At 57.4% G+C, this 225,653-nt stretch carries 221 protein-coding genes, 4 tRNA genes and 1 riboswitch (2 of these 226 only partly in view); of the genes, 131 read left to right on the top strand and 94 right to left on the bottom strand.

Annotated elements, in window-relative coordinates:
- The 4 genes in view from FOM92_RS01175 to rph are tightly spaced (at most 14 nt apart) and all read right to left on the bottom strand, a layout consistent with a single transcriptional unit that may run on beyond the window.
- Nucleotides 1-645 carry the 5' portion of a tyrosine recombinase XerC gene (locus FOM92_RS01175; RefSeq protein WP_143774956.1) on the bottom strand. 249 nt of this gene lie to the left of the window's left edge, so only the first 645 of its 894 coding nucleotides appear in the window; it begins with the start codon at nt 643-645; its stop codon lies off the left edge, out of view.
- Nucleotides 646-659: 14 nt separating this feature from the next.
- Nucleotides 660-1,820: a radical SAM family heme chaperone HemW gene (hemW, locus tag FOM92_RS01180; protein ID WP_143774957.1), complete on the bottom strand. Its 1,161-nt coding sequence runs from the start codon at nt 1,818-1,820 to the stop codon at nt 660-662.
- Nucleotides 1,817-2,443, bottom strand: a complete 627-nt coding sequence (gene rdgB / locus FOM92_RS01185; protein ID WP_143774958.1) for an RdgB/HAM1 family non-canonical purine NTP pyrophosphatase — start codon at nt 2,441-2,443, stop codon at nt 1,817-1,819. The genes hemW and rdgB overlap by 4 nt, the downstream gene beginning before the upstream one ends.
- Nucleotides 2,444-2,447: 4 nt before the next feature.
- Nucleotides 2,448-3,161 (bottom strand): ribonuclease PH, encoded by a 714-nt coding sequence (rph, locus tag FOM92_RS01190; protein ID WP_143774959.1) that lies wholly within the window; start codon nt 3,159-3,161, stop codon nt 2,448-2,450.
- 81 nt (nt 3,162-3,242) lie between these two features.
- Here rph and hrcA point away from each other — a divergent pair, with 81 nt between their 5' ends.
- A complete protein-coding gene (gene hrcA, locus FOM92_RS01195) occupies nt 3,243-4,286 on the top strand; it encodes a heat-inducible transcriptional repressor HrcA (RefSeq protein WP_425473371.1) in 1,044 nt (347 codons plus the stop codon).
- A 112-nt stretch (nt 4,287-4,398) separates the two neighbouring features.
- Nucleotides 4,399-4,977 (top strand): nucleotide exchange factor GrpE, encoded by a 579-nt coding sequence (gene grpE / locus FOM92_RS01200; protein WP_143774961.1) that lies wholly within the window; start codon nt 4,399-4,401, stop codon nt 4,975-4,977.
- A 38-nt stretch (nt 4,978-5,015) separates the two neighbouring features.
- Here grpE and FOM92_RS01205 read toward each other — a convergent pair whose 3' ends face one another.
- Nucleotides 5,016-5,468, bottom strand: coding sequence for a hypothetical protein (locus FOM92_RS01205; RefSeq protein ID WP_143774962.1), 453 nt, complete (start codon nt 5,466-5,468; stop codon nt 5,016-5,018).
- 121 nt (nt 5,469-5,589) lie between these two features.
- On the opposite strand from FOM92_RS01205, the gene FOM92_RS01210 reads away from it, so the two are divergent.
- Nucleotides 5,590-6,987: an MATE family efflux transporter gene (locus FOM92_RS01210; RefSeq protein WP_143774963.1), complete on the top strand. Its 1,398-nt coding sequence runs from the start codon at nt 5,590-5,592 to the stop codon at nt 6,985-6,987.
- Here FOM92_RS01210 and FOM92_RS01215 read toward each other — a convergent pair.
- Both FOM92_RS01215 and FOM92_RS01220 read right to left on the bottom strand, forming a co-directional pair.
- Nucleotides 6,976-7,440, bottom strand: coding sequence for a vgr related protein (locus FOM92_RS01215; RefSeq protein WP_143774964.1), 465 nt, complete (start codon nt 7,438-7,440; stop codon nt 6,976-6,978). The two genes, FOM92_RS01210 and FOM92_RS01215, sit on opposite strands and share 12 nt — an antisense overlap.
- A 4-nt stretch (nt 7,441-7,444) precedes the next feature.
- The gene (locus tag FOM92_RS01220) at nt 7,445-7,915 is read right to left on the bottom strand and encodes a copper chaperone PCu(A)C (RefSeq protein WP_170226758.1); all 471 of its coding nucleotides are present in this window, start codon (nt 7,913-7,915) and stop codon (nt 7,445-7,447) included.
- Between the two features lie 211 nt (nt 7,916-8,126).
- On the opposite strand from FOM92_RS01220, the gene dnaK reads away from it, so the two are divergent.
- The 3 genes from dnaK (at nt 8,127) to FOM92_RS01235 (ending at nt 12,211) form a co-directional block, all read left to right on the top strand.
- A complete protein-coding gene (gene dnaK / locus FOM92_RS01225) occupies nt 8,127-10,037 on the top strand; it encodes a molecular chaperone DnaK (RefSeq protein ID WP_143774966.1) in 1,911 nt (636 codons plus the stop codon).
- A gap of 69 nt (nt 10,038-10,106) precedes the next feature.
- A complete protein-coding gene (dnaJ, locus tag FOM92_RS01230; protein ID WP_143774967.1) occupies nt 10,107-11,228 on the top strand; it encodes a molecular chaperone DnaJ in 1,122 nt (373 codons plus the stop codon).
- Between the two features lie 92 nt (nt 11,229-11,320).
- The gene (locus FOM92_RS01235) at nt 11,321-12,211 is read left to right on the top strand and encodes an MBL fold metallo-hydrolase (protein WP_246087113.1); all 891 of its coding nucleotides are present in this window, start codon (nt 11,321-11,323) and stop codon (nt 12,209-12,211) included.
- 12 nt (nt 12,212-12,223) lie between these two features.
- On the opposite strand, the gene FOM92_RS01240 is transcribed toward FOM92_RS01235, so the two are convergent.
- On the bottom strand, nt 12,224-14,581 hold the full coding sequence (locus tag FOM92_RS01240) for a patatin-like protein (protein WP_143774969.1): 2,358 nt from the start codon (nt 14,579-14,581) through the stop codon (nt 12,224-12,226).
- 93 nt (nt 14,582-14,674) lie between these two features.
- Between FOM92_RS01240 and radA the strand changes: the two genes are divergently transcribed.
- The 4 genes from radA to FOM92_RS01260 all read left to right on the top strand — a co-directional run bounded on the left by radA (nt 14,675) and on the right by FOM92_RS01260 (nt 18,851).
- Nucleotides 14,675-16,039: a DNA repair protein RadA gene (radA, locus tag FOM92_RS01245; protein ID WP_143774970.1), complete on the top strand. Its 1,365-nt coding sequence runs from the start codon at nt 14,675-14,677 to the stop codon at nt 16,037-16,039.
- An 81-nt stretch (nt 16,040-16,120) separates the two neighbouring features.
- Nucleotides 16,121-16,639: a CvpA family protein gene (locus tag FOM92_RS01250; protein ID WP_143774971.1), complete on the top strand. Its 519-nt coding sequence runs from the start codon at nt 16,121-16,123 to the stop codon at nt 16,637-16,639.
- On the top strand, nt 16,636-17,070 hold the full coding sequence (locus FOM92_RS01255; RefSeq protein WP_143774972.1) for an iron-sulfur cluster assembly scaffold protein: 435 nt from the start codon (nt 16,636-16,638) through the stop codon (nt 17,068-17,070). The genes FOM92_RS01250 and FOM92_RS01255 overlap by 4 nt, the downstream gene beginning before the upstream one ends.
- Nucleotides 17,070-18,851: a monovalent cation:proton antiporter-2 (CPA2) family protein gene (locus tag FOM92_RS01260; RefSeq protein ID WP_143774973.1), complete on the top strand. Its 1,782-nt coding sequence runs from the start codon at nt 17,070-17,072 to the stop codon at nt 18,849-18,851. Before FOM92_RS01255 ends, FOM92_RS01260 begins: the two co-directional genes overlap by 1 nt.
- 9 nt (nt 18,852-18,860) lie before the next feature.
- On the opposite strand, the gene aroB is transcribed toward FOM92_RS01260, so the two are convergent.
- Complete coding sequence (gene aroB / locus FOM92_RS01265) at nt 18,861-19,961, bottom strand: 3-dehydroquinate synthase (protein ID WP_143774974.1); 1,101 nt, start codon at nt 19,959-19,961, stop codon at nt 18,861-18,863.
- Nucleotides 19,958-20,521 (bottom strand): shikimate kinase, encoded by a 564-nt coding sequence (locus FOM92_RS01270; RefSeq protein WP_143774975.1) that lies wholly within the window; start codon nt 20,519-20,521, stop codon nt 19,958-19,960. Before FOM92_RS01270 ends, aroB begins: the two co-directional genes overlap by 4 nt.
- A gap of 115 nt (nt 20,522-20,636) precedes the next feature.
- Here FOM92_RS01270 and FOM92_RS15875 point away from each other — a divergent pair, with 115 nt between their 5' ends.
- The 5 genes from FOM92_RS15875 to FOM92_RS01290 all read left to right on the top strand — a co-directional run bounded on the left by FOM92_RS15875 (nt 20,637) and on the right by FOM92_RS01290 (nt 26,054).
- On the top strand, nt 20,637-20,777 hold the full coding sequence (locus FOM92_RS15875; RefSeq protein ID WP_170226759.1) for a hypothetical protein: 141 nt from the start codon (nt 20,637-20,639) through the stop codon (nt 20,775-20,777).
- On the top strand, nt 20,774-22,594 hold the full coding sequence (locus FOM92_RS01275; protein WP_143774976.1) for a hypothetical protein: 1,821 nt from the start codon (nt 20,774-20,776) through the stop codon (nt 22,592-22,594). The genes FOM92_RS15875 and FOM92_RS01275 overlap by 4 nt, the downstream gene beginning before the upstream one ends.
- Nucleotides 22,595-23,521: a tyrosine recombinase gene (locus FOM92_RS01280; protein WP_143774977.1), complete on the top strand. Its 927-nt coding sequence runs from the start codon at nt 22,595-22,597 to the stop codon at nt 23,519-23,521.
- Nucleotides 23,518-24,462, top strand: a complete 945-nt coding sequence (locus FOM92_RS01285; RefSeq protein WP_143774978.1) for an acetyl-CoA carboxylase carboxyltransferase subunit alpha — start codon at nt 23,518-23,520, stop codon at nt 24,460-24,462. Before FOM92_RS01280 ends, FOM92_RS01285 begins: the two co-directional genes overlap by 4 nt.
- Nucleotides 24,463-24,557: 95 nt before the next feature.
- Nucleotides 24,558-26,054: a M48 family metalloprotease gene (locus tag FOM92_RS01290; protein WP_246087114.1), complete on the top strand. Its 1,497-nt coding sequence runs from the start codon at nt 24,558-24,560 to the stop codon at nt 26,052-26,054.
- 93 nt (nt 26,055-26,147) lie between these two features.
- Here FOM92_RS01290 and FOM92_RS01295 read toward each other — a convergent pair whose 3' ends face one another.
- Together FOM92_RS01295 and FOM92_RS16170 are read right to left on the bottom strand one after the other, a co-directional pair.
- Entirely contained in the window at nt 26,148-26,306 is a 159-nt protein-coding gene (locus FOM92_RS01295) for a Flp family type IVb pilin (protein WP_143774979.1), read from the bottom strand.
- 113 nt (nt 26,307-26,419) lie between these two features.
- Entirely contained in the window at nt 26,420-26,593 is a 174-nt protein-coding gene (locus FOM92_RS16170) for a Flp family type IVb pilin (RefSeq protein WP_143774980.1), read from the bottom strand.
- Between the two features lie 84 nt (nt 26,594-26,677).
- Between FOM92_RS16170 and FOM92_RS01305 the strand changes: the two genes are divergently transcribed.
- Nucleotides 26,678-27,088 (top strand): (deoxy)nucleoside triphosphate pyrophosphohydrolase, encoded by a 411-nt coding sequence (locus tag FOM92_RS01305; protein ID WP_143774981.1) that lies wholly within the window; start codon nt 26,678-26,680, stop codon nt 27,086-27,088.
- Here the strand turns inward: FOM92_RS01305 and FOM92_RS01310 are convergent.
- Nucleotides 27,085-27,942: a methyltransferase domain-containing protein gene (locus tag FOM92_RS01310; RefSeq protein WP_143774982.1), complete on the bottom strand. Its 858-nt coding sequence runs from the start codon at nt 27,940-27,942 to the stop codon at nt 27,085-27,087. The genes FOM92_RS01305 and FOM92_RS01310 overlap by 4 nt on opposite strands.
- Nucleotides 27,943-27,957: 15 nt before the next feature.
- Between FOM92_RS01310 and FOM92_RS01315 the strand changes: the two genes are divergently transcribed.
- From FOM92_RS01315 to FOM92_RS01330, 4 genes are all read left to right on the top strand, one after another.
- A complete protein-coding gene (locus tag FOM92_RS01315) occupies nt 27,958-28,752 on the top strand; it encodes a ComF family protein (RefSeq protein WP_143774983.1) in 795 nt (264 codons plus the stop codon).
- A 31-nt stretch (nt 28,753-28,783) separates the two neighbouring features.
- On the top strand, nt 28,784-29,053 hold the full coding sequence (gene grxC / locus FOM92_RS01320; RefSeq protein ID WP_143776262.1) for a glutaredoxin 3: 270 nt from the start codon (nt 28,784-28,786) through the stop codon (nt 29,051-29,053).
- 6 nt (nt 29,054-29,059) lie between these two features.
- Nucleotides 29,060-29,548: a DUF1178 family protein gene (locus FOM92_RS01325; protein WP_143774984.1), complete on the top strand. Its 489-nt coding sequence runs from the start codon at nt 29,060-29,062 to the stop codon at nt 29,546-29,548.
- 35 nt (nt 29,549-29,583) lie between these two features.
- A tRNA-Arg gene (locus FOM92_RS01330) sits at nt 29,584-29,660 on the top strand.
- Between the two features lie 27 nt (nt 29,661-29,687).
- Here the strand turns inward: FOM92_RS01330 and virB11 are convergent.
- From virB11 to FOM92_RS16175, 8 genes are read right to left on the bottom strand one after another with little or no spacing between them, the layout of a single operon-like run.
- Nucleotides 29,688-30,680 carry a P-type DNA transfer ATPase VirB11 gene (virB11, locus tag FOM92_RS01335; protein WP_143774985.1) on the bottom strand — a complete coding sequence of 331 codons (993 nt, stop codon included), beginning with the start codon at nt 30,678-30,680 and terminating at the stop codon, nt 29,688-29,690.
- Nucleotides 30,680-31,786 carry a type IV secretion system protein VirB10 gene (gene virB10, locus FOM92_RS01340; protein ID WP_170226760.1) on the bottom strand — a complete coding sequence of 369 codons (1,107 nt, stop codon included), beginning with the start codon at nt 31,784-31,786 and terminating at the stop codon, nt 30,680-30,682. Before virB10 ends, virB11 begins: the two co-directional genes overlap by 1 nt.
- Complete coding sequence (locus FOM92_RS01345; RefSeq protein ID WP_143774987.1) at nt 31,783-32,595, bottom strand: TrbG/VirB9 family P-type conjugative transfer protein; 813 nt, start codon at nt 32,593-32,595, stop codon at nt 31,783-31,785. Before FOM92_RS01345 ends, virB10 begins: the two co-directional genes overlap by 4 nt.
- Complete coding sequence (locus tag FOM92_RS01350; RefSeq protein WP_143774988.1) at nt 32,592-33,839, bottom strand: TrbL/VirB6 family protein; 1,248 nt, start codon at nt 33,837-33,839, stop codon at nt 32,592-32,594. The genes FOM92_RS01345 and FOM92_RS01350 overlap by 4 nt, the downstream gene beginning before the upstream one ends.
- Nucleotides 33,839-36,265: a VirB4 family type IV secretion/conjugal transfer ATPase gene (locus FOM92_RS01355; protein WP_143774989.1), complete on the bottom strand. Its 2,427-nt coding sequence runs from the start codon at nt 36,263-36,265 to the stop codon at nt 33,839-33,841. The genes FOM92_RS01350 and FOM92_RS01355 overlap by 1 nt, the downstream gene beginning before the upstream one ends.
- A gap of 3 nt (nt 36,266-36,268) precedes the next feature.
- On the bottom strand, nt 36,269-36,553 hold the full coding sequence (locus FOM92_RS01360; RefSeq protein WP_143774990.1) for a VirB3 family type IV secretion system protein: 285 nt from the start codon (nt 36,551-36,553) through the stop codon (nt 36,269-36,271).
- A gap of 3 nt (nt 36,554-36,556) precedes the next feature.
- The gene (locus FOM92_RS01365; RefSeq protein ID WP_143776263.1) at nt 36,557-36,874 is read right to left on the bottom strand and encodes a TrbC/VirB2 family protein; all 318 of its coding nucleotides are present in this window, start codon (nt 36,872-36,874) and stop codon (nt 36,557-36,559) included.
- A 13-nt stretch (nt 36,875-36,887) separates the two neighbouring features.
- On the bottom strand, nt 36,888-37,451 hold the full coding sequence (locus tag FOM92_RS16175; protein WP_281285540.1) for a lytic transglycosylase domain-containing protein: 564 nt from the start codon (nt 37,449-37,451) through the stop codon (nt 36,888-36,890).
- Between the two features lie 244 nt (nt 37,452-37,695).
- Between FOM92_RS16175 and FOM92_RS01375 the strand changes: the two genes are divergently transcribed.
- Both FOM92_RS01375 and FOM92_RS01380 read left to right on the top strand, forming a co-directional pair.
- Nucleotides 37,696-39,522: a DUF1800 domain-containing protein gene (locus FOM92_RS01375; protein WP_143774992.1), complete on the top strand. Its 1,827-nt coding sequence runs from the start codon at nt 37,696-37,698 to the stop codon at nt 39,520-39,522.
- A gap of 11 nt (nt 39,523-39,533) precedes the next feature.
- Nucleotides 39,534-40,967 (top strand): DUF1501 domain-containing protein, encoded by a 1,434-nt coding sequence (locus FOM92_RS01380; protein ID WP_143774993.1) that lies wholly within the window; start codon nt 39,534-39,536, stop codon nt 40,965-40,967.
- Nucleotides 40,968-41,042: 75 nt separating this feature from the next.
- Here FOM92_RS01380 and FOM92_RS01385 read toward each other — a convergent pair whose 3' ends face one another.
- From FOM92_RS01385 to FOM92_RS01400, 4 genes are all read right to left on the bottom strand, one after another.
- A complete protein-coding gene (locus tag FOM92_RS01385) occupies nt 41,043-41,339 on the bottom strand; it encodes a hypothetical protein (RefSeq protein WP_143774994.1) in 297 nt (98 codons plus the stop codon).
- A 72-nt stretch (nt 41,340-41,411) separates the two neighbouring features.
- Entirely contained in the window at nt 41,412-41,825 is a 414-nt protein-coding gene (locus FOM92_RS01390; RefSeq protein ID WP_143774995.1) for a holin family protein, read from the bottom strand.
- Between the two features lie 22 nt (nt 41,826-41,847).
- Nucleotides 41,848-42,387: a glycoside hydrolase family 108 protein gene (locus FOM92_RS01395; protein ID WP_143776264.1), complete on the bottom strand. Its 540-nt coding sequence runs from the start codon at nt 42,385-42,387 to the stop codon at nt 41,848-41,850.
- 123 nt (nt 42,388-42,510) lie between these two features.
- A tRNA-Pro gene (locus tag FOM92_RS01400) sits at nt 42,511-42,587 on the bottom strand.
- 180 nt (nt 42,588-42,767) lie between these two features.
- Between FOM92_RS01400 and yajC the strand changes: the two genes are divergently transcribed.
- The 3 genes from yajC to secF all read left to right on the top strand — a co-directional run bounded on the left by yajC (nt 42,768) and on the right by secF (nt 45,759).
- Nucleotides 42,768-43,094 carry a preprotein translocase subunit YajC gene (gene yajC, locus FOM92_RS01405; protein ID WP_143774996.1) on the top strand — a complete coding sequence of 109 codons (327 nt, stop codon included), beginning with the start codon at nt 42,768-42,770 and terminating at the stop codon, nt 43,092-43,094.
- Nucleotides 43,095-43,162: 68 nt separating this feature from the next.
- Nucleotides 43,163-44,761, top strand: a complete 1,599-nt coding sequence (gene secD / locus FOM92_RS01410; RefSeq protein WP_143774997.1) for a protein translocase subunit SecD — start codon at nt 43,163-43,165, stop codon at nt 44,759-44,761.
- Between the two features lie 11 nt (nt 44,762-44,772).
- Nucleotides 44,773-45,759 carry a protein translocase subunit SecF gene (secF, locus tag FOM92_RS01415; RefSeq protein WP_143774998.1) on the top strand — a complete coding sequence of 329 codons (987 nt, stop codon included), beginning with the start codon at nt 44,773-44,775 and terminating at the stop codon, nt 45,757-45,759.
- 58 nt (nt 45,760-45,817) lie between these two features.
- Here the strand turns inward: secF and FOM92_RS01420 are convergent, their stop codons facing one another.
- Nucleotides 45,818-47,029: a glycosyltransferase gene (locus tag FOM92_RS01420; protein ID WP_143774999.1), complete on the bottom strand. Its 1,212-nt coding sequence runs from the start codon at nt 47,027-47,029 to the stop codon at nt 45,818-45,820.
- Entirely contained in the window at nt 46,990-47,553 is a 564-nt protein-coding gene (locus FOM92_RS01425; RefSeq protein WP_143775000.1) for a helix-turn-helix domain-containing protein, read from the bottom strand. The genes FOM92_RS01420 and FOM92_RS01425 overlap by 40 nt, the downstream gene beginning before the upstream one ends.
- Nucleotides 47,554-47,643: 90 nt before the next feature.
- Here FOM92_RS01425 and FOM92_RS01430 point away from each other — a divergent pair, with 90 nt between their 5' ends.
- Entirely contained in the window at nt 47,644-48,159 is a 516-nt protein-coding gene (locus FOM92_RS01430) for a DUF6456 domain-containing protein (RefSeq protein WP_143775001.1), read from the top strand.
- Between the two features lie 7 nt (nt 48,160-48,166).
- Here FOM92_RS01430 and FOM92_RS01435 read toward each other — a convergent pair whose 3' ends face one another.
- Nucleotides 48,167-49,975: an ABC-F family ATP-binding cassette domain-containing protein gene (locus tag FOM92_RS01435; RefSeq protein WP_143775002.1), complete on the bottom strand. Its 1,809-nt coding sequence runs from the start codon at nt 49,973-49,975 to the stop codon at nt 48,167-48,169.
- 111 nt (nt 49,976-50,086) lie between these two features.
- Here FOM92_RS01435 and FOM92_RS01440 point away from each other — a divergent pair, with 111 nt between their 5' ends.
- The 5 genes from FOM92_RS01440 to FOM92_RS01460 all read left to right on the top strand — a co-directional run bounded on the left by FOM92_RS01440 (nt 50,087) and on the right by FOM92_RS01460 (nt 54,435).
- On the top strand, nt 50,087-50,935 hold the full coding sequence (locus FOM92_RS01440) for a D-amino-acid transaminase (protein ID WP_143775003.1): 849 nt from the start codon (nt 50,087-50,089) through the stop codon (nt 50,933-50,935).
- Between the two features lie 28 nt (nt 50,936-50,963).
- Nucleotides 50,964-51,680, top strand: coding sequence for an SIMPL domain-containing protein (locus FOM92_RS01445; RefSeq protein ID WP_170226761.1), 717 nt, complete (start codon nt 50,964-50,966; stop codon nt 51,678-51,680).
- Between the two features lie 327 nt (nt 51,681-52,007).
- Nucleotides 52,008-52,304: a hypothetical protein gene (locus tag FOM92_RS01450; RefSeq protein WP_143775005.1), complete on the top strand. Its 297-nt coding sequence runs from the start codon at nt 52,008-52,010 to the stop codon at nt 52,302-52,304.
- 71 nt (nt 52,305-52,375) lie between these two features.
- The gene (locus FOM92_RS01455; RefSeq protein ID WP_143775006.1) at nt 52,376-53,041 is read left to right on the top strand and encodes a response regulator; all 666 of its coding nucleotides are present in this window, start codon (nt 52,376-52,378) and stop codon (nt 53,039-53,041) included.
- Between the two features lie 83 nt (nt 53,042-53,124).
- Nucleotides 53,125-54,435: a sensor histidine kinase gene (locus tag FOM92_RS01460; RefSeq protein ID WP_143775007.1), complete on the top strand. Its 1,311-nt coding sequence runs from the start codon at nt 53,125-53,127 to the stop codon at nt 54,433-54,435.
- 191 nt (nt 54,436-54,626) lie between these two features.
- On the opposite strand, the gene FOM92_RS01465 is transcribed toward FOM92_RS01460, so the two are convergent.
- Nucleotides 54,627-54,914, bottom strand: coding sequence for a chorismate mutase (locus tag FOM92_RS01465; RefSeq protein WP_143776265.1), 288 nt, complete (start codon nt 54,912-54,914; stop codon nt 54,627-54,629).
- Between the two features lie 95 nt (nt 54,915-55,009).
- Here FOM92_RS01465 and FOM92_RS01470 point away from each other — a divergent pair, with 95 nt between their 5' ends.
- From FOM92_RS01470 to FOM92_RS01485, 4 genes are read left to right on the top strand one after another with little or no spacing between them, the layout of a single operon-like run.
- The gene (locus FOM92_RS01470) at nt 55,010-56,023 is read left to right on the top strand and encodes a polyprenyl synthetase family protein (RefSeq protein WP_143775008.1); all 1,014 of its coding nucleotides are present in this window, start codon (nt 55,010-55,012) and stop codon (nt 56,021-56,023) included.
- Nucleotides 56,024-56,025: 2 nt separating this feature from the next.
- Nucleotides 56,026-56,214 carry a hypothetical protein gene (locus tag FOM92_RS01475; RefSeq protein WP_143775009.1) on the top strand — a complete coding sequence of 63 codons (189 nt, stop codon included), beginning with the start codon at nt 56,026-56,028 and terminating at the stop codon, nt 56,212-56,214.
- Complete coding sequence (gene hrpB, locus FOM92_RS01480; protein ID WP_143775010.1) at nt 56,199-58,652, top strand: ATP-dependent helicase HrpB; 2,454 nt, start codon at nt 56,199-56,201, stop codon at nt 58,650-58,652. Before FOM92_RS01475 ends, hrpB begins: the two co-directional genes overlap by 16 nt.
- A gap of 55 nt (nt 58,653-58,707) precedes the next feature.
- The gene (locus FOM92_RS01485) at nt 58,708-58,986 is read left to right on the top strand and encodes an NADH dehydrogenase ubiquinone Fe-S protein 4 (protein ID WP_143775011.1); all 279 of its coding nucleotides are present in this window, start codon (nt 58,708-58,710) and stop codon (nt 58,984-58,986) included.
- Between the two features lie 186 nt (nt 58,987-59,172).
- Here the strand turns inward: FOM92_RS01485 and FOM92_RS01490 are convergent, their stop codons facing one another.
- The 6 genes from FOM92_RS01490 to FOM92_RS01515 form a co-directional block, all read right to left on the bottom strand.
- Nucleotides 59,173-59,730 (bottom strand): DUF305 domain-containing protein, encoded by a 558-nt coding sequence (locus tag FOM92_RS01490; protein ID WP_143775012.1) that lies wholly within the window; start codon nt 59,728-59,730, stop codon nt 59,173-59,175.
- Between the two features lie 145 nt (nt 59,731-59,875).
- Nucleotides 59,876-60,121, bottom strand: a complete 246-nt coding sequence (locus FOM92_RS01495) for a hypothetical protein (protein WP_143775013.1) — start codon at nt 60,119-60,121, stop codon at nt 59,876-59,878.
- 257 nt (nt 60,122-60,378) lie between these two features.
- Complete coding sequence (locus FOM92_RS01500) at nt 60,379-60,897, bottom strand: NUDIX hydrolase (RefSeq protein WP_143775014.1); 519 nt, start codon at nt 60,895-60,897, stop codon at nt 60,379-60,381.
- Nucleotides 60,894-61,583, bottom strand: coding sequence for a TPM domain-containing protein (locus FOM92_RS01505; protein ID WP_143775015.1), 690 nt, complete (start codon nt 61,581-61,583; stop codon nt 60,894-60,896). The genes FOM92_RS01500 and FOM92_RS01505 overlap by 4 nt, the downstream gene beginning before the upstream one ends.
- Before the next feature lie 12 nt (nt 61,584-61,595).
- A complete protein-coding gene (locus tag FOM92_RS01510) occupies nt 61,596-62,444 on the bottom strand; it encodes a TPM domain-containing protein (protein ID WP_143775016.1) in 849 nt (282 codons plus the stop codon).
- A 24-nt stretch (nt 62,445-62,468) separates the two neighbouring features.
- Entirely contained in the window at nt 62,469-63,077 is a 609-nt protein-coding gene (locus FOM92_RS01515) for a LemA family protein (protein ID WP_143775017.1), read from the bottom strand.
- Nucleotides 63,078-63,233: 156 nt separating this feature from the next.
- Between FOM92_RS01515 and mscL the strand changes: the two genes are divergently transcribed.
- The 7 genes from mscL (at nt 63,234) to FOM92_RS01550 (ending at nt 70,353) form a co-directional block, all read left to right on the top strand.
- The gene (gene mscL, locus FOM92_RS01520; protein WP_143775018.1) at nt 63,234-63,650 is read left to right on the top strand and encodes a large conductance mechanosensitive channel protein MscL; all 417 of its coding nucleotides are present in this window, start codon (nt 63,234-63,236) and stop codon (nt 63,648-63,650) included.
- A 55-nt stretch (nt 63,651-63,705) separates the two neighbouring features.
- A complete protein-coding gene (locus tag FOM92_RS01525; RefSeq protein WP_143775019.1) occupies nt 63,706-64,959 on the top strand; it encodes an SAM-dependent methyltransferase in 1,254 nt (417 codons plus the stop codon).
- Nucleotides 64,960-65,001: 42 nt separating this feature from the next.
- Nucleotides 65,002-66,204, top strand: a complete 1,203-nt coding sequence (locus FOM92_RS01530; protein WP_143775020.1) for a serine hydrolase domain-containing protein — start codon at nt 65,002-65,004, stop codon at nt 66,202-66,204.
- Between the two features lie 149 nt (nt 66,205-66,353).
- A complete protein-coding gene (locus tag FOM92_RS01535; protein ID WP_143775021.1) occupies nt 66,354-67,463 on the top strand; it encodes an ABC transporter substrate-binding protein in 1,110 nt (369 codons plus the stop codon).
- A 3-nt stretch (nt 67,464-67,466) separates the two neighbouring features.
- Nucleotides 67,467-68,381, top strand: a complete 915-nt coding sequence (locus tag FOM92_RS01540; RefSeq protein ID WP_211347335.1) for an ABC transporter permease — start codon at nt 67,467-67,469, stop codon at nt 68,379-68,381.
- Complete coding sequence (locus FOM92_RS01545) at nt 68,381-69,223, top strand: ABC transporter permease (protein WP_143775022.1); 843 nt, start codon at nt 68,381-68,383, stop codon at nt 69,221-69,223. The genes FOM92_RS01540 and FOM92_RS01545 overlap by 1 nt, the downstream gene beginning before the upstream one ends.
- Nucleotides 69,223-70,353, top strand: coding sequence for an ABC transporter ATP-binding protein (locus tag FOM92_RS01550; protein ID WP_143775023.1), 1,131 nt, complete (start codon nt 69,223-69,225; stop codon nt 70,351-70,353). The genes FOM92_RS01545 and FOM92_RS01550 overlap by 1 nt, the downstream gene beginning before the upstream one ends.
- Nucleotides 70,354-70,390: 37 nt before the next feature.
- Here the strand turns inward: FOM92_RS01550 and FOM92_RS01555 are convergent, their stop codons facing one another.
- The 5 genes from FOM92_RS01555 to FOM92_RS01575 all read right to left on the bottom strand — a co-directional run bounded on the left by FOM92_RS01555 (nt 70,391) and on the right by FOM92_RS01575 (nt 75,024).
- A complete protein-coding gene (locus FOM92_RS01555; RefSeq protein WP_170226762.1) occupies nt 70,391-71,182 on the bottom strand; it encodes an FKBP-type peptidyl-prolyl cis-trans isomerase in 792 nt (263 codons plus the stop codon).
- 72 nt (nt 71,183-71,254) lie between these two features.
- Nucleotides 71,255-72,643, bottom strand: coding sequence for an aspartate aminotransferase family protein (locus tag FOM92_RS01560; protein ID WP_143775025.1), 1,389 nt, complete (start codon nt 72,641-72,643; stop codon nt 71,255-71,257).
- A 169-nt stretch (nt 72,644-72,812) separates the two neighbouring features.
- Nucleotides 72,813-73,550: a gamma-glutamyl-gamma-aminobutyrate hydrolase family protein gene (locus FOM92_RS01565; RefSeq protein WP_143775026.1), complete on the bottom strand. Its 738-nt coding sequence runs from the start codon at nt 73,548-73,550 to the stop codon at nt 72,813-72,815.
- The gene (locus FOM92_RS01570) at nt 73,547-73,861 is read right to left on the bottom strand and encodes a hypothetical protein (protein ID WP_143775027.1); all 315 of its coding nucleotides are present in this window, start codon (nt 73,859-73,861) and stop codon (nt 73,547-73,549) included. Before FOM92_RS01570 ends, FOM92_RS01565 begins: the two co-directional genes overlap by 4 nt.
- Entirely contained in the window at nt 73,858-75,024 is a 1,167-nt protein-coding gene (locus FOM92_RS01575; RefSeq protein WP_143775028.1) for an isovaleryl-CoA dehydrogenase, read from the bottom strand. The genes FOM92_RS01570 and FOM92_RS01575 overlap by 4 nt, the downstream gene beginning before the upstream one ends.
- A 106-nt stretch (nt 75,025-75,130) precedes the next feature.
- Between FOM92_RS01575 and FOM92_RS01580 the strand changes: the two genes are divergently transcribed.
- The 4 genes from FOM92_RS01580 (at nt 75,131) to fdxA (ending at nt 79,864) form a co-directional block, all read left to right on the top strand.
- Nucleotides 75,131-76,369: an NAD(P)/FAD-dependent oxidoreductase gene (locus tag FOM92_RS01580; RefSeq protein WP_143775029.1), complete on the top strand. Its 1,239-nt coding sequence runs from the start codon at nt 75,131-75,133 to the stop codon at nt 76,367-76,369.
- Nucleotides 76,370-76,372: 3 nt separating this feature from the next.
- Entirely contained in the window at nt 76,373-79,150 is a 2,778-nt protein-coding gene (locus FOM92_RS01585) for a helicase-related protein (RefSeq protein ID WP_246087116.1), read from the top strand.
- Between the two features lie 5 nt (nt 79,151-79,155).
- Nucleotides 79,156-79,419, top strand: coding sequence for an RNA-binding S4 domain-containing protein (locus tag FOM92_RS01590; RefSeq protein WP_143775030.1), 264 nt, complete (start codon nt 79,156-79,158; stop codon nt 79,417-79,419).
- Between the two features lie 106 nt (nt 79,420-79,525).
- Nucleotides 79,526-79,864, top strand: coding sequence for a ferredoxin FdxA (gene fdxA / locus FOM92_RS01595; RefSeq protein ID WP_143775031.1), 339 nt, complete (start codon nt 79,526-79,528; stop codon nt 79,862-79,864).
- A gap of 46 nt (nt 79,865-79,910) precedes the next feature.
- Here the strand turns inward: fdxA and FOM92_RS01600 are convergent, their stop codons facing one another.
- Genes FOM92_RS01600 through FOM92_RS01625 form a run of 6 tightly spaced genes read right to left on the bottom strand, consistent with a single transcriptional unit; the run spans nt 79,911 to nt 84,079 of the window.
- Entirely contained in the window at nt 79,911-81,209 is a 1,299-nt protein-coding gene (locus tag FOM92_RS01600; protein WP_143775032.1) for an NADH:flavin oxidoreductase/NADH oxidase family protein, read from the bottom strand.
- Entirely contained in the window at nt 81,206-81,493 is a 288-nt protein-coding gene (locus FOM92_RS01605; protein ID WP_143775033.1) for a hypothetical protein, read from the bottom strand. The genes FOM92_RS01600 and FOM92_RS01605 overlap by 4 nt, the downstream gene beginning before the upstream one ends.
- 14 nt (nt 81,494-81,507) lie before the next feature.
- On the bottom strand, nt 81,508-82,173 hold the full coding sequence (gene lipB / locus FOM92_RS01610) for a lipoyl(octanoyl) transferase LipB (RefSeq protein WP_143775034.1): 666 nt from the start codon (nt 82,171-82,173) through the stop codon (nt 81,508-81,510).
- A complete protein-coding gene (locus FOM92_RS01615) occupies nt 82,170-82,757 on the bottom strand; it encodes a GNAT family N-acetyltransferase (RefSeq protein ID WP_143775035.1) in 588 nt (195 codons plus the stop codon). The genes lipB and FOM92_RS01615 overlap by 4 nt, the downstream gene beginning before the upstream one ends.
- A gap of 6 nt (nt 82,758-82,763) precedes the next feature.
- Nucleotides 82,764-83,621, bottom strand: a complete 858-nt coding sequence (hemF, locus tag FOM92_RS01620; RefSeq protein ID WP_143775036.1) for an oxygen-dependent coproporphyrinogen oxidase — start codon at nt 83,619-83,621, stop codon at nt 82,764-82,766.
- A complete protein-coding gene (locus FOM92_RS01625) occupies nt 83,618-84,079 on the bottom strand; it encodes a tRNA (cytidine(34)-2'-O)-methyltransferase (protein WP_143775037.1) in 462 nt (153 codons plus the stop codon). Before FOM92_RS01625 ends, hemF begins: the two co-directional genes overlap by 4 nt.
- Nucleotides 84,080-84,164: 85 nt before the next feature.
- Between FOM92_RS01625 and FOM92_RS01630 the strand changes: the two genes are divergently transcribed.
- Together FOM92_RS01630 and FOM92_RS01635 are read left to right on the top strand one after the other, a co-directional pair.
- A complete protein-coding gene (locus FOM92_RS01630; RefSeq protein ID WP_170226763.1) occupies nt 84,165-85,139 on the top strand; it encodes a glycosyltransferase in 975 nt (324 codons plus the stop codon).
- 37 nt (nt 85,140-85,176) lie between these two features.
- On the top strand, nt 85,177-86,454 hold the full coding sequence (locus FOM92_RS01635) for a cell wall hydrolase (protein WP_246087117.1): 1,278 nt from the start codon (nt 85,177-85,179) through the stop codon (nt 86,452-86,454).
- Nucleotides 86,455-86,685: 231 nt separating this feature from the next.
- Here FOM92_RS01635 and FOM92_RS01640 read toward each other — a convergent pair whose 3' ends face one another.
- From FOM92_RS01640 to petA, 7 genes are all read right to left on the bottom strand, one after another.
- A complete protein-coding gene (locus FOM92_RS01640; protein WP_143775039.1) occupies nt 86,686-88,107 on the bottom strand; it encodes a sensor histidine kinase in 1,422 nt (473 codons plus the stop codon).
- 1 nt (nt 88,108) lies between these two features.
- Entirely contained in the window at nt 88,109-88,828 is a 720-nt protein-coding gene (locus tag FOM92_RS01645) for a response regulator (RefSeq protein WP_143775040.1), read from the bottom strand.
- 134 nt (nt 88,829-88,962) lie between these two features.
- On the bottom strand, nt 88,963-89,550 hold the full coding sequence (locus FOM92_RS01650; protein WP_170226764.1) for an EF-hand domain-containing protein: 588 nt from the start codon (nt 89,548-89,550) through the stop codon (nt 88,963-88,965).
- A gap of 168 nt (nt 89,551-89,718) precedes the next feature.
- Nucleotides 89,719-89,792: transfer RNA gene (locus tag FOM92_RS01655), tRNA-Gly, on the bottom strand.
- A gap of 122 nt (nt 89,793-89,914) precedes the next feature.
- Nucleotides 89,915-90,760 (bottom strand): cytochrome c1, encoded by an 846-nt coding sequence (locus FOM92_RS01660; RefSeq protein WP_143775042.1) that lies wholly within the window; start codon nt 90,758-90,760, stop codon nt 89,915-89,917.
- 19 nt (nt 90,761-90,779) lie between these two features.
- Nucleotides 90,780-92,075 carry a cytochrome b gene (locus tag FOM92_RS01665; protein WP_143775043.1) on the bottom strand — a complete coding sequence of 432 codons (1,296 nt, stop codon included), beginning with the start codon at nt 92,073-92,075 and terminating at the stop codon, nt 90,780-90,782.
- Between the two features lie 14 nt (nt 92,076-92,089).
- Nucleotides 92,090-92,623, bottom strand: a complete 534-nt coding sequence (gene petA / locus FOM92_RS01670; RefSeq protein WP_246087202.1) for a ubiquinol-cytochrome c reductase iron-sulfur subunit — start codon at nt 92,621-92,623, stop codon at nt 92,090-92,092.
- Nucleotides 92,624-93,011: 388 nt separating this feature from the next.
- Between petA and FOM92_RS01675 the strand changes: the two genes are divergently transcribed.
- Genes FOM92_RS01675 through FOM92_RS01680 form a run of 3 tightly spaced genes read left to right on the top strand, consistent with a single transcriptional unit; the run spans nt 93,012 to nt 95,134 of the window.
- Nucleotides 93,012-94,385: a class II 3-deoxy-7-phosphoheptulonate synthase gene (locus tag FOM92_RS01675; protein ID WP_143776269.1), complete on the top strand. Its 1,374-nt coding sequence runs from the start codon at nt 93,012-93,014 to the stop codon at nt 94,383-94,385.
- Entirely contained in the window at nt 94,382-94,549 is a 168-nt protein-coding gene (locus FOM92_RS15880; RefSeq protein WP_170226748.1) for a hypothetical protein, read from the top strand. The genes FOM92_RS01675 and FOM92_RS15880 overlap by 4 nt, the downstream gene beginning before the upstream one ends.
- 60 nt (nt 94,550-94,609) lie before the next feature.
- On the top strand, nt 94,610-95,134 hold the full coding sequence (locus FOM92_RS01680) for a hypothetical protein (protein ID WP_143775045.1): 525 nt from the start codon (nt 94,610-94,612) through the stop codon (nt 95,132-95,134).
- 16 nt (nt 95,135-95,150) lie between these two features.
- Here the strand turns inward: FOM92_RS01680 and FOM92_RS01685 are convergent, their stop codons facing one another.
- From FOM92_RS01685 to FOM92_RS01705, 5 genes are all read right to left on the bottom strand, one after another.
- Nucleotides 95,151-97,373, bottom strand: a complete 2,223-nt coding sequence (locus FOM92_RS01685) for a CHASE2 domain-containing protein (protein ID WP_143775046.1) — start codon at nt 97,371-97,373, stop codon at nt 95,151-95,153.
- A 43-nt stretch (nt 97,374-97,416) separates the two neighbouring features.
- Entirely contained in the window at nt 97,417-98,703 is a 1,287-nt protein-coding gene (locus tag FOM92_RS01690) for a FecR family protein (RefSeq protein ID WP_170226765.1), read from the bottom strand.
- Nucleotides 98,704-98,726: 23 nt separating this feature from the next.
- Nucleotides 98,727-99,422, bottom strand: a complete 696-nt coding sequence (locus FOM92_RS01695; RefSeq protein ID WP_143775048.1) for a response regulator transcription factor — start codon at nt 99,420-99,422, stop codon at nt 98,727-98,729.
- A 156-nt stretch (nt 99,423-99,578) separates the two neighbouring features.
- Nucleotides 99,579-99,653 (bottom strand) — tRNA-Gln (locus FOM92_RS01700).
- Between the two features lie 106 nt (nt 99,654-99,759).
- Entirely contained in the window at nt 99,760-100,848 is a 1,089-nt protein-coding gene (locus FOM92_RS01705; protein ID WP_143775049.1) for a branched-chain amino acid aminotransferase, read from the bottom strand.
- A gap of 77 nt (nt 100,849-100,925) precedes the next feature.
- On the opposite strand from FOM92_RS01705, the gene FOM92_RS01710 reads away from it, so the two are divergent.
- From FOM92_RS01710 to FOM92_RS01725, 4 genes are all read left to right on the top strand, one after another.
- The gene (locus tag FOM92_RS01710) at nt 100,926-101,435 is read left to right on the top strand and encodes a MarR family winged helix-turn-helix transcriptional regulator (RefSeq protein ID WP_143775050.1); all 510 of its coding nucleotides are present in this window, start codon (nt 100,926-100,928) and stop codon (nt 101,433-101,435) included.
- Nucleotides 101,435-101,752, top strand: a complete 318-nt coding sequence (locus tag FOM92_RS01715; protein WP_143776270.1) for a phosphoribosyl-ATP diphosphatase — start codon at nt 101,435-101,437, stop codon at nt 101,750-101,752. Before FOM92_RS01710 ends, FOM92_RS01715 begins: the two co-directional genes overlap by 1 nt.
- A gap of 3 nt (nt 101,753-101,755) precedes the next feature.
- On the top strand, nt 101,756-102,133 hold the full coding sequence (locus FOM92_RS01720; RefSeq protein ID WP_143775051.1) for a histidine triad nucleotide-binding protein: 378 nt from the start codon (nt 101,756-101,758) through the stop codon (nt 102,131-102,133).
- A gap of 67 nt (nt 102,134-102,200) precedes the next feature.
- Nucleotides 102,201-103,760 carry an amino acid permease gene (locus FOM92_RS01725; protein ID WP_143775052.1) on the top strand — a complete coding sequence of 520 codons (1,560 nt, stop codon included), beginning with the start codon at nt 102,201-102,203 and terminating at the stop codon, nt 103,758-103,760.
- 47 nt (nt 103,761-103,807) lie between these two features.
- On the opposite strand, the gene FOM92_RS01730 is transcribed toward FOM92_RS01725, so the two are convergent.
- Both FOM92_RS01730 and radC read right to left on the bottom strand, forming a co-directional pair.
- Complete coding sequence (locus FOM92_RS01730; RefSeq protein ID WP_143775053.1) at nt 103,808-105,064, bottom strand: multidrug effflux MFS transporter; 1,257 nt, start codon at nt 105,062-105,064, stop codon at nt 103,808-103,810.
- Between the two features lie 39 nt (nt 105,065-105,103).
- Nucleotides 105,104-105,799 carry a RadC family protein gene (gene radC / locus FOM92_RS01735; RefSeq protein ID WP_143775054.1) on the bottom strand — a complete coding sequence of 232 codons (696 nt, stop codon included), beginning with the start codon at nt 105,797-105,799 and terminating at the stop codon, nt 105,104-105,106.
- A 111-nt stretch (nt 105,800-105,910) separates the two neighbouring features.
- Between radC and FOM92_RS01740 the strand changes: the two genes are divergently transcribed.
- The 10 genes from FOM92_RS01740 (at nt 105,911) to FOM92_RS01785 (ending at nt 115,633) form a co-directional block, all read left to right on the top strand.
- Nucleotides 105,911-109,099, top strand: coding sequence for an intermembrane phospholipid transport YdbH family protein (locus FOM92_RS01740; RefSeq protein ID WP_143775055.1), 3,189 nt, complete (start codon nt 105,911-105,913; stop codon nt 109,097-109,099).
- A gap of 25 nt (nt 109,100-109,124) precedes the next feature.
- Nucleotides 109,125-109,364, top strand: a complete 240-nt coding sequence (locus FOM92_RS01745; protein WP_246087118.1) for a YnbE family lipoprotein — start codon at nt 109,125-109,127, stop codon at nt 109,362-109,364.
- On the top strand, nt 109,364-109,753 hold the full coding sequence (locus FOM92_RS01750) for a YdbL family probable chaperone protein (protein WP_143775056.1): 390 nt from the start codon (nt 109,364-109,366) through the stop codon (nt 109,751-109,753). The genes FOM92_RS01745 and FOM92_RS01750 overlap by 1 nt, the downstream gene beginning before the upstream one ends.
- 209 nt (nt 109,754-109,962) lie before the next feature.
- A complete protein-coding gene (locus FOM92_RS01755; RefSeq protein WP_143775057.1) occupies nt 109,963-110,280 on the top strand; it encodes an AtpZ/AtpI family protein in 318 nt (105 codons plus the stop codon).
- Nucleotides 110,281-110,347: 67 nt separating this feature from the next.
- Entirely contained in the window at nt 110,348-111,103 is a 756-nt protein-coding gene (locus tag FOM92_RS01760) for a F0F1 ATP synthase subunit A (protein ID WP_211347367.1), read from the top strand.
- A 42-nt stretch (nt 111,104-111,145) separates the two neighbouring features.
- On the top strand, nt 111,146-111,373 hold the full coding sequence (locus tag FOM92_RS01765) for a F0F1 ATP synthase subunit C (protein WP_123153826.1): 228 nt from the start codon (nt 111,146-111,148) through the stop codon (nt 111,371-111,373).
- A gap of 60 nt (nt 111,374-111,433) precedes the next feature.
- Nucleotides 111,434-111,928 (top strand): F0F1 ATP synthase subunit B family protein, encoded by a 495-nt coding sequence (locus FOM92_RS01770; RefSeq protein ID WP_143775059.1) that lies wholly within the window; start codon nt 111,434-111,436, stop codon nt 111,926-111,928.
- A 106-nt stretch (nt 111,929-112,034) separates the two neighbouring features.
- A complete protein-coding gene (locus FOM92_RS01775; protein ID WP_425473372.1) occupies nt 112,035-112,589 on the top strand; it encodes a F0F1 ATP synthase subunit B family protein in 555 nt (184 codons plus the stop codon).
- Nucleotides 112,590-112,747: 158 nt separating this feature from the next.
- Nucleotides 112,748-114,685, top strand: coding sequence for an excinuclease ABC subunit UvrC (gene uvrC / locus FOM92_RS01780; protein WP_143776273.1), 1,938 nt, complete (start codon nt 112,748-112,750; stop codon nt 114,683-114,685).
- A gap of 57 nt (nt 114,686-114,742) precedes the next feature.
- A complete protein-coding gene (locus tag FOM92_RS01785) occupies nt 114,743-115,633 on the top strand; it encodes an alpha/beta fold hydrolase (RefSeq protein WP_143775060.1) in 891 nt (296 codons plus the stop codon).
- Here FOM92_RS01785 and FOM92_RS01790 read toward each other — a convergent pair.
- The gene (locus FOM92_RS01790; protein WP_143775061.1) at nt 115,630-115,887 is read right to left on the bottom strand and encodes a YjhX family toxin; all 258 of its coding nucleotides are present in this window, start codon (nt 115,885-115,887) and stop codon (nt 115,630-115,632) included. The two genes, FOM92_RS01785 and FOM92_RS01790, sit on opposite strands and share 4 nt — an antisense overlap.
- Before the next feature lie 243 nt (nt 115,888-116,130).
- On the opposite strand from FOM92_RS01790, the gene FOM92_RS01795 reads away from it, so the two are divergent.
- From FOM92_RS01795 to FOM92_RS01830, 8 genes are all read left to right on the top strand, one after another.
- Nucleotides 116,131-116,436: a hypothetical protein gene (locus FOM92_RS01795; protein ID WP_143775062.1), complete on the top strand. Its 306-nt coding sequence runs from the start codon at nt 116,131-116,133 to the stop codon at nt 116,434-116,436.
- A 37-nt stretch (nt 116,437-116,473) separates the two neighbouring features.
- Nucleotides 116,474-117,064 (top strand): DNA repair protein RecO, encoded by a 591-nt coding sequence (gene recO / locus FOM92_RS01800; protein ID WP_143775063.1) that lies wholly within the window; start codon nt 116,474-116,476, stop codon nt 117,062-117,064.
- A gap of 64 nt (nt 117,065-117,128) precedes the next feature.
- Nucleotides 117,129-118,172, top strand: coding sequence for a 3-isopropylmalate dehydrogenase (gene leuB, locus FOM92_RS01805; protein WP_143775064.1), 1,044 nt, complete (start codon nt 117,129-117,131; stop codon nt 118,170-118,172).
- The gene (locus FOM92_RS01810) at nt 118,169-118,708 is read left to right on the top strand and encodes a GNAT family N-acetyltransferase (protein WP_170226767.1); all 540 of its coding nucleotides are present in this window, start codon (nt 118,169-118,171) and stop codon (nt 118,706-118,708) included. The genes leuB and FOM92_RS01810 overlap by 4 nt, the downstream gene beginning before the upstream one ends.
- 31 nt (nt 118,709-118,739) lie before the next feature.
- Nucleotides 118,740-119,948, top strand: coding sequence for a trans-sulfuration enzyme family protein (locus tag FOM92_RS01815; RefSeq protein ID WP_143775066.1), 1,209 nt, complete (start codon nt 118,740-118,742; stop codon nt 119,946-119,948).
- Nucleotides 119,945-120,355, top strand: coding sequence for a Co2+/Mg2+ efflux protein ApaG (gene apaG, locus FOM92_RS01820; protein ID WP_143775067.1), 411 nt, complete (start codon nt 119,945-119,947; stop codon nt 120,353-120,355). Before FOM92_RS01815 ends, apaG begins: the two co-directional genes overlap by 4 nt.
- Entirely contained in the window at nt 120,352-121,143 is a 792-nt protein-coding gene (locus FOM92_RS01825) for a LysR family transcriptional regulator (protein WP_143775068.1), read from the top strand. The genes apaG and FOM92_RS01825 overlap by 4 nt, the downstream gene beginning before the upstream one ends.
- On the top strand, nt 121,140-121,676 hold the full coding sequence (locus FOM92_RS01830) for a GNAT family N-acetyltransferase (protein WP_143775069.1): 537 nt from the start codon (nt 121,140-121,142) through the stop codon (nt 121,674-121,676). The genes FOM92_RS01825 and FOM92_RS01830 overlap by 4 nt, the downstream gene beginning before the upstream one ends.
- On the opposite strand, the gene FOM92_RS01835 is transcribed toward FOM92_RS01830, so the two are convergent.
- On the bottom strand, nt 121,673-122,971 hold the full coding sequence (locus tag FOM92_RS01835; protein WP_170226768.1) for a serine hydrolase: 1,299 nt from the start codon (nt 122,969-122,971) through the stop codon (nt 121,673-121,675). The genes FOM92_RS01830 and FOM92_RS01835 overlap by 4 nt on opposite strands.
- A 40-nt stretch (nt 122,972-123,011) precedes the next feature.
- Nucleotides 123,012-125,000: a DNA topoisomerase IV subunit B gene (gene parE, locus FOM92_RS01840; RefSeq protein WP_143775071.1), complete on the bottom strand. Its 1,989-nt coding sequence runs from the start codon at nt 124,998-125,000 to the stop codon at nt 123,012-123,014.
- A 160-nt stretch (nt 125,001-125,160) separates the two neighbouring features.
- On the opposite strand from parE, the gene FOM92_RS01845 reads away from it, so the two are divergent.
- A complete protein-coding gene (locus FOM92_RS01845) occupies nt 125,161-126,036 on the top strand; it encodes an ABC transporter ATP-binding protein (RefSeq protein ID WP_143775072.1) in 876 nt (291 codons plus the stop codon).
- Between the two features lie 12 nt (nt 126,037-126,048).
- Nucleotides 126,049-129,639, top strand: coding sequence for an ABC transporter permease/M1 family aminopeptidase (locus FOM92_RS01850; protein WP_143775073.1), 3,591 nt, complete (start codon nt 126,049-126,051; stop codon nt 129,637-129,639).
- A gap of 69 nt (nt 129,640-129,708) precedes the next feature.
- Here the strand turns inward: FOM92_RS01850 and FOM92_RS01855 are convergent, their stop codons facing one another.
- Nucleotides 129,709-130,371: a GcrA family cell cycle regulator gene (locus tag FOM92_RS01855; protein WP_143775074.1), complete on the bottom strand. Its 663-nt coding sequence runs from the start codon at nt 130,369-130,371 to the stop codon at nt 129,709-129,711.
- A gap of 169 nt (nt 130,372-130,540) precedes the next feature.
- Between FOM92_RS01855 and FOM92_RS01860 the strand changes: the two genes are divergently transcribed.
- Together FOM92_RS01860 and FOM92_RS01865 are read left to right on the top strand one after the other, a co-directional pair.
- Complete coding sequence (locus FOM92_RS01860) at nt 130,541-131,320, top strand: ABC transporter permease (RefSeq protein ID WP_246087203.1); 780 nt, start codon at nt 130,541-130,543, stop codon at nt 131,318-131,320.
- A gap of 45 nt (nt 131,321-131,365) precedes the next feature.
- Nucleotides 131,366-131,629 carry a hypothetical protein gene (locus FOM92_RS01865; protein ID WP_143775076.1) on the top strand — a complete coding sequence of 88 codons (264 nt, stop codon included), beginning with the start codon at nt 131,366-131,368 and terminating at the stop codon, nt 131,627-131,629.
- Here FOM92_RS01865 and FOM92_RS01870 read toward each other — a convergent pair.
- Nucleotides 131,574-131,996 carry a DUF2147 domain-containing protein gene (locus FOM92_RS01870; RefSeq protein ID WP_143775077.1) on the bottom strand — a complete coding sequence of 141 codons (423 nt, stop codon included), beginning with the start codon at nt 131,994-131,996 and terminating at the stop codon, nt 131,574-131,576. The genes FOM92_RS01865 and FOM92_RS01870 overlap by 56 nt on opposite strands.
- Nucleotides 131,997-132,089: 93 nt before the next feature.
- Between FOM92_RS01870 and maiA the strand changes: the two genes are divergently transcribed.
- The 5 genes from maiA (at nt 132,090) to FOM92_RS01895 (ending at nt 137,025) form a co-directional block, all read left to right on the top strand.
- Complete coding sequence (maiA, locus tag FOM92_RS01875) at nt 132,090-132,725, top strand: maleylacetoacetate isomerase (RefSeq protein ID WP_143775078.1); 636 nt, start codon at nt 132,090-132,092, stop codon at nt 132,723-132,725.
- Nucleotides 132,722-134,857, top strand: a complete 2,136-nt coding sequence (locus tag FOM92_RS01880; protein WP_246087119.1) for a TonB-dependent receptor — start codon at nt 132,722-132,724, stop codon at nt 134,855-134,857. Before maiA ends, FOM92_RS01880 begins: the two co-directional genes overlap by 4 nt.
- On the top strand, nt 134,857-135,309 hold the full coding sequence (locus FOM92_RS01885) for a MarR family winged helix-turn-helix transcriptional regulator (protein ID WP_143775079.1): 453 nt from the start codon (nt 134,857-134,859) through the stop codon (nt 135,307-135,309). The genes FOM92_RS01880 and FOM92_RS01885 overlap by 1 nt, the downstream gene beginning before the upstream one ends.
- A 76-nt stretch (nt 135,310-135,385) precedes the next feature.
- Nucleotides 135,386-136,480, top strand: coding sequence for a 4-hydroxyphenylpyruvate dioxygenase (hppD, locus tag FOM92_RS01890; protein WP_143775080.1), 1,095 nt, complete (start codon nt 135,386-135,388; stop codon nt 136,478-136,480).
- Nucleotides 136,477-137,025, top strand: coding sequence for a VOC family protein (locus FOM92_RS01895; RefSeq protein WP_143775081.1), 549 nt, complete (start codon nt 136,477-136,479; stop codon nt 137,023-137,025). The genes hppD and FOM92_RS01895 overlap by 4 nt, the downstream gene beginning before the upstream one ends.
- Nucleotide 137,026: 1 nt before the next feature.
- On the opposite strand, the gene FOM92_RS01900 is transcribed toward FOM92_RS01895, so the two are convergent.
- Entirely contained in the window at nt 137,027-137,956 is a 930-nt protein-coding gene (locus FOM92_RS01900) for a C13 family peptidase (protein WP_143775082.1), read from the bottom strand.
- Between the two features lie 113 nt (nt 137,957-138,069).
- Between FOM92_RS01900 and FOM92_RS01905 the strand changes: the two genes are divergently transcribed.
- On the top strand, nt 138,070-139,077 hold the full coding sequence (locus tag FOM92_RS01905; protein WP_143775083.1) for a fumarylacetoacetate hydrolase family protein: 1,008 nt from the start codon (nt 138,070-138,072) through the stop codon (nt 139,075-139,077).
- A 58-nt stretch (nt 139,078-139,135) separates the two neighbouring features.
- On the opposite strand, the gene FOM92_RS01910 is transcribed toward FOM92_RS01905, so the two are convergent.
- The 7 genes from FOM92_RS01910 to FOM92_RS01940 form a co-directional block, all read right to left on the bottom strand.
- Entirely contained in the window at nt 139,136-140,131 is a 996-nt protein-coding gene (locus tag FOM92_RS01910; protein WP_143775084.1) for a type II secretion system F family protein, read from the bottom strand.
- Between the two features lie 21 nt (nt 140,132-140,152).
- Complete coding sequence (locus tag FOM92_RS01915; RefSeq protein WP_143775085.1) at nt 140,153-141,118, bottom strand: type II secretion system F family protein; 966 nt, start codon at nt 141,116-141,118, stop codon at nt 140,153-140,155.
- A gap of 66 nt (nt 141,119-141,184) precedes the next feature.
- Nucleotides 141,185-142,441, bottom strand: coding sequence for a CpaE/TadZ family protein (locus tag FOM92_RS01920; protein WP_143775086.1), 1,257 nt, complete (start codon nt 142,439-142,441; stop codon nt 141,185-141,187).
- Nucleotides 142,441-143,046 (bottom strand): CpaD family pilus assembly protein, encoded by a 606-nt coding sequence (locus FOM92_RS01925; protein ID WP_143775087.1) that lies wholly within the window; start codon nt 143,044-143,046, stop codon nt 142,441-142,443. Before FOM92_RS01925 ends, FOM92_RS01920 begins: the two co-directional genes overlap by 1 nt.
- A gap of 21 nt (nt 143,047-143,067) precedes the next feature.
- Complete coding sequence (locus FOM92_RS01930; protein WP_143775088.1) at nt 143,068-144,570, bottom strand: type II and III secretion system protein family protein; 1,503 nt, start codon at nt 144,568-144,570, stop codon at nt 143,068-143,070.
- Between the two features lies 1 nt (nt 144,571).
- Nucleotides 144,572-145,621 (bottom strand): Flp pilus assembly protein CpaB, encoded by a 1,050-nt coding sequence (gene cpaB / locus FOM92_RS01935; protein WP_143775089.1) that lies wholly within the window; start codon nt 145,619-145,621, stop codon nt 144,572-144,574.
- Between the two features lie 44 nt (nt 145,622-145,665).
- Nucleotides 145,666-146,157, bottom strand: coding sequence for an A24 family peptidase (locus FOM92_RS01940; RefSeq protein ID WP_143775090.1), 492 nt, complete (start codon nt 146,155-146,157; stop codon nt 145,666-145,668).
- A 22-nt stretch (nt 146,158-146,179) separates the two neighbouring features.
- On the opposite strand from FOM92_RS01940, the gene FOM92_RS01945 reads away from it, so the two are divergent.
- The 3 genes from FOM92_RS01945 (at nt 146,180) to FOM92_RS01955 (ending at nt 148,551) form a co-directional block, all read left to right on the top strand.
- Nucleotides 146,180-147,136, top strand: a complete 957-nt coding sequence (locus FOM92_RS01945; protein WP_143775091.1) for an alpha/beta fold hydrolase — start codon at nt 146,180-146,182, stop codon at nt 147,134-147,136.
- Nucleotides 147,133-148,242, top strand: coding sequence for an NAD(P)/FAD-dependent oxidoreductase (locus FOM92_RS01950; RefSeq protein ID WP_143775092.1), 1,110 nt, complete (start codon nt 147,133-147,135; stop codon nt 148,240-148,242). Before FOM92_RS01945 ends, FOM92_RS01950 begins: the two co-directional genes overlap by 4 nt.
- A 132-nt stretch (nt 148,243-148,374) precedes the next feature.
- Complete coding sequence (locus FOM92_RS01955; protein WP_143775093.1) at nt 148,375-148,551, top strand: YegP family protein; 177 nt, start codon at nt 148,375-148,377, stop codon at nt 148,549-148,551.
- A gap of 3 nt (nt 148,552-148,554) precedes the next feature.
- On the opposite strand, the gene rnhA is transcribed toward FOM92_RS01955, so the two are convergent.
- From rnhA to ispH, 3 genes are read right to left on the bottom strand one after another with little or no spacing between them, the layout of a single operon-like run.
- A complete protein-coding gene (rnhA, locus tag FOM92_RS01960) occupies nt 148,555-148,995 on the bottom strand; it encodes a ribonuclease HI (protein ID WP_143775094.1) in 441 nt (146 codons plus the stop codon).
- Entirely contained in the window at nt 148,982-149,974 is a 993-nt protein-coding gene (gene thrB, locus FOM92_RS01965) for a homoserine kinase (protein WP_143775095.1), read from the bottom strand. The genes rnhA and thrB overlap by 14 nt, the downstream gene beginning before the upstream one ends.
- A gap of 1 nt (nt 149,975) precedes the next feature.
- Nucleotides 149,976-150,941, bottom strand: coding sequence for a 4-hydroxy-3-methylbut-2-enyl diphosphate reductase (gene ispH, locus FOM92_RS01970; protein ID WP_143775096.1), 966 nt, complete (start codon nt 150,939-150,941; stop codon nt 149,976-149,978).
- 135 nt (nt 150,942-151,076) lie between these two features.
- On the opposite strand from ispH, the gene FOM92_RS01975 reads away from it, so the two are divergent.
- The 9 genes from FOM92_RS01975 (at nt 151,077) to tatC (ending at nt 158,217) form a co-directional block, all read left to right on the top strand.
- Entirely contained in the window at nt 151,077-151,727 is a 651-nt protein-coding gene (locus tag FOM92_RS01975; RefSeq protein WP_143775097.1) for a hypothetical protein, read from the top strand.
- A gap of 26 nt (nt 151,728-151,753) precedes the next feature.
- Nucleotides 151,754-153,475, top strand: coding sequence for an arginine--tRNA ligase (gene argS, locus FOM92_RS01980; RefSeq protein WP_143775098.1), 1,722 nt, complete (start codon nt 151,754-151,756; stop codon nt 153,473-153,475).
- Between the two features lie 25 nt (nt 153,476-153,500).
- Complete coding sequence (locus tag FOM92_RS01985; protein WP_143775099.1) at nt 153,501-154,190, top strand: SPOR domain-containing protein; 690 nt, start codon at nt 153,501-153,503, stop codon at nt 154,188-154,190.
- Between the two features lie 155 nt (nt 154,191-154,345).
- Entirely contained in the window at nt 154,346-155,395 is a 1,050-nt protein-coding gene (gene nagZ / locus FOM92_RS01990) for a beta-N-acetylhexosaminidase (protein WP_143775100.1), read from the top strand.
- Entirely contained in the window at nt 155,392-156,171 is a 780-nt protein-coding gene (locus tag FOM92_RS01995) for a segregation and condensation protein A (protein WP_143775101.1), read from the top strand. The genes nagZ and FOM92_RS01995 overlap by 4 nt, the downstream gene beginning before the upstream one ends.
- Nucleotides 156,168-156,773 (top strand): SMC-Scp complex subunit ScpB, encoded by a 606-nt coding sequence (scpB, locus tag FOM92_RS02000; protein ID WP_143775102.1) that lies wholly within the window; start codon nt 156,168-156,170, stop codon nt 156,771-156,773. Before FOM92_RS01995 ends, scpB begins: the two co-directional genes overlap by 4 nt.
- Nucleotides 156,774-156,841: 68 nt before the next feature.
- Nucleotides 156,842-157,063, top strand: a complete 222-nt coding sequence (locus FOM92_RS16180) for a twin-arginine translocase TatA/TatE family subunit (RefSeq protein WP_143775103.1) — start codon at nt 156,842-156,844, stop codon at nt 157,061-157,063.
- Nucleotides 157,064-157,111: 48 nt separating this feature from the next.
- Nucleotides 157,112-157,447 (top strand): Sec-independent protein translocase protein TatB, encoded by a 336-nt coding sequence (tatB, locus tag FOM92_RS02010; protein ID WP_143775104.1) that lies wholly within the window; start codon nt 157,112-157,114, stop codon nt 157,445-157,447.
- Nucleotides 157,444-158,217, top strand: coding sequence for a twin-arginine translocase subunit TatC (tatC, locus tag FOM92_RS02015; protein WP_143775105.1), 774 nt, complete (start codon nt 157,444-157,446; stop codon nt 158,215-158,217). The genes tatB and tatC overlap by 4 nt, the downstream gene beginning before the upstream one ends.
- An 11-nt stretch (nt 158,218-158,228) precedes the next feature.
- Here tatC and FOM92_RS02020 read toward each other — a convergent pair whose 3' ends face one another.
- The 3 genes from FOM92_RS02020 to FOM92_RS02030 form a co-directional block, all read right to left on the bottom strand.
- Nucleotides 158,229-158,354 (bottom strand): entericidin A/B family lipoprotein, encoded by a 126-nt coding sequence (locus FOM92_RS02020; protein WP_143775106.1) that lies wholly within the window; start codon nt 158,352-158,354, stop codon nt 158,229-158,231.
- Between the two features lie 92 nt (nt 158,355-158,446).
- Nucleotides 158,447-158,569, bottom strand: a complete 123-nt coding sequence (locus tag FOM92_RS02025; protein WP_143775107.1) for an entericidin A/B family lipoprotein — start codon at nt 158,567-158,569, stop codon at nt 158,447-158,449.
- 77 nt (nt 158,570-158,646) lie between these two features.
- Nucleotides 158,647-160,740, bottom strand: a complete 2,094-nt coding sequence (locus tag FOM92_RS02030; RefSeq protein WP_143775108.1) for a TonB-dependent receptor — start codon at nt 160,738-160,740, stop codon at nt 158,647-158,649.
- A gap of 203 nt (nt 160,741-160,943) precedes the next feature.
- Between FOM92_RS02030 and FOM92_RS02035 the strand changes: the two genes are divergently transcribed.
- The 27 genes from FOM92_RS02035 (at nt 160,944) to FOM92_RS02165 (ending at nt 190,973) form a co-directional block, all read left to right on the top strand.
- Complete coding sequence (locus FOM92_RS02035) at nt 160,944-161,936, top strand: cysteine synthase A (RefSeq protein ID WP_143775109.1); 993 nt, start codon at nt 160,944-160,946, stop codon at nt 161,934-161,936.
- Between the two features lie 56 nt (nt 161,937-161,992).
- Nucleotides 161,993-162,283: a hypothetical protein gene (locus FOM92_RS02040; protein ID WP_246087120.1), complete on the top strand. Its 291-nt coding sequence runs from the start codon at nt 161,993-161,995 to the stop codon at nt 162,281-162,283.
- 8 nt (nt 162,284-162,291) lie between these two features.
- Nucleotides 162,292-163,128 carry a Gldg family protein gene (locus tag FOM92_RS02045; RefSeq protein WP_170226769.1) on the top strand — a complete coding sequence of 279 codons (837 nt, stop codon included), beginning with the start codon at nt 162,292-162,294 and terminating at the stop codon, nt 163,126-163,128.
- Nucleotides 163,129-163,442: 314 nt separating this feature from the next.
- The gene (locus FOM92_RS02050) at nt 163,443-163,934 is read left to right on the top strand and encodes a division/cell wall cluster transcriptional repressor MraZ (RefSeq protein WP_143775111.1); all 492 of its coding nucleotides are present in this window, start codon (nt 163,443-163,445) and stop codon (nt 163,932-163,934) included.
- The gene (rsmH, locus tag FOM92_RS02055) at nt 163,931-164,887 is read left to right on the top strand and encodes a 16S rRNA (cytosine(1402)-N(4))-methyltransferase RsmH (RefSeq protein ID WP_143775112.1); all 957 of its coding nucleotides are present in this window, start codon (nt 163,931-163,933) and stop codon (nt 164,885-164,887) included. The genes FOM92_RS02050 and rsmH overlap by 4 nt, the downstream gene beginning before the upstream one ends.
- Nucleotides 164,888-164,895: 8 nt before the next feature.
- A complete protein-coding gene (locus tag FOM92_RS02060) occupies nt 164,896-165,444 on the top strand; it encodes a hypothetical protein (RefSeq protein ID WP_143775113.1) in 549 nt (182 codons plus the stop codon).
- Complete coding sequence (locus FOM92_RS02065; RefSeq protein ID WP_143775114.1) at nt 165,441-167,174, top strand: peptidoglycan D,D-transpeptidase FtsI family protein; 1,734 nt, start codon at nt 165,441-165,443, stop codon at nt 167,172-167,174. Before FOM92_RS02060 ends, FOM92_RS02065 begins: the two co-directional genes overlap by 4 nt.
- Nucleotides 167,175-167,176: 2 nt before the next feature.
- Nucleotides 167,177-168,604 carry a UDP-N-acetylmuramoyl-L-alanyl-D-glutamate--2,6-diaminopimelate ligase gene (locus tag FOM92_RS02070; protein ID WP_143775115.1) on the top strand — a complete coding sequence of 476 codons (1,428 nt, stop codon included), beginning with the start codon at nt 167,177-167,179 and terminating at the stop codon, nt 168,602-168,604.
- Nucleotides 168,601-169,986, top strand: coding sequence for a UDP-N-acetylmuramoyl-tripeptide--D-alanyl-D-alanine ligase (locus FOM92_RS02075; RefSeq protein ID WP_143775116.1), 1,386 nt, complete (start codon nt 168,601-168,603; stop codon nt 169,984-169,986). Before FOM92_RS02070 ends, FOM92_RS02075 begins: the two co-directional genes overlap by 4 nt.
- On the top strand, nt 169,986-171,056 hold the full coding sequence (mraY, locus tag FOM92_RS02080) for a phospho-N-acetylmuramoyl-pentapeptide-transferase (RefSeq protein ID WP_143775117.1): 1,071 nt from the start codon (nt 169,986-169,988) through the stop codon (nt 171,054-171,056). The genes FOM92_RS02075 and mraY overlap by 1 nt, the downstream gene beginning before the upstream one ends.
- Nucleotides 171,053-172,342 (top strand): UDP-N-acetylmuramoyl-L-alanine--D-glutamate ligase, encoded by a 1,290-nt coding sequence (gene murD / locus FOM92_RS02085; RefSeq protein ID WP_143775118.1) that lies wholly within the window; start codon nt 171,053-171,055, stop codon nt 172,340-172,342. Before mraY ends, murD begins: the two co-directional genes overlap by 4 nt.
- Complete coding sequence (locus tag FOM92_RS02090) at nt 172,339-173,562, top strand: FtsW/RodA/SpoVE family cell cycle protein (protein ID WP_143775119.1); 1,224 nt, start codon at nt 172,339-172,341, stop codon at nt 173,560-173,562. Before murD ends, FOM92_RS02090 begins: the two co-directional genes overlap by 4 nt.
- Nucleotides 173,559-174,740 carry an undecaprenyldiphospho-muramoylpentapeptide beta-N-acetylglucosaminyltransferase gene (murG, locus tag FOM92_RS02095; RefSeq protein ID WP_143775120.1) on the top strand — a complete coding sequence of 394 codons (1,182 nt, stop codon included), beginning with the start codon at nt 173,559-173,561 and terminating at the stop codon, nt 174,738-174,740. The genes FOM92_RS02090 and murG overlap by 4 nt, the downstream gene beginning before the upstream one ends.
- Nucleotides 174,737-176,143 (top strand): UDP-N-acetylmuramate--L-alanine ligase, encoded by a 1,407-nt coding sequence (gene murC / locus FOM92_RS02100; protein WP_143775121.1) that lies wholly within the window; start codon nt 174,737-174,739, stop codon nt 176,141-176,143. The genes murG and murC overlap by 4 nt, the downstream gene beginning before the upstream one ends.
- Nucleotides 176,140-177,036 carry a UDP-N-acetylmuramate dehydrogenase gene (gene murB / locus FOM92_RS02105; protein ID WP_143775122.1) on the top strand — a complete coding sequence of 299 codons (897 nt, stop codon included), beginning with the start codon at nt 176,140-176,142 and terminating at the stop codon, nt 177,034-177,036. The genes murC and murB overlap by 4 nt, the downstream gene beginning before the upstream one ends.
- Nucleotides 177,033-177,956, top strand: coding sequence for a D-alanine--D-alanine ligase (locus FOM92_RS02110; protein WP_143775123.1), 924 nt, complete (start codon nt 177,033-177,035; stop codon nt 177,954-177,956). The genes murB and FOM92_RS02110 overlap by 4 nt, the downstream gene beginning before the upstream one ends.
- Nucleotides 177,956-178,870, top strand: a complete 915-nt coding sequence (locus tag FOM92_RS02115; protein ID WP_143775124.1) for a cell division protein FtsQ/DivIB — start codon at nt 177,956-177,958, stop codon at nt 178,868-178,870. Before FOM92_RS02110 ends, FOM92_RS02115 begins: the two co-directional genes overlap by 1 nt.
- Complete coding sequence (gene ftsA / locus FOM92_RS02120) at nt 178,867-180,132, top strand: cell division protein FtsA (RefSeq protein ID WP_143775125.1); 1,266 nt, start codon at nt 178,867-178,869, stop codon at nt 180,130-180,132. Before FOM92_RS02115 ends, ftsA begins: the two co-directional genes overlap by 4 nt.
- A gap of 105 nt (nt 180,133-180,237) precedes the next feature.
- Entirely contained in the window at nt 180,238-181,731 is a 1,494-nt protein-coding gene (gene ftsZ, locus FOM92_RS02125) for a cell division protein FtsZ (protein WP_143775126.1), read from the top strand.
- Nucleotides 181,732-181,845: 114 nt separating this feature from the next.
- Entirely contained in the window at nt 181,846-183,774 is a 1,929-nt protein-coding gene (locus FOM92_RS02130) for a tetratricopeptide repeat protein (protein ID WP_143775127.1), read from the top strand.
- Between the two features lie 39 nt (nt 183,775-183,813).
- A complete protein-coding gene (locus tag FOM92_RS02135; protein WP_143775128.1) occupies nt 183,814-184,959 on the top strand; it encodes a deoxyguanosinetriphosphate triphosphohydrolase in 1,146 nt (381 codons plus the stop codon).
- Nucleotides 184,960-184,963: 4 nt separating this feature from the next.
- Nucleotides 184,964-185,614: an NAD-dependent epimerase/dehydratase family protein gene (locus FOM92_RS02140; RefSeq protein WP_143775129.1), complete on the top strand. Its 651-nt coding sequence runs from the start codon at nt 184,964-184,966 to the stop codon at nt 185,612-185,614.
- 34 nt (nt 185,615-185,648) lie between these two features.
- Nucleotides 185,649-185,738: riboswitch (glycine riboswitch) on the top strand.
- Nucleotides 185,739-185,870: 132 nt separating this feature from the next.
- Nucleotides 185,871-187,010 (top strand): glycine cleavage system aminomethyltransferase GcvT, encoded by a 1,140-nt coding sequence (gcvT, locus tag FOM92_RS02145; protein WP_143775130.1) that lies wholly within the window; start codon nt 185,871-185,873, stop codon nt 187,008-187,010.
- Nucleotides 187,007-187,378 (top strand): glycine cleavage system protein GcvH, encoded by a 372-nt coding sequence (gcvH, locus tag FOM92_RS02150; protein WP_143775131.1) that lies wholly within the window; start codon nt 187,007-187,009, stop codon nt 187,376-187,378. Before gcvT ends, gcvH begins: the two co-directional genes overlap by 4 nt.
- Nucleotides 187,379-187,420: 42 nt before the next feature.
- Complete coding sequence (gene gcvPA / locus FOM92_RS02155) at nt 187,421-188,779, top strand: aminomethyl-transferring glycine dehydrogenase subunit GcvPA (protein WP_143775132.1); 1,359 nt, start codon at nt 187,421-187,423, stop codon at nt 188,777-188,779.
- On the top strand, nt 188,776-190,347 hold the full coding sequence (gene gcvPB, locus FOM92_RS02160; RefSeq protein WP_143775133.1) for an aminomethyl-transferring glycine dehydrogenase subunit GcvPB: 1,572 nt from the start codon (nt 188,776-188,778) through the stop codon (nt 190,345-190,347). The genes gcvPA and gcvPB overlap by 4 nt, the downstream gene beginning before the upstream one ends.
- Entirely contained in the window at nt 190,344-190,973 is a 630-nt protein-coding gene (locus tag FOM92_RS02165) for a DUF938 domain-containing protein (protein WP_143775134.1), read from the top strand. The genes gcvPB and FOM92_RS02165 overlap by 4 nt, the downstream gene beginning before the upstream one ends.
- 27 nt (nt 190,974-191,000) lie before the next feature.
- Here the strand turns inward: FOM92_RS02165 and FOM92_RS02170 are convergent, their stop codons facing one another.
- A complete protein-coding gene (locus tag FOM92_RS02170; protein WP_143775135.1) occupies nt 191,001-192,176 on the bottom strand; it encodes a hypothetical protein in 1,176 nt (391 codons plus the stop codon).
- 134 nt (nt 192,177-192,310) lie between these two features.
- Between FOM92_RS02170 and FOM92_RS02175 the strand changes: the two genes are divergently transcribed.
- The gene (locus tag FOM92_RS02175; protein ID WP_143775136.1) at nt 192,311-193,870 is read left to right on the top strand and encodes a fatty acid--CoA ligase; all 1,560 of its coding nucleotides are present in this window, start codon (nt 192,311-192,313) and stop codon (nt 193,868-193,870) included.
- Here the strand turns inward: FOM92_RS02175 and FOM92_RS02180 are convergent.
- The 10 genes from FOM92_RS02180 to FOM92_RS02225 all read right to left on the bottom strand — a co-directional run bounded on the left by FOM92_RS02180 (nt 193,863) and on the right by FOM92_RS02225 (nt 209,878).
- Nucleotides 193,863-194,765, bottom strand: a complete 903-nt coding sequence (locus FOM92_RS02180; protein ID WP_211347336.1) for a phosphatase PAP2 family protein — start codon at nt 194,763-194,765, stop codon at nt 193,863-193,865. The two genes, FOM92_RS02175 and FOM92_RS02180, sit on opposite strands and share 8 nt — an antisense overlap.
- A 357-nt stretch (nt 194,766-195,122) precedes the next feature.
- Nucleotides 195,123-196,418 carry a UDP-N-acetyl-D-mannosamine dehydrogenase gene (gene wecC / locus FOM92_RS02185; protein ID WP_143775138.1) on the bottom strand — a complete coding sequence of 432 codons (1,296 nt, stop codon included), beginning with the start codon at nt 196,416-196,418 and terminating at the stop codon, nt 195,123-195,125.
- Nucleotides 196,396-197,526 (bottom strand): non-hydrolyzing UDP-N-acetylglucosamine 2-epimerase, encoded by a 1,131-nt coding sequence (wecB, locus tag FOM92_RS02190; protein WP_211347337.1) that lies wholly within the window; start codon nt 197,524-197,526, stop codon nt 196,396-196,398. The genes wecC and wecB overlap by 23 nt, the downstream gene beginning before the upstream one ends.
- A 72-nt stretch (nt 197,527-197,598) precedes the next feature.
- A complete protein-coding gene (locus FOM92_RS02195) occupies nt 197,599-199,107 on the bottom strand; it encodes a tryptophan halogenase family protein (RefSeq protein ID WP_143775139.1) in 1,509 nt (502 codons plus the stop codon).
- Complete coding sequence (locus tag FOM92_RS02200) at nt 199,107-200,033, bottom strand: alpha/beta hydrolase (protein WP_143775140.1); 927 nt, start codon at nt 200,031-200,033, stop codon at nt 199,107-199,109. Before FOM92_RS02200 ends, FOM92_RS02195 begins: the two co-directional genes overlap by 1 nt.
- Entirely contained in the window at nt 200,033-202,093 is a 2,061-nt protein-coding gene (locus FOM92_RS02205) for a glycoside hydrolase family 97 protein (protein WP_143775141.1), read from the bottom strand. The genes FOM92_RS02200 and FOM92_RS02205 overlap by 1 nt, the downstream gene beginning before the upstream one ends.
- 20 nt (nt 202,094-202,113) lie before the next feature.
- Complete coding sequence (locus FOM92_RS02210; RefSeq protein WP_143775142.1) at nt 202,114-203,715, bottom strand: alpha-amylase family glycosyl hydrolase; 1,602 nt, start codon at nt 203,713-203,715, stop codon at nt 202,114-202,116.
- Nucleotides 203,716-203,738: 23 nt separating this feature from the next.
- On the bottom strand, nt 203,739-205,541 hold the full coding sequence (locus tag FOM92_RS02215) for an alpha-amylase family glycosyl hydrolase (RefSeq protein WP_143775143.1): 1,803 nt from the start codon (nt 205,539-205,541) through the stop codon (nt 203,739-203,741).
- Complete coding sequence (locus FOM92_RS02220; protein ID WP_143775144.1) at nt 205,538-207,061, bottom strand: tryptophan halogenase family protein; 1,524 nt, start codon at nt 207,059-207,061, stop codon at nt 205,538-205,540. Before FOM92_RS02220 ends, FOM92_RS02215 begins: the two co-directional genes overlap by 4 nt.
- A gap of 75 nt (nt 207,062-207,136) precedes the next feature.
- Nucleotides 207,137-209,878 carry a TonB-dependent receptor gene (locus tag FOM92_RS02225; RefSeq protein ID WP_143775145.1) on the bottom strand — a complete coding sequence of 914 codons (2,742 nt, stop codon included), beginning with the start codon at nt 209,876-209,878 and terminating at the stop codon, nt 207,137-207,139.
- A 273-nt stretch (nt 209,879-210,151) separates the two neighbouring features.
- Between FOM92_RS02225 and FOM92_RS02230 the strand changes: the two genes are divergently transcribed.
- Together FOM92_RS02230 and FOM92_RS02235 are read left to right on the top strand one after the other, a co-directional pair.
- Nucleotides 210,152-211,177: a LacI family DNA-binding transcriptional regulator gene (locus FOM92_RS02230; RefSeq protein WP_143775146.1), complete on the top strand. Its 1,026-nt coding sequence runs from the start codon at nt 210,152-210,154 to the stop codon at nt 211,175-211,177.
- 112 nt (nt 211,178-211,289) lie between these two features.
- A complete protein-coding gene (locus tag FOM92_RS02235) occupies nt 211,290-212,777 on the top strand; it encodes an MFS transporter (protein ID WP_425473360.1) in 1,488 nt (495 codons plus the stop codon).
- On the opposite strand, the gene FOM92_RS02240 is transcribed toward FOM92_RS02235, so the two are convergent.
- Nucleotides 212,769-215,873: an efflux RND transporter permease subunit gene (locus tag FOM92_RS02240; RefSeq protein ID WP_143775148.1), complete on the bottom strand. Its 3,105-nt coding sequence runs from the start codon at nt 215,871-215,873 to the stop codon at nt 212,769-212,771. The genes FOM92_RS02235 and FOM92_RS02240 overlap by 9 nt on opposite strands.
- Nucleotides 215,874-215,879: 6 nt before the next feature.
- On the bottom strand, nt 215,880-216,929 hold the full coding sequence (locus FOM92_RS02245) for an efflux RND transporter periplasmic adaptor subunit (protein WP_143775149.1): 1,050 nt from the start codon (nt 216,927-216,929) through the stop codon (nt 215,880-215,882).
- 166 nt (nt 216,930-217,095) lie between these two features.
- Here FOM92_RS02245 and FOM92_RS02250 point away from each other — a divergent pair, with 166 nt between their 5' ends.
- From FOM92_RS02250 to FOM92_RS02275, 6 genes are read left to right on the top strand one after another with little or no spacing between them, the layout of a single operon-like run.
- Complete coding sequence (locus FOM92_RS02250; protein ID WP_143776277.1) at nt 217,096-218,250, top strand: acyl-CoA dehydrogenase family protein; 1,155 nt, start codon at nt 217,096-217,098, stop codon at nt 218,248-218,250.
- 3 nt (nt 218,251-218,253) lie between these two features.
- Entirely contained in the window at nt 218,254-219,456 is a 1,203-nt protein-coding gene (locus FOM92_RS02255) for a CoA transferase (RefSeq protein ID WP_143775150.1), read from the top strand.
- Nucleotides 219,453-220,664 carry an acetyl-CoA C-acetyltransferase gene (locus tag FOM92_RS02260; RefSeq protein WP_143775151.1) on the top strand — a complete coding sequence of 404 codons (1,212 nt, stop codon included), beginning with the start codon at nt 219,453-219,455 and terminating at the stop codon, nt 220,662-220,664. The genes FOM92_RS02255 and FOM92_RS02260 overlap by 4 nt, the downstream gene beginning before the upstream one ends.
- Before the next feature lie 49 nt (nt 220,665-220,713).
- The gene (locus FOM92_RS02265) at nt 220,714-221,571 is read left to right on the top strand and encodes an HTD2 family dehydratase (protein ID WP_143775152.1); all 858 of its coding nucleotides are present in this window, start codon (nt 220,714-220,716) and stop codon (nt 221,569-221,571) included.
- Between the two features lies 1 nt (nt 221,572).
- Nucleotides 221,573-222,730 carry an acyl-CoA dehydrogenase family protein gene (locus tag FOM92_RS02270; protein ID WP_143775153.1) on the top strand — a complete coding sequence of 386 codons (1,158 nt, stop codon included), beginning with the start codon at nt 221,573-221,575 and terminating at the stop codon, nt 222,728-222,730.
- Between the two features lie 18 nt (nt 222,731-222,748).
- A complete protein-coding gene (locus tag FOM92_RS02275) occupies nt 222,749-223,915 on the top strand; it encodes an acyl-CoA dehydrogenase family protein (RefSeq protein WP_143775154.1) in 1,167 nt (388 codons plus the stop codon).
- Between the two features lie 28 nt (nt 223,916-223,943).
- Here the strand turns inward: FOM92_RS02275 and FOM92_RS02280 are convergent, their stop codons facing one another.
- Both FOM92_RS02280 and FOM92_RS02285 read right to left on the bottom strand, forming a co-directional pair.
- Entirely contained in the window at nt 223,944-225,215 is a 1,272-nt protein-coding gene (locus tag FOM92_RS02280) for a lipopolysaccharide biosynthesis protein (protein WP_143775155.1), read from the bottom strand.
- Nucleotides 225,216-225,225: 10 nt separating this feature from the next.
- Nucleotides 225,226-225,653 carry the end of a hypothetical protein gene (locus FOM92_RS02285; RefSeq protein ID WP_143775156.1) on the bottom strand. 1,003 nt of this gene lie beyond the right edge of the window, so the window shows 428 of its 1,431 coding nt (coding positions 1,004-1,431); the start codon falls outside the window, past its right edge; its stop codon occupies nt 225,226-225,228.

Raw genomic sequence — 225,653 nt, forward strand, 5'->3', positions numbered from 1 at the left:
AGCACCACCGCGTGAGCCGAGAAACAGTGGCGTATCGCGTGTCATGGGATAGGGGCAAAGTTCGACATAATCTTCAATAGCTGCTTTAACCGCTTCCAAAACCGGTATAATCCTGGTCTTGTTGCGCTTACCGGTGACCCGCAAAGTGGACCCTAAGGGCAATATGTCGCCCATCAATCCCGTGGCTTCGCTGACACGCAGTCCGCTTCCATAAAGCAGCAAGAGGATCGCCCAATCACGGGCGCCGATCCAGCTTTCCCGTGCGGAACCGGCGGCATCTTCGGCAAGTGCGACGACATCGTCCGGGTTGACCGGTCTGGGCAGGCTGCGTTGGACGCGCGGTCCCTTCAAGGCTGGTAATTGCGCATCGTCACCCAGTGCAAAGCGCAGAAAATGACGGACGGCAGAAAGTTCGCGCGCTGTTGATCGGTTGGTCAGGCCATCTCCACGCCGGTCCGCAAGAAACGCGCGCATATCCGCAGCGTTGATCTTTAGCAGCCCCGGCCTGTCGACAGTTGCGCCCCAATGCCGTTCAAGGAAATCGCTTAATCGTTCGGCCGTCGCGAGATAGGCACGCACGCTGTGCGGCGACATACGGCGATTGTCCGTCAGGAAAGCTTGATATTCGGCGATCAGGGAAGCCATCAAAGGCGACACTATCAGGCGGACGGCTCAGCCTCAACCGCTACAATCTCGGGCAGGATCGCATCCAGGAGAGGCATGCCTTTTGCTGTCACCACAATTTGGCTGCCATCACGATGAAGCAGGCCCAGACTGGCAATGCGTTCAACCGCATCCGCGTCAAGCAGTGCGCCCGGCGCAATACCCGTTTTTCGGGACAGCCGATTAAGGCATATTCCCTCGGCAAGTCGCAGGCCCATCAACAATGCTTCGGTAGCGCGGGAGGGTGGATCAAGCGGATCCTCCCCCGCAATAGCATGGCCATTCCGCGTAATTGCAGAGAGGAAATTCTCCGGTTTTTTATGGCGTTGCGTGGCATTGTTCAGGCGCCTTCCATGCGCCCCCGGGCCGATGCCGATATAATCGTCATACCGCCAATAGCTAAGATTATGACGGCTTTCCGAACCGGGCCGGGCGTGATTGCTAATCTCGTAAGCGGGTAAACCCGCCGAGTTGGTCAGTGACTGTGTCATGTCGTACAGCGTGGCCGCGTCGTCATTATCGGCGGGAACGAACTGGCCGGTGCGGACCATGGTTTCAAATCGGGTCCCAGGTTCGATTGTCAATTGGTACAGCGACATATGGTCGGTGCCAAAGGAAAGGGCCCGGCGCAATTCGTCATCCCATTGCTCGGCCGTCTGGTCGGGGCGGGCATAGATCAGGTCGATATTGACGCGCGCAAAATGCCGCTGCGCAATCGCCAGCGCATCAAGACTTTCCGCAACACTATGCGCGCGGCCCAGAAAGCTGAGTGCGGCATCGTCGAGTGATTGGAGCCCCAGCGACACCCGGTTCACCCCGGCCTGCGCAAGGTCCGCAAACCGGGCTGCTTCAACCGAGGAGGGATTGGCCTCCAACGTGATCTCGATATCGTCGGCAAAGCCCCAGTGCGTATGCGCAGCATTAATGAGCGCAGCAACCATAGCAGGCGGCATCAGCGATGGCGTGCCGCCGCCGAAGAATATGGAAGTGAGAGGACGTCCTTTGGTCAACCCGGCTTCATGCGCCATGTCCTGCAATAAGGCGGCTCGCCATGCATCTTGGTCGACGCTTTCGCGAACATGGCTGTTAAAGTCGCAATAGGGGCATTTGGAAATGCAAAAAGGCCAGTGGATATAGAGGGCGAGGGGTTCGCTCAAAAGACCGCCTCGACCAGTTTGCGGAAGGCATCGGCACGGTGGCTCATCGCATGCTTGGCTGCAGGATCCAGCTCGGCAAAAGTTTCGGTGTGGCCTGTCGGCACAAAAACCGGGTCATAGCCAAAGCCCATCGTTCCACGTGGCGGCCATGTCAGGCTGCCTTGCACGCGTCCTTCGAAAATCTCTTCATGGCCGTCTGGCCATGCCAGAGCGAGGGTGCAGGTGAAATAGGCGCTCCGGTCTGTTTCCGGACCCTGTTCGGCCAATTTCCCCTCAACCTTGCCCATCGCCATATACCAGTCGCGACCGGGGCCGCCTTCAAAGCTCTGCTTTTCGGCCCAGTCGGCTGTATATACCCCCGGCGCACCGGACAGGGCCGTGACGCACAAACCGCTGTCATCCGCCAGGGCAGGCAAGCCTGAACCCTGTGCGGAGGCATGTGCTTTCAAAAGCGCATTCTCCGCAAAGGTCGTTCCCGTTTCCTCCGGTTCGGGCAGGCCAAGCTCCCCTGCTGATACCGGATCGATGCCGAACGGGGCAAGCAATGCGCGGATCTCGCGCACCTTACCCGCATTGTGGCTGGCAATGACGAGCTTTCCGGGCAGCAGTTTGCGGTGGGTCATTGGATTACTTTACCGCGTCCGCCTGCACCGCAAAAATCCGGTCGGTGCCCATACGCGCAAGGCGTAGCAGGCGCAGCAGGCTCTCTTCGTCATAAGTCGCACCTTCGGCGGTTGCCTGCACTTCGGCAATCTGCCCGCCTTCGATCAACACGAAGTTCGCATCGGCATCGGCGCTCGAATCCTCGATATAGTCGAGGTCGAGAACAGGCGTGCCGTTGTAGATGCCGCAACTGATTGCCGCGACACGGCCGCTGATCGGATCTTCCTTGATCGCACCGGACGCAAGCAGTCCATCAACCGCCAGCCGCAGAGCGACCCATGCGCCTGAAATAGCCGCCGTGCGCGTGCCGCCATCGGCTTGCAATACGTCGCAGTCGAGCGTGATCTGATGCTCACCCAGCTTTTTCAAATCGACAACCGCACGCAGGGAACGGCCAATCAGGCGCTGAATTTCCTGTGTCCGGCCGGACTGCTTTCCCTTTGCCGCTTCACGCTGGCCACGCGTATGGGTTGCGCGGGGCAGCATGGAATATTCCGCCGTTACCCAGCCCTCACCCTTCCCGCGCAACCAGGGTGGCAGGCGGTCTTCCACACTCGCGGTCACCAGAACGCGCGTATCGCCAAATCCGATCAGGCAGCTGCCCTCGGCATGTTTGGTAAAATGGGTTTCAATTGAAATGGGGCGCATTTCGTCGGGCGCACGGCCGGATGGACGCATGATATTCTCCTGATAACGGGTATAGCGACGCCATAACCTCCCCCGCTTGCTTTGCAAGCGTGCTGCGCTACATCTATGTCTGTGAACCAGACAGCGATCAATGAACTGAACGACCGTACGCGTACCATTTTCCGCATGGTGGTCGAAAGCTATTTGGATAGCGGTACACCTGTGGGATCGCGCACCATCTCGAAATTTGCAGGGCTGAACCTTTCGCCGGCGTCGATCCGGAATGTGATGCAGGATCTTGAAGAGGCCGGACTATTGGCCGCCCCCCATACCAGCGCCGGACGGATGCCGACCGAAAGTGGCCTGCGCCTTTTTGTAGACGGCATGATGCAAGCGGCGGAACCTTCTGCTGAAGAAAGAAGGGCAATCGAATCGCAGATCAAGTCCGATGGCCCTATCGAAGAAGCGCTCGCTGCGGCGACGTCGGTTCTTTCGGGTCTGTCCGCGTGTGCGGGTATCGTCTTGGTGCCCAAACGCGATGCCGTGTTGAAGGCCTTCAGCTTTGCACGATTGTCTGCGACACAGGTGCTGGCAATCATGGTCGGCACCGACAATAGCGTCGAGAATCGCGTCGTTTTGGTCGATCCCTCACTCAGCGACAGCGCTTTGGTCGAGGCTTCAAACTATATATCTGCCCGCCTTTCGGGATTGACCCTGTCCGAAGCCCTGGCGCGGCTTGATAGCGAGATTCGGGCGGAAAAGGCGGAACTGGACCAGGCGAGTGAAAAGCTGGTCCGCGATGGGCTGGTGGTCTGGTCGCTCGACGCCAATGACCGCCCGGTCCTGATTGTGCGCGGACAATCGAACCTGATTGACGAAGCCGCCGCGGCGGATCTCGACCGGGTACGGCAGCTGCTCGACGAACTGGAAAGCAAGGAAGAGATTGCCCGTCTCGTCGACAGCGCCCGCGAAGCGCAATCGACGCGGATTTTCATCGGATCGGAAAATAATCTATTTTCGCTGTCCGGATCATCAGTCATTGCGGCGCCCTATCGCGAAGCCGGCGGCAAGGTGGTCGGCGTGGTCGGGGTTATCGGACCCACCCGCCTAAACTATGCCCGCATTGTACCGATGGTCGATTTTACGGCGCAGACCTTAAGCCGCCTGATGAAGTGAATTTCTCGCTGAAGTTAGCCACAGTACGGGTTGATGATTCCGGCTAACCACCTATATGCGCATCGCAAGACGCGGCAGAACGCGCCGCAAAACGAATGGGTTAATGCAGGTTATGACGGATAAGAAAAACGAAGCAGCCGACAGCGCAGCCGAAAAGGAAATGGAAGGCGTGCCGGAACATTTGCGGGAAGGCGGAGAAGAACCTGCCGCAAATGCCGATGCAGAACGCATCGCGATGCTCGAAGAACAACTGGCCGCTGCCAAGCAGGATGTACTTTACGCCCAGGCCGATACCCAGAATGTGCGCCGTCGGATGGAAAAAGAAGCCGCCGATGCACGTGCCTATGCCGCAACCAATTTTGCGCGCGATATCCTGTCGGTTTCGGACAATCTGGCGCGCGCCCTGGATGCCATTCCCGCTGAATTGCGCGAAGATGAAAAGATGAAGCCGCTGGTCACCGGACTGGAAGCAACCGGCCGCGAACTGGAAAGCGTATTTGCCAAGAACGGCATTACCCGCATTGCCGCCATGGGCATGCCGCTTGATCCCAATGTCCATCAGGCAATGGTCGAGATACCCAACGCGGAAAGCGAGCCGGGTACAATCGTGACCGAGATGCAGGCGGGTTATATGATCAAAGACCGGCTGTTGCGGCCTGCTTTGGTTGGGGTGGCGAAGAAGCCGGATTGAGGTTGGTGGGGTTGAATTGACGGCCCAGAGTCGTCGCCTCAGGCCGGATTTGGTCCGGTCTGAGGTCGCGATGATGTCGCTAGTTGCCCCGCAATCCAAGATAATCGCTGATAGGCCTTTACTCTTTGCTCTTCTGTGATCGCCATCAGCTTTCTGAAATGCGGATGCGTTAGGCAGGCATTGTCAAAAAGGGCGCTGTTTTCATTACCTGCATCGAGGCCAACGAAATGCGAATGAGCTAGTTCTGCTCGCAATTCAATCAGCGGGATGAGTTCATTCAAAAGGTTGGTTAGAGGCGACTTCTTCTTATTTTTGTCGTCGTTCAGAATTTTTTCCGCCATCGTTTTGAAATGACTTTTGTCGTTGTTTGGTAAGTCAAGAATACGCCGCAACTCGCGTTCGCACTTCGATGCTTTATCAAAAAACTTGCTGCGCCAAATATGAATACGCTCGTCTTCGTCGACTGCGTTAGCGGCTGTAATCTTTGTCATCTCCATTTCATTAACTTACGCACCAATATTGAAACATTAGTTAAACGGGTGGTGATCATACTTGGTTTGCCCAAAACAACGGCTAGCCGTAACGCGCCCATTCCGCTATCGCGCGCATCCCATGACCAACCAAGCTACCTCTCCAAATCTCCCGTCCCCGTGGCGCGACGAGTTTCGGGCGACTTTGGCGTTGGCTTGGCCGTTGGTGCTGACCAATGTGACCATGGTCCTAATCAACTCGACCGATGTTTTCCTGCTCGCGCGGCTCAGTCCGGATGCTTTGGCGGCGTCGGCCTTGGGGTCGGGGATTGTGATTGCGGTTTTGCTGTTTGGCATTGGCGTGATCACGGCGGCATCACCCCTGATGGCAGCGGAAATCGGGCGCAAGGCCCATTCGGTTCGTGATGTCCGGCGCACCGTGCGTCAGGCGTTCTGGGCTTCGGTTGCCGTCTGCATTCCGCTCTGGCTCATTCTCTGGTTTACAGGTCCCTTCCTGATCTGGGCGGGGCAGCCGGTGCGCCTTGCCGAAGACACGGGGCTTTTTGTGCGGGCGCTGCAATGGATGATCCTGCCGACGCTCGGGGTGGTTGTGCTGCGGTCTTTTATGGCTGCACTTGAACGGCCCAACTGGGCGATGGCGGCCGGCATAGCGGCGGTTTTTGTAAACGCCGCCATCAACTATGGACTGATTTTCGGCCATTTCGGCCTGCCGCGGCTGGAACTTGTCGGCGCCGGGATTGGCAGCTCGCTAACGGCACTGTTCCAGTTCCTGTTCCTTTCCGTGGTAGTGATACGCCATCCCAAATTCCGCCGCTACCATCTGTTCGGCCGCTGGTGGCGTGCCGACTGGGCACGCTTTTTCACCATCTGGCGGCTCGGTTTTCCAATCGGGCTGCATATGGGATTTGAGGCCATGGTATTTGCCGCTGCGGTATTCCTGATGGGCTATATCGGCACCAGTTCGGTCGCAGCGCATGCGGTTGCGATCCAGATTGCCTCCATGACGTTCATGGTCCCCATGGGGCTGGGTCAGGCAGTCACGGTGCGGGTCGGGCTGGGCTTTGGCTGTATGGACAAGGATGCGATACGCCGCGCCGGATGGACAGCCTATATTTTGGGCGTTGGTTTCATGTCCGCCATGGCGCTGATCATCTGGCTGTTCCCCGCGACACTCGCCGGATTTTTCCTTGACCCTGAACTCAAGGGAAATGTGGAGGTGCTGAACCTAGCGGTGTCCTTCCTGCTCGTCGCGGCTGTTTTCCAGATTGTCGACGGCGCGCAAGTGGTCGGTACCGGTATGCTGCGCGGGTTGCAGGATACCACATGGCCCATGCTGTTTGCCGCCTTGGGTTACTGGGTCATCGGGATCGGCTTTGGATGCTGGCTTGCCTTTTACCGCGGTTGGGATGGCGCAGGCATCTGGACCGGGCTTGCGGTCGGCCTCGGCATTGTGGCCGGACTTGTGCTGACCCGCTGGCTGATGCGCGAACGGTTGGAACTGCTGCCCCTAAAAGGGTAAAATTCCCTCATATTGGGAAAGCGGCGGCGCGCCTGCGACTTTGACCCCGTTACGCAGCAGGAATATGTGCCGGACGATCTCGGCCTGTTGCTCGATCCCGTAGCGGGCCAATGTCCAGCCGGGTTTCAGGCTATAATCATAGCGGCAGAAGGGATGGCGACGGAGCGGCAGGAAAATACCCTGTTGATGCTGCCAGACATGCACAAGTTCATGGATGAACAGGCCCTGCAATCCCAAGTCCCGGTCGCAAAAATCGTCGCAAAACATCTGGTTTTTCGGATGGAACCATAAATGTCCGTCAGGTGCCATTGTGACGCGTGAGGGCTGGAACCACCACCATTTGCGGTTGTGGATGCGGATTTTGTCATAGTCGAGCGCATCGCCAAATACCGATTTCGCCAATGCGCGTTCGCGCACCGTCAAAGGGCGGCCGGATTTGTGCGGACCGAACATCCCCTTAGTTGAGGGCCTTTTTCTCGTCCGGGTCCGTGCCGTCCACTTCCTGAACGCGTGCCTTCACCAGGATCCGTTCGTTATTCGAAAAGAGAAATTCGGTCTCAATCTCGCCCAGACGGCGCGGGACGAGATTGACGCCCCACATCATGACATGCTTGCCGCCCTTTTTGAATTCGACCTTTTTGCCTGACGGGATGAACACCCGGGTCATCGGTTTCATGGTGACGGCACCGGTTTTGGGGTCAACGCCCACATCATGCATCTCGGTGCGGATCGCGGAGGGTGAGCTGACGCGCAGCAGATAAACGTCTGTTGGCCCGCCATAGACGTTGAAATGATAAGAGGACGGATTGCTGTCGACAGGCGACAGAGTCAGCACGGCCTCTTTCACTTTCAACTGCGGTGTCGGACCGCAAGATGTGAGGAAAAGCGCTGTGGCAGCGCTGAAAAGGGCTAAAACTGGCTTGTTCATGGGCGACCTCATCTGTGTCCTTCAAAAATTGTCCAAAACTGGGGCGTTACATCGCTTTTTGCTTATCTAGGTGCCCCCAAGCCTTGTGCCAAGCAAATTGGCACCTATATCGCCGCAGCAAGGATGATTTTCGAACAATAGGGGTGCCTGATGGGGCCCTTACGGAAAAGTCCGGTTTACAGTTCAATATAGAATTTCGGGGTAAGTTTTTATGGCTAAAGTTATCGGTATCGACTTGGGCACGACAAACAGCTGCGTTGCGGTTATGGACGGTGGCAAGCCCAAGGTCATTGAGAATGCAGAAGGTGCACGCACCACACCGTCAATCGTTGCCTTCGCCAAGGATGGCGAGCGTCTGATCGGGCAGCCGGCCAAGCGCCAGGCCGTCACCAATCCGGAAAGCACGATTTTCGCGGTAAAGCGTTTGATCGGCCGTCGTTTTGACGATCCTGTGACCAAGAAAGATACCGAACTGGTGCCTTACAGCATCGTGAAGGGCAAGAATGGCGATGCCTGGGTCAAGGCCGGCGGCGACGATTATTCGCCTTCGCAGATTTCGGCTTTCATCCTGCAAAAGATGAAGGAAACGGCCGAAGCCTATCTGGGTGAGACTGTTACCCAGGCTGTCATCACGGTTCCGGCATATTTCAACGATGCCCAGCGTCAGGCAACCAAGGATGCAGGCCAGATTGCCGGCCTTGAAGTGCTGCGTATCATCAACGAACCGACGGCTGCTGCGCTGGCCTATGGCCTCGACAAGGACGAAAACAAGACCATCGCGGTTTATGACCTCGGCGGCGGCACGTTCGACATCTCGATCCTCGAAGTCGGTGACGGCGTATTCGAAGTGAAGTCGACAAATGGCGACACCTTCTTGGGCGGTGAAGATTTCGACAGCAAACTGGTCGAATTTCTCGCTTCCGATTTCCAGAAGGCCGAAGGCATTGACCTGACCAAGGACAAGCTTGCGCTGCAGCGCCTGAAGGAAGCTGCGGAAAAGGCGAAGATCGAACTGTCCTCGACGCAGACGACCGAAGTCAACCTGCCATTCATCACGGCTGACCAAAATGGTCCGAAGCACCTGGTGAAAACCATCACCCGTGCGGATCTTGAAAAGCTGGTCGACGACCTCATCAAGCGGACACTCGAGCCATGCAAAAAGGCAATTGCCGACGCCGGTATCAAGGCAGACGCGATTGATGAAGTCGTGATGGTCGGCGGTATGACCCGCATGCCGAAGGTCCGCGACGTCGTGAAGAGCTTCTTTGGCAAGGAACCGCACACGGGTGTGAACCCGGACGAAGTGGTCGCCATGGGTGCTGCAATTCAGGCAGGCGTTCTGCAGGGCGACGTCAAGGACGTCCTGTTGCTCGACGTGACGCCGCTGTCGCTTGGTATCGAAACGCTGGGTGGCGTGTTCACCCGCATGATCGATCGCAACACGACCATCCCGACGAAGAAGAGCCAGGTCTATTCGACCGCGGAAGACAACCAGAATGCGGTGACCATCCGCGTCTTCCAGGGCGAGCGTGAAATGGCCGCCGACAACAAGTTGCTCGGCAATTTCGACTTGGTGGGTATCCCCCCTGCGCCGCGCGGCGTGCCACAGATCGAAGTAACCTTCGACATCGACGCCAATGGTCTTGTCAGCGTAACCGCAAAGGACAAGGGCACCGGCAAAGAGCAGCAGATCAAGATCCAGGCCTCGGGCGGTTTGTCCGACGCCGATATCGATCAGATGGTTCGCGATGCCGAAGCATTTGCCGAAGAGGACAAGAAGCGTCGCGAAGCGGCGGAAGCCAAGAACAACGCGGAAAGCCTTGTCCACACAACCGAGAAGCAGCTTGAAGAACATGGCAGCAAAATCGATGCCGGCCTGAAGGGCGAGATCGAAGCCGCTGTGGCCGAAACCAAGACTGCAATTGAAAGTGGCGATGCCGAAGCGATGAAGGAAAAGGCAACCGCCTTGGCCCAGGTCGCGATGAAGCTCGGTGAAGCGATCTACAAGGAAGAGCAGCAAGCTTCAGCCACGTCAACAAACGACGCTGCGGAAGATGCACCGGCCGATGAAAATGTGGTCGATGCCGAGTTCTCCGAAGTCGAAGACGACAAAAAAGACTGATTTTAAGGAGCTTCCGGCCGTCACCTTTCGAAACGCGGGTGGCGGTCGGGACCGGGGGTTTAATCAGCTATGAGTCTCGATGTTGATTATTACGAGTTGTTGCAGGTTGACAGGACAGCGGATGAAAAGACGCTGAAATCCTCTTATCGCCGGCTGGCAATGGAATGCCATCCGGACCGCAATCCGGGCTGCGACAAGTCGGAAGCCAAGTTCAAAGCCATCAGCGAAGCCTATGACGTCCTGAAGGACCCGCAAAAGCGCGCCGCCTATGACCGCTTTGGGAAGGCCGCCTTCGAAAATGGCGGCATGGGCGCCGGTCAGGCTGGTGGAGGATTTGGCGATTTTTCCGACATTTTCGAAAGCTTTTTCGGCGATGCCTTTGGGGGTCGCCAGCGTGGGCCAGCACGTGGTGCGGACCTGCGCTATGATCTGGAAATATCGCTCGACGAAGCTTTCCACGGTAAAGAAGCCGAAATCACAATCGATGTCGCTTCGGCCTGTGGAACCTGTGAAGGGTCCGGTGCGACGCCGGGTTCGGGCAAGCGGCGGTGCAATCTTTGCGGCGGGCACGGCAAAGTTCGTGCGCAGCAAGGCTTTTTCGTGGTCGAGCGCACATGCCCCACCTGCCATGGTCGTGGTGAGGTAATCGAGGATCCGTGCAAGGTCTGCCGCGGTGAAGGCCGTGTGGACGAACGAAAGACTATTTCCGTTACAATTCCTCCGGGTGTGGATGAAGGCACGCGTATCCGTGTGGCGGGACGTGGCGAAGCCGGGCCGAATGGCGCGGCGGCAGGCGATCTGTATATTTTCATCCACATGTCACGGCACAAAGTTTTTGAGCGCGAGGGCACTACGTTATTCTGTCGCGCCCCGATCAGCTTTACGACTGCGTCCCTGGGCGGCGAAATCCGTATTCCGGGACTGGACGGGGCCGAGCATATTATTGTTGTTCCTGAAGGCATCCAATCCGGCAAACAATTGCGTCAGCGCGGGGCAGGGATGCCGGTGCTGCAAGGACGCGGTCGTGGTGACATGGTGGTCCAGATCGATGTTGAGACGCCGACCCGCCTGACTGCCCGGCAAAAGGAATTGCTGCGGGAGTTCCGGGAAACCGAAACTGGCGCAGAAAGCCCGCAGGCCGCAGGGTTTTTCAACAAACTAAAAGGCCTATGGGACGAATTGACGGAATGAGATTGCGTTCCGGGATGTTCACGGCATCTCGGCGCTGGCTTTCGCACAGCTTGAACGCTAACCTCCTCCCGACTTCTAAGGGAGAATGTATCGTGAAAAAGCTTTCTGCCATCTTGTTCGCTTCTGCGGCGCTGACGCCTGTGTCTGTTCATGCGCAGCAGGATATGTCAAAAGTCGAGATCAAGGTTGAACAACTGGCACCCGGTGTCGCGGTCTTGTTTGGTGCAGGTGGCAATATTGGTGTTTCCTATGGTGAAGATGGCACCATATTGATTGACGACCAATTCGCACCCCTGACTCCTAAAATCCAGAAGGCTATCACTGATCTGGGGGCGCAGCCGGTCAAGTTTCTGATCAACACGCACTGGCATTTCGACCACAGTGGCGGAAATGAAAATCTGGGTAAGGCTGGCGCAGTCATCATGGCGCACGACAATGTCCGCGTTCGAATGGCGGCAGGGGCGACAGTCGCCGGAAACACCGTGCCACCTGCGCCCAAGGCGGCGCTGCCCGTTATCACCTATTCCGATGGCCTGAAGCTGCATCTGAATGGAGAAGAAGTGCGCGTGGTGCACGTGCCTGCGGCCCATACCGATGGCGATTCCTTCATCCACTGGACAAAGTCGAACGTCATCCACATGGGCGATCTTTTCATGTTCAAGATCAGCTTTCCTTTTGTCGATGTGGGAAGCGGTGGTGATGTCCGGGGATTTGTGACGGCGGCAGACAAAGCATTGGCGATCGCAAATGACCAGACAAAGATAATTCCGGGCCATGGCGCGGTGGCGACCAAAGCGGATTTGCAAAACCACCGGAATATGGTGGCAACGGTCATTGCAAAAGTGGAAGCCGGAATAAAAGCCGGCAAGACATTAGAACAGATCAAGGCGAGCAAGCCGACTGAAGGTTTTGGTATTAACACCGACGGCTTCATCACGCCGGACCGCTTTGTCGAGACCGTTTATAACAATCTGAAAAAATAGGACGAACGGAACCTAAGGCGCCGTCCCGCCCAGTGCCTCTATCTCGGAACGCAGTGACCGGATCAACGGCTTGATCCGGTGCAGGCGTGGCGATTCCTCGTCCAATATTGCGCTGAACATGGCCCGTTTAAATTCGCGCACTTCTGCGTCGGGTAGCGTCGCAGTCGGCGGCAGGGATGAAAGCGTTATGTCTATCAAACGCTCCGCACCATGCAGGCGGCCCCAAAGATAGTCGTTCTCGCGATAGGCTCGGCTAAAAAATGCACCGAAATTGTTGAGCTCTATACCCTTCAATACATTGGCAGCGCCGCCGGTCCGGATGGCATTGCAATCTTCAGGAGAGATGCGATCCACTTTGACAGGATCAAATTCGTCCAGGCCTTCGCCTTGTAACAACGGCAAAGTTGCGATGTCGTATAAAGGGTAGCCGATATAGCCGAGTAACATGATCCGGCGGTTTTCGTCGGGCATCTGCAACAGAGCATCGCACAGCATGCGGTCGGCGAGACGGTCAGTTTCGATCAGCTTGCGCCGTTCAGCCAGCGCGTCGATTAACGCACCGGGCTTTTCGATACCGGCCTGCACCAGCTGGATGAAATCGTCGCCCAGATATTCGGATGTTTCCCGTTCCAGAAAGAGGGAAAGGCAGGCATATATATTGTCATGCATCGCTTTTGTGCCGATGCCTTCGGTTCCATAATCCGCCTCGATTTCATGTGCGAGGCGACGCGCCAGAAAGCGCAAACGGCGGATGCGGAACCGGATATCGTGATCGCGGAAAAACTCGATAGATTGTTTGGTCGCACCAACACCTTGTTCTCCCGACATGGCCTCCAGTCCGCGACGGCGTATTTCCTCCCATATTGCTGCTCTCAACTTGCGGTAATGCATGGAGGGCCCGTCGGGATAGGCGCGTCGCGCTATGGCGATAATGTCATCCACCACGCCGGCCATTTTAAGATGGCCATATGCAGGGTAGCTATATCCTGCAGCCAGAGCGCCTTTCTGGTTCGCGGTCACACGCCATTTTTCTAGCCGTTGTGGGGTGGGCTGGGACAGGAACCAGGTCTTTCCCAGCATTTTTTCGATCGTGTTTTCCACTTCAAGCCGCAGGCTGTCGGTGATCTGGCGCATCCGCTCCACCCGTTCGGTGCGACCTTCCAATTTTTCCAGACTGTCGCGGATGGGCTGTTCCCGCGGAATGTTCGATGTGGCCCCGAAAATGGTGGAGAAAAAGCCCGGTGGCTTTAATCGCATCCCGTCCTTGGCGTTCGAACCGCCCCGCTTGCCGAAGCGGAAACTGGGCCGGCCCGGTTTGGGATCAATATAAACGAAGCGGCGATCGACTTCGCGCCGGGCAGGCCGGTTGCGCAAAGCTTCGATTGCCTGATTGAAAGGTGCATTGGCGAGTACCGAGCCATCGATCAGCATCGTGTCGGCTGCAACACCTGCCGCGAATTGTTGCGGCAATATCCGCTGCAAAAAGCTGTCGCGACCTTCCCAGACCAGATTGCGTGCGTGGATCTGGGCGTCCAGTTCATGTGCGGAAAAGGGCGGGAACGCTCCGGGAAAGCTGGCCGTAGCCCGGGCGGCGAATACGAGTTCCGGAACGGCGCCGATATCCTTGCCAGTTCTTCCACGGGTCGAAAAACTGATTGTGATGCGATGCTCGGATTCAACGACCATCGACGGGCTGTTGAGCATCAGTATCTGGTCGTGCCCGGCAAAGTCAGTGACCGTTACAAACAGGTCCAGCGGCTGGTGTTGCGGCAACAGCGTTTTGCCGGTCATGCCCTTTGCCATGGCGTCGAACGCATCCAGCAACAGGCCGGAAAATACGCGCCCTCCAAAGGGTGGCGCAAACCAGCGGGCCCGGACGAATCGTGACAATTTGGTAGCCACCTCATCCTTCGCTTCATCGGCAACCAGTCGATCAATTGCACCGCCTTTGCGCCGCAAAATCATCCAGGCAATTGGGATAGCCCAGAATTTTGAGAAGCGGGATAGTGGCCGGGCATCGGGATCGAGCAGGACTTCCACATCGGCCTTTTCCAGCCAAAGGTCGGTAAGCGGTGCGAGGGACTGTCCGGTTACGATGGCTTGGGACAAAAAGACGCCGTTGATTCCGCCCGCGCTGGACCCTGCAATGATGTCGGTGAAGATGCGCAATTTTGTACCGGCAATATCTTCGATCCGTGCCAGCAGATCGCGATAGACTTTCTCGCTGCCGCCCAGGTCGTTATCGCTGTCATGATAAGCGCGGCTGGCACGGATAAGGTGCCAAATTTCGCGCGTTACCCCATGCATGTATATTGCAAGACTGACCCCGCCATAACAGATCAGCGCCAGTCTCAATTCTTTTTCCCGCATGACAGGGGTGTGGCACCGGTGAACCCAGTGCGCAAGCGAAGAAGCGACCGCATTGGGGCTTGAGTTCCTGTTATGTTCTGTTATTCCGCTTTTATGGCAAAGGCAAAACGCAGATATGTATGTCAGGCATGCGGCTCGGAAGCGACGCGCTGGCAGGGGCAGTGCGATGATTGCGGGGAGTGGAATACGCTCGTCGAAGAAGCAGGTGCGACCGTTTTTGAAATGAAGCATCATTTGCGTTCAGGCGGCCGGTCGGTGGAACTGTCCGGTCTCGACAGCGATATCAAGCTTCCCGAAAGGGCATCAACCGGCATTGCGGAATTTGATCGCGCGCTGGGCGGTGGGCTGGTCCCAGGCTCGGCCACATTGCTGGGCGGCGACCCAGGGATCGGCAAATCCACCCTGTTGCTGCAGGCTGCTGCCAATCTTGCGCGGCGCGGATTGTCGGTCGCCTATATTTCCGGGGAAGAGGCCGTGGATCAGGTACGTTTGCGCGCCCGACGGCTCGGTCTGGGGGATGCCCCGGTGCAGTTGGCATCCGCGACATCGGTTCGGGACATACTGACCACGATCGGCCAGGGCGCGCCGCCGGCCTTGCTGGTTATCGATTCCATCCAGACGATGCACAGCGACCTCATTGAAGGTGCCCCCGGAACGGTGAGCCAGGTGCGCGCCTCGGCACAGGAGCTTATCCGTTTTGCAAAGGAGCGTGGCTCGGCCCTTATGCTCGTTGGCCATGTTACCAAAGACGGCACAATCGCAGGGCCGCGCGTTCTGGAACATATGGTTGATACCGTGCTGGCCTTCGAAGGCGAGCGCAGCCACCAATACCGAATCTTGCGGGCATCCAAAAACCGCTTTGGCGGCACGGACGAGATCGGCGTTTTTTCCATGCAGGAAGAGGGGCTGGCCGAAGTCGGGAACCCCAGTGCCTTGTTTCTCACGGACCGGGCCGAACAGGTTACCGGCGCGACCGTATTTCCGGCACTCGAGGGCACACGTCCGGTTTTGGTGGAAATCCAGGCGCTCGTCGTGCGCCTCTCCAGCGGCGCGACCCCCCGCCGGGCGGTTGTCGGATGGGATAGCGGGCGTTTGGCGATGATCCTCGCCGTTCTTGAGGCGCGCTGCGGCCTCAGTTTTTCGACGGCGGAAGTTTATCTGAACATTGCAGGCGGCTATCGCATCTCCGACCCGGCGGCCGATCTTGCGGTTGCTGCCGCGCTGGTTTCTGCCTTGTCCGAACGGCCATTGCCGTCGGATGCCGTCCTGTTTGGCGAAGTCGCGCTGTCGGGTGAAATCCGCCCTGTGGCGCATGCGGCCTTACGGCTGAAGGAATCCGCCAAATTGGGCTTCAGCCGCGCTTTGGTGCCGCCTTCGGTAACGGCGCAATCGGGCGTTTCGACGCAGGAGTTCCGCACATTGGCCCAGCTTGTGGATCATATGCTCGGGCGAAACTGAGGACGGGGTGGCAGGTTCCGGCGGGTGTAAATTGCAATCTCGCTCTTGTCTTTGCATCCACGCACCCTTAGCAACAGCAGCATGACGGCTCTCGATATCATCGTGCTTTTCTTGCTCGGAAGCGGGGCGATATTCGGCTTCATTCGCGGATTTGTGCAGGAAGCACTTTCGCTTATCGCCTGGATATTGATCATTGCGGCGGTACGCGTTTTCCACGCACCGGCATCGGCGGCGTTAAGCGAGCCAATCGGTACCGATTCCGGGGCTGCCGTCCTCGCATTTCTGGCCATCGTCATCGTAACCTACGCCCTTGGCAAATGGATCGCCAAATCGATCGGGAAAAAGTCCCGGAAATCGGTGCTGGGACCTATTGATCGTGTTCTGGGTTTCGGGTTCGGCATGCTGAAGGGGCTGATCTTTTCGACGCTCATATTCCTGTTGCTCGTGATGGGATATGAAACGCTGTTTGGCGACAAAGAGCCGCGGCCCGACTGGATGGTGAAATCGCGCACCTATCCCTTATTGAACGCCAGCGGGAATGCCATGTCCGAATTTGTTCGCCAGCAACGCGATACGACCGAAACCAACACGGCTGAATGATGGACAGCGCACTTTACAACCGGGACATTTTGCGTCTGGCCACCTCTCTGGTGGCGGGTGAGCGTCTGGATAATCCCGACGGCGTTGCCGAAAGCCGGTCCCCTATATGCGGCAGCCGAATCCACGCGGAAATCGTAATGGGCGCCAACGGGACGATCACGGCGATCGCCCTGCGTGCCAATGCATGCGCTTTGGGTCAGGCCTCCGCCGCTATCGTCCGCGCGCATGCCACAGGCTGCGATGTAGAGCATATTGCCGAAATCCGCGATGGGTTAGAGCAGGCCCTCAAGCAAAATGGGGAAATGCCCGCGCACTGGCCCGAATTGGCTTTGCTTGCGCCCGCCCGGGATTATCCTTCACGCCACGCGGCCATTCTGTTGCCTTATGACGCCATATTGGCCGCTGCGGCGCAGATGAAACTGGCGAGCTGATGGAAGAATCGACTCACCATCTGGCCGCTGACGTTATGTTTGGCGGCGTTGTGTTGCTGGGCGCGGCATTGGTCGCCGTGCTGATCTTCCGCCGATTGGGTCTGGGTGCGGTCCTCGGCTATCTGGTTGCAGGGATTGCCATCGGTCCCGATGGCCTGGGCCTGATTGGTGAAGCCCAGACGATCCTTGCCTATTCCGAAATCGGTATCATTCTTCTGCTCTTCCTCGTCGGGCTGGAGCTTTCGCCAAGCCGGCTGTGGCTGATGCGGCGGGACATATTGCTGTTCGGCCCGTTACAGGTCGCCTTGTGCGGGCTTGCGATGTTTGCCGTGATCCAGCTGGCTATGCCGAGTTTTAGTTGGGAAGCTGCTTTGGTTCTGGGACTGCCGCTCGCCCTGTCATCAACTGCGCAGGTGCTGCCCCTTTTGCAATCAAGAGGGCGACTGAAAACCGATTATGGCGAGAAAAGCTTCTCGATTTTGCTCTTCCAGGATCTTTCGATCGTCCCCTTGCTGACAATCGTTGCTGCTCTTTCCCGTGCCCCGGCGGAGGAAGGCGCGGTCAGCGGATGGCTGCTGGTAGTCTATGCGATACTGGCCATTATCGGCCTGGTGCTGGCAGGCCGCTATTTGCTGGCACCTCTGCTCAGGCTTGTTGGCAAAATCTCGGAGCGGGAATTGTTCATCGTCACCGGGCTCTTCACCGTCTGTGCAAGCGCAGCCGTCATGCAAATGATCGGTGTGTCCGCCGCACTCGGTGCTTTTGTGGCGGGTGTCATGCTGGCCGAATCGCCTTACCGGCATGAGCTGGAGGCAGATATTGACCCGTTCCGTTCGATCCTGCTCGGTCTGTTCTTCCTTGCCGTTGGAATGTTGCTCGATCTGGATGTTATCGCCGCGCAACCCGGGGTTGTCCTCGGCCTCGCTGTGGCCCTGATCCTCGTCAAAACCAGCGTGATCTTTCTGCTCGCCCGTTTTTTCGGGCTGAGCGGTTCGGCATCCATCATCACGGCCCTGCTGCTCAGCCAGGGCGGGGAATTCGGGTTTGTGTTATTTGCCGCAGCGCAAGGTGCGTTGCTGATCGAACCAGAGGCTGCCAGCCTGTTTGGTGCGGTGGTCACTTTGTCGATGGCCTCCACCCCGTTCCTGATGATCCTCGCAGGCAAGCTGGCAACCCGCAAACAGGCGAGTGAAGTGCAGTTGGATGACCCGGAACTGGCGGCGCAGGCAAATATCATTGTCGTAGGACATGGCCGCTTTGGCCAGCAGGTTGCGCAAATCATGTACGCCGCGGGCCGGAGCGTGACGCTGATCGACATCAACCCGGAAACAATCGACCTCAGCGGCGAATTCGGGCGCAAGGTTTTCTACGGTGATGGAACCCGTATCGATCTGCTGCAGCGCGCGGGTGCGGAAAAGGCCTGCGCGATATTCTTTTGCATTAATGACCGTGACCTTGATGCAGAAACGCTGACACCCGTGCGTCAGGCCTTTCCCAAGACACGGATTTTTGTCCGCGCCTATGACCGGCGGCAGGCGATCGAACTGATGCACGACACCGAAATCACCATAGTGCGCGAAGTGTTTGAATCGTCGATCCGGCTGGCGGTCGAGGGGCTAAAGTCCATGGGAGTGGCAAAACCGCAGATCGAAAAGATCGTCAGCGAATTCCGCGTACGCGACAAAAACCGGATGACCGCGCAGTTCGAAAGCGGCGACATGCATGCAGGCCAGCGGCACAGCTTCGGCGGGGATGACTCCGACGATTTTCTCTACGAGTAAGCGGGATCGTTACGCCTGGTTGTCCAGAAAAGCAGCAACATCTGCAAGGTCGACATCTTTTGAAAGAAACGTCCGGCCAATGCCTCGGGCAAGAAGGAATGGCAGTTTGCCGCCAGACATTTTCTTGTCGTGAAGCATATAGTCCACAAGCGTTGTTCCATTTGCCGTGACACCCGCATCTGCCAGAGTGACGGGCAATCCGGCCCTGTGCAGTACGTCCGCCGCGCGGTCGGCATCATCCTGACGGCATAAGCCGAGCCGGACGGAATAGCGGAAGGCGAGTGCCATCCCCGTCGCGACCGCTTCACCGTGGAAAAGCCGGTCGGAAAAGCCGGTATCCGCCTCCAGCGCATGCCCGAACGTGTGGCCGAGATTGAGAAGTGCCCGCGTGCCGGTCAGTTCCTTTTCATCTGCCGCAACAATGCGGGCCTTGGATGTTACAGAATGCTGGATGGCATAGCGGCGTGCCTCGGCATCACCGGCGAAGAACGCGTCCAGATTGCTGTCACACCAGTCAAAGAAATCCGGATCATCGATCAGGCCATATTTCACCACTTCGGCAAAACCGGCCGCTAGTTGGCGCCGTGGAAGGGATTCCAGCACATCCGGGTCAATGAGAACAAGGGACGGTTGATGAAACGCACCAACCAGATTTTTGCCCGCCTTGCTGTTGATGGCGGTCTTGCCGCCGACGCTGCTGTCCACTTGCGCCAGCAATGTTGTGGGAATCTGTATGAATGAACAGCCGCGCTTGATGATATGTGCGGCAAATCCGGTGATGTCGCCCACAACTCCGCCACCGAGCGCGAGGATGTGGTCGCTGCGTTCAATATGGTTTTCCAGCAGCCAGTCGGTCAGTTTCTCCAACTGCTCCCAACTTTTGCCATCTTCCCCGGCCGGCAATGTGAACAGTTCTGCGGCCAAATTGGCGCGCGTTAACGACGCGTGCACGTCGGGCCAAACCTCGCGGGCGACATTGGTGTCGGTGACGACCAGAAACCGTCCGGACCGGGCATAGGACGAAACTTGTTGCGCAATGTCCTGAAGAAGTCCGGCCTTTATCCGGATGTCATAGGGCCGGTCGGCAAGATCGACGGTGACTGTGCTCATGCAGAAATGGCTTTCAGGATGTTTTCAACGGTGCGGGCGTGCGGCGACGCGTCGCTTCTTATGTGGATGTTGGCCTCGGCATAGAGCGGGTTTCGGACCCTGCCAAGTTCGGTAAGCACCTCGACCGGATCGCGGCCCTTTAGCAGCGGCCGGTTGTTTCGCCGCGATACACGGTCGGCCAAAATATGGACATCGGCGTCGAGCCATATCGAAAGCGCGCGCTCCCGGATCAATGCACGGGTCGCATCGTTCACAAAGGCACCGCCGCCCGTCGCAATTATCTTGGGCTCGCCCTCGATCAGGCGGGCAACAACACGACGTTCCCCGTCCCGGAAATAAGGTTCACCAAATTTTTCGAAAATCTCCGCAATGGTCATTCCCGCTGCGGTTTCAATCTCTTCATCGGCATCGACAAATTCACACCCCAGACGCGCGGCAAGTCTTTTGCCGATGCTGGTTTTTCCAACGCCCATCATACCGACAAGGACCACCGAACGCTCCAATGGCGCTGTTTTCGCCGGTCCCGCGGAAGGGGAATTCAGATCATCATGTGAACCCATTGCGATGGGGGCTATATATCGGCTAGGTGCAACCGGAAAGCAATTTGCCGCAAAACCCAACACGCCTTTAAAACAATGACCAGTGGAAAGGGCACAGGCGGGCAAGAGGAGGCGCATGGCTGTTGGCATTTTTCCCGCTGCCGCTCCGGACATGGCGGAGTTGCGCAATTTGGGATGGTCCGATTGCCAGTGGCCATTGCAGTACATGGAAATTCCGGTACAAGCACCGGCAGAAGAAGCGGGCCCGCAAAGTTGACCAAAAAAGCTACAAAAACAGTGTTGTTTGCCGCCAGCGCGCTGGCGCTGGTATTTGCATTGCCTGCCCTGGGCCAGCAAGGTCCGGAGTCGCTGTTGCCTGAAGGATTTGGCGATCCCACTCCGCCGCCAGCGAACACACGGCCTACGCCCAATAGTACGGGCCAGACAACGCCTTCTACTTCGGTGCGGCCGACAACGCCCGGCGATCCACTGGCGACAGCAGCCACGGACAATCCCGATGCTGCCGATGCAGAAGAGGAGGACGAAGAAGAGGAAGAGGAAGAAGAGCTCGTCATCAAATATGACGTCCCTCCTGCCGCACGGCGGTCGCTTTCGGCTGTCGGTGTGATTTCGGACGCGTCGGGCGGCTTTCCCTCGGAATCCTTTGGTGCCCTTGATGGCACTTTCCTGAAACAGGTGGTTAACCGCACAACAGGGCCGATCGCGTCGCGTTGGGGCACGATAATGGGCCGCCGCCTGCTCATCAGCCGGACCAGCACCCCGAAAGGTGTGAATGGCGCGGACTGGACGGCGGAAAGAGCCTGGCTCTTGCTGCGTATGGGCGATTCGGTATCGGCCCGTCATCTGATCCAGGAAGTGGACGCAGGCAATTATACCAAGCGTATGCACGAGGTTGCGCTGCAAGTGTATCTTGCCAATGCGGATCTTTCGGGCATGTGCCCTCTGGTTGAAAATGCGGTTCGGCTGGTCAATGACGGACGCTGGAAAATGGCGCGCGCAATCTGCGCCTCCCTGGCCGGAGAGCAGGGCAGTGCCACCGCATTCATAAATCAGGGCCGCTACCAGGGGTGGGTTCGGGGCGTCGATTACCGCCTGACCGAGAAAGCCGTTGGTGCCGGTATCAACGGCCGCCGGTCGGTAAAGATCGAATGGGAAGGCGTCGAAGGGATGAACCCATGGCGCTTTGGTCTCGCTTCGGCGACCGGACTGGAACCACCGGACAGGCTATTCGCTAAGAGCGGCCGACAAATGGCAGGCTGGCGTGTGCAACTGCCGATGTTCCAGGCTGCGATCCGTGCGAAATATGCCCCCCAGGCGGCTGCATTGGGAATATATTCCAACCGGGAAATGGTTGACCTCTATGGTCAGGTTATCGATGATACAGAGGCCCCTGATCCTGTAAAAAGCCGCGCGGAAGGTTTGCGTTCAGCCTACACAGCCTCGGGCGATGCCGCCAAAGTTGCTGCGATGGCATCGCTATGGACCGGTGCCACCGCTGGTGCGGATTACCACGGCGCGTTGGTCATGACAGCACGGGCGGCGGCCCTGATCAGGCCGGACGAAGCCCATGCCGGGGCTGCCGACCAACTGATTGCCTCCATGCTGACTGCCGGACTGGATCGCAATGCTGCGGCATGGTCAAACATAGTTGATGAAGGCACTTTGGGTTGGGCGCTGCTTGCGCTGGGGTCTCCCACCAATGTGGTGTCGGTCGATTCAGGTGCGCTCGGTGACTTTTACAGCGGCGACGATAGCGAAAAGGCACATAAATCGGCTCTGCTGCTCGCAGGCCTTGCAGGACTGGGACGTGTTGACTCCGGGGCTCAGTCGGATTTCGGACGCGATCTTGAAATAAATGTGACGCGCCAGACGCCGTGGAGCCGTGCAATCACTTCGGCCGCCGAACGCGGGGAGCAAGGAACCGTTGCCTTGATGGCTCTTGCCGGAATGCAAGCACCAAACTGGGCTTTGGTGCCTGCAAACCATCTCTATTATATTGTACGCTCGCTCAAGCAGGTCGGGTTGGAGGCAGAGGCGCGAATGATTGCGGCCGAGGCTGTAGCCTTCGGTTGAATGTCCTCGAACGACACGAACCTGATTGATCGTTTCCTTGAAATGATGGCGGCCGAGCGCGGGGTCGCCCGCAACACTCTTCTGGCCTATCAAAGCGACCTGAGTGCAGCATCCAACTTGACAGGAGGAAGGCTTGCCACCGCCAATGCCGCTGTTTTGGCCGATCTTGCCCGCCAATGGGGCGGTCTGGCCAACAGCTCTGTAGCGCGTAAGGTTTCCGCACTTCGTCGATTCTATGCCTTTTTGCAGGAAGAGGGACTGCGGGAGGATAACCCGTCTTCGGCATTGCCCAAACCGTCGCTGGGACGCGCACTGCCCAAAATTCTGGACACCCATGAAGTCGACCTGCTTTTCCAGACGGTGGAACAGGCTTTGTCGAAACCCGATCCCGGCGAAAAGGACTATCGCCTCGCGGCGCTGGTCGAGCTTCTTTACGGATCAGGGTTGCGCGCAACGGAATTAGTATCTCTGCCGCGCAGTTCCGTTGTTTCGGACCGGCCTTTCATTATTCTGACCGGGAAAGGCAACAAGGAACGGCTGGTTCCCATTTCGGACAGGGCGCGACAGGCGGTTGGTGCTTGGCTGGCCTTTGTGCCCAAGGATTCCCGCTATCTCTTTCCGTCGCGCGGAAAGCATATCAGCCGTATCCGGCTATACCAGATTATCAAATCGCTTGCGGCCAAGGCCGGGCTTGATCCCGACAAGATAAGCCCGCATGTATTGCGCCATGCCTTTGCAACGCATTTATTGGCCGGCGGCGCCAATTTACGGGCTTTGCAGGCGATGCTGGGCCATGCCGACATCGCCACGACGCAAATTTATACCCATGTCGACAGCAGCCGGCTCGTCGAACTTGTGAACAAGCGCCATCCTTTGGCAAACCGCACGTTGACCCGGGGCGCTTCAGGTTCTAACCCGCTGGCATGACCGTCTATCTGGATTTCGAAAAGCCCATCGCGGCGTTGGAAGCGCGTATCATTGAGCTACAGGAAGCTGCCGATGAAAGTGAAGTCGACGTTGGCGCGGAAATTAGCAAATTGCGTGACAAGGCCGACAAGCAGCTGAAAGACACGTACAGCAAGCTGACGGCCTGGCAGAAAACGCAAGTCGCCCGGCATCCCGAGCGTCCACATTTCAAGCATTTTATCGCGTCGATTTTTGACGATTTCCTTCCCCTCGCCGGAGACCGGGCCTTTGCCGATGACCAGGCCATTTTGGGCGGCCTTGCGCGGCTCAGTGGTCGCAGGGTGATGGTGATCGGTCATGAAAAGGGCGACGACACACAAAGCCGCCTGCGCCATAATTTCGGCATGGGAAAACCGGAAGGTTACCGCAAGGCCATTCGTCTGATGGAACTGGCCGACAGATTTTCGATACCTGTGGTCAGCCTTGTGGACACTTCCGGAGCCTTTCCCGGCATACAGGCAGAAGAACGCGGCCAGGCCGAAGCGATTGCCCGTTCGACGGAGAAATGCCTGCAACTGGGGGTCCCCATGATCGCCTGCATCGTGGGTGAAGGCGGTTCCGGCGGTGCGGTCGCGCTGGCGGCGGCGGACCGGGTGCTGATGTTTGAACATGCTGTCTATTCCGTCATTTCGCCCGAAGGCTGTGCATCCATCTTGTGGCGCACCGGCGACAAGGCGGCCGACGCGGCGCAGGCCATGAAGATGACCGCCGAAGATCTGAAATCCCTCGGCGTGATTGACCGCATCGTCAAAGAACCGATGGGCGGCGCCCACCGCGACCATGGCATGGCGGCGGCATCGCTGGGCAAGGCAATCGGCGAAGAGCTGGACGCTCTGTCCGCCTTCAGCAGCAAAGAACTTTTGCAGCAGCGGCGCGCCAAATTCCTCGCAATGGGTGCCTGATTTTTCGGAGGTAAGCCCTTGCTGCGGGTCGAGATTTTACGCCCGCGGAACATAATTCATGCTATTCTGGTTCTCGCGACCCAAGGAGACCCTATATGCATGTGACCAGGAAGACTTTGATTTTGGGCGGGGCAATAATGTCGCTGGCGGCCCTGAATACCGCCACACCCGTCGCGGCGCAGAAAAAATCCGTCGCCGCCGTGCCCAAACCTTTCACGGCACAGGAAAAGTCTGAAGGCGCCAAATATCATCCTGAAATCCTGAAAGAATTTGGCGGCGCCATGCAAAGTCCGCAGACGGCCTATGTGGTGCGCGTGGGCAAGGGGATCGCCGTGCAATCCGGGCTGGGCAATGCCGAAAGCGACTTTACGGTCACGCTGCTCAATTCCCCGGTGAACAATGCCTTCGCGATTCCCGGCGGCTATGTTTACATCACGCGGCAACTGGTCGCGCTTTGCAACAGCGAGGCGGAGATGGCCGGCGTTCTGGGCCATGAAGTCGGCCATACGGCGGCCCGCCACAGCCAGAAGCGGCAGAAAAATGCAACGATTGCAAATATCCTGGGCGTAGGCGGTTCCATATTGGGTGCGGTAATTGGCGACAGTGGCGGCTTGCTCGGCGCGCTGGGTGGTGGACTCAAGCAATATTCAGGCACGCTTGCCCAGTTGTTCAGCCTGAAATATTCCCGCGGCCAGGAAGAGGAGGCCGATGATTATGGCATCCGCTATCTCAGCAAGGCCGGTTATGATCCTACGGCGCTATCATCGATGCTGAACTCGCTGGCATTGCAAACCGCGGTCGATGTCCGGGTGTCCGGGATGGGCGATAACCGGGTGCCCGAATGGGCGAGTACCCATCCCGATCCCGCACGACGGGTCGTACGCGCTGCAAACGGCGCGAAAGCCTATCCGGCCAGCAGCGTGCGCAAGGCAGATTCGCATTTGGCGGCCATCAACGGAATGCTCTATGGCGACGATCCTGCCCAGGGCGTGGTGGAAGGGCAGGAGTTTCTGCATCCGCTCATCAAGATGAAGTTCACCGCCCCAACCGGATTCGGGATGCAGAACGGGACAGATGCGGTGTCCATCAATGGGAACAGCGGTAAAGCGATTTTCGCGCAAGGCTATTTCAACGGCGATCGTCAGGCTTATGTGGCCGCGGCTTTCAAGTCGGTGTCAGGACAGAATATGTCCATACCGGTGGGGGATATTCGCCAGACGACGGTCAACGGCATACCGGCCTTTTATTCGTCCACCATTGTCAACACACAGCAGGGCGCGCGCGAGGTGACGGTGTTTGCCTATGAATGGGGCGGCAATGTCGGCTATCATTTCATCACGATCACGGCCGCCAATTCCACTCCGTTCAATTCCATGTTCAGCAGCATGGCACGTCTGTCGGATTCTCAGGCAGCGGCCATCAAACCGCGCAAATTGCGTGTCGTGACCGTGGCAAAGGGTGATACCCTTTCGTCCCTGTCGTCGCGCATGGCCTATACATCGCTGCAGACGGAACGGTTTCGGGCGCTGAATGGCCTTTCTGCCAATCAAAATGTGACGATAGGACAGAAAGTCAAAATAGTTACCTATTGATGTCGAGTAATCGACAACAAAAAAGGGCGGTAACCGAAGTTACCGCCCTCTATTTCCTGTCAGGTAACTAGTACCCGATCAGAACAGCTTCTATTAGAGGCTGTTGCTGACTTCAGTGAACGTGTTCGACAGGTTGTTGCCGAGGCTGCCCATTGCAGTGATAGCTGCAACTGCGATCAGAGCGGCGATCAGGCCGTATTCAATTGCAGTCGCGCCGTCTTCGTTCTTGAAGAGTTTCTTGATAACTTTCATTTTAGGTCTCCTGTTGCTTGTTCAATTCACCCGAGCGGATATTTTTATTACTTATAAAACTATCCGACTTTGGCCTGATTATTCCCAAATCTATACCAAATCGTTAACGCCACTTAGCTTGCATTAATAATTTTATTCGAAACCTGGTTCCACATACTCTTGGAACCTTCCCCGAATTCACCAAGTGATGCCACGATTGCGATAACAATCAGTGAAACAATCAAACCATACTCCACAGCCGTCGCCCCCTGTTCGCATCGCGTGATACGACGAATTAGTTCCAACATCTCTGGCCCCACTTCTTTCCCTGGTTGCGAGCAGTCAGGATTTCCCACAGAAGCGTTAACAAAAACTTGCAAGGCGATGAGAAAATGGAAAAAAATCCGACAATGCTGCTTGTGGTTGCTGCCGCGTTAACCAACGAAGTCGGTGAAATATTGCTGCAAAAGAGGCCCGAGGGGCGTCAAATGGCGGGGCTTTGGGAGTTCCCCGGCGGCAAGGTTGAAAGCGGCGAATCCCCCGAATCAGCATTGGTGCGCGAACTGAAAGAGGAACTTGGCATCGATGTAGACGGCCAAAATCTGATTCCTTTGACCTTTGCGAGCGCGCAAAATGGTGACCGGAATATGATTCTGCTCCTCTATCGCTGCACCCGTTGGCAGGGAGAGCCGATCGCTTTGGAAAGTCCGGAGCTATGCTGGCGCACGGCGGCCAATATGCACGACCTACCAATGCCGCCCGCCGATGAACCTTTGGTGCGCTTTCTTGAAACTATGACCTAGTCTTTACCGGATGGCCGCAAGATCGACGCCAGCGACACCTCGCCGCTGCCACGCCGGGCGGGTTTGGGCTGATTCGCCGATGGTGCCCAGCCGCTCAGGAACAGGTGCATGAACTGTTCTTCACACCGACCGCTTTGGTCGGCCGCGTCTTGCCAGGCGTGGTCCAGCCGGGCCAGATACTCACGTCCCAGATAGCGGCGGGGCCCAGCCAGTGCATTGCCAATGCCCGCTTCGCGTATGTCCCGAACCAGCCTGCGCCAGTCGCCATAGCGAACGGGCAATATATCGCCGTCCGCAACGGGCAGGGTAAATCCTGCGCGTGACAGCAGGTCGGCGGCGCTGCGCAGGTCGATTTGCGGATGGATATGGGGTGTCGCAACCGGCGCTTCCGCCGCAACCATATGCGCTTTTAGCGTCGCAAGCGAACCTGCCCCGAACATATGCCCCAGAAACAGGCTATCGGGTTTCAGGATGTGCCGGATCTGGATCAGGGCACCGGGCAGATCGTTGACGCTGTCCAGCACGCCCCCAGATATGACCAGATCGAAACTGTGGGGTTCGAAAGGCAATCTGTCTTCTTCCGCCTGCCGCATCGCCGGGGCTGACGGGTCTACAATATCGACTCTATGCACATTGCAGGTGCGTTCGCCCAGAATCTCCTGTGCGAAAGCCGCGATTGGGCCGATCATCAACACGTCCTCAAAGGTTCGCGTTACCAGGGCCAGCCGCTCCGTCATCTCCTGCGCCACATAGTGCCAGAGAAAGGCGTCTGCCGCTTTGGATTGCGCACGTTGTCGCAAGGCATAGCGGCGCCGCCGGTCGAATATCTCGGGAGGTGTTTGGGATGACTTCATTTCTGTCTTGTGGAGATGTCCGCATTATCCGACAAGAGGGCGATGCGTTTGGTGCTCAAAATTGCAAAGCCGGTGCTGGACTACGCATTGCCCGAACGTTGCCCCGCCTGTGGGGATATCTCGACCGACGGAAACAATTTTTGCGCGGCATGCTGGCCGGACATCCGGTTCCTGAACCCTCCCTGGTGCGATGGCTGTGCGCTACCGTTCGATTATGAACAGCCGGCAGGCGCGCGATGCGCGTCCTGTCTCGCAGATCCGCCCGTCCATGACGGCATCCGCGCCGCCGTCGCCTATGATCATATGACCCGCAAGATTGCGCTGCGCCTTAAATATGGGGGGCGGATCGGACTGGCCCGGCTGATCGCCCGGCATCTCGTTCGCCATCTTCCATCGGACCGGACAGGCCTGGTTGTCGTTCCCGTCCCGCTTCATTGGACGCGCCTTTGGTCGCGCAGTTTCAACCAGTCGGCCTTGATTGCGCAGGAACTGGCCCGGCTTGCCGGGCTGCACTACGCCCCGGATTTGCTGCTGCGTACCAAACGCACACCCAGTTTGCGGGGGCTTTCGGGAAAGGCGCGGCGTAAAACGGTTGCAAATGTATTTCGAACCAATCCCGCCAAGGCGCATCTTCTATCGGGTGCGCGGATCATATTGGTCGACGATGTTCTGACAACGGGCGCGACAAGCAATGGATGCGTAAAGACGCTGAAAAAGGCGGGCGCCGCTTGGGTTCAACTTTTTTGCTGGGCGCGGGCATTGCGGGATAATGGGGATGAACCGACCCGTTTTACAGCCGGTGATGCTTGACTTGGCAGCGCAGGCACACCATTTCATGCATATGACAGCAAAAGTTGAAATCTACACCAAATTCGGATGCCCCTATTGTGTGCGGGCAAAGCACCTGCTCGAAACCAAGGGTGTGACCTATAGCGAATATGACGTGACGATGGGCGGTCCCAAGCGCGATGAAATGGTTGCGCGTGCGCCGGGTGCGCGGACGGTACCGCAGATTTTCATCAATGATGTCGCGATCGGGGGCAGCGATGACCTTCGGGAACTGGATTATGAAGGCAAGCTAGATGCACTGCTTGCCGTTGCTGGCAACTGATACCGGATGATCGCTTTTGATTTGAAGTGCGGCTCTGGCCATAGCTTTGAGGGCTGGTTCGCATCGTCACAAGATTTTGACAGGCAAAAGGCGGATGGACAACTCGTCTGCCCGCTGTGCAACGACGCCAATGTGGAAAAGGCGTTGTCGGTACCCAATGTCGGACGCAAATCCAACCAGGGTACCGCTCTTGCTCCCCAACGACAGGTTGCCGCTGAACCGGTCTCGGGCGAGGTGATGAATGCACCCGCCTTGTCACCGGCAATGGTGGAAATGATGCAGAAGCTTGCCGTTGCCCAAGCCGAAATGTTGAAAGAATCCCAATGGGTGGGCCGCGATTTTGCCGATACCGCGCGCGCAATCCACTATGGGGAAGAGGCGGACCGGCTCATTCACGGTGAAACAAGCGTGGATGAAGCTGTTGCCCTGGCCGAAGAAGGCATCGCTGTTGCGCCGCTGCCTTTCCCCGTTGTGCCGCCGTCGGCAAAAAATTGACCCGCCAGAATCGCACAGCTATGGAATGCCCCGGCGCACCCATAGCTCAGCAGGATAGAGCATCAGATTCCTAATCTGGGGGCCACTGGTTCGAATCCAGTTGGGTGCACCATTTTTCCAACAGTATAAAAGTGCGGGCTCAGTCGCCCTTGAACTGGATGTCGGCGATGGAACGCTGGCCGTTTTTCCGGTCGAGTTGCACGATGATGTCGATCATGGACCGCGCATAATCGATGGTGTCGCTGCGGCTGAGGCCGAGGTCGGCCTGCATGCACATCAATGCCAGTTGTTCGAAAGCACCTTTCGTTGTGCTGGCGTGGATGGTGCTGATCGAACCGGGGTGACCGGTGTTGATCGCACGCAGGAAGGTAACGGTTTCGGCCCCCCGCAACTCGCCGACTATCAGCCGGTCGGGGCGCATACGCAGCGACGCGCGCATCAGTTCTTCGATCGTCACCCGCGCCTCGCCCTGATCCCCCGATACCGCGACCAGTCCGACGGAATTGTTACGGTGAAGCTTGATCTCGGGCGTGTCTTCGATGGCAATGACCCGTTCATTCTGCGGGATTTCCTTGAGCAATGCGTTCAGCAGCGTCGTTTTGCCCGAAGATGTCCCGCCCGACAGCAATATGGTTTTGCGCATCGCAACCGCTTTTTTAAGGAAAGCGGACAAATCGCCTTTTTCCAGCAGCGCCGACAGGGATTGCGCCGGATCCGTTTCGTTTAACGGCCCATACCGGCATTGCGCCAGATATCCATCCACGGTCATATCGTGGAGGACATGCTTGCGGATCGCAATGGCGACAGAGCCGCGGGTGGCAGGCGGCAGCACGATCTGAATGCGCGCGCCGCCCGGCAGGACAGCCGCCAGCAACGGGCTTTCGCGGTTGATGCCCTGATGGCTGATCCGGGCTACCTGCTGCGCAAGCCGTTCAAGCAATTGTGCGTCGATGGCAGGCACATCATGGCGCTCCATCTCGTCTGCACCCATGCGTTCGACCCAAAGCTCGTGCGGCTGGTTGACCAGTATTTCGGTAACATCATCCGCCGCCAGCCATGTTTCAAATGGCGCAAGATAGCTGTTGAGATAGACATTGCCGCCACTCCCCGAAAGCGGGGTTACCATGTTCATTATGAGCCGCCGTCCGTGCCGGAGAAGTCGAGGTCGCGGGCAATGAAAATGCGGATGGCGGTGCCCTGTGCCACTTTGACCGTGGGCGGGATGCTGATGTCGCGTTGCAAGGCGATGCCGGCGACACTTTTCGCATCATCCGCGGTGCGTACGACGACATCATTGCCGCCACGTTGCAGCAAGCCGAGGCCCGACTGCACCACGGACAGCAATATTGCCGATCCGAAGCGTTTTAGGAAATGGCTGTCCACTTTTCCGCCAAGTCCGGCGCGGCCCAGCGGATCGGTAACGGGTGAGCCGAGCGATACGGTCACACCGTCAGGGCGGGTCAGGCGGGTCCAGACAATAAAGGCGCGCGACTGTCCTGCCGCGAGACCCGAGCGATACTGACCGATCAGGCGGCTGCCGCTGGGGATCAGCACACGGCGTCCGTCAAAGCCCATGACATCGCGGCTGACGACCGCGCGGACATAGCCCGGAAGGTCGGAATTGATGGCGGTTTCCAGCACACCGGCGATGATCGCGCCTTGCGGCACGGTATAGCTGCTGTTGGAAATACGCACAGCACGCGCGGGTGCGTTTTCTGCCGCAGCCACGCGGTCGGCAAATTTGTCTTCGGCGCTAAGATCGTCATTTTTGACGCCGGCAAGCCCCGGGGTCGCGGGCAGGGCAGCCGCACCGCCCTTGGTCATGTCGACGACAACGGCGGGGGACATCAGGCGGTTGGCGCCCGGGGCCTGTGCCGGGACGACGCCCATCACCGGTGCCGACGCATCAACGGGTGGCGGGATCAGTGTCGGGGGCGGCAGTTCAGGGGGGCCGGGAAGCAGGACAGCTTTGGGCACCACGCCGCCAGCCGGCATCACGCTGGTTGTTACGGGCAAGGCCGGATTGGCGGCCGCCTGCGTGGCGTCGCCCCGGCTGGACGCCAGCGTGGTGAAGGTCAGGATCCCGAGCAGGCCAATCCCTACAAAGCCAAGTTTCATCCCCGGTGACAATCCGGCAGGCATGGCAACCGGTGAGAGGACGGGTGCGTTCGCGCTTTCAAGCGCGTCGGCTTCCATCGTGGTGCGCGGGTCCGTTCCTTCGGGTTTCAGAACGCTCATGGCTTTGCCTCCCGTGATTTGCAGCCGAACAGGCCGCATTTCTTTTTGGCCCGTTCACGCGGCGCATCCGCCCCGGGGGTCGGTGCCGCATAGGCTTCGTTGAAGATGATGGTCACTTCCTTGCCGTGCCGGAGCACAAATTGCGGAGCGACCTGCTCGACCACCACATAGGGACCACGCACGGCAAAGTTCACGATGCTCTCGCCCGCATCGGGGGTGATGCTGAAAATGGCGGGGGTGGCTGCGCCTGTGGCAAAACGGAAATAGGTGGCCTTGCCGTCGTCAAAGACCTGATCGGGCACATTGGCCTTTGCGCCATCATAGCTATAGGCGCGGTTCCACAGTTCGGGCGGCGTTGCGATGATCGGGGGTGCGGCGGCGCTGACGGTTTCGTCCACCGGCTTTTGCGGATAGGTGAACCGCACGGCATAGGTCACCTGACTCGGCGCGATCTTCAGGCCCGATTTTGCCACCAGTTCCAGATTGTAGCGGCGCATGTTCGTAATGATCGACATGTTGGTCGTCCGCGGAAGGCCCACAGGCTTCAGGAACATCACGGTGCCCGCGCCATTGGGCGTGACCTGCCAGCCGGATGAATCACCGATACCGACGGTTTCGATCCGCTCGCCCTCGTCGAATTCCAGCGTCATCTGGTAACCGGTATGGCCGGTCAGGCGGACGACGCCGTTGGGGTCATAAGGGACATAGCGGATATTCGGCGCAACTACCGCCGATTCCGTCGTCTGGGCCAGCACCGGCGTTGCAAGGGTAAAGCTGGCGAACAGCAGGGCGAGATATTTGGCGGTCATGCGGCGTTCCTGACGGCTTTAATGGGGGCGCGGACGGCGGTGACGCGTCCTCTTGCGATGCGGCGGTCCGCCTTCATTTCGGTCGTCCGCTGCGCGCTGCCTTCGGTTTCCACGCGTTGCGGCAACAATATGGCGCGCTGGTTGGCAGCGCTGACAGGCGCGGCGATGCTGGCGTTCCGCTCAATCGCGCTGACCATGCTCTGCATCCGCTCATTATAGATCATGGCAGGCGCAGAGCCAGGCGCGACGCTCTGTATATTCTGGGCCTGTGCTGTGTCGGCGGCGCTATGGGAGCGCAGGGACAGCGTCCATCCACTGACGATCGTACGACCGATGCGGAACAACTGCACCGCAACCGCAACCGTGATCAGCACAATCACCAAAATGGTCAGCGCAGCGCGGAGCGAGAATATGCCCTGATTTGCGGACACATACATTTCGGCTAGGACAGGCTCGATCAGGGCCGTTGAACCGGCGGCGGTCATGATCGCCATGACCGGCACCAGCGCCATCAGCACGGCGGCGCGCGCCCAGCCAAGCGTCAGACCGCGCGTCACGGAAAAGAGTCCCAGCACCGCAAAAAGTGGCCCGAGCAGAAGGAGCAGTCCCAAAATAATCTTCGCCACCACCAGCACGCCCGCCGATGCGAGGACGAGCAGCAGGGCGCTGAGCATCAGCATGTTGGGCCCAAGCGAGTCCTTGGGTGCGACAAATGCCGTAATGCCGGTCGCCGTGGGGGGAAGAGGTTCGGCCTCGTCCTTATCCTCTGCGGGCATGGCGCTGTCGGGTGCAGCATTTTCGGGCCGTGCATCAAATTCGGTCCAGGCATCGGCAAGATCGACCATCCGCCCGGATAGCATATCCACGCGCTGGTTGACGCTGCTGCTCTGTCCGGCGGACGGGTTGACGGCGCTGACAATTTCCTGCGGACCGTCGGTCAGCACGTCATACACCAATATCTGGTACGTCGCCCAGTTGCTGGTCAGGGCAAGCACCGCACCGATCAGCAGCATCCGCGGCGCCATTTCCCCCATGCTGAGCGAAGAGCGGCCGAAGATCAGGCGGTAGCCGACAATCGCGACATAGATTGTCAGGGCGATTGTAAGGACATAACCGAACATGCTGCCGGGGCCGAGCAAGCTTGCATAACCTGCCTGCACCGTCGACTGCATATAGCAGTCCACGGTATTGACCATGGTCTCAGCCGAACCGGCTGTGGCGTTTATGGCGGCGCATTTTGCCATCAGCCGCGCGTTCCGGTCTTGCTGTTCTGCCAGAGCGTCGCCGGGCCTTCTTCGGCGGCCTGCAACAGTTGCGGCATCCAGTCGGAGGGGGCATCGCCATGTGTGTCGCGCAGCTCGTCCAGTTTGCGGACGCTGCTTTCACGGCCCGACAGAACGGTCATCGCATCGGGCATGTCGCCCATATCGAGCCGCGCAACGACGCTGTTGCCGCTCTGCTTGACGAGCACGCAGCGCAAATGTTCGGGCAGCGAGCGGACCAGATCAAGTTCATGCTCGGTCAGCCCGAACCCGTCGCAATAATCCGATGCCTGCGCCTTGGGATTGCTCATGAACAATTGCGTTGCCGATTGTTCGATGATGGTTGCGGCGATCCGGCTTTCGATGGCATCGCTTGCGCTCTGCGTCGCAAATCCGACCACGCCATTGCGTTTCCGGATTGTTTTCATCCAGTCTTTCAGGCGGTGCACGAAAATATCGTCATCCAGCGCTTTCCAGCCTTCGTCGATCACGATCATCGAAGGTGTGCCGTCAAGTCGTTCGTCCACCCGGTGAAACAGATACATCATCGCCGGCGTGCGAAGCACAGGATTGTCGAGCAGCGATGTCATGTCGAACCCGGCGGTGCGGGTATCGAGCGTCAGAAGATCGCGGGGATTGTCGAACAGCCAGGCATGCTCGCCCGCGCCATACCAGGGCGCAAGCCGCGAGGCGAGGTCGCCCCGGACAGGGCGCGCTCCGCCCGCCAGCAATTCGACCAGATAGCGCAATTGCCGGTGTTCCATCGGCTGGTCAAAATTTGCCTCGACCGCGCTGGCGATGATCGCATTTTCGTCCGCCGTCAGTTGCCCGCCCATGGGCGTCAGCATTTGCGATAGCCATTGCCGCAAAAAGGCATGGTTGGCGGCGGTGCCGGGCAGTTGCAGCGGATTAAAGCCGGTCGGCTTGCCCGGACGCAGAACGTCATAATGGCCGCCAATGGCGCGAATGAAGATTTCCGCACCCCGGTCCTTGTCGAAGAAGAAAGTGCGCGGATTGAACTTTTGCGACTGCGCAATCAGGAAGTTCAGCACAACCGTCTTACCCGAACCCGAGGGACCGATAAGGGTGAAGTTACCCAGATCGCCGCTATGCAGGTTAAAGAAATAGGGTGTGCTCGATGTCGTTTCGAGGACGGTAATCGGCTCCCCCCAAGGTCCGCCTGTAGGGGCGCCAATCGGGAAACCGTGCAGGGAAATAAGTCCTGACAGATTGGCCGTTGAGACCAGCGCCTTGCGCGCGATGAAATCGGCATTGCCGGGGAATTGTCCCCAGAAGGCGCTTTCCAGATTGAGATCCTCGCGCACCGACACCGCGCCAATATCGGCAAGCGATGCCTGCACATCGGCGACAGCAGCGTCGAGTGCCGGCAGACTGCTGGCGCGGACATGGACGCTCAAATGATGTTCGCCATAGGCGGCGGCGCCACCTGTCAGTTCATCCTTTGCGCCCAGCAGACCCTGCCGCAACGTGGTGGTTTCATCCGACGCCGCCCGCAAACGACGCAAGGCCAAACCGATCCGTTCGTCGGCAATTTGCCGGTCCACAAAAGCAAAGCTTTCGGTCAATGTCAGTTCGTGCGGCAGGCGCAGCAAATTGTCGAGCATGCCAGGACTGGTGGTTGCCGGATAATCCTTGATCGAAACAATCGCGCCAAAGCGGGATGTATCCGCACTCGACCCCTTGAGATGCAGCGCATCGAGCCCAAAGCTGATGCGCTTGTAGGGCAGATAATGCCCCGCATCACCTGTGGGTTCCAGCAGGGGTTGCATTTCGCCATTATACAGCGCCGACAATATCTCCAGCGGTTCGGAACAGACGCCCGTCGCGCCCTGATAGCGTTCCAGAACGCGGGGGCCGTAGCGGTTGAGCGCCGACAGAAGGTTGATGCGTGCGCTGTCCAGTTCGCGCAGTTCGCGGGCCTGTTCGGCAAGCTTTTCTTCCGGTGAGCGTTTGCCGCTGCCCCATTTGGTCAGCCGTTCGACAAAGCCGACCTTGCCACGCGCCGGACGGCGGACAAGCATCAGGATGATGTCGTTGATGTAAAGCTGTTTGCCGCGCAGCCGCTGCTGCCATGCGCTATCAAGGTCGCGGGCGAAGCCTTCGGGTTGCGGTGTCGTCAGTTCCGCTGCGACACGGCGCCGGATGACATGGCAATAAAGCATCAGATTGGAATTGGCGATGCCGCGCATAACCACGTCGCGTACGGCGGCCATATGGTTCAGCGTCTCGCTGTCGGCGGTTTCGAACGCGATACCGTCGATCTGGATCATCTGGATCAGTTCGCCGGTGCGCGTCGCCAATGTATGGTCATTGACGTGGCCTGCATAGGGCAGACGATCCCCGGCGCGCGGGTCCAGCTTGGCAAGTTTTTGCGAAGATAGCTTCATAGGTCAGGGCCGATAGCTGTTGCAGCGCCACAGATCGTGCGTACGCGTACGGCCGCACCGGCTGACCTTTGTGATCCAGAGGTCAAAGATGCGTGGTTCGCGCAGACAGGCCATGTAGCCGATGGCGTGGATCAGAACCGCAGCGGGTATTGCCCAGAATGAGCCGCTGATCAGGAAGATTTCGGTCGTCACGATCAGATTGATGATGAAATAGCTATAGGTCACGCCCGCAAACATTTGCGGCTGGGTCAATGCGCGGAATACGGGCGTGCGGTTCAGCGGGGTCATCAATCAGCCCCCGACTGCGGCGACACGGATCCCGGAAACAATGGCGGTCGCCCCGAACAGGACGAAGCAACCCACGATGACGGTTGTGCCAAAGCGCCAGTTCATCCGGCCGGTCAGCATCATCATGCCGACAACGGCAACGGCAATGACCGCGGCAGTCGTTGCCACATTGCCCAGCAGCGTACCCTGCATCCAGTTAAGGGCATTGACGATGGGGCCTGATCCTTGCGGATCCGCCATTGCCGTTTGTGCCAAGGCCGTCTGCGGCAGGGCGGCGATGGCGGCGGCTATGGCAGTAAATTTTGCTTTGAACTTTGTCATCGACATGCTGGCCTCATTCATAGGTGTTGCGCTGGAGCGATATGGCAGAGAGCCTGCGCATGATCTGGCGCACATAATTCTGCGTTTCGCGATAAGGTGGAATCCCGCCATATTTCATGACGGCGCCCGGACCCGCATTATAGGCGGCGAGCGCGAGGGGGACGTTGTTGCCAAAGCGTTCAAGCTGCGCACGCAAATAGGCAGCGCCGCCGGAGACATTCTGGCGGACATCATGCGGGTTCGTTACGCCCAGCATACGAGCGGTCGCGGGCATCAACTGCATGACGCCCATGGCACCGGCCGAGGAGCGTGCCCGTGGATTATAACGCGATTCCTGCCATGCGACCGCGTCGACCAGATCGCTGCTGATGCCATATTTGGCGGCGGCATGCTGAATATGCTGCCGCACGGTTCCTGTTGGCGTCGTCGGCATTGGGGCCGGCGCAACTATTTCGGCGCCCACATAATCGGGCACGAGAACCGGTTCCGGCTTCCATGCCGGGCGCGAAATCTGCACAAAATTGCCGTTGCTTGCCAGCTCGAATACTTCGGCTTGGGCAGCATTGGGTGTTGCCAAGGCTCCGCAAAATACGAAAACCATAGGAAGGATGCGACTTATAACCATGGCAAAAGGGGTAGATGCCACAGGTTGATAAATGGTTTATATTTACTATCCCATAACAGCGCGGAAAACACGCTTAACGGGTATTTACCACCTCCCGAAACATTCTCTTGAGCAATGTCCCATAGCAGACCGTTAATGACGAAACCGGATCCGGCATTCTCGGCTCGCGCTTTCGTCAGAATGGCGAGGGCGGGATATGAAAGAAGCACTGCATCAAATATGCCTTGAGGGGGCGTCAGAAGTTGACACTCCGGACGATGTCGTTCCGGTATTAAAAGAAGCCACACATACCACATCACCACATGTCTATGCACTTCCCGCGGCATCGCTACTGGTCGCGGCATGCGGCGGGGGCGGTGGCGGCGGTTCTTCCGCAGGCACACCTCCGACGGCCCAGGTCGCAAAGCCTTCGACCGATGCGGAGGCAGCACGCTTCATTCTGAAATCCAGCCTTTCGGTAACCGAGGCGGAGATTACCAACATAAAATCCATCGGTTACGAACCCTGGCTCAACGCCCAGATGGATGCCCCTGTCAACCAGACGGGCGTCGCATGGCTGTCATCGCGCGGCTATGACCAGATTACGGCCGATAACTTTTTCGATAACGAATATCCCGGCGACTACATGATCTGGAACCAGCTCATGTCCGAGGCAAACGGAGTCCGCAAACGCGTTGCCCTGGCGCTTTCGGAATTTTTTGTCGTGTCTTTAACGGGTCTGGATTTCAGCTGGCGTGCGCAGGCAATTGCCTTTTACTGGGATCAGCTGAACTCCAACGCTTTCGGAAATTTCCGCAAATTGCTGGAGGATGTGACCCTTAATCCGGCGATGGGCTATTATCTCAGTACCCGGGGTAACCGGAAAGAAGATCCGCGGACGGGGCGTGTTCCTGACGAAAACTATGCACGTGAAGTCATGCAGTTGTTTACGATCGGGCTGTATCAGCTCAACAACGACGGAACGCGCAAACTTGATGCGAACAACCAGCCGATCGAGACCTACACGAACAGTGATGTGACCAATTTGGCCCGTGTCTTCACCGGTTATAATTGGGATTTCACCGGCAATGTCCGTACACCATCGGTCAGCGACCCTAACCGGATGATCAACAGCACAGGCTATGTCCTGAGACCCATGACCATTGATCCCACCAAGTGGGAATTCCCGTCAACAACCAGCCAGCATTCCACGTTGGAAGTAAACTTTCTCGGAACAAATATTCCCGCGAACACGGACGGTACGGCGGCGTTGAAAACGGCACTGGATGCCCTTTTCAACCATGCCAATGTCGGACCGTTTTTCGCCAAACAGATGATCCAGCGGTTGGTAACCAGCAACCCCAGCACGGCCTATGTCGACCGGGTGGCGCGGGTTTTCAACAATAATGGATCGGGTGCGCGCGGCGATTTGCGTGCCGTCTTCAAGGCTATCCTTCTCGATGATGAAGCCATGAATTCTGCCGGTTTGACGGCAGCCACCTTTGGCAAAGTGCGCGAACCGATGCTCCGCTTCGTACAATGGGGCCGGACATTCGGGGCCGCCTCGACCAGCGGCAATTGGCGGATCGGTAACCTGTCCGATCTGGTCAGCGGGCTGGGGCAAAGCGCGCTCCGCTCCCCGTCCGTCTTCAACTTTTTCCGGCCGGGTTATGTGCCTGCCAATACGGCGATTGCGACCAACTCGCTGGTCGCGCCGGAATTCCAGCTGATCAATGAATCGAGCACGCCGGGTTATGTCAACTTCATGACCTCGGCCATTGGCAGCACCAATGGGGTAGGGGGCGATGTCAAGGCTGCCTATACCAGCGAGCTCGCCATCGCGCATGACTCGACGGCGCTGCTTGACCGGATCTGTCTGTTGCTGGCGGCAAACCAGATAACGGACGCCACCAAGGCAACGATCAAAACCGCGCTGGACGCGACGACCGTCACGCAAACCAGCACAACCGCCGAAAAGCAGCGCCGGGTCTATATGGCCGTACTGCTTGTCATGGCCTCACCCGACTATCTCGTTCAGAAGTAAAGGCTTTCGCTATGCATATCGGTAAAGCAAACGAACTTTCGCGGCGTGCCTTTCTTCGTCGTTCGAAACAACTGGCGGTCGCCGGATCCGCGTCGTCTTTCGCATTGGGCCTCGCCGGAATAGGTGAAGCAGCCGCGTTCAGTGCGGGCAATGATTACAAGGCTCTGGTCTGTATCTTCCTATATGGCGGGAACGACCACAACAGCACATTGATGCCGTTCGATTCGGTCAATTATGACCTGTATAGCGCCATACGCGGCGGCGGTCCGGGGCAGACAGCGGGCGGGATCACCCTTGCACGCTCCAGCCTTGCGGCCACCGCGCTGACGCCAAGTGGTGGTCAGGTGCTGACGAACAATCTGCAATATGCACTGGCGCCCCAGATGACACGGCTCAAGGCACTGTTTGATGCCGGACGCATGGCACCGTTGCTGAACGTCGGGCCGCTGATCGCGCCGCTTACGCTGGCGCAATATAACAGCTCCAACCACACGGCAAATCCGCGTCCGGCAAAGCTGTTCTCGCACAATGACCAGCAGTCGACATGGCAGTCGTCGAAACCCGAAGGCGCCACCGACGGCTGGGGCGGGCGCATGGGTGATCTGGCGATGTCCAGCAACGCCAACGCCCTGTTCACCTGCATTTCGGCGACCGGCAATGCGGTGTTCCTGTCGGGCCAGACGGCATTGACCTATCAGGTATCATCGGCGGGCGCGCTGGCCGTGAATGGTATCAAGAACAATCTCTACGGTTCCTCTGCCGGCAGCGCGGCCTTGCGCACGCTGATGACGCAGACCAGCAACAATGTGTTCGAGGCCGAATATAACCGGGTGGCCAAACGCTCGATCGATGCCGAAGGCGTGGTCACGGCGGCGTTGCAGCCGATTACGCTCGCCACATCCTTCCGTCCGGCCACCGGGCGCAATAGCCTGGCGGAACAGTTGCAAGTCGTCGCCCGCCTCATCGCCGCACGCCAACCGCTGGGTGCGCGGCGGCAGGTCTTCATGGTCAGCATGGGCGGATATGACCTGCATGACAATCTCATCACCAATCAGGCCAATCTGATGGGCCAGCTCGATTTCGCGATGGATGCTTTTTACCGTGCAACGGTGGAATTGGGCGTGGCGGACAAGGTGACGACCTTTACCGCGTCCGATTTCGGCCGGACGCTGCAATCCAATGGTGACGGGTCGGATCATGGCTGGGGATCGCACCACTTCATCATGGGCGGCGCGGTCAATGGCGGGCGCTTTTATGGCGTGGCGCCGCAGATTTCGGTCACCAGCCCTGACCAGGTCGGGCAGGGACGGCTGTTGCCGAATATTTCGGTCGACCAATATGCATCGACGCTGGCAACATGGTTTGGGGTATCGGCCAGCGAGTTGCCAAGCGTATCGCCCAATATCGGCCGCTTTGCGACCGCCAATCTGGGCTTCATGGCCTAAAGCCCGGCCGTTGTAGGCATAAAAAAAGCCCGCCGCTGCGCTATGCAGGGCGGGCTTCTTTACGAAGAGCGCGATTTACTTCGCAGCTTCTTTCATGTCCTTGCCAGCTTCTTCGACAGCAGCGCCAGCAGCGGCGGTTGCGTCCTTGGCAGCGTCGGCGGTTGCGTCAGCGGCTTTGTCAGCAGCTTCGGCGGTCGCGTCTGCAGCGCCTTCAGCAGCTTCCATCGCGCCTTCTGCGCCAGCTTCAACAGCATTGCCGGTTGCTTCTGCAGCTTCCGTGGTTTCTTCAGCGGCCTTTTCGGCTTCCTGGCCACATGCGCCAAGTGCTACGGTGAATGCCAGAGCGGCGGCAGTTGCGACAAATTTCTTCATTTCTTATCTCCTATATCCCTATGGCCCCTTGCGGGAATTCTCGGCCTAACGGAAGAATCCCGCTTTATGCAACTATTTTTCGCTGCCTTTGCCCTTTCCCCACTGGCGCGCGAAGGTGTAACCGAGATAGCCGGTGCCGAAGAGGGCATAGAGCGGTTCGGGTAAGCCGTTCAGATAGGCGTTCATTCCCGAAGCGATCTGCGCGGCCGTTTCGGGGCGGACGGCGGCGATCAGGCCCATGGGAATCGCCCACAGGATCATTGCATACATGACATAAAGAAAGCTGGGTCGCGCGCGGCTTGTCCACGGGTCGGGCGACTGCGCCTCTGCCAGTACCGCCGATAGCTGGGTACGCAGGCTTTCCATCTCCAGACTGCCCTGCAACTTTACAAGTTCCAGCTTGGCTGCGTCGCGGGCCTTGGGGTCAGGGATGATCTTGTCGATCAGGCTGGTGATAGGGCCGATGATGGTGTCGATAAGCGGCATATTCTGTCTCCTCGCGGCTAATTTATCCAATACGGTTCGCAATCCAGCCATAGGCAAAAGCTTCCTGCGAAGGGCGCGCTTCGGTCAGATGGATGTAATGCACCCCTTGCAAGGCATCGATTGCCTTGCATAAAACCTCTTCACCCTGCGCCCCGCGAAGCTTGTGAAAGGCATCAAGCGCGGCGAGAGTGACGGGACCGATCTGCCGGTCCACCTGCAGATCGGGAAAATCGCGGCCATTGCGGTTGAGGGCGTTGAGCGCCCGTTGCAAAAACCCCGAAGCGACCGCCGGTCCCACATTGACGCCGCTGTCCAGCAGCCGGATAGCAAGCCGTTTTGCGCGCTTTGCGACCTGGTCAAAGCGGGGTGCGGTCCAATAAACCTGCCGGTAAATCGCCTCTGCCTTTGCCCTTGGCAGGTGGCGCATGTCGCCATCATAGCCGTTCTGCCGTGCGACTGCCTCGGTAATGCCCCACCGCGTCTTACCGCCGCGGTCCGCGGGGTGATCGACATAACCGCCCTCACGCAGGATCAGGGCATCAATATAGGGAGCAATGTCGATAATGGTCATTCTCTGTCTCGCTTTCACGAATCGAGATAACCTATATGGTTCGCTGTAGGAAAGCGCAGAATGACGCGCGCGCTAAAGCGGCGATTTTGAGCTTTTGGCATGTTGGTAGAAAAATGGTCGGGACGACAGGATTCGAACCTGCGACCCCCACACCCCCAGTGTGATGCGCTACCAGGCTGCGCTACGTCCCGACCGCCAATGTCCGCGCTGCGGCATTGGAAGCGCGCCTATATGGTGGTGCTTTGGCAAAAGCAAGGCGGTTTCGGTGCTTTGACGTTGCGTCGCGGGGGTGCAGGTGATAATCGCGCCCGATTGTTTCACCGCACCGCTCAAAAGACGGTGTCTTAAAATCATTGTCGCAAGGATTTTCGATGGATTCGCTTCTCTTTTTGGCTGCTGCGCCAGCTGCCGGTGGTTCGGCCTTTTTTGTGCAGATCTTTCCGCTGCTCCTGATTTTCGTCGTTTTTTACTTCTTTCTGATCCGTCCGCAGCAAAAGCGCGCCAAGGAACATGAAGCCAAGATCAACGCCGTGCAGAAGAATGACGAAGTCGTGACCGGTGGCGGCCTGATGGGTAAGGTTACCAGGGTTGCTGACGATCATGTCGAAATCGAAATCGCCCCCAATGTCCGCGTCAAGGCGGTAAAGGCGACCCTGGCCAATGTGCAGCCGCGCGGTACCAAGGCGGCAAATGACTGATCCCTTGGGGTTGAACGCTTAAGGCATCGACCCCAAATTCCCTTTTCCAGTCCGTTCGGAACCTGATTATGCTAGATTTTCCCCGTTGGCGTGTGTGGATGTTGAGCCTTCTGGTGCTCGTTGGCGTTTTGCTTGCCATCCCCAGCGTTTTGCCGACCTCCATACGTGCGCAACTGGCGCAATTTGTGCCGACACCGACAATCAACCTCGGTCTCGATCTGGCAGGTGGTAGCCACATATTGTTGGAAGCCGACACGTCACAATTGGCTGAAACCCGGCTGGAAGCACTGGAAGACAGCGTTCGTTCCGCGATGCGCCGTACCGACCCGCGCATTGCCATCGGGAATGTGTCACGGGCAAATGGCCAGTTGAGCTTCACGGTTACGGATTCGTCGCAGGTCGACGCGGCACGTGAGGCGCTCCTGCCCTTGACGAGCAACACATTGGGCAGCCGCGACTGGAATATTGGCGTCAACGACGGCAACCGGATTGTCCTTTCACCCGCCAGCACCGGCAACGAAACCGCGCTGGATCAGGCGATGGACACGGCAAAAGACGTGATCGACCGGCGCATCAACGCGCTCGGAACGCTCGAGCCGACCATTATCCGCCAGGGCGAAAATCGCATCGTGGTGCAGGTTCCAGGGTTGGAAGACCCCGAAGCGTTGAAGGCACTTATTGGTAAAACGGCAAAGTTGGAATTCAAGCTGGTCGATGAACAGGCGGATCCTGACCAGACGGCCAAAGGTATTGCCCGCGTCGGCAGCCAGGTTCTGCCCTATCCCGACAATCCATCGGGATTGCCGAATATCGCGGTCCGCCGGCTGGGCGGTATTTCGGGCGACAAGCTGATCAAGGCCGATCCGACCTTTGACCAGCAGACGAACGAACCTGCGGTCACCATCCAGTTCGACAGCGAAGGCGGCCAGAAATTTGCGCGCATGACGCAGCAGAATACCGGTAAGTTGTTCGCGATCATATTGGACGGTCAGGTCATTTCCGCGCCGCAGATCAAGGAACCGATTTTTGGCGGTATCTCGCAGATTTCGGGCAGTTTCACGGTGGAAAGCGCCAATGCGCTTTCGATCTCCTTGCGTTCCGGTGCCTTGCCGGTGGATCTGAAAATCGTCGAAGAACGGTCAGTTGGTCCTGACCTTGGTGCCGATTCGATCCGTCGCGGCATTCTGGCCGCGGTGATCGGCACGACGTCCATTCTTGTGTTGATGTTCGCGGTTTATGGCCGCTTCGGCATGTATGCCAACATTGCGCTGGTCATCAACATCGGCCTTATCCTTGGCGTCATGGCGTTGGCGAACGCCACTCTGACACTACCGGGTATTGCGGGCTTCGTGCTGACAATTGGTGCTGCGGTGGACGCGAACGTGCTGATTAATGAACGTATCCGCGAAGAACTGAAGCGAGGGCGACGTGTCGTCCAGGCGATTGAATTTGGTTATAAAGAAGCCAGCCGCGCCATTTTTGACGCGAACAGCACCAATGTCATTGCTGCGGTTTTGCTGTTCATCTTCGGCTCCGGCCCGATCCGCGGTTTCGCCGTCGTGTTGATGATCGGTATTGTCACATCGGTCTTCACGGCTGTCACGCTGACCCGCATGTGGGTCGCAGGCTGGGTGAAACGCACCCGTCCGCAAGAACTGGTTATCTGAGGTAAAGTGCCATGAAATTACTCAAGCTTGTTCCCGACGATACCAATATCGACTTTCTCAAATGGCGCGTGTTTGCCTTTGCGCTGAGCCTGGTGCTGATGGCGGCTTCGATCGGCCTGGTTGCAACCAAGGGGCTAAATTTTGGCGTCGATTTCATCGGTGGCCAAATGATCCGCGCGACCTTCACCCAAAGCGCAACGGCGCCCGTATCGGAACTGCGGACCAAGGTTGGTACCTTGGGCTATGGCGAACCGACAATCCAGCGTTTCGGCAAGGAAAATCAGGTGTCGATCCGCATGAAGCTGCCCGAAGGCGCAGACAAAAACCCTGAGCTGGCCAACGCCATGGCCGTGAAAATCACGAATAAGCTGAAGGCCGATTATCCCGGCGTGCGGATTGACGGGGTCGATTCGGTTTCCGGCAAGGTGTCGGAAGAATTGTTCAGTAAAGGGATGCTCGCGCTTCTGGCCGCCATGGCCGGGGTATCGCTTTATATCTGGATCAGGTTTGAATGGCAGTTCGGGGTCGGGGCGATCTGGTCCCTTGTGCATGACGTGACACTCACCTTCGGATTATTCTCTCTGGTGGGGCTGGAATTCGATCTTAACATCATCGCCGCGTTGCTGACGATTATCGGTTATTCTCTAAACGATACCGTCGTGGTCTATGACCGAATACGCGAAAATCTGATGAAGTTCCGCAAGATGGACATGGCCGGTTTGCTGAACCTGTCGGTTAACGAAACATTGGCGCGTACTGTGATGACCAGTGTCTCGATCTCGCTGCCCTTGCTGGTACTGGTGTTCTTCGGTCCGGACGTGATCTTCGGGTTCAGCCTTGCGATGGCCTTCGGGATTATCGTCGGTACCTATTCGTCCATCTATCAGGCGGCACCGATTTTGATCTGGCTGAAAGTCGGACCGCACAGCTTCGTACCCACAGAAGGTGCAGCCCCCAAGGCGGAACGTCTGGGCGAAAGCTTCGGCGCGCAGCCTTGAATTGAGGTTTCGGGAGCGGTCGTTAACAAGACCGCTCCACCTAATTCGCTAAATCACCCTAGCGTACAACTTCCCGGAAAAATGCCGCCAGTTGCCGTGCATTTTCGTCCCAGGAAAAGGCGCGGACATTTTCGGCAACGTCGTCGCGGGCGGGGGGATTGGCGAGTATGTCCCGCGCAGCATCGGCCACGGCTTGGGGCGTGCGGTCCACGATGCGACCGGCAGCAGGCGTTTTTAAAAGCTCGCGGATTCCGCCAACATCGCTTGCAATGATAGGTGTTCCGCAGGCAAGTGCCTCCACCCATGCGTTGGCGAGCCCTTCGCTTGCCGAAACCAGCGCCATGATATCGGCTGCCGCAAACAGGGACGGCAGATCGTCATGCGGCACGCTTCCCAGAAAGGCGACGCGCTCGGCGACGCCCAGTTCGGCCGCCAGCGCACGATATTCGCTTTCGCTCTCGCCCTTGCCCGCCAGCAACAGCATGGCATCAGGCAAGGAGGGGAGCGCCGCGATCAGCAAGTCCTGACCTTTGCGGGGAATAAGGGCCCCGACGCTCAGGATAAGGGGACCGGATATGCCAAGCCTCGCCTTTTCGGTCGCACGGTCGCGCGGTGCAAAACGGCTCTGGTCAAGGCCGGTATAATGAACCCTTATTTTGTCCACATCCATCCCAAGCGCTACCATATCCGCCTTGAGGGCATCCGATACAGCGAGCAATCCGGCTGCTTTGTCGGCAGCCTCCAGCACTTGTGCCGCACATCCGGGTTGATTGCCCCAATGGTGGATGTCGCCACCGCGTGCCTTGATCGTAAAGGGGATGCCCAGTTCCTGTGACAACCGCATTGCGGCGGGACCGTCGGGGTAGAAAAATTCGGCATCGATCAGGTCAAAGCCGATCTCAGCGTGCAGCCGGCGTGCAAGCGGCAAAATGGCGCGCGCGATCATTGCCGGGTTTATCCGCCCGCCAAATTTCGGAATGGCGGTGAAACGCGGGCGGTAGACATCAAGCTCGCCCCATTGTTCCTTCTCCGCCACATGGGCCAGCGCGGGCTGATCGGCGAGCAGGCTGAGCGGCCAGGGGGCGACGCCAATGGGATTGATCACGATCACCGCAAAGTCGCGCACCGCCGTCAGCGCCGCCGTCTGACGCTCGACAAAGACGCCGAAATTCGGCCGGTGGGCCGCCGGAAACAGGGTGGAGAGCGTGAGGATGCGCACGGGCTTTGCCCCTACAGCTTGCGGATCAGGCGGACGGCCTTGGCAATCCATGCAGGATCGGTCACGACCTGCTGGCGTGCTCCGGCCTCCAGCGGGAGGATGTGCAGCTTTCCATCCTCGCGTCCCAGCAGGCGCCCGAACAGGAACCGTCCGCCGGGCCGGGGCACGAGGACATCGAGGTTGAGCGCGCTGGCATAGGCCTCGGGCTGGAGCTGTTCCAGCCACAGTTCGTCGCCACGCCGGTATTCGCCCGTCGAAACGGCGATCCGCAACCCGACCATTGCCCCGCCAATATTGGGAACCATGATGCGTTCTTCCTTGGTGGGGGCAAATGTACCGTCTTCCTGCAGCACCGCGGCGACGGGAAGATATTGCTGGTCGGGAAGGGCAACAAGATCGCTTGAATCGACACCGAGGGCATCGGCGATGCGGTTGATCCAGATAAGCGACAATACGCGCGCCCCGGTTTCGAGGCGGCCGATGGTCTGCGCAGTGGTGGGCGGTGTGCAGCGTTCGGCCACATCCGCCAGGGTCAGGCCCTTTGCCTTGCGCACATCCCGGATACGGCTTTGCATCGCTGGTCCTCCTATCACCAAATAGGTTTTTTCTTTCCTACATTATTTACCGGATGGCAAGAGTGATTCCTGCTTAACCGGAGAATTGCTATGCCCCGTAAAATCTGCGCCCTATCCCGCCACAAGGACCCGCGTCCACTCATCGAGCGTGAATTGTGCGAACCGCTGTCGGAAGCCAAAGGACGGGCGCGAAGCCGGACGGTGACCGTCAATCTGGCGGAATCGCCTCTCTCCTGGCTTTATGCGCGCGGTTTCTTGTCGGACCGGCAGTTGCTGGCGGGGGAAACCCTGCGCGCCGACTATACCGCTGCTGTCATGGAACCGCGGGTAACAATGAGGTGGGATGCGGTTCCGTCTGGCCGATCGCTGCGGGGCGCGCCGGAGGGGCTGACGCCCAGTGAACGGATGGTGGCGGCAAAGGCGCGATTTGATGCGGCGATGGCGGTTGTGGGGCCGGACCTTGCCGATATTGCCTGGCGCGTGGTCTGTGCGGGTGAGGCGATTACGGTCGCTGAGCGGGCCTTGTCCTGGCCAGTGCGTTCGGGGCGGCTGGTGCTGAAAATCGCGCTCGACCGGCTGGCGGATTTTTACCGCCTGCCCCATTAGGAGGCGATCAGCCCGCCATTTCCTCGACCAGCATGGCGAGTTCCAGCCACCGTTCCTCGGCCGCTTCTTTTTCGGTGCGCAATGCCTCGCACTTTGCCGTCAGCTCAGAAAAGCGCGCCGGGTTGCGGGTGTAGAGTGCAGGGTCGGCCATTTCGGCCTCCGCCGCAGCGATCTCGCCATCAATCGCCTCGATCCGGCCGGGCAGCAGGTCATAGTCGCGCTGGTCCTTATAGGATAATTTGGCGGGGCGGGCAGGGGGCTTGGGCGCGGATGGCTCGGCCGGTGCCGCCGCCGGCTTTTCGGCCTTCTTGCGGGTCTCGTGACTGTCGCGGCGGTCGCGCTTCGCCTCCCAATCGGCATAGCCGCCCGCGATGATGTCGACCTTGCCCGACCCGTCCAGACCGAGGGTGAGGTTGACCGTGCGGTCCAGGAAATCACGGTCATGGCTGACGATCAGGACAGTGCCGTCATAATCGGCGATCACCTCCTGCAACAGGTCGAGCGTTTCGAGGTCAAGGTCGTTGGTCGGCTCGTCCAGTACGAGCAAATTCGCCTCCCGCGCAAATTCGCGGGCGAGCAGGATGCGCGACTGCTCTCCGCCCGACAGCGTGCCGATGCGTGCCTCGATCAGTTCGGGGTCGAAAAGAAATTCCTTGAGATAGCCCTGCACATGCTTGCGCACCCCGCGCACATCGATCCAGTCACTGCCGTCGGCCAGCACATCGCGCACCCGCTTGTCGGGCGACATGAGCTTGCGCTGCTGGTCGATCACGATGCCGGTCAGGGTCGGCGACAGGGTGATGGTGCCGGTGTCGGGCTGTGTCTCGCCGGTCAGGATGCGGATGAGCGTGGTCTTCCCCGTCCCGTTGGCGCCGACAATACCGATCCGGTCCCCCCGCTGGATCCGCAGGGTGAAGTCCTTGATGATAGTCCGCTCGCCAAAGCTTTTGCCGACGCCTTCGGCATTGATGACCGTCTTGGTCTTGCTGTCGTCGCTTGCCGCCGCCAGCTTGGCGGTGCCCTGTGGTCCCATCATCGCCGCCCGCGCCGCGCGCATTTCATAAAGCTTGGCGAGCCGGCCCTGGTTCCGCTTACGCCGCGCCGTCACCCCTCGTTCCAGCCAGTGCGCCTCGATCTTCAACTTCGCATCCAACCGGTCCGCGTTGCGCGCGTCTTCGGCATAGACCCGCTCGGTCCAGGCATCATAACCGCCAAAGCCGATCTCGTTCCGCCGCAGCAAGCCGCGGTCCAGCCAGAATGTCTGCCGCGTCAACCGCGTCAGGAAAGTCCGGTCATGGCTGATTACCATGAAGGCCCCGCGATAACGCGTCAGCCAGTCTTCAAGCCATTCGATAGCGGCAAGATCGAGATGGTTTGTCGGCTCGTCCAGCAACAACAGATCAGGCTCACTTGCCAGCGCCCGGCATATCGCCGCCCGCCGCTTTTCGCCCCCGCTCGCGGTCTTTGCCTCACGGTCGAGGTCGATCCCCAACTGGTCCGCAATGGCGCGCACCGCATATTCGGGCGGGCCTTTTTCACCATGGACGGCAAAATCCACCAGCCGGTCGAAGGAGGCGACGTTCGGATCCTGTTCGAGCATCACGATATTGGTCCCGGGCACGACAACCCGCTTGCCCTTGTCCGCCTCGACCGTCCCAGCGACCAGTTTCATCAGCGTCGTCTTGCCCGCCCCGTTGCGTCCGATCAACGCCAGACGGTCGCGCGCGCCGATGAACAGGTTGATATCCTGAAACAACCAGCCGCCGCCCTGCTGCAGCGCGAGATTTTCAAAGGCAAAGATAGGGGGTTGGGACATGCCAGCGCGGATAGGGGGAGGGCGTTGCTATTGCAACCCCGACGCATTTACCTGCCTTGTTTCTCGTCCGTCCCCGCTTTACGACCCAAAGCCAGCGAAAGGGCCAAGTTCATGCGTACCATCTACCTCAACGGCAACTACATCCCCGAAACCGAAGGCCGCGTGTCGGTGTTCGACCGCGGCTTTCTGTTTTCGGACTCGGTGTATGAAGTCGTCTCGGTTCTGGGTGGAAAGCTTGTCGATTTTGACGGCCATGTGCAACGCCTTGCACGGTCGTTGGGCGAGTTGGGAATAACAGGTGCCCCCGATGCCGGGGCATGGCTTGCCATCTGCCGCGAGTTGGTTGCCCGCAACGCGGTGGAAGAGGGGATGATCTACTGGCAGGTCACACGCGGCGCGCCATCGGACCGGGATTTTGTCTTTCCCGCACCCGGCACCGCGCCAACAGTGCTGGCCTTTTCACAAAGCCGCATTCTGGCTGATAATCCGTCTGCGGTGACAGGCATTCATGTGGTGACCTTGCCCGATTTGCGCTGGGGCCGTGCGGACATAAAGACGACGCAGTTGCTCTATGCATCGCTGATGAAAAATGAGGCGATTGCCCGCGGCGCAGATGATGCCTGGATGGTGCGCGACGGGTTCATTACCGAAGGAACGGCCCAAAATGCCCATATCATCACGCAATCGGGAACCCTCGTGACACATCCCCTGAATCGCGAAATCCTGCACGGCATTACCCGCGCGGCGGTTTTGCCGCTGGCAGGGCATCCTATTGAAGAACGGCCTTTTTCTGTCGCCGAGGCGGAACAAGCCGCCGAAGCATTTGTTTCCTCCGCCTCTGGCTTTGTAATGCCGGTTGTGCGGATAAATGATAAGATAATCGGTGATGGCAAACCCGGTTCGGCAACCGTTCAGCTTCGCAAAGCCTATATCGATTGGGCACGCCGTACCGCCTTGTGAGCGGAACGTGCACTGTAGGAGTATGAATATGCGGAAGTACATTTTGGCAGCGCTTTTGGCAGCGGGCAGCATGACAGCGGGGGAAGCGATGGCAACACAGGTGAATATTACGGCAACAAATCCGGTCATTGACCTGACGATCAGCGACACGGTCGAAGCCAAACCCGATATCGCGACATTTTCCACCGGCGTACAGACGCTGGCCCCAACCGCCAGCGAAGCGGTACGCCAGAATAATGTGCAAATGGCCTCGGTCGTTGCCCGCCTGAAGAAACTGGGCATTGCGGAAAAGGACATCCAGACCACGCAAATCAGCCTGAACCAGCAGTTCGATTATCGCGATGGCCAGCAGGTTTTCAAAGGTTATCAGGCATCGAACATGGTCAATGCCAGGCTGCGCGACCTGAAAAAGCTGGGCGCATTTCTGGATGCTTTGGCGGTTGACGGCGCGACCAATTTCAACGGGCCGACATTTGGCATCGACGATGACAGCAAATATCGCGAGATGGCCCGCGACAAGGTGTGGGCAACCGCAATGGCACGGGCCAAATCCATGGCGCAAAAGGCCGGATATACCAGTGTCCGCGTGCTGCGTGTCGAGGAAACCGAAGGGCAGGGCGGCATCTATCCCCCCATGCCCATGATGGCCCGCGCCATGGACGCATCGGAAAAATCGACCCCCATCGCCCCGGGTGAATTGAGCGTCGGTGCGACGGTTTCGTTTACGTTTGAAATGGTGAAGTGATCGACTGTCGGGGCAAGAGCCGCTCCGTCGAACCCCTCACCAACTCCGCCTAGGCCTTGCGGCCAAGGCTCCGTATCCTCTCCCCTGAAGGGGAGAGGTCAAACGCCATTTCCCTCTCCCCTTCAGGGGAGAGGTACGCAGTCTTACGGCTTTAGCCGTTAGACGAAGTGGAGAGGGGGAGTTCGTGCGCTACGGCATCAGCGGCAAGGCAACAGTCCCCAACGCCTCCATCGCCCCGCACCAACACCCTGAACCCCTCATCAACCCTAACAAAAGGTTGATACGCCATTCAGATTGTGTTCAAGCCGGATCGCTAAATGGGGGGCTATGTTGAACCGGAAGAAATTTCTGTCCTTGGCCATGCTGGCCGCCATCGCCGCAACTTTGCCTGCCGAAGCGCGGCGTGGTGAGCAGGATGATGCGCGGGAAGATTGGCAAAACGGCAAGGTTAAATCCTTGCGGGAAATTGAGGGCAATGTCGTGCCCCGTATGCGCGGCATGCAATATCTTGGTCCCGAATATGACCCGACCGCCCAGGTTTACCGTCTGAAATTCATCAACAAGGACCGTGTTATCTTCGTCGATGTCGACGGCAAAACGGGCAGCGTCCTGCGCCAGCGTTGATAGGATTTTGCGTGCGGCGGCTAATCTGCTAGCCCATTTCCAGCATCATTAGAGTATTTGAAGGGGACAGCATGCGCATCCTTATTGTGGAAGACGAACCGACGCTCGGCCAGCAGTTGAAATCGACTCTGGAAGGGGCAGGATATGCCGTGGATCTCTCGGTCGATGGTGAAGACGGCCATTATATGGGTTCGACGGAAAATTATGACGCCGTCATTCTCGATCTCGGCCTTCCCGAAATTGACGGTTTGACCGTGCTGGACCGCTGGCGCAAAGAAGGGCGCAAATTCCCCGTCCTCGTTCTGACGGCGCGCGATAGCTGGTCGGACAAGGTTGCAGGGCTCGATGCAGGCGCCGACGATTATCTGGCAAAGCCATTCCAGACAGAGGAACTGATTGCGCGGCTGCGGGCGCTGATCCGCCGTGCATCGGGTAATGCATCATCGGAACTGACTGTGGGCGATGTGCGTCTCGACACGCGTTCGGGCCGGGTTACCCTTGATGGCCAGCCTGTCAAACTGACCGCGCAGGAATATAAGCTGCTGTCCTATCTGATGCACCATAAGGGCAAGGTCGTATCGCGAACCGAATTGATCGAACATATTTACGATCAGGATTTCGACCGCGATTCCAACACCATTGAAGTGTTCGTGACCCGTATCCGCAAGAAACTGGGGCAGGATGTCATTTCGACCATCCGTGGCCTTGGCTACAGCCTTGAGGAACCGGTCAGCTGAATCCGCCTGCCGTCATAAATGCGGCGGTCAAGCCCCCGTCTTGGCGGAGCCAGTTTCAAAGCACGGGTTCGCTCACCCGCCGCATGATCCTGACGGCGGCGGCATGGATTACCATATTGCTGATCGGCGGTGGCGCGGCACTTGACCGGGTGTTGACCAATTCTGTCGAACAGAATTTCGACAACCAGCTCGAATATGTTCTGACCGCCATGATCGCCTCGGCGGAAATCGGCCCGGATGGCGAAATCCGCATGAACCGGCCATTGGGCGACCAGCGTTTTCTGGAACCTAATAGCGGCCTTTACTGGCAGATCACCGGAAAGGGTGCCTTGCCTTTCCCGTCGCGATCGCTGTGGGACCGCGCGTTGAAGACGCCGGCCGGACATAATGACCAGGCCGTCCATTTCCGCGACAGCGATGAATTCCGCGACGAACCGCTCCGCATTGCCGAACGTAATATCAAATTGCCGGATTCGGACATTAGCTGGACCTTCATGGTGGCGCAGAGCCGCGACAGTCTGGATGCGCAGATACAGGAACTGCGTTCGGTGCTTGTCATCAGCTTCATGCTGCTGGCCCTTGGTTTGATCATATTGGCAGCGCTCCAGACATTTTACGGGCTGTGGCCATTGCGCGCGGTGCGGCAGGCCATTGCCCAGATGCGCAGCGGGCGGGAAAGCCGTGTGACCGATGCCTTGCCGGATGAGGTGATGCCGATGGTCAATGAACTCAATGCCTTATTGGACCATAATGAGAAGCAGGCCGAAGAATCGCGGCGGCATGCGGGCAATCTTGCCCATGCGCTGAAAACGCCGCTGACCGTGATCATGAACAGCGCGACCGCACAGGCACCGGACCTTGCCGAAACGGTAATCCGTGAAGCGACCACCATGCGCCGGCAGGTGGACCACCATCTGGCCCGCGCCCGCGCCGTCGGGCGCCGGGGCCATAGCCACAGCCGCGCGCAGGTGTGGGACAGCCTGGAATCGGTCGAACGCGCGGTCAGCCGTCTCTATGGCCATGTGCGGCTCGACATGGCAGGCGATAAGACATTGGCGGCCCGTGTGGAGCGGCAGGATCTGGACGAAATGCTCGGCAACCTGATCGAAAATGCCGCCAAATATGGGGGCGGCAGTGTGTTCGTGACGGTCGAGGATGCGGACGATTTTGTCGAACTGCTGGTCGAAGACGACGGCCGCGGAATCCCCGAAGGCGAACGCGAACGCCTGTTCGATCGCGGTGCCCGTCTGGACACCGGCAAACCCGGAACCGGCCTCGGCCTCGCCATCGTGCGCGATGTTGTCGAAATTTACGGCGGTTCGGTGAAACTGGAAGAAAGCGAAGACCTGGGCGGATTGCTCGTACGGTTAAGGTTGCCCAAGGCGCTGGGGTAACATCGCCGCCGCTGCCCCTCTCCAACTCCGCCTAGGCCATTCGGCCAAGGCTCCGTATCCTCTCCCCTGAAGGGGAGAGGCTATGTCCCATTTCCCTCTCCCCTTCAGGGGAGAGGTACGAAGTCTTACGGCTTTAGCCGTTAGACGTAGTGGAGAGGGGGAGCTCGCGCTCGGCTTTGCCGCGCGCTCCCTTACCCCGCGTCGCGGATTTGCTGGTGGTGGCGGATGACTTCGTCGATGATGAAGCGCAGGAATTTTTCGGTAAAATCGGGGTCGAGCTTGGCATCGCGGGCCAGTTGGCGAAGGCGTTCGATTTGGCGTTCTTCGCGTGCGGGGTCGGCGGGCGGCAGGGCAGACTTGGCTTTGAACTCGCCCACGGCCTGCGTAATCTTGAAACGCTCGGCGAGCATGAACACCAGGGCGGCGTCGATATTGTCTATGCTGTCGCGGTAGCGTCGCAATGTGTCTTCGTGGTCCATAAGGCACCATCTGCCGTGAATGCCGTTACAGGACAAGAGGAAAAGCCCCATTTGCACTTGCCTTGCCGCCTCCGGCTTGCCAGAGCGGGACTATTATGACTGCAACCATTCATCAAATCGGCGGACACCGCGCACCTTCGCTGGATCCGATCCTGAAACTCGTCGCGCCCGAAATGAACAAGGTGAATGCGGTCATCCTTGACCGGATGCAGTCGGAAATCCCGCTGATACCCGAACTGGCCGGGCATTTGATCGCCGGTGGCGGCAAGCGGATGCGGCCGATGCTGACCCTCGCTTGTGCCCGCTTGCTCGATTATCCCGGCGAACGGCACCACAAGCTGGCGGCGGCGGTGGAGTTTATCCATACCGCGACGCTGCTGCACGACGATGTTGTTGATGGCAGCGATATGCGCCGGGGCAAGACCGCAGCGAACCTGATTTTCGGTAACCCTGCCGCGGTTCTGGTTGGCGATTTCCTGTTCAGCCGGTCCTTTGAGCTGATGGTCGAGGACGGATCGCTCAAGGTCCTGAAAATACTTTCCCATGCATCGGCCGTCATTGCGGAAGGCGAAGTCAACCAGTTGACGGCGCAGCGGCAGATCACAACGACGGAAGAAAAATATCTCGACATCATCGGGTCGAAAACCGCCGCGCTATTTGCCGCCGCGTGCAAGATTGCCGCGGTGGTAGCCGAAAGCGGGGAGGCGCAGGAAATGGCGCTCGACGCCTATGGCCGCAACCTTGGCATCGCATTCCAGCTTGTCGATGACGCCATCGACTATGTGTCCGACGGGGCGACGATGGGCAAGGATATTGGTGACGATTTCCGCGACGGAAAGGTCACATTGCCGGTCATATTGGCGCACAGCCGCGGGTCGGCAGAGGAACAGAAATTCTGGCATGACGCGATGCTGGGCAACCGCGTATCCGACGAGGATCTGCTGCACGCAACGACCCTTTTGCGCGCGCATGATGCGATTGACGATACGATCGAACGCGCCCGCCATTATGGCCAGCGCGCGATCGATTCCATCGCCCATTTCCCGGGCGGAGAGGCGAAGGCGGCGTTGGTCGAGGCGGTCGAATTCGCCATCGCCCGCGCCTATTGAGCATGAAGCCCCGCAAACCCCTGGCAGACGGATTCGACCCGATCGGGCCGTTCCATCCCTATGTGGTGATGGGCGCGGTTCTGCTGCTCGATTTGCTGGCGATTTTGCTGGTCCTGTCGGCGCTGACCTATGCCGGGGATAGAATCGAAGACATGATCTGGCCGGGCGGCAAGGAATGGGTCGACCTTTGAATGCAGGGCTTCCGGTTGATGCTGTTTTGCCGGATTTGCTCGCTACTCTGGCCGGACAGTCCAATGCTGTCCTGATTGCTCCGCCGGGGGCGGGCAAGACGACGATGGTCGCGCCGCGTCTTCTCGATCAGCCGTGGTGCAGCGGCAAAATCCTTCTCCTGTCCCCGCGCCGTCTGGCGGCCCGCATGGCGGCAGAGAGGATTGCCGAGCTGATGGGCGAGCAGGTGGGCGGCCTTGTCGGCTATGCGACGCGTATGGACAGCAAGCAGTCTGCCGCGACGCGCATTTTGGTGCTGACCGAGGGCATCTTCCGCAACCGCATCATCGCCGACCCGGAACTGGCGGGCATCTCCGCTGTGCTGTTCGACGAGGTGCACGAACGCAGCATCGACAGCGATTTCGGCCTTGCGCTGGCGCTCGAGGCGCAGGGCGCGTTCCGGCCCGACCTGCGGCTGGTTGCCATGTCCGCCACGCTCGACGGCGCGCGCTTTTCCGCGCTGATGGACGGCGCGCCGGTGATTGAGAGCGAGGGGCGGAGCTGGCCGCTGGAGCTGCGCTATGTCGGGCGGCAGGTCAGCCAGCCGGTCGAGACCGACATCGCCCGCACCATCCGGCAGGCGCTGGGGGAGGAAGAGGGCGACCTGCTCGCCTTTCTGCCCGGCACGCGCGAGATCGACCGCACGGCCGAGGCGCTGGCCGGGTTGCCCGACAGCATCGTCGTCCACAAGCTGCACGGGCAGGTGGACCCTGCGGCGCAGCGGCACGCGGTCCGGCCCGATCCGGAAGGCCGCCGCAAGATCATCCTTGCCACCAACATCGCAGAGACCAGCCTCACCATCGATGGCGTCCGCATCGTCGTCGACAGCGGCCTTGCCCGCCGCGCGCGTTTTGACCGGGCGGCGGGGGTGACGCGGCTCGTCACCGAACGCGCCAGCCTGTCCGCCGCCACCCAGCGCGCAGGCCGCGCCGCGCGGCAGGCCGCAGGGGTCGCCTATCGCCTGTGGGAAGAGGCGGGCAATGGCGGCCTTCCGCCCTTTGACCCGCCGGAGATATTGGAAAGCGACCTTGCGCCCCTGCTGCTCGACTGCGCCTTATGGGGTGAGGGCGACCCCGCCCGCCTGCGCTGGCTCGACCCGCCGCCTGCCGCCGCATTGAACGAGGCGCGCAAGGCGCTGTGCGCCATCGACGCGCTGACCGACAATGGAGCCATCACGCCCCATGGCCGTAGGCTCGCCACCCTGCCGCTGCCGCCGCAACTGGCGCATATGGTCCTGCGCGCCGCCGAGCACGGACAGGCGGATACGGCCGCGGAGCTTGCCTTGCTGCTACAGGAACGGGGGCTGGGCGGGCAGGGCGAAGATCTCGAAAGCCGCCACGAACGCTTCCGCCGCGACAAGGGCGGCCGCACCGATGCCGCCAAGGCGCTTGCCCGCCGGATCGGCGGCATGGCGGGCGAAGGCGGGACCGAAGCTCCGCTTTCAACCGGCGCGCTCGTCGCGCTGGCCTATCCCGAACGCGTCGCCAAACGCCGCGATGCCAAGGGCGAAAACTGGATCAGCGCATTGGGCCGCGGCCTGCGCCTCGACCCGCTGTCGCCGCTGGCACAGGCCGAATGGCTCGCCGTCGCCGACCTGCAGGGCGCGGCGTCCGGCGCGCGCATCCTGTCCGCCGCCGCTCTGACCGAGGCGGAAGTGCTGGACCTGTTTGCCGACCGTTTGGAAACGAAGACCGAAACCCGCTACGACGCCGCCAACGACCGTGTCGAAATCCGGCAACGGCAAAGGCTGGGCGCGATCGTGCTGCGCGAGGTGACCGTTGCAAAGGCGGACGAGGCTGTTCTGGCTGACGCGCTGCTGTCGGCGGTGCGCCAATGCGGTATTGCCGCGCTGCCCTGGTCCGATGCCGCCATCGCCCTGCGCCAGCGTGCCGCCTTTGCCGGGCATGGCGCGTTGTCCGACGCCAGCCTGCTGGAAACGCTGGACCAGTGGCTGCCCCCTTGCCTGAACGGGGCGACGCGGTTGCGGGACATTTCGAAACAGGCGCTGTCCGATGCGCTCGACAATCTGCTCGGCTGGGATAGCAAGCAGCAGGTCGAACGCCTTGCCCCCGCCCATTTTACCAGCCCCGCCGGCACCACGCACCCTGTCGACTATGCGGCGGAGGCGGGGCCAACGGTCGAGCTGCGGGTTCAGGCGCTGTTCGGGCTGGACGTGCATCCGTGCATCGGCATCGAACGTCTGCCGCTGGTGCTCAGCCTGACCTCGCCCGCGGGCCGTCCGATCCAGACCACCCGCAACCTGCCGGAATTCTGGCGCGGCAGCTGGCGCGAGGTCGCCAAGGAAATGCGGGGTCGCTACCCCAAACATAACTGGCCCGACGCACCTTGGGAAAGCGTTGCCAGCCTGAAAACCAAAAAGGCGCAGGCACGCGACGCTTGACGAATCCGCCCTGTTTGGCGCAAGGCGGCAGCAATCCCATAGTCAGGAAGTTCCGATGTCCGCACGTATCTATCAGCGTCCCAAAAACGCCATGCAGTCTGGAAAGGCCCATACCGACATCTGGATCCTCGAATTCACGCCGTCGGAACCGCGCAAGGCCGACCCGCTGATGGGTTGGGCCGGTTCGGGCGACACGCAGGTGCAGGTGCAACTGAAATTCCCGACCCTCGCTGCCGCACAAGCCTATGCCGCGAAAAAGGGCATCCACGCCACCTTCATCCCGACCCCGCCGAAGACACTGAAGATACAGGCTTACGCGGATAATTTCCGCTAGGGGTGGCGGGGCACCTCCGGCCTTTTGGGCTTTGGAGGGTGGAATTCGCTAGAAGGAATAAGGGAAAAAGGAAGAAGGCGTTGTGTCGTCTTTGGCCCTTTGTGCCTTGATGAACGGTTGGTGTCTGTTAACAGGACATCCAAATCGAAAGCGGACTGTCAGGACAGGACGACATTGCGCTAAATGTTAATGGACTGCTTCGCGGATTTTCGGCTCCATGTTGGTTGTGAGCACTGCCTTGCGTGCTGGCAGTGGCTCGCTCCCACGCTCGCCGTTTCGATCAATGTCCTTTAAGAGCAAATTCATCTCCGCGATTTCGCGGACCTGAGCTTCGATAATTTTGTCGGCAAGTTCCCGTACACGCGGGTCGCTAATTTGGGCTTTGCGCGCGTTGTTTATCGCGATCGAGTGGTGGGGGATCATGGATTTCATGAACCGCGAGTCGTCTATGAGAGCTTGGCTTCGGTTGAGAGCCAACAGGATTGCGGCCACAAGCAGCCCGCCTGCTAAAACTGCAACCTTCATCGCCTGTGGCTGATACATCTTCCACATGAAGGCGAGCATGAGAGCAGTCATGACCCCTCCCATGATCAGAGAAGCCAGCAACCGATTGAGGCTGAACATGGCGTGGTCGGCGCTGTAGACAAGTTGATACATCAGGACGAACATGATCGCGGTGGATGCAGCGATCATCGCCGCAAACCGGCCCCAGCCCATCTTCATGTCCTGCTTCTGCTGATCCATCGATTTTCTCCTGCCGATCCCGGAACGAGATCTAAACTAGCGGGACTTCGTAATGTTCATTTGCCTTTGCGAATATCCGCTTCCCACAGCATTCCGGCCATTTCCACTGGCCGCCCAGTACGATGAAAGCGGCCATCCATTCAGCTCAAGTATGACCAAATCTCAGTGCCAGAGGATTATCTGGAAGAAAGAAGAGAAAGAAGAAAGACGAGCCGGATGCGGGATGCATTTCGACCTGCTTTTTTCCTTCTTTCTCTTTTTTCTTCTGACGAAAAAATCGGCACGACCCACCCGCCAGCGCAAGGCATATTGTATCAAACCGGCCCTCTCCCGTTGGGTGAGGGGGTATCAATTCAGCTTTAAAATAGCCGACACCCTGAACTTGTTTCACCTTCGGTGACTACGTTCCAGGGTCTTAGTACTGCGACGTTGAAAATTAAGACCCTGAAACAAGTTGTGCTCTGCACGCCTTCGGCTCCAGGGTGACGGGGTTTTGAAGTTCAGGGTGACGGGATTTTGATATTCAGGATGACAGGGGGCATTGAATTTCAGGATGAAGGGTTGGGCGTAAACAACGCCTTCTTCCTTTTTCCCTTCTTCCTTTTAGCGAAAAAAAACGACGCGCAACCCAAAATCCCAAGCCCCTACCTAAACCACCATCCCCGGCAGCATCAGCAACTTCACATCCACCACACATCCTTCCGCCCGCTTGTCCGCAACAAAGGCCGGAAGCTGGTCAAGTGCCACGCGGTGGACGAGGATATTTTCGCCATCCACCCCGCCGCCGTCGCCGACCCTGGTCAGGCCGGATGCACGGACGAGGGTGAAGCTTTCGCTCACCATGCCGGGGGAGGAGAAGAATTCGCCGATGATATCCAGTTTTGCAGCGCGATAGCCGGTTTCCTCCTCCAGCTCGCGCGCGGCGGAGGTGAGGGCGTCTTCGCCGGTATCCTGATCGCCGATCAGGCCGGCGGGCAGTTCGATGCATGGCGCGCCGAGCGGAACGCGATATTGTTCGACCAGCAGGACATGGTTATCCTCGACCGCCAATATGACAGCGGCGCGGATGCCGCGGGCGCGGGCGACATATTCCCATTTGCCCTTTCGTTTGGCCGTGATGAAACGGCCCTGCCACATGATCTCTTCGGGTTCGTTGTCGCTGCTCATAACTCGATCAGGCGGTCCGGAATTTCATTGGGATTTTCATGGCCCTTGGGGAAATGTTCGGCAAGAACAATGCCCATTTGCCGCACGGCTTCGGCCATGCCTTCGCCCGGCTGTCCGGCCTTGACCCGATCAATCAGGGCGACCATCGCATCACCCCAGATTTCGGGCGTGACCAGCTTTGCGATTTCCTCATCCGCAACAATTTCGGCACGATGCTCTTTCATCGACAGATAGAGCAGCACGCCGGTGCGTCCGACGGTCTTGGCTTCGGTCCCGACCTTGAACAGGCTGATCGCGCGGGCACGCACGCGGGCCATTTTGATCGCCCGCGGGGTGAGGGCAAGGCGCAGCGGCATCCATTTCAGGATCAGCCATGTGCCCACCCATTTCAGGACCATGGCGACAAAGATCATCGCCATGATCTCGCCTGCGGTATAGTCATGCGCCCAGCCACCGGTCATGCTGTCGACAAGGCCCAGATAGAAATCGGGGAACAGGCCATAGGCCGCGAATGCCAGAAACGCGGCAACGCTGGCCCAGAACAGGCCGATATCCTCATAATGGTCGGACAGGTCGGTGACGATTGTGACGATTTCGCCGCTGGTCTGCTGCTCTGCCGCGGCCACCGCCTCGGTCACGCGCACATGGTCGGCTTGGGTCATCCGGTTTACTTTGTGTAAGGCCATTTTGTCTGCTCCTTACCAGCCACCCGAGGCGCCGCCGCCGCCGAAGCTTCCGCCCCCGCCGCCAAAGCCACCTCCGCCAAAGCCACCTCCACCAAAGCCGCCCCCGCCGAAGCCGCCAAATCCGCCGCTGCCGCCGCCCCAGCTGGAACGGCTGCTGCCACCGCCCCAGTCGCCGCCACCCCAGATGATGACGGGCGCGCTGCCGCGCCGCCGGTGTTTCCGGCCACCGCCTTTCAGGCTTTGCATGATGGGTAACAGGACGAAGAAGAAAATGAACAGCAGGAATATCAGCGCGCCAATGGGGAAACCGTCACTGTCGCTCCGTTTCTTTTGTGCGTCGGCCGCGATCTTGGCCGCTTCGTCCGCGGGCAGTTCAAGCTGCGTGACAATACGGTCGACCCCGGCGTTGATGCCACCGGGAAAATCGCCTTCCTTGAAACGCGGTGTGATGTCGTTGCGGATGATGGAGGAGGATAACCCGTCGGTCAGAACAGGTTCAAGGCCGTAGCCGACCTCGATCCGCATCTTGCGTTCATTGGGCGCGACGATCAGCAGGACGCCATTGTCCTTTTCGCTTTCGCCCTTGCCATCCTGTCCGATGGCCCAATGGCGGCCGAGGCGATAGCCATAGTCCGAAATCTCATAGCCTTCGAGGCTGTTCAATGTCGCGACCACAAGCTGTCTTTTGGTGCGGTTTTCCAGACCTTCCAGCTTGGCGGTGAGCGCGGCCTCCTGCGCAGGGTCGAGCAGGTTTGCCTCGTCCACCACACGGCCGGACAATTTCGGGAAGTTCTGCGCGAGCGCCGCCTGGCCGGTGAGGACCAGGAGCGCCGCGACGAGAAGGCCGATGGCCTTTTTCATTTTAAGTTTCCTTAGCGAGAAGGATTAGCCGGTTGGTGCCATATCAAGCTTGGGCGCGGCTTCTGCGCCCGGGGTGGTGGCCTGATAGGGGATCATCGGTTTTGCGCCGTGGATGACCTTGGCACCGATGATATCCGGGAAGGTGCGGATCGTCGTGTTATAGGACCGGACGGCTTCATTATAATCGCGCAGCGTAATGCGGACGCGGTTTTCCTGACCTTCCAACTGGTCCTGCAACTTCAGATAGCCTTCCTGGCTTTTCAGCTGCGGATATTGCTCGACCGATACCAGAAGGCGCGACAGGCTGCCCGAAAGCTGGTTCTGTGCGGCCTGGAACGCGGCCATTTTGGCCGGATCGCTCAGGTCATCGGGATTGACCTGGATATTGGGCGAGGTTGCTTTTGCACGTGCCTCGATCACTTCGGTCAGCGTCTTGTTTTCCTGTGCCGCAGCGCCCTTGACCACATTGGCAAGGTTGGGGATCAGATTGGCGCGTTCCTGGAACGCGGCCTGCACATCGGCCCATTTGGCTTTCGCATTTTCCTCAGCGGTCGGAACACTGTTGATACCGCAGCCTGCGAGCGATGCCGCCGCCACCGGGACCAAAAGAAATTTCGCAAAACTGGTACGCATCAATGGAACTCCTCTGACAGGCGATATGCCCAATGGAACACGAAAAGCCGTGTATTACTCATATAAGGCGCGTGAAGATTTTACGCAATGACCGCTATCGTTTCTTTGCGAATTATGACATTTCGGTGCGGGGTTTTTGAAAATGGGAGTTTCGATATGTTGAGTGAATTCAAGGCGTTTATCGCGCGGGGCAATGTCCTCGATCTTGCGGTCGGTGTGATTATCGGTGCGGCCTTCGGAAAAATCGTGACGTCGATGACCGAAGACCTGATCATGCCGCTCATCTCGCTGGCGACCGGTGGCGGGGTTGATTTCAGCAGCAAATATATCGTGCTGGGTGGCGCGGACAAGGTGACGGCCGGTATGTCGCTTGCCGCGGCAAAGGCCGCGGGTGCCAATGTATTCGCCTATGGCAGCTTCATCACCGCGCTGATCAATTTCCTGATTCTGGCCTTTGTCATCTTCATGATCGTGCGTCAGGCGAACAAGGTGCTGCCGCCTCCTCCTGCGGCGACAGGGCCGACCGATGTCGATCTGCTCACGGAAATCCGGGACGAATTGCGTAAGAAATAGGGTTCATGTGCTGGAGTAATTGCCAAGCGGCATAGGCTGTAGCATAGGCGCGGGCATGAACGCTCCGGACGTGAAAAGAGGCCGCCATTTGACACGCGCAAAGGGATTGCGTGCGTTGACGGGCGGCCTTTTTGCGCTTGGATTTGACCGGATTGTCGACCGGATCGACAGCGGGTTCGATTTTGGAACGATTGACGCGGTGCTGCCCGATGGTTCGGTGCGGATTGTCGGTGGCCGCGGGCCGGGGCCTGTGGCGCATATTACACTCCATCACTGGAATGCTCTGTTCCGGCTGGTGCGCGGGGGCTCGATCGGCTGGTATGAAGCCTGGGCGGCGGGTGAGTGGAGCAGCCCCGATCCGGTACAGATCTTCGACCTGTTCATGCGCAACCGGGTGAAACTCGGCAATGTGGGGCGGCCGTCGGGGCTGGCAAAGCTTGTGGGCAAAGTCATCCACCGTCTGCGCGACAATAGCCGGAGCGGGGCGCGGCGGAATATCGAGGCGCATTATGACCTCGGCAACGACTTTTACGAGGTGTGGCTGGACCGGAGCATGACCTATTCGAGCGCGCTGTTTGCCGAGCCCATTTCGGCGGACGAACCGCTTGAGGCGGCGCAGGCGCGCAAGATCGAAACGCTGCTGGCGCGGCTGGCGCTGAAACCGGGGGATTCGCTGTTGGAAATCGGCTGCGGCTGGGGCAGCCTGGCCGAAATTGCCGTTCAAAAACATGGTGTTAGATATGACGGCATCACCCTGTCCAGCGAACAGAAATCCTACACCAACGCCCGCCTCCCAACCAACGCCGAAGCTTCAGCCAGGTTAACAGATTACCGGGATGTCACCCAAATCTACGACGCCATCGCCAGCATCGAGATGGTCGAGGCGGTGGGGCAGAGATACTGGCCGGACTATCTGGCAACCCTGTCCCGCTGTTTAAAACCCGGTGGCAGGGCGGCTATCCAATATATCCGGATCGAAGACGATGTCTTCGAAGCCTATGCCAGGGGCACCGACTTCATCCAGCACTATATCTTCCCCGGCGGCATGCTGCTCTCCGAAAGCAGGTTCCGGAAAATAGCGGAGGCCAATGGTCTGGAATGGCATGACCAGCACGATTTCGGCCTCCACTATGCCGAAACACTTAAACGCTGGCGGCACAGCTTTGACCAAGCGATTGAAGAAGGCAGATTACCGGGTGGCTTCGACGAAAAATTCATTTCACTCTGGCGCTATTATCTGATGTATTGCGAAGGAGGTTTCCGCGGCGGCGGTATCAATGTTGCGCAGGTCACATTGGTAAAAAGCTAAGGCACTGGCGCGGTGACAGAGAAATAAGAGGGGCGGGACGCGATGAAAAAACTGATATTGGCGATACTTCTTATTCTCGCAGGCGCAGCGGGAGGATTTTGGGCAACTGCCGATGACGATATGAAGGCGTTGGTGTCCAGCATGCCGACCGACGCAAATGTGCTCTTCTGGAATACCGCCCAACGCGACGCCGCATTCCGCGCCATGGACAGGATCCCCATTCTCGCGAAATCGAACATCATCGAATCCGGAGATGATGTGTATCCGCTTCCCAAAGGTGCTCCGATAAAAATCGCGACTGATGTCGATGCCTATATGAAAGCCCAACGCACTTCGGGTTTGGTCATCGTACAGGATGGCAAGATCAGGTTGGAAAAATACGGTCTGGGATTTACCGGCAACGGTAAGTGGACCAGCTTTTCTGTGGCAAAATCCTTTACCTCCACCCTGGTCGGTGCCGCCATTAAAGACGGTTACATCAAAAGCATTGATGACAAGGTTTCGGCCTATATTCCCGACCTGGAAGGGTCGGCCTATGATGATGTAACCATTCGGCAATTGTTGACCATGACCTCCGGCGTGAAATGGAACGAGGATTATGCCGATCCGAAATCCGACGTCGCCTTGTTCAATCAACATAAGGCAAAAGACGGAATGGACGTAACCGTCAGCTATATGCGCACTTTGCCCCGTGAAGCCCCCGCCGGGACCAAATGGGTCTACAAGACTGGTGAAACCAATTTGATCGGAGTTTTGGTAAGCTCGGCAACCAAGAAGAACCTCTCGGAATATCTCTCGGAAAAAATCTGGGTGCCATTTGGAATGGAACAGGATGGCAGCTGGCTTTTGGGTTCAACGGGGCACGAAATCAGTGGGTGCTGCATACAGGCGTCGACGCGCGATTACGCCCGCTTTGGTCTGTTCATGATGGGCGGTGCGATGGTCAAAGGCGTTTCGATCTTGCCCGATGACTGGATTGTTCCGGCAACCACCAAGCAAGCTGACATTGGTGCCCCCGGCAAGGGATATGGCTACCAATGGTGGACCTATGACGATGGCAGTTATGCCGCGCAGGGTATTTTTGGGCAGGGCATTTTCATTGATCCCAAGCGCCGCTTGGTCATCGCGTCGAACAGCAACTGGCCTAAGGCTACAGACCCGAACACGGTCGGAAAGCAACGCGAAGCCTTTTATAAAGCAGTTCAGGCAGCTGTGGATGCAGAGGCGAAACAGGTAGCAGAATGACTATGCTGCACCGCACAATTATTGCGATGGCGGGACATAATATTACGTCTTGGGTATCCACGCAAAGGTCGGAAAAAAGGGGCTTTTCCTGAAGGATTTTTTGGTCCAGCATGCGTCCATAAATCCATAGGGTCAGCTGGAGAAGAAAGATGGACTTCAAGACATTTTTGCACGCAGGAAGCAACCGCCGCGCCATGCTGAAAGGCATGGGCATAGCCGCTGTAGGCTTCAGCCTGACTGGTACCCTAGCCGGATGCGGTGAGAAGGAAGCCAAGAAGCTGGCCAATGGAGAAGAGGCGAAGCTGAACTTTTATAACTGGGATACCTATATCGGTGAGACCACGCTGGAAGATTATAAAGACAGCGCGGGCGTTGACGTAAACATGACGCTTTTCGCCAGTAACGATGAGTTGTTTGCAAAATTGCGGGCCGGTAATCCGGGATATGATGTTATCGTGCCTTCCAATGACTTTGTCGAGCGTATGGCTGCCGCCGATATGCTGGTCGAGCTCGACAAAAGCCAGATCCCCAATTTCAAGAATGTCGCCAAGGATTTCCAGGATGTTCCCTATGATCCGGCGCGCAAATATTCGATGCCCTATACATGGCTTGCGCTCGGCATTGGTTATCGCAAGTCAAAGGTAAAGGGCGTTCCTGATAGCTGGAAAGTCCTGTTTGACAGCGATGAATATAAAGGTCGTATCGCTGTCCTGTCCGAAGCCGGAGATATGTTCCGCCTTTACGGAAAATATATGGGCAAGTCGGTGAATGCACTGACTGACGCAGATATCAAAGCCATTGAAGCAATGATGGTCAAGCAGAAGCCAAACATTAAGTCCTTCCATGAGGATAATGGTCAGGACCTTCTGTTGAAGGGTGAAGTTGATCTGGTTCTCGAATATAATGGCGATATTGCCCAAGCGATGACCGAAGATCCTGATATCGGATTCATCATTCCGAAAGAGGGAAGCCAGCTCAATTCCGATAATCTATGCATTCCCAAGGGTGCTCCGCATCCGAAGAATGCACATGCCTTCATCAACTACCTTCTTGACGCCGAGGCCGGCAAAAAAATCACGGAAACGATCCTGTATCCGACGCCTAATGATGCGGCCAAGGCATTGATGCCCGAAGAATATAAGAGCAATTCGGTGATATTCCCGCCGGCCGACGTGCTCGCGAAATGCGAATATGCGAAGTTCAACCCAGAGCTTCAGCCGAAATATGAGGAGGCCTTCACTCGCGTGCGGGCGGCCTAAACGGTGGCGGGGGCGTTACAGGACTGGAAAAGCCAGAAAAAGCCATTCGCCGCGATTGCGTCGTTACCGGTATTCTGGCTGGCCCTCTTCTTTGTGGCGCCCATGGCCATCGTCTGGCTCTACAGCTTTGGCCAGAATGCAGGACCAGCCGACATCGAAATTTCAGGGACGCTGGAGAATTACAAGCGCGCAACCGAATGGCTGTATCTGTCGATATTTCTAAAAAGCCTAGCGGTTGCCGCACTCACCACGCTTATCTGTCTGATCGTCGGGTTTCCCGTTGCGATGGCAATTACGTTCGCGGCGCCAAAATGGCGCCCGTGGCTGTTGCTTGGGATCATGTTACCGTTCTGGACGAACCTGTTGATCCGCACCTATGCACTCATGGCGCTGATGGGCACAAACGGGTACATGAACAAGGGACTTGGCGGGCTTTGGGAAGGCGCAAGCTGGCTCCGCACGCTGGTGGGCATGCAACCGCTGGAAGCTTGGACACCAGTCCAGCTGCTCTATAATAATTTCGCCGTAGTATTGGGGCTGGTTTATGTGCACCTGCCTTTCATGGTGCTGCCACTATATTCGGCGTTGGACCGTCTTGATAAAAGCTTGATCGAAGCAAGCCTGGACCTAGGCGCAGGCCATTTCAAAACCTTCATGCAGATTGTCGTTCCGCTTGCAGCCCCTGGCATAGTTGCAGGTGTGATGATCACGCTCATTCCGGCGCTAGGTGCCTATCTGACCCCGGATTTGATGGGCGGGACCGACAGCCAGATGATCGCCAATGTTATCGAGCGCCAATTCAAACGAGCCAATGACTGGCCCTTTGGCGCGGCGCTCTCGTTCCTGCTGATATACGCCATGTTCATCCTGATTGCCTTGCAGTCGATGAAAGCGAACAAGACGAAAGAGGTGCGCTGATGGCATTTTTTCGTTCTGCACCTATCGCTCCGCTAGAATATACCAGAAAGTTCTGGATGCGCGGCTGGGTCGCGCTGACAATGCTATTTCTATACGCGCCTTTGCTCGTGCTGATGATATTCAGCTTTAACGACAGCAAGCGGAATGTTGTATGGAAAGGTTTCACCCTTAAATATTACGAAAAGGCCTTGAACAACGACAGTTTGGTGGAGGCTCTCGTAAACTCGCTGACGATCGCATTTTTGGCGACGATCATCAGTCTGGTTATCGGGGCGCTGGCGGCCGTGATGCTCTGGAGGTTCCGGTTCCCCTTTAAAGGCCTTGTGGAAGGCACAATGTCCTTGCCCATCATCGTACCGGAAATTTGCCTGGGTGTTGCGTTTCTGATCTTCTTTGCAAAGGTCGAATGGCCGACCGACCTTGTATGGCCGCTAAATCTTTCCGCAATCACCATAGCCCACATTACCTTCTGCTTTCCTTTTGTAGCGATGGTCGTGCGTGCACGGCTGGCGAGCTTTAACAAGGAAGAGGAGGAAGCCGCGAAGGATCTGGGGGCAACGGAGTGGCAAGCGTTTCGCGATGTCCTTCTGCCGCACATCAAGCCCGGATTGGTCGCAGGTGCATTGCTGGCTTTCACGTTAAGCCTGGACGATTTCGTCATCACATTTTTTACCAGCGGACCGGACACGATAACTTTCCCGGTAAAAGTCTATTCCATGGTGCGTTTTTCGGTCACGCCCGAAGTAAATGCCGCCTCGACATTGCTCATCCTATTGACCGTCGTCCTGACCTTCATTGCGCTGAAGTTGCAAGGGGTGAAGGGCATTGCGGAGACACATTAATGACCGAAACGAAACAGCCCATCATCCAGATCCGCAACGTATCCAAACGGTTTGGAAAAGTCACAGCGGTTGATAATATCAGCCTGGACATACTCGCAGGCGAGTTCTTCGTTTTGTTGGGACCCTCCGGTTGTGGCAAGACAACGCTGCTACGCATGATTGCCGGTTTCGAGATGCCGACCGAAGGGCAGATCATCATCGACGGACAGGATATGAGCCTGGTGCCGCCAAACAAGCGGCCTGTAAACATGGTGTTCCAAAGCTACGCTGTATTTCCGCACATGAATGTCATGGACAATGTGGGCTACGGGTTGCGTATAGCAGGTGTTGCAAAGGGCGAAATTCGTGATCGCGTGACCGAAGCGCTTGAACTCGTCAAGCTCGGTGGCTTTGAAGATCGAATGCCTGATCAGATGTCGGGCGGACAACGGCAACGCGTTGCACTTGCCCGCAGTCTGGTCATGAGGCCGAAGGTTCTGTTGCTGGACGAACCGCTATCGGCGCTTGATGCAAAGCTTCGCGCTCAGATGCAGTTTGAACTGTCGGATTTGCAGGATAAGGTCGGCATTACGTTCGTCACCGTGACACATGATCAGGACGAGGCCCTGTCAATGGCCAGTCGTGTAGCGGTGATCAACAAAGGTGAGGTGGCGCAACTTGCCGCACCTTCCGATCTTTACGAATACCCGGCCAACCGCTTTGTTGCCGACTTTGTCGGGTCTGTGAATATTTTTGAAGGCAAGCTTACTTTAGACGAACCAGACAAGGCTGCGGTAGACTGCCCCGGCTTGGGCAAGGTGTATCTCAACCATGGCGTGACAGGCCCGCATGGCGCCGATGTCTGGGTCGCGCTGCGACCAGAGAAAATTTACCTCCACGTGCCCGGGGAAGGAAAAGCGATCCGCGCTGCGGCGCAGGATGCGCCGGACGGACATAATTTAGCTCGCGGTACGATTAAGGGCATGAGCTATCTGGGCGACATCACACTCTATGAAATTCAGTTGGAAGGCGGGCAGATGATCCGCGTCTCCCGTCCGAACCTGTCCCGTCACGATCAGGAAGATTTCACCTGGGATGACAAGGTCAGCATGCATTGGCGCGCGGATAGCCCTGTCGTCCTGTTGAGTTGATTTTATACTGGCAAGCGGTCAGAAATTCTAACGGAAGCTAATCCAAAACTGGGGCGGGACGGACATCTAGCAAGTCGACACGAATGTTTATCTCGGGCTCAGCCGATGCCGCCGCATCGCCTTCTTTCGGCTTAGGTAAGCAGAACGTGTAGCTTGACCCGACCTGCATCATTTTGAGCGCCTCAACAAATACCGCCGTTGCTTGCGACAAGGGAATTTTTTCCCATTCCCGCTTTTCAAGCGAAACGCCTGTTTTGCCGTCAAAGGTGGTGAAGTCGACCAAAGCCATATCGGTTTCGCTCGGCTTTTTGCCATTTCCTTGCTTGATGGCGAGATAACCCAGTCCCGACCCGGTCGTATTGGAACAAGCCCGCTCGGCCAAAGGAACCACGGGTTTCGGTGGAGGCGTTGTAAAAGACAGCAGGTCCACTTCAAATACGAGATCTGCATTTGCTGGTATAGGGCCAGTGCCGGTCTCGCCATAACCAAGTTTGGACGGAATGCAGAGGCGGTAGCTGCCCCCGGGCTGCATTAATTGCAGGCCTTGCGCGAAGCCCGGAATAACTCCGCCCACTTTGAAATCTGCATTTTGGCCAGAATCAAACTCGCTGCCGTCCGCCGTCAGCATGCCTTTGTAATTCACTTTGACTTTCGCATCCGCTCCGGGTCGTTCGCCTTTGCCCGCTTTGATCACTGTATACGACAAACCCTCAGGGGTAGCGATTTTGCAGGATAAGACGGGCGGCTTTGGCTTTACGGGTTTTGGTGCCGCGATTACGGGAGTCGACAAAAGCGCCGTGACGAGAAGGGGCGAGAATATTTTGCTCATATATGGCTGGTAACGCCTCAATGATGTTTGTCCAACAAGGATTATCCCCATCTCATAAAGATGGGGATTGCCTTACAGAGCGCGTAACTTTGGTTCCGCTTCGTCGAGAGACTTCCGAATAATCTCTACCAGGTCGTCAATCTGGGCCGTGGAGATGACCAGCGGGGGGCACATCACGATGCTGTCCCGTATTCCGCGAACCATGAGGCCATTTCGAATGCAGATATCACGAACGAGAGGTCCTGCCGTCCCTTCGGCTCCGCCAAATCTGGCTCCGGTTTCTTTGTCAGCAACAATTTCGACGGCTCCGAGCAGGCCAACAGAGCGAGCCTCACCAACCAAAGGATGATCGTTCAATCGCGCAAGTGCTTTTGCAAGATAGGGTCCGGTTTCGCTTCGTGTCCGTTCGACCAGACCTTCACGCTCCATTATTTCAATGTTTCGCAAGGCGACCGCAGAAGCAACGGGATGTCCCGAATAGGTGTAGCCATGCACAAAATCGCCGCCGGTTTTCATGACCGATATGATTTCCGCGCTCACGGCTACGGCGGAGATCGGCAGATAACCTGACGAAAGACCTTTTGCCATTGCGATGATATCGGGCTTAACGCCCATTGTTTCGTGGCCCCACATGTTGCCGGTCCGTCCAAAACCGCAGATAACTTCGTCGCAAACCATAAGTATGCCATATTTCCGGCAAATTGCTTCGACCTGTGGCCAATAATTGGACGGTGGAATGATGACCCCGCCAGCACCCTGTACTGGTTCGCCGATAAAAGCAGCGACATTCTCGGGTCCTACTTCGATAATCTTGTCTTCAATGGCTTGCGCGCAAACGTTCCCGAACTCTTCAGGCGTCATATCGCGGCCTTCATTATACCAATAGGGCTGTCGGACATGCTCAATACCTGCAAGCGGCAATATGCCCGGGGCAGGGAAGCCTTGGCCATGCATTGCCTTCATCCCGCCCATGCTGACACCTGCAACGGTCGAACCATGATAAGCATTGTGCCGGCTAATGAAGATGGTTCGGCTGCTTTGTCCTTTTACTTGCCAATAGTGACGCACCATCCGCAAGATTGTGTCATTTGCTTCCGAACCCGAACTGTTGAAAAAGACATGGGGTAGGCGGCCGCCTGTAAGGCTCGCAATCTTATCGGCCAGCAAGACAGCAGGCGGGTTAGCGGTTTTGAAGAAGCTGTTATAATAGGGCAGTTCCAGCATCTGTTCGCGGGCAACGTCACCAAGTTCATCGCGTCCATACCCTATATTGACGCACCATAAGCCGGCCATACCATCCAATATCCGATTGCCGTCGCCGTCATGGATGTAACATCCGTCAGCATGGGTGATGATCCGGCTCCCGCCCAGGTCTTCAATTTCCTGCCAATCAGCTTGGGCTGGAAGGTGGTGGGCGATGTCGAGGCGACGAAGTTCTGCGATGTCGTAATTGCGGGGCATAATGGTGTCCTTTTGAAATGGGTGTGCGCGAAGCGCGGACTAGCCAAAGTCGGGCGGTGGCGATGTGGGGCAAAAACCCAATGCGGCCCGACGCGGCGTGATTCAAAAGGATATCAGGGTGAAAAACCTATCCGCGCCTGGTAACGGTTATAACGTGTGACACAACGGTTCATAATTCCCCTCTTAACGCCTTTCCAAGCAGGTGAAAATAGGTTTGGGAGTCCGGATCATTTTCGGTGCCCCATTCCGGATGCCATTGCACGGCCAGCAGTGGTGCACCATTGGGACGGGCGCTATATGCTTCGATCAGGCCGTCAGGCGCACGCGCTTCGATCGACAAACCTTCGCCCAGTTGACCGATGCCCTGATAGTGGACCGAATTCACATCCAGACTGTTTTTTGCGTAGGCGGCCTCCAGCATTCCTCCAGCAACAATCTCTACGGGATGGCGGTGGCTGAACATAGCGTCGAAACTGACATCGTCAGGTGCATGATGGCGGATCAGGTCATCGCTAGCACTTGTGTCGCGCCGTAATGTGCCACCTAAAGCCACATTGATTTCCTGAAAACCGCGGCAGATACCAAAGACGGGTTTTTGCGCATCAATCATACGATCTACCATTGATAACGCGATTTCATCACGCGCGTCATCAAAGGGACCTTCGCCACCTTGCTGGTTATAACGCCGCGTTGCGACATTGGACGGGCTTCCTGTGAGCAAAATCCCATCCAGCCGCGGCACCACTTCGGCAGCGGTCATCAAGTGGGGCAGAGAGGGTACAATGAGCGCCGCGACATTCGCATAGGCCATTGCCGCGCGGATATAGCGATCCATTACGGCTTGCGCGCTTTCGGTTCCGACAATCCGGTTGCAGGCAATCACGCCAAGCACAGGTCTGGCGGTCATTGACTGGTTTCCTTTGCCACTTCCTGTTTTGCCTGATCCGCTATTTCTTCGGCCTTTTTGATTTCCATCTTCTTCTTCCGGCTGATCAAAAACTGCCAAACGCCAAAAAGATTTATCAGCAATAATACCGCATTTTGGATCGCAAGCGGTGTACCGTCTTTTGCCGTAAGGCCTGAATAGACCCATAAACAGGACACGAATGAAAACAGGAGAAAGCCGGTCCCTGTAACTCGCCGACTATAGTCCGCGGCCACCATTGTCGCCGCCAGAATAGTGCCAATCGCTGCGATCCATTCGATAGGACCGTTCATGCCGCGCCGATGAGCTCACGCCCGATCAGCATCCGCCGAATTTCATTGGTACCGGCACCAATATCGAGCAGCTTTGCATCGCGGAACAATCGTTCGACTGGCCAATCCTTTGTGTAGCCTGCGCCACCGAGAGCCTGAATGGCTTCGCCGGCAACTCGAACCGCATTTTCCGAAGCCAGCAAGATAACGCCTGCTGCGTCAAAACGCGTGGTCTGACCCGCATCGCAAGCGCGCGCAACGGCATAAGTGTAGGCGCGCGCCGAGTTAAGTGCGACATACATGTCAGCGACCTTACTTTGCATCAACTGGAATGCGCCGATCGGTTTGCCGAACTGCTTACGCTCGCGCACGAATGGCAGAACAACGTCAAGACATGCCTGCATGATGCCAAGCTGCAGCCCCGCCAGGACTACACGTTCATAGTCCAGCCCGGACATCAGAACGCCGACTCCCCCATGCAGGGGACCGATAATCTGTTCTTCGCTGACAAAGCAGTCGTTGAAGACAAGCTCGGCAGTGGGTGATCCGCGCATACCCATTTTGTCGATTTTTTGACCGATGGAAAATCCGTCCATCCCTTTCTCGATGAGAAATGCAGTGATACCACGCGAGCCAGCCTCAGGCGACGTTTTCGCATAGACAACAAGTGTGTCCGCATAGGGTGCATTGGTAATCCAGAATTTGGTGCCGTTCAAAACATAGCCGCCTTGGACGGCGTCTGCCCTTAGCTTCATGGAAACAACATCCGACCCGGCACCGGCCTCGGACATAGCCAAGCTGCCGACATGTTCGCCTGAAATAAGTTTGGGGAGATATTTCGCCTTTTGTTCAGGCGATGCCCACCGCCGAATCTGGTTCACGCACAGATTGGAATGCGCACCATAAGACAATCCGATGGATGCAGATGCCCGGCTGACTTCTTCGACGGCAATGACATGTTCCAGATAACCAAGTCCAAGGCCGCCATCGGCTTCTTCGACCGTAAGTCCGTGCAGACCTAAATCACCCATCGCGGTCCAAAGTTCGTCACGGGGAAACCAGTCTTCGGCATCGATTTTAGAGGCCAAAGGTGCAATTTTGTCGGTAGCAAAACGCTGGGTTGTGTCGCGGATCATCTCGGCATTTTCGCCAAGGGCAAAATCTAGATTCATATGTGTTGTCATGCCGATGTCCTGCCATCTATTTGGCCGTTCCGCAAGCTTAGGGCTGGCAATTCGGCTGTCTTCTGCTTACCGCTTGTGGAACGAGTGGGAATAAGGATGCGGTTAAATGCAGCATTATGACGTGTTGATTGTCGGTGGTGGCCATAGTGGCGCACAGGCGGCAATTGCGCTGCGCCAGGCGAAGTTCGAAGGTAGCGTGGCGATCATTGGTGATGAAACGGAATATCCCTATGAACGCCCACCGCTGTCCAAGGATTATTTTGCAGGCGATAAGGCATTTGAACGAATAATGATCCGCCCTCCCGCATTTTGGGCGGAACGATCGATCACTATGCTGATGGGGAAGCGCGTCGAAAGCGTTGATCCTGTTGCGCATCAAGTTGCATTTTCAGATGGCGAACAGATCGGTTACGGCCAGCTTATCTGGGCTGCCGGGGGCTCTCCGCGCCGGCTCATGTGTGACGGATCACAATTGGCGGGTGTGCACGTTGTTCGGAACAAGTCCGACGTTGATGCAATGATGGCCGAACTTGACGATGTTGCTCGCGTTGCCATCATCGGGGGTGGCTATATCGGCCTTGAGGCAGCAGCTGTATTGCGTAAGCTGGGTAAAGAGGTGGTGGTCCTTGAGGCAATGGATCGTGTTCTTGCCCGTGTTGCGGGAGAAGAATTGTCCCGCTTTTTCGAAGCGGAACATCGCGCCCATGGTGTGGATGTACGATTAGGGGTGACTGTCGAGTCATTGACGGGGGACCATCATGTGGATGGTGTACTGCTCGGCGATGGTGAACATATCGCTGCACAAATGGTCATTGTTGGGATTGGAATCGTTCCTGCGATCGCGCCTCTTTTGAACGCGGGCGCTGCGGGCGGGGCAGGAGTGGATGTCGACGAATATTGCCGCACTTCACTGCCCGATGTTTTTGCGATCGGGGATTGTGCGGCGCATGCCAACAGCTTTGCAGGCGGTGTAATTATGCGCGTCGAATCTGTTCAGAATGCGAACGATATGGCCAATGCTGTTGCAAAATCTATCGCTGGCGAACTTACAGCCTACCACTCCGTACCGTGGTTCTGGTCGAACCAATATGATTTGCGTCTGCAGACCGTGGGCCTTTCGGTTGGTTATGACGATCATGTCGTAAGAGGCGACCCTGCAGCCCGTAGTTTTTCCGTCATTTACCTGAAGGCAGGCCGGGTCATTGCACTCGACTGTGTGAACATGACGAAGGACTATGTGCAGGGCAAAGCATTGGTGACAGAGGGTTTGCGCTTCACAAAAGAGCAATTGGCCGACACCACCATTCCCCTGAAAGAGTTGAGTGCAGGCACCGCCAGCAACTGAAATTTGCCCCACGAAAAGAAATCCCTGACGGCCATTCTTGGTCCTACCAACACCGGCAAAACCCATCTTGCCGTTGAGCGGATGTGTGCTCATTCAAGCGGTATGATCGGCTTTCCGCTGCGATTGCTGGCACGGGAAATTTATGATCGTGTGGTAGCAATCAAAGGCGTCAATCAGGTCGCTTTGATAACAGGCGAAGAGCGGATCGAACCGCCGCAGGCGCGCTGGTATTGCTGCACCGTCGAATCCATGCCGATCCAGAGGGATTTCGCCTTTGTCGCTGTGGACGAGGCGCAGCTTGGTTCGGATCCCGAGCGTGGTCATATCTTCACCGACCGAATCCTGCATGCGCGCGGGCGTGAGGAGACGATGATTTTGGGATCGGAAAGCCTGCGTCCGCTTATCCGAATGCTTCTGCCCGAAGCCGAAATCATCTCGCGCCCACGTTTCTCGACATTAAGCTATGCCGGAGCCAAGAAGCTCTCCAGATTGCCGAAACGCTCGGCAATTGTCGCATTCTCGATTGAGCAGGTATATGCTGTCGCAGAAACGCTCCGTCGAATGCGCGGTGGCGCCGCAGTGGTTATGGGCGCGCTCAGCCCGCGGACACGCAATGCACAGGTCGCTATGTTTCAGTCGGGTGAGGTGGACTATCTGGTCGCAACAGATGCGATTGGCATGGGACTTAATCTTGATGTGTCCCACGTTGCCTTTGCAAGTTTGTCGAAATTTGACGGCGCCCGTAAACGGCGACTGACCGTTGCCGAAATGGCGCAAATTGCCGGTCGCGCCGGCCGTCACCAAAGGGATGGAAGCTTTGGCACGTTGGCTGGCGAAGGAAACGAGTTTTCGCCTGAAGAGGTGCTGGCGATCGAAAATCACGAATTCCCGCGCCTTGACTGGTTATACTGGCGTGATGCCGCCCCGAGGTTGGATTCGGTAGCAACACTGATTGCCGATCTGGAGGCAAAGCCCGATCTTCCCGGACTAAAAGCAGCGCCCAAAGCTATTGATCTCGCTGTTTTAAAGAGACTTTCTGAGATACCCGAAGTTGTCGCGCTGATCCGCCATCCTTTGGATGTCGGCCGACTTTGGGAAGTCGCCAGCCTTCCTGATTTCCGCCAGATGGGCGAGGAGCATCACAGCCGCTTTGTCGCCTCCCTGTGGCACCATCTGGGGCAAGGTGAGCGTGTGATCCCGCAATCTTTATTTGCGACCGAGTTGGCAAGGCTCGACAATATCCAGGGCGATGTCGACACTCTATCCGCCCGGATTGCCGGTGTACGCACATGGACATATATTGCTCACCGCGTTGATTGGCTGGCCAATCCTGCGGCCATGGCCGAACGGGCGCGTGCGTTGGAGGCAAAGCTTTCAGATGCATTGCACGATGCGTTGCGGCAACGATTTGTCGATAAGCGAACAGCAATGCTTTTGCGAAGAGCGGGCGCGGATGCGGCGCTGTTCCCTGTTGAAGTCAATGCGGCTAATCGCGTTTTGGTCGATGGCGAAGATATTGGAACTTTACATGGCTTTTCGTTTCGGGTTGACCCAGGGGCGAAAGCCGGTGACCGGAAGCTGCTCTTAGCTGCGGCAGAACGGCATTTGGCAGGTTTATTGAGACAAAAGGCGAGGGATGTAGCAATGGCTGAGGACAGTGACTTTGCACTTGCAGGCGACAGCGATGGAAAGCCAGCAATCTTGTGGAAAGGTGAGCTTCTTGGCCATTTGACTAAAGGACGCAGTCTCATGCAGCCGATCTTCGCGCCGGTTAAGGCGGTTGCCGGTTTGGAAGGCGACGCGCTGCGGGAGATTATCGGGCGTGCTGAACAGTGGGTTGAGTCCCAGCTGGCAAAGGCCATGGGTGGGATTGTCGGCCTGCAAATGCTCGCGCAACAGGCAGATATTGACGGTAATGTCCGCGCGCTTGCTGTGCAGTTGGCGGACGCAGGTGGCATAGCGGGGAGACATTATCTGGCGGACGCAATTGCCGCCCTGCCGAAAGAGGCCCGCGGTGCCGCGCGCAAAGGTGGTATCGTTTTTGGCGCATTGGATATTTATCACCACGCGGCGTTGAAGCCCGCAGCAGCAAAATGGCGCGCAGCCTTATTCGCAGCCAGGGACGGTCGTTCAATGCCCGCCTTACCGCCCGAAAGCGCCGTGCACTTGAAGGAATGGAAATTTGCCCATCCGGGTGAAGCGCGGAACGCGGGCTACAGGCGGGTCGGAAATGAGTATGTCCGGATCGATCTGGCAGAACGCGTAATCAAGAAGGCGCATGAGGCAAGAGGTCAGTCGAACAGTTTCAGCATGGATATGGCCTTTGCCACTTCTCTTGGTCTGAGCGATGCGGGTTTAAAAGCATTGATGCGCGATGCTGGCTTCCGACCTTTAGACGCTCCTGCTGAAAAGGCCGAGACCAAAGCAGAGGAGGGGGTAGTTGCCCCGGAAACAATTGCTGCTGAAGCAGGCAATCAAGGCATAGCAAATCCGGATCAAGCCGAAGGCGATATCGTTGCGCTAGAAAACCGCCCCGATGTCGAAGTGCCGCCCACGGCGGTAGCACAGCCTGTAAATCTGACCCACTGGCGTTGGGTCGGGCTACCGAAACCAAGGCCACAAGAACAGCGATCGCAACGGACCGGACCTACCCGATCCAAATCAAAAGACGCGTCCAAGAAAAAAGCTATGCCGGATCGCGCACCGGCGAAGCCAAAAGAGGTCTCGCCACCTTCAGCGCTTGCCTTGCAACTGGCGGCTTTAAAAGGCCTTAAACTTTAATCCCCATGCCGGAATCTGCGCTACGGATCGACAAGCTGCTGTTCTTTCTGCGCATCGCAAAAAGCCGGAACCTGGCATCCGGCTGGGCTGAAAGCGGGTTTATCCGTGTCAACGGACGTAGGATTGAAAAGGGCAGCGCAACGGTTGGCGTAAACGACGTTATAACCATGCCCCGAGGTGACGCGGTTCTGACCTTCAGGCTGATCACGATGCCTCACAGGCGCGGTCCTGCGCCTGAGGCAAAGGCTTGCTATCAAATCCTGAGCTAAAAATTTATTGTTTACGATATATCGGCGTTGACTTGACCGAGTGACTGACAATAGGCAAGAAAAGTGAAGCGGCTAATTCGCCGCCGCCTTTGGGAGAATTCCGCCGATGACTTATGTTGTTACCGATGCCTGCATACGTTGCAAATATATGGATTGCGTTGAAGTCTGTCCGGTGGATTGTTTTTATGAAGGCGAGAATATGCTCGTCATCAATCCCAATGAGTGCATCGATTGCGGTGTTTGTGAACCCGAATGTCCTGCGGAAGCCATTTTGCCTGATACCGAAAGCGGTCTTGAGCAGTGGCTCGAATTGAACGCAACTTACAGCGCAGAATGGCCAAATATCACCAGCAGCCGCGAGCCGCCTGCCGATGCGGATGAGCATAAGGGCGAAGAAGGTAAATTCGACAAATATTTCTCTGCAGAGCCCGGCGAAGGGGATTGACCTTGAATCATGTCCCGCTTCGGAAAAACTGGAGCGGGGCTATCGTCTATCGGCGGGCAAATGTGGCGCGCCGATCACGTAACCAGTTTTTCTGGTAGGTTTCGACTTCGCGCAGTGCGGCAAATACTGTCATATTGAGGTCAGTTCGACCTGTTCGGCCAAGAGCGTAGATCTGGCTGTAATACCAGAATTGGACAGCGAAGCTGTCAATTGCACGTATCATTTTGATTTTACGCAGTCCGGCGAGCCAATCGGGCAACAACGCCAATTGGGTCTCTGTTTTTGGCAATATCGCCATACCACCCAATAGTCGTTTAGGTCCGTCCGGCATGACGCACAGCGGTCTTCCCAGACCAATGACATCGGCCGCACCCGACCGCAACGCTTGCTCCATAGCTGAAGCGCTTCGAAAGCCGCCTGTTACCATCAGCGGTATGGAAAGCACATCCTTCATTGCTTTAGCAAAATCCACGAAATAGGCCTCACGTGCGATTGTTGATTCCGCGACAGCTTGCGGTTCAGCCGCGTCCATGCCTTCAATGCCCAATAGTTTAGGCTGCTCGTACGTTCCCCCTGAAATCTCGATGAGATCAACGCCAGCCTCTTGAAGCCAGCGTGCGACTATCAAACTGTCTTCAAACGCAAATCCGCCCCGTTGGAAGTCTGCGCTGTTTAGCTTGACCGAGATGGGGAAATCCGGCCCCACCAATTGACGGACTGTGTTGATTGTAAATAGAAGAAAACGCGCACGGTTTTCCAGGCTTCCTCCCCATCGGTCATCGCGTAAATTGCTGAGAGGACTCAAAAACTGGGAAATAAGATAGCCGTGGGCGGCATGTAACTGGACGCCGGTGAAACCCGTCTCCTTGCAGATTTGGGCGGCCTGACCAAAACGGCTGATCAAATGCAGGATTTCTGTTTCGGTAAGAGCAACCGGCATGCCGAACTGACCACCGGGCAAACCCAGTTTTACCGCCGATGGCGCTTTGGGATGCGGATTAACCGTTTTCATGGTTTGACGCCCGGCGTGGCTTATCTGGGCCCAGAAATGATTTCCGCCCCGTGTCGCCGCCCTTGTCCAGCGGATCAGCGCTTCCCGCATTTCTGGTGTCGGCATTTGGTCGATTATAACGTTACCAGGCCGTTCCAGATGATCCGCATCGATATGGATATTTCCCGAAAGATGGAGCGCTGCGCCTCCGTCCGACCAAATTCCGTAAAGCTTCTCCAGTTCCGCCGTCGGTTGTCCGTTTATATCGGCCAGACCTTCGGTCATGGCGGCTTTGGCAATCCGGTTCGACAGGCGGACACCGCATGGCAGCGTCAGGGACTCGGCAAGTTTCATTCGGTGGCTGCTTTATCTTCGGTGCTCGCCGCCGCAGGCTCGGCCGTTTTATCGGTGGAATTGTCGTCCGTCTTCGCAGTGGGCTTCGCTTCTGCAGGTGGCGCTGCTTCGATCGGTCCCTCGTCTGTCGATGTATCGGTGTTGACCATATCGTCGCTAATGGTGCCTTCAAGGCTATCCAGATCGTCCATACGCGTTTCGGTTAACTGGCTGTCCTCCTTGTTGCCGCCGCAGCCGGACAATCCCACCAGAATAAACGCAGCGATAATAGTTTTGGCATGCATCAAAAAATCTCCATTCACGGCGTCGGGACCCTACAATCCCCATTCGCTTTGGCAAGGTTGTTGAGGAATTGGGGGAATGTAGAAAATAACGCCGCGTCAAAATCTGCTAATGACGCGGTGATGCCCAGATCTGCAAGGCTGGTGACCGGATATTCCGCAATACCACAAGGAACAATGCCCCCGAAATGACTGAGGTCCGGGTGAATGTTTACGGCAAATCCATGCATGGTAACCCAGCGACGAATACGCACTCCGATGGCACCGATTTTAGCTTCACGTCCATCGCGTGTGTCACACCAGATCCCGATACGCCCTTCGGCGCGGCGGGCTTCAACGTCAAATTCGGCCAAGGCATCGATCACCCAGCCTTCCAAAGCATGCACGAAGCAGCGGACGTCTTTGCACCGTTTCGCCAAATCCAGCATCACATAGCCGACACGCTGTCCCGGACCATGATAGGTGTAACGGCCGCCACGCCCTGTGTCGTAAACGGGGAAATGTCGGCTCAGCAGCTCCGCCGGATCCGCACTGGTGCCGCCCGTGTAAAGCGGTGGATGTTCCAGCAACCAGATGAGTTCTGAGGCATCTTCTTCCCGGATCGCACTTTGCAACCTTTCCATGCGCGCCAAAGCGTCCGGGTAAGGCGTCAAGCCTTCGCTAACTTCCCAACTAACTTTCATGTGATTAACGGAATCTGGGGCGCGGCATTGGGCGGGATGAGGCCGATCAGTCGGGGGTCGGCGAAGGTTTCCACCTGCCTTTGATATGGGGTGAAGCCTGACTTGATGTAGAAGTTAAGCGCGCCCGGTGCATCGAGAGTGCATGTGTGAACCCACAGGCGCTCCATGCCGGGTTCGCTCCACGCAAATTGCAAGGTCATGGCCATCAACCACTTGCCATAACCCATCCCCGCCAGTTCGGGAACAAGACCGAAAAATGCAATTTCGCACTCACCCGCCACGCGAAAATCGAGTTCAACAATTCCCAGTTCAACACCACTCCGGTCGGTGACGGCCCAGATACGGACCTGCGGGTCCTGGATAATCCGGAGCAAATCCGCGTCATCAAGAGTAAGCCGCGAAAACCAGAGCCAGGGTTCCCCCACGCGGCGAAATAGTGCCCGATATTTGTTTGCGGTAGGATTTGGCCATCTTTCCAGACGTAAATCGGAAGAAGGTAACGGACGCAGCGAAGGCCTGCTTCGCATTTCCAGAGACGTTACGATCGCACCAACCTCACCTTTGGCTATGGGGGTAAACGACATATTCCTTTAATCCCAAGCCACCTCGGGAGGCAGGCTCATCAATATGGCATCCACATTGCCGCCGGTCTTCAATCCGAAGGTTGTGCCGCGATCATAGACAAGGTTGAATTCCGCATACCGCCCGCGCCAGCGACGTTGGGCCTGCTTTTGTTCATCCGTATATTCCATATTCATCCGGCGCCGAACCAGCTTCGGGAAAATATCCAGAAAAGCCTCTCCAACATCCCGGGTTAAACTGAAATTCCGCTCAAACAGGGCGTCGCTGCTGTTTTCGAGATGATCATAGAAAATGCCTCCAACGCCGCGGTGCACGCCGCGATGGGGTATCCAGAAATAATCTTCGGCCCATGCGCGATATTTTTCATAGACATCCGGACCATAGGGCGCGCAGGCCGCACGGAGACGCGCGTGGAAATCAGCCGTATCTTCGTCATAAGGGATCGGTGGATTGAGGTCGGCGCCGCCCCCAAACCAGCTTTTAGTTGTTACCAGATAGCGCGTGTTCATATGCACTGCCGGAACATGCGGGTTGGACATGTGCGCGACAAGGCTGATGCCCGTTGCGAAAAAGCTTGGATCTTCCGCCGCGCCATGAATTGTCTTGGCAAATTCGGGATTGAAGGCCCCGCCCACAGTTGACACATTAACGCCTACTTTTTCGAAGATCTTGCCCTTCATCACGCCCCGGACGCCACCACCGCCGGGTGAACCGTCATGATCCGTGCGATCCCACGGCATATATTCGAATGCAGCATCCGAGCCTATTTCGCGTTCAATTTCTTCAAAGGCTGCACATATCCTGTCCCTGAGCGACTCAAACCAGGCGCGAGCCGCTTGCTGGCGTGTGTCGAGAGTGAGGGTCATGCATCTTCTCCGGGGAACTGTCTTGTTTGTCGCAATGCTTCTGCCAAAGCGATGCCAGCCGACACTGCAACATTCAAGGACCGAAATTCAGGATGCATGGGAATATGCACACGGGCATTGGCCCGTTCATGTACCATCGTCGGGACACCGGCACTTTCGGAACCCATTAGGATGATATCATCCGGCTGGAACCGGAACCGGGTCAAGGACGTCGAACCCTTGGTTGTCATCAAAACAAGGCGCGACACTCCGATATTTGTTTCAAAAGCATCCCAATCCGGATGCCGTTTTACCGAAGCACCCGCGACATAATCCATGCCTGCGCGCTTTAAAGCGCGCTCGGAAAAGGCAAATCCGCATGGCTCGATTATATCGCACGGGACGTCAAAGCATGCCGACATCCGCAAAATTGTTCCGACATTTCCGGCAATGTCTGGCTGGTAAAGCGCAATGCGCATCGAAATTCCTGTCGCTGGAAACCAATTTGTGACGATTAGCGTTTAGAGGGGCCACATGGCAACAGGGTGCGCAGTTTCGGTAATCATGAGCGTCTACAACGGCGCGCCGCATGTCTATGCCAGTGTTCAATCAATTCTCCGGCAGAGTTTTACGGATTTCGAGCTGCTTATCCTCAACGATGGTTCGACCGATAACAGTTCGCAAATCCTCAACAGTCTGGCCGATTGCGATAGCCGTATCCGGCTGATCGAACGCGAAAACAGGGGCCTGGTCGCGAGCTTGAACGAGTTGATCGCGGCCGCGAAATCACCCTTGCTGGCAAGGATGGACAGCGATGATATCGCCATGCCCGATCGTCTGGCCCGGCAGGTAGATTTTATGGCGGCAAACCCGGTCATCGGCATTTTGGGAAGCAACACCCACGATCTGGATGAGAATGGTTTTCTGCAAAGTGCGGTGGAGACCTATCCCTTGTCGCCCGAAGATGCGCGTGTCGGTTTACGAAGCGGTCCCCCGGTTTGCCATCCGTCGGTCATGATGCGGACCGACCTGATCCGCAGCCTCGGCGGGTACCGCGCGGCGTTCCGCCATGCCGAAGATTATGATCTGTGGTTACGGGCATCCTCGGTAACCGACATCACGAATTTGCCCCAAAGATTGCTGCTATATCGGCGCAGTCCGCAGCAAATCAGTCAGAAGCATGCCGCCGAGCAAGCCAAGGCTGCTGCTGTGGCTTGGCTCGATCACGTCCGTTGCGGGGAGGGGCGGGCAAGTCTTTTTGACGATATGCCGCATCTGCCGCATTATGACGATTTGGACGCCCTGTTCGGCAATGACTATGCATCGGCCTATGTCCGCCGGAAAGTCGTCGAACGTATGCGCTATTCCAACGAAATGCTAAAAGGTCCCGAATTCAGCATGATGCTGCATCAGGTGCGTGCGGGCGAGGGATTTGACGGTATCGGTCGAACAATCTTACGGCTGGGCCGCAAGGGGCGTATGGTCCGTGCGGTCGTGCTGGCTTCCGCAGCGGCGGGTATTCTGATCAGCGGCTCCTAGGTCATGTCCCTAAGTCACGCATTTTACAACAATTAACATGTCAGTCACTCCGCGTCCCATGCTGGCACAGGCCAAAATTCACTCGCGCGGCGCTATCCGCTTTCATGTATTGGGACCGCTCTTGCGGTGTACCGAATCTCTGTTTGCAAAGCGTGACATGATCCACGAGCATATAAATGAAGCGAATATGGTCTCGGCGGTACCGAAGCGGAAAACCGCTCGTCGCCGGCTGTTCGGTACGCGCGAGACTATTTTGGTGCTTGTTGCATTCGCCTTATTGGCTTTCGTCCCTTCGGTAGCGCAAATATCACCATTTGGTCGTGTCGAAACGCCCGCCTCACTAACGAAAACCACATGGGATGCTGAATCACCGAGTGAAAATTTTCCGGGGTCGGCTTTTTTCAATTTGGACCCGGACAGCTATTCCATTGCGAACTCCGTACCTGACGCAAACGCCGTATCTAGCCAACAAGGCGAACCTTTCAGTGATAGCGTTGATACAGCATCCGCGCTGACGGCCAGCGCCCAGCCATTTGTCATGAAGTTGGGGACGGCGGAATATGGCAGGGCGCTCAAATGTCTGTCGGATGCCATTTACTACGAAGCCGCTAATGAACCGGACTCCGGTCAAAGGGCGGTTGCGCAGGTCATCCTCAACCGTATGCGTCATCCGACTTTCCCCAACAGTGTATGTGGCGTCATCTATCAGGGATCAGAACGATCGACCGGTTGCCAGTTCAGCTATAGCTGCGACGGATCAATGGCACGTCAACCTGCACGGTTATCCTGGCTGCGCGCCCAAAATGTAGCTGCTCAGGCGTTGGCGGGATATGTCTACAGGCCTGTTGGCATGGCGACCCATTATCACGCAACCTATGTCTATCCCTATTGGGCCCCAAGCCTGAATTTTGTCGGGACCATAGGAGCCCACCGCTTCTACAGCTGGAAAGGAAGCGCGGGTCGTCCGTCTGCATTCTTCCGGCGTTACGCCGGATATGAGCCGTTTCCGGGTCCGAAACCTCGGCTATTGCAAGCCGGATTGGTAGATGATCTCGATCCAATCAAACTACAGCAACGCTATGAACGGGAATTTGCAGAGGCGCGGCTCAAGGCGGAAAATCTGGCTGCATCGCAAGATACGAGCTCTGCCGCACGCCAGCGCGAGGCGGCCCTGTATGTAACTCCAAACTATTCCCGAGAAGCACTTGACCGCGGCGGCGAAACGCAATTTCGGGGAGAGAGGTTGCCAGCCGCAACAGATATCCGCCCGGAATATCAAAAGAGCGGCACGTGGAAGGCGCAGCCGGTCGGTTGACGCCGGACGTCACAAAAAACTTTCGTTTTTCTAGTAAACAAATTCCGCCCGTTGCCGTTTCATAGTTTAGACCGGCTGGACGGCTATTTCTTCAGCAGCGCAAGCTGCGATACTGGTCCATCTGAAATGGCCTTCTGCGCGGTCGGTAGAGGTTGGCGGCATTAAACCGCTACGCTCGAAAACATCGACCTCCGGACGCGATCCCACATCCACGCGACCGGAGGTCGACAGTTATCCCTTAAACGAAAAAGTCGCTCTCAAGCCGCCTTCTTCGCGGTTTGACAAGGTCAGGTCGCCTCCATGAGCCCTGGCAATCGCACGGGAAATGGTCAGCCCCAGACCCGATCCGCCGGTTGACCTGCTGCGTGATTTTTCCGCCCTGGTAAACGGTTCAAACATGCTTTCCATTTCAGCAGGATCGATACCCGGCCCTTCATCATCAATATGGATGACCACGTTGTTTGCGTTGCTGTGGATACGCACCTGTGCAGATTTGCCGTAAATGATCGCATTTCCGATCAAATTTCTAAGCGCACGTCGCAACAGGACGGGGCGAATATTTGCCACAACCCGCTTCTCGGGAATATGGAATTCAACAGGTTCGAATTCACCTGATACCGATTCAATCAATGCGCCAATGTCCACGGATTGGAGAGTTTCGCCTGATTTTCCGAGACGGGCCAAGGTCAGTATGTCGTCCAATATTGTAACCATTTCGTCGATGGTTGCGGCCATCTTTTCCCGCTCATGATCGTCCTCCACGCATTCGATGCGGACGCGCAATGCTGCCAGTGGCGTCTTCAAATCATGTCCTATGGCCCCCAGCATGACGTCCTTTTCACCCAGCAAAGCAGAAACCCGCGCATGCATCGCGTTAAACGCCTCTATCAATTGCCGCACATCATCGGGCCCGGCAGGTTGAAGTGTATCAACCTCACCAGCCAAACCAACGCGCTGTACGCGTTGAGTAAGCTTGCTCAGCGGGTCTGCAATCCTGCGTGCAACCAGCGCGAGGGGGATCATCACTGCAATAAACAAGGTGAAAGTCTGCAGTAACAGAGCAAAGATTGACGCGCGTTCATCAGGTCGAACAAATGCTGCTGCATTCACCCATGCACCGTCCGGCAGACGCGCCGTCAGTAGGACAGCTCGCGTCGGTGTAGGAATGTTGGGGTTTCGTAGCCGACCCGCATTCCAACGCCGCAACTGGGCGTCGCGCAATTGTGCGGGGAGCAATTTGGTGGAAACGGTGGAAATGCGCACCCCCGACAGGTTTATGTCGCCTTGCCGGAAAAAATCCCGCGCACGTTCCGAAATATCTTCCTGAATATGCGATCGTTCTATCAATATCGGATTAGGCGCAATCGTGATGGCGACCGGCGGCGATCTGCGCCGGCGTTCACCCGAACGCTCTATATGTCTTTTGTACCAGTTATCGGGTTCGCCGATCGGGATACCTGTGGCTTCCAACCTTTCTACCTGATTGGCAACGCGGCTCACGACCATGGCAGCGGTTTCAGAAACAGCGCGATTTCGTACGCCGAACAGCAGCAGCGCTGCGTTTATTGACTGCGCAATAAGCAACGCAGAGGCAGTGACCAGCAGGATTTGCCCATAAAGGCTACGCGGCCAAAAACGAGAAGCCCACGCCATTTTAAAGGCGTTTCACTTCAGTGGAAAAGCGATAGCCGCCGCCCCAGATTGTTTTGATATGCTGGGGATTTTTGGGATCTACCTCAATTTTGCGCCGAAGACGGCTCACCTGATTGTCTATTGCCCGGTCAAAAGGTCCACCTTCGCGGCCACGGGTCAGATCAAGAAGCTGGTCACGCGAGAGGATATGCCCCGCTCGGCTGACGAGCGCTTCCAGCATGCGGTGTTCGCCGGATGAAAGCGGGACCAGCACGCCTTCGGGATCATGCAAGCTTTGTTCCGCAGTGTTGAGGGTCCAGCCTGCGAAGCTGTAAATGTCACCCATACGATCGGGTTTGGGGATACCGGACGATACACGGCGCAATACGACCCGGACGCGTGCAACCAGTTCCCGCGGTGAAAATGGCTTTACGACATAGTCGTCTGCACCGATTTCCAAGCCGACGATCCTGTCCGTTTCCTCTGATTTTGCAGTTAGCAGAATAACGGGCGGACCTCCATTGGCCGAAATGTGACGGCACAGGCTCAGGCCATCCTCCCCAGGCATCATGATATCCAGAAGGACAAGATCGATATCGTAAGAGAGCAGCATGGACCGTGCCGTCGAGGCGTTGGACGCGTCGCTCACGCGGAAACCTTGACGCTCCAGATATTTCCCAAGCGGATCCCGGATGGAGGCTTCGTCATCGACAAGCAGCAAATGTGGGCGCGATTTGGTCATGCTGTTTTCAATCGATACGCTTTATCGAGCCAACTGCAATAAAAAGGCCGGAGAAGAAGGAGGGGGAAACTTCTCCGGCCAAGTTTTGACACGATCTCCAAAGGGGAGGGGAAAGATCGCGCCAGCAAAGCTCTTTATTCCGCGCCGCTTTCAGGTGGCGGCGGGCGGCGGTCCCAGCGATCCTTGCGCATGGACTTGCGTTCTGCGGCAGAAATCGTTCCGTCACTATTTGCATCTGCCTTCGCAAAGCGCGCTTCGGCTGCTTTTCGAAATTCGGCTTGTGTCACGGCCTTGTCGCCATTGGTGTCGGCCAGCGCGAGCATCTTCATGCCGCCGCGTCCATGTCCGCCCATGTGGCGTTCCGGCCGGGCTCCATTGGTATCCGCATGCGATTGGCCAGCACGTTGAACATGGCGGTCTCTACGCTCGGCAATGCGTGCTTCATGGGCGGCCAGAAATTCGCTTTCGCTAATCGCGCCATTTTTGTCGCTGTCCATTTCGGCAAAATGCTTTTTGGCCATCGCGGTGCGGTCCGCGCTGTTCAGCTGGCCATCACCATTTGCATCCATTTTGGCGAAGCGCGCATCTGCCTTAGCCAGCATTTCTGCCTTGGTCACATTCTTGTCGCCGTCAGCATCCGCCTTCATTCCGGGTGCGGCATAAAGTGCTGCGGTTGTCAGCGACGCTGCAACCACCGTTGCTATTATTTTCGTCCGATCCATCTCTTCGATCCTTATCATCTCATCCGACAAAGTGGCCGGATGGTCTTGATATAGGGATAATATGTCGCAGGGATGTGTCAGCGCAATTGCTGCATTGTCGCAAAGTGTATCAGATGGCCGCTATGTTCATATTGGTGAAAGAACGGCTCACCGCGCTATTGGCGGCTCTGGAGCGGGTAAGGGGAATCGAACCCCTCTAGCTAGCTTGGAAGGCTAGTGCATTACCACTATGCTATACCCGCAATCACGGCGAACCGTTGAGCGGGCCGCTATTGCCAGCAAGTTGACCCTTCGTCAACGGGTCGATTGCAAAAGAAAGAGGCCGCAAAGTGCGGCCCCTTTCGAATTAGCGCTGAAAAAGCAATCAATGCTTTTTGTCGGCCCAGATGCTCTTGTAGGACATCCACGTCAGAACCGTGAAGATCAGGAGGAAGCCAAGGGCTGCCCAACCTGCGCTTTTGCGGTTTTCCATCTTGGGCTCTGCAGTCCAGGTCAGGAAAGCCGCAACATCCTTGGCCATCTGTGCCTTGGTTGCTTTCGTGCCATCGTCATAAGTGACCTGGTCGTCAGCAGTCAAAGGCGCGGCCATCGCGATGTTGAGGTTCGCGAAGTACGGGTTGTAGTGCAGGCCGTCCGGCGTCTTGGCATCCGGGAATTTCTTCAGCAATTCCGCAGGCTGCGCGTCTTCATAGCCAATCAGCAACGAGTAGACATAGGCAGGTCCGTTGGCGCGCGCCTTTGTGATCAGCGAAAGATCAGGCGGAAGCGCGTTATTGTTCGCAGCCCGCGCAGCAACTTCGTTGGGGAAGGGCGAAGGAATACGGTCGGCAGGAATGCCGGGACGCGTAGCAGGCTCACCGGTTTCCGGATTGATCGACGGCACTTCGGTCTTCCAGCCCTTGGCAATGGCCTTCACCTGATCCTCATTGTAGCCGAGAGCCGCAAAGTCGCGGAAGGAAACGAGGTTCAAACTGTGGCAGGCCGAGCATACTTCCGAATAGACCTTGAGACCGCGCTGCAGCTGGCCCTTGTCATATTTGCCGAACGGACCGTCGTGCGGGAATTTCTCCGCCAGCGGCATCTTGTGGAATTCATGCTCGGCGGTTGGAACGGCAGGTTCCTTGATTGCACCAATGATGGTGTCACCAAGGCCGATCAGCAGCATTCCGCTGAAAAACACGCCTACCAAAAAAGCAATTAAACGAACCATGATAGTGGCTTTCCCTGTTTTACGCGGTCGCCGTTTGAAGCGGCTTTCCTGTCACAGCTTCGGTGATCGAGTTCGGCAGCGGAAGCGGCCGTTCGATACGCGAAACGATAGGCAGGATGATCAAGAAGTGAGCGAAGTAATAAGCTGCCGCAATCTGGCTCAATACAACCCACTGGGTGTATGGAGGTTGCGCACCGCAATAGGTCAGTACGACGATACTCGGAATGAGGCCGTACCAGAAAAACTTGCGGAACAGCGGACGGTAATGACCCGAGCGCACTGGCGATGTATCCAGCCAGGGCAGGAAGAACAGCAGTAGGATCGAACCGAACATGGCAAGCACGCCCATCAGCTTCGCTTCGATCAGCACGATGCCGGTGAACGGAATTGCGAAGTTGACGGTGAATGCCTTCAGGATCGCGTAGAATGGCAGGAAGTACCATTCGGGAACGATGTGCGCCGGCGTCGAAAGCGGGTTCGCCTGAATATAGTTATCCGGATGTCCCAGCAGATTGGGCGCAAAGAAGGTGATGGCGACAAAAGCGATCAGGAATATGCCCAGACCGAAACCATCCTTTGCGGTGTAATAAGGGTGGAAGGGAACAGTGTCCTGCTCGCTCTTTACGCTGACGCCGGTCGGGTTCGATGATCCCGGAATGTGCAGCGCCCAGATGTGCAGGATGATCACGCCCGCAATCACAAATGGCAGGAGATAGTGGAGCGAGAAGAAGCGGTTCAGAGCAGCCTGATCAGGCGCAAAACCGCCCAGCAGAAGCTGGCGCAAGGGTTCACCCACCAAAGGAATGGCGGAGAAGAAGCCGGTAATAACCTGTGCCCCCCAGAAGCTCATCTGGCCCCAGGGAAGAACATAGCCCATGAATGCGGTTGCCATCATAAGCAGGAAGATAACGACACCCAGCAACCAGATCATTTCGCGCGGCGCTTTGTACGAACCGTAGAAAAGACCGCGGAAAATGTGGATGTAGACGACGATGAAGAAGAAGCTGGCGCCGTTCATGTGCGCGTAGCGGATGAACCAGCCGGCGTTCACATCGCGCATGATGTGCTCAACAGAATTGAACGCGCCATCGACGCTCGCATAATAATGCATTGCGAGAACAATACCGGTCACGATCTGGATAACCAGCGCGACACCTGCCAGAACTCCGAAGTTCCAGAAATAGTTCAGGTTGCGAGGAACCGGATAGCCGGCACCTACTGCATTATATACCAGACGGGGCAGGGGGAGACGTTCGTCGACCCACTTGGTAACCGCGTTCTGAGGCTTATATTCATTTGCCCAAGGGAAGCTCATCTTGTCTTAGCTCCTCAACCGATTTTTACGACTGTGTCGGAAATAAATGTATATTCGGGAACCGTCAGGTTCAGCGGCGCCGGACCTTTGCGGATGCGTGCGGCGGTATCATAGTGCGAACCATGGCATGGGCAGAAATAGCCGCCATATTCACCCTTAACTTCGCCAGCAGCCGCACCGAGTGGCACGCAGCCGAGATGGGTGCAGACGCCCAGTGTAATCAGCCAGTTTTCTTTACCGGGCTGTGTGCGTTCCGCCAAAGTCTGGGGATCACGAAGCGAACCGGCATCAACCTTATTGGCTTCGTCAATTTCCGAAGGGGTCAGATTGCGAATGAAAACGGGCTGCTTGCGCCAGCTGGTCTTGATGGCCTGGCCGGGCTGAATGGCAGCAACATCGACTTCGATCGATGCAAGAGCCAGCACGTCGGCGCTTGCGCTCATTTGCGAAACCAGCGGAATTGCCACTGCGACCGCGCCTACGCCAGCGAAGCTGACGGCGGCGATGTGGATGAAGTCGCGCCGGCGTACACCTTCGCCTTCTTCCACAGTTGCTGTGGCGGTTGGCGCTGTTAACTCGGCTGACGCTTCAGCCGACTTTTTGCGCGGAGCTTTGGATGTGCCTGTTGTCTTTTTGACCGTAGCCATATGCTGCCCTTATTTGCGACGCGGATTTGAAGCCCGCAATAACGTCGAAACCCCATGATGCCCTGACATAGAAAGCATTTTCACTTACTTTGACAGGACGATTCAGCGGGCCTGATAGACGTGTTTTGGCAAATTTGCCAACAGGGAATTTGGCAGATATTATACTAAAACATTGCGACGCAGTTGCAAATTGCGAAAGTGACGGAAAATTGCCGCTTTTGCTTGCTAGTGCACATAAAATAAGCCTAAAGGGCGCCCCTTTGAAATGAACAAGGCTGGAGTAACAGGCATGGCGACAGATTGGACGCCGGACAGTTGGAGAAACGCAAAGGGCATTCACATGCCCGAATATCAGGATCCAGCCGCGCTTGCGGCTACCGAGGAAACCTTGCGTAATTATCCGCCGCTGGTTTTTGCAGGGGAGGCCCGCAATCTGACCGCCGACCTCGCAAAGGTCGTCGAAGGCAAGGCGTTTCTGCTGCAGGGCGGCGACTGCGCCGAAAGCTTTGCCGAATTCCATCCGAACAATATTCGCGACACCTTCCGCGTCATTCTGCAAATGGCGGTCGTCCTGACCTTTGCGGGAAAGGTTCCCGTGGTCAAGGTCGGCCGTATGGCCGGGCAATTTGCAAAGCCCCGCTCCGCGCCCACCGAGACAATTGGTGGTGTGGAATTGCCGAGTTATTTCGGGGACATCATCAACGATATTGAATTCAATGCCGAAGGCCGCTCGCCCGATCCGGCGCGCATGGTCCGCGCCTATAGCCAGGCGGCATCGACGCTGAACCTGTTGCGCGCATTTTCCAACGGGGGATATGCCAATCTGCAGCAGGTCCATGCATGGACCCATGATTATATGGGCCGCTCGCCCTGGGCACAGAAATATAAGGAAACGGCAGACCGTATTGGCGAGGCGCTGGCCTTTATGGAGGCGTGCGGGATCACCCCTGAAACCGTGCCGCAGATCAAGGGCACCAGCTTTTACACCAGCCACGAAGCCTTGTTGCTGCCATATGAGCAGGCCATGACGCGGCAGGACAGTCTGACCGGCCGGTGGTACGATACCTCTGCGCATTTCCTGTGGATTGGTGACCGCACCCGCTTTGAAGGTTCGGCGCATGTCGAATATCTGCGCGGCATCGGTAACCCGATCGGGATCAAATGCGGACCCAGTCTGGAACCAGACGCCTTGCTGCGGATGCTCGATACGTTGAACCCCTCGCGCGAAGCGGGACGGATGACGCTGATTTCGCGCTATGGCTATGACAAGGTGGAAAGCGGATTGCCGAAACTGGTCCGTGCTGTGCAGCGTGAAGGCCATCCTGTCATCTGGTCCTGCGACCCGATGCACGGCAATGTGATAAAGTCCGCCAGCGGTTACAAAACCCGTCCGTTCGAACGGATATTGGCCGAAGTACGCGGATTCTTCGCGGTCCACCGCGCAGAGGGCAGTTTTGGCGGCGGCATCCATATCGAGATGACAGGCCAGAATGTGACCGAGTGCACCGGCGGCGCCGTCGCGGTTACCGATGAAGGTCTGGCCGACCGGTACCATACCCATTGCGATCCGCGCCTCAACGCGGCACAATCGCTTGAACTTGCGTTTTTGCTCGCCGAAATGCTCAATCAGGAATTGAACGAGCGCGCCCGGCAAGCGGCATGAGAAGGGATTTTGCCATGCAGGGAACAGTGGTCAAATCGGGTATCGGTTTCGGAAGCGCTTTGGCGATGGTGATAAGCTATACCGCGCACCAGTCGGTATTATGGGCAATCATCCACGGCATATTGAGCTGGTTCTACGTCATTTATTTCGTCGTCACCCGGTAAAGCGGTGTAACATGATGTAGAGGTTGCATGATGCGGACCGGTGCGGATAAAGCAGGTCCCATGCAACGCTTGCTCTGCGCCTTAGGCATTTCACTCTTGGTCTCGGCCTGCTCGTCGGGGGTGGAGACACGTGTCCAGACCGCCGGTGTATCGTCGCCTGTAGGCCAGACCTATATGGTTGCCGCGACCGAATATGAATCTCCCGGTCTGAAAATTGCCCAGGGACTTGTCGAAAGCGCCCTGACGTCGCGCGGGTTTGTGCGTGCGGATACCGCGCCGCTCCATCTGCAAGTCACCGTCGACTCGCGCGATGCCTCGCTTGCATTGGGAAGCACGACCGGACAACAGAGCCTTTCGCCTGCAAAGCTCCGCAAGCCGCTCCAAAATTGTGCCGACAAGGAATTCCGGGTGGGGATTACCTTGACCCGTGTGGCCGATGGTTCGGAAATATACCGCAGCCGGGTTTCGGAATATCACTGCAAACTGGCTCTGGCAGACGCCTTGCCGATCATGATCGATACCGCGCTTGCCGATCTGGGCAAGCCGCGCGGACGCTATTCCGTGCTCCGCAGCGGGATCGAATAACTCCCCAAATCCGTGTTCAGGCAATCGGCAGGGTGAAGCTGAATCTGGCGCCGCCATTGTCACCATTTGATGCCCAGACCGTCCCATTGTGCCGCGTAATGACCGCATGCACAAAGGCCAGACCCAGGCCCACACCTTTCACCCGTCCGCTGTGATTGCCGGTTGAGGCAAAACGCGTGAACAGGTTCGGCAGCAGATCGGCATCAATACCGTCACCACTATCGGATATCGTCACGATTATGTGTGTTTCGTCATGCCGGCCAATATCTATGCCGATTGCGGCGTCCGCCGGGCTGAACTTGATCGCATTGTCGACAAGGTTGCAGATTGCCCGGTGCAGGCTTTCCGGTTCGGCCAGCACAAAGGCGCTGTCGCTTGTGTCGCGTATTGCAAAGCTGATTCCCCGTTCGCGGGCGAGGGGCCACAGGCTGTCGGACGCTTCTCGGACCAGATCGGCGAGCAGTACATCTTCTCCTGCAAATTCTGTTTCTCCCATACGGGCGATGTCGACGAAATCCTGGGCAAGTTGAATGGTGCGTCGCGCGTTGCGTTCGATCCGTTTTCTGGCGTCGGCGTCGACGGGGCCGTCAAGCAGGGCAATGATCGACGACTGCGGCGCACGCATGTCGTGGGACAGAAGCTGCAGCACTTCTTCGCGATCGCGCTCGGCCTTGGCCAGCGCGGTTATGTCGGTCAGATAATGGATGTGGCCGTGTAAAATACCGGAATCGCTACGCACTTCGGACCGGCGCATGACGAATGTTTTTTCCGCAGGCGATGCGAACCGCACATATTCCTGACCCTTTGCGTGGGATTGGGCGATGTAAAGGTCAACCATAGGCCGCTGATCCGGGATAACCATCAGGTCAAGCGCATCGGTCAGCCGCCAGCCCGAAATGTCTTTGTCCAGACTTTCATTAAGCAGCTTGTTCGTCAGGGTGACCCTGTCTTCCGGGTCGGTCACAAACATCGGATCGGGCAGGTCGGCCAGCGTATCGGAAACAAAACGGCGCAGGTCGCGCATATGATCGATGGCGCTGGCGAGCGCTTCGCTTTGGCGACCTACCAGATCGGTTGTCTGGTTTGTCGGGATGGGCAGGGGGCGGACCTCGCCACTTTGTTCAAGCCCGCGCAATTCGGAATCCATGAACACGCTCATCGCCTGCAATCGGCGCCAGCCCCATAAGGGATAGACCAGCAATATGCCCAAAAGGGCTGTGCCGGGCGGAAACCACAGGCGGCCGAACAGCAGAGCGATGCTGAGCAGGAGAATTCCCGCAAGCGAGAGAAGGGAAATCATCAACACGACGCGGGGTCGAAAGCGTAAAAAGCCGAACATCAGCAGCCACATAGGGGCAAGGGTCAGGGCATAGGTCCACGGATCGGGCAAGGGCCGGATAAAATCGTTCCGGCGCGACGCGGCGAGAACATTTGCCATCACCTCCACCCCGGCCAGCATGCCGCCTTCGCCATTGGGTGTCGGGAAATTATCCCCCATACCCGCGGCGGTTGCGCCGATGATGATGTTTTTGCCCCGAACCAGTTCGTCAGGCACTTCGCTGTTGAGAATATCCGCGTAGGAAATTTCGGAGAAGCTGCCCCGTGCGGTGTAGGGGATGAGCAAAGGTTCGGCACATCCCGCTTTGGGGAAAGACGGGTCTTTGCCCTGGAAAAGACCCGTGATCAGGTGAGGCCAGGTCTTGCCGCCTTTGTCGGGTGTGAAGCAGAGTGTGGTCCGGCGCACGATCCCGTCATCATCGAACTGGATATTTACATGTCCGACCCCGGCCGCAGCCTGTGTGAAAGCCGGCACGGGCAGGATCGTATCATAATCCCGGCCGTTGCTGCCCGGTGTGTTGAAGTGCAGGGGAATATAGACCGGCGCAGGCCCCGCCGACAGTGCGGCCGCAAGCCGTTGGTCCGAATCCGGTGCGCCCGGCTCGCTCAGCAAAATGTCGAATGCGATGGCGCGTGGTTTCTTCTGCTGGAGTTTGGACAGCAACCGCGCATGGATTTCGCGGTCCCACGGCCATTTGCCGAGCGCGGTCAGGCTGGTGTCGTCAATGGCGACAATCAATATGTCGTTGTCAGCGGGCGGACGTTGGGCTGCGCTGAGCTGGTCATAGAGCAGATGGTCGAAAGCTGCCGTGCCGCGCCAGAATAGCGAGGCAACGAGCAGGCAGGTCGCAAACAGACCGATGGCCAGCCATTCGGCAGCAAGGCGACGCCGCAAATTCACAAGTCGTCTCCACCTTTCCGGCGCAGAGCGGGCCGGGCCACCATCAAGGGGCCGTGACCGTTATTTTCTCAATCGGGGTCCAGCTGGCGGCGGCTTCGCCATCGGCATATTGGATGGACCCTACACGCCAGAAATAATCGCCCGGCGGAAGATCCGACAGCGAAATCATCATTGATTCCAGGCCTGCCTCGTCGACCATAGCCACATTTGTGACGGCGTTGCGGAACAGCTGGAAATGGAATCTTTGCGGCCCGTTGCCTTCGGCACGCCAGCGAAACACATAGGCGTCATTTTCGCGGCCCGCCGTTCCTGTTACGCTGTTCAGACGCCGTTTGAAGGTGAATGTGGCGGGCAAGCCCTGCAACCCTGCAGGCGAAATGGCGCGGGCGCGGATGAAATAATTGCCGTCGGGCAAATCGGCAAATTCGGCTTTACCGTCCGGCACAATGCTGTCGGCAACCTGCTCGATAAAGCCGGAATCGCTTGCAATGGTGTAGCGCACAGGGACCGTCTGGGCTGCAGCAAAGCGGACGATCTTGTCGGCTTGCAAACGACCGGGCGCAACCAGCTCGGGCGCGGGCAGCAGGGCTTCGGTGAAAACACCGCCATCGGCCGTGACCGCCAGCCCGCTGCCTGCGGGGACAGCACGCGCGGCTTTACCGCCCGCATCAACCGACAATCCGCCTTCGACGACTTCGGCAAAATCATTCTGCGTATCGGCATCATAGCGCGACTGGAAATCCGTGCCGCGGACGGCGGAAACCGCCTTGGGTGTGCGGACGCGGTAACTGTCGTCCGGCGATTTCTTTTTCGCCACCGACGACCGGATGCCGCCCCGGGCGACGTCAAAGTCATAATCCAGAATGTCGCCCAGCAGATAGGTACGCAACCGCCGGATGCGGATTGCGCTGTTCGACGGCAGGGAAATACGCGAACCGTCATCAAGCACCATTGTCGCAAAAGATGACGGACCGGTCGTAATGGCCGTGCCTTCCTGCAATTTTTGCCCGTTCCGTGCGGCGGCGTCATTTTGTGTAACCTGACCGCGAACCGCAACAATCTCCGCTGATGCCGGCCGGTACTTCAAAAGGCTGCGCGGGATGGTGAGAATTTTGCCGATAGGGATCCTGTAAGGATCGACGATCCGGTTCTGACGCTGGACAATCTTGTAGCTTTGCGGCGTCAGGAAATAGCGGTCGCCCAGCCCGATAAGGGTGTCGCCCTTCTGTACGCTATAGCGGACCGGAGCAGCCTCACTCTGCGCTGCCGCCCCGGTTGTCCCGCAAAGGCTTAATGCGAAGCCCAGAAATGCAGTGGCAAGCCGTGGCATGGTTGGCCGCATAATATGTCCCGTCAGTTGCTTGTTGTAATCGTTTCCAGACGGTAGCCATAACCGAAGACGGTAAAAATCCGAAATCCGTTTTCAGGCTGCAGGTCAAGCTTTGCACGCACACGGGAAATATGCATGTCCAGCGTGCGCGTGGCGAGCACGGCGTTGGTGCGCCAGATTGTTTCCATGATGTAATTGCGTGACAAAGTGCGATCCGCATTGCGGAAAAACAGATCGGCCAGCTCGAATTCTTTGGCGGTCATGGTGATGGTCTCGCCATGGAGTGTGACGGTCTGGTCGAGCCGGTTCAGATGATATTTGCCGTAAACCGCCTCTGCATCAAAGGCACCGGCGCCCGCATTTCGGCGCAGCATGGCATTGATACGTGCGGCAACGACCGAACGGTCTTCCGGCTTGGTGATATAATCATCTGCGCCTGCGTTCAGGGCATCGCTGATGTCTTTTTTCGCCGACCGGTTGGTCATCATGATCACCGGCGGATGCTCGGGCAGGGATGCCTGCATCCATTTGAGCAGATCAATCCCGTCCTTGCCGGGAATGTTCCAATCGAGAATGACCAGATCGAACGTTTCGCGCATCAGCGCCTGCGACAGTTTGTTGCCGTCCGCAAAACTGACAGCAATATGGCCCAGTTCTTCCACAATCGATTTCAGAAAAGCTACGACGTCCGCCTCGTCATCGGCAATAACAACACGCATATGTTCGACCCTACCCAATGGCACCAATTTTCTAAAAGGTGTCCCTCGGGAGGCCAAATATAGTGAATCGCCCCTCCGCGCCAGTGCACGTTGTGCGTTGTTACAAGCATTTACAAAGCTTGCGTGGCGATGAAGCGATGACGGAATGGAAGAAGATGGCTGGGGCGGCAGGGATCGAACCTGCGAATGGCGGCATCAAAAGCCGCTGCCTTACCGCTTGGCGACGCCCCATCATCTTGGCTTTTTGCGCGATCAGGTGGCCGAAGCCTCCTGTGCTGCGGCGGCCTTATAGCGCGAGTTTCGGCAATGGCAATTGCCGAAACGCGGGAAATTTCGATCAGCCGATGGGTTGTACCCAGCCATGCGGATCGGGCGCAATCCCGCGCTGTATGTTCACCAGTTTGCCCCGCAATTGCTGGGTAATCTGGCCGGGTCCGCCTGCGCCTATGGTGAAACTGCCATTGGTGCTGTGCACGCTGCCGACAGGTGTGACGACCGCAGCGGTGCCGCAGGCAAATGCCTCGACCAGCTTTCCGGACGTGGCATCGGCGCGCCACTGGTCAATGGCATAGCGTTCTTCGCGGACGTTCAATCCCTGTTCGCGCGCGAGTTCGATGATCGATTCGCGGGTGATGCCTTCCAAGATGGTGCCATCGGTCGGCGGCGTGATAAGCGTTCCATCGTCGAAGAGGAAAAACAGGTTCATGCCGCCCAGTTCTTCAATCCAGCGATGCTCTGCGGCATCGAGAAAGACGACCTGGTCACATCCGTTGCGAATGGCTTCGGACTGCGCAACCAGACTCGATGCATAATTGCCGCCACATTTGGCCGCACCCGTCCCGCCGGGGGCGGCGCGGGTATAATGTTCGGAAACCCATATCTTGATCGCGGGCGCGCCGCTCTTGAAATAGTTACCGGCTGCCGATGCGATCACCATGTAGAGATATTCCGCCGACGGCTTCACGCCCAGGAACACCTCGCTGGCGATCATGAAGGGGCGCAGATAGATGGATCCGCCTTCGACCGGCGGGAACCAATGCTGGTCCACCTCAACAAGCTGGCGGCAGGATTGCAGAAAAAGCTCCTCCGGCAATTCCGGCATGGCAAGCCTTTTGGCGGAACGCTGGAATCGGCGGGCATTTTGTTCGGGGCGGAACAGCGCCATGGTGCCATCGGCGAGCCGGTAGGCTTTCAGCCCTTCGAAAATTTCCTGCGCATAATGCAGCACGGCGGTCGCCGGATCGAGCGTCAGCGGTGCGCGGGGACCTACCTTGGCATCGTGCCATCCCTTGTCATCGGAATAGCGGATGGTCACCATATGGTCGGTGAACACGCGTCCAAAGCCGGGGTCGGCGAGCAGTTCGGCACGGCGGGCGTCGTCAACCGGGTTCGGGTTCGCCTCAAATGGAAATGCGCCAGCGGTCATATCTGCTCTCAATACCTTGTTGTGTTCGTCCCTTAAGGGCTTGCACTGTCCTATGGGCTGCGCCAAGATACGTCAATATGGCTGTCCCATCTCCTATCCCTGCAACGCCTGCTGCATCACCCCTGTTTCTTCGCGAGCATGAGGTCCGCCGCGGCGTCGAACTGCTGTTTTTCGGATATACCCGGCTCACCCGTTCGATTGACGAGGGGTTGGCCGAACATGGCCTTGGACGCGCGCACCACCGCGCGCTTTATTTTATCGCGCGCCAGCCGGACCTGACGATCAGCGATTTGCTGCGGATTTTGGCCATCACCAAACAGTCGCTCGGTCGCGTGCTCAATGATCTGTCCGCCCGCAATCTTGTCGAAACGCGAAGCGGTTCGGCGGACCGGCGGCAAAAGCTGTTGCGGCTGACCGAACAGGGGAAAGCATTTGAAGCCCAGCTGTTCGAAGCTTTGCGCACCAGCCTTGCAACCGCCTATGCCGCGGCCGGCCAGGAATCGGTCACCGGTTTCTGGCGGGTGTTGGAGGGGCTGATACCGACCGAAGACCGCGCAATGGTTGCCGCGTTACAAAAGGATATATGATGCGCGATACGCTCAACAGGCTGGAAAAGGTCATCGCCGAACGGCGCGGGGCAACGGCGGACACAAGTTATGTGGCATCCCTGTTTGCCAAAGGTCGGGAAAAAATTGCCCAGAAGCTGGGTGAAGAAGCGACCGAGACGGTGATTGCCTCTTTGTCCGGCGACCCGGCCAAACTGACCGCCGAGGCGGCGGACCTGCTTTTTCACCTGCTCGTCCTTTTGGCCGAAGGCGGCGTGTCGGTGGATGATGTGCTTGCCGAACTGGACCGCCGTGACGGCCTGTCGGGAATAGCAGAAAAGGCCAGCAGAACGGAGTGATCTATGCCGATTGACGCGACACAGCCCTATGATGACCAGAATATCTTCGCCAAAATCCTGCGCGGTGAAATTCCCAACCGGACCGTGTATGAAGACGAATGGGCACTGGCCTTCCACGACATCAACCCGCAAGCGCCCGAGCATGTTCTGGTCATTCCCAAGGGTGCCTATGTGTGCTGGGATGATTTCAGTGCCAAGGCAAGCGAAGCGGAGATTGCCGGATTCGTGAGAGCGGTCGGCCATGTCGCGCGCACGATGGGATTGGTTGAGCCGGGTTACCGCCTGCTCGCCAACACCGGATTCGATGCACATCAGGAGGTTCCGCACCTGCATGTCCACATTTTTGGTGGAAAACCGCTGGGACCGATGCTTGTTCGTTGAAATTAAGTTGCGCGCTTTGCATTTGCGGTTAGTTTCCGCGAAATAACAATCCTTCGGGGAGAAGAAGATGGCGAGTGAACCGCAAACCGTGATGCAGCGCATGTTCGCGCGCAAAACGATCGCACAAGTACAAAAAGAAACGGCCAGCAGCGAACTGAAACGGTCGCTAGGCAAATGGAACCTGCTGTTGCTGGGGGTTGGCTGCATTATCGGGGCAGGTATCTTCGTGCGTACCGGCAGTGCGGCTGCGTTGCACGCTGGTCCGGCGGTGATGCTGTCCTTCGTTGTGGCGGGCCTCGTCTGCGCTTTTGCAGGCCTCTGCTATGCCGAGCTTTCGTCAACATTGCCGGTATCCGGCTCTGCTTACACCTATAGCTACACCACATTGGGCGAATTTGTTGCCTGGATCATGGGCGCTTTGCTGTTACTCGAATATGGTCTTGCCGCGTCGGTGGTCGCGGTTGGGTGGAGCGGCTATGTCGTCAGCCTCTTGGCGGATTTCGGCATCGTCATACCTGCAGAACTGACCGGTCCTACAGGGCAGGTGCTGATGCGGGACGGCGCACCTGTGCTTGTTGATGGCGCAACCGTAACGGCGATCTTTAACCTGCCTGCCTTCCTCATCTGTATGGCGCTTGCGCTGCTGTTGATGGTTGGCGTGTCGGAATCGGCAAAGGTCAACAACATCATCGTGGCCATCAAGGTCAGCGTATTGGCAGCCTTCATTCTAGTCGGCGGCTTTATCGTGCTGTCGAACCTTGGCGAATATATGGCGACCAACTGGACGCCATTCATTCCCGAAAACACCGGCGACGGCGAATTCGGCGTTGACGGCATCATGCGCGCCGCGTCGATCGTATTCTTTGCCTATATCGGGTTTGAAGCCGTTTCGACCGCAGGTCAGGAGGCCAAAGACCCGAAACGCGATATGCCCTTTGGCATTATCGGTTCGCTGATTGTCTGCACCGTCATCTATATGCTGGTTGCAGCGATCATGACCTTGCTGGTTCCCTATGCGTCGCTGAACGTGCCGGATCCTGTGGCCGTTGTTGTCGACAGCTTCGGTGCGCAGTGGGCCTGGCTCGCCAAGACGATCAAGGTTGGTGCCATCATCGGTCTGACGTCGGTTGTGCTGGTTCTGATGTACGCCCAGACGCGTATTTTCTACACCATGGCACGTGACGGTTTGCTGCCCAAGATTTTCTCGCGGGTGCATCCGAAGTTCCACACACCTTATGTCAACACGATGCTCGTGGGTACCATCACCGCCGTTGCGGCTGGCTTCTTCGACATCAACGTGTTGGGTGACATGACCTCTGTCGGTACATTGGCGGCATTCGCCATTGTGTGTCTGTCGGTTATCTATCTGCGTCGTGCAGCACCTGATCTGCCACGCGGATTTTCGGTACCATTATATCCGCTGACGCCGGCCTTGGGCATATTGTCGTGCCTCTATCTGATCACGACTGTTCCCTTCAATGTGCTGATATTCTTCATCTACTTCCTGGTGGGTGCGGTTGCGCTTTATTTCATCTACGGAATGCGCAATTCAAACCTGCAGCATGACCAGATGATGGATGCTGCGCCGGACATGGGGGAATTCCCCGGACCCGTGCACGACAATTAAGAACAGTCGTAACATGAAACAGAAAGGGAGGCTTCGGCCTCCCTTTTTTATTGCCCCCGCGGGTTAGAGGGTAATTTAGGTGTCGTGCCCGGGCGCGTAAACAAGACACCTTTTTCGCACCACAGTACAAGCGCCAAAGCGGCGAGGCCGCACACCAGAAAGCCGCCTGCAACCGGCAGAACGCTGCCGTCAAACTGCTGGCCAATGGCAGCGCCAATACCTGCAGCCAAAAGCGTTTTGACAAATGACTGGAATGACGAAGCCGCGCCGGCCACCTCGCCAAAAGGGGTCATGGCAATGGACGAAAAATTGGACCCGATAAATCCGACCATGGCCATATTCGCCGTCAGCAACGAAAGGAACAGGGGGAGTGATGTCGGCGCAAATTCAGCCGCTGCAACCTGAAACAGCCCCAATATGATGAAGCTGATCAGGGCGGTTTGGGATACCCGGCGGGCACCAAATCGCTCGACAATCCGCGCATTGGTGAAGTTGGATGCGGCTATTCCAAGCGCAACTATGGCAAAACCGATGGTGAAGAAACTGGCCGCATCAAAGACCTCGTCAAAAAGCTGCGGCGAGCTGTTCAGATAGCCGAAGAGCGCCCCCTGCACGATACCGGCCCCGATCATATATCCTGCCGCATTGCGGTTCGTGATGACCTTTGTCCACGCTTTGGCCAGGGCATGCGGTTCGATGGGAATGACATTTTCCGGACGCAGCGTTTCGGGCAAACGATAATAGACCCAGAACGCTGCCGCGATCGCCATGAAAGCCATCAGGTCGAAAATGGTACGCCACCCTGCAAAGAGCAGCACAAATTGCCCGATGGTAGGCGCGATAATGGGAACGATCATGAATATCAGGAAAATGGTCGACATGCGCCGCGCCATGGCGTCGCCTTCAAACTGGTCCCGGATGACCGAGACAACCAGAACCCCCATCGCGGCGGCCATCAGGCCATGGCAAAAACGCATGGCCAGCAGCAGTTCAAAGCTGTTGGAAAAACTGCAGGCAAGCGAAAACAGGGCCGCGCCGACTGTTGCAATCAACAGGATCGGCTTGCGTCCGTAACGGTCCGACAAGGGGCCGTGGATCAACGCGCCAATCCCGGTTCCTACAAGGAAAACCGAGATCACATACTGGATGCTATTGGGGTTAGCGAGGCTGAGATTGCCGACAATTGCGGGAAAAGCGGGCAGCATGGAATCAATCGCCAAGGCGTTCAGCGCCATCAGCGACGCCATCATCACCGTCAGTTCCTTGTCACCGAGAGTCTTTTTGAGGGGGAGGGGAGAGTTCATAGGCAACCTATGCTGCACCCGCACAGTTTTGGCCACCCGCTAAATGAGCCCAGCGCTCCGCATACTTGAATAACCGTCTTTGCCGATGATGATATGGTCATGCACGGCGATCCCGAAGTTTTTGGCGGCAGCGATGATATCGCGCGTCATGGCAATATCCTGACGGCTGGGGGCGCTGTCGCCGCTGGGGTGGTTGTGGACCAGTATGATTGCAGCCGCGCCAAGGTCCATGGCCCGTCTTATGACCTCGCGGGTGTAAATGGCAGCCTGATCAATCGACCCTTCGCTGGCAATCTCGTCGCGGATCAGCATGTTCTTGCTGTTCAGATAGAGGGTGCGGACACGTTCGATTGTCAGATGCGCCATATCGGCCCGTAGATAATCGAGAAGAGACTGCCAGGACGCTAAAATAGGCTGCTCGCGTACCGGTTCGCTCAATAGGCGCAAGGCGGCGGCCTGGACAATTTTAAGCGCCGCAGTGCTCGTTTCGCCCATGCCGGATTGCCGGGCGATATTTTCGGTATCTGCGGTCAACAATGCCGAAAAGCCGCCATAATGGGCCAGCAATTGCTTGGCCAATGGCTTGGTGTCTTTACGCGGAATGGCAAGCGCCAGAATATATTCCACAAGTTCATGGTCGAGAAGCGAGTCACCTCCCGCTTCCAGCAGGCGTGTTCGAAGGCGGGCGCGGTGGCCTGCTCCATGGTGTGAATCGGTTGTGTGGGCGACCCCCATCACGGCTATCCTCTTGCAATTTATCGTCTTTTCGGAAAATTTTGTCGTTCAGGCAAGCTTATAGATGCGAATGGCATTGCAACCCTATGCCCTTTCACGCATTTGACAGTCATGCAGTTACCTGCCGACGCCGAAAATCTCATGGATAGCGAGCCCGAACCCTTTCGCGGCTGGCGGTGGAAATATACCATATTTGCCGCAGTCACCGTCCTTTTCGCCGTCCTGATCCTGGTCGCATGGGCGCAGCGTAACAGCATTGCCGACCGTTTCGTGCAAAGCGAACTGGCGAGCAGGGGAATCCGGGCAACCTATACCATCGACCAGATCGGTTTCCGGACCCAGCGTATCCGCAATCTGGTCATAGGGGACCCCGCGCGCCCCGATCTGACGGCCGATGAAGTTGAAGTGGATGTTGCCCTCAATTTTTCGGGCGCGAATTTGCGCGATGTCCGTGCAAAGGGCATATCGCTGCGCGGGCGCTATGCCGATGGCAAGCTGTCCTTTGGTGAACTCGACAAATTTGCCGACCCCACATCGAAAGAACCCTTTGAATGGCCCGACATCGGACTGGTCATAAAGGATGCAAAAGCGCGTATTGAAACGCCGTGGGGGAATATAGGTGTCGGGCTGAACGGCAGGGGACTTCTCCGCAACCAGTTTGCCGCCCGCCTGTCGCTCCGGTCGACGGCCATCGCGGCGGGCGGTTGCCGCGCGCCGGCGGTCGCCTATGACGGAAAGCTGCTGCTCGAATGGCGCCAGCCGCACCTGATCGGTCCATTGTCAGCATCTTCATTGGACTGCACGGCGGAAGGACTGGCCGTCGCCGCGCCCAAAGTGGATGTCGATGTCAAATTGTCCGAGCGTCTCGACAAATGGGTCGGCGATATCGGATTTGCCGCCGCCACGATCCGCTATCCGGGCATCGCTGCAACAGCGCCAAAGGGCGTGCTTTCGGTCGATGGCGGGTTGCGCCGGACCAATTTTGCGCTGGCTCTGGAAAAGGCTGGCGTGCGGTCGGCACCCTTGACCGTTTCGCGCCTGTCGCTGGATGCGAAGGGCTATGGAGGTCTGAACGACGGCAAGTTCGCCCTTTCCGCCCGGGGAGACATGGCGGTGGGCGGCGGATCGCTGGATCGCGGATCACTGGGAAGCCTGCGCGCACTGGTGGCGCAGACGCGGGATACGCCGGTGGGGTCGTTACTTGCGCGTATCGCACCGGTCGTCGAACGGGCAGGGGACCGTTTTGACGGCACAATCGAATTTGACGCCTTCCGCGATTTTCAGGGGCGTATGGGATCAACCATTTCGTCGCTGGCCGTCAAAAGCAACTCGGGCGCGCAGCTTCGCCAGATCAGCCCGCTTGTGATCCAGTCATCGGCAACAGGTTGGCGGATCGGTGCGCCTGTGCAACTTGCGCTCAGTGGACGCGATGTTCCCAACGCTACCCTTTCCTTGCGTCCGTCCTCGGGCTCGCAATGGGCGGGCAATATAAGGGTTGCACCTTTCACAGGCGGCTCGGCACGGCTGGCGGTTCCCGCACTGGCATTTAGTGGCAGCCCGGGCGGCGCGTGGCGCTTTAACGGGCAGGCCTTGTTGTCAGGGCCTTTGCCGAACGGATTTGTCAGCGGCATGCAATTGCCCTTGTCGGGCCGCTACGATCGCGGCGGGTTTGCGCTTTATGACAGTTGCCAGTCGGTTCGTTTCGATTCCCTGAAGATTGCGAGTTTGGCCTTGCGATCCCAGAGTCTGCGGCTTTGCCCCGACGGGGGAAGGCCGGTTTTTTCGACGGGCAACGGACGGACACGCTTTGTCGCCAACCTCCCGAACTTCGCGGTGCGCGGCAGCCTTGGCAGCTCGCCTTTATCGGCACAAAGCGCGTCCATCCGTTTCAGCCTGGACGACGGTTTTGTGGCGCGGAATGTCGCGGTCAACCTTGGGCAGGCGGACAGCGCCACCGATTTCGCGGTGGCGGAATTGACCGGCCGGTTCGGCGGTGGAGGTACGACCGGCACGCTGCAGGGCGGTTCCGGTCAGATCGGCAATGTTCCTCTCCTGATCGACGATGCGGCGGGTAACTGGCGCTATTTGAATAATGTGCTGACACTGGACAGCAATTTGCAGGTCCTCGATGCCGAGCAGGTTGACCGGTTCAAGCCGATGCGTGTGCCCGACATGTTGCTGACACTTGAAAACAATATCATCACCGCGATCGGCAATATTACGGAGCCGGAAACCGGCACGCGCGTTGCCGGCGTCGACATCCGGCATGCCCTGAACACCAGCAGCGGCCGGGCCTTATTGGCGGTCGACAATTTGCGGTTCACCGAAAGTTTTCAACCTTCCGAGCTTACGCCACTGGTCGTCGGCGTCTTTGCCAATGTCGATGGCGTCGTCAACGGCGATGGACGCATCGAATGGGACGCCCAGGGGGTCCGGAGCAGCGGACGTGTGGCGACCACGGGCATGAACCTTGCGGCAGCCTTCGGTCCGGTGGAAGGGTTGACCACCGAGATGGTGTTCACCGACCTCCTCGGCCTCGAAACCGGGCCATCCCAGATCGCGACCATAACTTCCGTCAATCCCGGTATCCCGGCCTTGAACGGATCGATCCGCTACCAGTTGCTTCCCGACCAGCAGGTGCGCATCGAATCCGGGCGCTGGCCCTTTGCGGGGGGTGAACTGATATTGGAACCGACGACGCTGGATTTCGGGGTCGAGAAAGAACGGCGGCTGACCTTCCGCGTAGTCGGTGTGGACGCGGAGAAATTCCTTGCCGGATATGATTTCCAGAATCTGCGCGTGACTGGGGTGTTTGACGGGACCCTGCCGATGATTTTCAACCAGGACGGCGGACGTATCGAAGGCGGTGCGCTGGTATCCCGCCCCGGGGGCGGCGAGGTGAGCTATCTTGGCGAACTGGCGTATGAGGATATGGGCACATTCGGAAACTTCGCGTTCGAAGCCTTAAGGTCCATCCGTTATTCCACCCTGACAATAGGCGTTGGCGGTGAACTGGATGGCGAGATTGTGACCGACATCAGTTTTACAGGATTACAACAGGGGAGCGGCGCAAAGCGCAACTTCATCACCAAGCAGCTTGCGCGGATACCTATCAAATTCAACGTGACTATCACGGCGGAGTTTATGGCGCTGATCAACAAGATACGCGACTATTATGACCCCAGCCTATTTGTTCAGCGCGAACTGCCCGAATTATTGGAAAAACGTCGCGAAGGCTCGTCGGATCGACCGACAGCGACCGACGCGCCCGTTAAGAAAGATGAACAGAAAGATGAATGACCCATTCAGCAAGGGGAAAGCGGCCATGACGCATATGTATCCGCAATTGACGAACCGCATGGATAGTGCGATTCGCCGTAACATGGGGAAATTGATACTCGTTCTGACACCGATCATGCTTTCCGTTTTATCCGGCTGTGTCCAGGTGACAGCTCCTGATAAACCGATAGTGATCAATCTGAACATCGCGGTTCGGCAGGAAGTTCTGCTCAAATTGTCCGCGGCGTCCGAGAAGGTGATTGAAGAGAATCCGGAGATATTTTGATGAAAGAGTCAGTTGAAATGGTCATTGCCGCATTGTTGCTGGGCGCTACCGCGTCGGGTGCCATTGCGTTTCAGTCGGGGCGTGATCCCGCTTATCAGGGTGCGCGTGAAAGCGGACTGGTGGGCGAGAAGGCCGATGGATATCTGGGTTTCGTGACGCCCCCGTCGCCTGCGATCAGGGCGCTTGTTGAGGACATCAACATCAAGCGCAAGGCCGCCTATTCGAAAGAGGCGCTCGCCAATGGCGCGACTGTCGAGGAAATGGCGCTGCGCAGCGGCTGCCGCCTGATCGCCGAACGCACCGTCCCGGGCGAGAAATATCAGACCCCCGGCGGACAGTGGAAAACACGCGATGCTTCGCGTCCCGAACTTGACCCGCGCTGCCCCTGACGGGACGGGCTGGCCGACAGAAGAACCATAGCGTAAGGCTATAACGGGAACGGGCCGTGCCAGAGATGGTGCGGCTCTTTTCTGTTGCGGCGCAACAAAGTTGCGGTCGGCCTGTTGACTTGTCGGGAGGGCTCTCCTAAAGCGCCGGTGCCTAGGCGGGGTTGCCCCGATTTCGTGGCGGTTTCTCTTCGTAAAAAGGTAGGAATCACATGGCATCGAACAACTCCGGGCAGGATGGCAACGGTAAAAGTGACGCTCGGCTCGATTCGTTAGACATGCAGCTGAAAGCGGCGCGGAAAGCCGAAGCGGTTCGTACGGGTACAGATCAGGTTCCGGCCAAAGGAATGCGGCAGGGAAACAGGGTTCTGACCGAATTGATCGCAGGTCCTGCAGGCGGTGCTTTGATAGGCTGGTTGTTCGACCGTCTGTTTAACACTTCCCCTGCGCTTCTGTTGGTCTGCATGTTTTTGGGCATCGCAGTCGCCTTCAGGAATATCATAAAGATCTCCAACGAGCGTCCGGAATAGCCCGGGCGCTTGACGTGTATTTTACAGGGTAGTGAACGTGGCAGGCGAAAGCGGCAAAATCGATCCGATGCACCAATTCCAGATTGAGCCGCTCGCGCCGCTCAATATTGGCGGTTATGACGTCTCCTTCACCAACTCTTCGTTGTTCATGATGATCGTCCTGGGCGCTCTCTGGCTCTTCATGTGGGGCGGGATGAAGCGCGATCTGGTCCCCGGCCGCTGGCAGATGGCGGTTGAAGGCGTAACCGGTTTTGTAAACAATATGGTGACGTCCAGCGTAGGCCCCGAAGGCAAGAAATATGTGCCTCTCGTATTCTCGCTGTTCATGTTCATTCTCATGGCGAACTTCATGGGAATGATGCCTTTCGGTATTGTTCCCGGCGTCCATCCTTTCACGGTAACCAGCCACCTGACTGTCACCGCCGTTCTGGCCGTGCTCAGCTTCGGTACGGTATTGGTCGTCGGTTTCTGGCGCCATGGCCTGCACTTCTTCAGCCTCTTCGTTCCCCACGGCACACCCTGGTGGCTGCTGTGGCTGATCCCGCTGATCGAACTTTTCTCGTTCCTGATCCGTCCTTTCAGCCTCGCGCTTCGTCTGTTCGTTGCGATGACGGCAGGGCACGTCCTGATGAAGGTGCTTGCCGGCTTCGTCATCAACGGGCTGAATGCGCAGGCCGCATGGGTTCCGCTGGTGGTCAGCGTGCCGTCCTTCATCCTGATGATCGGCATCACCCTGCTTGAACTGCTGGTATGCGCCATTCAGGCTTATGTTTTCGCGCTTTTGACCTCGCTCTACATTAACGACGCGGTCAATTTACACTAAGTTTTCAACCACTCATTTTAGTTTTGAACAGGAGTTAATATCATGGACGCAGAAGCAGCAAAGTTGATCGGTGCCGGTCTTGCAGCAATTGGTGCCGGCCTTGCCGCCGGTGGTGTGGGTAACGTTTTCGGATCGTTCCTTCAGGGCGCGCTTCGCAACCCTGCAGCGGCTGATGGCCAGCAGGGCCGTCTGTTCATCGGCTTCGCGGCTGCTGAACTTCTCGGTCTGCTCGCATTCGTCGTCGCGATGATCCTGATCTTCGTTGCTTAATTGACGGTTTTGCCCCGGCCTGTGCCGGGGCCCAATCTTCATTAAGGACAGCTAAGTATCATGCCTCAAATAGCCCAAATTCTTGAAACCTATGCGTCGCAGTTTTTTTGGCTGCTGATTGTCTTTGGCCTGATCTATTTCACGATCGGCAAGGGCATGTTGCCAAAGATCGAAGCGAATATGGACGCACGTGATCGCAAGATTGCGGACGATCTTGCGGCCGCGGAACGCGCCCGTGCCGAGGCGGACAATCTGGGTGACAGCGGTGAGGCTGATCTTGCGGCAGCACGTCTGGTTGCGCAGGCAAAGGCGAACGACGCAAAGGCGAAGGCAGCGAAAGACGCGGAACAGCGTCTGGCCAAGGCAGATGCCGAGGTTGGTGCGAAACTTGCGGCGGCTGAAGCCGATCTTGCCAAGGCAAGCGCTGCGGCAATGGCCAGCATTGAAACGGTTGCTGCTGAAGCGGCCGCAGACATCGTTGCCAAGGTTTCGGGTGCCAAGGTAAGCGCAGCGCAAGCAGCGTCGGCAGTAAAGGCGGTAATGGCAAATGGCTAATCAACAAGCACCCGCAACGGCCGCGACCGAAACCGATCCGCATGCCGGTCATGACATGACGGCTGCTTCCACAACCAAGGTCGGGGAAGCCGAAAAGGCACTCGACATGCTTGAAAATGACGAAGTGCCTACGACGCACGCCGGCACGGAAGCGCATGGTGGTGAAGAGCATGCTACTCCGTCTGCACTAGGCTTCGATGCGACCATGCTCGTCGCGCTTGCCATGATCGTGGTGATTGTCCTGGCGCTCTGGAAGAAAGTACCGGCGATGATCGGTGCTGCGCTCGACAAGCAGATTTCGGGTATCAAGGAACAACTGGACCAGGCAACCGCGCTGCGCGCCGAGGCGGAAGCCATCAAGGCCGAGTATGAAGCCAAGGCAAAGCAGGCTGCTGCCGATGCAGAAGCGATGAAGGCTGCGGCAGAAGATGAAGCCAAGCTGATCGTCGCTCAGGCCAAGGAAGATGCCACCGCCCTGATCGGACGCCGCGCCAAAGCCGCCGAAGACAAGATCGCAGCCGCAGAACGCGCCGCCATCGCCGATGTCCGCGCAAAGGCCGCCAGCGCCGCTGCTGCCGCTGCGGCACAACTGATCGCCGCGCATCACGATGCAAAGGCGGATGCAAAGCTTATCGACGAGTCGATAAATTCGCTGAACTAAGATTTTTCCCGAGGGTAATTTGGTGCCATTTCCGCTTGTGCGGGAATGGCATCTTTTTTGTGCTTAATCCGTGCAAATGACCTGAATTCACGCATCTGTCTGCCGTTGGCGGAATGGCATTGTGCAGGTTGAACTCGTCGCTTACATCACCTTCGACAATGTCCAAAGCCGACCGCCCTGATCAGCCAAATGCTGCTTCCCGCTTCAATGAGGAGAAGGCGACCTATGCGGTGCGGGGGGCGGATGCGCCGGATCTGGAGACGGGTGTTGCGGCAATTCGCAATGTCCTCAAGACCTTGCCGCACAAGCCGGGTGTGTACCGGATGCACGATGCGCGGGGCGATGTTCTGTATGTGGGCAAGGCGCGCGCGCTCAAAAACCGTGTGACCAATTATGTGCAGATCGACCGTTTGCCAAACCGGTTACGGCGCATGGTCGCACTGACCCGGTCAATGACGATTGTCACGACCAACAGCGAAGCCGAAGCCCTGCTGCTGGAGGCGCAACTGATCAAGCGGTATCGCCCGGCCTACAATGTCCTGCTGCGCGATGACAAAAGCTTTCCCTTCATATTGCTGCGCGCCGACCACAAATTTCCACGTATCCAGAAACATCGCGGGGCGCGTCGGCATAAGGGGCAATATTATGGCCCGTTCGCCAGCGCCGGTTCGGTCAACCAGACGCTGAACGCGCTGGAAAAGCTCTTTCTCTTGCGCAGTTGCACCGACAGTTTCTTCAACAATCGCGACCGGCCCTGTTTGTTATACCAGATCAAGCGATGCTCGGCGCCGTGCGTCGGCCGGATCGATGACCGCGCCTATGCGGATCTGGTTGCCGACGCCAAGGCATTTCTGGATGGCAAATCATCGGGCGTGCAAACAAAGCTCGCGTCCGAAATGGAAGCGGCGGCCGAGGCGCTCGATTTCGAACGCGCCGCCTTGTTGCGCGACCGGCTGAAGGCGCTGACCTTCATTCAGGGCAGCCAGGCGATCAATGCGCAGGGCGTCGGCGATGCGGATATCTTTGCGCTCGCGCACCGCAATGGCGTTATGGGCATTCAGGCCTTTTTCATTCGCGGTGGCCAGAATTGGGGGCATCGCTCCTTCTTTCCGTCCCATGTCTCCGAACTTGGGGAAGATGAAGTTTTTACCAGCTTCCTTGCGCAATTTTACGAGGATGTGCCTCCCGCGCGTTTGATCCTGCTGGACCGGGAACTGGCCGAAGCGGACTTGTTGGCGCAGGCGCTGTCGGAACGGGCCGAGCGGAAGATCGAGATATCGGTTCCCCGGCGCGGCGACCGGGTACGCCTTGTCGCGCAGGCCACCCGCAATGCTGAAGAGGCGCTCGACCGGCGGCTTGCGGAAAGCACGACGCAAGGCAAGCTGTTGCAGGAAGTGGCGGACCTGTTCGAATTGCCCGAGCCGCCCAAGCGCATCGAAATCTATGATAACAGCCATATCCAGGGAACGAACGCGCTGGGTGCAATGGTCGTTGCAGGGCCCGAAGGGTTCATCAAGGGGCAGTATCGCAAGTTCAATATCAAACAGGCCGCGACCGACGATGATTTTGCCATGATGCGGGAGGTTTTCCAGCGCCGCTTTGCCCGCGCGCAGGAGGATGACCCCGACCGGGATAGCGGGCAGTGGCCCGATCTCGTGCTCATCGATGGTGGCAAGGGGCAGATGAGCGCGGTGAAGGCCGCGCTTGAGGAAATCGGCGTCGAGGATGTGCCTTTGATTGCCATTGCCAAGGGGCCGAACCATGGCCGCGAAGGGCGGGAGGTTTTCCATTTCCCGGACGGCCGCGAAATCACCTTGCCGGTAAATGCGCCCGTCCTGTTTTACCTCCAGCGTTTGCGCGACGAAGTGCACCGCTTTGCCATTGGTGCGCATCGGACCAAACGCAGCAAGGCCATCACCGCAAGTCCGCTGGACGAAGTGCCGGGCATCGGCCCCTCGCGCAAAAAGGCGCTGCTGATGCATTTCGGCACGGCCCGTGCGGTGCGCAGCGCGAGCCTTGAAGACCTGAAAAAGGCACCGGGCGTTTCGGCGGCGGTCGCGCAGACGGTGTATGATTTCTATCATTCCAGTGGATGAAGCTGCAATCATGCGACATAGTCGGCGCAGAGATGATTTTTGGAGCAGGGGACGAATATGCCAACCATCAACGCCAACGGCATAGAGATTTATTATGAGGAAGCAGGCGCATCGGACGCGCCGGTGATTTTGCTCGTTATGGGGCTGGGGACACAGATGATTGCCTGGCCGGATGACCTGATCCAGGGATTGGTCGCCCAAGGTTTCCGGGTCATCCATTATGACAATCGCGACGTCGGACTGTCGCAGCGCATGGACGGCGCCCCTGCCGGCAGTCTGGTTTGGGCCATGCTCGCCTCGCGCTTCGGTCTGCCGGTGAAAACGGCCTACAGCCTGACGGACATGGCAAGGGACGGCATCGGATTGCTGGACGCCCTCGATATTGGGCAGGCGCATATCGTCGGCGCCTCCATGGGCGGCATGATCGTGCAGTTGATGGCGGCTCATTTCCCCGACAGGGTACGGAGCATGACCTCCATCATGTCCTCCAGCGGCAGGCCGGGTTTGCCCGGACCGCGGGCGGATATCCGCAAACGCCTGATGGCGCCCCGGCCGTCCAATCCGACGCGTGAAGAGGCGGTCCGGCTGGGCGCGGAAGCGCTTGAGTCCATATCATTCGCCGATCCGGCGCGCCCACCAAGCGCCTATGCCGAAATGGCCGCCCGGGCATTTGACCGCGGCTATTATCCCATCGGCATGAAGCGCCAGTTGCTGGCCATTGTCGCGGATGGCAGCCGGGTCGACCGGTTGAAATCGATCAAGGTGCCAACTCTTGTCGTCCACGGCGGCGCAGACCCTCTGGTGCCGAAAGAAGGCAGCGAGGATATCGCCCGCCACATCGCCGGTGCCCGGCTGGAGATTATTGACGATATGGCACATGACCTTCCGCCTTCGCAGGTGGGCCGCATGATTGACCTGATTGCCAGTCACGCGGCCTCGGTGCACTAACGGTTGTCGAGTTGCGCCCTTACGGCGCGCAGGCCCTGTCGCGTAATGCGGTAGGGTGCGCCGCCAAGGCTGCCGATCAGTTTTCTGCGCCGCAGTTTTTGAAAGACAGCCAGGGTGCAGTCGGCAAGACGCCAGCCGTCGCGGTTCATACAGTCGACTTCGACAATATGACCGCGATCGTCAAAGCGGTGTATGATTGAACCGCCCTGGGCCAACGCGTGCAACACGCGTTGTTCCTGTTTTGAAATGTTCATGGGAGATAACCCGTTGGATAAGTTTAGGGACCGGCCTGTGCGCTACGCATGGCCGGGGGCTAAAACTTCAGCGTTGCGGATGACCCGCAATCACTGGGTTATCGGGTGGCAATCTCTTGCATAAATTCCTCAATTGGACCTTCAGAATATCGCCCGCCCGGATTTTTGCAAGCCCGCCTGTTTTTTGCTGCGCTGCACAATTTTACACTTGCGCGCGGCTGTGGCTGCGATAATTTGGGCTCCATGTCGACGAACCAACTTCTCCTGGAAGCCATTGCGCTGAAAAAATGTGTGACGGCGGTGTATAATGGCGTGGCCATGAAACTTGCGCCGCATGTCCTGTATACAAAGAATAACGCGTTGTTCATCGATGCGATAACGCTTGAAAAGCATGGCGAACCGCCGCGTGAGAAAAAGCTCGGGGCCTTTCACCTGCAGGGGCTGAACGATCTGCAGATTACCGACAGCCATTTCGAGATTGATGAACTGTTCGAACCGGAAGCCGAAAAATATGAAGGCGCGGCCCTGTTCAAAATCAGCGAAAATTAGGGATATCGCTTTCGGTACCGGCTTGGCATGATGGCTTATGCATATCAGCGCCACGGCCATTATCTGTTCGGTTCGCAGCCACGGGGAAACCGGGGCGATCGTCCGGGCCTTCTGCGCTGATGAAGGAATGCTCGCCGGCTATGTGCAAGGCGCGCGCGGGCGGAATTTGCGCCCCGTGCTCATCCCCGGCAATGTCATAAAGGGGGAGTGGCGCGTCCGGACAGCGGGGCAACTGGCATCGTTGGTGGCCGAACCTGTTCACAGCCGTGCGCATTTGCTGTCGGAACCGCTTGCGATTGCGGCGATTGACTGGGTGACGGCCCTGACGGCTGCGACATTGCCCGAGGGGCATCCCTATCCCCGGCTGCACAGTGCATTGGATGGCTTGCTCTCCGCAATTGAACTGGCCCCTGCGGCGCGGATATGGGCGGGCGCGGTGGCGCAGTACGAGACCCTGCTGCTCGCCGAGCTTGGCTATGCGCAAGAGACCGAGGTTGAAGGCGCCCCGGTCGCCATGATGGCGCAGAACAGGGAGCGGCTGGTGGCCCATGTGCTGGGCGAGCGCCGCATAGATGTGATGGCGGCGCGGGAACGACTGGTGGATAGGTTAAAAAGGGCGGTTGCCTAATCGGGGCGGGGACGGCAAGGGAAACCGGACTTTTCTTATCATTTGCCAGAAGGATATCGGACCCGTGCTTATTGCTTTGCTTCCCGGCGACGGAATTGGACCCGAAGTCATCGCACAGACCCGCCGCGTGCTGGAAGCGCTATCGATCGACTCGCTCGATTTTGAAGAAGCCCTTGTCGGCGGTGCGGCCTATAAGGCGACCGGCCATCCTCTGCCGCCCGAAACGCTGGACCTTGCAAAACGCGCCGATGCGATTTTATTTGGCGCGGTGGGCGATCCCGATTGCGACGCGCTGGAGCGGCATTTGCGCCCCGAACAGGCAATATTGGGTTTGCGCAAAGAACTTGGCCTTTTTGCCAATTTGCGCCCCGCAAAACTGTTTCCGGAACTGGCGGATGCGAGCGCCTTGCGTCCCGAAGTCGCCAGCCAGATCGATATGGTCATCGTGCGCGAGCTGAACGGCGATGTCTATTTTGGCGAAAAGGGCATGCGCACCACAGCCGATGGCAAGCGCGAAGGCTATGACATCATGTCCTATAATGAGGATGAAGTCCGCCGGATTGCCCGTGTCGGTTTTGAAACGGCGATGGCGCGCGGTAAAAAGCTGTGCTCGGTGGACAAGGCCAATGTACTGGAAACCTCGCAATTGTGGCGCGATGTAGTGATCGAAACCGCGAAGGAATATCCGGACGTGGCGCTCAGCCACATGTATGTCGATAATGCCGCCATGCAGTTGGTCCGCAATCCGGGCCAGTTCGATGTCATCGTCACCGGCAATCTTTTCGGCGATATCCTGTCCGACCAGGCCAGCATGTGCGCCGGATCAATCGGCATGCTGCCCAGCGCATCACTCGATAACGCAAAGAAGGGGCTTTATGAGCCCATTCACGGCAGCGCACCTGACATTGCCGGACAAGGGAAAGCCAACCCGCTGGCGACCATATTGTCCGCGGCCATGATGCTGCGCTATTCGCTTGATCATGCGCAGGAGGCCAGTCGCGTCGAAGCTGCGGTTGCCAGAGCGCTGGCAGCCGGGGCGCGATCCCCGGACTTGGGAGGCAGCATGTCCACCCAGCAGATGGGTGAGGCTGTGCTGGAGGCATTGTGAATCCGGCAGCGGGCTTACCGTTGATACGGACGGAAAGGCTTCTGCTTCGTGCTTTTGCCAATGCTGACGCGGATAATCTGGTCAGAATCGCCGGACAGAGGTCAATTGCCGACACAACCATTTCGGTTCCCCATCCCTTCACGCGCGCGGACGCACTCCAATGGATTGAACGGAGCCAATCCGAAACATTAGCTAGCGACCACATTGGTTTTGCCGTTGCCGATCATCATGGTGAATTGATTGGATATGCGGGATTGCATGACATCAATCGGGAGCATGGCCAGGCCGAGCTTGCCTTTTGGATTGATCCGATGCGGCAGGGGCAGGGATTTGCGTTTGAAGCCGCCAAAGGGGTAGTGAATTTTGCGTTTGATTCCCTCGAGATTCACCGGATTTGCGCATATCATATGACGCGCAACGAGGCATCGGGCAAACTACTCAAAAAACTTGGTTTTGAACAGGAAGGTTATCTTCGGCACCGTGTTCGCAAATGGGGCCAATTTGAAGATGTGAAGTTATGGGCGCTTTTGCGTTGACCTCGTTTTGCTGCCTCGGCAAAGACCGGCTATGAAGAAAACAACAGGCCTTGACCGTTCGCTGACCTCCAAATGGCGCCCCGCCACCCAGGCTATCCGTGGCGGCACATGGCGCAGCGAACATGGCGAAACGTCGGAAGCCCTGTTTCTGTCGTCCGGCTTTACCTATGACGATGCCGAGACCGTCGCGGCGCGCTTTGCCGGTGAAGCCGAGGGCATGACCTATTCGCGCCTCCAAAACCCGACCGTGCAGATGCTGGAAGAACGCATCGCCCTGATGGAAGGTGCAGAAGCCTGCCGTGCGCAGGCGACAGGCATGGCGGCTATGACGACGGCGCTGCTTTGCCAGTTGGAGCAGGGGGACCATGTTGTGGCGGCGCGGGCGGCCTTTGGGTCTTGCCGCTGGCTGACCGATAATCTGCTGCCCAAATGGGGGATTACCACAACCACCATCGACAGCCGCGACAATGATGCGTGGAAGGCCGCCATCCAGCCCAATACCAAGGTTTTCTTCTTTGAAACGCCGGCAAATCCGACGATGGATATCGTCGACATGGCCTATGTCTGCGGGCTGGCGAAAGAACATGGCATCACGACCGTTGTCGATAACGCCTTTGCCACAAGTGTGCTGCAACGCCCGATGGATTATGGCGCGGATGTCGTTGCCTACAGCGCAACCAAATTGATGGACGGGCAGGGCCGTGTGCTCGCCGGTGCCGTGTGCGGGACGCAGAAATGGATCGATGAGGTGCTGTTACCGTTTCAGCGCAATACCGGTCCGAACCTGTCCCCCTTCAATGCCTGGGTGGTGCACAAGGGGCTGGAGACGCTGGAACTGCGCGCCATGCGGCAGTCGGAGAACGCGCTGAAGGTCGGCAAATTTATGGAAGGGCGTGTGCCTACGATCCTCCACCCCGGTCTTGCCAGCCATCCGCAACACAATCTGGCAATGAGCCAGATGAAGGCATGCGGACCGATCTTTTCCTTCATTCTGGATGGCGGGCGCAAGCAGGCGCACCAGTTGTTGAACGCGCTGCAATTGATCGATATTTCGAACAATATCGGCGATGCCCGCAGCCTGATGTGCCATCCGGCATCGTCCACGCATCATGGCATGGGGCCGGAAGGCCGCGAAGCAATGGGGGTTGGCGAAGGTATGCTCCGTATCAATGTCGGGCTGGAAGATCCGCAGGATCTGATCGACGATCTGGATCAGGCATTAAAGGTGGCTGGTCTATGAGCAATATTCTCGATTCCTTCTTTACCGTCAGTGCGACGACCAACGGCATTACAGTGCGTGTTGCGCCCAATTATCTCAACGAACAGTCCCAGCCTGCGCAGGGGCGGTGGTTCTGGTCCTACCATATCCGGATCGAAAACCATGGTGACGAGCCGGTGCAACTGCTGACCCGTCATTGGAAAATCACCGATGGCCGCGCAATGGTGAACCATGTCGATGGCGACGGGGTGGTTGGCGAACAACCGCTGCTCAATCCCGGCGACAGCCATGACTATGTGTCCGGCTGTCCACTGGGGACGCCCAGCGGGATGATGGAGGGGCAGTACCGCTTCATCCGTGCCGATGGCAGCACATTTCTCGCCGAAATCCCGCGTTTCCAACTATTGGCACCGGCGACGGCGCGATGAAACGGACGCATTTGCCGCTCAATGGTCTGCGCGTCCTCGACGCGGCCGCGCGGCATTTGAGTTTTACGAAGGCCGCGGACGAGCTCGCTGTGACGCCCGCCGCCGTGGGCCAGCAAATCCGCGCATTGGAAGATATGCTCGGCGTCGTTCTGTTCCGGCGCACGCCCAAGGGTTTGGAACTGACCGGTGAAGGCACGGCCGGGCTGGAGGCTTTGCGTCAGGGTTTTCTGATGTTCGAAGACGCCGTGCGCGCCATGCAGGCGGGGCAGTCATCCAATTCCCTGACGATTGCCGCCCCGCGCGACTTTACGGCAAAGTGGCTTGCATCAAGGCTGGCAAAATTCGGGCAGGCCAATCCGGATACGCGCTTCACCCTGATTTCGGCGGACGAAGATATCGACTTTACCGAGGCGAATCTCGATCTCGCAATCCGGCTGACCGAAGGACCCGGCGAACATGAAGGCGTGCGGCTTGCCGAGGGCGCCTTTGTGACCGTTGGCGCGCCCGAAGGCGGCGCGGACACACCCATTAGCTGGCCGCATTGCCCCGTGGCTGACGGGCTGCCTGCGCTTCGTCTTGCCGATGCCGGACTTGCCATAGACGCAGCCGCCATCGGCCTTGGCAGGGCCAATGTCCCCCATCTTTTGGCAGAAGCCGATCTGGCCGCCGGGCGCGTGAAGGCATTGGACAATGCCAAAGAAAGCCGTCTTGCCTATTGGCTGGTCGCACCATTGCCCCAATGGCGTCAGAAAAAGGTCAAGGCGCTGGTCGAAGCACTGACGGAATGACCGCGCCCACTTTGCGTACCGAAAGGTTGGTTCTGCGCCAGCTGGTTCTGGATGACGCAGCGGCCCTGTTCCCCATTTTGTCGGACGACACGGTCATGCATTATTGGTCGAGCGGTCCCCATCGGCATGAGGATGAAACGCGGGAATATCTGCAATGGAACGCCGATCCGGATTGCGGCCACCATTGCTGGGCAATCACCTTTACAGGTGAAAAGGCGTTGGGCTGGGTCATTCTGATCCCCCGCCGGACAGGCAATTTTGAGCTTGGATATATTCTGGCCCGCGAATTTTGGGGGCAGGGGCTTGCGACAGAGGCAATTTCGGCAGCGCTCGATTTTGCGTTTCGGACGTTAAAGCTGCGCCGGGTCATGGCCGATACCGATCCGGAAAATAACGGTTCGATAGCTTTGCTGCGCAAGCTCGGTTTCCGGCAGGAAGGGCATCTGCGCGCCGAATGGGAAACCCATATCGGTGTCCGAGACAGCCTGATTTTTGGCTTGCTTCAATCCGAGTGGCGTTCCTCGACGGGTTAGCCTGCCACGCTGTCCAGCAGCCGCGCCATTAACGCCGCAAAAGCGTCATTCTGCACTTCCTTTGTTGTGTCATTCCAGCTTCCGGTGATGACATACCAGTCACCGGCTTTCGACTGGGCAAGGAAACTCATGGAGATGACTCCGGGTTCGGAACCGCCCTTATAGCCGAGATATTGCCACTTATTGGCCGAAGCAGGAGCGACGCCTTTGTTCACGGCCATGACGTCGAGTGCGGTCTGGCTTCCGGTCTGGCGGATATTGCCAAGCAGATTGGCAATGTCGGAAGGGGAGGCGAACCATTCGATGCTGTCGATGGCAACCGGACCCGAACCCAGATTTACCAGATCTACCTTATCGAAGCCAAGCGACGCGGCTTCCTTGTCGAGTATGTTGCGCTGTTCCGCCTCATTTGCTTTCTGGAAACGGGTGCGCAACTCCGCGTTGCTCTTCAAGGCAAATGCCTCGACCGTATTCAGCATGGGCAATGCCTTGTCGGGATCGCTGTGTCCGATGGTCGCCAGCTTTCGTTCGACCGCATCCCGGCCAAGAACCCGCATGAGCGCATCTGTTGAGGCATTGTCACTCACCGATATCATCCACGTCGCAAGCGTCTGAAGCGTGACGGGAGTGGTGCGGGGCCAGTTGACCGTGGCACTGGACGAATGGCTGTTTGCGAGGATGGGAACGACGTCCGACCAACTGCGGCGGCCCGCCTGCACTTGGGAGGCAAGTTCGGCCAGCACATACAGCTTAAAGGTCGAGGCAATCGCAAATTGCTGTCCGGTGGCCCGTCCCGCAATCTGGGTCCTGCGTCCGTCCGCACCGATTTTTTCGACCAGATAGCCCGCCTTTCCGGGCAATTCGGCAAAGGCAGCATCGATTTTTGCGGGACTGTCCCCCTTCATATCGAACCCGGTGATCAGCAAACCGACGACCTTGTTGGGTGCGGACGGTTCAACCGAGATTTGCGCGGTGGCTATCGCCTTTTCATATTCGATTTTGATCGTTGCGCTATTTGGCCCCTGCGGTTCGACCGAGATGACCTTTAGCGGTTTGCCATGCTGGGCAATGAACTGGTCCGATAACAGCTTGAGCTGGGTCGCCGGAACGACCGCCAAAAAACTGGGCGCGAAAAACTCATCATAGGCCAGCGACCCTGCAAGAACCGCAGGCAGTTGTTCAATGCGCAGGTCCATCGGCTTGGCGGGTGTGGCCACGGCCTTCGCCGGAGTTTGTGCGTAAAGCGGCGGGCTTTGAACAGCCGCGAGCGCAAGCAGGAGCATCCATCTTTTCATGCATTCTCTCCTCTTCTGGTGCGCGGGGCACCAGATGTTGTCAGGCGTCAATCGCCTCCTCATCAAGCTGGGCCGCATTGTCCTGAATGAAGTTGAACCGGTGCTCCGGATTCTTGCCCATCAGGCGGTCGACCAGATCGGTTACCGCCGCGCGTCGTTCATATTCGTGCGGCAGCGTAATGCGAATGAGCGACCGGGTTTTCGGGTCCATCGTCGTTTCGCGCAACTGGTTGGGGTTCATCTCGCCCAGACCTTTGAAACGGCCGACTTCGACCTTTTTGTTTTTGAAAACCGTTGCCTCCAGCTCGGCGCGATGGGCGTCGTCGGCGGCATATACGCTCTGACTGCCATGGGTCAGGCGATAGAGCGGTGGGCGTGCGAGATAGAGATGCCCCGCCTTCACGATTTCGGGCATTTCCTGAAAGAAAAATGTCATCAGCAAGGTCGCGATATGCGCCCCGTCGACATCGGCGTCGGTCATGATGATGATGCGTTCATAACGCAGATTATCGGGGTTGCAGTCCTTCCGCACGCCGCATCCCAGCGCGAGTTGCAGGTCGGCGATTTCATTATTGGCGCGAATTTTGTCGGACGTGGCGGATGCCACGTTCAGGATCTTACCCCGAATCGGCAAGATCGCCTGGGTCTTGCGGTCCCGCGCCTGTTTGGCGCTGCCGCCGGCGCTGTCGCCTTCGACGATGAACAATTCGGTCCCGGTCGGATCGTCCGAGGCGCAATCGGTCAATTTGCCGGGCAGACGTACCTTTCGGCCGGATGTGGCGGTCTTGCGCTTGACCTCCCGCTCTGCCTTGCGGCGCAGGCGGTCGTCTACCTTTTCCAGAATGAAGCCCATTAGGGCTTTGCCGCGTTCCATATTGTCCGTCAGGAAATGGTCGAAATGGTCGCGGATTGCGTTTTCGACCAGACGGGTTGCCTCGGGCGAGGTCAGCCGGTCTTTCGTCTGGCTCTGGAACTGGGGGTTCCGGATGAAGACCGACAGCATCAGCTCGGCTTCGTTGAAAATATCCTCGGCCGTAATCTGCGCGGCCTTTTTCTGGCCGACCAGTTCACCAAAAGCGCGCAAGCCCTTGGTGAGCGCGGCTCGAACACCAGCTTCATGCGTGCCGCCATCCGGCGTGGGGATGGTGTTGCAGTACCAGCTATAGGCACCGTCGGAATAGAGGGGCCAGGATATTGCCCATTCGACGCGGCCTTGGCTGTCGGGGAAATCCTGCGTTCCGGCAAAGAAGTCGGTGGTGGCGCAGGCGCGCGAACCCAGTTGCTCACGCAGATGATCGGACAGACCGCCCGGAAACTGGAATACCGCCTCGGCGGGTACATCGGCGCTTGCCAGTTCGGGATCGCAGCGCCAGCGGATTTCGACGCCTGCGAACAAATAGGCCTTGGATCGTGCCAAGCGGAAGAGCCGCGCGGGCTTGAACTTGGCGTCCTGCCCGAAAATCTCGGGATCGGGGGTGAAGGCCGTGGTCGTGCCGCGGCGATTTGGTGTCGGGCCAAGCTCTTCCAGCGGGCCGAGGGGCAAGCCCCGCGCAAAGCGCTGGCGGTACAATTGCTTGTTGCGCGCAACTTCAATGACCGTGTCGGTTGACAGTGCGTTTACGACCGACACGCCGACGCCGTGCAAACCGCCCGATGTCGCATAGGCCTTGTCCGAAAATTTACCGCCCGAATGGAGCGTGGTCAGGATGACCTCGAGCGCGGATTTGTCCGGGAATTTGGGATGGGGATCAACGGGAATGCCGCGACCATTGTCGGTAATCGTCAACCGGTTGCCAACGCCCAGATGTACTTCGATCCGGTTGGCGTGACCGGCAACAGCCTCGTCCATCGAATTGTCCAGAACTTCCGACGCAAGATGGTGAAGCGCACGTTCGTCGACGCCGCCAATATACATGCCGGGCCGGCGCCTTACAGGCTCCAGACCTTCCAGCACCTCGATCGCGGAAGCATCATATTCGTTGGAAGCGGCGGTCGCTGCGGCGCTGCCACCAAAAAGGTCATCACTCATGCCGTCGATATAGGCTGCGCAGAGTCACCCGTGCAAGCACCGTATCAATTTGCCCACAGGAAAGTTTTTGGTCGATAAGGACGATGTTTTTGTCGAAAGTCGATATTTGCGTTAGGCTGTCTGGATAGTGTGTTATCTCGACAACACAGAGGGGGCGTCCATGCTTGAAATTTCAGGGGTAAGTCATGTCTACGCAAATGGAACGAGGGCACTGGATGCGGTGAACCTTTCCATTCCCAGGGGAATGTATGGCCTGCTTGGCCCGAATGGCGCGGGCAAGTCGACCCTCATGCGCACAATCGCGACATTGCAGACACCTACCAGCGGTTCGATCAAATTTGGCGACCTGGATATCCTGCAAAATCCCGGGGAACTGCGGAAACGGCTTGGCTATCTTCCGCAGGATTTCGGCGTCTATCCGCGCGTGACGGCGTTCAACATGCTGGACCATATGGCCGTACTCAAAGGCGTGTCGAGCAAGGGCGAGCGCAAGGCAGTTGTCGAAACCTTGCTGAACCAGACCAATTTGTGGAACCATCGCAACCAGTTTATCGCCGGATTTTCAGGCGGTATGCGGCAGCGCTTCGGCATAGCCCAGGCGCTGATCGGTTCGCCTGAACTTATCATCGTGGATGAACCGACGGCGGGCCTTGATCCTGAGGAACGGAACCGGTTCCTGAACCTGCTCGCCGGGATCAGCGAGAATGTTGTGATCATCCTTTCAACCCATATTGTTGACGATGTGGCCGACCTGTGTCCCCGCATGGCCGTCCTCGCCGGTGGCCGTGTGCAACTGGAAGGCGCGCCGCTTGACCTGATTGCGCAGACCAAGGGGCGTATCTGGAAAAAGACGATCGGCCGCGACGAACTGGAAGCGCACCAGCAGCAATATCAGGTCATATCCACGCGGCTTTTCGCCGGCCGGACCATTATCCACATCCTCGCCGATGCGAAGCCAGCCGGATTTGACGATGTCGAAGCGGGGCTGGAGGATGTGTATTTCACAACCCTGGCCGATCTGCGTCGCGCCGCTTGAGGGGTGTGAAACATGCTGTTTGACGTCGCACGCTTCGAATTGCGTTACCAACTGCGCAACCCGGTTTTCTGGGTTTCGCTGCTGCTCTTCTTTCTGCTGGGCTTTGGCGTTACCGCCAGTGACAATGTCAGCATCGGTTCGCCGGGGACCGTGCATGAAAATGCGCCCCACGCAATCGCGTCGATGATTGCACTGGCATCGCTATTCTACCTGTTCGTTATCACATCTTTTGTGGCGAACGCGGTTGTACGCGATGACTCAACCGGCTTCGGGCCGATCATAAAGGCCACGTCCATTGGCAAGTCCAACTATGTGCTGGGCCGCTATCTCGGCGGTCTCGGGATCGCGCTGCTGGGATATTTTGCCGTTCCTGCGGGCATGCTGGTCGGCGTATTCATGCCCTGGGTGGATCCGGAAACCGTTGGGCCGAACAACCCCGCTTATTATCTGTGGCCCTACCTCATTCTGGCGGTGCCCAATATCCTGCTGATGTGCAGCCTGCTGTTTGGCCTGGCCACCATCACGCGGTCGATGCTCTGGAGCTATATCGGCGTTGTGATATTCTTCATGGGCTATCTGATTGCGACAACGGTATTGGGATCGAAAGTCGAATATCAGGATTTGCTCGCCCGTTACGAACCCTTGGGTTTCGGCGCCTTGTCCGAGGCAACTCGCTATTGGACAGCGTCCGACATGAACAGCAAATTGCTGCCGTTCCAGGACCAGCTTCTGTTCAACCGTGTGCTGGTACTGGTGCTTTCCGCCGTGTTGCTTGCGCTCACCTATTGGCGTTTCTCAATGGAAGAGCGCGCGCCATCCAAGCGCAAATTGAAGAAGCTCGCACGGCAAAAGGCGGGCGAGGTGGGTGATGTTGCACATATTGTTGCCGCCCCTTTAGTGAACCGCAGCTATGGCGGGGCCGCTACACGCGCCCAATTCCTGGTCCGCCTGAAAATGGAGGTGCTGCAAGTCCTGCAAAGCCCGGGCCTGATCGTGCTGATGCTGATCGCGTTGATCAATACGATAGCCGGATTGTGGCTTACCCAGACGGTTTATGGCACGGCCTCGCACCCCATTGGGGCGGATATCATTACGAACATCATCGACGGCTTCACGATTTTCCTGCTGATCATCGCGGTGTTCTACGGTGGCGAACTGGTGTGGCGCGAACGGGATGTGAAGATCAACGAGATCGTCGATTCCACCCCGACCGCCAACTGGGTCATGACCATTCCCAAGGTCGTTGCAATCTTCCTGATCCTGTTGAGCATAAACGCCGTGGCGATGGCCACCGGGCTGGTATTCCAGCTGATCAAGGGTGTCGAAGAATTCGGCATTGCCAACTATGTGGTCTGGTTCATCCTGCCGTCGACTGCGGAAATGCTGATGGTCGCAATTCTGGCCGTGTTTTTGCAGGCGGTCAGTCCCAACAAATATGTGGGATGGGGGCTGTTTCTGCTCTGGTTCATATCGGGCGTCTTCCTGCGCAATATGGGCTATAGCAACGCACTCTACACCTATGGCGGGAACCCGCCCGTGCCGCTCAGCGATATGAACGGCGATGGTGGCTTCGGTTATGGTGCGTGGGTGCTGCGCGGCTACTGGCTGGCTTTCGGGGTCATATTATTGGTGATCGCGCATTTGATCTGGCCCCGTGGGACCGACACAAGATGGCGCAACCGCATCCGGAGAATCCGTCCCGGATTGCGCGGTGCACCGTTGGCCCTGATCGGTGCCAGTACCGCTGCAATGGTCGTGACAGGTGCCTATGCATGGCAGAATTTCAAAGTCCTCAACCGCTATGAAACGAGCGATGAGGCAGAGAAGTATCAGGCGGATTATGAGAAAAAATATCTGAAATACGAGAATTTGCCGCGACCTGTCGTGAAATCCGTAACGCTGGATGCGCAGATTTTTCCCAAGGACCGCCTGATGGAGGTAACGGGCCGCTATCTGATGCGCAATGAAACCGACAGGCCGATTGCCGAAGTCCATATCCGGCAGGGTAATCGCGATGCTGCATTCCCGAAACTGGCCCTGGCAGGTGCCAAACTGGTGCAGGACGACAAGAAATTTGGCTATCGCATCTTCCGTTTCGACCGGCCGTTGCAGCCGGGTGAAGAGACGAGGCTCGATTTTCAGTCCCGTATCCACCATCGCGGTTTCCGCAATGGTCCGCCGGATACGTCGGTGAATCTGAATGGCACATTCGTCAACAATTTCGAATTTGCGCCGATTGTGGGCATGAGCCGCCAAGGCGTTTTGCAGGACCGGACCCAGCGCCGTCGTCAGGGATTGCCCGCCGAATTGCGGATGGCAAGGCTTGAAGATATCGCGGCGACGCGGGAAAATTATGTCCGCACAGACTGGGTCATGTCCGACATCCGGGTGACAACCGACGCCGATCAGGTGCCGATCGCACCCGGCAAAAAGCTGTCGGACGAGAGCAAGAATGGCCGCAGGACAGCCCATTTCGTGAGCTCCGCGCCTATTCACAACTTTCTGTCGATCCAGTCGGCCCGCTACAAGTTGACCGAAAAGAACCATAAAGGCGTGTTGCTGACCATCTATCATGACCCGCGCCATGAATGGAATGTTCCGAAGATGATTGCGGCGCTGGAAACAGGGCTGGATTATTATCAGGCCAATTTCGGTCCTTATCAGTTTGACTATGCCCGTATCATCGAATTTCCGGGATATCAAAGCTTCGCCCAAGCATTTGCCGGAACGATGCCCTATTCCGAAAGTGTCGGTTTTGCGGCCGATGTTTCGGACCCGGATGCGATTGACTATGTCACCTATATTACCGCGCATGAATTGGGGCACCAATATTGGGCGCATCAGGTAATCGGTGCCGATGTGCAGGGGCAGACCTTAACCAGCGAAACACTGGCGCAATATTCTGCATTGATGGTCATGAAAAAAATCTACGGGCCGGACAAGATCCGCAGATTCCTGAAATATGAACTCGACCAATATCTGGCAGGGCGAAAAGGCGATCCCATTGGGGAGCAACCACTTTATCGCGTCGAAAACCAGCCCTATGTCCATTATCGCAAGGGTTCGATCGTCTTCTACCTGTTGCAGGAAAGACTGGGTGAAGACGCGGTCAACCGTGCCCTGCGCCGTTTTGTGGAAGCATGGAAATTCAAACCGGCACCATTTCACCGGTCGGTGGACCTGATTGCCGAATTGCGGAAGGAAGCAAAAACCAGCGAGCAGCAGGCGCTGATTACCGACCTGTTTGAACGCATCGCGGTTTATGATCTGAAGGCAAAAGAGGCGAAATCGACCAAAGGTCCGGATGGCCTGTGGAAGACCAGCATCACGCTTGAGGCCAACAAATATTACGCCAACAGCAAAGGGACCGAGACGCTGGCTGCACTTGGCGAGAATATCGAGATTGGCTTGTTTGGTGCGAAGCCAGGTATCGGTGCCTTTGGTGCAAAGGATGTGATTTCGATTGATCGCAAGCCTGTCAAAGACGGCAAGCAGATTGTGGTCATAACGTCGAAGCGCAAACCGGCCTTCGCAGGGATCGATCCCTATAACTTCTACGTCGACCGTAATTCGGACGATAATGTGATCGATGTCACCAGCTAGGTCCTGACGCTTCGGTCCTGACCCTAAACGAAAAAGGGCGGCCCGTTGAGGCCGCCCTTTGCGTTACTGTTAGCGAACCCGGGGGCCGCCGAAAGGCATGGGCGGGGGCGGGCGACGAACGCCGCGCGGCAGTTGCGCCTGATAGGCACGTCCGCAATGCTCAACGCAATAGGGGAAGCCGGGGTTCACAGGCTCTCCACAGAAATGGAAATCCGCTTCACCGGGGTGACCCAGCGGCCAACGGCAGACGCGCTCGTTCAAATCGAGCAGCGAAGTCTTGTCGGCCATTTCGGGGCTTGGCTTTGCAGGTACCAGACGGCGTGGCGGAGCAGGCGGGATAGGTGCCTGCTGGTCGCCCGGTCCCTGACGCATGAACCCGCCCGGGCCAATGGAAACGATACGCGGCATGGCCGACGCTGCACGTTCCGGAGCGGCTTCGCCCGAGGCAGGGGCAGGATCGGCGGCACGTGGTGCCGGTGCCGAAGGCGCCGTGCGGGGCTTGGCCGCAGCAACTGCCGCAGGCTTAACAGGCGCCGCCTTTTTGGGGGCTGCCTTCTTTTCGGGCTCATTGGCCTTGACCGGAGATGGGCGTGATTTCAGGCCCAGTCGGTGCGCTTTGCCGATAACCGCGTTACGCGATACGCCGCCCAATTCGTCGGCGATCTGACTCGCGGTGAGCCCTTTTTCCCAAAGGTTCTTCAATTGGTCGATCCGCTGGTCAGTCCAGGACATAAGTGCTTTCCCAAATTCTAAAATAAATTGCCGCTTCTCAGGCGCAATTGCGCCTTGCGGTTCAAGCTGCAAGCCGATAGTCGATTGCGCGATGAGTATCCACCAAAAAACCGCACAAGGCCCAGATAGGGACTCGACGCCGATCGTTCAACTGCCCGACGGTGTCCGCATGATCCGCCATGTCAACTGGATCGGCCTGAAGACACTCTACATGAAAGAGGTGCGCCGGTTTTTCAAAGTGCAACTGCAGACGATCTGGGCACCTGCAATCACCACACTATTATACCTGATTATCTTTACAGTCGCCCTGGGTACCGTGAAGCCTACGGTGCTCGGCGTTTCCTTCGCCGACTTCATCGCGCCGGGCCTTATCATCATGGGCATGATGCAAAATGCATTTGCGAATTCGAGCTTTTCGCTTCTGGTCGGGAAAATCCAGGGTACGATTGTCGATTATCTGATGCCCCCCTTATCCAATGCCGAAGTGCTGGCGGCGCTAACGGCTGCGGCCGTGACGCGCGCCTTCCTTGTGGGTGGCACCATATGGTTGGCCATGGCGCTTTGGCCCGGAGTAAATGTAACTCCCGCACATTTCTGGGCGGTACTGTGGTTCGGCCTTATGGGTTCAACGCTCCTCGCGCTGATTGGTGTGATGACGTCAATCTGGGCGGAGAAGTTCGATCATGCTGCCGCGATTACGAATTTCGTTGTTGCGCCCGCTGCGCTTTTGTCCGGAACCTTCTATTCCGTCGACAAATTGGCCCCCACCTTTCAGGCGATCAGCCACGCCAATCCCTTTTTCTACGCAATTTCCGGTTTCCGCTATGGCTTTATCGGCAGCGCGGACAGCCCGGTAGAATTCGGGGCATTGCTGTTGCTGGGGATCAACCTGGTGCTTGCGATTTTATGCTATCTCTTGCTGCGTTCCGGTTGGAAATTGCGCGCCTAAACTCTGCGGGCTTCGCGCCGTTTAACCTCTGATAAAGGGGGCAAAATGATAAAGGCTGCACTGGTAAAGCTGCAACATCGTTGCGAAAGGCTGACGTCTATTCTGGCATTCGGAACCGCCACCGAAATTAGCGCGGCGCGCGAATTGCTCCGGCAGTCGCTGGTTGAACTCTATCAGCTTGGATATTGGCGGGAACAGCCGGACCAGTTCAAGCGCCATATGCGCCTGTTCCGGGCCAGCGGTCCCGATCAGTTCACCGTGCCGGCGTCCATGTCTGCGCCTGACAGAAGGGGCCGATACATCCCTTGACCACAAGATTGCCGGACTTGCCCTTGTAAATAATCGACCGGTATGTTTTGCCGGATTTGGGGTCGTAAATCTGGCCTTTCCATTCATCACCGGCCTCTTTGAATCCGGTCAGAATGTTCATGCCCAGCAATGTGCGGCTGCGAAGTGCCTTGTTCGGATTGTTCACATCCTTCTGTCCCACGCCATTAGGCGGGGGAACGAGGAACTTGGCAAGTTTACCGCAGATCGTCGCCCCGCATTCGTAAATTTCGACCACGCCGTCTTTGCTTTGTGTCGTCCAGCGGCCGGTGACCGGCGCTGCTGCCTGGGCTGAAACCGAAAGAAAACCCAAGGCAATCAATGCTGCAGATAATTTGGGGGATACCATAAACTCTCCTCGAACTGGTGCGCTTACCATAACGTCCAATCCTGTTGCCGCAATGTTTTTGCCTTTTGAAGACATCATGCTAACCCGATTTCCATGACAGAAATCATCCTCTTCGATTACTGGCGGTCTTCTGCCAGCTACCGTGTTCGCATCGCCCTGAACCTCAAGGGTGTCCGCTACACTTCGGTTCCGACCAGCCTGCTGGAAGGACAGCATAAGGCGCCCGAATATGTCGCCCGCAATCCGCAGGGTTTTGTGCCCATGTTGCGCATTGACGGGCACGACCTGACCCAAAGTCTCGCCATCATCGATTATCTCGACGCGCATTATCCCGATCCGGCCATGGTCTCGTCCAATCCGGCGGACAGGGCGAAGACATTGGCGCAGGCACTCATCATCGCTGCGGATATTCATCCGGTAAACAACCTGCGCATACTCAAATATCTGAAGGACGAGCTGGGCCATAATCAGGACGCGATTGATGACTGGTACCGTCACTGGATCATCGAAGGCTTTACCGCGCTGGAGGCGATGGCCCCGGCGGACGGACTTTTTGGCGGCGATTTGCCGAACCTTGCGGATGTGTGCCTTGTTCCGCAAATGGCCAATGCCCGGCGCTTCGCAACGCCGCTCGACGCCTTTCCGCGATTGGTGCGGATCGATGCGGCATTGACCCAGATGCCGGCATTTGTCGCGGCGCATCCGGATGCGGTTAATCCCGACGCATGAAGCGCGCATTGCTTTTCGGCCTACCGCTGTGGATGGCGGCGACACCGCTATGGGCGCAGGATTGCCAACTGCCGGTGCGGGATGAAAATGATCAGGCACATTACGGCTGTCGTCCTGCCATCGACATGCAACTGCCCGTTGCGATTACCGCGCTAACAGATGCGGACATCCTTGTTGTCGGGACCCTGGCCGATCCCCGGTCCGATTCTGCCTATCCCGTGACGCGCATTGATGTCGCCGACCATCCGGGCGCACGGCTGGAAACGGCACTGCAACAGGCCGCGGGTTTGCAGCAATTCCGGCGATCGGATGCACGCACCGCCAATCCGACAAGCCAGGGGATTACCCTGCGCGGACTGGGCGGAAATGCGTCCTCGCGTGTCCTGCTGCTTCTGGACGATGTGCCGCAGGCCGATCCCTTTGGCGGGTGGGTCAGCTGGCCCGGTTATGATGCGCTCAATCTGGCGCGCATCACCGTCCGCAGGGGGGCAGGGCAGGTGACGTCCGGCGCGGGCGCGCTTGGCGGCGTTGTTGAGCTGGACAGCCTGCAATATCGTGACCTGCTCTCCGGCCGCCTGGCCTATGGCAGCCGCGATAGCGTCGATGCCAAGGCGTCAGTCCTGCGTAAACTGGGCGCCGGAAGTATTTCGCTTTCCGGAAGCTACGCCCGCGGTGATGGTTTTGTTCCGGTTGTGAAAGGGCAGCGCGGCGCCGTCGATCGTGCGGCACCTTATGAACAGGCCGGACTTGCCCTGCGCGCCGTCGCGCCGGTTTCGGACAATACCGAACTGCAGGCCAATATGCGCGCATTCACCGACGACCGGGATCGCGGTTTTGATTTTTCCGATAGCCAGAATAAAGGCGTCGATGCCAGCCTCCGTCTTGTGAACCGGACGATGGCAGGCTGGCAATGGAGCGCGCTGGGCTATGTCCAGATCCGCGATTTTGCCAATCGCTTTGGCGCCATTGCGGCCGGGCGGAACAGCGTTGCGCTGACGCTGGACCAATATTCCGTGCCTTCGACCGGGCTTGGCGCACGGATCGAGGTGCGTCCGCCTTTGGGCGACAAGGTCGAACTCCGCCTTGGCAGTGACTGGCGACGGACGTCGGGGGAGACGAATGAGAATTTCTTTTTCACAGGACTGGTCCCGGGCCGCAGCCGCCGTGCCGGTGGCCAGAGCGATACCATAGGGTTCTTTGCCGAGGGCAGTTACACGCCCAACGATAACCTGACCCTGACCCTTGGCGGGCATGCCGACCGCTGGAAAATCACCAATGGTTTCCGCAAGGAAGTGAATATCGGCGGCACCGTGCGCTCCGATGATGTGTTCGCGGACCGTTCGGGCTGGGAAGGAACGGGCAGGGGGAGCATTGCCCTGTTCGTGAACGACAGTGTGAAGCTGCGCGGCGCGGCCTATGCGGGCTGGCGCTTGCCGACCCTGAACGAGCTGTACCGCCCGTTCCGCGTGGGCGCGGATGCGACCGCTGCCAACGAATTGCTCACGCCTGAAAGGGTGCAGGGTGTGGAAATCGGTGCGGATCTCGAAACCGACGCGCTTAGCCTTCGCGCCACGGCCTTTGCGAACCGGCTGAAAAACGCCATTGCCAATGTCGGGCTGGGAATCGGCCCCGGCAATTTCCCCGGCGTCGGCTTTGTCGCAGCAGGTGGCGTATACCGGCAACGTCAGAATCTGGACGCCATTGCCAGCAAGGGTGTCGAACTGGAATTCGATTACCGGTCCGGACCCTATGCCTTTGGCGCGCGCTATGCCTATGTCGATGCTGAGGTCGACGCGTCGGGAACGGCTGCGCTGCTGGATGGCCTGCGCCCGGCACAGGTGCCCCGCCATTTCGCGTCGGCGAGCGTCGCCTATGACGCAGACGCGTTCCGGGCCGAGTTTGATGTGCGCTATGTTGGCGGGCAGTTTGAAGATGACATCAACAGCCGCGGACTGGACGATGCGCTGACCGTCGATGCCGGGTTCAGCTATCGCCTGTTGGATAAGCTCAGGCTTGAACTGCGCGGCGAAAATCTGTTTGATAGACGCGTCGAGGCGGCCATCGGGAGTGACGGTGTGATTGAGAGGGCAACACCACGAACCATTTGGGCCGGGATAGCGGTGGAATTTTGATGGCCAGGGCAAAGCAGCAACTGAAACTTGCCGAGTTTCTTCCGTACCAGCTTTCGATCACGTCGAACGCGGTCAGTGACCTGATCTCCCGGGCCTATCGTGGCCGCTTTGCCCTGAAAATCCCGGAATGGCGATTGATGGCCGTGCTGGGGGAGGTGCCTTCGGCGACCCAGCGCGAGCTTGTCGCGGCCACCGCGATGGACAAGGTCACCGTCAACCGCGCCTCCAAAGCATTGGAGGACCGTATGCTCATCGGACGGGCGCCCAATGTTGCCGATGGCCGGTCCCACCACCTTGCACTGACCGCCACGGGCCGCGAACTTTACGACCAGATCGTTCCGCTCGCACTTTCGGTCGAGGCGGAACTCGAAAAGATACTGGGCAGCGGGGAGGCGCAGGCGCTGGAGAAAATGCTCGCCCAGTTGCGGGCCCGTGTCGCCGAACTGGGCTAAGTTAGTTCTTTTCAAAATTGGTTTCATTTGTTACTAGTTTCGGAACGATTGACCCTGAACGAAAGCGTGTATCCGGATGACCGACCTGTTTGAAAATCCCCTTGGCCTCGACGGCTTTGAGTTTGTCGAATTTGCGGCACCCGAAAAAGGCATTTTGGAACCTGTATTTGCCAGCATGGGCTTCACGCATATCGCGTCGCACCGTTCCAAGGATGTGGATCTGTGGCGGCAGGGTGAAATCAACCTGATTGCCAATTACGAACCCCGCAGCCCCGCCGCATATTTTGCCGCCGAACATGGCCCCTCGGCCTGTGGCATGGCGTTCCGGGTGAAGGACGCGGCCAAGGCCTATCACGAAGCCATTGAACGCGGTGCGGAACCTGTGGAGAGCAAGACCGGTGTCATGGAGCTGCGGATTCCTGCCATCAAGGGAATTGGCGGTGCGTTCATCTATCTGGTCGACCGCTATGCAACGCTTGAAAATCCAGAGGCGCTGTCGATTTATGACATTGATTTCGAATATCTTCCCGGCATCGTGCGCAATCCCGTCGGCGCGGGTTTCCAGAAAATCGACCACCTCACACATAATGTCTATGGCGGGCGGATGGCCCATTGGGCGGGCTGGTACGAACGTATCTTCAACTTCCGCGAAATCCGCTATTTCGACATCAAGGGCGAATATACCGGCCTTACCAGCCGGGCGATGACCGCACCGGATGGAAAGATCCGCATCCCGCTGAACGAAGAAGGAAAGGCCGGAGGCGGGCAGATTGAAGAATATCTGCGCGCCTATAATGGCGAAGGTATCCAGCATATTGCCCTTATCTGCGACGATCTTGTCGGGTGCTGGGATAACTTGCAGAAACTGGGCGTGCCTTTCATGACCGCACCGCCGGAAACCTATTACAAGATGCTGGATGAAAGGCTGCCGGGGCATGGTGAGCCTGTTGCCGAACTGCAGAAGCGGGGCATCCTGCTCGACGGAACCACCGAAGGTGGCCAACCCCGCCTGTTGCTTCAGATATTTGCCCAACCCCAGATTGGCCCGGTATTTTTCGAGTTCATCCAGCGGCGCGGGGATGAAGGCTTTGGCGAAGGAAATTTCAAAGCGCTGTTCGAGAGTATCGAGCGTGACCAGATCGAGCGCGGCGTACTGGAGGCCGCATCATGAGCGTGCCCTTCACCTCCGAACGGATCCACCATGTCGCCTACCGCTGCAAGGACGCCAAGCAGACGGTGGAATGGTATGAACGGGTTTTGGGATTTTCCTACACCAACGCCTTTGCCGAAGATTATGTCCCGTCAACAGGGGCTTACGACCCCTATATGCATATATTTCTCGATTGCGGGGGCGGGAATGTGCTGGCCTTTTTCGAGCTTCCGAACCAGCCTGAAATGGGGCGCGATGAAAAAACACCCGCGTGGGTTCAGCATCTCGCTTTCAAAGTTGCGGATTTCGATACGCTGAAGGCTGCCAAGGCGCATATCGAAGCACAAGGCATTGAAGTCCTTGGCCCGACCTATCACGGCATATTCCGGTCCATCTACTTTTTCGATCCCAATGGTCACCGGCTGGAACTGGCCTGCGACATCGGGACCGATGAACAATATGCCGAACTGAAACGTGTTGCACCTTTGATGCTGGACGAATGGGACCAGACCAAGAAAGCGCCAAAACACGCCGACTGGTTACATATCGAACCCGGAGGCGAGTGAACTAATTGAATGCCTCGATGGCCGGTCTGCCTACCTTCGGTGTATCGGTCTTCGGCATCTTTGCTTCTAACGGGGCGAGCCAGATATTCGCCTTGTCGCCGATGAAAATCTGGGGTCGAGAGGGAACCAGTTGTTTCGAACTTTCCCAGCTGCTGATCAGGCTGACGGCTTCGGCGGTCGCATTTTCAAATGTCTGCGGTTTACGCAGGCCATTATTGATCAGCGCATCACCAAAGAAGGTCCAGTCATTGCCCGGCGCGCATCCGAACGAAGTCCTGTTGGATGCCGCGGCGGTAACAATGACCGAGTTTTCGTTGGTCAAAAGCGGAAGGAACACGCCGGAATAGCAGGCCGACAGCAATATCATCCTGCGTTCAAACCCAAGATCGTCCAGCAATCGGGCAAGACGGACAGGCGCGATCATTCCGATCCCTTTTTCCCCGTCCCGATAGGCAAGCCCGCTATTGGGATCACCATGAGACGTCGTAAAAAGGACAAGCACATCTTCTTTGAGGTTCATCTTCGACGCAACGGCCGCCAGCGCCGTCGCCAGATTGGGCGGCGATCCCTGAGGTATGCCGACGCTCTGGTCGTCGGCGCCCGCGGCGAGATAGATGGTGCGCCCCGCGGCGCCATAGCGGCGGCTCAGCACTTTTGCAGCTTCGCTCGCTTCCTTGGAAAAGACAGGGTCAGAGTCGAGCCCGATTGTAACAACATAGGAATCAATCACACCGTTCCGCTGGGGCTGAAGCGCGGCAATAGCGGTTGCGAGGCGCTTATGCTGGGCAAGGTGCCAATTGGCGCTCCGGTTCTGCTCCATCGACCATCCGTTTTTGGCGGCCTCAACCGGATTGAAGCCTTGCTGGCCTGTCGCCGGATTCGTTACGATCATGGCGAGCGCCAGCACCGTTGCCTTCAGTCTTTTTCGCATGATGTCGCCAGTTCCCCCGCCATCGTCAATCACGCACCGAATGTAAGACGACACAAACGGTTGCCGCAACCGGAATGTGCAGGCATCATATCATGTAACAAGAGAGGATATCTATGAAACTTGCATCCCTGAAATCAGGCCGTGACGGAAAACTTGTGGTCGTGTCGAACGATCTCGCTTGGTATGCGGATGCGGGTCATATCACGCCTACCTTGCAATCGGCACTGGATGACTGGGACCGGATTGCACCCCGGCTGGAGGCGTTGGCGACCGATTTGGAACATGCCGCCATCCCGCGGGAACGGTTCCACGAACATGATGCCGCCGCGCCGCTTCCCCGCGCGTACCAGTGGGCGGACGGTTCGGCTTATGTGAATCATGTCGAACTGGTCCGTAAGGCACGGGGGGCCGAGTTGCCCGCAAGTTTCTGGCATGATCCGTTAATGTATCAGGGCGGCTCGGACGAGTTTCTGGGCGCGCGCGACGATATTCCGCTCGCCGATGAATCCTGGGGCTGCGATCTGGAGGCCGAGATTGTCGTCGTCACAGGCGATGTGCCGCGCGGAACGTCGGCGCGGGATGCGCTGTCGCACATCCGCCTCGTCGGACTGGTGAATGACGTAAGCCTGCGCAACCTGATACCCGCCGAACTGGAAAAAGGATTCGGTTTCGTCCAGTCCAAGCCGGCCAGTGCGCTGTCGCCCGTCTTCGTCACACCCGATAGTCTGGGTGATTACTGGAAAGACGGAAAGCTGCACCGGACGTTGATGGTTGACCTGAATGGCGCGCCTTTTGGCCGGGCCATTGCATCGGATGACTGCACCTTCGATTTTGGTGTCCTGATCGCGCATCTGGCAAAAACCCGCAATCTGGGTGCAGGGTCGGTCATCGGATCCGGCACGGTGTCCAACCGCGATGCCGATGGCGGGCCCGGACGGCCGATTTCGGAAGGCGGCTTAGGCTATAGCTGCATCGCGGAAGTCCGCATGGTTGAGAAAATTCTGAAGGGCGAAATGAAAATGCCGTTCCTGAAAGATGGCGATATCGTCCGGATAGAGGTTCGCGACGATGCGGGCCATTCGATCTTTGGCGCGATTGAACAGACAGTGCGCAAAGCCTGAAAACAGAAAGGGGCGGAGAATTTCTTCTCCGCCCCTTTTGCTTGAAAATTGGGTCGCCTTATTTCTTCGCGAAGGCATCGCCGATCGAACAGGCTGCCGGTCCGAGAATAACGATGAACAATACCGGCAGAATGAACAGAATCAGCGGGATGGTCATGATCGCGGGAAGGCGAGCGGCCTTTTCTTCTGCACGCATCATGCGCTCGTTCCGGAATTCGGCCGACAGAACGCGAAGCGCGGATGCCAGCGGCGTACCATATTTCTCGGTCTGGATCATGGTGGTCACCACGCCCTTGATCGAGTCGAGGTTCACACGATAAGCGAGATTTTCGAAGGCCATACGGCGTTCTGTTAAGAAGCCGAGTTCAATAGCGGTCAGCGCGAACTCGTCACCCAGTTCGGGATAGCCACGACCCAGTTCCTTGGCGACACGGTTGAAAGAGGTGTCGACGGTCAGGCCGGCCTCGGCGCAAATCACGAGCAGGTCGAGCGCATCAGGCAGACCCTTGCGGATGGCGTCGGTACGCTTCTGGATCAGGTTGCTGAGATAAATGTCTGCAGCCTTATAGCCCAAAATGGTGATGATGGCGAAGGCGGCAAAGCGCTTGAACGTGCTGTATGTTTCCAGACCGCCAAAGCCATAGATCCACAGCGCAGCGCCACCGCCGAACACGACAGGCAGAACCAGACGGCTGAAGATAACGGTAACGGCAAGTTCCTTGCGGCGGATACCGGCCTGTGCCAGCTTTTGCTGCACGATCTTGATCTGGTCTTCCTGCAGAACCTGCAGTTTCGACAGCATCTGCCGCATCTTGTCCGTTGTTTCGGTTTTGCGGACAAGCTTGGCGCGTTTCTTTGAGGTTGTGGCGGTAATACCGGCCTTCAATTGCTCGCGGCGTTCGCTCAGCGCCTTGACGCGCTTGGCCATAGGGTCACGAACGGTAACCGCAGCATAGATTGCAAAGATCACGGCGACCGCGGCCACAGCCGACAAAATGGTCGCGACCCACAAGACATCGATCCCTAAAAGTTGAGGTCCACCTGGATTGGTCATTTTTCTATCCCGCCCCCAAATTTAGATTTCGAAATTGACCATTTTGGCCATGATGAACGCCCCGATCGACATCCAGACAATGCCGATCATGCCGGCAATCATCAGCCGTGGTTCGAAGAAGAAGCCCGCCAGATATTTCTGGTTCACCGACCAGACCATGCCGAACACGAAGAAAGGCAAGGAACCGACGATATATGCCGATGCCTTCGATTCCGATGACATGGCGCGGATTTTCAGCTTCATCTGGGCGCGCTTGCGCAGCACGTCGGCAAGGTTCGCCAGCGTTTCCGCCAGGTTGCCACCTGTTTCGCGCTGAATGGCCAGGGTGATGACGAAAAACTGGAATTCGGGCGTGCCCATACGGTCCGCCGTTTCCTGCAACGCGTCCTCCATCGTCTTACCGATGCGTATCTTTTCGGTCACCATTTTGAATTCTTCACCGACGGGGCCGGGTATTTCCTTTGCGACCATGCCCAGTGTTTCACCGACCGGAAGACCGGATTTCAAACCGCGAACGAGCAGTTCGATGGCGTCCGGAAAGTTGGTGGTGAACAGCTTGATGCGCTTTGCCATCAGGAAGCTGACGGCGAAGTGCGGCAATCCCGCGCCCAGCATCAGGCCGCCGAACAGCGCCAGATACATGGGTGCGCCCTTGATCCACAGCGCGGCCATTACAAGAAACGCAATGCTTGCGGACGTGATGAGATATTGCTGCAGCGTCCAGTTCTTACCGGTCTGTGCAAGCCGCAGGCGCAGACGGTCGGCGCGGCTTATGCTGCGGCCATCTGTAAACACCAGCGGGCGACGCGCGGCAAGTGCCTTGCGCATTTGCTGTTCGACGCGCGCATCGGCGCTGTCGGAATGACGCATTTTGACGGCACCAAGACGACGCGAGGTTGCCTTACCGACATTGGGACCCATGAATGCGAGCGCAATCAGGACCAAAACCAGCATGAAACCCGTCGCAAGTATAAGATTCTGCATCATTTTCCGCTCAGTCCGTGATGGTCGGTGGCGTCGGACCCTGTGTGGACCCGGCCGCCATCGAAGCGATTATTTCTTTTTCAACAGCGACTTGAAGCCCGCCATGACCGATTTTTTGGCTTTTTCGGTTTCGGGTGCGGCTTCGGCAGCTTCTGCTGCGCTGCCCGCAATCATGTCGGCCAGATTGACGATGCCGGTCGACAATTTGCTGCCGCGCACGGCGTCGACCACCGGCTGACCCACCTTGGCGGCTTGCGCCGTTGCCTTGGGATCGGCGGGCAAAACCAGATCGATCTTGCGTTCAATCGTGCTTTCAAAGTCTTTCCGGCTGATTTCGAGCGCAGCCGCCTGAACCTTGTTTGCAACCACTAGCGTTTTGCAATGCGGCGCATTCTGCTTCAGCCATGCCAGTACGCGGATCGTGTCGCGTGCCGATGCCAGTGTCAGCTCGGTCGTAACGACCGCCATGTTCACGTCCTGCATCAGGTGCGGGTAGGCGATCAGCATGCTTCGCGGCATATCGATGACGGTGTTTTCAAAAGCGGCGCGGAATTCTTCCTGCAGCTGGTAAAACGCACTGCCGTCGGTCAGGACCGGACTGCTCATCGGGGCTTCGGCCGACAGGATCGACAATTTGTCGTTCGCCTTGATCATCGCGCGCTCGATAAAGAGCCCGTCGATACGGCTGGGATTGTCGATGGCGTCCGTCAGGCCGCGGCCCGGTTCGAGGTCCATCGCCAGCGCGCCGGTGCCGAAATGCACATCGAGATCGAGAAATCCGGTGGGATGTCCCTGGGTCTGCGAAAATGTCCATGCCAGCGACGACGCAATGGTCGACGCGCCGCAACCACCACGCGTGCCGATGACGGCGGTCGAGATGTGCGGACGATCGGCTGAATGTTCCTCATGCTTCGGCGCGTTCAGGATCGTCTGGGCGTTCGCAAAGGCGTCGCGCAAGGCGTCGGGGCTAAGCGGCTTCAGAAGATAATCCTGCAATCCGGACATAAGAAGGTCGCGGTAGAGGCGAACGTCGTTCACCTGACCTACAGCGATCACGATGGTGCCCGGTTCGCACACTTCGGCCAGGCTGTTGATGTCCGAAATCGGATCGCCCGATTCCGACAGGTCGACGAGAAGGATTTGCGGGCTTGCCGATACCGAAAGCGACTGGATGGCGTTACGCAGACCGCCTTTATAGGCCTTGTCCTGGCTCCACCCCATTTCCTCGCATACGCCCCGGATGACGTCGAGCGTCAGGTCGTCGCAGACATAGGCGTTAATCGGGTCACGTGTGCCGGCAACGCCGGATTTCCATGGAGCGTTCATTAGTTGCCTCCGGTTTTCGCGCGGTAGGTATCGACCGCTTTTTTGCCGCTATTTGAATCAAGCCGCTTGTTTTCCTGACCGCGAACCAGATCTTCGGGATCGGCGATCATGGCGGCGAGGTTGCTGTTAACAGCACAGCCGTGATTGCTGTGGTTGCTGGCATTGTAGTTACGGTCGTGATCCGTGGTCCAGTCGGGGCATGAAGGCACCGATGCCTTGGAACGGGTGACAACCACACGAACCATGCCCGGCGCAACCTGGCCGGCGGTTACAGGTGCAAGACCATCCAGCAGAACGCCACGCTCTGCAGCTACCTTCGACACGGCGTTGGTGGTCGCCTTGTCGGCATAGGACGAACCGAAATCGACCGAAACGCGGTCACCATAGCCAAGACGCAAGGCATCGAACCATTCGCCCAGACGCTGCTGCTCAACGGTCGAAATGCCGCTGCCGTCGCTGTTAAGGTCGATGGCAAAGTTCGTCCGTTCGACAACCGGCTGGTGAACCGAATACATCGACGTGTTTGTTGATCCCATTGAACCCGCAGCACAGCCGGCCAGTGTCATGCTGGCGGCCAGGGCGGTCAGGATTTTCGAATTACGCATGTTAAGTCTCCTGAACTGGGATCAATTGTCGAAGCTGAAGCCCGGGCCCGCATTGGATGCCTGAGCGGTTGCTTTCTTGCTGTCTTTCGGAAGAACCGGAGCAGCCTCGCTTACCGATCCCATTTCAGGACCGGTGGCAGGAGCCGGAGCGATTGTCGGCATCGGGCGGTTCTGGTCGCCTTTCTTGTCCAACACCTTGCCCATGATGACCCGTTCCGCATCGTTGATCGAATGCATGCCATCGGTGGGCAATTTGATTTCGCTGTCGGAGACCGGTTTCACCAGATAGGGGGTGATCACGATCATCAGTTCGGTTTCGTTCCGGCGCCAGCCGTTGGATTTGAACAAGGCTCCCAAAACAGGGATGTCACCAACGCCGGGCGTTTTGTCGACCGAATTGCTGAGCTGGTTGCTCAGCAAGCCTGCGATCATCATGCTCTGGCCCGAACCCAGTTCGACGGTCGTTTCGGCCATACGTGTTGTCGTTGCCGGAACTTCCAGACCACCGACGCGAACTGCGCCCTGCGACGAGATGTCCGATACTTCGGAACGGACACGCAACGAAATGCGGCCGTCTGCCAGCACGATCGGTGTGTAGGTCAGATTGACACCATAGGTCTCATACTGAACGGAAACGCCGTTATCGGACGATGTCACGATAGGGAAACGTCCCCCTGCCAGAAACTCGGCAGTTTCACCGGACACGGTCGTCAAATTCGGATTGGCAAGGGTCGAGACCAACCCGGCACGTTCCGACAGGTCGAACGCTGCCTCGACATCCACGCCGAACAGTTTTCCAAGGCCGGCAACAGTGGTCAATCCTTGCGGGAAGGTCACTGTGGTGCCTGTTGTAAAGTCACGTCCACGGCCAACGCCGAAGAAATAAGGCTGGCCGGCGCTATCCGTTCCGCGGTTGGCGCCCTGCAAATTGCCTGAAATTTCTTTCGACAGCGAGCGGCTGACTTCGGCAACGCGGACCTGCAGGTTGATCTGCAGAGGCGTCGCTGTCTTGATGCGGTTCACAACCTTTGCCTGCCCGCCGCTAAATGCGGTGACAAGATCGGCGGCATCGGATGCTTCTTCCGGCTGCTTGACCGTACCGGTCAGCATGATGATGCCGTTCATGGTCGTAACCTTGATGTCGGCATCCGGCATCGCCAGGGCCAGCATCTGGTCAATCGAGTCCAGATTGGTGCCGACCCGAACCGTTGCGGAATATACCGTGCGGCCGGCTGCGTCGGTTGCGACAATGCTCGTTTCGCCAGGGCCCTTACCAAGGATGTAGATCTGGCGGCCCGACTTGACTTCGACATCGGCAACCTGCGGGTTTGCGACAACCACGTCTGTGATGGTGCTGCCCAGATTAACCTGCTGTCCGCGACCGATTGAAAGGGTCACAAGCTTGGCGTCTTTTGCCGATTGCGCATTGGCGACCGTCGGGATGGCAACAAGTGCTGTCGTTCCCAAGGCTGCGGCCAGCGCAGCGGCTGCAAAGCCGGATTTGAGTTTTGATATCGTTTTCATCTTACTGTCTCCGGCTTACGTCAACGACGGTTTCGGCACCTGCGCGTGACACGCGCACGGTTTGCGAGCTGACGACTTTCTGGACTTGTCTTTGGATGCGAACATTTTCAGCAGCGATCGCGAGCGGCGTTTGGGCAGGGATGCTGCTCCGCTGGAACCGCGATACGTCGCCACCTGTGGTGTAGGTGCTCTTGCCTGCAACCGGACGCTGTGCCAGCTTCTTCATGATGGCAGCTTCCTGCTCGGCCGTTGCGCCTTCTGGAATGTTGACTTCGCCCGAAGCCAGAGCCTGCTCGAGTTCGGCTGCATTGTCTGCAAGCGAGCGGAGCGACAGGCTGATCGTACCGATTGACTGGGCAACCGTGATGCGTTCCGCAATCGACGGAGTCGCTTCCAGCGTAACCAGCTTATATTTGCGCACGACCGTCTTGCCTTCGGCGTCCACGGCATTTGTAGACCGCTGGTCGGTGGCAAGAACGCGCATGTTGCGCAGGATGGTTTCGGATACCTTCAGCGGCGGGCCACCGGGGCCTGCGATATTCTGCGTGAGCACAAGGTCAACGCGGTCGCCAGGGAACACGAAGCCTGCAACACCGGTCAGGGCCGATACAGGAACGGTCACGGCGCGCATGCCAGGGCCAAGCGCCGCAGCGAGGAACCCGCGATCGCCCGGTTTTACCAACGAACCCTTTGTGATGGGCTGGCCAGCTGTGATGGCATTACGTACGACGGTACCAACCAGCTCTTCCGGGGTCACACTGGGCGATGCCGTTGCACCATCGGGACCGGCGGTGCCGCCAGGGCCTTCGATGAAATAGGCGTCTTCGACCAGTTCTTTCGGCCATGGCTGATAGCGGAAGCTATCGGCGGTGATGATTGTGCCGACCGGCAATGCCCTGGTTGCGACCATGACCTTGGGTCCGGTCTCGACCGGTTTGGCTGCTGCCGCTTGCGGTGCGGCTGCTCCGGTGAACATGCTGCGCGCCATGAAGGCGGTAATGGCTGCTATGAAAAGCGCGGCCACCAGCAATATGACTTTTTTCCTATCCATGACGAACTGTCCCCTGAAAGGTCCCCTGATTGAAGAATGCTATTTCACGTAAAATGGTTAAAAATCCGTTCACCGGCTATCCATAAGCCGGCAAGGGCGATTGCGACCCCATAGGGGATGCGTGCCTTGCCATCTTGTTGTTTTGCCTTGTGAATCATCACAAAAACAATGGTTACCAAGGCTCCCAGTATGGAAGCGTAGAGAACCATCCGGACCACATCGATCCAGTGCCACCACAGCGCCAAAGCCGCGAAAAGCTTGACATCTCCGCCTCCCATCGCCCCAAAACGGAAGGCAATCAGGAAGAAGATGAAAACAATCGTGGCAGTGAGGAGGTGGAGGCCAATTTCCGGCAGGTTGAAACCGCCTGTTGCAGCCCAATAAGCAGGTGCCGCCAAGGCGATAAGCAATGTTACCCTGTTGAAAATTAAGCGATATCGTACGTCGGTATAGATGGAGTAAATCAGCGCAATTGCCAATCCCCCAACTAGTGCGTAAGTGAGTGCTTCACCGTTCATTTGCCAAGCATTAACCATCAAAGCTTGCTAAAAGGTAACCATGCACGCCCAGAAAATTCACATAGACCGACGCGCAATCCCGTCGGATGCTACCGAAAGCCTCTGGACCGCCGAAGATGGCTGGTCGATCCGCCGGATAGACTGGGCAGGGGGACAGGAACCGCGTGGATCAATGCTGTTCCTGCCCGGGCGCGGGGACCATTATGAGAAATATCTCGAGACGCTTGCCTATTTTGCCGCCCGTGGCTGGCGGGTAACATCGATCGATTGGCGCGGCCAGGGTGCCTCCGGGCGGCTGCTTGCCGATCCCGAGGTCGGTCATATCGATGATTTTTCGACGTGGATTGCCGACCTGCGCTATTTTTGGACACGCTGGAAAGCCGAAACACCCGGGCCCCATGTGGTGCTGGCGCACAGCATGGGAGGGCATCTGGCGATGCGTGCGCTGGTTGAAAAGGCCATGGATCCGGATGCCGTGGCGATGAGCGCGCCGATGCTCGGCATACAGACAGGTGGATTGCCGCTTGCCCTCAATCACGCCTTTGCCAAGTTAATGTGCAATATCGGCAGATCCGAACTGCCTGCATGGAAAGTCAGCGAAAAGCCGCTGTCGCCCATGCATGATCGCGGCAAAATCCTGACAGGAGACAGGGATCGCTACGAAGATGAACTGGCATGGTGGGCTTTGCGACCCGAGGTCAAGCTGGGTCCGCCGAGCTGGCACTGGATCGAGCGGGCGATCGATTCAATCCGGATGCTCGACCGCCCGGGCTTGCTTGAACAAGTCCAGACGCCGGTTCTGTTGCTTGCGACAACGGCGGATCAACTGGTCAATACGCCCCGGATTATCAAGGACAGCAAGCGGTTGCCGCATGCCGAAACGCTGATATTCGGGAAAGAGGCCGCGCATGAACTGCTGCGCGAGGTGGACGCGGTCCGTGACCAGTGTCTAGCGCGTATTGATGCCTTTCTGGATACCCACGCACCGGCAAAATGAGCGATTTCGATATTGCCATTATCGGCGCAGGCATAGCTGGCGCCAGTCTTGCTGCCGAGATTTCGGCGCACAAGTCGGTTTTGCTTCTCGAGGCAGAGGCCCATCCGGGATATCACTCGACGGGTCGCTCCGCCGCCTTTTGGGATGAAAGCTATGGCGGACCTGCTGTCCAGCCGTTGACCACGGCATCCGGACCATTTCTCGCAAATCCCCCAATCGACTTCCATGATGGCCCGTTGATGAATCCGCGCGGCGCGCTCCATATCGGTACCGACGCCGACCATATACGGGCAGACGCCCTGCTGGCGGATTTTGCCGATAGCGGTGTCCGGTTCGAGCGGCTGGATCGCGGGGGTATCGAAACCCATGTGCCGGGGTTGCTGCCTGCCTGGACGTCAGGTCTGTGGGAGCCGGATTGCTGCGATATTGATGTTGGCGCCTTGCATGGGGCATATCTGCGGCAGGCAAGGCGGCAGAATGTTGTCCTGCATTGCAACGCACGGTTGCAGTCGGCGCAATGGAATGCGGGACATTGGGTTCTGGCGGCGATGGGCGGGACCTTTACGGCGGACATCATCGTCAATGCGGCCGGTGCATGGGCCGACGATGTGGCCCGGCTTGCCCACATCAGGCCGCTTGCGATCCAGCCCTACCGCCGGACGATTGCCCAGCTTTCGGTCAGCCCGTCGGCACCGGCCAATCTGCCGCTGGTCATCGGTTTGGATGGTAGCTTCTATTTCAAACCGGACAGTGGCGGGACATTGTGGCTCAGCCCGCATGACGAAACGCCGACACCGCCGTGCGACACGGCACCGGAGGAACTGGATGTCGCCGTGGCCATCGCCCGGTTGCAGGAGGTGGTGGACTGGGACATTCGCCGTGTCGAACATAAATGGGCAGGCTTGCGTAGCTTTGCCCCTGACCGAAAGCCGGTTATCGGTCCCGATCCTGCAAATCCGTCATTCTTCTGGCTGGCAGGGCAGGGCGGTTTTGGCATCCAGACGGCACCTGCTGCCGCCCGGCTGGCAGCTTCCATGCTGTCCGGCAGGATTGATCCGCCGGCGGGTGTCGACGGCACCGCCTATCTTCCTGCCCGTTTACACTGATTTACTTGGCAACCGATGGGCGCGGGCTAAGGTTGGCGCCGCCCGGATTCGACGGCCTTTGGCCCTTATGCTAAATTCGTCCCCGGGTAAGTGACCCGCATGGCCTCAACGGCCCGGTAAGAGGAGGATTTCATGGCACATTATTTCGAGATCAAGAAGAACAAGAAGGGCGAGCATGTCGCCTATTTCAAATATAACAGCGAAGCTATTTTCTGGACCGAAGGCTATGCGAGCAAAGCCAGCGCCAAAAAGGCGATCGAATCGATCCTGAAAAACGGTCCGGGCGCCGAAATACGCGAAGCCGAATAAGGTTCAGGACGCGCGGGCGGCGTCGGCGGCATCACTTGCAAGCCGGTCCGCGCGTTCATTTTCGGGATGGCCATCATGGCCCTTGACCCAAACCCATTCAACCTTGTGCCGCGCGACCGCCTCGATCAAGTCATGCCATAGGTCGGCATTGCGAACCGGCTGTTTGGATGCGTTTTTCCAGCCATTGCGCTGCCACCCGTGCACCCACTTGGTAATCCCGTCGAGGACATATTTGCTGTCGGTATGCAGTTTAACGCTGCACGGTTCGATCAGGATTTTGAGCGCCTGAATGGCCGCCCACATTTCCATCCGGTTGTTGGTCGTGTCGGGATCGCTGCCCGAAATTTCCTTTTCGTGCTTGCCATAACGGATCACGGCACCCCAGCCGCCCGGCCCGGGATTCCCCTTGCACGCACCGTCGGTGAATATTTCAACCTGCTTCAAATGCGTTTCCCAACTGCCCCATCAGTTCAGAAATATTGGCATCATCGCAGTAAAAATCCAGTCTTCGCAAAAATGCGAGAGGGTCTTTCCGGGTGACCAGCGCATTGGCGGGCGTGTTTATCCAGTCGTAACAGCGCGTTAGTAAAAAGCGCAGGCAGGCACCCCGGCAAAAGATCGGCAGTGCCGCACGCGTGGGGGCATCAATACCGTGCGCCGAATCATATCCGCCAAGAAGATTTCTGCTCAGTTCGGGATGAAAACGGCTTCCGTCGCTGGCGAAGCACCATGCGCTGTGGGTGACGGCCAGATCATATCCCAAGGCGTCGGTGCAGGCGAAATAGAAGTCGATCAGTCCGGTGACCCGGTCTCCCAACATCAGGACATTGTCCGGGAACAGATCGGCGTGAATCGCGCGCAGCGGCAGGTTTTCGGGCCAGTGCCTTTCCAGATAGTCACATTCGGCCTCGATCCGCGCGGCCAGACCGTCTTTTATTCCATCCAGACCGGCGTTTGTGCACTGGCCTGCCAGCTTGCGCCAGGAGGATAGTCCAAGGCTGTTGGGGCGCTGAAGGGCGAAATCGGTGAGCGCGGCATGCATCTGCCCCAGTGCCACACCGGTGGCCCTTGCCTGTGCCGATGTGGGCTGCGTCACCGATACGCCTTGCAGAAATTCGATCAGGCAAGCCGGTCGTCCGGCCAGATTCTGCAGCCATTCACCCTTTTTATCAGGTATGAAGCGCGGCACCTTGCACCCCGCCTCGTGCAGATGCTTCAGCAACGCGTAGAAAAAGGGGAGGTCGGCCGGATCCACCCGGTTTTCATAGAGCGTCAGGATGAAACGGCTTTTCGTGGTCTCGACGAAATAGTTGCTGTTCTCGACGCCCTCCGCAATGCCCTTCAGCGCGACGAGTTCGCCGGCATCATAGTGCGCAAGAAAGGTTGAAACCTGTTCGGGGCCTAATTGCGTGTAAACGGCCAATTCAGGCCACCGCGCCGGCCACTTCGCGCGGCAGCTTGAAGATGATGCTTTCTTCGGCGGTCGTCACCTGCTGTTCGTCGAGTTCGAAATGGTTGGCAAGGGAGTCGATGATCTCCCGAACCAGCAGTTCCGGTGCCGATGCACCTGCTGTCAAACCGAGGGTTTCCACACCGTCGAACCAGTTCATGCTGATATCATTGGCGCGCTGGACCAGATGCGCTTTCGACCCCGCGCGCTCGGCGACTTCCACCAGGCGGAGGGAGTTGGAACTGTTCGGCGCGCCGATGACGATGACAAGGTCGCACTGGCCGGCAATGGCCTTGACCGCATTTTGCCGGTTGGACGTGGCGTAGCAGATATCCTCGCCTTTGGGGCCGATAATCGAGGGGAAACGCCGCTGCAGAGCTTCGACAATTTCCGCAGTGTCGTCGACCGACAAGGTTGTCTGCGTCAGGAAAGACAGATTGTCTTCATTCGCGATGGCGAGGTTCGCGACGTCTTCCACCGTTTCGACAAGCGACATGGAACCCGCAGGCACCTGGCCGAACGTGCCGATCACCTCGGGATGGCCGGCATGGCCGATGAAGATGATGTGGCGTCCGGCCTCCACCTGGCGTTCGGCCTGGCGGTGGACTTTGGATACGAGCGGGCAGGTTGCATCAAGATAGGCAAGCCCGCGTTCCTGCGCATTTTGAGGGACCGATTTCGGCACGCCATGGGCGGAAAAAACGACATGACCGCCGTCGGGCACCTGATCAAGCTCGTCCACAAAGACAGCGCCCTTGGCCTTCAGACTGTCGACGACAAAGCGATTGTGCACAATCTCATGGCGCACATAAACCGGAGCGCCATGCTTTTCCAACGCGAGCTCCACAATTTTGATGGCGCGGTCGACCCCTGCGCAAAAACCGCGCGGAGCGGCGAGGAGGAGCTTCAACGGGCGTTTGGCGGGGTTTTGTTCAGTCATCGGCAATGTCCTTTAGGTAAAGTCGACGCTTCCGCCAAGACCTTTCCCCTGTTGCGTGTCCCGCTATGGGCGGATAAGGACCTTTCAGAAACGCGCTTAGGCGAAACCAAATAAGAATCCTGAGGATAACCCTGTATGAAATTTGTCGCCAAAGTCCTAGTTGCGGGCACGATCGTGGCATCCCTTGCCGGATGTTCCAGAGACGGGGAGTTGGATCTGACCTCCGGCGTCGGAATCAGTGTCACGCGAACAGGCTGTCCGACAGTGGCCGTTCCGGATGGAACGGGCGACATCACGCTGTTCAACACGGCGGGAAGCCAGGATGCCAACGCGATCGACGTTGTCGCGACGATCACAAATGTCCGTCCCACCTGCAACAGCGGTGGCGAGAAAATCTATTCGCAGGCCAGTTTCGACGTCCAGGCCCGACGAAATGATGTCCGTGGCGCGCGAACGGTAACACTTCCCTATTTCACAACCGTGGTACAGGGCGGCAGCGCCGTTATCGCCAAGCGCGTAGGGCAGGTGACGCTGCAATTTGCCGATGGCCAGCCCAAGGCAAGTGCGACCGCGCAGGCGGCAAGCTATGTCGACGGAAACTCCGCACGCTTACCGGCCGAAATCGTCCAGAAAATCACGAAAAAGCGCAAGCCGGGCGACCCTGACGCCGCGCTCGATCCCATGGCTGATCCCGAGGTTCGGGCCGCTGTGGTTCGGTCCAGCTTTGAAATGCTGATTGGTTTCCAACTGACCGAAGAGCAACTGCGCTACAACGTCACGCGCTGACAGGCGCTCCGTCAAAGGCACAGCTTATGACCCTTTTTGAAACTTTCGCCGCGCATGTTGACCATGCGCTCGACGCGCTGGTGGCAGCGGGAACCTTGCCCGCCGGTCTGGATCGCAGCAATGTGACGGTGGAGCCGCCACGCGATGCCGCGCATGGCGATCTGTCGACCAATGCCGCCATGGTCCTTGCCAAAGCAGCCGGCACAAATCCGCGGGCCCTTGCCGAGGCGCTGTCGGCGGAACTCGCCAAAATCGACAATGTGACAGCCGTCGAAATCGCCGGCCCCGGCTTCCTGAATCTCCGGTTGCATGCAACGGCATGGCTGGACGAGCTGCGCGCCATTGGCCAGTCGGGCGACGATTATGGCCGTTCGGCAAGCGGCGCGGGCAAGGTCGTCAATATCGAATATGTCTCCGCCAATCCCACAGGCCCCATGCATATGGGCCATTGCCGTGGTGCGGTCGTGGGTGACGCCTTGGCGTCACTGCTGGAATTTTCGGGATATAAGGTTATCCGCGAATATTATATCAATGACGCGGGCGGACAGGTCGATACGCTCGCCCGGTCCGCGCATCTGCGCTACCGCGAAGCGCTGGGCGAAAGCATCGAAATTCCCGAAGGTCTATATCCCGGAGACTATCTGATCCCCGTGGGCCAGCGGCTCGCCGAACATTATGGCGACCGCTATGTCGCCGCGCCGGAAAGCGAATGGCTCGTTCTGTTCCGTAAGGCCGCCGTTGCCGACATGATGGAGATGATCAAGGCCGATCTGGCATTGCTCGGCATTCATCATGACCTGTTCTCGTCCGAAGCCGAACTGCACGAGGCTGGCAAAGCCGAGGCAGCCGAGGCCGAATTGCGCGCGCGCGGGTTGATCTATGACGGCGAACTCGAAAAGCCCAAGGGCAAGGAAATCGAGGATTGGGAGCCTGTAACGCTGCCGCTTTTCCGGTCGACGCAATTTGGCGATGACCAGGATCGGCCGATCAAGAAATCCAATGGAAGCTGGACCTATTTCGGTGCCGACCTCGCCTACCATTATCAAAAGAGCCAGAATGTCGATGCCATGGTCGATATCTGGGGCGCCGATCATGCAGGTACGGTCAAACGCATCAAGGCTGCCGTCAACGCCCTGACCGGTGGAAAGGTCCAGTTCGACATTAAGCTGGTTCAGATGGTCCGCTTGCTGCGTGGCGGTGAACCCATCAAAATGTCCAAACGCTCCGGCAGTTTCGTGACGCTGGCCGACATGATCGAGGAAGTCGGCAAGGATGTGGTGCGCTTCACGATGCTGACCCGCAAGTCCGATGCGCAAATGGATTTCGACTTTGCCAAGGTGGTCGAGGCGTCGAAAGACAATCCCGTATTCTACGTCCAATATGCCCATGCCCGCATCCAGTCGACCTTGCGCAAGGCCGAAGGGGAGGGACTGGGTCTCGACGCGACACAGCTCAGCCTGCTGGGCGATGCGGAAATCGCCCTGATCCGCGAAGCGGCCAATTTCCCGCGGATTGTGGAGTCCGCAGGTAAGGCGAGCGAGCCACATCGCATCGCCTTTTACCTCAGCGATCTTGCGGCGGCATTCCATGCCTATTGGAATCTGGGCAATGACCAGCCTGACAAACGCTTCATATTGGCACATAATCCGGCCCTGACGGGCGCAAGGCTTTTCTTGGCGGCCAATATCGGGCAAGTTATCCGCAATGGGCTTCGTCTCATGGGGGTAGAAGCCGCAAATAGCATGTAGCGTTAGTGGATTTTGGGGATTTGGCATGAGCGATGAGACCAACGACAATCGGAATGATGAGGCGCTAGGGTTGGAAGACCCCGATCGTTTGCCGTGGTTGGAAACGGCAGATGGCTACGACTATGAAGAAGGGGCTTCGCCCCTGAAAGTCGCCGGAATGGTGCTGGGCGGGCTGATATTGCTGGCCGCGATTGTCGGCGGCATCTACTGGGCCCAGCACAAGCAGGACGGTGGAAAAACCGGAAATGGCGAACTGATCGCCGCACAGGAAGGCGATTATAAGGTCAAGCCGGAAGATGCCGGTGGCAAGACCTTTGAAGGGGAGGGTGACTCGGCCTTCGCCGCAAGCGAAGGGACCAAGACCGGTGCCACCATTGCGCCAGCCGCAAAGCCTGCCGTAGCAACCGCCACTCCGCCTGCACCTGCGGCTGCACCCGCCGCGACCAAGGCTGCACCCAATGCCGCGCCGCCAGCAGGCGCAGTAATGGTGCAACTCGGTGCATTCGGGGATTCGGCAAAGGCAGAAGCCGCCTGGGCAGCATTTGGCAAACGTTTCGGTTTCCTCGCCGGTACAAACCGCCGGATAGCCGAAGCCAATGTTGAAGGTGGCCGTAAAGTATTCCGTTTGCAGGCGGTCACCGCCAATGCCGCCGCTGCGCAGCAACTCTGCGCCAAATTGAAGGCGGCCGGTGAAAACTGCCTGATCGTGCGTTAAGCCGATAAACTTCTCTGGAGGGGGAGAAGCCGCAGCGGAGATATCCGCTGCGGCTTTTATTTTTGCGATAGGTCGCCGGTTATGCACAGTTTTGCAGGCGATAAAAATCGTTCGCAGCTTGCGCCAGCGACATATGGGCCTTAGCGTTCCGGCGCATGAAGCCTGTGATTTTTGGCCTGTCCGGCCTGACACTCACCGATGATGAAAAGCGCCTGTTCCGCGATGTTGAACCGGCGGGCTACATTTTGTTCAAACGCAATATTGAAGATCGGCAGCAGGTCCGCGCCTTGACCGACAGCCTGCGCGCTTTGCATGGTCACGATAAAGTCCCGATCCTAATTGACCAGGAAGGTGGCCGGGTTGCCCGGATCCGTCCGCCCGTCTGGCCCGATTTTCCGGCAGGCGGCGCCTTTGATGCACTGTACGACGTCGCGCCGATAACGGCGATCGAGGCTGCCAAAAGCAATGCGGAGGCCATTGCGCTGACATTAGCGGAAGTCGGCATCAATGTGGATTGTTTGCCGGTTCTCGATGTCCGGGTGCCCGACACCCATTCCGCCATTGGCGACCGGGCGTTGGGCAGCGATCCCATGCGTGTCGCGGCACTGGGACGCGCGATTTTGGACGGCCTTGCCGCGGGCGGTGTCATCGGCGTCGTAAAGCATATGCCCGGGCAGGGGAGATCCGTGGTCGATACGCACCACGACCTGCCGCATGTTGGCGCCAGCGAAGAGGAACTGGAGCAGGATCTGGAGCCGTTCCGGGCCTTGAACACAGCGCCGATGGGCATGACGGGGCATGTTGTCTACGATGTCTGGGATTCCGAACATACGGCCACCATGTCGCCTTATGTTATCGAGCACATCATTCGCGGCAAAATCGGGTTTGACGGTTTGTTGATGAGCGACGATCTCGATATGAATGCGCTGACGGGCGATGTTCCGACCCGCGCCGCGCAATGTGTCGCCGCCGGACTTGACCTTGCGCTCAACTGCTGGGGGCGCTTTGACGAAATGGTGGCAATCGCCGACAAATTGCCCGAAATCACAGATGCCGCACGGGCGCGTCTGGATAGCGCAATGACAGGCGCATCGCTGGACTTTGATGCCGACCGCCTCGCGCATCTCTTGCACAAACGCAGCCAGTTGCTGGCGCTGACGAATACCGAAGCCAAACTGACCCATGGCGCGACGGGCGCGGCATGAGCGACGAAAACCTTTTTGAAGAGGATGTGGTCCTTCGCGAAGAGGATGAAAATTCAGCCGATGTGCTGACCATCGATATTGACGGGTGGGAAGGTCCGCTCGACTTGTTGCTGACGCTGGCGCGCAACCAGAAAGTTGATTTGCGGGCAATCTCCATTCTCGCTCTGGTCGAACAATATCTTCTGTTCATTGAACAGGCACGATCGCTGAAACTGGAACTGGCTGCTGACTATCTCGTCATGGCCGCCTGGCTTGCCTATCTGAAATCGGCCCTGCTGCTGCCGAAAGACCCGACCATTGACCCGTCGCCGGAAGAACTGGCGCTCCGTCTGCAGCTCCGACTGGAGAGGCTGAATGCCATGCGGGAAAGCGGGGCGCGGCTGATGGCGCGTGACCGCATCGGGCGCGATGTCTTTCTGCGCGGCGCACCCGAAGGCCTGCGCGTGGTGAAAGCGCGTGCGTGGGATTGCGACTATTTCGAACTGATTACGGCCTATGGGCAGATCAAGGCCCGCACGCAGCCGGTGTTGCACGTCGTCAAAAAACGCGCGGTCATGACATTGGAGGAGGCTCTGGAACGGGTTTCCGCAATGATCGGCCGGGCCGTCGACTGGACCACGATTGAATCATTCCTGCCCGACTATATGGAACCGGGTTTGCGGAAATCCGCTTTGGCGTCCAGCTTTGTTGCGGCGCTGGAACTGGCGAAACGAGGGCGGATCGACTTGCAGCAGGAAAGCACATTTGCCCCCCTGATGGTCAGGATGAAAGCATGATGATCGAGCATGATCCCGAACTCCGGGCTGTCGAAGCCACGCTCTTTGCGGCGGAACAGCCCATGACGACCGACCAGATCCGCGCCTATGTGGGCGATGAAGTCGACGTTGCCTCTGCGCTGTCGCGGCTGGCCGAACATTATGAAGGCCGGGGGATCGAGCTGGTCCGGCGCGGAAGCAGCTGGCATTTCCAGACGGCGGCCGATCTGGCCCATCTGTTGCGCCGTGAACGGGAGGAAACACGAAAGCTGAGCCGTGCGGCAGTGGAAACGCTGGCGATCATTGCCTATCATGAACCGGTCAGCCGCGCGGAGATTGAGGCAATTCGCGGCGTACAAATTTCCAAAGGCACTTTGGACGTGCTCATGGAAGCAGGGTGGGTCCGGCCCGCAGGCCGGCGCGAAGTGCCGGGCAGGCCGCTGATATACGCCACGACGCCCGGTTTTCTCACGCATTTCGGATTAACATCCCGAAAAGATTTGCCCGGTATTGACGATTTGAAGGCAGCAGGATTGCTTGACCCGATCGATATGGCGCTGGGCGATATGCAATTCGGCGAAGAAAGCGACGGCGAACTGGAAATTGGCGAAGACAATGACTAGATGCTATAGGGGTAATGAACGGCAACCGATGTTGCCTTTGCCGGGGATATCCCCGTTAGGAGTATGAAATGGGTGGATTGAGCATCTGGCATTGGCTGATTGTCGGAATATTGGTGTTGCTTTTGTTCGGCAAAGGCCGCTTCTCCGACATGATGGGCGATGTGGCCAAGGGCATTAAAAGCTTCAAAAAAGGCATGAGCGAAGACGACGACGCGCCGAAAGCCCCGCCGCAAATTGGTGCGACGACCGTCATCGACGCAGAAAAGCAGACCGACAAGACTCAAGGCTAAGGCAGATGTGCGCGACGTTCCCCAGGCCCTCGTTATCGGGGGCGTTGAATGTTTGACGTCGCCTCGTCCGAATTTCTGCTGGTCGTCCTTGTGGCTTTGCTGGTCATTGGCCCCAAGGATCTTCCCAAGGTCTTGCGTGTGGTCGGCAAATGGGTCGGCAAGGCGCGCAGTGTGGCGGCCCAATTCCGGTCCGGATTTGACGAGATGGTCCGCCAGTCCGAGCTTGAGGAACTGGAAAAAAAGTGGAAGGCCGAAAATGAACGCATCATGCGCGAACATCCGGCCGACCCGCGCGCCGATGTTGTCGGCGATGAAAATCCCCCGGTGCAGCCCGAACTTCCGATGAACCCTGCACCTGCGGCAGAGGCGCCGACCAAGTCATGAGCGACATTGACGACAGCAAGATGCCCTTGCTCGATCATCTGATCGAGTTGCGCAGCCGGCTTTTGTGGAGCTTTCTGGCGCTCGCCATCGCCTTTGGTATTTCGATTTATTTCGCCCGTCAGATTTTCGGCTTTCTGGTCCAGCCCTTGCTGGCATCGGGGCAAAACAAGCTGATCTACACGGCGATTTTCGAGGCTTTTTTTGTCGAGATTAAGGTCGCCTTTTTCGCGGCGACATTCTTTTCATTTCCGGTCTTTGCAACGCAGCTCTGGCGGTTTGTTGCGCCGGGACTGTACGCCAAGGAAAAGCGTGCGTTTCTGCCCTTTTTGCTGGCAACGCCCGTCCTGTTCACCATAGGCGCCGCGATGGCCTATTATATGGCGATCCCTGTGGCGCTCAACTATCTGCTCGGCTTTGGCGGCAATGTTGGCGGTGTGGAACAGCAGGCTTTGCCGGGTGTCGATAACTATCTCAATTTCGTGATGAAATTCATATTCGGGTTCGGCATCTCGTTCCTTCTGCCCGTGCTGCTCATGCTGCTGGAAAAGGCGGGGATCATTACGCTGGCGCAGTTAAAGGGCGGGCGGCGTTATGCCATTGTCGGGGCGTTTGCCATTGCGGCCGTCCTCACCCCGCCCGACGTCGTATCGCAGCTTTTGCTCGCGATACCCTTGTGCATTTTGTACGAACTGGCGATCATTGCCATCTGGCTCACACATCGTGGCCAAACGAAAACGGCCCCGGAAATATCCGAGACCGTTGCCGAATAATTTCCGGCGTTTCAGTTGATGATTTCTTCGCCCTTTTTGCCGACGGATTCGATATCCTCGCCTGCACCCTTAACGGTGTTGCACCCGGCAGCCAGAAGGGAAGCTGAGAGCAAAATTACGGTGGCAAGTTTACGCATGAAAGCCTCCTATGTTGATTAAAGCAAGTCGTCAGGACCTGTCTTATCAACACAAAGAGGCGTTTAATGTTCCGGCCTGGACAGGCGCGGGTTCAGATTGCGCGGTCGCCGGCTTCGCCCACGGACTCGATATCCTCTCCCAGGCCTTTGACGGTGTTACATGCCGAAAGCAGGATTGAGGCGGATATCAGGATTGCCGTTGCTAACTTACGCATAAATGGTCTCCAATGTGACAGGTGCCGCTTAGTGCACCTGTCAAACTGAATAAAAGCTTACAAAATACGGCGCTGCTTCAGAAACTGAAACGCGCCGTCAGTCTGAAATCGCGCCCGGCGAGCGCGACGAAATCCTTGGTAAAGGATGCCGCACGTCGTGCCTCGACATCGAAGATGTTGTTCGCGGCCGCGATCAGGCTGATATTCTTGTCACGACCAAAGGGCCGCCAGGTGACAGAGGCGTTCACCATGGTGAATCCGTCGGTCGGGTTTTCGAAACCTGCCGTGCGTGTCTGGCTATCGGTCCATTCGACCTCGCCCCGCAGGTCGAGCGCGCCGCTCTGCAGTTCAAGGCCGCCCTGAAGACGCAGCGGCGGGATGCGCGGGGCAGGGCCTTCGCCCTTGATCGTCGCACGGGTATAGTCGGCTACGCCGTCGACCACCACGTCAAAGCCCGCGGCATGGCCAAGCTGTGCACTGGCTTCCGCCTCTATGCCCCACACATTGGCCTTTCTTTGCAGATAGACAAATTCGGGCAGGTCATCGACGATATTGCCGGTTTCGCTTTCATAAATGAAATTGCTGAAGCGGTTGGTATACACCGTGGTGGTAAAGTCGAAACGGGTGCTGTCGTAGCGGGCGTAAAGCTCGCCATTCCAGCTGCGCTCGCTCCGCAAATCCGGGTCACCCACTTCAAAGGATTGCGTTGCCACATGCGGGCCGTCGGAGAATAGTTCCTCGACGGACGGGGCGCGGCCGGTGCGCGACACATTCGCGCCGATCTTCAGGTCGCCAATATTATAGCCGATGCCAAAAGCCGCGGACACATTGTTGAATTTGCGCGTGATTCCGAGCGGCTGCGCCTCCAGATTTGCATGGTCAAAGCGGACCGCGACTTCCGTATCCAGCCCGCCGACTGAAAATTCCTGCAAGGTGAACAGACCGAGCTGGTTCGTGCGCGTCGGTGGCAAAAAGGCTTCGTCACCCACGGCTTCAAAATCGCGGGTCTGGAACTGCAGGCCGCTTGCACCCCGCCAGCCGCCATTTTCATTCTGGGTCAGCTCGAAACGGGACTCGATGGCTTTGCTGAAAAAGGTTGTCCCGACATCGGGACCTTCCAGTTCCTTATGCGTATAGTTGGCGTAGCCGGCGCGCAGGCGGGCCTTGTCGAAAAAGCCGTCGCCAAGCTCCACCTCCCCGCGAAGGTCAAACCGGTACTGGCGCAGGTCGATGCTGACTTCGCCGCCCACAGGTTCGGTAAATTCGGGGCGCTCCGGAATGCCGTAGACCGTGTCGTAGATATTGAACGAAACGCCCAGGCTGCCGCCATCATCGATGAAGGCACCACCGGCGCCGAATGTCCAGGTTTCCACGCCGCTATTGGGCAGGCGTCCGCGGAAATCGGCCCAGTCGCGTGCATTTGCCGCTTCGGTCACATTACCGAGCGCGGCTTCATCTGCGGCCACGTCCAGCGCCTCGGCGCGCAGCTCCGGCGAAAGGAGGTAGCCGCCAATGCGCAGATCTTTCGATTTGCGATAGCTGCCGTCAACATGTGCGACGAAGCGGTCGGACAGAGGAACATCAACCGATGCGCCGCCCGAATATTCCTTCGATACGGTCGAATAACCGAGCAGTGCGTCGATATGGACGGATTCCGACGGTACCGCGCGCGGGATGCGTTTATCGATGACGTTGACGGCGCCGCCGACGGCCTGTCCGCCGAACAGCAATACTGCCGGACCGCGCAGCACTTCGATGCGCTCGGTCGTCAGGGCATCAATCGTGACCGCGTGATCTGCCGACGTATTGGACGCATCGATATTCCCGATACCGTCGGTCAGTACCGAAACGCGGTTGCCCTGAAATCCGCGCAGGACAGGGCGTGACGCCCCGGGCGAAAAGCTTGTTGCAGAAACGCCCGGTATGCTGGTCAGCATGTCGCCGATCTGCCCCTGCGTTTCGGACGCCAGTTCCTCACCCGACAGCGCTGACGTACCGGACAGGATGTCGAGGCGCTCGACATAGGGCGCCGTTACAACAATTTCTTTTTCCGTGTGAAAATCGTCATCGCCGGTTGTCGCAGCGCTTTGCTGCGCATGTGCGGGTGCAACCAAGGCGAGGGAGAGCGCGCATAGGCTCGCGGAATAGAGCGTCGTACGTGTTAGAAACATTGAAATAATTACCATTTTTTGAAGGGAGGCGCGTAGAGATAGACAATATGATATAATATAACAACACCTAAAAGCGCCTTTCGACGAAATGGCGGCTGGGCCCGACGATTTGCATTGCGGCAGCCGTCCGGTCTGCCGGTCCGGCCAATGTCCTGCACACTGCGTCTTGCGGATGTGGCGGAACGTCTTTAGCACCCGACGGCATGACGACTTTGCCAAATACACTCGATCTGATCGGGAATACTCCATTGGTCCGTTTGCGCGGACCGAGTGAAGAAGCCGGATGCGATATCTTCGGCAAATGTGAATTTGCCAATCCCGGCGCGTCGGTCAAAGACCGTGCCGCATTGTTCATTGTGCGCGACGCCGAACAACAGGGCCTGCTGAAACCGGGGGGCACCATCGTGGAAGGGACCGCCGGAAATACGGGTATCGGCCTTGCGCTGGTCGCAAATGCCCTGGGCTATAAAACAATCATCGTGATGCCTGAGACCCAGTCGCAGGAGAAAAAGGACACACTTCGCGCATTGGGTGCGCAACTGGTTCTTGTTCCTGCCGCGCCCTATTCAAATCCGGGGCATTTCGTGCACACATCGCGCCGTTTGGCCGAAGAAACACCCAATGCGGTCTGGGCAAACCAGTTCGACAATATCGCCAACCGCAAGGCGCATATCGAAACCACGGCGGAAGAAATCTGGGCCCAGATGGACGGGCGTGTCGACGGCTTTACCTGCGCAGCAGGCACGGGCGGCACCATCGCAGGTGTGGGCCTTGGGCTGAAGGCCAAGAATGACAATGTCACAATCGCTCTGACGGATCCGCACGGGGCTGCGCTCTACAATTATTTCGCATGTGGTGAGCTGCGCTCCGAAGGCAGTTCCGTTGCGGAAGGGATCGGGCAGGGGCGTATCACGGCAAATCTGGATGGTGCACCGATTGATACGCAATTCCGGATTTCGGATGAGGAAGGCCTGGTCTGGGTCCGGCGTCTTCTGGCCGAAGAAGGTCTGTGCCTCGGCCTGTCGTCCGGCATCAATGTGGCCGGTGCCATCGCGCTTGGAAAGCAGCTTGGCAAAGGTGCCCGGGTCGCTACGATCCTGTGCGATACCGGTTTTCGCTATCTGTCGACAATCTACAATCCGGAATGGATGAAGTCCAAAAACCTGCCGCCCATGCCTTGGCAACTGGAAAATTGACGCTATCCTCTCCATATACGGTTCGTGTCTGAACATTGTCGCGAGAAAGAAGTCACATGGTAGAACCACGCCAATCGGCACTGCAGCGCATACAGGTCGGCGTTATTGGTCTTGTCGTCGTGCTTTTGTTTGTCAGTCTCGCGAATATGGTACTCGACCGTGTGAAGTCGGGCCCGGACTCCGCCACCACCCCGAATAGCGCGGTGATCGCCGGTTCTGAAACTGCGCCCCCGGACGAGCCTCTGGCCGAACTCGGCGTGACACCGATTGCAAAGGATGATGAGGCGGAAAAGGCACTTGAAGAACCGGCGCAATCGATACGGCAGGTCCCGGGCCGCACCCAATAAGGATGCCCATGCGCACATTTAAATCCTTACTTCGCTCCGGCGCGCAAAAGCGCCTGCTGGTCGGTTTGCTGCTGGTTCTGGGCGTGATATTCTTTCTTTCCGCCATGCGCTATTTCCAGAACGACGAAGGCGGGATCAAACCCAAGATCGGCCTGATGACGACCTTGCCCCTGCAATGGAGCGAGGGCGGTATCGAAGCCGATCTTTCCGAGGATGCGCAGCCGCATCCGGCCTATGCCCGTTTGCAGGAGCAATATGATGTCCGTCCGGTCGACAGCTTCGACGTGCTGGACGGCAAAGCAATGGACATGCTTATCCTTGCGCAACCGCGGGCGCTTACGCCGGCGGAGCTGGTAAAGCTTGATGGCTGGGTCCGTGCAGGTGGACGTTTGCTGATATTTGCCGATCCGGCGCTGCAATGGGGAAGTCTTTATCCGATAGGTGACAAACGCCGCCCCTTGTTCACAACCATGTTGTCGCCACTCTTTTCCCACTGGGGACTGGAGCTTGTTCTGCCCATGACCGGGCAGGAGGCGATTACATTGCTGAATGTAAACGGGCTGACATTGCGTACCCAAACCGCGGGCGAATGGATTGAAAAGCCGGGCGAAAACAAAGACGCCTGCCGGATATTGGAACAACGGATTTTGGCGGACTGCAAGATCGGCAAGGGCCGCGCTGTGCTTGTGGCCGATGCCGATCTGCTCGACACTGTTTATTGGGAGGGTCAGGGGGTTCGCGTCGTTACCGGCACCGATGAATTCCCAAATCTGATATGGGTGGAAAAGCTGGTTGCTGCGATCCGTTCGAACAAGGATGTCGCCGGGGATTTTGTGGGTCAATGACGGGTTTGTTTTCATCTTTGCCGGGAAATTATGGGAAAGCCGCAGAATTGCGTGCGAAATGGGTGGGATATGCGCGGAGAAGGGGCAGTTTTTTTGAAGGGCATTTCAAAATATATGCATTGAAAACAGATATTTACCGACAATATCGATAATTTTCCCATAAATTCCCTCTTTTCATCCATAAAATCCCTTGGTATGCCCAGTCATCCAAGGGGTGGATTCCTGATTCTTACGGTCGTTCCGGCGTCCGCATGGCGATGTCCTTTCGCCATGGTCGGCAATCTGCGCCCTGCTTCGGAGGGTGGGTTAGAGCTGTGTCAGCATTGGTCGTCTATGCAGGTTCGGGGGTGTCTACTGTAGACGCCAAGGGCCGTGCGACGATTCCTGCCGAACTTCGTGACAGCGTTCAGGCATCGAGCGGCGCCAATACCGTCTGCATCGCACGCCATTCCAAATTGCCCTGCCTGATCGGCTTTGGCGGGGCGGAGCGTTTGAAGCTGCGCGCCGATGTCGAGGCACAATGGCAAAGCGCGATCAGCCGTGGCGTCGAATTTGACCGCGAACTTGCAGGTGTGTCGGCCTCATCTATTTTTGAAACAAATTTCGAAGCCAGCGGGCGCTTTGTTTTGTCGCCCATGCTGCGCCACTTCGGGAAAATCGAAGACCGGGCATTCTTCTTCGGCGCGACCACGCACTTCATGCTGTGGAATCCGGACGTGTTCCTGTCCGACGCCCCCGCAGGTTTCGATGCCGTAAAGGACGAGCTGAACTATTGGCTCGCCCAGGCCGGAAAGCGCGACAAATGACCGCGCAGGCTCCCCATATTCCCGTTTTGCTGGATGAAGTAATTCACTCTCTGGCCATCACCCCTGGCTCAGAGATCGTGGATGGCACCTTTGGGGCAGGAGGATACAGCCAAGCGATACTGGCTGGCGGTGCACGCGTTTACGCGTTTGACCGCGATCCCGATGCCCTTTCAGAAGGTGCGGACCTTGCAGGCCGCAGTGGAGGTGCTTTGCGCCTCTACTCGGCCTGCTTTTCTGATCTCGACACCGTGTTGCTGGCCGATGGTATCACCAGCGTTGACGGCGTCGTCCTCGACATCGGCGTGTCGTCCATGCAGCTTGACCGGGCCGAACGTGGCTTTTCTTTCCAAAAAGATGGTCCGCTGGATATGCGGATGGCGCAGGAAGGAATGTCTGCCGCCGATTTCGTCAACGAAGCTGACGAGGCCGAAATTGCCGATGTGATCTATCGTTATGGTGAAGAGCATCGTTCGCGCCGGATTGCGCGCGCGATTGTTGCCGCACGTCCCCTGACCACAACGGCGCAACTGGCCGCGATCGTGCGCAAAGCCGTGGGCCATAAGCCCGGCGCCCCGAAAGACCCGGCAACGCGGGCTTTTCAGGCAATCCGTATTCATATCAACCGCGAACTTGATGAACTTACCGACGGGCTTGAGGCAGCAGAACGCATGCTGAAGCCAGGCGGTCGTTTGGCTGTGGTGACATTTCACAGCCTCGAAGATCGCATTGTTAAACAGTTTCTGCGCCGCCGTAGTGGCGCGGAGGGTGCAGGGTCCAGGCATATCCCGGTGGTCGCAAATGCTGGCCCTGCATCCACTTTTGAAAAGGCCGGCAAGGCCATCCGTCCTTCCGAGGCGGAACTCAACCGAAACCCGCGGGCACGTTCGGCCACTTTAAGAACGGCAACCCGCACAGCAGCGCCCGCATGGGCAGAAGGAGGATTGGCAGCATGAGTCTCGCCATGAAGCGTTTAAAGAATTTAGGCTGGCTGGCGCTGGTGTTCATGGTGGCTATTCTGCTTTATCCGCTGTCGCTGAATGTTGCGGCGGTGCACAGTGATCTGATTGCTGTGGATCGCGAAATTCTGAATACCAAGCGGGAAATCAGTTTCCTTCAGGCTGAAATCCGGACGCGTGCAAGTCTGCAGCAGCTCGAAGAATGGAACGAGTTGCTTTACGGATATGCGCCACCCACCGCAGCGCAATTTGTCGATGGCGAAGCCGCGCTTGCCGGCCTGAGCTCGGATTTGCCGGTCACCAAACCTGTAATGGTCGCATCCAACGATCAGCCGTCCGGTTCAATCGGAAACGGCGGCCATAATGCTGCACCTGTTCCGTCCGAACCGGACATCAAGGTTGCACAGGTTTCAAATGCAGCATCGTCTGTCCAGGCCCCCAAGGTTGAGCAAAGCCGTACGGAGCGTCTGGCAAGAATGGACGAAAAGCTGCTGTCCGACGACCTGATGCGTGACATTGCGGCCAAGGCAGACCGGGAGCGCAAAGGTCGATGACCATATTGGCAGCCCGGACGACAACACGCAAAAACGGGATTGGTACGCCGCCATTTGCGGCATTGGGATTTTGGCGGCTGCTGGTCTTGCTGGCAGCATTCGGGCTGTTTGTGCTTCTGCTGATCGGGCGGCTGGCGACACTGGCGCTCTTTGAAAGCACCCGTGCCTATGGCGCGACAAATACCGACTATGTTCCCGACCGCGGCGATATTGTCGACCGGAACGGCGTGCCGCTGGCGCGCAGCATTTACGGCTATGCGATCTGGGTAAAGCCTGACCAGTTGCTTGGTGACCGCAAAGAGCTGGCCAAGCAGTTGGCCGCGATCTTCCCCGATACAAGCGCGGCGGAGTTCTACGGCAAGCTTACCGCCGACAAGCCTGGCTATCTGCGCAAGCGTGCGCTTCCGGAACAGGTGCGTCAGGTGCATGACCTTGGCGAAATTGCCATTGAATTTCCGCGTGAGGCAACCCGCCTTTATCCGCAGCATGATATGGCTGCGCATGTCCTGGGCTTTGTAAACCGTGACGGTAACGGCGCCATGGGGATGGAGCGGGTGATGAACGAACATCTCCGCAACCCTGCAAAACGATCGAAGCCGTTGAACCTGGCGCTGGATGTCCGCGTTCAGGCGGCGTTGGAGAGCGAGCTGTTGTCGGGCATGCGCTCCAATGGTGCGAAAGGTGCAGCGGGCATCGTGCTTGATGTGCAAACGGGGGAGGTGGTTGCCATGGCCACATTGCCATCGTTCAACCCCAACCGCCCGGTGTTCGCGAATATTCCGGATCTTGGTGAAACCATCGTCGATGGCCGCTATCCTATTTCGCGCCAGACCAACAATGTGACGAACCGTGTCTATGAACTGGGTTCGACATTCAAACCCTTGACGGTGGCGGCTGCGCTTGATGCCGGAACGGTACGCGACCTGTCGATCCGCTATGATGCGACGAAGCCCATTGAAATTGGCGGCTTCAAGATCCGCGACACCCATCCATCGGGGCGCTGGCTGAATACGCCTGAGGCTTTGATCCACAGCTCGAACATCGTGACCGCGCAGATCGCCGACAATCTGGGTGCGGAGCGTATGGATGCCATGTTGCGGACGATGCACTTCAACAGCCGGCCCGATATCGAACTCGCGGAAAAGGCAAAGTCGATCTATCCCAAAAAATGGGGGCGGCTGACCAATATGACGGTCGGTTTCGGCCACAGTATTGCGGTGACGCCGCTGCATCTTGCCAGCGCCTATGCCGCGATGGTGAATGGCGGGATTTACCGTCCGGCCACGATGTTCAAGACGGACCCCAATGCAAAGCTGCCCGGAAAGCGCGTCTTTACCGCAGCGACCAGCGCCCGCATGCGGCAGCTTATGCGCATGATCGTTGTCGATGGTACGGGTCGCAAGGCGGACGCGCTGGGTTACCGCGTGGGCGGCAAGACGGGCTCGGCGGAAAAGCCGGGCGTTGGCGGATATAACCGCAGCCTGGTTGTCGCCACCTTCGCCGCCGCCTTCCCGATGGACAATCCGCGCTATGTGGTGCTGGCCATGCTCGACGAACCCAAGGGCACCGCAGAGGCTAGCTTTCAGCGAACCGCTGGCTATACCGCTGCACCGGTGGTCCAGAAAACAATCACGCGCATCGGTCCGCTCCTGGGCATTATACCCGATATGAAGCGCGATGTTGATGTTTCGGAACTGATGCCTCTATTGTGGAAGGCAAAGGGAGAGTAAGAATGCGGCTGGGACAATTGCTGACCGATCTGGACGGTGCAGCCGCCGAACAAACAGTCACCGGTTTTGCCATTGACCACCGAAAAATTGCTCCCGGAACGGTTTTCGGAGCTTTTCAGGGTGCTGCCTTCAATGGCGAGGATTTTATCGACGAGGCGATTGCCGCCGGTGCGATTGCCATTGTCGCACGGCCCGAGGCGAAGGTGTCGGGTGCTGTCCATATCGCCGACGCTGTCCCGCGCCGCCTTTTTGCGCAGCTTGCGGCCAGATATTTCCGCCCTTTCCCGCAGCATATTGCCGCTGTCACAGGCACCAACGGCAAAACGTCCACGGCCGAGCTGACGCGGCAATTGTGGCGGATGGCCGGCCACCATGCCGCGTCCATCGGAACGCTGGGCATTACCACCGCGTCCGATCAGGCGAAGACCGGGCTGACCACGCCGGATATCGTTACCTTCCTGTCCAACATGGCCGGCCTGTCGCGCGAAGGCGTGACCCACACCATCTTTGAAGCATCAAGCCACGGCCTTTCGCAATATCGCAGCGAAGGCGTGCCCGTGTCAGTCGCCGCATTCACCAATCTCAGCCGCGACCATCTCGACTATCATGGCACGATGGAGGAGTATTTCGAGGCCAAGATGCGGCTGTTCGACGAGGTGGTCGATGAAAACGGCACGGCGGTCATCTGGGCGGACGATATCTGGTCCGACAAGGTCATCGAGCGCGTCAAGAAACGGGAAATCCGGCTGATCACCGTCGGTGAAAAGGGCAAGGGCATCCAGCTTTTGTCCCGCCAGCCGACGCAATTGGGCCAGACATTGGAACTGCGGATCCAGGGTGATGTGACGAAGGTCAAATTGCCGCTGATCGGGGCATATCAGGCCGCAAATGTGCTTGTCGCAGCCGGTGTGGTCATGGCGAGCGGGGGCGATGTCGAGGATGTGCTGTCCCACATGGCCCGCCTGCAACCCGTGCGCGGACGTCTTGAGCGGGCGGTCATCACCAAAAGCGGCGCGCCCGTTTATGTGGATTATGCCCATACCCCCGATGGTTTGAAAGCCGTCATTGCCGCCCTTCGTCCGCATACCAAAGGCAAGTTGATCACCGTTTTTGGCGCAGGCGGGGACAGGGACAAGGGCAAACGGCCGGAAATGGGCGCGATTGCCGTTGCGGATTCCGACATCACCATCGTCACCGACGACAATCCGCGCAGCGAAGACCCGGGCCTGATCCGCGCGGACATCATGGCCGGTGCCCCCGGTGCGCACGACATCGGCGACCGGCGCTACGCCATCGCATTTGCGATCGAGCATGCCGAACCCGATGATATTGTCCTGATCGCAGGCAAGGGCCATGAGCAGGGACAGATTATCATGGGCCGCGTCCTGCCTTTCGATGATGTCGAAGTCGCGCGTGAGTGCGCGGCATGATGCCATTATGGACCCACGCCGAACTGGTCGCCGCAACCGGCGGACAGGCATCGGGCGAATTTGACGCCAATGGCGTCGCCTTCGATTCCCGGGAAATCGGGAAAGGGGACCTGTTTTTTGCCCTGAAGGGCGAGGCAACCGACGGGCATTTGTTCGTCGGCAAGGCATTTGCAAATGGTGCCGCCGGTGCAATTGTCAGCGAACCCGTTGATTTCCCCCATATTCTTGTAAAGGATACATTCGCGGCGCTCAATGATCTGGCCCGCGCCGCGCGTGCCCGCATGGGCGGAAAAGTTGTCGGCGTAACGGGTTCGGCGGGTAAAACCGGCACGAAAGAGGCTCTGTTCGCCGCGCTTGACCGTTCGTCACGGGGCAAGGCGCACCGGTCGGTCAAAAGCTATAACAACCATGTCGGCGTTCCGCTCAGCCTCGCCCGGATGCCGCGCGATACGGTGTTCGGCATATTTGAAATGGGCATGAACCATGCCGGTGAGCTTCGCGCGCTCACGGCACTGGTCCGGCCGCACGCTGCGATCATCACCACCATCGCACCGGCCCATATCGAGTTTTTCAAGGATGAAAGCGGCATCGCCGATGCAAAGGCCGAGATTTTCGAAGGCCTGCTGGCCGACGGAACGGCGATCATCCCGCGTGACAATGCGCATTATGAGCGGCTGCGCAACGCTGCGACCAAATATGCCACCCATATTGTAAGCTTTGGTTTCTCGCCCGAAGCCGATGTCCGGTTGCTCGACCATGTTGCGGGGGCCAACGGGGAAACCCTTATCACCGCGCAGTTGCCAAAAGGCGCGCTATGCTATGGCCTTTCGCAATCCGGGGAGCATTGGATGTCCAATTCGCTCGCCGTATTGGCGGCGGTCGAGGCCGTCGGCGGCGATCTTGCCGCAGCGGGTCTGGCCCTTGCCGAACTGGGTGGCCTTGCCGGACGCGGTGCCCGTCATGTCATCCCGGTGCAAAACGGCTCCGCCTTGATCATTGATGAAAGCTATAATGCCAACCCTGCTTCCATGGCCGCTACGCTGGCGCAACTCGGCAAGGTTGACGGTCGCAAAATAGCCGTACTCGGCACGATGAAGGAACTGGGCGACAAAAGCAGCGAATTTCACCGCGCTCTTGCTGAGCCATTGTCGGCAGCAAAAGTAGATTTTACAATTTTAGTCGGTGAAGAGATGGAAATTCTCGCCGAGAGGTTGAAGGCGGGGGTTGAGGGACTGCCGGAATTCGCGCATTGCGCCACGGCGCGCGAAGCCCTCGAGCTTCTCAAAAGCAATTTACGTGAATCCGATACGGTATTGGTCAAAGGCTCCAACAGCATGGGGCTTTCGGCGATTGTCAGTGACTTGGTGGGTGGGAAAAGCTGATGCTCTATTTATTGGCGGAATATCTGGGTTTTCCCGGCATTCTGAACCTTTTGCGCTATTTGAGCTTCCGCTCCGGTGCCACTGTTGCCACGGCTCTTGTCATCGGCCTGCTGATCGGACCTAAATTCATCGGTATGCTCCGTGTCCGTCAGGGCAAAGGGCAGCCGATCCGTACCGACGGACCGCAAACACATCTGGCAAAGGTCGGAACGCCTACAATGGGCGGTCTCATGATCCTGATCGCTGTTTCAGCGTCGATGCTTTTGTGGATGAACCTTGAAAATGTCTATGTCTGGGCATGTCTGCTGGTCATGGCCGGATTTGGCATCGTCGGATTCATGGACGATTATGACAAGGTCAAAAAGCGCAGCCACAAAGGCGTTTCGGGCAAGGTGCGGCTGCTGTTCGAATTTGCAATTGCCGGTGTCGCGGTATCCCTGATCGTGTGGCAATCGGGCGGTATGTTGTATCTGCCCTTTGTAAACGGGCCGGTTCTCGATCTCGGCTGGTGGTATGTGCCGTTCGGGGCCTTTGTTATCGTGGCTTTCGGGAACGCGGTAAACCTGACCGATGGTCTGGATGGCCTTGCAACCATGCCCGTTATCATCGCGTCGATTGCCTTCATGCTGATCGTCTATATGGTCGGCAACGCCAAATATGCCGCCTATCTTGGTATTCCATTCTATCTTGGTGCCGGTGACCTTGCCATGCTGTGCGGTGCTATTGTCGGCGCGGGCCTTGCCTTTCTGTGGTTCAACGCACCACCGGCGGCGGTCTTCATGGGCGATACTGGCAGCCTTGCGCTGGGCGGTACGCTGGGCGCGATTGCCGTTGTTGCGCACCATGAATTTGTGCTCGCCATCATCGGCGGCCTTTTCGTGGTGGAGGCCTTGTCGGTCATCATCCAGGTGTTCTGGTTCAAGCGCACGGGCAAGCGCATTTTCCGTATGGCGCCGATCCATCATCATTTCGAACAGCTTGGCTGGTCAGAGCCCACCGTTGTTATTCGATTCTGGATTGTGGCTTTCGTTCTGGCGCTTGCGGGTCTATCAACCCTCAAGCTCAGATGATTACCAGCCCGGCCTTTAAAAACCGCAAATTTGCTCTGTTGGGCCTCGCACGATCAGGCCTTGCCGCTGCGCGGTCGCTGTCGGCTGGCGGCGCCGAGATTCTGGCGTGGGACAATGATGAAAATGCCCGCGCCAAGGTCGCCGATATTGCGACAATAGCCGACCCGCTGGATGCCGATCTATCCGGTTATGACGGGATTGTCGTATCCCCCGGTGTTCCCATAAACCGCCACCCCATTGCTCAAAAGGCGAGGGAGCAGGGCATTCCCCTCATCGGGGATATCGAGCTGTTCGCCATGGCCCGTGCCGACCTGCCGCCGCACCGTGTGGTCGGCATTACAGGCACAAATGGCAAGTCGACCACAACGGCACTTGTCCATCACCTGCTGAAAAGCGCGGCGCTTCCCGTGCGGATGGGCGGCAATATCGGATTGCCGATTTTGTCGCAGGCACCTTTACCCGCAGGCGGTGTATATGTTCTGGAACTGTCGAGTTACCAGATTGATATCACCCATAGTCTCGCTTGTGACGCCGCTGCGCTCATCAATCTGTCACCCGATCATCTCGACCGTTATGACGGTTATGAAGCCTATATCCGTTCCAAAGCACGGCTGTTTGAAATGCAGACGGCAAAACAGCATTCCGTATTTGGCAATGGCGATGAAGACACGTTGCGCATTTACAATGAAGCGCGCGAACGCAGGGGCGCAGGCGTCGTCCATCTGGCCGATCCGGCCGCGATTTCGGGTCAGCAGGACTGGCCGTCCTTGCAGGGACCCCATAATCTTCAGAATATTGCCATTGCGATCGGGCTGGTCGAAGCGCTTGGCCTGACCGAGGCGCAATGGCGGCCGGCCATGCGCAGCTTCAAGGGATTGGCGCACCGCATGGAGGTTGTGGCCGAACGCAATGGCGTGCTGTTTGTCAATGACAGCAAGGCAACAAATGCCGCATCAACAGCCCCGGCACTTGCCGCATATCCCCGTGTGCACTGGATTGTCGGCGGGCTGGCCAAAAGCGATAATCTGGACGAATGCGTCCCCAATTTCGGCCATGTCGTGAAAGCCTATACCATCGGTGAAGCCGGGCCGTTGTTCACGAAACTGCTGTCGCCGCACATGCCTGTCGAAAGCAGCGAGATGATGGGTGCTGCCGTCCATTCGGCTGCGGCACAGGCCAAAGCGGGCGACGTCATCATGTTGTCGCCTGCATGTGCTTCCTTCGACCAGTTCAAGGATTTCGAAGCCCGCGGTGACGCGTTTAAAGCGATAGTCGAGGCGTTATGAGCGGCGATCGTGGCGAAGTTCCCTGGGTGTTGGCGGCCAAGACGGGCAAGATCGGTTTTGCAAACCGACTGGGCCGCGGTGACCGTTCACCCCTGGGTGTGTGGTTCTGGGAACTGGACCGGGTTCTGCTCTCGCTGATGATCGTGTTGATTGCGATCGGGCTTTTGTCGGTGGCGGCGGCGTCGCCTGCGGGTGCGCAGCGCCTGTCATCGTCCACGACCCAACTCAACTCGCTCTACTTTTTTTACCGCCAGCTCATGTGGGTCATTGTCGGTGTGCCGCTGATGCTCGTCGTGTCCATGTATCCGCGGGAACAGGCGCGCCGCTTTGCCGTTGTCGGCTTCTGCATATTTTTCGTGCTGCTTGCGCTCGTGCCCGTATTGGGCCGAGAGGTGAATGGTTCCCAACGCTGGATAGGGGCCGGCTTTGCCGGCCTGCAACCGTCGGAATTCCTCAAACCCTTTTTTGCCGTCACCATGGCATGGATCATTAGCTGGCGATTGAAAGATCCCACCCTTCCGGTCCGCTTGCTCAGCAGTATCGCAACGGGATTGGTGTGCGTCTTTTTGATGGCGCAGCCTGACCTTGGACAAACCATTCTCTTTGCCGGAACATGGTTTGCGCTGATGATGGTATCGGGTGTTCCTGCATCGCGGCTTTGGGCGATGGTCATCGGCGGTCTGGTTGGAATGATACTGGCCTATAATTTCTATCCCGTCGCGACCCAGCGTATCGATGCGTGGATCTTCGGGACCGAAGGCCTGACGCACGACAAGATGGCGCTGGCCACATTGACCAGTGGCGGTTTCATCGGTGTCGGGCCGGGACTGGGGACGAAGAAATATACTCTGCCCGAAGGTCACACCGACTATATTTTCTCTGTGATTGGTGAAGAATTCGGATTGCTGGCCTGTATGGTGATCGCAATTCTCTACTTTGCCATTCTTGTCCGCATCATCATCCGCCTGCTGGATGAAAAGGACCAGTTCGTCGTTCTCGCCGTAACCGGCCTCGGCGCCCAATTTTGTGGCCAGGCCATGATTAACATGGCGGTGAACCTGGGCGTCTTTCCGTCCAAAGGGATGACCTTGCCCTTTATCAGCTATGGCGGATCGTCCATTTTGGCGCTGTCGATCACATGCGGTCTCATACTGGCACTGACCAAGCGCAACCCGTATCTTGACCGTTCCCTCTATATGGTGAAGGGACAGACGCCATGAGCATTTCACGGCACTATGTCCTCGCCGCCGGTGGTACCGGTGGTCATCTCATCCCGGCATTCGCCCTTGGGCAGGAATTGCTGCACCGCGGCCACCATGTCGCCCTGATAACAGACGAGCGGGGCGCGAAAATTCCGGGCGCACCGGAGAAAATGGCAACCCATATCCTGCCTGCAGGTCGCATCACCAAAAGCCCGGCAAGCTGGTTGCCCGGTGTAAAGGCCATCGCCGAGGGGCGGTTGATGGCGCGGCGTCTCTATGACAGTTTTGAACCCAGTGCCGTTATCGGCTTTGGCGGATATCCGGCATTTCCGGCGTTGCTGGGTGCATTTGCGGAAAATGTTCCCACCATCATCCATGAACAAAATGCCGTGTTGGGCCGCGTCAACCGCTTCACCGCGCGGCAGGTCAACGCGATAGCAACCGCCTATCCCGACATATTGCGTCTGTCGCCCCGCTATCAGGACAAGGTCCATCTGGTGGGCAATCCGGTGCGGGAAGAAGTTCTGGCGCTGCGCGACCAACCTTATCCGCCCATGTCCGCCGACGGCATATTCCGCGTGCTGGTGACAGGGGGAAGCCAGGGTGCAACCATCTTGTCCGAAGTCGTTCCCGACGGGCTGGCGCGACTGCCGCTGAATCTGCGGCGCCGTCTTCAGGTGACGCAGCAATGCCGTGCCGAGGATATCGAAACCGTGCGCCAGGCCTATGCCGCGCATGAAATTCCGGCGGAGCTTGCGACCTATCTGCCGGACCTGCCCGACCGTATGGGGTGGTCACATCTGGTCATCGCGCGGGCAGGGGCCTCGACCATTGCGGAACTGACCTGTGCAGGCCGCCCCGCCATATTGGTTCCGTTGCCGAGTGCGACGGACAATCATCAAAGCTACAATGTGAAGGAAATGGTGCAGGCGGGCGGTGCGCGCGCGATTGCGCAGACCCAGTTTACGCCCGTCGAACTGGCCAAGCAGATCCAGAAAATCGCGCTTGAACCGGGGGCACTGGAAAATGCGGCCAAGGCGGCGAAAAGCTGTGGCCGGCCCCAGGCTGTTTCCGATCTTGCCGACCTTGTGGAATCATTCGGTAAAGCGCCCATCATGCACACCATCAAACCCAAGCACGACACTGCATCCGCATTTGCGCCGTCGCCTGCGCTGGCAAAGGACACGGCATTATGAAGGGTGTTCCCAACGATATCGGAACCATCCATTTTGTCGGCATCGGCGGCATCGGCATGTCGGGTATTGCCGAAGTGATGCATAACCTTGGCTACACGGTGCAGGGTTCGGACATTGCGGACAGCTATGTCATCGACGGGCTGCGCAAGCGCGGTATCAAGGTGATGATCGGGCATAGCGCCGATAATCTGGGCGATGCGGCGGTGGTGGTCACGTCCACGGCTGTCAAAAAGGGCAATCCCGAACGCGATGCCGCGCTGGAGCGGCGCATTCCGCTGGTCCGCCGCGCCGAAATGCTCGCCGAACTGATGCGGCTGAAGAATACGGTCGCTGTTGCAGGGACGCACGGGAAGACGACGACGACGTCCCTGATCGCGGCGATGCTCGACCATGGCGGGATTGACCCGACGGTCATCAATGGCGGCATCATCAACAGCTATGGCTCCAACGCACGTCTGGGTGCCAGCGACTGGATGGTGGTCGAGGCCGACGAAAGCGACGGCAGCTTCCTGCGGCTGGACGGCACGATCGCGGTGGTGACCAACATCGATCCGGAGCATCTCGACCATTATGGCGGGTTTGACGCCATCAAGGATGCCTTTGTCGAATTTGTCGAAAATGTCCCCTTCTATGGCGCGGCCATCATGTGCCTCGACCATCCCGAGGTGCAGGCGATCTTGCCGAAGATACGGGACCGGCGGATCATCACCTATGGATTTTCGGCGCAGGCGGATATCAGGGGGGAGAATGTGACGCCCTTTCCCGGCGGGAACCGGTTCGACGTGGTCGTGCGCAACCGCGACGGATCGCAGCGCAGCATCACCGGCATCGAACTGCCCATGCCCGGCCGCCACAATGTCCAGAACGCCCTGGCGGCCATTGCCGTTGGTCTTGAAATGGGCATGGATGACCAGTCGGTCGCCCATGGCTTTGACAAATTTGGCGGGGTCAAGCGGCGCTTTACGAAGGTGGGCGAAGTGGATGGCGTGACGATCATCGACGATTACGGACACCACCCGGTCGAAATCCGCGCCGTCCTGTCGGCCGCACGCGAAGGGGCGCAGGGCAGGGTGATCGCGGTTGCCCAGCCGCACCGCTTCACCCGGCTGCGCGATCATATGGATGATTTCCAGCAGGCCTTCAACGATGCCGACATGGTGTTCATCTCGCCCGTTTATGCCGCGGGCGAGGCACCTATTGAGGGTGTCACTTCCGAAGCGCTGGTCAACGGCATCAAGGCACGCGGGCACCGATCTGCCGCCACGGTCGCCGACCAGGCGGACCTCGCGCAGAAGCTCGCCCATATTGTGCAGGACAAGGATATGGTCGTCTGCCTCGGCGCAGGTGACATTACCAAATGGGCCGCGGGGCTCGCCGATGCGATCAGGGCGGAGCGCGGATGAGCGTCGCCGAACTTCCACGCGTGGCCGGAAAACTGACGGCCGATGCACCGCTTGCGCCGCTGGTATGGTTCAAGTCGGGCGGACAGGCGCAGTGGTTGTTCGAACCCAAGGATCTGGAGGATCTCCAGTCCTTTCTGCGCAACCTCGATCCCGCAACGCCGGTCATGGCGCTGGGGCTGGGGTCGAACATGATTGTGCGCGACGGCGGCGTGCCGGGTGTCGTGGTCCGTCTGGGCAAGGCCTTCGCCAGGGTGAGCCCGGTCGACGCCACCACATTGGACTGCGGCGGCGGTGCGTCGGGCATATTGGTGTCCTCCACAGCACGCGACGCTGGCATCGCGGGTCTCGAATTTCTGCGCTCCATCCCCGGAACCGTGGGCGGCTTTGTCCGGATGAACGGGGGCGCCTATGGCGGCGAAGTGAAGGACATATTGGTCGATTGCGACGTCGTCCTGCGCGATGGCCAGCTTGCCCGGCTGAACGTCGACGACCTCCACTACAGTTACCGCCATTCGGAACTTCCCGATGGTGCCATCGTCGTATCGGCGCGGTTCCGGGGGAAGCCCGGCGAACCTTCGGCCATTCAGGCCGAGATGGACCGGATATCGGAATCGCGCGAAGCATCGCAGCCGCTGCGGTCCAAGACAGGCGGTTCGACATTCAAAAATCCCGATGGCCACAAGGCGTGGCAACTGGTCGACGAGGCTGGCTGTCGCGGACTACAAATAGGTGGAGCACAGGTGTCCGAAAAACACACCAATTTCCTGATCAACACAGGCGATGCCAGCAGCGCCGACATCGAAGCCCTGGGCGAGGAAGTCCGCCGCCGCGTCAAGGCGAAGTCCGGTATCGATCTGCAATGGGAAATCCAGCGCGTGGGTGACGTTAAATGAGCAGCCAAATCCATGTTGCAGTGCTGATGGGCGGCTGGTCCAATGAGCGCCCCGTTTCGCTGATGAGCGGCAATGGCGTGGCGGACGCCCTCGAACGCGTTGGTTATAAGGTGAGCCGGGTCGACATGGACCGGAATGTCGCGCAGGTCTTGGCGGCTTTGCGCCCCGATGTCGTGTTCAACGCACTGCACGGTGTGCCCGGCGAAGATGGCAGCGTGCAGGGCATGCTGGACCTGATGGGCATAAAATATACCCACAGCGGAATGGTGACATCCGTCATCGCGATCGACAAGGAACTGACGAAGCAGCGCCTCGTCCCGGCCGGTATTCCCATGCCGAAAGGGACAATTGTCGACAGCGAGAGCCTTTATTCGGGCGACCCCCTGCCGCGCCCCTATGTGCTGAAGCCGGTCAATGAGGGAAGTTCGGTGGGCGTCGCCATCGTCAAGGCCGACAGCAATTACGGCGACCCGATTTCGCGCGAGTCCAAAGGACCCTGGCAGGAATTCGACACATTGCTTGCCGAACCCTTTATCAAGGGGCGCGAGCTGACGGTGGCGGTATTGGGCGACAAGGCATTGTGCGTGACGGAGTTGAAGCCCAAGAGCGGCTTTTACGATTTCGATGCCAAGTATACAGATGGCCTGACCGAACATATATGCCCGGCCGAAATCCCTGCGGACGCCGCGAACTATATGATGGACATTGCGCTGAAGGCACACCGTCTGCTGGGCTGCAAGGGTGCATCACGCACCGATTTCCGCTGGGATGACGAACTGGGCCTGGATGGCATCTTTGTGCTGGAAACCAATACCCAACCCGGTATGACGCCGCTAAGTCTGGTGCCGGAACAGGCGAAATATGTTGGTATCAGTTATGAACAACTGGTCGATATCATTGTGAAAGAGGCGTTGGCATAATGGCTACTTCCTCCCGCAAGGCGAGCAGCAAACGAACGGCAAAGACGCCCCGTCCGCGGCAGAAGGTGCGGCAGATTTCGGTAATCGATCGTGCTTTCCAGGCGTTGCCATTTTCCGAAGAAGATATTCAACGCGCCGCGACTTGGCTGATTATCGCGGCGGTGACCGTGCTTGTCTACGCCGCTGCCCAATGGGCCGGCCTGACGACCGCGGCCTATCTACAATATGCGGATCTGGCCGCGCGCGCCGGTTTTCAGGTGCAGCGCGTCGAAGTGACCGGAATGGAGCGGGTGGATCAGCTCAAGGTTTATGATCTCGTTCTGGCGGAAAAGGACCGGGCGATGCCGCTGGTCGATATCGACAAGGTCCGCGCCGATCTGCTGCAATATGGATGGATAAAGGACGCCCGCGTTTCGCGCCGTTTGCCGGATACGCTGGCCGTTGAAATAGTCGAGCGCAAGCCCGCCGCCGTGTGGCAGCGCGATGGCCAATATTCCCTGATCGATGCCGAGGGCAATGTTCTGGAAAATGTAAAAATGGGCGAGGTGGGTGATCTGCCGGTTTTAAATGGAACCGATGCCAACCGCCATGCCGTTGCCCTGAACGAATTGCTGGACAAGGCCAGCGCCCTCAAATCGCAGGTCATTGGCGCAAGCTGGATCGGTAACCGGCGCTGGGATCTGAAGTTCAAGAGCGGCGAGACGCTGGCGCTTCCGGAAGGGGAGAAGGCAGCGGCCGAAGCCTTGCTGAACTTTGCCCGTATGGATGGCATCCACCGGCTGTTGGGTCGCGATCTTATCCATTTCGATCTGCGTGATCCGGAACGCGCCTATTTCCGTAAAGCGCCCAAGGCAGCCCCGGCAAATGCCGAAAGCGAAACATCCAGTGTCAAAAATAGCGGGACGCAGGCATGAAGGCGGCACGCGTAGAAAAGCTGATTTCGGCCATCGACATCGGATCGTCCAAAGTATCCGCCCTGATTGCAGGGCGCACGGATACGGGCGAACTGATCGTGCTGGGCACCGGTCAGCGTGAAAGCCGCGGCGTCACGCGCGGCTATGTATCGGATATCGAGCAGGCCGAGCTGTCGGTGCGCCATGCGGTGGAGCAGGCGGAACGGATTGCTGGTATCAATATCGAACGCGTCTGGGTGGGAATGTCGTCCGGCGGGCTGGACAGCCTGCTTGCGCCTGTCGAAATCGAGTTGGGCGGCGACCGCATTACGCAGGAAGATGTCGACCAGCTTTTGCAGGCGGGCCGCGCCAATATCCACACCGGCGGGAAAATGCCGTTGCATATCCGCCCGACGCTTTATTCGCTGGATGGTGTCGGCGGTGTGGCCAATCCGGTCGGGCTGCATGCCGACCGCCTTGGCGTTGATATACATGTGGTCCTTGCCGACCAGTCACCCGTCCGCAATATCGACATGACGGTGCGTGCGGCGCATCTTGATGTGGAATCCATTGTCGTTGCGCCGGTTGCGACGGGCCTTGCCTGTCTGACGGCGGAAGAACGCGAACTGGGTGTCGCTCTGGTCGAATTTGGCGCGGCTGTTACCAATGTATCGGTCTTTATCGGCGGCATGCTTGTCGGTCTGGAAACAATCCAGAAAGGTGCATCGGACATTACCGATGATATCGCCTCGACATTCGGTATCCGTCGGGCCCAGGCCGAGCGTCTGAAATGTTTTCACGGATCGGCACTGACCAGCCCGCGTGACCATCAGGAAGTGCTGGAGGTAGGGCCGGACGAAAACGGGACCGAAGCCGGCACCCATGCGCCCCGCATCACAAAGGCGCAATTGAACGCGGTGGTTTGCCAGCGTGTCGACAGCATCGTGTCCGAAATCGGACGTGCGCTCAAAACCCTGGGATTTTCCGGCCCGTCAAGTCACCAGATTGTCCTGACCGGTGGTGGTGCCGAATTAAAAGGTATTGCCGAACATATGCAGGGTGCGTTGGGCCGTACTGTCCGAATTGGACGGCCCGCCGGACTGAATGGCCTTCCCGAAGCACATTCGGGACCTGCCTTTTCTACTTTGGTTGGTTTGATTCATTACGCGGCGATTGACCGCGTTGACTTGAAATCCGGCTATGATTTGCATGGCGAACATATGCCTTCGGGCATGCCGAGCCTATTTGAACGTATAAAACGGGCAATCCGTGAGAATTTTTAACAGAAAGCTGTGCAAAAAGGTTAATTTTCGGGTGTGCGCTGTGTCCTTTTGTGTCAGAAGCGTGAAAATTTCTAATAAGCCAATCTAGGCTAGGGGGATGTAGACATGAGCATCAATATCGGTCCACCCGTGGTTGATGAATTAAAACCGAAGATTGCTGTTATTGGCGTTGGTGGTGCTGGCGGAAACGCTGTCGCCAACATGATCGGTGCAAAGGTCGAAGGCGTAGATTTCGTCGTTGCCAATACCGACGCACAGGCGCTCAATGCATCGCCGGCGGAATATCGCATCCAGCTTGGCCCGGATATTACCCAGGGTCTGGGTGCCGGTTCACGGCCCGAGGTCGGTCGCGCGGCTGCCGAAGAAACCATTGAGCAGGTAAAGGCCGCCCTTGCAGGTTGCCATATGTGCTTCATCGCCGCAGGCATGGGCGGAGGTACCGGAACCGGTGCCGCGCCTGTCATCGCCAAAGCAGCGCGCGAGATGAACATTTTGACGGTGGGCGTTGTTACCAAGCCGTTCCTGTTCGAAGGTTCGCGCCGGATGCGTTCGGCCGATTCCGGAATTACGGAACTGCAACAGCATGTCGACACGCTGATCGTTATTCCGAACCAGAACCTGTTCCTGGTTGCCAATCCGAATACAACGTTCAAGGAAGCCTTCCTGCTCGCCGACGAAGTTCTGCAGCAGGGCGTTCGTGGCATTACCGACCTGATGGTCATGCCCGGCCTCATCAACCTCGACTTTGCCGACGTGCGTTCTGTCATGCACGAAATGGGCAAGGCGATGATGGGTACCGGCGAAGCCGAAGGCGACGGTCGTGCGTTGGAAGCCGCCGAAAAGGCAATCGCCAATCCGCTGCTCGACGGTGTGTCGATGCAGGGCGCAAAGGGTGTTATCGTGTCCATCACCGGTGGTGAAGACATGCGCCTGATGGAAGTTGACGAAGCCGCCAACCATATCCGCGAACTGGTCGATCCCGATGCAAATATCATCTGGGGTTCGGCGTTTAACGAGAATTTGAACGGCAAAATCCGTGTTTCGGTTGTTGCGACCGGTATCGACAATGACGGTTCGGTTTCTGCACCCAGCGCACATGCGACCCGTCCTTTCGCCTTCAGTCGTCCGACAGAAACCGTTGCCGAGCCGGAACCCGCACCTGTGGCGGCACCTGCGGCATTTGCCGAACCGGCACCGGAAATCGTTGTTGAAGAACCATTTGATGTCTCGACAGAAAATGACAATGACAGCCTCGAACTCGGTCAGCAGCATGTTGCCGACGCCGATTATGAGCCGGTTGCCGCCGCATCCAAAAGCGAAGCGGCAGAGGATGGTGACGATGATCTTCTCGAACTGGGTGAAGCCCATGTCGAGCAGGCCGAAGAAGCGCCATCAACTTATGAACCTGCAGCGGACATAACGCCGGCACCCGAGCGTCCTGCGCCACGGGTATCGACGGGCGGAACGCTTTTTGAACGCATGTCCAATCTGTCGCGCGGTCTTTCGCGCGGCGACGATGAAGAGGACAGCAACAAGGAAGCAGGTTCCGCAGGCGGCCTCAATATTCCGCGCTTTTTGGACCGGCAGAGCAATAATTGACCGTCGGCTGACAAGCTGACGTTCATTTTGTCTCCTTTATGCAACCATTCGGCGAAGGCGGGCAGCGCCCTCCTTTGCTTTGGTTCCCTGTGGCATCATTAGAGGCGCATGAATGTGACAATGTTACGTGCGATCCCCGCCATTGTTTATGCATTGGCTGCGACAGGTGCAGCCGCGCAAGCCGTCGATGAATCCGCGCTTGAGGCTCTCGAAAAAACGAGCCCCGTTGTTCAGCCGGTCATGGCCGAACCGGCAGGTGCCGCCGAGCTACGGGCCGCAATGCGTCGCATTTCGCTCAGTCCGTCCGATGCCGATGCACTTGCGGATGCCGGAAACGCGGCGTTGATGCTGGGCGATGCCAATGCAGCGCTTAACTTCTTCACCCGCGCCAATTCCTTGCGGCCGAATAACGGCCGCATCGTTGCCGGACTGGCCACGGCAACCGTACGTACCGAAAATCCTTTCGAGGCGCTGCGTTTGTTTGACGACGCCGTCCGTCTGGGCGTCAGCGAGCGTTCCATTGCCGCCGACCGTGCGCTTGCCTTTGACCTTCTGGGCAATTTTGGCCGGGCGCAGCAGGACTATAAGCTGGCGCGGACTGCGTCCGTCTCGGATGATCTGATTGTCCGCCACGCCATATCCACGTCGCTGTCGGGCCAGAGCACGCAGGCAGATGCGATGCTGGTTCCGCTGTTGGAGAAAAACAATCCGGCGGCATGGCGGGCAAGGGCGTTCATTCTCGCCTCGCGCGGGGATTTCCGCGAATCCGTGCAGGTAACTCAAGGTTTTATGGACGCAGGTTCCGCGCAGCGTATGGAGCGTTTTCTGCGTTTGATGCCCGAGCTGACCGGTGCGCAACAGGCGGCGGCGATCCATTTGGGGCATTTCCCGGCCAGCCAATATGTCGGGCGCGACAGTGAACAGGTCCGCAAGGTTGCGTCGACCATTCCCGCGGTGCAGCCGGCGGCGAATGATAGCCGCCTGATCCCGGCGGGCGATCCTCTCGGGAAAAAACCGGCAAAGGTTGCGGCTGCTGAAAAGCCCAAGACGACCGAGCGCCGCCGGGACAAGAAGGCGCGGGAGCAGGAAGAGGTAAAGGCAATTGTCGCGGCCATTCCGGACTCGCAGAAATTGCCCAAGGTGGACACGGCGCGCCTCGGAACCGAAACCGCACGCGCCAGGGTTGAAGAAGCGACCAGTGCAAAATTGGTGACGGCCAGGACCACCGAGCTTCCTCCGCCGGAAACGGCACGGCCGCTGCAACGCGTCGAAATCGGACCTCGCGATAATGTGCCGCAAAGCCAGACACCGCCGCCACCGGTGCGCGTTGCTGCGCAGACAGTGACGCAGCCTGTCCAGCAGGCGCCCGCGATCAGCGCGGACAGCGGTGTGAAGACGCAAACCGTGGCGGCGGGTTTCGAAGCGGCGACGCGCGTTGAACCTGCGACGTCTGCGCCTGCTCCCGCGCCTGCACTTGCGACGGCGAACCTGCCGCAGGAAGAAACGAAGATGGCGGCGGCGCTGCCTGTGGAAACCGTGCCGGTACCGACGCCGACACCCACACCGCCGCCTGCGGCCAAAGCGGCCTTCGATCTGGGCGCGATCGTGAACGCGATCGAAATTCCGGAAAGCGAACAAAAGCCGTCGGCGGTTCCTGTGGATCTTAAAAAGATCAAGCCTGCGGCGCCTAAGGTTGCGGCCGTTGACGAAGCTGGCAAGGCTGCAAAAACGGATCCAAAGGCCGCCGCCAAGGCAAAGGCACCGCCGCCCAGCCCGGCGCGTTTCTGGGTCCAGATTGCGACCGGCGATGCCAATGCGCTGGGATTTGATTACCGCAAATGGGCGAAGAAGAGCCCGGATCTGTTCAAATCGACATCAGGGTGGACATCGGCATGGGGCAAAACCAGCCGCTTGCTCGTCGGACCCTTCGCCGACCAGAAGCTCGCCAAGAAATGGGAAGCCGACTTCAAAAAAGCAGGCGGGGACGGCTTTATGTGGAAAAGCGAAAATGGTGTCGTGGTGACGGCGTTAAAAGGCAAATAGCGGCTAGCGGTCGTACCGGCTTAGCGGCATAAGCCGCGCATGACTTCGTTAGCCTCTTACGCCTCCCACCCCGAACAGAGCCGGGGGCGCTTCTATCCGGAGCCGGACCACAATGTGCGCGGGCCCCGCAACATTTTCCAGCGCGACCGGGACCGGATTATCCATTCCATCGCCTTCCGCCGCCTCCGCCACAAGACGCAGGTGTTCATCGCGCCCGATGGCGACCATTACCGCGTCCGCCTGACGCACAGCCTGGAAGTCGCGCAGATCGGGCGCACCATCGCGCGGGCGCTTGGCCTGAACGAGGATCTGACCGAGGCGCTGTGCCTCGCCCACGACATCGGGCACCCGCCCTTCGGCCATGCGGGCGAGGATGCGCTGGAGGAGGCGATGAAGCCCTATGGCGGGTTCGACCATAATGCCCAGACCCTGCGCACGCTCACGGAACTGGAATCGCCCTATCCCGCATGGCCGGGCCTCAATCTCAGCTGGGAGCTGCTCGAAGGGCTGGCGAAGCATAACGGGCCGGTGGAAAGCCCGAGCTGGGCGCTGGCGCAGGTGGATGCGAAATACCGGCTGGACCTGCGCAACTGGCCGTCGCTTGAGGCGCAGGTCGCCGCGATCAGTGACGATATCGCCTATGACAATCACGATATTGACGACGGGATCAGGGCAGGGCTGCTCGATATCGAACAATTGCTGGAGCTGCCGTTCGTGGCGGAGCGGTGGCGGGGGATTGTCGCGCGGTTCCCCAATGTCAAACCCCGCCGGTTAATAGGGGAACTCACCCGCGAACAAATCGGCACGATGGTCAACGACGTCATCACCTCCACCCGCGAACGGATCGAAGCGCTGGGCATTTCCACCGCCGACGATGTGCGGCAAGCCGGCGTCATGATCGGCGGCTTTTCCCCCGCCATGGCCGCCGAGGAACGGACGCTGAAGAAATTCATGTACCGCAACCTCTACCATCACCAGTCGCAACTGGATGCGGCCGAACAAGCGCGAAGCGTCATTGCCCGCCTGTTTGCGATCTACCATGCAAAGCCCGGCCTGATGCCGGAAGAGTGGCAGGAAAACATGCCGTCGTCCGAGCCCGAGGCAAGCCGTCATATCGCCGATTTTCTGGCCGGAATGACCGACCGCTATGCGACGGACCGGTATAAAGAACTGAACGCGGAGTAGCTATATGCCAAGAGTTATCATCGCTGGCGCATCCGGCCTGATCGGCAGCACCCTCTGCACGATGCTGGGCGGGCATGAAGTCCACATTCTGCTGCGCCGGCCAATGGATGACTTACCCGAAAGCATTGCGCAGCATGTCGCCGAAACCGCACGCTGGCCGGAAATCATAGCGGGGCTGGCCCCGGAAATCGCCATATCCTGCCTTGGAACAACGATGAAGAAATCCGGCGGAGACGCCGCGCAATTTCGTGCCGTCGACAAGGACCTTGTCCTCGCCTTTGCAACCGCCGCCAATCTGGCCGGCGCGCGTCAGTTCATCACGGTATCCTCCGTGGGCGCGACCGCTGATACCAAGAATCTCTATCTTCGGACCAAGGGCGAGGTTGAAGATGCGTTGACGCTGCTTGCTTTTGAGCGCCTCGACATTATCCGCCCCGGATTGCTGACCGGTGACCGGCAGAATGACCCGCGCGCCGGGGAGCGTGCGGCCATCATGCTGTCGCCTGTCATTGATCGCCTGATTCCCCGGGCCTTTAGCCGCTTCCGCTCGATTCCGGCATCCACCGTCGCACAGGCGATTGCAGAGCTGGTCGGAAATGGGACGCCGGGAAGGTTTATCCACGAAAATGAGGCCATTCGCGCGCTGGCCGGTTGACTCTGTCCCGGCACATAGCCAAGAGAGGCGGGTCGCTGACGAAACGGGAGAGTGACAGGTTCGCCTGTCCGCCGAAGGAGCAACCGCCCCGGAATCTCTCAGGCAAAAGGACCGTTTCGGCTTTTGCGACACTCTGGAAAGCGCCCACCCCATGTGGGCCACCGAAGGGGTAAAGCTCTCAGGTATCCGTGACAGAGGGGGTAGCAGGAAGGACATCAACCGATGTCTGTCGCTGCGACTCTTGGAACGGATTGATATGAGCGACGAAGAATTAGAACCCATTGAAATATTGGAATTGCCGCTGGGTGACTGGCATCGCGCGCGCGGTGCCCGCATGGTTGAATTTGCCGGTTATCACATGCCCATTCAATATGAAGGCATCATGGCCGAGCATCTGTGGACGCGTGAATCCGCGGGCCTTTTTGATGTCAGCCATATGGGGCAGTTGATGCTGTCCGGCGAGGGTGTCGCGGAAGCTTTGGAAAAGCTTGTTCCCGGCGACATCTCGGCCCTGAAGGAAGGGCGCATGCGCTATTCGCTGCTGCTGGATGAAGATGGCGGCATTCTGGATGACCTGATGGTCACCGCAACGCCGATGGGACTCTATGTGGTCGTCAACGGCGCCGTGAAATGGGACGATATCGGTTTCCTGCGGGAACATCTGGCCGATGACATCACCATCAATCACATGGATGATCGCGCGCTTCTGGCATTGCAGGGGCCGAAGGCGGTCGATGCGCTAAAGCGCGTTGTGCCGGGCGTTGACGCGCTTTTCTTCATGGAGGCAGGCTCTTTCTTCTGGGGGCCAAAAACCGATCCCGAACCGCTGTGGATCAGCCGGTCGGGCTATACCGGCGAAGACGGGTTCGAAATTTCCGTGCCCGCGGCTCATGCAAAGGCCCTTGCCGATGCCCTGTGCGCGCAGCCAGAGGTCAAGCCGATTGGCCTTGGTGCCCGCGATTCCCTGCGGCTGGAGGCGGGGCTTCCGCTTTACGGGCATGACATGAACCCGCAACTGGATCCGGTGGAAGCCAATGCTTCCTTCGCGATTTCAAAGCGCCGCCGTGCGGAAGGCGGATTTCACGGGGCAGAGCGGATATTGAAGTCCCTGACAGATGGTCCTGCCCAGAAACTGGTCGGTTTTACGGTCGACGGAAAAATGCCGGTGCGCGAAGGCGCGCCGATTTTCGCCCAGGATCGCCAGGTGGGAACAGTTACATCCGGCGGATTTGCGCCCAGCGTCGGTGCCCCCATTGCCATGGGTTATGTTGCCCAGGCACATATCGCCGTCGGTACCGCTTTGGAGGCCGAGGTTCGCGGTAAGCGGGTCGGTCTGACCGTCGCGGCCATGCCTTTCATACCCCATCACTATCATCGCAGAGGAGCTGCCCAATGACACGTTACTATACCGAGGATCATGAATGGATTGACGTCGATGGCGACAGCGCCACCGTCGGTATTACCGATTACGCACAAAGCCAGTTGGGCGACATCGTATTTGCCGAAGTTCCTGCACCCGACACGGTGCTGAAAAAAGGCGGCGATGCAGCCGTGGTGGAATCGGTCAAGGCGGCATCGGACGTCTACGCGCCGGTCAGCGGCACCGTGACCGAAGGCAATGATGCGTTGGAAGGCGATCCCTCCCTTGTGAACAGCGATCCCGAAGGTGACGGCTGGTTTTTCAAACTGACGCTGAGCGACACGGGCGAACTCGACAGCCTGATGGACGCGGATGCCTACAAGGCATTTGTCGAAGCATTGTAAGCGCAATCCCGCATCCGGAATTGCGAAGAAGGACAAGATTGCATGCGTTATCTCCCACTCACCACACCCGACCGGCACGCCATGTTGGCGGCCATCGGTGCGAAATCCATTGACGACCTGTTCGTCGATGTTCCCGCAGAAGCCCAGTTGGCCGGGCCGATTGCCGGTTTGCCGAACCATGCAAGCGAAATGGTCGTCGAGCGGCATTTTTCCGACCTTGCGCGCCGGAATATGGCCGCATCCCATCATCCCTTCTTTCTGGGATGCGGTGCCTATAAGCATCATGTGCCGGCATCGGTCGACCATATCATCCAGCGCGGCGAATTCCTGACCGCCTATACGCCATACCAGCCGGAAATCGCGCAAGGCACCTTGCAGATGCTGTTCGAATTCCAGACCCAGGTCGCGCGTCTGTTCGGATGCGATGTTGCCAACGCGTCCATGTATGACGGTTCCACGGCATGCTGGGAAGCCATTGGCATGGCGGGACGGATCACGAAGCGGAAGAAGGCGATATTGTCGTCGGGCCTGCATCCCCATTATGTCAGCGTTGCCCGCACCATGGCAAAATATACAGGTGACCATCTCGATACCGCGTTGCCCAGCCTGTCCGCCACGACGGACAGCGCGCGGCTGCTGGACGCGATAGATGGCGAAACAAGCTGTGTTGTCGTTCAATATCCCGATATTCTGGGCCGCATCGAAGATCTGTCGGCAATTGCAGCCAAGGCGCATGAACATGGCGCGCTGCTGATCGCGGTCGTGACCGAACCTGTGGCACTGGGTGCAATCCGGGCACCGGGCGAAATGGGTGCGGATATTGTGGTGGGCGAGGGGCAGTCCCTCGGGGTCGGTCTGCAATTTGGCGGACCTTATGTCGGACTGTTTGCCTGCAAGGAAAAATTCGTCCGGCAGATGCCGGGGCGGCTGTGCGGCGAAACGGTTGACGCCGAAGGAAAGCGCGGTTTCGTCTTGACCCTGTCGACCCGCGAACAGCATATCCGGCGTGAAAAGGCGACGTCCAATATTTGCACAAATTCAGGACTTTGTGCGCTGGCCTTCAGTATCCATATGACGTTGCTGGGTGAAAAGGGGCTGCGCGGTTTGGCACAGGCCAATCATGCGCTGGCGGTACAGGCGGCTGACCGGCTAGCCCGGGTTCCCGGCGTGGAATTGGTCAACGACAGTTTCTTCAACGAATTCACATTACGTCTGCCGAGGGAAGCACGGCCGGTTGTCCGGGCGTTGGCAGATAAGAAAGTGTTGGGGGGTGTGTCGCTCGGTCGCCTCTATCCCAATGTATCCGAACTGGAAAAGGGACTGGTTGTGGCGGTGACGGAAACGGCATCGGTGGAAGACATCGAAACCTTTGCGACCGCCTTGCAGGAGATTTTGTCATGAGCGCACTCAATCAAAGCGGCTGGAAGCCCGAAATGGGCCCATCGGGCGATGCCAAGCCTGCAACCTTTACCGGCAATCGCGCATTGATGCTGGAAGAGGCACTGATTTTCGAGATCGGCACAACCGATACGACCGGTGTAGATTTGCCGGAAGTGGGCACCGTTGCAACTCGCCTTGGCGGTTTGGAACGGCATCGCACAATCGGATTGCCCGGTCTTTCCGAACCGGAAGCGGTCCGTCACTATACGCGCCTCAGCCGCCAAAATTATGCCATCGATCTGGGCTTTTTCCCGCTGGGAAGCTGCACGATGAAGCATAACCCCCGCCTGAACGAGAAGGTCGCGCGGATGGCCGGTTTTGCCGATGTCCATCCCCTGCAACCCGTCGAAACGGTGCAGGGTGCGCTGGCCGTTATCAATGAACTGGCGGTCTGGCTGATCGAACTGACGGGCATGCACGGCGTTGCGATGACGCCAAAGGCCGGTGCCCATGGGGAATTGTGCGGCATATTGGCAATCAAGGCCGCTCTTGAGGCCCGCGGCGATCCGCGCAGCGTCATTCTGGTGCCCGAAAGCGCGCATGGTACCAATCCGGCCACCGCAGCCTTTGCCGGTTTCTCTGTCGAAAATATTCCCGCCACATCCGAAGGTCGTGTCGATCTCGACGCATTGAAGGCACGGCTTGGTCCGGATGTCGCCGGGGTCATGATTACAAACCCCAATACCTGCGGCCTGTTCGAACGGGATATGAAAGCCATTTCCGATGCGGTCCATGCGGCCGGCGGTTATGTCTATTGCGATGGTGCGAATTTCAACGCCATTGTCGGACGCGTGCGCCCGGGCGATTTGGGTATCGACGCCATGCACATCAATCTGCACAAGACATTTTCGACCCCGCATGGCGGCGGCGGCCCGGGTTCCGGCCCGGTGGTCTTGTCAGAGGCGCTGTCGCCCTATGGACCATTGCCCTTTACCGAACGCCATGCCGATGGCCGTTATTCGCTGGTTGAGGAAGAAACGGTCGGCGAACGGCATCCGCACAGCTTTGGACGGATGACGGCTTTCCACGGGCAGATGGGCATGTTCACCCGTGCGCTGTCCTACATCATGTCGCATGGTGCCGACGGCCTGCGTCAGGTTGCCGAGGATGCGGTGCTCAACGCCAATTACATCCTGCGCAGTCTGGAAGGCACGATGGATGCGCCCTTTGCGCATAGCGGACCGTGCATGCACGAGGCGCTGTTTAGCGACAATGGTCTGGCCGAAGGCTTTACGACACTCGACATTGCCAAGGGTCTGATTGACGAAGGCTATCACCCGATGACGGTCTATTTCCCGCTGGTCGTCCATGGCGCGATGCTGATCGAGCCGACGGAAACGGAAAGCAAAGCAACTCTTGACCAGTTTATCGGGGCCATGCGGTCTGTTGTGCAGCGGGCGAAAGCGGGCGATCCGTCGCTCAAATCCGCACCGCACCACGCGCCGCGCCGCCGCCTCGACGAAACGCTGGCTGCCAGAAAACCGTTGCTGGTGTGGCGCGAACCCGAAGAGGCCGTTGCCGCCGAATGAGCGATCCCAAACCCTTTGTGTTCGAACCGTCGGCGGAGGCGAAGCGCACTGCCCCCGCCACCGAACGCAATCGGGATGCAATCACCCATGTGCTGAAGGGATGTTTGCCCGCGCATGGAACGGTGCTGGAAATCGCCAGCGGAACGGGCGAGCATATTGTCCATTTCGCGGCGCAATTCCCGGATCTGCTGTGGCAGCCCAGCGACAGCGATCCGTTGGCGCTTGCATCGATTGCGGCATGGCGCGCCGAATCCGGTGCCGACAACCTGCGGCCACCGGTCGAGGTCGATGCGGTGGCCGACTGGCCCGTGCGGGATATATCGGCCATTTTGTGCATCAACATGGTGCACATCAGCCCGTGGGACGCGACGCGGGGGCTGATGCGGAACGCAGGCCGCCTGTTGCCCAAAGGCGGATTGCTCTATCTATACGGACCGTTTCGCCAGCAAAACCGGCCCACCGCACCCAGCAATGAAGAGTTTGACCGCAACCTGAAAAGCCGGAACAGCCAATGGGGCCTGCGCCACGTCGAAGATGTCGCGCAGGAAGCATCGCTCCACGCCCTGCATCTCGACCAGATTATCGAGATGCCCGCAAATAACCTGTCGCTGCTGTTCCGGGCCTGACGCGTATCTCAGGGCCGCGCGGTCTGCTCAGCTGGTCAGGTCGATGCGTTCGATCTTGGCCACGGGGGACCGCTGACGGATGCGGGTTCCGGTGACATCATCCTCATATTGCGCGGTGAGCGAGTAACGCTCGATCGCGTAGATGCCGGGCGATGTGCCGTCTTTCTCGGCTTTCAGCGGTGCATAGATGCGCGTCTTGATCGATTTGAGCACGACGTCGGTCCATTTGGTGTCGCCCTGGCTGCGCAGGATTTCGGGCTCGTCAACCTTGCCGTCGGCACCGATCCAGAAACCGATATCGACCCAGCGCTTTTCGACAACCTGCGTGCCGATGCGGTTGAGGTCACTGCCACCTGCTGCGGCGCGGGCGGCCTGGGCCTCGTTCATTTCAATGGGTTTCGAATGCAGCAGCAAAGGACGGTCGGTTCCGCCGAGCGCGGCATAGCGGGCGATCAGCTTGTCGGTGGTTTCGCTGTTGCCGTTGTTCCGGTCCATCCGGGACTTCAGGACTTCGGCGACGATCTTGAACTGCTCGGCGTCTTTTCGTGGCTGGAGTAAAAATTCGTCAATTGCTTCCACGGCCTCTTTCTTGCGAAATTCGGTTTTTTCGGTTTCGGCGCGCTGCACGCGTAACGACAGGTCACGCAGACGCGCGATTGCGGCCACTTGCGGCAGGTTTTTGGCGAGGGCCTGCTTTTCAAGCTGCAGATATTTGTCGCTCGCCTCGTCATAATAGCCGAGCTTCATGCGCGAATCGGCAACCTCGATTTCGGCGCCGAATACGCGATAGTCATCGGGCTTGAGCGCGCTTTTCAACGTGTCGCGCATGTCGAGGACGGACAGGCGGTAGATGTCCGCCTCGCCGAGATGGATCGCCACATTGCCATTGGCGCGCAGCAGGTCGGACACTTCGATGGGATATTGGCCCTTATGCTTGCGGTTGCGGCCCAGTGATTTCGCCAGCGTTTCCCGCGCGTTGCGATAGTCGCCCTCGACAAACTGGTTTTCGGCATGCGCCAGCGTGGCCTTGATATCCTCGTCAGGCGGGCAACCGCGGGCGAGGCAGGCTTTCAGGTCATTCTCCGTGTCCTTCAACGACCGCGCCGTCACCACAATCTCGCGCTTATCATCATTCTGCGCCACCGCGGGAAAGCTGATCCCGGCCAAAAGTACAAACAAGAGCGTAGGACGGCGCAAATTCATGTTCAAATTTCCCCAGATTCAAAACTGTTTCACGCAGATGTTAGTCGGGACATTGACACACAGCCAATATCTCTCGACAAACCGCATCGAGGCCTCTGCCAATAGCAGGCCCGCGCTGATGGAGAGGTTTGCACATGGGTGACCCAACGACGGATATTCTGACGTTTGATGATTTCCTGAACTATTGGGCGGCTGAAAAGCCAGATGGCGTTGCTTTGATGGAAGCGGATAGAGCACAAACATATTCGGGTCTTGAGGAAGCCACAGCCAAAATTGCAACTATGCTGCTCAGTGCCGGATTGAAAAAGGGTGATCGCATTGTGTGGATCGGCAAGAATAGCGATCTGTATTTCAGCCTGTTCTATGGCGCTGCACGCGCGGGAATTGTAACGGTTCCAGTTGGATGGAGGCTCGCTCCCTCGGAATGGGCTTACATTGTAAACGACACCCAAGCTCGGATGGTGTTCACTGGCGAGGAGTTCACTCTTATAGAAAAGACACTAGCGGATTCGGTTCCGCTTGTGGAACGTTTCGTCGGTGAACAGGAGGCTCGCCAGCAAATCGCAGAGGCTACGCGATCGACCTTTGATGCCTCCGGGCCGGATGATGCCGTGCTACAGCTATACACTTCCGGGACGACAGGGCATCCCAAAGGAGCGGTTCTTTCCAATCGCAACCTGTTCGCGCTGCGAAAGAATAGTGCCGACCTTGACCTTGCCTATACCCGTTGGGATCCGGACGAAGTAGTACTCGTCGCCATGCCTTGCGCCCATATTGGGGGAACGGGCTTGGGCATTATGGCCATCGCGTCGGGATTGCCGGCACTGATCTTGCCTGAATTTACACCCGACGGCGTATTTGACGCCATAGAAAAAAGGGGAGTCACCCGCCTTTTTGTGGTGCCGGCTGCACTGCACATCATGTTGCAGCATCCCCGTTGCACATCGGTCGATTACAGCCGTTTGCGCTATATTCTTTATGGTGCGGCGCCGATGCCGTTGGAACTTCTACGCCAAAGTATCGCAGTGTTTGGAGCAGAATTTATTCAGGTTTATGGTATGACTGAAACCACCGGTACGATTGTAATGCTCCCGCCGGAGGATCACGACCCCAACGGGAATGCGCGTATGCGGTCAGCGGGTAAGCCTTTGCCCGGTGTTGAAATCCGTATTGTGGATGGAAACCATAACGATCTGCCGGTGGGGGAGGTTGGCGAAATCTGGACGCGTTCTTCAAATAATATGATTGGATATTGGAATCTGCCTGAAGCTACCAAAGGCACGATGGCACAAGGCGGATGGATTAAAACGGGTGACGCAGGCTATCTCGATGAAGATGGCTATTTATTCATCCATGACCGGGTGAAGGACATGATCATTTCAGGTGGTGAAAATGTATACCCGGCTGAAGTCGAAAGCGCTATTTTCGGTCACCCCGATGTGTTGGAGGTTGCTGTCATCGGCGTTCCCGATGAAAAATGGGGTGAGGCTGTGAAAGCCGTCTGCGTGCCAAAACCGGGATGCGAGGTTAAGCCGGAAAGTGTGATCGCATGGGCGCGCGAACGGATCGCCGGATTCAAAGTGCCGCGGAGTGTCGACGTCATTCCCGCACTACCGCGAAACGCATCGGGCAAAATACTTCGAAAGGATTTGCGCGCACCCTATTGGGAAGGCCGAGATCGTCAGGTTAACTGATCGATCCTTTTCTGAAGTCCATGGAAACAGTGCTGTCTAAGGCCGATCCTTCTCTTGGAATTGCCGCATCATAACCGGAAGCGACGCACCACCAATTTGCCAGTTTCCAGATTCCCCACATTCCAATGGCCGAGAAGATGCCGTCGACCGCATAATGCCAGCCGAGATGGATTGAGCCGATAAAGATGATCACGGCATAAGCGGTTGCTACCCAGCCGATTAACTTGCCAAACCGAAACGCCAAGAAAACGTAAAGAACGGCGATTGCATTGTGTAGGGACGGCATTGCCGAGATGCCCATGCCAAAGCGATAGGTCTGGTTTTCATATCCACTCCAAAGCATTTCCTGCCATTCGACGGCCTGTGCAACGGTGTCCATTGAATTGCTTGCCGCATGCAGACGTTCCATCAAACCCGCAAATTCTGGAGCAAGGGGAGAATTCAGATTGGCCAGAAAGCATGGGCCGGCCGAAGATCCGAGCCATGCACCGATAAAGCCAAGAAAAAACCATGCACCGCCGAACGAGAGGAAAAAGCGTGCGCGCTCCTGGCGAGGGGCAAACAATGCGAACCCGGCTATCGCGACCGACAGTAAAATGACCCAAACAGAATAGAACAGATCAAGGGTAACGGTCGATTCAGGCGAGGTGAAGACGGCGTGCGTTAACTGCCAGGGATGGTATCCAAAGAAAAGAAACTGATCCATGCGCGCGAACGGCTCGTCGAGCCAGAAAGGCACGTAACGTGGCATCAACATTTTGAGCACGCTGAACGATGCAAAAAAGAAAGGCATCATAATGATTGGCGCAACACGCGCTGCAAATAGATAGGGATTAAGTAGAGCAGCACGCCACTGGTCGATAACTTGATCAACTGCCGTCCGGTAATCGCGCACTATCGCTATCGCAAATTGGCACAATATGCCGATGGACGCCACAAATGGGAGTAACCGCAAAGCTTTACCGCCATATCCTGCAATCATACCTATAGCCGATGTACCATTCAAATAAGACAGTATCTCGGCCGTCACGACCAATATTAAGAACATGGCAAACAGAGGGACGAGCCAAAGCAATTCCCGGTCGTCACCTTTGAACCGGATTAGGGTTGCACGTTTCGATTGTTCTTCGACAAGGGCCGTCGCCATTCTTGGTACTCCTGATCCAGCTTTCTGTTAGAGCCCGCCCGTAAAGATACGGTTAACAAATGGTGAAAGTTGGCCGGGGCCAAAGCTGGTTCGGAAAAATGCCGTTTACCCGACCAGACGCAACTGCCGATGCTGAACCTGGCCTGGCTGATCGTGCCAGATACCGCGCACGTCATACACAATTTTGTCCGCCCGTTCCGCAAGCGGGATTGCTTTGAAGGCATCGTGATCGACAAGCGTAATGAGCATATCGCATTCCAGCAGGGCTGTGTCGATATCGATCAGACGTGCTCCTGTGCCATCAAACTCTTTCGGCAAGATCGACGCATACGGTTCTACGATCTGCACTCGCTGGCCAAAGCGCTGGGCGAGTTCGGCGGCAACTTTCATGGCGGGGCTTTCCCGGAAGTCATCGATATTCGCTTTAAATGCCAGTCCCATGCAACCAATTTTCGCGGTAGGGTTCGCTATGATCATATCTGTTGCACGCCGGATTACGTGGTCCACCTTTCCGTCGTTGACGTTACGAGCGGTTCGGATCAGGGGGCTGTGGTCAGGCGCGCTGTGAACGATGAACCAGGGATCAACAGCAATACAATGCCCACCCACGCCGGGTCCCGGATGCAGTATATTGACGCGAGGATGACGGTTCGCAAGTCTGATAACCTCCCACACATTAAGGCCCATATGATCGGCCACAATCGACAATTCGTTGGCAAAAGCAATGTTCACATCGCGGAATGCATTTTCGACGAGTTTTGTCATCTCAGCGGAACGAGCATCGGTTGTAATGCACTCGCCACGAACAAACCTCTTGTAAAAAGTCAGCGCTTTTCGGGCGCATCGCGGCGTAATTCCGCCGATTGAACGATCGTTATTAGTTAACTCTTCTAGTATACGTCCTGGCAAAACCCGTTCCGGACAATAGGCGATGGAAATGTCCGGAGTATCTTTGGCGATACCCGGTATTTTCAGATCCGGTCGCAGATTAGCTATAAGGTCGCGTACCTTATCTGTGGTTCCAACCGGAGATGTGGATTCCAGAATGATGGTATCACCGGATTTCAACACTGCGGCGATATTGGTGGCGGCATTCAACACGTAAGTAATGTCGGGCGCATGATTTTCGTCAAAAGGCGTGGGAACTGCGATGACGAAAACATCAGAAGGTTCCACCATCAACGAAGCACGAAGCATTTTTCGTGCAACGACCCCTTGCACAAGACCGTCAAGATCAACTTCTTCTATATGGATTTCACCGCGATTGATTGTGTCTACCACATGCGGGTTTACGTCTACGCCGACAACATGGCATCCTGATCGAGCAATAACGGCAGCTGTCGGCAGGCCGATATAGCCAAGGCCCAGCACGCAAACGTCAGGTTTTTTGTCGACTAGCATTCCAAATGATCTCCGCTATGCGCTGGCTGGCCTTGCCATCCCCGAAGGGATTGTGCGCGCGGGCCATCGCCGAATAAGCGGTATCATCGTCCAAAAGAGTGAAAATTTCGGAAACTATGCGATTTTTGTCGGTGCCGATGAGTTTGGCGGTACCGGCTGTGACACCCTCGGGCCGTTCTGTGGTGTCGCGCATCACCAAGACAGGCTTACCAAGGGCAGGAGCCTCTTCCTGCACGCCGCCGCTGTCGGTGAGCATGATGTGGCTTATCGAGAGTAGGCGGGCGAAATGCGGATAGTCCAATGGTTCGATCATCGCGACATTGGGTTCGTCGCCTAACATTTTGTCCATTACTACTCGTACGTTTGGATTGAGATGAACAGGGAATATGCATGCCACATCGTCACGTGCCGCTATGGTTTTTATAGCAGAGGCGATACTTTCCATTCCGTCCCCGAAATTTTCGCGGCGATGGGTAGTGATGCCAATGATTTTCTTACCTGCGAAACGTGATTCTAACGTGGTTAAATTACCGGCAAGTTCCGGTCGGTGTGCGATACGATCGGTTATCCAGTGCAAGGCATCAATCACTGTATTCCCCGTCACATAGACGCGGTCAGCAGGCACGGCTTCCGCCGTTAATGCCCCGGCGGATACCTCGGTAGGCGCAAAATGCTGGTCTGCGATCGCCCCGATTATCTTGCGGTTCACTTCCTCAGGCCAAGGTTGGTAGATGTCGTAACTGCGAAGTCCAGCTTCGACATGGCTTACCGGTATCTGCCGATAGTAGGCGGTGAGAGCGCCTACCATAGCGGTCGCAGTATCGCCTTGCACGATAACGCGATTCGGTTTGGACCGGTCCAGAACTTGGCCGATCCCCTCTAAGAGTCGCGCTGTCAACGCGTCCAAAGATTGTCCCGGCTGCATGATATCGAGATCGTGGTCCGGGATGATGCCGGTGATGCTGAGAACCTGATCCAGCATTTCACGATGCTGTGCGGAAACAAGTACTTCGCACTGCATTTTACTTTGTTGCTTTAAAGCATTGATAACCGGAAATAACTTTATGGCTTCGGGGCGTGTGCCGAATATCACCATATTCTTGTACATCGTTATTTCCTGCGACCTTATCCGATTAAATAACGCTATCATTAAAGGACAAGTTGTTAAAAAGTCACGAAATCACGATGATAAATTCTTAAGCGCGGCGCGATGCGAAGGGAAATTCTGAAGGCACCCCGATATGTATCGATCGATGTCGTCCATATCCGCCAGAGGCAAACCATCTGTTGATGCAACAAGCTTTTCATCCAGAGGGAAAGTGCCGTAACCGGCCAAAAGACAGTGCCAGGAAAGAGAAGTGTAGAATTGAGCAATGTTGAGATTCTGGATCACCTCATTCAAGTCGCCTCCTGAATACCAGGCAGTCATAATGGTCTTCAAATTGTCTGAGAGATTCCCGTTTAGAGCATTGTCGCGCCAATATTCCGTATCGGAACGTTGGTTCATACGATAATGCGCAACAATATAGTCGCGAATTCCGTCATAGCGTTCATTAAGGCTCCGGTTAAACTGTGTCGCGCCGGATTCCGTTTCACCGCCATTCTCATAAGCACGGATAAACCCCTCGACCGTTGCTTGCACAATATGAAGTGCCGTAGCTTCTAGCGGCTCTATAAAGCCCTGTGATAATCCGACTGCGAGGCAGTTCCTGACCCAACTGCGTTGGACGCGGCCTACATTCATCTTGAGGTGGCGCGCTTCGACTTCGCTATCGAGCATACCGAGATGTGCACGCAGCTCCGTTTCGGCGTCATCCTTGTCGATATATCGAGATGAATAGACATAACCATTACCGACGCGGTTCGTCAGCGGAATACGCCAAGCCCAGCCTGTCGATAGTGCCGTCGCACGCGTTTCGCTGAGGATATCGCCCTCCTCATTGGGGGAAGGCATCGCAACGGCGGCATTATTGAAAAGATTTTCTGCGAAGGGAAGGAAAGGCTCCCCAAACGTTTCCTGAATAATCGTACCACGAAACCCGCTGCAATCGACGAAAAAGTCGCCGCTGATGACTGCGCCATCCTTTGTTTGCAGTGATTCTACATTGCCAGCATTATCGAGCTGCACGTGCGTGACAGTATATTCCAGATGCTGGACATTCAATCGACTGGTCGCATGTTCCCGCAGCATTTTGCCAACAAGAACAGCATCAAAATGATAGCCGTAACCGATCGCGAATGGAAAATTGGGAGGGGCCAATGGCGCACGTCCATTAGCTGCTATGGAAGCAGGCAGAAAAAATCGGTCGGGATGCGCCCATACATTGCGGCCCGTTCGTCGTGCGCGGGTATGGAAAGCAAACTGCGGTTCTGTGAACAGATCGATCTGCGTGTGGAATGGATGAAAGTAACTTTCAAAGCCCGGTCTTTCGGACCAGCCGAAAAAACGGATGCCTGCTTTGTAAGTGGCGTTGCACTTAGGCATCCATTCAGCCTCGGCAATGCCTAGGGTGTCAAAGAAAGCCTTAAGCTGGGGAGTAGAGCCTTCGCCAACACCGATAATCCCGATGTCAGGAGATTCGACCACTGAAATGCGATGATGCGGCCAGTGATGCGCGAGCAGGCAGGCGGCCATCCAACCCGCTGTGCCGCCCCCAAGGACAACGAAGTGTTTGCGATCAGATGTCATTACCAGCGTTGAAGCATCCAGCTGAAGACGTCGTCAAGCCGTGCGGCCCAAGCATTTTCTTCATGCGGGGTGCCCACATAAACCTTACTTGAAAAATCCCGGCCTTTTTTCCAACCCGTCGCCATCAGCGCTGCATCCAGATTTTCCTGGTAAGGCTGATAAAAAGCATCTAGCGTTTCGGTGCCGTGATCAAACCAGATCCGCCGTCCGGCCGGTCTGCCGAGTTCTTCCTTCACAAAGCGGCGCCATCCTAAGAATATGTCATTTCGCTCTTCCGCGCTCCAATTGGGGTCCCCCAAAGGCAAATGTGTCGACACCGCACCGGCATGGCCAAATATGTGGGGATATCGAGTGATTGCATACAGCGAAATCAGTCCGCCCATGCTCGAACCGGCAATTGCCGTATGCTTGCGATCAGTCTTTGTCCGGTATTCGGCGTCTATACGTGGCTTCAACTCGGTGACGATAAATTTGAGATATTCGTCGGAAATAACCGGTTGATTATTGCTTTGCTTTTGTAGTTTCTGCCGCACTGCCGGGGATACAAAATCTAGCATTGGCTTTGGGAAATACTGTCGTCCACGGTCAATGCCGGGTTGATCTATTCCTACAATGATAAACGGCTTTGTCTTTTTAGCGGCAATCAAGCGCAATGCTGATTTGTCGGCGGCCCATACTTTGTTGAAATTGGACCTTTTGGGATCAAAAAGATTTTGACCGTCGTGCATATACACAACACCATAGCGTTCTCGCGAATTGTCATAGCCAGGGGGAAGCCAAATCACCACTTTGGTCGGCGCCAGTACCCTAGAGGGCACCGGTCGGAGATCGACAAAACGTCCGTTTGCCTGACCAGATGCGCCTTGCGGCACAAGCGCAAAAAGCCCTGCTGCAACACTAATCTTTAATAGGTTGCGCCGATCCATCACTTACCCTCCGCCGCTACCAGACGGATCGCAAAGCCGCCTCCTGGCGCCAGACGCATTGTGAGCGTGTCAGCGCTAGTCAGTTTTTTATTCTCAATCACAATCGAATGGCGTTTTTTCGTGCGGTAGTCCGCATCGTCCCCATCACGGTATATTTCTGCGACATAGCTTTTGCCGGGCGTCAAAAAGTCCAGTTTAAAGGACACTGTACGTTCCTGCTCATCACCTACCGCGCCTACATACCAATTCTCACCGTCGCGTTCTTTCCGTGCTATCGTGACATAATCGCCGATTTCAGCGTTGAGGACACGAGTGTCCTGCCAGTCGGTAGGTACATCCCGAATAAACTTCATAGGTTCAGGATATTTGGCATAATTTTCCGGAGTATCCGCGACCATCTGCACGGGTGAATAGATTACAACGTAAAGAGCCAGTTGTTTAGCAATGGTGGACAGCAGATCGCTGTCGTCACTACCTTTGAGGCTTAGAATGCCAGGCGTGAAATCCATGGGTCCTTCCAGCATTCGCGTAAACACGACATTGGCCTCATGTTCAGGCGGGTTTTTGCCGGGCCACGCGTTATACTCCATGCCGCGCATCCCTTCACGGGCAACCCAGTTTGGATAGGTGCGGTGCAAGCCGGTTCCCTTTACCGGTTCATGGCTGTCAATTCCGATTTTGTATTTTGCTGCTGCCTCGACGACACGCAATTGATGGTTCACCATCCATTGGCCTTGATGCCATTCGCGGTATTTTTTACCGTCAGGATCTTCGCGTTCCATCTGAGCCGCGTCGGTTACATACCCCGTTTTGACGACCATGTAATTATGGTCTGCCGCAAATTTGAAAGCTTTGTCGAACTGCTTTTCATAATGCGTCGCCGCACCGCCGGTTTCATGGTGGCCGATCAGGCGCACGCCCTTTTTCTTGCCGTATGCAACCAGCATGTCGACATCAAAATCCTCGGTTGGTTGCGCAAAATCCATATCGTGTCCATTGCCGAACCAGTCACCATCCCAACCCACATTCCAGCCTTCGACAAGCAGATGAGGGATTTTGTTGGCTGCCGCGAAGTCGATATAGCGTTTCACATTTTCATTTGTCGCGCCGTGCTTCGGACCACGTGCCCAGCTCCATTCGCCTTTAATCATGTTCCACCACACACCCGCGAATTTGCCAGGTTTGATCCAACTGACATCGCCAAGTTTGTTCGGTTCATTCAAGTTGAGCATGAGATGGCTATGATAGACGCCGGCTGCGTCATCGGCGATAATCAGCGTACGCCACGGTGTCGTCCAGGCACCTTTTTTCTGCACTTTCGGTGCCCCGGCGCCAGGGTGCAGCGCGGCACGTAGCGTTGTGCCCTCTGTGCGCGATACTGCCATACCTGAATAATCGACGAGTGCGGCTTCATGCAGTGCCACATGCGTGCCATCGGCCAGTTTGATAGTGATTGGCGTGTCTGCATTGCTCACGGCGGACAGAGGTGTCTTATTATAAAGATATTCCTCCCGGTTCCACAAAAATGCCGGCTTCCACCACGCGGTTCCATCGCTGGCAAACACAAATTCCGTTAGTTCGTCGGCAATATTGGTTTCCGCCATATTAGGCTGTTCGGGAAATTCGTAACGGAAACCGACACCGTCTTCATAAAGGCGAAACGTAACGGTAAAAACGCGTGCAAGAGCCGTCGTCTCTTTGAAATGTACCTTAAGTTCACGATAGCGGTTGCGGATTGTTTTCCATTCACCCCATGGTTGCGTCCAGTTTTCGTCGAAATCGCGCACTTCCTGTCCGGTGACGGATAAACGGCGGTCGATCTTGACCGCGTCGGTCAGCAGAAAACCGAGCTTTGACGGTGCAAGTATCGGTTTGCCCTTGCGCGTTACAGCATAGGCTGCGCGGCCATCCCCATCGATTGAAACTTCAACCTTCACGGTGCCATCGGGGGACGATGCGCTAGCAAGAGGCGCCCCCTGTACCGATGCTGCCGCGAGCAAAGCGCCACCCAGCGCCACAACGCTCCGGACAATTTTCGGCTTTGAATTTTTCTTGTCCATGTTGCGTCTCCTCTTCGCGATCATGCTATTTTTTCTAGAATTTGGGCGGCGTAGGCCGGCAGCGTACCTAGGCGTGCATCATTGACGGATTTGACCATTCGCCACCTGTCGGGCTGGGTCGGTTGCCAGGCAATGCTGTCGTCACCCATATTGAATGCACATATTAGATGCTGGTTTTCGCTAATCCGTTCAAAGATGAGCAGATTTGATCGTGCCTCAACGATATTCAGATTGCCTACGAGCATTGCTTCATTGGCGTTACGAAATGCCACAAGCTTGCGCGTGAGGTTCAACATCGAATGCGGATCCGCTTCCGCCCGATCGACGGCAAGGTCGCGATGGTCGGTGCCAAGGGGAAGCCAGGGCTCGCCTTTACTGAACCCGCATTGTTTGTCTGCTGCCACCCAAGGCATGGGCGTGCGTGTTCCGTCCCGGCTGAGCGTGAGCGGCCAGTTCGCGATAGCTTCCGGATCCTGAAGCTTGTCAAATGGAATATCCACTTGCGTCAGGGCAAGTTCCTCGCCTTGCCAGATGATTACATTGCCGCGCAGCGAAACGAACAACATCATAACCATGGCTGCGTAGGACTTTTCCGCGCCAGCTGGGGCCCATCGGCTAATCCAACGGGGAGCATCGTGATTGGAAAACGCCCAGCTTGGCCAGCCAACATTCTCGTCATCCGGCCACGCCTCAAGTGCTTCACGTACCAGAGCAGGAGTCAGTTTTTCGGCATAGAGAAAATTGAAGCCATAGGCGCTGTTGAAGTGGTCATCGCCGGCGGTAAATGCCTTCATTTCCTTATCAGGATCTGGTCCACCCACTTCCGCAACTGTGAAGCGGTCGGGATATTGGTCCATCAGTTTGCGGATACGGCCAATGAACGCGGGGATGTCCGGATGCGATTGATTGTGGATTTTCAACTGGAAATCGAAAGGTCGCGTGCGCACGCCATTTCCCGGCGGGGCAGGGGGATTATCCTTCAACTCTGGATCGTGCATCGCAAAATTTATGGCGTCTACGCGGAATCCATCAACGCCGCGATCCATCCAGAATTTCGCCACACCTAACAGTGCCTCTTGTACGTCAGGGTTATGCACGTTCATCTGCGGCTGGCTGCTTAAAAAATTGTGCATATAATATTGCCCGCGCCGGGCATCCCAGGTCCATGCAGGTCCGCCAAATACAGACTGCCAGTTGTTGGGCGGTGTGCCGTCGGGATTGGCATCGGCCCAGACATACCAGTCGGCTTTAGGATTAGATCGGTTTGAACGGCTTTCAGCAAACCATGCGTGCAGATCGGATGTATGCGAATAGACCTGATCAATCAAAATCTTCAGCCCAAGATCATGTGCCTTGGCTATCAGCGCATCAAAATCCGCAAGAGTTCCGAAAATTGGATCAACGCCACAATAGTCGGCAACATCGTAACCGAAGTCTTTCATGGGCGACGTAAAAAAGGGCGATAACCAGACGGCGTCAACATTGAGCGATGCGATGTAATCAAGCTTGCTCGTAATGCCGGGTAGATCGCCTATGCCATCGCCGTTGGAATCGGCAAAACTGCGGGGATAGACCTGATAAATGGTGGCACCACGCCACCACGGGTGATCAGATTGAGTCATGTGCAATAATTTCGTTATTTCAGTCATTTGACGGTACAGATCATATAATCGAGAGGGGCAAGTTCAATAGCGATGGTACCCGGAGCACGCGGCGTGGAAGGGCAGTTGCCGTGTAGCGAAGAGAGTATGGTGCTTTTCGGGTCAAGCTCTACATTGGTCGAGATCTGTTTTGTGGAAGTATTGACGATGGTCAGTACCTCTTCACCATTCGACTTGTCGATGCGGCTAAAGGCAAAAAGGCCTGGGCCTTCGGCATAGTTGCGGACAACCGTGTCGCCGCGCCGCAGGGCAGAGCTGCCTGTGCGGATTTTAGCGAGTTTTGCGATGGTTGTATAAATCGGGTGTTGCTGATTGAAATTTGCCTGGGCTGTCGTTGTGGTCGTACCCAGCAGCCGATCTTCATTATAGGTCGCTGTCTTTGACGCGAACAATGGCTGACGGGAATCTTGGTCGCCGCCCTTGCCGACAAATCCCTGTTCGTCGCCCGAATATATGGTAGGCACCCCGCGCATCGTAAACATCAGCGCATGGCCGAGGATAACCCGCTTCAGCAACTCCGCATCGTCGGCCTGAGGATTTTGCCTCTTCACGAACATCGCAAAGCGTCCGGCGTCATGATTGCCAATAAAGGTAGGCAATCTCTTGGCCGTTTCCGCGCCTCCCTCATATAAAACATCATCTTCGATTAGCCGGTTGAGCTTTTCGGTAGCTGCATTCCCGCCAACGGTATCAACGGTCGCGCGGCCAAATGCAAAATCGAGAATGGCGGGGAGTTTTGCCTCACGCGTATAGCGGGCAAGCAGTGCCGTATCTTGGTCTCCGGTCGCGACCTCGCCAAAGATATGGAAATTGGGAATTCTTTTCGCAGCCGCACGCTGAAGCATAGCGGGAGCAAATTTCGTCCAGAATTCAGAGTTTACGTGCTTCGCTGTGTCGATGCGGAAGCCATCAATTCCGTAATTATCTATCCATGCGCCATAGATGTCGATGAAGCCGTCAACAACTTTCGGATTTTCGGTATAGAGATCATCGAGACCGACAAAGTCGCCCATCGTCGAATTTTCGCCGGTAAAGGTCGTGTCGCCGCGGTTGTGGTAATAGCGGATATCGTTCAGCCACGCAGGAACCTTGATGTTCTTTTCCGCCTCCGGAACAACCGGTGTATAGGCGAAATTCATGTCAGTCAGCTTTGAGAAATTCTCTTCGGTTTTGACGCTATCACCGGCGAACCCCGCATTGATTGGCGCGCTATCCGAGGCGTGGCGGGAATAAGGAAAATCCGCGCGACTGCGATAACGGCAAGCAGAGGTTGGACATTCTTTGTACTGGATGACATCAGCTGTATGGTTGGCGATGATGTCCATATAAACCTTCATCCCGCGCTTATGTGCGGCATCGACAAAGGCTTTGAACTCTGCGTTGGTACCGAAATGTGGGTCGACACTGGTAAAGTCAGTCACCCAATAGCCATGATAACCGGCGCTTTCCTGACCTGGCCCGCCTTGTACAGGCTTGTTCTTGAAAACCGGCGCAAACCAGATTGCGGTTACGCCCATCGCCTGGATATAATCGAGCCGCTTGATTAGGCCCGCAAGGTCGCCGCCCTGGTAAAAACCCTTGGAAGTCGGGTCGAAGCCGTGCTTCATCCGGTCACCCTTAATGCCTCCAGTGTCGTTTTTGGGGTCGCCATTCTCAAAGCGGTCCGGCAACACGAAATAAATTGTTTCATCTTCCGGCAAACGGTCACGGAAAGATTGCGCCGCCAGTGGTAGTGGGCAGGTAGCTGCGAGCAAAGACGCTGCGAGAATTAGGGCCTTTGTCTTCATGGCATGGCTTTCTTCATTTCGAGGGGAGGGGCCGCGCATTGTGCGGTGATATAATCCTGATGCGGCGCCATCTGGCTGGCTACAAAGTCAGCATGTTTGTGCGCCACGGACAAAAACTCCTGCAACTGCGCCGGTGTCAGCTGATCCGCGAGAGGATGATAACCCCTAGGCCGCAGTCCCTGGCCCCACATGACCTGCAGCCATCCCAGCTCGGTAAACAGTTCTTCATTGTGGCGGACAATACGACCGTTGGCTTGGAACAGTTCCATTTTGGCGGCAAGACTATCGGGTACGTCCATCTCGCGGCAATGCGTCCAGAACGCCCCTTCGCGGTTGTTGGCTTTGTAATGCAAAATGATGAAATCCCGGATTGCGTGGAATTCGAAATCCATCTGCGTATTGAAAGCATCGATATCAGCCTGATCCGGCCGACCTGAAGGAAAGAAATTCAGTAACTTTGCAATGCCGCTTTGAATTAGATGGATGCTCGTCGATTCCAGTGGTTCCAAAAACCCGCTGGCAAGGCCAAGGGCTATGCAGTTCTTCTTCCAGATCTGTCTCCGCTTACCCGTTACAAAGCGAAGTTGGCGCGGTTCGGCAAGTGGGGCGCCGTCGAGGTTTTCCATCAATATGTCGGTCGCCCGGGCGTCATCGATAAAGTCGCTACAATAGACATGACCGTTCCCGATACGATGCTGCAACGGAATTCGCCATTGCCACCCCGCCTCTCGCGCAGTGGATCGAGTATAGGGTGTTAAAGGGTTTGCAGATGCACAGGGTACGGCCAGTGCGCGGTTGCACGGAAGATATTCTGTCCAGTCCTCATAGCCGCTATGCAGGGCTTCTTCGATCAGTAGGCCACGAAAACCGGAGCAGTCGATAAACAGATCACCCGATATGTTTACGCCTGATGAAAGGGTAACCGCATCGATGAAGCCGGACTGGCTGTTGAGTTCTGTGCCAACGATCTTGCCTTCCGTTCGAACGACACCCCGGGCTTCGGAATAGCGCCGTAAAAATGCTGCATAGAGTCCTGCGTCAAAATGATAGGCGTAGGCAACGCCACTCGGCAACGCGCCTGGCTTTTCCTGTGGTGGACTGAAGCGGTTCTGGGCTGCCGCAAGTGCCGTTGGCGAATAATCCCAAAGCGATGAAGTTCCACCTTGCTGATGATGCCGCAACCAATAGTGATGAAAGGGTAGTAAACCGAGCGGGCGACCTACTGCGCCAAAGGCATGGATATAGCGGTTGCCCGGCGCATACCAGTCGGCGAATTCAATGCCGAGCTTGAAGGAACCTTGCGTAGCGCGCACAAATTCCTTTTCGTCAATGCCGAGATTTTGATTGAAGAGCTGGATGGCGGGAATAGTTGCCTCGCCAACGCCGACGGTTCCAATTTCGTCGGACTCGATAACATGGATGGAAAAGCCTGGGCCCAGAAAGCGGGCGAAAGCTGCCGCAGCCATCCAGCCCGCAGTTCCACCACCCACTATCACGATCTGTTTCAGAGCGCTCTCCATGCTCTCCACTCATAAAAAAGGCCCCCGCCACGTAAGGTTGATGTCCTTCCGCGGCGGGGGCCCATGATTAGCTCATTAGAACTTGTAGGTGAACCCGGCCAGGAAACGGCGTCCGTAAATCTGGTAGTCGATCACCTGGTTGCGGGCTGCACCGACCGAAGCAAAGCGTTCGTCGGTCAGGTTTTGGCCCTGCAGGTAGAGCGACAGACCATGCAGCGCGCTGCCTTCCTGGAAGTCGTAACCGATTTGTCCATCTACGATCAGTTCAGCAAGGGCGGTACGGCGCGTTGGCGAACCACCAAAGCCGGTGAAATCTCCTAGGAATGTCGAACGGTAACGGACCGAACCGCGTGCGTTGAAGCCCCATTTTTCGAAATAGGCGGTGCCGTTGGCAACCCATTTCGAATAGCCGGGAATCTGGTCGACATTGCCTTGGGCATCCTTGACTTTCGTCTTGGTGTATCCAACGCCACCGGTAACGCCAAATCCATCCAGCGCTTCGGTGATGTTGCTGAAGGGCAGGGTAATCGCCAGTTCACCACCATAGAGCTTGCCGCCGCCGGTGTTGAATGACGATTCCAAGCGACCGATCAGAGTTGCCGGCGGCAGACCCGTTGGAAGCGGATAGCCGGCAAAGTCGAACGGGAAGCGGGTCCGGTCGATATAGCTCTTCACATCCTTGTGGAACAGCTGGAGCGAAATCACACCCGACTGACCGAAATATTTTTCGAAGTTCAGGTCAAAGGCGTTGGCGCGATAGGGACGCAACTGCGGGTTACCGCCGTTGCCGTCGATAAAGGGAGCCAAACCTGTGGGGCTGTCTGCCGCGTTGTTGTTGATGCCGTAGGAGACCGCGACGCGCAGGTCATCCAGACGAGGACGTTGGATCTGACGCGATGCGGCAAAACGAATGACGAAATCGCTGTCAAAGCGCATCGAGAGGTTCAGGCTGGGAAGAATATCCCAATAATTGGCACCCGCGCGAACCGAGCGTGCAACACCGCCGGCAAAAACCGTACCCGACGATTCCTGATCGGTATGGATAGCCTGTACACCGATATTACCGGTCAAGGTACCGTTGCCCAACTCCTGTTCAATGTCAGCCTGCAGATAGGCTGTCATCAGATCTTCGGTGACGCGGAATGCCTTGGCCGGGATGTCCGGCGAAAGGTTACGGTCGAGAACCAGCGTGCCGTCTGCAATCAGGTCGCGAGCATCATAGCTGACAATCGGGCCAAGGCCGAGATAGCTGAGATTGGTCGGACGCAGTAGGGCATTGGTGGGGATCGCGAGTTCAAGAGCACCACCACGCAAACGGACAAGGAATTCGTCCGGAGTCAGGCTCTTGCCACGATCCGTATAGTTCAAGCCGAACTTGATCGCAGAGAAGAAGCCTTCGACTTCCTTCTCAACACCGACACGATACTGCTTCAGTTCGTCTTCCACGATACGGTTGTTGTAATAACCGGCCTGAGGAACGACGCCACCGCCCCAGCCCAGTGGGTCGGTCAGGCGAATGAGCGCGGGATTGCTATAGTCGAGCGTTGGGTCGAAAACGGTGCCGGACGGACCGGAAACGAAGCTGATCGTATCGGTTGCACCAAGTGCCTGACCGAATCCGGTACCCGAATAGCTTTCGATGCTCAGTTCGTTGCGATCAGTCTTGGAATATCCGATATCGATGAACGCTTTCCAGCCGTCTTCGCCGTCATATTCTGCGTTATAGCCGAACGAATAGAGGTCTGCCTTGCGCTGGAAGATGTCGTTACGGACTACGCCTTGTACGTTGCGGAAGATACCTGAGTCGATCAAACCGTTGTTCACGGTAAAATCGGCTGGATTCCCGGTGGTGCCGAAAGCGAAGAAACCAAGAGGTAGCTCAATACCGCGTTTGGACTGGTCGTCTTCAAAGTTGGAATAGAAACCGTCCAAGGTCATGCGGACAGTATCCGATGCCTGATATTGAAGGGTACCGTTCAGGCCAAGACGCTTCAATTGTGTCGAAGTTACGAACGACTTCGAACCACCGATCAGGGCAGCATTGGTTGCAGTTCCATTTTGCACAGGGCCTGAAACGCTGTTGTAACCCCAAGCATTGAATTCCTGAAGCTGATAGGGCTCATCCACATAGGACGCCGACAGTGCGATGCCGATGGTATCGTCGGCAAACTGGTCGATGAAGGTCGCGTTGGCGCGATAGCCATATTTTTTCGAACCGGCGTTCAAAGCGCCAAGGTCGGCGTAAGTGCCGCGTGCGCCTACAGCGAGGACCGACTTGCCATAGTCAAGCGGGCGGACGGTGCGGATGTCGATTGTGCCGACAAGACCTTGGCCAACAAGCGATGCGGTAGGCGATTTGTAGACAACGACCTGGTTGACTATTTCCGAAGGATATTGGTCGAATTCGACCGCACGGTTATCACCGGTCGAAGTCTGTTCGCGACCGTTCAGCAGTGTTTGCGAAAAGTCAGGACCGAAGCCGCGGATGGAGATATTGTTCGAACGGCCGTTCAAACGCTGCGACGTTACACCAGGAAGGCGGGCAATCGATTCACCGATCGACGCATCGGGCAGCTTGCCGATGTCTTCTGCCGAGATGGATTCGACGATCTGGTCGTTGTTCTTCTTTTCATTGACTGCACTTTCAAGTGAAGCGCGGAAGCCCGATACGATGATCGCATCTTCTTCCTCTTCAGCAGGCGCCGCATCTTGAGCGAAAGCAGGTGCAGCAAAAGCCGCAACAAGTGCAGTGCCGAGTGCAAAGCGGCTCGCACTATGCGCAAATTGGCGCGCAGAATTAAACTGGAACTTGGCCATGATTCACTCCCCTAAAAGGCCCCGTCCAATTTCACGGACAGTAACCGGCTACGTTGACGCATCCAGACGCAGGCTCGCATGGATGCATGTATGACCCTGACAAAATGCGCCTGACACGGCGGAATGACCAGAAATCCACATACGTATTCAGAATATGCATTGGCGGCTGTTGCTGATTTGCAACAGAATCGGAAAAGCGGACCTGCTCCCATTGCGTCGCCCAAGCCGTAAGTCTAAGACTGGAAGCAGGAGTTGGAAAGGCGCTGACCGCCAATGGCAGGCAAAGCCACATCATTTGATATTGCGCAGCTTGCGGGCGTTTCGCAGCCAACCGTGTCGCGGGCTCTTCGCGGCAGTCCTTCGGTATCCGAACAGACGCGCAAGCGCATTGAAGCGATAGCGCAGCAACTAAATTATAAGGTCGACAAAAACGCTTCCAATCTTCGCCTGCAGGAAACGCGTACGCTGGCCTTGCTGTTCTTCGAGGATTCAACGCCCGATGAAACCGGTATCAATCCCTTCTTTTTGTCGATGCTGGGATCACTCACGCGCACATGTGCGCACAGAGGCTATGATCTGTTGATTTCGTTTCAGCAGCTCTCATCCAACTGGCATGTCGACTATGAAGACAGCCGCAAAGCCGACGGCATCATATTGCTCGGCTATGGCGACTATGAATTGTACCGCGTAAAGCTGGAACAACTGGTGGAGCAGGGGACGCATTTCGTAAGATGGGGATTTGCCCAGGAGGGCCAGCCGGGTACGACGATAGGATGTGACAATTTCCGGGGCGGAATTGATGCTGCACGCCATCTGATGCAGCACGGCCGCCGGAAAATCGCCTTCATTGGCGACGCTAGTAGCCATTATCCGGAATTTCAGGATCGCTATCGGGGCTCGTGCGAAGCGCAAGGGGGGGAGGGTATTATTGCAAACCCCGCGTTGCAGATTGACGCCTTGAATTCGCAAGAGGCCGGCTATGAAGCTGCCAATATCCTGATTTCAAGTGGCCAGGAATTTGATGCCATTTTTGCTGCCAGCGACACGATTGCCATCGGTGCGATGAAAGCCCTGCGCGAACATAAGATCGATATTCCGCGCGATGTCGCCATTGTCGGTTTTGACGATATTCCGGCGGCCAGTCTGACCCATCCACCCCTCACCACCATCCAGCAAAATTACAAGTTGGCCGGTGAAGCGCTCGTAGATGGCGTACTCAAGCAAATCCGCAACGAACCGGTACCGACAGCTGTTCTTCCTGCAAAACTGATCGTCCGGCAATCCTGCGGTTCGCATTAAGTATCACCTTCCTTATACGTATGCGTAGCCCGTGATTGGCCACCCAGCCATTGCGACGCACCGGCGGTTCTGCCAACCTAAGCGCAGAATATAAGTCGGGAGAGGATTGATCGTGGAAAAACCGCGTCAGGGATTTTGGGGTCTGTGGAACATAAGCTTCGGCTTTTTTGGTATCCAGATCGGTTTCGCACTTCAAAATGGAAATATGTCGCGCATCTTTCAGGCGCTAGGTACAAGTCTGGATGACTTGCCGGCACTATGGATTGCGGCACCGCTGACCGGATTGCTGGTCCAGCCGCTCATCGGACATTTCAGTGACCGCACCTGGCTCGGACGTCTCGGTCGTCGCCGGCCCTATTTTCTCGCCGGCGCGTTTCTGGCCGCGCTTTCGCTTTTCGTCATGCCATTGTCGGAGGTTCTGCTGGTCGCCGCCGTCATGCTTTGGATCCTCGACGCGTCGCTTAACATATCAATGGAGCCGTTCCGCGCTTTTGTCGGCGACATGCTACGCAAAGATCAGCACACGGCAGGATATGCGGTACAAACTGCGTTCATCGGGGCAGGCGCCGTTGTCGGATCGGTCTTTCCCTATGTGCTCGACAGTTGGGGCGTCGCCAATGTCGCGCCGATCGGACATATCCCCGATACGGTGAAATACAGCTTTTGGTTTGGTGGACTGGCTCTGTTTGTGGCGGTTTTGTGGACCGTCTTGACGACGAAAGAATATAGTCCTGCGGAAATGGAAATGTTCGACGGTCCCGCACCTGATAGCGGACTGACCATGCGCGCCTTGGCCTCGCGATCCCTTGCCGGCGCGACATTGTGGATTGTGGCAGGTGGGGCCATAACTTTCCTTGTCGCGACTTTGGGACTTGAAAAGGAAGTTTATCTGCTTGGAGCGCTACTGGCTGGCTATGGGATCGCCAGTCTGATCGCGATCCGCATGGCAAAATCAGGCCGCGACAACAACATCCTGTCCCATATTGTGGGCGATTTTTCCGGCATGCCCGACATTATGAAAAAGCTTGCGCTGGCGCAGTTTTTCAGTTGGTCAGCCCTGTTTATCATGTGGATATACACCACACCGGTCGTTGCCCAATATATGTTCGGATCGGCTGATCCTGCCAGCGAAGCTTATGGCGACGGTAGCAATTGGGTCGGAACATTATTTGCTATCTACAATGGTGTTGCCGCGCTCGCGGCGCTCTTGCTGCTTCCTAAAATGGCAGCAAAGTTCGGGAAAGTAAAAACCCACATTGCCTGCCTTGTCGCCGGGTCGGCAGGGTATCTCAGCTTTCTGTTTATTCGTGACCCCAATTTGCTGATCTTCTCGGAATTGGGAATTGGTATCGCCTGGGCTTCAATTCTGGCTATGCCTTATGCAATATTGGCATCAAGCCTGCCGCCCAGCAAGATGGGGGTCTATATGGGTTTGTTCAACGTGTTCGTTGTGATTCCGCAGTTACTGGTTGCGACCGTAATGGGCAGCATATTGAAGGCTTTTTTCCCGACGGAACCTATTTGGACAATGGCCTTTGCCGCAGTTGTCATGCTGTGCGCCGCGCTTGCAATGTTGCGGGTTAAAGAGGTTTCAGACTGAACTGTTTTCCAAGGCCTGCATCTCACTTTCCAGCTTGCGCGTAACAGCCTCGGGCGAACCTGTATAGCGCGCCAGCCGGGCGTATATGATGGGGATCAGAACTAGGGTGATTAATGTCGCAAGCGTCACCCCGAACACGATGACGACGCCGATGGCCGAACGGGCCGCGCCACCTGCACCGCTCGCAAGGGCGAGGGGGATTGTGCCGAATACGGTTGCGATCGATGTCATCAGAATTGGACGAAGACGGCGTGTCGCGGCTTCCTGAACCGCATCGATAATGTCCTTGCCCTCATCACGTAACTGGTTCGCAAATTCGACGATCAATATCCCGTTTTTCGCGGCCAGGCCGACAAGCATAACGATCCCGATCTGGCTATAGAGATTGAGGGTGGTGCCGGTGATCGCCAATCCCACAAGTCCGCCGCCGACAGCCAAGGGTACGGTCGTGATAATCGTCAAGGGATGAACAAAACTTTCGAACTGAGCAGCCAAGACAAGATATACGATCACAATGGTTAGCAGGAATATGACAACAATCGAACCGCCGGTTTCTTTATATGCCTGGCTTTCCCCGCGATATCCGATAGCCAGAATTTCCGGGGACTGCCTTGCTTCCTGTTCCAGAAATGCGAGCGCTTCGCCCATGGTATATCCGGGAGCAAGGCCGCCCGACAGGGTTATCGCCCGCAATTTGTTGAAACGGCCAAGATCTTTCGCGCCCGCCGTTTCGCTGTAGCGGACAAGATTGGCGAGCGAGACTAGAGACCCGTCACGCGCACGCACCTGTATCGCGGCCAGATTTTCGGGCGATGCCCGGTCCTCGGCGTCAGCTTGCACGATCACGCGGTATTCTTCACCGCGGTCAACATAGGTCGATACGCGGCGCGATCCCAATAATGTCTGAAGCGCCTGACTGACATCTGCGACGGAAACACCAAGATCGCCTGAACGCGTCGTATCGACCTGGATTTCCATCTGGGGCTTGGTTTCTTTGTAATCGGAATCCAGATTGACGATACCTGGGTTGTTGCTTGCCGCGGCCAAAAGCCGGTCACGGGCAACGCTGAGCGATTCATAGGTTCCGCCTGCAATGACAAAGTTCAGCGGTTGGCCTCGGCTACGTCCGATGGATGAACGTGCTGCGGCGTTGCCGCGTACGGCCGGCAATTCGGCGAGGATCTTGTTTATTTGACCGACGACGTCATTCGTTGCTTCGGTCCGTTCTTCCCACGGCTTTAAAAAGACAACGAAAGTACCATTGTTAAAATCGTCGCTTGCAGAAAAACCGCCTGGCGTCCGCTGGATAATCGAACGCACCGTTCCTTTATCCAGAAGATCGAGGACAGGTTTGGACGCATCCAGCATGTAGCGGTCCATTTCGGCAAATCCGGTGCCTTCCGGAGCCGAAATGTTGACGTTCAGCACGCCGACATCTTCACCCGGTGCAAGTTCGGAATCGAGCAAGGTAAAGCAAAAAGCACCCACCGCCAGAAATGCGCCGACGCCCAAGAGTGACAGGATGGGCTTGGCAACAACACGCCCGACTGTACGGTGATAGGACTCTTCCAACCGGGTAAACCGGTTATCTACCCATTTGGCCAAGCGCCCGCGTTCCTGATTCCGGAGCAATTTGGAACAAAGCATCGGCGCAAGACTGAGCGCGACAAAACCCGAGAAAGCAACGGCGGCAATCATGGTTCCTGCGAGTTCGCGGAACAGCAATCCCGTCTGTCCGGCGAGAAACATTACGGGCACAAAGACCGCGCAGACGACGATCGTTGTAGAGATAACGGCAAAGGCAACTTGCCGAGTTCCCTGAACCGCCGCAACAAGCGGAGGATCGCCCCTTTCGATCCGGTGGTACACATTTTCCAGAACGACAATGGCATCGTCCACAACCAGGCCAATTGCCAGCACCATCGCCAGAAGTGTCAGCAAATTTATGGAAAAGCCGAGCATCCACAGCACAGCGAATGTGGCCAGAAGGCAGATAGGAACTGTAACGGCTGGTATCAGTGTCGCCCGCCAACTTCCCAGAAACAGGAAGATGACCAGAACAACCAGAAGAGCGGCTTCGGCCAGGGTCTGCCACACGCCGTCGATCGCGCGGCTAATAAATTGGGAATCGTCCGAGCCGACGGTAATTGTCATGCCCTCGGGCAAAGTTGGCTTTATATCTTCAGCCAGCTTTTTGGCGCTTTCCGCAACCGCCAATGTGTTCGCACCCGACTGCCGCACTATACCCATGCCCAGTGCCGAATTTCCATTAAGTCGAAATGCCGAATAGGGATTTTCCGCTCCTTTCTCGACCCGGGCAACATCTCCCAAGCGGACAAGATATCCGTTCTCGCCACGCGCAACGACCAGTTGGCGAAATTGTTCTTCGTCGCCGAACGCACGTGTAACGCGCAACGTGATGTTCTGGGCCGCGGACTCCAGTCGCCCGGCCGGCAACTCGACATTCTGGCTACGCAACGCATTTTCAATATCGGCGGGTGTCAGGCTGAGCGCCGCAAGCCGCTCGGGCTTTAACCATATCCGCATGGACGGGCGGGCTTCGCCGCCGACAAAGACGCGTGCGACACCGTCGATTGCGGAAAAACGATCAACCAGATTGCGGTCGAGATAATCGCTCAGCTCCAGCCGGGACCAGCCGGGCTTAGAAACCACAAGAAACAAAATAGGAGATGCATCGGCGTCAACTTTGCGTACCTCAGGTGCGAGCACTTCTTCGGGCAGGTCGTCCACTGCACCGCCTACTCGGTCCCTCACATCGTTCGCGGCACTGTCAACCGAACGGCCCGGTGCAAATTCGATGGTGATTTGCGATTGCCCGTCGCGTGATCGGGATGTGAGTGTCTGGATACCTTCGATACCGGCCAGCGCATTTTCAAGAACCTGCGTCACACGCGTTTCGACCACTGTTGCGGCAGCGCCGGTATAGCTTGTATCTACAGATACAATAGGCGGTTCGGTATCTGGATATTCGCGAACCGGCAGGCTCATAAAGCCGACGATGCCGACCAGAATCATCAATATTGCCAGAACTGCAGCGAATACCGGGCGCCGGACGGAAATGTCGGAGATTGTCATCGGCGGCTATTTACGTCCGGATCCGCTTGGGGGTGCCCCATCTGCCTTCTTTAATCGGACTTTGATGCCATCCGACAACTTTACCACGCCTTCGGTGACAATCATATCTCCTGCATTCAGTCCGCTTAATATTTCGACCATCTGACCCTGACGCGCGCCTGTCGTGACCGGCATCCGTTTTGCCTTGCCATCTTTGTCGACCGCATAAACAAAACTCGCACGGCCTTCCCGGACCAGGGATAGTTCAGGGACTGCAGGAGAGGTTCGCGCATTGGATTCAATTGTGACGCTCATCAACATGCCGGGTTTCAGCATAGCGTTGCGGTTGGGTAGGGTTGCACGCAATGTCGCGGTCCGGGTTTGCGCATTGACGACCGGGTCAATTGCACTGATTGCTCCGTTGAACATGGCATCCGGATAGGCAGCTGCTTTGGCGGTAATGGTCTGGCCTGTGGCCACGCGCGACAGCATTGTTTCAGGTATCGTGAAATCGAGCTTTATGGACCCAATATCGCTGATGGTGGCGATTTCATCGCCCGCGCTGACGACAGCGCCTACCGAGATACGACGCAGTGAAGCATAGCCCGAGAAGGGCGCCCTGACGACACGGTCTCCGACGGAAGCACCCGCCTCATTGGCCTGTGCCCTGGCCGCGGCGGCCACGGCAGTCTGGCTATCTAGACTTGCATTAGTTGCAAAACCCCGCCGGTGCAGCTCCGCGACACGAGCAAGCTGTTGTTCCGCTTCCCGTGCGCGGGCTTGGGCACTGGCCAGAGATGCGGTTTCTTGTCCTTGCGCCAGAACGGCAAGTGTTTGACCACGCCGGACAAATGAGCCATCGGTAAAGGCAAGTTGAGTTATGCGCTCAGTAACAGGAGCTCGGACGGAAACTTGTTCATTTGCAAAAGCGTTTCCGACCGCAATATAGCGATCGGCGAAGGGTTGCGCAGAGACCGTGGATGTTGTGACAAGCGGCGCAGGCCGCTCGCGGCGTTCTTCGGATCCGCCACAAGAGGTCAACAATAATGCAAGCAGTGGGAGAATGCGAATAGACATGTTTTTCCGGGGAAGTTTATCGCACCATAAGGCAATATGTTCCCAAGAACAGTGCAATCTCGATAAATTTAAATAATCAATCAGACTCAATTTTCACCCACGCTTATTGAAGATGTGGCTAATTGCGGTGCTGAACCAAAATGCCCGTATGTGAAGGGAACGCATGATGGATGCCGATATATTTGATCAGTTCATTGACCAGCTCGAGCGTTATGTCCGCGAGCGCCTGATACCGGCCGAAAAGGATATTCTTGAAACGAATGTCATTCCCGACGCAATCGTCGATGAGATGCGTGAAATGGGATTGTTCGGACTGACCACGCCTGAGGAATATGGCGGGGCAGAAATGTCCATCGCGCAATATATACGCACCATTCGCACATTGAGCTACGCCGCGCCCTGTTATCGTTCGATTGTATCGATCAATATCGGAATGGTGTGTTCGGCATTAAAAAATGGCGGAACCGATGCGCAAAAGGCCGAGTGGTTGCCGCGCCTCGCTGCTGGCGAAATTGCTTCCTTCGGGTTGACAGAGCCGGGTTCGGGTTCTGATTCTGCGGCTATGCAGACCACTGCGGTCAGGTCAGGTAACGGCTGGGTTCTCAATGGCACCAAGCGCTACATTACCAATGCGCCTTCGGCGAAAGTGGCGCTAATCATGGCGCGGACCAGCAAAGAGGCATTGCCCAAAAACGCACATGTATCGGCCTTTATCGTTCCGATGGATACGCCGGGTGTATCTGTAGGAAGCTCCGATAAGAAAATGGGGCAGGCTGGCGCGCATATTGCCGACATCATTATGGACGACGTCAAGCTTCCGGCAGATGCACTGTTGGGAAGCGAGGAGGGCAGAGGATTTGCTCTTGCCATGAAAAGCCTCGACAATGGACGCCTGTCGGTGGGGGCGGCAGCAACGGGCTATGCCCGGCGGGCACTCGACAGCGCGTTGCGCTATGCCAATGAACGCAAAGCGTTCGGAGAACCAATCGCCAACTTCCAGTTGATCCAGCAAATGTTGGCCGAAAGCGAAATCGAAATTTATGCTGCCGAGTGCATGCTGGACGACGCGGCACGACGGGCCGATGCTGGGGAGAATGTCTTGCGCAAGGCTGCTGCTGCAAAGGTGTTTGCCAGCGAAATGTGCGGACGCGTTGTGGACAGGGTCGTGCAGATATATGGCGGGGCAGGATATCTTGCGGAATATGACGCTGAGAGGTTTTTCCGGGATGCGCGTATTTACCGGATATATGAAGGGACGACGCAAATCCTCCAGCTCCAGATAGCCAAGCATATGCTGCGGGAATGGGCGGCGCAGGCATGAGCCATGTATAATCTGCTCGGCGACTTATCGATTATCGAGGCATCCTCGTTCGTGGCATCGCCTACGGCAGGGCTCTACTGCGCACAATTCGGTGCGGAGGTCATTCGGGTCGACCAGATTGGCGGCGGCCCCGATTACAGGCGATGGCCCGTTACGAATTCAAACGACTCCCTCTATTGGGAGAATCTGAACCGAGCCAAAAAGTCGGTCGCGCTCGACCTTTCCCGGCCTGAAGGTCGCGAATTGCTGCAGGCTCTGGTGCGCGCAACGGGCCAGTTAATTACCAATTTCCCGGCTGAGGGATTTCTCGGTCATGAATTGTTGGCCACGGGACGACCCGATCTGGTGACCGTGCGTATCATGGGATGGTCCGACGGCGCGCCTGCACTGGATTACACCGTGAACAATGCGGTGGGATATCCAATGTTGACAGGCGAGGGGCCTGAGCCCGTCAATCATGTATTGCCGGCATGGGATTTGCTGAGCGGTGCCTATGCCGCCTTCGCCATGCTCGCGGCGATCCGGCGTCGGGAACGGACGGGAGAAGGCAGCGAAGTGCGTATTCCCTTGTCCGATCTCGCCATAGGAACGGTGGCCAATCTTGGCGGGATTGCTGAAGTTCTCTACTCCCGCGCAAACCGTCCAAGGCTGGGCAACACGGTATACGGATTGTTCGGTCGTGATTTCGTGACAAAAGATGGCGTGCGGACGATGGTGGTCGTCGTCACCCCAAGGCAGTGGTCCAACCTGCTGACCGCATTAGATTTAGAGGCTGATATCGCCGCGCTGGAAGTTGCAAGAGGGGTAAGTTTCGCCACCGATGACGGTCTGCGCTATATGCATCGCGATGCCCTCTATCCGCTTTTTGAACGCGCAATCGGCGCACGGGATCATGCCGAGCTGGCGGCCAAATTGGATGCAGCAGGCATAGTGCATTCCGCATATAGAACCATGCTGGATGCGGCGCGTGACGACAGGCTCGTTACCAACAATCCCATTTTCAGCCAGTCTGGTTCCAATCCTTCGGGATTCACTTATCCAGCCGCCGGGTCCATTGGCACCATCCCGCAAATGTCCCGCAGTGATGCGCGCAGTGCGCCCCGCAACGGAGAGCATAGCGAGGAAATTCTCTCAGGCAGGTTAGGCTTGCCTTCGGCCGAGATTGCCCGTCTGATCGATTCAGGAATTGTAGGAACTGCAACATGACATTACGCCGCGCCGCCATCGTATCGCCTATCCGAACGCCCGTCGGAAAATTTGGCGGCGCGCTCGCGCCGTTGACCGCGGGGGCATTGGGTGGCCATATTTTAAAGGCGTTGATGGAGCGAACCGCCATTGATCCTGCACGCGTCGACGACGTCGTTTTCGCGCAAGGATATGGCAGCGGAGAGGCCCCTTGTATCGGGCACTGGTCGTGGCTAGCGGCTGACTTGCCGATCGAAGTGCCCGGATATCAGGTCGACCGACGCTGTGGCTCGGGGCTTCAGGCGATCGTCAACGCGGCCATGATGGTGCAGACAGGCGTCAGCGATGTCGTCGTTGCCGGCGGTTGTGAAAGCATGTCGAACGTCGAACATTATACCACCGACATCCGTAACGGCGTGCGGGCGGGGAACCTTACCTTGCATGACCGGCTAACCCGCGGGCGCCTGATGAGCCAGCCGATAGAACGGTTCGGGATCATCACAGGCATGATCGAAACCGCCGACAATCTTGCGAAAGACTGGAACATCGGTCGAGAAGCCTGCGATGCCTACGCCGTCCGGTCACATCAGCGGGCGGCTGCAGCATGGGCGAAGGGACTTTTTGCCGATGAACTGGTCCCTGTCAGCGTTCCGCAAAAAAGGGGCGATCCTATCCTGTTTGACCGGGACGAAGGCTATCGCGCCGACGCCACAGTTGACACAATGTCCAAACTTCGCCCGCTTGAAGGCGGTGTTGTGACCGCAGGCAATGCCAGCCAGCAGAATGATGCCGCGGCTGCCTGCCTTATCGTTGCGGAAGACAAGCTGGAAGAATTGGGTCTCGAACCTATTGCATGGTTCCATAGCTGGGCTGCTGCCGGATGCGATCCGAGCCGCATGGGTTACGGTCCGGTGCCTGCAACGGAGCGTTTGTTTGCACGTAATAGACTATCATGGTCCGATATCGGCCTGATCGAACTGAATGAAGCTTTCGCGCCGCAGGTGCTGGCCTGCCTTAAAGGTTGGGGCTGGAGCGATGATGACAGTCGGCATGAAATTCTGAATGTTAACGGATCCGGCATTTCACTGGGCCATCCTATAGGCGCAACCGGTGGACGCATCCTCGCCAACCTGACCCGCGAAATGCAACGCCGCGATGTGCGATATGGACTTGAAACCATGTGCATCGGCGGTGGGCAGGGCATAGCGGCGGTATTCGAACGCGCATGAACTTGCGGATCAACTTCGAAAACCCACTTCAGAGTCAGGCACGGTACTGATGGGCCAGTGGGATGCATGGATCGGAAGGATGGAACATCGTCAGGATCATGTGGATCCCGCGCTCGTTCGGCGTTGGCTGGCGATGCTGGATCGGGACGGATTGCCTGATGACCGGGTGCCGCAAGGGCTTCACTGGTGCTTGTGCACGCCTGAAACAGCAACCGCCGGGTTAGGTCCCGATGGTCACCCGTTGCGCGATTCCAGCCCGGACAGTTTTCTGCCGCCGGTTCCGTTGCCACGCCGGATGTGGGCGTCGAGCAAGCTGGAGTTTCTGGCGCCCCTTGCTGCCGGTGAAATCGTCGGGCGCCGTTCGGCGGTCCTTTCAATTTCCGAAAAATCGGGGGGATCGGGACATCTCGTCTTTGTCGATATCGAACATCTGACTGAAGGCGCCAAAGGGCCTGCGATCCGCGAAGTGCAGACCATAGTCTACCGCGAAGCTGCTTCGTCCGATGCGCCGCGTACGCCACCCCCACCGTGCGATACTGTTTTTGATGTTTCGGACTGGACTACCCACCGCACTATTTTGCCGAGCGAGCCGATGCTGTTCCGCTATTCGGCGCTGACCTTCAACAGCCACCGGATACACTATGATCTTCCCTACGCCCGTGATGTGGAGCGGTATCGCGGGCTGGTCGTCCATGGCCCTTTGACAGCGACATTGTTGCTCGATCTGGCATCGCAGGAATGGGGCGATAACGCGCTTTCCAGTTTCACCTTTCGCGGATTGACGCCTGCTATTGGGGGCGAGTTGTTGCACCTTGTGATGCGGGCAGATGGAGAGAATGTGGAATTTGGAGCCTTTGCCGATGACGGCAGGGCAGTTATGGCCGCCACCGCCATCAGGAAAATATGAGATGACCGAAAGTACAGATATAAGCGAGATTCGCCGGGCCGTGCAGGCATTGTGCGCGGAATTTCCCGGAAGTTATTGGCAAGATAAGGATCGTGATCGCGCCTATCCGGGCGAGTTTGTCGACGCGCTGACACGCTCGGGATTTCTCGCTGCGCTTATCCCCGAAGAGTTTGGCGGTTCAGGGCTTTCGCTGGATGCAGCGGCGGTCATCATGGAGGAAATCCAGGCAGCAGGATGTAATGGCGCATCTGCGCATGCGCAGATGTATATCATGAACACCCTGCTGAAATATGGAAGCGACGCGCAAAAACGCGAATATCTACCGGGTATAGCTAACGGCACATTACGCCTTCAGGCCTTTGGCGTTTCGGAACCGACCAGCGGAACGGACACACTTAGCCTTCGAACGTTCGCGTTCCGCGATGGCGACAGTTATGTAGTCAACGGACAGAAGATTTGGACAAGCAGGGCCGAACATTCCGACCTCATGCTCCTTCTTGCCCGCACCACATCGAAAGAGGATGCGGCAAGCAAAACCGAAGGTCTGTCCATCTTCCTTGTCGACATGCGCGAGGTTGTAGGGAAGGGGATGACGATCAAGCCGATCCGCACGATGATGAACCATTCCACGACGGAAGTTTTCTTCGATGATATGCGGATCCCGGCAACCGCGCTGATAGGTGAAGAGGGAAAAGGGTTTCGCTACATTCTTTCAGGAATGAATGCGGAGCGCATCCTGATCGCAGCCGAATGTATTGGCGACGCCAAATGGTTCATCAAAAAGGCGACCGAATATGCCAAAGACCGTCAGGTGTTCGGACGTGCCATTGGCCAGAACCAGGGCGTGCAATTTCCGATAGCACGCTGTTACGCGCAAATGTGTGCGGCCGAGTTGATGGTCCATCATGCGGCCAGAACCTATGACGAGGGTGGTAATCCGGGTGCCGAAGCCAATATGGCAAAAATGCTGGCGTCGGAGGCAAGCTGGGCCGCGGCTGATATGTGCGTGCAGACTTTTGGTGGTTTCGGCTTTGCCGAAGAATATGATGTGGAGCGCAAATTTCGCGAGGCACGCCTCTATACGGTTGCACCCATCAGCACGAACCTCATCCTCAGCTATCTCGCCGAACATGTATTGGGTCTGCCCCGTAGCTATTAAACAAAGGATCATGCGGACATGAATTTCGAATTAGCCGAAGAGCACCGGATGCTGAAAGATCTGGTCCGCAAATTTGTGGATTCGCAACTGGTTCCGTTGGAAAGCGATGTCGTTGCCCGCGAAAGCTCTGGCAAAGGTAGTTATCTGACAAAGGATGAGCAGGCCAAGGTAGATGCGGTGTCTCGCGATCTGGGACTCTGGGGTCTCGATGCGCCGGAAGAAGTCGGGGGCATGAACCTGCCCATGGTTGCCATGGTCGGCGTGGGCGAAGAATTGGGACGTACGGCGACGCCTTATACCCTGCCGCCCGATTCCCCGAATTTGCGCATGATGATGGCCGCCGCGGATGAAAGGCAGCGCGAACACTATCTGGCGCCCTATGTGCGTGGTGAAACTATTTCGGCGATTGGCATATCGGAACCGGGTGCCGGCGCCGATCCGCAATTGATGAAAACGACTGCGGTGCAGGATGGCGACGACTGGGTGATCAACGGCCGTAAAATATGGATCACCAAAGCCGACGAAGCGGATTTCACCATATTGATGGCTGTGACCGACAAGCAACCCAATGGCCGGAACGGCATGTCGGCATTTCTGGTGGACCGCGACACGCCGGGCTTCAATGTCTTGCGTAAAATTCCGATGATCGACGGAACGGCGACCTATGAAATTGCACTGGATGACTGCCGTGTCCCAGGCTGGAAACTTTTGGGCAAAAGGGGGCAGGGATTTCTTCCCATGCAAATCCGCCTTGGCACACGGCGTATCGAAATGGCGTCATGGTCCATCGGCATGGCGCAGCGGGCACTGGACATGATGGTCGAATACGCACCGCAGCGCGTGACATTTGGCAAACCGCTATCGTCAAGGCAGACCGTCCAGAACTGGGTATCGGACGCGGCGACGAAGATCCACGCAATGCGCCTCATGACTTATGACTGCGCCTGGAAAATCGACGAAGGACGCGACACCCGGCTCGAAATTTCGATGATCAAATCCTTTTGCACCGAATCCGCTTATGAAATTGTGGACCACGCGATGCAGATGTTTGGTGGCATGGGAATGACCCGCGAATTGCCGCTCTACCTGATGTCAAACAAACTGCGCACCATGCGGATCTACGACGGCCCCAGCGAAATCCACAATTGGGTCGTGGCACGGGATTTGTTGGCAACACGGGAATGAGGTCTTTGTGCGATAAAGGGAGAGGGGCTTAGGATTTGGGTGCCTCGATAATGTCATTCGTGGATTGAACTTCGTTCCTTTGCTGTCTCGACACTGCCAAACCTAATCCGAACGCCGAAAGCGCGCTCATCATCAATATACCCGAGGCGACTCCGTCGAGCTGCCACATGGTGATCAGAAAATGCATCGTAGAAATCACGAGAATGAGGGGAACTGCCCGTAACAGAAATGGTGTGATCGCTTTGTGCCGGGCAACCAGCAACGATTCCCAATTAGCCGCCAATAGTTCAAGCGCGCCGGCAAAGGCCAGAATCACCATGGCCGTGTGCACGAACACAAACTCGGGTCCGGCAAGAGCACGGATCGCCCATTCACCGCCCCAATAAGCAACTGGTATGGCGATCGCACCCGTCATCAGACAAAGGAGCGTGATTTTGTTCGATAGGACAATAGCAGCATCTTTTGTGCGTACGAATTCGGGATAAATGGCGCGCGATAGCGCTTCACCCAGTTGCACCAGAGCTTGCCCCAATTGCGAAGCAACCCGGTATCCACCAGCCAAGGCTGCGCCACCCAAAGCACCGACGAGCAGGATCATGCACTGCTTTGAAATGACAGCCAGCGTGCGAGACAGGCTAGTGCCAAGAATGAACTGCCAAACGTCGGGGTGTTGTTCCGGCAAGTGTTTTAAGCTGATGTCTTGCAGTCCAATGGTCACGTAACGGGCGGAATATTTCCAGAAAGCCGCTGCACAAGCTAGTTCGGCAACTCCCCATGCGATCACAAAGCCGATTACATTCGGTGCAAAAACGGTAGCAAGTACCGCGCCAATAGCTCGAGTCACAGGCAATACCGCGTCTGCCTTGGCTGCAAGATCATAGCGCTCATAAAGCCGCAAGACACCTGTGGGCGTGGACCTAATAGACATTATTGTAACGGCACATAGGCCGAAGGTTGGCCAGAAAAGCGTATCGGGCAAGGGCAACCAGTAACCCGCCAGAGCGGCCAGACCCCAAGACAGAATGACGCCGACAAGAATGCTTGAGAGATCAAGTGCAAGTGCAAATCCAGTGGCGGTTCGCGCCGCAGCCGATTCAACTCCCCATCGAACGACTGCTTGCCAGCCGTTGAAGCTTACAAAACCGGCCAAAGCCTGTGCCAGTACAACGATGAGAGTAAAGTAGCCGAAGTTTTCGAGGCCCAATGTCCTCGTCGTCAATGCAAGATAGACGAGACTGAGCAAAGCATTAATGCCACGGCTTGCAAGCAGCCATCCTAGGTTTCGGAATATTGTTTCCACGCAATAATATTCAGGCGACCCCGGGTCGGGCTGCTGCCTCCAGAACGTCTGCTATACGCGCCATATCATTTTCCAACCTTTGGTCCAGTTTTTCAGATGACAGGTCCGAAAGTTCGACGATTAAAGGCATTGATAAGCTAATTCTTAAGGTGCCCGCCCACTCGCCACTTGGAAACTTCCGACATTTGACTGGCTGACCAAGTCGTAGTCCGCGTGCAGAAAGAACGCGGCACCATCGTTGTGCGGTCGCAAAATCGGGTTGGCCGTGACACCGGGAAAGGTCAAGTGTCGCCAGTGTAGACTGGTGCAGAGCGGGGCCATCCAGAGCGGGCAAGACAAGATCTGCATCAAGCCTGCTTAACAATTTGTGTACCGCGTTGCCGAATGCATTGATCACTCTGTTGCGGTCTTCATGGGGCAAGAGTCGGTATCTTTCCA

It is taken from the genome of Sphingorhabdus contaminans, from assembly GCF_007280415.1.
Classification (GTDB): domain Bacteria; phylum Pseudomonadota; class Alphaproteobacteria; order Sphingomonadales; family Sphingomonadaceae; genus Sphingorhabdus_B; species Sphingorhabdus_B contaminans.

What these genes read in the sequence shown, in the direction of transcription:
- FOM92_RS01255 (WP_143774972.1), top strand. Translation starts at nt 16,636, where the DNA reads ATGATGGACAGCGCACTTTACAACCGGGACATTTTGCGTCTGGCCACC.
- FOM92_RS01600 (WP_143775032.1), bottom strand. Translation starts at nt 81,209, where the DNA reads ATGAAACTTGCCGAGTCCCTGACGCTGCCATGCGGTGTCCGCCTGTCG.
- gcvPB (WP_143775133.1), top strand. Translation starts at nt 188,776, where the DNA reads ATGAGCGCACTCAATCAAAGCGGCTGGAAGCCCGAAATGGGCCCATCG.
- wecB (WP_211347337.1), bottom strand. Translation starts at nt 197,526, where the DNA reads ATGTACAAGAATATGGTGATATTCGGCACACGCCCCGAAGCCATAAAG.
- FOM92_RS02070 (WP_143775115.1), top strand. Translation starts at nt 167,177, where the DNA reads ATGCGGCTGGGACAATTGCTGACCGATCTGGACGGTGCAGCCGCCGAA.
- FOM92_RS01500 (WP_143775014.1), bottom strand. Translation starts at nt 60,897, where the DNA reads ATGAGCAGCGACAACGAACCCGAAGAGATCATGTGGCAGGGCCGTTTC.
- recO (WP_143775063.1), top strand. Translation starts at nt 116,474, where the DNA reads ATGCATATCAGCGCCACGGCCATTATCTGTTCGGTTCGCAGCCACGGG.
- FOM92_RS01650 (WP_170226764.1), bottom strand. Translation starts at nt 89,550, where the DNA reads ATGGATCGGACGAAAATAATAGCAACGGTGGTTGCAGCGTCGCTGACA.
- FOM92_RS01755 (WP_143775057.1), top strand. Translation starts at nt 109,963, where the DNA reads ATGGCATCGAACAACTCCGGGCAGGATGGCAACGGTAAAAGTGACGCT.
- tatB (WP_143775104.1), top strand. Translation starts at nt 157,112, where the DNA reads ATGTTTGACGTCGCCTCGTCCGAATTTCTGCTGGTCGTCCTTGTGGCT.
- FOM92_RS01865 (WP_143775076.1), top strand. Translation starts at nt 131,366, where the DNA reads ATGATAAAGGCTGCACTGGTAAAGCTGCAACATCGTTGCGAAAGGCTG.
- secF (WP_143774998.1), top strand. Translation starts at nt 44,773, where the DNA reads ATGAAATTACTCAAGCTTGTTCCCGACGATACCAATATCGACTTTCTC.
- FOM92_RS01725 (WP_143775052.1), top strand. Translation starts at nt 102,201, where the DNA reads ATGGCGAGTGAACCGCAAACCGTGATGCAGCGCATGTTCGCGCGCAAA.
- FOM92_RS01250 (WP_143774971.1), top strand. Translation starts at nt 16,121, where the DNA reads ATGACGGCTCTCGATATCATCGTGCTTTTCTTGCTCGGAAGCGGGGCG.
- FOM92_RS01915 (WP_143775085.1), bottom strand. Translation starts at nt 141,118, where the DNA reads ATGATGCAGAATCTTATACTTGCGACGGGTTTCATGCTGGTTTTGGTC.
- FOM92_RS01530 (WP_143775020.1), top strand. Translation starts at nt 65,002, where the DNA reads ATGAAAAAACTGATATTGGCGATACTTCTTATTCTCGCAGGCGCAGCG.
- FOM92_RS01815 (WP_143775066.1), top strand. Translation starts at nt 118,740, where the DNA reads ATGAAGAAAACAACAGGCCTTGACCGTTCGCTGACCTCCAAATGGCGC.
- FOM92_RS02165 (WP_143775134.1), top strand. Translation starts at nt 190,344, where the DNA reads ATGAGCGATCCCAAACCCTTTGTGTTCGAACCGTCGGCGGAGGCGAAG.
- FOM92_RS02090 (WP_143775119.1), top strand. Translation starts at nt 172,339, where the DNA reads ATGAGCGGCGATCGTGGCGAAGTTCCCTGGGTGTTGGCGGCCAAGACG.
- FOM92_RS01740 (WP_143775055.1), top strand. Translation starts at nt 105,911, where the DNA reads ATGCAGTTACCTGCCGACGCCGAAAATCTCATGGATAGCGAGCCCGAA.
- FOM92_RS01355 (WP_143774989.1), bottom strand. Translation starts at nt 36,265, where the DNA reads ATGAAGCTATCTTCGCAAAAACTTGCCAAGCTGGACCCGCGCGCCGGG.
- scpB (WP_143775102.1), top strand. Translation starts at nt 156,168, where the DNA reads ATGATGATCGAGCATGATCCCGAACTCCGGGCTGTCGAAGCCACGCTC.
- FOM92_RS01845 (WP_143775072.1), top strand. Translation starts at nt 125,161, where the DNA reads ATGCTTGAAATTTCAGGGGTAAGTCATGTCTACGCAAATGGAACGAGG.
- FOM92_RS01470 (WP_143775008.1), top strand. Translation starts at nt 55,010, where the DNA reads ATGACTGCAACCATTCATCAAATCGGCGGACACCGCGCACCTTCGCTG.
- FOM92_RS01825 (WP_143775068.1), top strand. Translation starts at nt 120,352, where the DNA reads ATGAAACGGACGCATTTGCCGCTCAATGGTCTGCGCGTCCTCGACGCG.
- FOM92_RS01635 (WP_246087117.1), top strand. Translation starts at nt 85,177, where the DNA reads ATGTCAGTCACTCCGCGTCCCATGCTGGCACAGGCCAAAATTCACTCG.
- FOM92_RS01850 (WP_143775073.1), top strand. Translation starts at nt 126,049, where the DNA reads ATGCTGTTTGACGTCGCACGCTTCGAATTGCGTTACCAACTGCGCAAC.
- FOM92_RS01285 (WP_143774978.1), top strand. Translation starts at nt 23,518, where the DNA reads ATGACCGTCTATCTGGATTTCGAAAAGCCCATCGCGGCGTTGGAAGCG.
- FOM92_RS01855 (WP_143775074.1), bottom strand. Translation starts at nt 130,371, where the DNA reads ATGTCCTGGACTGACCAGCGGATCGACCAATTGAAGAACCTTTGGGAA.
- FOM92_RS01900 (WP_143775082.1), bottom strand. Translation starts at nt 137,956, where the DNA reads ATGCGAAAAAGACTGAAGGCAACGGTGCTGGCGCTCGCCATGATCGTA.
- nagZ (WP_143775100.1), top strand. Translation starts at nt 154,346, where the DNA reads ATGAAGCCTGTGATTTTTGGCCTGTCCGGCCTGACACTCACCGATGAT.
- FOM92_RS01580 (WP_143775029.1), top strand. Translation starts at nt 75,131, where the DNA reads ATGCAGCATTATGACGTGTTGATTGTCGGTGGTGGCCATAGTGGCGCA.
- FOM92_RS02195 (WP_143775139.1), bottom strand. Translation starts at nt 199,107, where the DNA reads ATGACATCTGATCGCAAACACTTCGTTGTCCTTGGGGGCGGCACAGCG.
- FOM92_RS01695 (WP_143775048.1), bottom strand. Translation starts at nt 99,422, where the DNA reads ATGCGTGTTGTTATTGCCGATGACGAGGCGGACGTCGTAGCTTTTCTG.
- FOM92_RS01995 (WP_143775101.1), top strand. Translation starts at nt 155,392, where the DNA reads ATGAGCGACGAAAACCTTTTTGAAGAGGATGTGGTCCTTCGCGAAGAG.
- rsmH (WP_143775112.1), top strand. Translation starts at nt 163,931, where the DNA reads ATGACCGCGCAGGCTCCCCATATTCCCGTTTTGCTGGATGAAGTAATT.
- FOM92_RS01565 (WP_143775026.1), bottom strand. Translation starts at nt 73,550, where the DNA reads ATGACCGCCAGACCTGTGCTTGGCGTGATTGCCTGCAACCGGATTGTC.
- FOM92_RS02205 (WP_143775141.1), bottom strand. Translation starts at nt 202,093, where the DNA reads ATGGACAAGAAAAATTCAAAGCCGAAAATTGTCCGGAGCGTTGTGGCG.
- FOM92_RS01260 (WP_143774973.1), top strand. Translation starts at nt 17,070, where the DNA reads ATGGAAGAATCGACTCACCATCTGGCCGCTGACGTTATGTTTGGCGGC.
- FOM92_RS01750 (WP_143775056.1), top strand. Translation starts at nt 109,364, where the DNA reads ATGAAAGAGTCAGTTGAAATGGTCATTGCCGCATTGTTGCTGGGCGCT.
- FOM92_RS01665 (WP_143775043.1), bottom strand. Translation starts at nt 92,075, where the DNA reads ATGAGCTTCCCTTGGGCAAATGAATATAAGCCTCAGAACGCGGTTACC.
- FOM92_RS01710 (WP_143775050.1), top strand. Translation starts at nt 100,926, where the DNA reads ATGGCTGTCCCATCTCCTATCCCTGCAACGCCTGCTGCATCACCCCTG.
- FOM92_RS01360 (WP_143774990.1), bottom strand. Translation starts at nt 36,553, where the DNA reads ATGACCCCGCTGAACCGCACGCCCGTATTCCGCGCATTGACCCAGCCG.
- FOM92_RS02220 (WP_143775144.1), bottom strand. Translation starts at nt 207,061, where the DNA reads ATGGAGAGCGCTCTGAAACAGATCGTGATAGTGGGTGGTGGAACTGCG.
- FOM92_RS01910 (WP_143775084.1), bottom strand. Translation starts at nt 140,131, where the DNA reads ATGACCAATCCAGGTGGACCTCAACTTTTAGGGATCGATGTCTTGTGG.
- FOM92_RS01590 (WP_143775030.1), top strand. Translation starts at nt 79,156, where the DNA reads ATGCCGGAATCTGCGCTACGGATCGACAAGCTGCTGTTCTTTCTGCGC.
- FOM92_RS01950 (WP_143775092.1), top strand. Translation starts at nt 147,133, where the DNA reads ATGAGCGATTTCGATATTGCCATTATCGGCGCAGGCATAGCTGGCGCC.
- FOM92_RS01975 (WP_143775097.1), top strand. Translation starts at nt 151,077, where the DNA reads ATGAAATTTGTCGCCAAAGTCCTAGTTGCGGGCACGATCGTGGCATCC.
- gcvT (WP_143775130.1), top strand. Translation starts at nt 185,871, where the DNA reads ATGAGCGACGAAGAATTAGAACCCATTGAAATATTGGAATTGCCGCTG.
- FOM92_RS01720 (WP_143775051.1), top strand. Translation starts at nt 101,756, where the DNA reads ATGCCGATTGACGCGACACAGCCCTATGATGACCAGAATATCTTCGCC.
- gcvPA (WP_143775132.1), top strand. Translation starts at nt 187,421, where the DNA reads ATGCGTTATCTCCCACTCACCACACCCGACCGGCACGCCATGTTGGCG.
- FOM92_RS02135 (WP_143775128.1), top strand. Translation starts at nt 183,814, where the DNA reads ATGACTTCGTTAGCCTCTTACGCCTCCCACCCCGAACAGAGCCGGGGG.
- FOM92_RS01860 (WP_246087203.1), top strand. Translation starts at nt 130,541, where the DNA reads ATGATCCGCCATGTCAACTGGATCGGCCTGAAGACACTCTACATGAAA.
- radA (WP_143774970.1), top strand. Translation starts at nt 14,675, where the DNA reads ATGGCAAAGGCAAAACGCAGATATGTATGTCAGGCATGCGGCTCGGAA.
- FOM92_RS02115 (WP_143775124.1), top strand. Translation starts at nt 177,956, where the DNA reads ATGGCTACTTCCTCCCGCAAGGCGAGCAGCAAACGAACGGCAAAGACG.
- FOM92_RS01550 (WP_143775023.1), top strand. Translation starts at nt 69,223, where the DNA reads ATGACCGAAACGAAACAGCCCATCATCCAGATCCGCAACGTATCCAAA.
- virB10 (WP_170226760.1), bottom strand. Translation starts at nt 31,786, where the DNA reads ATGAGCGTTCTGAAACCCGAAGGAACGGACCCGCGCACCACGATGGAA.
- FOM92_RS01770 (WP_143775059.1), top strand. Translation starts at nt 111,434, where the DNA reads ATGCCTCAAATAGCCCAAATTCTTGAAACCTATGCGTCGCAGTTTTTT.
- murD (WP_143775118.1), top strand. Translation starts at nt 171,053, where the DNA reads ATGATTACCAGCCCGGCCTTTAAAAACCGCAAATTTGCTCTGTTGGGC.
- cpaB (WP_143775089.1), bottom strand. Translation starts at nt 145,621, where the DNA reads ATGGATAGGAAAAAAGTCATATTGCTGGTGGCCGCGCTTTTCATAGCA.
- FOM92_RS01785 (WP_143775060.1), top strand. Translation starts at nt 114,743, where the DNA reads ATGCCAACCATCAACGCCAACGGCATAGAGATTTATTATGAGGAAGCA.
- FOM92_RS01385 (WP_143774994.1), bottom strand. Translation starts at nt 41,339, where the DNA reads ATGAAGAAATTTGTCGCAACTGCCGCCGCTCTGGCATTCACCGTAGCA.
- hrpB (WP_143775010.1), top strand. Translation starts at nt 56,199, where the DNA reads ATGGGTCGACCTTTGAATGCAGGGCTTCCGGTTGATGCTGTTTTGCCG.
- ispH (WP_143775096.1), bottom strand. Translation starts at nt 150,941, where the DNA reads ATGACTGAACAAAACCCCGCCAAACGCCCGTTGAAGCTCCTCCTCGCC.
- FOM92_RS01790 (WP_143775061.1), bottom strand. Translation starts at nt 115,887, where the DNA reads ATGAACATTTCAAAACAGGAACAACGCGTGTTGCACGCGTTGGCCCAG.
- FOM92_RS01475 (WP_143775009.1), top strand. Translation starts at nt 56,026, where the DNA reads ATGAAGCCCCGCAAACCCCTGGCAGACGGATTCGACCCGATCGGGCCG.
- FOM92_RS02020 (WP_143775106.1), bottom strand. Translation starts at nt 158,354, where the DNA reads ATGCGTAAACTTGCCACCGTAATTTTGCTCTCAGCTTCCCTTCTGGCT.
- FOM92_RS01920 (WP_143775086.1), bottom strand. Translation starts at nt 142,441, where the DNA reads ATGAACGCTCCATGGAAATCCGGCGTTGCCGGCACACGTGACCCGATT.
- FOM92_RS01215 (WP_143774964.1), bottom strand. Translation starts at nt 7,440, where the DNA reads ATGTTCGGTCCGCACAAATCCGGCCGCCCTTTGACGGTGCGCGAACGC.
- rph (WP_143774959.1), bottom strand. Translation starts at nt 3,161, where the DNA reads ATGCGTCCATCCGGCCGTGCGCCCGACGAAATGCGCCCCATTTCAATT.
- FOM92_RS01390 (WP_143774995.1), bottom strand. Translation starts at nt 41,825, where the DNA reads ATGCCGCTTATCGACACCATCATCGGCCCTATCACCAGCCTGATCGAC.
- FOM92_RS02240 (WP_143775148.1), bottom strand. Translation starts at nt 215,873, where the DNA reads ATGACAATCTCCGACATTTCCGTCCGGCGCCCGGTATTCGCTGCAGTT.
- FOM92_RS01905 (WP_143775083.1), top strand. Translation starts at nt 138,070, where the DNA reads ATGAAACTTGCATCCCTGAAATCAGGCCGTGACGGAAAACTTGTGGTC.
- FOM92_RS02025 (WP_143775107.1), bottom strand. Translation starts at nt 158,569, where the DNA reads ATGCGTAAGTTAGCAACGGCAATCCTGATATCCGCCTCAATCCTGCTT.
- ftsA (WP_143775125.1), top strand. Translation starts at nt 178,867, where the DNA reads ATGAAGGCGGCACGCGTAGAAAAGCTGATTTCGGCCATCGACATCGGA.
- FOM92_RS01830 (WP_143775069.1), top strand. Translation starts at nt 121,140, where the DNA reads ATGACCGCGCCCACTTTGCGTACCGAAAGGTTGGTTCTGCGCCAGCTG.
- FOM92_RS01510 (WP_143775016.1), bottom strand. Translation starts at nt 62,444, where the DNA reads ATGAAAAAGGCCATCGGCCTTCTCGTCGCGGCGCTCCTGGTCCTCACC.
- FOM92_RS01940 (WP_143775090.1), bottom strand. Translation starts at nt 146,157, where the DNA reads ATGGTTAATGCTTGGCAAATGAACGGTGAAGCACTCACTTACGCACTA.
- FOM92_RS01525 (WP_143775019.1), top strand. Translation starts at nt 63,706, where the DNA reads ATGAACGCTCCGGACGTGAAAAGAGGCCGCCATTTGACACGCGCAAAG.
- FOM92_RS01210 (WP_143774963.1), top strand. Translation starts at nt 5,590, where the DNA reads ATGACCAACCAAGCTACCTCTCCAAATCTCCCGTCCCCGTGGCGCGAC.
- virB11 (WP_143774985.1), bottom strand. Translation starts at nt 30,680, where the DNA reads ATGAACATGGTAACCCCGCTTTCGGGGAGTGGCGGCAATGTCTATCTC.
- FOM92_RS01745 (WP_246087118.1), top strand. Translation starts at nt 109,125, where the DNA reads ATGACGCATATGTATCCGCAATTGACGAACCGCATGGATAGTGCGATT.
- fdxA (WP_143775031.1), top strand. Translation starts at nt 79,526, where the DNA reads ATGACTTATGTTGTTACCGATGCCTGCATACGTTGCAAATATATGGAT.
- radC (WP_143775054.1), bottom strand. Translation starts at nt 105,799, where the DNA reads ATGGGGGTCGCCCACACAACCGATTCACACCATGGAGCAGGCCACCGC.
- FOM92_RS02245 (WP_143775149.1), bottom strand. Translation starts at nt 216,929, where the DNA reads ATGTCTATTCGCATTCTCCCACTGCTTGCATTATTGTTGACCTCTTGT.
- FOM92_RS02260 (WP_143775151.1), top strand. Translation starts at nt 219,453, where the DNA reads ATGACATTACGCCGCGCCGCCATCGTATCGCCTATCCGAACGCCCGTC.
- grpE (WP_143774961.1), top strand. Translation starts at nt 4,399, where the DNA reads ATGACGGATAAGAAAAACGAAGCAGCCGACAGCGCAGCCGAAAAGGAA.
- FOM92_RS01760 (WP_211347367.1), top strand. Translation starts at nt 110,348, where the DNA reads ATGCACCAATTCCAGATTGAGCCGCTCGCGCCGCTCAATATTGGCGGT.
- FOM92_RS02110 (WP_143775123.1), top strand. Translation starts at nt 177,033, where the DNA reads ATGAGCAGCCAAATCCATGTTGCAGTGCTGATGGGCGGCTGGTCCAAT.
- FOM92_RS02250 (WP_143776277.1), top strand. Translation starts at nt 217,096, where the DNA reads ATGGATGCCGATATATTTGATCAGTTCATTGACCAGCTCGAGCGTTAT.
- ftsZ (WP_143775126.1), top strand. Translation starts at nt 180,238, where the DNA reads ATGAGCATCAATATCGGTCCACCCGTGGTTGATGAATTAAAACCGAAG.
- hppD (WP_143775080.1), top strand. Translation starts at nt 135,386, where the DNA reads ATGACCGACCTGTTTGAAAATCCCCTTGGCCTCGACGGCTTTGAGTTT.
- FOM92_RS01660 (WP_143775042.1), bottom strand. Translation starts at nt 90,760, where the DNA reads ATGGTTCGTTTAATTGCTTTTTTGGTAGGCGTGTTTTTCAGCGGAATG.
- gcvH (WP_143775131.1), top strand. Translation starts at nt 187,007, where the DNA reads ATGACACGTTACTATACCGAGGATCATGAATGGATTGACGTCGATGGC.
- FOM92_RS16180 (WP_143775103.1), top strand. Translation starts at nt 156,842, where the DNA reads ATGGGTGGATTGAGCATCTGGCATTGGCTGATTGTCGGAATATTGGTG.
- FOM92_RS01505 (WP_143775015.1), bottom strand. Translation starts at nt 61,583, where the DNA reads ATGGCCTTACACAAAGTAAACCGGATGACCCAAGCCGACCATGTGCGC.
- FOM92_RS01705 (WP_143775049.1), bottom strand. Translation starts at nt 100,848, where the DNA reads ATGACCGCTGGCGCATTTCCATTTGAGGCGAACCCGAACCCGGTTGAC.
- rdgB (WP_143774958.1), bottom strand. Translation starts at nt 2,443, where the DNA reads ATGACCCACCGCAAACTGCTGCCCGGAAAGCTCGTCATTGCCAGCCAC.
- FOM92_RS01880 (WP_246087119.1), top strand. Translation starts at nt 132,722, where the DNA reads ATGAAGCGCGCATTGCTTTTCGGCCTACCGCTGTGGATGGCGGCGACA.
- FOM92_RS01625 (WP_143775037.1), bottom strand. Translation starts at nt 84,079, where the DNA reads ATGCGCATTGCGCTTTACCAGCCAGACATTGCCGGAAATGTCGGAACA.
- secD (WP_143774997.1), top strand. Translation starts at nt 43,163, where the DNA reads ATGCTAGATTTTCCCCGTTGGCGTGTGTGGATGTTGAGCCTTCTGGTG.
- parE (WP_143775071.1), bottom strand. Translation starts at nt 125,000, where the DNA reads ATGAGTGATGACCTTTTTGGTGGCAGCGCCGCAGCGACCGCCGCTTCC.
- FOM92_RS02275 (WP_143775154.1), top strand. Translation starts at nt 222,749, where the DNA reads ATGAATTTCGAATTAGCCGAAGAGCACCGGATGCTGAAAGATCTGGTC.
- FOM92_RS01680 (WP_143775045.1), top strand. Translation starts at nt 94,610, where the DNA reads ATGCAACGCTTGCTCTGCGCCTTAGGCATTTCACTCTTGGTCTCGGCC.
- FOM92_RS01605 (WP_143775033.1), bottom strand. Translation starts at nt 81,493, where the DNA reads ATGCATGCCAAAACTATTATCGCTGCGTTTATTCTGGTGGGATTGTCC.
- FOM92_RS01220 (WP_170226758.1), bottom strand. Translation starts at nt 7,915, where the DNA reads ATGAACAAGCCAGTTTTAGCCCTTTTCAGCGCTGCCACAGCGCTTTTC.
- FOM92_RS01870 (WP_143775077.1), bottom strand. Translation starts at nt 131,996, where the DNA reads ATGGTATCCCCCAAATTATCTGCAGCATTGATTGCCTTGGGTTTTCTT.
- FOM92_RS01570 (WP_143775027.1), bottom strand. Translation starts at nt 73,861, where the DNA reads ATGAACGGTCCTATCGAATGGATCGCAGCGATTGGCACTATTCTGGCG.
- FOM92_RS01885 (WP_143775079.1), top strand. Translation starts at nt 134,857, where the DNA reads ATGGCCAGGGCAAAGCAGCAACTGAAACTTGCCGAGTTTCTTCCGTAC.
- FOM92_RS01460 (WP_143775007.1), top strand. Translation starts at nt 53,125, where the DNA reads ATGATCCTGACGGCGGCGGCATGGATTACCATATTGCTGATCGGCGGT.
- FOM92_RS01715 (WP_143776270.1), top strand. Translation starts at nt 101,435, where the DNA reads ATGCGCGATACGCTCAACAGGCTGGAAAAGGTCATCGCCGAACGGCGC.
- FOM92_RS01545 (WP_143775022.1), top strand. Translation starts at nt 68,381, where the DNA reads ATGGCATTTTTTCGTTCTGCACCTATCGCTCCGCTAGAATATACCAGA.
- FOM92_RS01490 (WP_143775012.1), bottom strand. Translation starts at nt 59,730, where the DNA reads ATGGATCAGCAGAAGCAGGACATGAAGATGGGCTGGGGCCGGTTTGCG.
- FOM92_RS01955 (WP_143775093.1), top strand. Translation starts at nt 148,375, where the DNA reads ATGGCACATTATTTCGAGATCAAGAAGAACAAGAAGGGCGAGCATGTC.
- FOM92_RS02270 (WP_143775153.1), top strand. Translation starts at nt 221,573, where the DNA reads ATGACCGAAAGTACAGATATAAGCGAGATTCGCCGGGCCGTGCAGGCA.
- apaG (WP_143775067.1), top strand. Translation starts at nt 119,945, where the DNA reads ATGAGCAATATTCTCGATTCCTTCTTTACCGTCAGTGCGACGACCAAC.
- FOM92_RS02060 (WP_143775113.1), top strand. Translation starts at nt 164,896, where the DNA reads ATGAAGCGTTTAAAGAATTTAGGCTGGCTGGCGCTGGTGTTCATGGTG.
- FOM92_RS01690 (WP_170226765.1), bottom strand. Translation starts at nt 98,703, where the DNA reads ATGCCACGGCTTGCCACTGCATTTCTGGGCTTCGCATTAAGCCTTTGC.
- FOM92_RS02230 (WP_143775146.1), top strand. Translation starts at nt 210,152, where the DNA reads ATGGCAGGCAAAGCCACATCATTTGATATTGCGCAGCTTGCGGGCGTT.
- tatC (WP_143775105.1), top strand. Translation starts at nt 157,444, where the DNA reads ATGAGCGACATTGACGACAGCAAGATGCCCTTGCTCGATCATCTGATC.
- FOM92_RS02075 (WP_143775116.1), top strand. Translation starts at nt 168,601, where the DNA reads ATGATGCCATTATGGACCCACGCCGAACTGGTCGCCGCAACCGGCGGA.
- FOM92_RS02065 (WP_143775114.1), top strand. Translation starts at nt 165,441, where the DNA reads ATGACCATATTGGCAGCCCGGACGACAACACGCAAAAACGGGATTGGT.
- uvrC (WP_143776273.1), top strand. Translation starts at nt 112,748, where the DNA reads ATGTCCAAAGCCGACCGCCCTGATCAGCCAAATGCTGCTTCCCGCTTC.
- murG (WP_143775120.1), top strand. Translation starts at nt 173,559, where the DNA reads ATGAGCATTTCACGGCACTATGTCCTCGCCGCCGGTGGTACCGGTGGT.
- FOM92_RS01310 (WP_143774982.1), bottom strand. Translation starts at nt 27,942, where the DNA reads ATGAAGTCATCCCAAACACCTCCCGAGATATTCGACCGGCGGCGCCGC.
- FOM92_RS01640 (WP_143775039.1), bottom strand. Translation starts at nt 88,107, where the DNA reads ATGGCGTGGGCTTCTCGTTTTTGGCCGCGTAGCCTTTATGGGCAAATC.
- mscL (WP_143775018.1), top strand. Translation starts at nt 63,234, where the DNA reads ATGTTGAGTGAATTCAAGGCGTTTATCGCGCGGGGCAATGTCCTCGAT.
- dnaK (WP_143774966.1), top strand. Translation starts at nt 8,127, where the DNA reads ATGGCTAAAGTTATCGGTATCGACTTGGGCACGACAAACAGCTGCGTT.
- FOM92_RS01445 (WP_170226761.1), top strand. Translation starts at nt 50,964, where the DNA reads ATGCGGAAGTACATTTTGGCAGCGCTTTTGGCAGCGGGCAGCATGACA.
- FOM92_RS02170 (WP_143775135.1), bottom strand. Translation starts at nt 192,176, where the DNA reads ATGAATTTGCGCCGTCCTACGCTCTTGTTTGTACTTTTGGCCGGGATC.
- FOM92_RS02210 (WP_143775142.1), bottom strand. Translation starts at nt 203,715, where the DNA reads ATGACTCAATCTGATCACCCGTGGTGGCGTGGTGCCACCATTTATCAG.
- argS (WP_143775098.1), top strand. Translation starts at nt 151,754, where the DNA reads ATGACCCTTTTTGAAACTTTCGCCGCGCATGTTGACCATGCGCTCGAC.
- lipB (WP_143775034.1), bottom strand. Translation starts at nt 82,173, where the DNA reads ATGAAAGTTAGTTGGGAAGTTAGCGAAGGCTTGACGCCTTACCCGGAC.
- FOM92_RS01425 (WP_143775000.1), bottom strand. Translation starts at nt 47,553, where the DNA reads ATGCAAAGCCGTATCCGGGATGTGCGCAAGGCAAAGGGCCTGACCCTG.
- FOM92_RS01205 (WP_143774962.1), bottom strand. Translation starts at nt 5,468, where the DNA reads ATGACAAAGATTACAGCCGCTAACGCAGTCGACGAAGACGAGCGTATT.
- FOM92_RS01455 (WP_143775006.1), top strand. Translation starts at nt 52,376, where the DNA reads ATGCGCATCCTTATTGTGGAAGACGAACCGACGCTCGGCCAGCAGTTG.
- FOM92_RS02035 (WP_143775109.1), top strand. Translation starts at nt 160,944, where the DNA reads ATGACGACTTTGCCAAATACACTCGATCTGATCGGGAATACTCCATTG.
- FOM92_RS01315 (WP_143774983.1), top strand. Translation starts at nt 27,958, where the DNA reads ATGTCCGCATTATCCGACAAGAGGGCGATGCGTTTGGTGCTCAAAATT.
- FOM92_RS01895 (WP_143775081.1), top strand. Translation starts at nt 136,477, where the DNA reads ATGAGCGTGCCCTTCACCTCCGAACGGATCCACCATGTCGCCTACCGC.
- FOM92_RS01765 (WP_123153826.1), top strand. Translation starts at nt 111,146, where the DNA reads ATGGACGCAGAAGCAGCAAAGTTGATCGGTGCCGGTCTTGCAGCAATT.
- FOM92_RS01535 (WP_143775021.1), top strand. Translation starts at nt 66,354, where the DNA reads ATGGACTTCAAGACATTTTTGCACGCAGGAAGCAACCGCCGCGCCATG.
- FOM92_RS15875 (WP_170226759.1), top strand. Translation starts at nt 20,637, where the DNA reads ATGGCTGTTGGCATTTTTCCCGCTGCCGCTCCGGACATGGCGGAGTTG.
- FOM92_RS01280 (WP_143774977.1), top strand. Translation starts at nt 22,595, where the DNA reads ATGTCCTCGAACGACACGAACCTGATTGATCGTTTCCTTGAAATGATG.
- murC (WP_143775121.1), top strand. Translation starts at nt 174,737, where the DNA reads ATGAAGGGTGTTCCCAACGATATCGGAACCATCCATTTTGTCGGCATC.
- FOM92_RS01775 (WP_425473372.1), top strand. Translation starts at nt 112,035, where the DNA reads ATGCTTGAAAATGACGAAGTGCCTACGACGCACGCCGGCACGGAAGCG.
- FOM92_RS01345 (WP_143774987.1), bottom strand. Translation starts at nt 32,595, where the DNA reads ATGACCGCCAAATATCTCGCCCTGCTGTTCGCCAGCTTTACCCTTGCA.
- yajC (WP_143774996.1), top strand. Translation starts at nt 42,768, where the DNA reads ATGGATTCGCTTCTCTTTTTGGCTGCTGCGCCAGCTGCCGGTGGTTCG.
- FOM92_RS01675 (WP_143776269.1), top strand. Translation starts at nt 93,012, where the DNA reads ATGGCGACAGATTGGACGCCGGACAGTTGGAGAAACGCAAAGGGCATT.
- FOM92_RS01465 (WP_143776265.1), bottom strand. Translation starts at nt 54,914, where the DNA reads ATGGACCACGAAGACACATTGCGACGCTACCGCGACAGCATAGACAAT.
- FOM92_RS01240 (WP_143774969.1), bottom strand. Translation starts at nt 14,581, where the DNA reads ATGCGGGAAAAAGAATTGAGACTGGCGCTGATCTGTTATGGCGGGGTC.
- FOM92_RS01420 (WP_143774999.1), bottom strand. Translation starts at nt 47,029, where the DNA reads ATGGATTGCCAAGGCCGTCCGCCTGATCCGCAAGCTGTAGGGGCAAAG.
- mraY (WP_143775117.1), top strand. Translation starts at nt 169,986, where the DNA reads ATGCTCTATTTATTGGCGGAATATCTGGGTTTTCCCGGCATTCTGAAC.
- FOM92_RS01575 (WP_143775028.1), bottom strand. Translation starts at nt 75,024, where the DNA reads ATGACAACACATATGAATCTAGATTTTGCCCTTGGCGAAAATGCCGAG.
- FOM92_RS01515 (WP_143775017.1), bottom strand. Translation starts at nt 63,077, where the DNA reads ATGCGTACCAGTTTTGCGAAATTTCTTTTGGTCCCGGTGGCGGCGGCA.
- FOM92_RS02175 (WP_143775136.1), top strand. Translation starts at nt 192,311, where the DNA reads ATGGGTGACCCAACGACGGATATTCTGACGTTTGATGATTTCCTGAAC.
- aroB (WP_143774974.1), bottom strand. Translation starts at nt 19,961, where the DNA reads ATGAGCACAGTCACCGTCGATCTTGCCGACCGGCCCTATGACATCCGG.
- FOM92_RS01795 (WP_143775062.1), top strand. Translation starts at nt 116,131, where the DNA reads ATGTCGACGAACCAACTTCTCCTGGAAGCCATTGCGCTGAAAAAATGT.
- FOM92_RS02140 (WP_143775129.1), top strand. Translation starts at nt 184,964, where the DNA reads ATGCCAAGAGTTATCATCGCTGGCGCATCCGGCCTGATCGGCAGCACC.
- hemF (WP_143775036.1), bottom strand. Translation starts at nt 83,621, where the DNA reads ATGACCCTCACTCTCGACACACGCCAGCAAGCGGCTCGCGCCTGGTTT.
- FOM92_RS02215 (WP_143775143.1), bottom strand. Translation starts at nt 205,541, where the DNA reads ATGAAGACAAAGGCCCTAATTCTCGCAGCGTCTTTGCTCGCAGCTACC.
- FOM92_RS01555 (WP_170226762.1), bottom strand. Translation starts at nt 71,182, where the DNA reads ATGAGCAAAATATTCTCGCCCCTTCTCGTCACGGCGCTTTTGTCGACT.
- FOM92_RS01290 (WP_246087114.1), top strand. Translation starts at nt 24,558, where the DNA reads ATGCATGTGACCAGGAAGACTTTGATTTTGGGCGGGGCAATAATGTCG.
- murB (WP_143775122.1), top strand. Translation starts at nt 176,140, where the DNA reads ATGAGCGTCGCCGAACTTCCACGCGTGGCCGGAAAACTGACGGCCGAT.
- FOM92_RS01365 (WP_143776263.1), bottom strand. Translation starts at nt 36,874, where the DNA reads ATGACAAAGTTCAAAGCAAAATTTACTGCCATAGCCGCCGCCATCGCC.
- FOM92_RS01930 (WP_143775088.1), bottom strand. Translation starts at nt 144,570, where the DNA reads ATGAAAACGATATCAAAACTCAAATCCGGCTTTGCAGCCGCTGCGCTG.
- FOM92_RS01440 (WP_143775003.1), top strand. Translation starts at nt 50,087, where the DNA reads ATGCGTACCATCTACCTCAACGGCAACTACATCCCCGAAACCGAAGGC.
- FOM92_RS01925 (WP_143775087.1), bottom strand. Translation starts at nt 143,046, where the DNA reads ATGCGTAATTCGAAAATCCTGACCGCCCTGGCCGCCAGCATGACACTG.
- FOM92_RS01450 (WP_143775005.1), top strand. Translation starts at nt 52,008, where the DNA reads ATGTTGAACCGGAAGAAATTTCTGTCCTTGGCCATGCTGGCCGCCATC.
- FOM92_RS02045 (WP_170226769.1), top strand. Translation starts at nt 162,292, where the DNA reads ATGCGCACATTTAAATCCTTACTTCGCTCCGGCGCGCAAAAGCGCCTG.
- FOM92_RS01835 (WP_170226768.1), bottom strand. Translation starts at nt 122,971, where the DNA reads ATGAAAAGATGGATGCTCCTGCTTGCGCTCGCGGCTGTTCAAAGCCCG.
- FOM92_RS01645 (WP_143775040.1), bottom strand. Translation starts at nt 88,828, where the DNA reads ATGACCAAATCGCGCCCACATTTGCTGCTTGTCGATGACGAAGCCTCC.
- FOM92_RS01295 (WP_143774979.1), bottom strand. Translation starts at nt 26,306, where the DNA reads ATGAAAGTTATCAAGAAACTCTTCAAGAACGAAGACGGCGCGACTGCA.
- FOM92_RS01730 (WP_143775053.1), bottom strand. Translation starts at nt 105,064, where the DNA reads ATGAACTCTCCCCTCCCCCTCAAAAAGACTCTCGGTGACAAGGAACTG.
- FOM92_RS15880 (WP_170226748.1), top strand. Translation starts at nt 94,382, where the DNA reads ATGAGAAGGGATTTTGCCATGCAGGGAACAGTGGTCAAATCGGGTATC.
- FOM92_RS01350 (WP_143774988.1), bottom strand. Translation starts at nt 33,839, where the DNA reads ATGGCAAAATGCGCCGCCATAAACGCCACAGCCGGTTCGGCTGAGACC.
- FOM92_RS01615 (WP_143775035.1), bottom strand. Translation starts at nt 82,757, where the DNA reads ATGTCGTTTACCCCCATAGCCAAAGGTGAGGTTGGTGCGATCGTAACG.
- FOM92_RS01380 (WP_143774993.1), top strand. Translation starts at nt 39,534, where the DNA reads ATGCATATCGGTAAAGCAAACGAACTTTCGCGGCGTGCCTTTCTTCGT.
- FOM92_RS02225 (WP_143775145.1), bottom strand. Translation starts at nt 209,878, where the DNA reads ATGGCCAAGTTCCAGTTTAATTCTGCGCGCCAATTTGCGCATAGTGCG.
- FOM92_RS01985 (WP_143775099.1), top strand. Translation starts at nt 153,501, where the DNA reads ATGAGCGATGAGACCAACGACAATCGGAATGATGAGGCGCTAGGGTTG.
- FOM92_RS02255 (WP_143775150.1), top strand. Translation starts at nt 218,254, where the DNA reads ATGTATAATCTGCTCGGCGACTTATCGATTATCGAGGCATCCTCGTTC.
- FOM92_RS02030 (WP_143775108.1), bottom strand. Translation starts at nt 160,740, where the DNA reads ATGTTTCTAACACGTACGACGCTCTATTCCGCGAGCCTATGCGCGCTC.
- FOM92_RS01270 (WP_143774975.1), bottom strand. Translation starts at nt 20,521, where the DNA reads ATGGGTTCACATGATGATCTGAATTCCCCTTCCGCGGGACCGGCGAAA.
- FOM92_RS02265 (WP_143775152.1), top strand. Translation starts at nt 220,714, where the DNA reads ATGGGCCAGTGGGATGCATGGATCGGAAGGATGGAACATCGTCAGGAT.
- FOM92_RS02040 (WP_246087120.1), top strand. Translation starts at nt 161,993, where the DNA reads ATGGTAGAACCACGCCAATCGGCACTGCAGCGCATACAGGTCGGCGTT.
- FOM92_RS01485 (WP_143775011.1), top strand. Translation starts at nt 58,708, where the DNA reads ATGTCCGCACGTATCTATCAGCGTCCCAAAAACGCCATGCAGTCTGGA.
- dnaJ (WP_143774967.1), top strand. Translation starts at nt 10,107, where the DNA reads ATGAGTCTCGATGTTGATTATTACGAGTTGTTGCAGGTTGACAGGACA.
- FOM92_RS01430 (WP_143775001.1), top strand. Translation starts at nt 47,644, where the DNA reads ATGCCCCGTAAAATCTGCGCCCTATCCCGCCACAAGGACCCGCGTCCA.
- FOM92_RS16170 (WP_143774980.1), bottom strand. Translation starts at nt 26,593, where the DNA reads ATGTTGGAACTAATTCGTCGTATCACGCGATGCGAACAGGGGGCGACG.
- FOM92_RS01630 (WP_170226763.1), top strand. Translation starts at nt 84,165, where the DNA reads ATGAGCGTCTACAACGGCGCGCCGCATGTCTATGCCAGTGTTCAATCA.
- FOM92_RS02200 (WP_143775140.1), bottom strand. Translation starts at nt 200,033, where the DNA reads ATGGATCGGCGCAACCTATTAAAGATTAGTGTTGCAGCAGGGCTTTTT.
- FOM92_RS01375 (WP_143774992.1), top strand. Translation starts at nt 37,696, where the DNA reads ATGAAAGAAGCACTGCATCAAATATGCCTTGAGGGGGCGTCAGAAGTT.
- FOM92_RS01325 (WP_143774984.1), top strand. Translation starts at nt 29,060, where the DNA reads ATGATCGCTTTTGATTTGAAGTGCGGCTCTGGCCATAGCTTTGAGGGC.
- FOM92_RS01305 (WP_143774981.1), top strand. Translation starts at nt 26,678, where the DNA reads ATGGAAAAAAATCCGACAATGCTGCTTGTGGTTGCTGCCGCGTTAACC.
- FOM92_RS01945 (WP_143775091.1), top strand. Translation starts at nt 146,180, where the DNA reads ATGCACGCCCAGAAAATTCACATAGACCGACGCGCAATCCCGTCGGAT.
- FOM92_RS01435 (WP_143775002.1), bottom strand. Translation starts at nt 49,975, where the DNA reads ATGTCCCAACCCCCTATCTTTGCCTTTGAAAATCTCGCGCTGCAGCAG.
- grxC (WP_143776262.1), top strand. Translation starts at nt 28,784, where the DNA reads ATGACAGCAAAAGTTGAAATCTACACCAAATTCGGATGCCCCTATTGT.
- maiA (WP_143775078.1), top strand. Translation starts at nt 132,090, where the DNA reads ATGACAGAAATCATCCTCTTCGATTACTGGCGGTCTTCTGCCAGCTAC.
- FOM92_RS01560 (WP_143775025.1), bottom strand. Translation starts at nt 72,643, where the DNA reads ATGCCCCGCAATTACGACATCGCAGAACTTCGTCGCCTCGACATCGCC.
- wecC (WP_143775138.1), bottom strand. Translation starts at nt 196,418, where the DNA reads ATGCTAGTCGACAAAAAACCTGACGTTTGCGTGCTGGGCCTTGGCTAT.